At 61.3% G+C, this 228,821-nt stretch carries 213 protein-coding genes, 2 tRNA genes, 4 pseudogenes and 1 riboswitch (2 of these 220 cut by a window edge); of the genes and pseudogenes, 126 read left to right on the top strand and 93 right to left on the bottom strand.

The features are described 5' to 3' along the window. On the top strand, positions 1-107 hold the 3' end of the coding sequence (gene panB, locus DL86_RS04420; RefSeq protein ID WP_036258501.1) for a 3-methyl-2-oxobutanoate hydroxymethyltransferase. 706 nt of this gene lie to the left of the window's left edge; 107 of the gene's 813 nt are visible here — the last part of the coding sequence; its start codon lies beyond the left edge, outside the window; the stop codon is at positions 105-107. Positions 108-116: 9 nt separating this feature from the next. Here the strand turns inward: panB and DL86_RS04415 are convergent, their stop codons facing one another. Then, positions 117-566, bottom strand: coding sequence for a GatB/YqeY domain-containing protein (locus DL86_RS04415; RefSeq protein ID WP_036258497.1), 450 nt, complete (start codon positions 564-566; stop codon positions 117-119). A 148-nt stretch (positions 567-714) separates the two neighbouring features. Between DL86_RS04415 and carA the strand changes: the two genes are divergently transcribed. From carA to DL86_RS04400, 3 genes are all read left to right on the top strand, one after another. After that, positions 715-1,914, top strand: a complete 1,200-nt coding sequence (carA, locus tag DL86_RS04410) for a glutamine-hydrolyzing carbamoyl-phosphate synthase small subunit (protein ID WP_036258494.1) — start codon at positions 715-717, stop codon at positions 1,912-1,914. Positions 1,915-2,207: 293 nt separating this feature from the next. Continuing rightward, entirely contained in the window at positions 2,208-3,062 is an 855-nt protein-coding gene (gene cysQ / locus DL86_RS04405) for a 3'(2'),5'-bisphosphate nucleotidase CysQ (protein WP_036258695.1), read from the top strand. Positions 3,063-3,232: 170 nt separating this feature from the next. Beyond that, positions 3,233-3,823, top strand: coding sequence for a DUF1134 domain-containing protein (locus DL86_RS04400; RefSeq protein ID WP_036258694.1), 591 nt, complete (start codon positions 3,233-3,235; stop codon positions 3,821-3,823). A gap of 137 nt (positions 3,824-3,960) precedes the next feature. On the opposite strand, the gene DL86_RS20695 is transcribed toward DL86_RS04400, so the two are convergent. Then, a complete protein-coding gene (locus DL86_RS20695; protein WP_280948977.1) occupies positions 3,961-4,092 on the bottom strand; it encodes a hypothetical protein in 132 nt (43 codons plus the stop codon). A gap of 400 nt (positions 4,093-4,492) precedes the next feature. After that, the gene (bcp, locus tag DL86_RS04390) at positions 4,493-4,963 is read right to left on the bottom strand and encodes a thioredoxin-dependent thiol peroxidase (protein ID WP_036258692.1); all 471 of its coding nucleotides are present in this window, start codon (positions 4,961-4,963) and stop codon (positions 4,493-4,495) included. 328 nt (positions 4,964-5,291) lie between these two features. Here bcp and DL86_RS04385 point away from each other — a divergent pair, with 328 nt between their 5' ends. Further along, positions 5,292-8,807 (top strand): AsmA-like C-terminal region-containing protein, encoded by a 3,516-nt coding sequence (locus DL86_RS04385; RefSeq protein WP_162180391.1) that lies wholly within the window; start codon positions 5,292-5,294, stop codon positions 8,805-8,807. Between the two features lie 21 nt (positions 8,808-8,828). On the opposite strand, the gene tyrS is transcribed toward DL86_RS04385, so the two are convergent. After that, positions 8,829-10,088, bottom strand: a complete 1,260-nt coding sequence (gene tyrS, locus DL86_RS04380; protein WP_036258691.1) for a tyrosine--tRNA ligase — start codon at positions 10,086-10,088, stop codon at positions 8,829-8,831. 171 nt (positions 10,089-10,259) lie between these two features. Between tyrS and DL86_RS04375 the strand changes: the two genes are divergently transcribed. Further along, a complete protein-coding gene (locus tag DL86_RS04375) occupies positions 10,260-11,372 on the top strand; it encodes an anhydro-N-acetylmuramic acid kinase (protein ID WP_036258486.1) in 1,113 nt (370 codons plus the stop codon). Positions 11,373-11,397: 25 nt separating this feature from the next. On the opposite strand, the gene DL86_RS04370 is transcribed toward DL86_RS04375, so the two are convergent. Both DL86_RS04370 and DL86_RS04365 read right to left on the bottom strand, forming a co-directional pair. Next, positions 11,398-11,853, bottom strand: coding sequence for a cupin domain-containing protein (locus DL86_RS04370; RefSeq protein WP_036258484.1), 456 nt, complete (start codon positions 11,851-11,853; stop codon positions 11,398-11,400). Positions 11,854-11,904: 51 nt separating this feature from the next. Further along, positions 11,905-12,594: an alpha/beta hydrolase gene (locus tag DL86_RS04365; protein WP_036258690.1), complete on the bottom strand. Its 690-nt coding sequence runs from the start codon at positions 12,592-12,594 to the stop codon at positions 11,905-11,907. Positions 12,595-13,132: 538 nt separating this feature from the next. Between DL86_RS04365 and DL86_RS04360 the strand changes: the two genes are divergently transcribed. From DL86_RS04360 to DL86_RS04335, 6 genes are all read left to right on the top strand, one after another. Next, complete coding sequence (locus tag DL86_RS04360) at positions 13,133-14,320, top strand: cysteine desulfurase family protein (protein ID WP_036258481.1); 1,188 nt, start codon at positions 13,133-13,135, stop codon at positions 14,318-14,320. Positions 14,321-14,394: 74 nt separating this feature from the next. Continuing rightward, the gene (gene sufB / locus DL86_RS04355; protein ID WP_036258479.1) at positions 14,395-15,870 is read left to right on the top strand and encodes a Fe-S cluster assembly protein SufB; all 1,476 of its coding nucleotides are present in this window, start codon (positions 14,395-14,397) and stop codon (positions 15,868-15,870) included. A gap of 195 nt (positions 15,871-16,065) precedes the next feature. Next, positions 16,066-16,821: a Fe-S cluster assembly ATPase SufC gene (sufC, locus tag DL86_RS04350; RefSeq protein ID WP_036258477.1), complete on the top strand. Its 756-nt coding sequence runs from the start codon at positions 16,066-16,068 to the stop codon at positions 16,819-16,821. Positions 16,822-16,832: 11 nt separating this feature from the next. Further along, positions 16,833-18,179, top strand: coding sequence for a SufB/SufD family protein (locus DL86_RS04345; protein ID WP_036258474.1), 1,347 nt, complete (start codon positions 16,833-16,835; stop codon positions 18,177-18,179). Positions 18,180-18,273: 94 nt separating this feature from the next. Next, positions 18,274-19,518 (top strand): cysteine desulfurase, encoded by a 1,245-nt coding sequence (locus tag DL86_RS04340; protein ID WP_036258472.1) that lies wholly within the window; start codon positions 18,274-18,276, stop codon positions 19,516-19,518. Positions 19,519-19,535: 17 nt separating this feature from the next. Continuing rightward, positions 19,536-19,928 (top strand): DUF59 domain-containing protein, encoded by a 393-nt coding sequence (locus tag DL86_RS04335; RefSeq protein WP_084572697.1) that lies wholly within the window; start codon positions 19,536-19,538, stop codon positions 19,926-19,928. 157 nt (positions 19,929-20,085) lie between these two features. Here DL86_RS04335 and DL86_RS04330 read toward each other — a convergent pair whose 3' ends face one another. The 3 genes from DL86_RS04330 to DL86_RS04320 all read right to left on the bottom strand — a co-directional run bounded on the left by DL86_RS04330 (position 20,086) and on the right by DL86_RS04320 (position 22,010). Then, on the bottom strand, positions 20,086-20,778 hold the full coding sequence (locus DL86_RS04330) for a DsbA family protein (protein ID WP_036258687.1): 693 nt from the start codon (positions 20,776-20,778) through the stop codon (positions 20,086-20,088). A gap of 79 nt (positions 20,779-20,857) precedes the next feature. Further along, positions 20,858-21,421 (bottom strand): DUF721 domain-containing protein, encoded by a 564-nt coding sequence (locus DL86_RS04325; protein WP_036258469.1) that lies wholly within the window; start codon positions 21,419-21,421, stop codon positions 20,858-20,860. A gap of 118 nt (positions 21,422-21,539) precedes the next feature. Further along, entirely contained in the window at positions 21,540-22,010 is a 471-nt protein-coding gene (locus DL86_RS04320) for a VOC family protein (protein WP_036258468.1), read from the bottom strand. Positions 22,011-22,203: 193 nt separating this feature from the next. On the opposite strand from DL86_RS04320, the gene mutY reads away from it, so the two are divergent. The 3 genes from mutY to DL86_RS04305 all read left to right on the top strand — a co-directional run bounded on the left by mutY (position 22,204) and on the right by DL86_RS04305 (position 24,733). After that, on the top strand, positions 22,204-23,301 hold the full coding sequence (gene mutY / locus DL86_RS04315) for an A/G-specific adenine glycosylase (protein ID WP_036258466.1): 1,098 nt from the start codon (positions 22,204-22,206) through the stop codon (positions 23,299-23,301). A gap of 14 nt (positions 23,302-23,315) precedes the next feature. Next, on the top strand, positions 23,316-23,585 hold the full coding sequence (locus DL86_RS04310) for an Imm74 family immunity protein (RefSeq protein ID WP_036258465.1): 270 nt from the start codon (positions 23,316-23,318) through the stop codon (positions 23,583-23,585). A gap of 83 nt (positions 23,586-23,668) precedes the next feature. Continuing rightward, the gene (locus DL86_RS04305) at positions 23,669-24,733 is read left to right on the top strand and encodes a DMT family transporter (RefSeq protein WP_036258463.1); all 1,065 of its coding nucleotides are present in this window, start codon (positions 23,669-23,671) and stop codon (positions 24,731-24,733) included. A gap of 88 nt (positions 24,734-24,821) precedes the next feature. On the opposite strand, the gene smbP is transcribed toward DL86_RS04305, so the two are convergent. Then, entirely contained in the window at positions 24,822-25,163 is a 342-nt protein-coding gene (smbP, locus tag DL86_RS04300) for a small metal-binding protein SmbP (RefSeq protein WP_036258462.1), read from the bottom strand. 171 nt (positions 25,164-25,334) lie between these two features. On the opposite strand from smbP, the pseudogene DL86_RS19110 reads away from it, so the two are divergent. Further along, positions 25,335-25,616, top strand: a pseudogene (locus DL86_RS19110) (GNAT family N-acetyltransferase); the annotation flags it as partial. 303 nt (positions 25,617-25,919) lie between these two features. On the opposite strand, the gene DL86_RS04290 reads toward DL86_RS19110, so the two are convergent. Together DL86_RS04290 and DL86_RS04285 are read right to left on the bottom strand one after the other, a co-directional pair. Beyond that, positions 25,920-27,116, bottom strand: coding sequence for a site-specific DNA-methyltransferase (locus DL86_RS04290; protein WP_036258459.1), 1,197 nt, complete (start codon positions 27,114-27,116; stop codon positions 25,920-25,922). Positions 27,117-27,360: 244 nt separating this feature from the next. Then, on the bottom strand, positions 27,361-27,912 hold the full coding sequence (locus DL86_RS04285; protein WP_342585847.1) for a ribonuclease HII: 552 nt from the start codon (positions 27,910-27,912) through the stop codon (positions 27,361-27,363). 246 nt (positions 27,913-28,158) lie between these two features. Here DL86_RS04285 and DL86_RS04280 point away from each other — a divergent pair, with 246 nt between their 5' ends. Next, entirely contained in the window at positions 28,159-29,571 is a 1,413-nt protein-coding gene (locus DL86_RS04280) for a mannose-1-phosphate guanylyltransferase/mannose-6-phosphate isomerase (RefSeq protein WP_036258457.1), read from the top strand. A gap of 111 nt (positions 29,572-29,682) precedes the next feature. On the opposite strand, the gene DL86_RS04275 is transcribed toward DL86_RS04280, so the two are convergent. Continuing rightward, complete coding sequence (locus DL86_RS04275) at positions 29,683-31,134, bottom strand: exopolysaccharide biosynthesis polyprenyl glycosylphosphotransferase (protein ID WP_280948981.1); 1,452 nt, start codon at positions 31,132-31,134, stop codon at positions 29,683-29,685. A 341-nt stretch (positions 31,135-31,475) separates the two neighbouring features. Between DL86_RS04275 and DL86_RS04270 the strand changes: the two genes are divergently transcribed. Together DL86_RS04270 and DL86_RS04265 are read left to right on the top strand one after the other, a co-directional pair. Beyond that, positions 31,476-31,931, top strand: coding sequence for a hypothetical protein (locus DL86_RS04270; protein WP_051952665.1), 456 nt, complete (start codon positions 31,476-31,478; stop codon positions 31,929-31,931). A 14-nt stretch (positions 31,932-31,945) separates the two neighbouring features. Beyond that, positions 31,946-32,749, top strand: coding sequence for a ribonuclease T2 family protein (locus tag DL86_RS04265; protein WP_084572687.1), 804 nt, complete (start codon positions 31,946-31,948; stop codon positions 32,747-32,749). 10 nt (positions 32,750-32,759) lie between these two features. On the opposite strand, the gene DL86_RS04260 is transcribed toward DL86_RS04265, so the two are convergent. Then, the gene (locus DL86_RS04260) at positions 32,760-33,536 is read right to left on the bottom strand and encodes a bestrophin-like domain (RefSeq protein WP_036258454.1); all 777 of its coding nucleotides are present in this window, start codon (positions 33,534-33,536) and stop codon (positions 32,760-32,762) included. 219 nt (positions 33,537-33,755) lie between these two features. Between DL86_RS04260 and DL86_RS04255 the strand changes: the two genes are divergently transcribed. From DL86_RS04255 to DL86_RS04245, 3 genes are all read left to right on the top strand, one after another. Continuing rightward, complete coding sequence (locus DL86_RS04255; protein WP_036258453.1) at positions 33,756-34,598, top strand: 23S rRNA (adenine(2030)-N(6))-methyltransferase RlmJ; 843 nt, start codon at positions 33,756-33,758, stop codon at positions 34,596-34,598. Positions 34,599-34,745: 147 nt separating this feature from the next. Then, positions 34,746-34,958 (top strand): cold-shock protein, encoded by a 213-nt coding sequence (locus DL86_RS04250; protein ID WP_036258451.1) that lies wholly within the window; start codon positions 34,746-34,748, stop codon positions 34,956-34,958. 218 nt (positions 34,959-35,176) lie between these two features. Continuing rightward, positions 35,177-35,773, top strand: coding sequence for a glutathione S-transferase N-terminal domain-containing protein (locus DL86_RS04245; protein ID WP_036258675.1), 597 nt, complete (start codon positions 35,177-35,179; stop codon positions 35,771-35,773). Between the two features lie 267 nt (positions 35,774-36,040). Here the strand turns inward: DL86_RS04245 and DL86_RS04240 are convergent, their stop codons facing one another. From DL86_RS04240 to DL86_RS04225, 3 genes are all read right to left on the bottom strand, one after another. Beyond that, positions 36,041-37,621 (bottom strand): galactose oxidase early set domain-containing protein, encoded by a 1,581-nt coding sequence (locus DL86_RS04240; protein ID WP_036258450.1) that lies wholly within the window; start codon positions 37,619-37,621, stop codon positions 36,041-36,043. A gap of 730 nt (positions 37,622-38,351) precedes the next feature. Continuing rightward, complete coding sequence (locus tag DL86_RS04230) at positions 38,352-39,944, bottom strand: flavin monoamine oxidase family protein (protein ID WP_036258447.1); 1,593 nt, start codon at positions 39,942-39,944, stop codon at positions 38,352-38,354. A gap of 92 nt (positions 39,945-40,036) precedes the next feature. Next, the gene (locus DL86_RS04225) at positions 40,037-40,369 is read right to left on the bottom strand and encodes a (2Fe-2S) ferredoxin domain-containing protein (protein WP_036258445.1); all 333 of its coding nucleotides are present in this window, start codon (positions 40,367-40,369) and stop codon (positions 40,037-40,039) included. Positions 40,370-40,806: 437 nt separating this feature from the next. Here DL86_RS04225 and DL86_RS20805 point away from each other — a divergent pair. The 6 genes and pseudogenes from DL86_RS20805 to DL86_RS04205 form a co-directional block, all read left to right on the top strand. Continuing rightward, positions 40,807-41,049: pseudogene (locus tag DL86_RS20805) on the top strand (IS110 family transposase); the annotation flags it as partial. 308 nt (positions 41,050-41,357) lie between these two features. Beyond that, positions 41,358-41,429 (top strand): annotated as a pseudogene (locus DL86_RS20800) (hypothetical protein); the annotation flags it as partial. A gap of 6 nt (positions 41,430-41,435) precedes the next feature. After that, positions 41,436-41,615 (top strand): hypothetical protein, encoded by a 180-nt coding sequence (locus tag DL86_RS20245; RefSeq protein ID WP_245276224.1) that lies wholly within the window; start codon positions 41,436-41,438, stop codon positions 41,613-41,615. A 180-nt stretch (positions 41,616-41,795) separates the two neighbouring features. Then, positions 41,796-42,014 carry a hypothetical protein gene (locus DL86_RS04215; protein WP_036258443.1) on the top strand — a complete coding sequence of 73 codons (219 nt, stop codon included), beginning with the start codon at positions 41,796-41,798 and terminating at the stop codon, positions 42,012-42,014. A gap of 112 nt (positions 42,015-42,126) precedes the next feature. Next, a complete protein-coding gene (locus DL86_RS04210) occupies positions 42,127-42,429 on the top strand; it encodes a type II toxin-antitoxin system RelE/ParE family toxin (RefSeq protein ID WP_036258442.1) in 303 nt (100 codons plus the stop codon). Next, entirely contained in the window at positions 42,429-42,761 is a 333-nt protein-coding gene (locus DL86_RS04205; RefSeq protein ID WP_036258440.1) for an addiction module antidote protein, read from the top strand. The genes DL86_RS04210 and DL86_RS04205 overlap by 1 nt, the downstream gene beginning before the upstream one ends. Positions 42,762-43,066: 305 nt before the next feature. Here the strand turns inward: DL86_RS04205 and DL86_RS04200 are convergent. Then, positions 43,067-43,142, bottom strand: a tRNA-Thr gene (locus DL86_RS04200). 262 nt (positions 43,143-43,404) lie between these two features. On the opposite strand from DL86_RS04200, the gene DL86_RS04195 reads away from it, so the two are divergent. After that, positions 43,405-43,716, top strand: coding sequence for a hypothetical protein (locus DL86_RS04195; RefSeq protein WP_051952663.1), 312 nt, complete (start codon positions 43,405-43,407; stop codon positions 43,714-43,716). 138 nt (positions 43,717-43,854) lie between these two features. Here DL86_RS04195 and DL86_RS04190 read toward each other — a convergent pair whose 3' ends face one another. Both DL86_RS04190 and pqqA read right to left on the bottom strand, forming a co-directional pair. Beyond that, the gene (locus DL86_RS04190; protein WP_156964466.1) at positions 43,855-45,513 is read right to left on the bottom strand and encodes an MFS transporter; all 1,659 of its coding nucleotides are present in this window, start codon (positions 45,511-45,513) and stop codon (positions 43,855-43,857) included. A gap of 260 nt (positions 45,514-45,773) precedes the next feature. Then, the gene (gene pqqA, locus DL86_RS20795) at positions 45,774-45,851 is read right to left on the bottom strand and encodes a pyrroloquinoline quinone precursor peptide PqqA (RefSeq protein WP_084572696.1); all 78 of its coding nucleotides are present in this window, start codon (positions 45,849-45,851) and stop codon (positions 45,774-45,776) included. Between the two features lie 461 nt (positions 45,852-46,312). On the opposite strand from pqqA, the gene DL86_RS04180 reads away from it, so the two are divergent. The 14 genes from DL86_RS04180 (at position 46,313) to DL86_RS04115 (ending at position 59,725) form a co-directional block, all read left to right on the top strand. Further along, positions 46,313-48,193, top strand: a complete 1,881-nt coding sequence (locus tag DL86_RS04180; protein WP_036258435.1) for a methanol/ethanol family PQQ-dependent dehydrogenase — start codon at positions 46,313-46,315, stop codon at positions 48,191-48,193. Positions 48,194-48,355: 162 nt separating this feature from the next. Continuing rightward, on the top strand, positions 48,356-49,252 hold the full coding sequence (moxJ, locus tag DL86_RS04175; RefSeq protein WP_051952661.1) for a methanol oxidation system protein MoxJ: 897 nt from the start codon (positions 48,356-48,358) through the stop codon (positions 49,250-49,252). A gap of 50 nt (positions 49,253-49,302) precedes the next feature. Continuing rightward, a complete protein-coding gene (moxG, locus tag DL86_RS04170; RefSeq protein ID WP_036258669.1) occupies positions 49,303-49,878 on the top strand; it encodes a cytochrome c(L), periplasmic in 576 nt (191 codons plus the stop codon). A 78-nt stretch (positions 49,879-49,956) separates the two neighbouring features. Continuing rightward, the gene (locus DL86_RS04165; RefSeq protein ID WP_036258431.1) at positions 49,957-50,265 is read left to right on the top strand and encodes a methanol dehydrogenase [cytochrome c] subunit; all 309 of its coding nucleotides are present in this window, start codon (positions 49,957-49,959) and stop codon (positions 50,263-50,265) included. A gap of 146 nt (positions 50,266-50,411) precedes the next feature. Beyond that, positions 50,412-51,449 carry an AAA family ATPase gene (locus DL86_RS04160; RefSeq protein ID WP_036258666.1) on the top strand — a complete coding sequence of 346 codons (1,038 nt, stop codon included), beginning with the start codon at positions 50,412-50,414 and terminating at the stop codon, positions 51,447-51,449. Next, the gene (locus DL86_RS04155) at positions 51,446-52,294 is read left to right on the top strand and encodes a DUF58 domain-containing protein (protein WP_036258430.1); all 849 of its coding nucleotides are present in this window, start codon (positions 51,446-51,448) and stop codon (positions 52,292-52,294) included. The genes DL86_RS04160 and DL86_RS04155 overlap by 4 nt, the downstream gene beginning before the upstream one ends. Before the next feature lie 5 nt (positions 52,295-52,299). Beyond that, the gene (locus tag DL86_RS04150; protein ID WP_051952659.1) at positions 52,300-53,265 is read left to right on the top strand and encodes a hypothetical protein; all 966 of its coding nucleotides are present in this window, start codon (positions 52,300-52,302) and stop codon (positions 53,263-53,265) included. Continuing rightward, positions 53,262-54,290 carry a vWA domain-containing protein gene (locus tag DL86_RS04145; protein WP_036258428.1) on the top strand — a complete coding sequence of 343 codons (1,029 nt, stop codon included), beginning with the start codon at positions 53,262-53,264 and terminating at the stop codon, positions 54,288-54,290. Before DL86_RS04150 ends, DL86_RS04145 begins: the two co-directional genes overlap by 4 nt. Then, a complete protein-coding gene (locus tag DL86_RS04140) occupies positions 54,290-54,886 on the top strand; it encodes a hypothetical protein (protein WP_051952658.1) in 597 nt (198 codons plus the stop codon). Before DL86_RS04145 ends, DL86_RS04140 begins: the two co-directional genes overlap by 1 nt. After that, positions 54,883-55,896: a vWA domain-containing protein gene (locus DL86_RS04135; RefSeq protein ID WP_051952656.1), complete on the top strand. Its 1,014-nt coding sequence runs from the start codon at positions 54,883-54,885 to the stop codon at positions 55,894-55,896. Before DL86_RS04140 ends, DL86_RS04135 begins: the two co-directional genes overlap by 4 nt. A 5-nt stretch (positions 55,897-55,901) precedes the next feature. Next, positions 55,902-56,435: an SRPBCC family protein gene (locus DL86_RS04130; protein WP_036258426.1), complete on the top strand. Its 534-nt coding sequence runs from the start codon at positions 55,902-55,904 to the stop codon at positions 56,433-56,435. A gap of 3 nt (positions 56,436-56,438) precedes the next feature. After that, entirely contained in the window at positions 56,439-57,401 is a 963-nt protein-coding gene (locus DL86_RS04125) for a cytochrome D1 domain-containing protein (RefSeq protein ID WP_036258424.1), read from the top strand. Between the two features lie 204 nt (positions 57,402-57,605). Beyond that, complete coding sequence (locus tag DL86_RS04120; protein ID WP_162180389.1) at positions 57,606-59,096, top strand: ATP-binding protein; 1,491 nt, start codon at positions 57,606-57,608, stop codon at positions 59,094-59,096. Then, a complete protein-coding gene (locus tag DL86_RS04115; RefSeq protein ID WP_036258422.1) occupies positions 59,093-59,725 on the top strand; it encodes a response regulator transcription factor in 633 nt (210 codons plus the stop codon). Before DL86_RS04120 ends, DL86_RS04115 begins: the two co-directional genes overlap by 4 nt. A gap of 39 nt (positions 59,726-59,764) precedes the next feature. Here DL86_RS04115 and DL86_RS04110 read toward each other — a convergent pair whose 3' ends face one another. After that, complete coding sequence (locus DL86_RS04110) at positions 59,765-61,972, bottom strand: patatin-like phospholipase family protein (protein WP_051952650.1); 2,208 nt, start codon at positions 61,970-61,972, stop codon at positions 59,765-59,767. Positions 61,973-62,322: 350 nt separating this feature from the next. Between DL86_RS04110 and DL86_RS18580 the strand changes: the two genes are divergently transcribed. Further along, on the top strand, positions 62,323-62,757 hold the full coding sequence (locus DL86_RS18580; RefSeq protein ID WP_156964465.1) for a hypothetical protein: 435 nt from the start codon (positions 62,323-62,325) through the stop codon (positions 62,755-62,757). Positions 62,758-63,359: 602 nt separating this feature from the next. Continuing rightward, complete coding sequence (locus DL86_RS04100; RefSeq protein WP_036258652.1) at positions 63,360-64,094, top strand: DUF502 domain-containing protein; 735 nt, start codon at positions 63,360-63,362, stop codon at positions 64,092-64,094. 101 nt (positions 64,095-64,195) lie between these two features. Here DL86_RS04100 and DL86_RS04095 read toward each other — a convergent pair whose 3' ends face one another. Further along, positions 64,196-65,755, bottom strand: coding sequence for a hypothetical protein (locus DL86_RS04095; RefSeq protein WP_036258650.1), 1,560 nt, complete (start codon positions 65,753-65,755; stop codon positions 64,196-64,198). A 213-nt stretch (positions 65,756-65,968) separates the two neighbouring features. Here DL86_RS04095 and thrB point away from each other — a divergent pair, with 213 nt between their 5' ends. Further along, entirely contained in the window at positions 65,969-66,934 is a 966-nt protein-coding gene (gene thrB / locus DL86_RS04090; protein WP_036258419.1) for a homoserine kinase, read from the top strand. Further along, positions 66,931-67,398 (top strand): ribonuclease HI, encoded by a 468-nt coding sequence (gene rnhA, locus DL86_RS04085; protein WP_036258415.1) that lies wholly within the window; start codon positions 66,931-66,933, stop codon positions 67,396-67,398. Before thrB ends, rnhA begins: the two co-directional genes overlap by 4 nt. A 152-nt stretch (positions 67,399-67,550) precedes the next feature. Here rnhA and DL86_RS04080 read toward each other — a convergent pair whose 3' ends face one another. Beyond that, a complete protein-coding gene (locus tag DL86_RS04080; protein WP_036258412.1) occupies positions 67,551-68,036 on the bottom strand; it encodes a peroxiredoxin in 486 nt (161 codons plus the stop codon). 236 nt (positions 68,037-68,272) lie between these two features. Further along, the gene (locus DL86_RS18575) at positions 68,273-69,055 is read right to left on the bottom strand and encodes a protein-disulfide reductase DsbD domain-containing protein (RefSeq protein WP_162180388.1); all 783 of its coding nucleotides are present in this window, start codon (positions 69,053-69,055) and stop codon (positions 68,273-68,275) included. Between DL86_RS18575 and DL86_RS20080 the strand changes: the two genes are divergently transcribed. Together DL86_RS20080 and DL86_RS04070 are read left to right on the top strand one after the other, a co-directional pair. Further along, the gene (locus DL86_RS20080) at positions 69,045-69,338 is read left to right on the top strand and encodes a hypothetical protein (RefSeq protein WP_162180387.1); all 294 of its coding nucleotides are present in this window, start codon (positions 69,045-69,047) and stop codon (positions 69,336-69,338) included. The genes DL86_RS18575 and DL86_RS20080 overlap by 11 nt on opposite strands. Before the next feature lie 28 nt (positions 69,339-69,366). Continuing rightward, complete coding sequence (locus DL86_RS04070; protein WP_051952643.1) at positions 69,367-69,987, top strand: YqgE/AlgH family protein; 621 nt, start codon at positions 69,367-69,369, stop codon at positions 69,985-69,987. A 47-nt stretch (positions 69,988-70,034) separates the two neighbouring features. Here the strand turns inward: DL86_RS04070 and DL86_RS04065 are convergent, their stop codons facing one another. Further along, positions 70,035-72,908 (bottom strand): sensor domain-containing phosphodiesterase, encoded by a 2,874-nt coding sequence (locus DL86_RS04065; protein WP_245276231.1) that lies wholly within the window; start codon positions 72,906-72,908, stop codon positions 70,035-70,037. A 194-nt stretch (positions 72,909-73,102) separates the two neighbouring features. On the opposite strand from DL86_RS04065, the gene DL86_RS04060 reads away from it, so the two are divergent. Both DL86_RS04060 and DL86_RS04055 read left to right on the top strand, forming a co-directional pair. Beyond that, entirely contained in the window at positions 73,103-73,657 is a 555-nt protein-coding gene (locus DL86_RS04060; RefSeq protein WP_036258398.1) for a cyclin-dependent kinase inhibitor 3 family protein, read from the top strand. A 35-nt stretch (positions 73,658-73,692) separates the two neighbouring features. Continuing rightward, a complete protein-coding gene (locus DL86_RS04055; protein ID WP_202899157.1) occupies positions 73,693-74,337 on the top strand; it encodes a hypothetical protein in 645 nt (214 codons plus the stop codon). A gap of 286 nt (positions 74,338-74,623) precedes the next feature. On the opposite strand, the gene DL86_RS04050 is transcribed toward DL86_RS04055, so the two are convergent. From DL86_RS04050 to DL86_RS04025, 6 genes are all read right to left on the bottom strand, one after another. Beyond that, on the bottom strand, positions 74,624-74,848 hold the full coding sequence (locus DL86_RS04050; RefSeq protein WP_156964464.1) for a hypothetical protein: 225 nt from the start codon (positions 74,846-74,848) through the stop codon (positions 74,624-74,626). Positions 74,849-74,942: 94 nt separating this feature from the next. Beyond that, positions 74,943-75,554 carry a GNAT family N-acetyltransferase gene (locus tag DL86_RS04045; RefSeq protein WP_036258389.1) on the bottom strand — a complete coding sequence of 204 codons (612 nt, stop codon included), beginning with the start codon at positions 75,552-75,554 and terminating at the stop codon, positions 74,943-74,945. A 14-nt stretch (positions 75,555-75,568) separates the two neighbouring features. Continuing rightward, complete coding sequence (locus DL86_RS04040) at positions 75,569-76,834, bottom strand: M16 family metallopeptidase (RefSeq protein ID WP_036258388.1); 1,266 nt, start codon at positions 76,832-76,834, stop codon at positions 75,569-75,571. Continuing rightward, positions 76,831-78,249: a threonine synthase gene (gene thrC / locus DL86_RS04035; protein WP_036258646.1), complete on the bottom strand. Its 1,419-nt coding sequence runs from the start codon at positions 78,247-78,249 to the stop codon at positions 76,831-76,833. The genes DL86_RS04040 and thrC overlap by 4 nt, the downstream gene beginning before the upstream one ends. 103 nt (positions 78,250-78,352) lie before the next feature. Further along, on the bottom strand, positions 78,353-79,075 hold the full coding sequence (locus DL86_RS04030) for an SURF1 family protein (RefSeq protein WP_036258387.1): 723 nt from the start codon (positions 79,073-79,075) through the stop codon (positions 78,353-78,355). Between the two features lie 2 nt (positions 79,076-79,077). After that, entirely contained in the window at positions 79,078-79,455 is a 378-nt protein-coding gene (locus DL86_RS04025; RefSeq protein WP_036258384.1) for a DUF983 domain-containing protein, read from the bottom strand. A gap of 964 nt (positions 79,456-80,419) precedes the next feature. Between DL86_RS04025 and DL86_RS04020 the strand changes: the two genes are divergently transcribed. The 4 genes from DL86_RS04020 to DL86_RS04005 are packed head-to-tail and all read left to right on the top strand — an operon-like array spanning position 80,420 to position 94,510. Further along, positions 80,420-82,399 (top strand): non-ribosomal peptide synthetase, encoded by a 1,980-nt coding sequence (locus DL86_RS04020; protein ID WP_051952641.1) that lies wholly within the window; start codon positions 80,420-80,422, stop codon positions 82,397-82,399. Then, positions 82,396-90,459 (top strand): hybrid non-ribosomal peptide synthetase/type I polyketide synthase, encoded by an 8,064-nt coding sequence (locus tag DL86_RS04015; RefSeq protein WP_036258642.1) that lies wholly within the window; start codon positions 82,396-82,398, stop codon positions 90,457-90,459. Before DL86_RS04020 ends, DL86_RS04015 begins: the two co-directional genes overlap by 4 nt. Continuing rightward, positions 90,456-93,365: a condensation domain-containing protein gene (locus DL86_RS04010; protein WP_051952640.1), complete on the top strand. Its 2,910-nt coding sequence runs from the start codon at positions 90,456-90,458 to the stop codon at positions 93,363-93,365. Before DL86_RS04015 ends, DL86_RS04010 begins: the two co-directional genes overlap by 4 nt. Further along, entirely contained in the window at positions 93,362-94,510 is a 1,149-nt protein-coding gene (locus tag DL86_RS04005; RefSeq protein WP_051952638.1) for a RuBisCO large subunit C-terminal-like domain-containing protein, read from the top strand. Before DL86_RS04010 ends, DL86_RS04005 begins: the two co-directional genes overlap by 4 nt. 5 nt (positions 94,511-94,515) lie before the next feature. Here the strand turns inward: DL86_RS04005 and DL86_RS04000 are convergent, their stop codons facing one another. Beyond that, positions 94,516-95,487: a cupin-like domain-containing protein gene (locus tag DL86_RS04000; protein WP_051952636.1), complete on the bottom strand. Its 972-nt coding sequence runs from the start codon at positions 95,485-95,487 to the stop codon at positions 94,516-94,518. 384 nt (positions 95,488-95,871) lie between these two features. On the opposite strand from DL86_RS04000, the gene DL86_RS03990 reads away from it, so the two are divergent. Then, entirely contained in the window at positions 95,872-96,360 is a 489-nt protein-coding gene (locus DL86_RS03990; protein WP_036258372.1) for a cupin domain-containing protein, read from the top strand. 239 nt (positions 96,361-96,599) lie between these two features. Here DL86_RS03990 and DL86_RS03985 read toward each other — a convergent pair whose 3' ends face one another. The 6 genes from DL86_RS03985 to coxB all read right to left on the bottom strand — a co-directional run bounded on the left by DL86_RS03985 (position 96,600) and on the right by coxB (position 102,259). After that, positions 96,600-97,463: a cytochrome c oxidase subunit 3 gene (locus DL86_RS03985; RefSeq protein ID WP_036258367.1), complete on the bottom strand. Its 864-nt coding sequence runs from the start codon at positions 97,461-97,463 to the stop codon at positions 96,600-96,602. 150 nt (positions 97,464-97,613) lie between these two features. After that, positions 97,614-98,138 (bottom strand): cytochrome c oxidase assembly protein, encoded by a 525-nt coding sequence (locus tag DL86_RS03980; RefSeq protein ID WP_245276223.1) that lies wholly within the window; start codon positions 98,136-98,138, stop codon positions 97,614-97,616. Between the two features lie 111 nt (positions 98,139-98,249). Beyond that, positions 98,250-98,417, bottom strand: coding sequence for a hypothetical protein (locus tag DL86_RS20240; RefSeq protein WP_202899156.1), 168 nt, complete (start codon positions 98,415-98,417; stop codon positions 98,250-98,252). Positions 98,418-98,421: 4 nt separating this feature from the next. Beyond that, positions 98,422-99,378: a heme o synthase gene (locus DL86_RS03975; protein ID WP_051952635.1), complete on the bottom strand. Its 957-nt coding sequence runs from the start codon at positions 99,376-99,378 to the stop codon at positions 98,422-98,424. Positions 99,379-99,597: 219 nt separating this feature from the next. After that, on the bottom strand, positions 99,598-101,262 hold the full coding sequence (ctaD, locus tag DL86_RS03970) for a cytochrome c oxidase subunit I (protein WP_036258365.1): 1,665 nt from the start codon (positions 101,260-101,262) through the stop codon (positions 99,598-99,600). Between the two features lie 106 nt (positions 101,263-101,368). Then, positions 101,369-102,259 (bottom strand): cytochrome c oxidase subunit II, encoded by an 891-nt coding sequence (gene coxB / locus DL86_RS03965; RefSeq protein ID WP_036258362.1) that lies wholly within the window; start codon positions 102,257-102,259, stop codon positions 101,369-101,371. Between the two features lie 780 nt (positions 102,260-103,039). Here coxB and DL86_RS03960 point away from each other — a divergent pair. Continuing rightward, on the top strand, positions 103,040-103,516 hold the full coding sequence (locus DL86_RS03960; protein WP_245276230.1) for an invasion associated locus B family protein: 477 nt from the start codon (positions 103,040-103,042) through the stop codon (positions 103,514-103,516). A 27-nt stretch (positions 103,517-103,543) separates the two neighbouring features. On the opposite strand, the gene DL86_RS03955 is transcribed toward DL86_RS03960, so the two are convergent. Beyond that, positions 103,544-104,524, bottom strand: coding sequence for an N-formylglutamate amidohydrolase (locus DL86_RS03955; RefSeq protein ID WP_036258360.1), 981 nt, complete (start codon positions 104,522-104,524; stop codon positions 103,544-103,546). Between the two features lie 202 nt (positions 104,525-104,726). Here DL86_RS03955 and cpdR point away from each other — a divergent pair, with 202 nt between their 5' ends. Beyond that, the gene (gene cpdR / locus DL86_RS03950) at positions 104,727-105,125 is read left to right on the top strand and encodes a cell cycle two-component system response regulator CpdR (RefSeq protein ID WP_202899155.1); all 399 of its coding nucleotides are present in this window, start codon (positions 104,727-104,729) and stop codon (positions 105,123-105,125) included. A gap of 69 nt (positions 105,126-105,194) precedes the next feature. On the opposite strand, the gene DL86_RS03945 is transcribed toward cpdR, so the two are convergent. Genes DL86_RS03945 through DL86_RS20895 form a run of 3 tightly spaced genes read right to left on the bottom strand, consistent with a single transcriptional unit; the run spans position 105,195 to position 106,254 of the window. Continuing rightward, entirely contained in the window at positions 105,195-105,584 is a 390-nt protein-coding gene (locus tag DL86_RS03945; protein WP_051952633.1) for a carboxymuconolactone decarboxylase family protein, read from the bottom strand. Positions 105,585-105,603: 19 nt separating this feature from the next. After that, positions 105,604-105,894, bottom strand: coding sequence for a mercury resistance system periplasmic binding protein MerP (merP, locus tag DL86_RS20900; protein WP_036258358.1), 291 nt, complete (start codon positions 105,892-105,894; stop codon positions 105,604-105,606). A gap of 12 nt (positions 105,895-105,906) precedes the next feature. Then, positions 105,907-106,254 carry a mercuric transporter MerT family protein gene (locus tag DL86_RS20895; RefSeq protein ID WP_036258356.1) on the bottom strand — a complete coding sequence of 116 codons (348 nt, stop codon included), beginning with the start codon at positions 106,252-106,254 and terminating at the stop codon, positions 105,907-105,909. 72 nt (positions 106,255-106,326) lie between these two features. On the opposite strand from DL86_RS20895, the gene DL86_RS03930 reads away from it, so the two are divergent. Further along, on the top strand, positions 106,327-106,728 hold the full coding sequence (locus tag DL86_RS03930) for a MerR family transcriptional regulator (protein ID WP_036258354.1): 402 nt from the start codon (positions 106,327-106,329) through the stop codon (positions 106,726-106,728). Between the two features lie 135 nt (positions 106,729-106,863). Further along, positions 106,864-108,060: a lytic murein transglycosylase gene (locus tag DL86_RS03925; RefSeq protein WP_245276222.1), complete on the top strand. Its 1,197-nt coding sequence runs from the start codon at positions 106,864-106,866 to the stop codon at positions 108,058-108,060. Positions 108,061-108,081: 21 nt separating this feature from the next. On the opposite strand, the gene DL86_RS03920 is transcribed toward DL86_RS03925, so the two are convergent. The 3 genes from DL86_RS03920 to DL86_RS03910 form a co-directional block, all read right to left on the bottom strand. Beyond that, a complete protein-coding gene (locus tag DL86_RS03920) occupies positions 108,082-108,696 on the bottom strand; it encodes a TPM domain-containing protein (protein ID WP_036258352.1) in 615 nt (204 codons plus the stop codon). Then, the gene (locus DL86_RS03915) at positions 108,696-109,592 is read right to left on the bottom strand and encodes a TPM domain-containing protein (protein ID WP_245276221.1); all 897 of its coding nucleotides are present in this window, start codon (positions 109,590-109,592) and stop codon (positions 108,696-108,698) included. Before DL86_RS03915 ends, DL86_RS03920 begins: the two co-directional genes overlap by 1 nt. Positions 109,593-109,675: 83 nt before the next feature. Continuing rightward, on the bottom strand, positions 109,676-110,323 hold the full coding sequence (locus tag DL86_RS03910) for a LemA family protein (RefSeq protein WP_084572684.1): 648 nt from the start codon (positions 110,321-110,323) through the stop codon (positions 109,676-109,678). 242 nt (positions 110,324-110,565) lie between these two features. Between DL86_RS03910 and DL86_RS03905 the strand changes: the two genes are divergently transcribed. The 13 genes from DL86_RS03905 (at position 110,566) to gcvPB (ending at position 125,443) form a co-directional block, all read left to right on the top strand. Beyond that, positions 110,566-111,327 carry a DUF1223 domain-containing protein gene (locus tag DL86_RS03905; RefSeq protein WP_051952631.1) on the top strand — a complete coding sequence of 254 codons (762 nt, stop codon included), beginning with the start codon at positions 110,566-110,568 and terminating at the stop codon, positions 111,325-111,327. A gap of 378 nt (positions 111,328-111,705) precedes the next feature. Continuing rightward, entirely contained in the window at positions 111,706-112,485 is a 780-nt protein-coding gene (locus DL86_RS03895; RefSeq protein WP_245276220.1) for an invasion associated locus B family protein, read from the top strand. A gap of 159 nt (positions 112,486-112,644) precedes the next feature. Then, a complete protein-coding gene (gene acs / locus DL86_RS03890) occupies positions 112,645-114,582 on the top strand; it encodes an acetate--CoA ligase (RefSeq protein ID WP_036258617.1) in 1,938 nt (645 codons plus the stop codon). Between the two features lie 161 nt (positions 114,583-114,743). Beyond that, positions 114,744-115,304, top strand: a complete 561-nt coding sequence (locus DL86_RS03885) for a L,D-transpeptidase (RefSeq protein WP_084572683.1) — start codon at positions 114,744-114,746, stop codon at positions 115,302-115,304. Positions 115,305-115,643: 339 nt separating this feature from the next. Further along, the gene (locus DL86_RS03875) at positions 115,644-115,934 is read left to right on the top strand and encodes an acyl carrier protein (protein ID WP_245276219.1); all 291 of its coding nucleotides are present in this window, start codon (positions 115,644-115,646) and stop codon (positions 115,932-115,934) included. Between the two features lies 1 nt (position 115,935). After that, positions 115,936-117,159 carry a beta-ketoacyl-[acyl-carrier-protein] synthase family protein gene (locus DL86_RS03870; RefSeq protein ID WP_036258345.1) on the top strand — a complete coding sequence of 408 codons (1,224 nt, stop codon included), beginning with the start codon at positions 115,936-115,938 and terminating at the stop codon, positions 117,157-117,159. 49 nt (positions 117,160-117,208) lie between these two features. Beyond that, positions 117,209-118,003: an SDR family NAD(P)-dependent oxidoreductase gene (locus DL86_RS03865; RefSeq protein ID WP_036258344.1), complete on the top strand. Its 795-nt coding sequence runs from the start codon at positions 117,209-117,211 to the stop codon at positions 118,001-118,003. 387 nt (positions 118,004-118,390) lie between these two features. Then, positions 118,391-119,710, top strand: coding sequence for a glycosyltransferase family 2 protein (locus DL86_RS03860; protein ID WP_036258342.1), 1,320 nt, complete (start codon positions 118,391-118,393; stop codon positions 119,708-119,710). Positions 119,711-119,978: 268 nt separating this feature from the next. Continuing rightward, positions 119,979-120,608: a hypothetical protein gene (locus tag DL86_RS03855; RefSeq protein WP_156964463.1), complete on the top strand. Its 630-nt coding sequence runs from the start codon at positions 119,979-119,981 to the stop codon at positions 120,606-120,608. A 171-nt stretch (positions 120,609-120,779) separates the two neighbouring features. Beyond that, positions 120,780-120,904: riboswitch (glycine riboswitch) on the top strand. Between the two features lie 51 nt (positions 120,905-120,955). Next, entirely contained in the window at positions 120,956-122,122 is a 1,167-nt protein-coding gene (gcvT, locus tag DL86_RS03850; protein ID WP_051952625.1) for a glycine cleavage system aminomethyltransferase GcvT, read from the top strand. Further along, the gene (gene gcvH / locus DL86_RS03845; protein ID WP_036258341.1) at positions 122,122-122,496 is read left to right on the top strand and encodes a glycine cleavage system protein GcvH; all 375 of its coding nucleotides are present in this window, start codon (positions 122,122-122,124) and stop codon (positions 122,494-122,496) included. Before gcvT ends, gcvH begins: the two co-directional genes overlap by 1 nt. A gap of 41 nt (positions 122,497-122,537) precedes the next feature. Beyond that, positions 122,538-123,878: an aminomethyl-transferring glycine dehydrogenase subunit GcvPA gene (gcvPA, locus tag DL86_RS03840; protein WP_036258340.1), complete on the top strand. Its 1,341-nt coding sequence runs from the start codon at positions 122,538-122,540 to the stop codon at positions 123,876-123,878. Beyond that, entirely contained in the window at positions 123,878-125,443 is a 1,566-nt protein-coding gene (gene gcvPB / locus DL86_RS03835; RefSeq protein ID WP_036258339.1) for an aminomethyl-transferring glycine dehydrogenase subunit GcvPB, read from the top strand. Before gcvPA ends, gcvPB begins: the two co-directional genes overlap by 1 nt. Before the next feature lie 152 nt (positions 125,444-125,595). Here the strand turns inward: gcvPB and DL86_RS03830 are convergent, their stop codons facing one another. From DL86_RS03830 to smc, 6 genes are all read right to left on the bottom strand, one after another. Continuing rightward, entirely contained in the window at positions 125,596-126,078 is a 483-nt protein-coding gene (locus tag DL86_RS03830; RefSeq protein WP_036258338.1) for a F0F1 ATP synthase subunit B family protein, read from the bottom strand. 15 nt (positions 126,079-126,093) lie between these two features. Then, positions 126,094-127,215: a F0F1 ATP synthase subunit B family protein gene (locus DL86_RS20420; RefSeq protein ID WP_245276218.1), complete on the bottom strand. Its 1,122-nt coding sequence runs from the start codon at positions 127,213-127,215 to the stop codon at positions 126,094-126,096. 63 nt (positions 127,216-127,278) lie between these two features. Beyond that, a complete protein-coding gene (locus DL86_RS03820) occupies positions 127,279-127,506 on the bottom strand; it encodes a F0F1 ATP synthase subunit C (RefSeq protein WP_026607288.1) in 228 nt (75 codons plus the stop codon). A gap of 52 nt (positions 127,507-127,558) precedes the next feature. After that, complete coding sequence (locus DL86_RS03815) at positions 127,559-128,299, bottom strand: F0F1 ATP synthase subunit A (RefSeq protein ID WP_036258337.1); 741 nt, start codon at positions 128,297-128,299, stop codon at positions 127,559-127,561. Positions 128,300-128,397: 98 nt separating this feature from the next. After that, positions 128,398-128,808 (bottom strand): AtpZ/AtpI family protein, encoded by a 411-nt coding sequence (locus DL86_RS03810; RefSeq protein WP_084572682.1) that lies wholly within the window; start codon positions 128,806-128,808, stop codon positions 128,398-128,400. Positions 128,809-129,079: 271 nt separating this feature from the next. Further along, the gene (gene smc, locus DL86_RS03805) at positions 129,080-132,535 is read right to left on the bottom strand and encodes a chromosome segregation protein SMC (protein WP_036258336.1); all 3,456 of its coding nucleotides are present in this window, start codon (positions 132,533-132,535) and stop codon (positions 129,080-129,082) included. A gap of 169 nt (positions 132,536-132,704) precedes the next feature. Here smc and DL86_RS19645 point away from each other — a divergent pair, with 169 nt between their 5' ends. Continuing rightward, a complete protein-coding gene (locus tag DL86_RS19645; protein ID WP_156964462.1) occupies positions 132,705-134,198 on the top strand; it encodes a hypothetical protein in 1,494 nt (497 codons plus the stop codon). A 137-nt stretch (positions 134,199-134,335) separates the two neighbouring features. Here the strand turns inward: DL86_RS19645 and DL86_RS03795 are convergent, their stop codons facing one another. From DL86_RS03795 to DL86_RS03785, 3 genes are all read right to left on the bottom strand, one after another. Further along, positions 134,336-134,914 (bottom strand): hypothetical protein, encoded by a 579-nt coding sequence (locus tag DL86_RS03795; protein WP_036258335.1) that lies wholly within the window; start codon positions 134,912-134,914, stop codon positions 134,336-134,338. An 86-nt stretch (positions 134,915-135,000) separates the two neighbouring features. Further along, positions 135,001-135,645 carry a DsbA family oxidoreductase gene (locus tag DL86_RS03790; RefSeq protein ID WP_036258334.1) on the bottom strand — a complete coding sequence of 215 codons (645 nt, stop codon included), beginning with the start codon at positions 135,643-135,645 and terminating at the stop codon, positions 135,001-135,003. Between the two features lie 192 nt (positions 135,646-135,837). Then, on the bottom strand, positions 135,838-136,497 hold the full coding sequence (locus tag DL86_RS03785; RefSeq protein WP_036258606.1) for a DsbA family oxidoreductase: 660 nt from the start codon (positions 136,495-136,497) through the stop codon (positions 135,838-135,840). A 138-nt stretch (positions 136,498-136,635) separates the two neighbouring features. Here DL86_RS03785 and DL86_RS03780 point away from each other — a divergent pair, with 138 nt between their 5' ends. The 3 genes from DL86_RS03780 (at position 136,636) to DL86_RS03770 (ending at position 140,325) form a co-directional block, all read left to right on the top strand. Next, positions 136,636-137,487 (top strand): SHOCT domain-containing protein, encoded by an 852-nt coding sequence (locus tag DL86_RS03780; RefSeq protein ID WP_036258605.1) that lies wholly within the window; start codon positions 136,636-136,638, stop codon positions 137,485-137,487. Between the two features lie 207 nt (positions 137,488-137,694). Further along, the gene (locus DL86_RS03775) at positions 137,695-138,801 is read left to right on the top strand and encodes a linear amide C-N hydrolase (protein WP_036258332.1); all 1,107 of its coding nucleotides are present in this window, start codon (positions 137,695-137,697) and stop codon (positions 138,799-138,801) included. Between the two features lie 561 nt (positions 138,802-139,362). Continuing rightward, positions 139,363-140,325, top strand: coding sequence for a hypothetical protein (locus DL86_RS03770; RefSeq protein WP_245276217.1), 963 nt, complete (start codon positions 139,363-139,365; stop codon positions 140,323-140,325). 171 nt (positions 140,326-140,496) lie between these two features. Here the strand turns inward: DL86_RS03770 and DL86_RS03765 are convergent, their stop codons facing one another. After that, positions 140,497-141,282, bottom strand: coding sequence for an SPFH domain-containing protein (locus DL86_RS03765; RefSeq protein WP_036258327.1), 786 nt, complete (start codon positions 141,280-141,282; stop codon positions 140,497-140,499). A 37-nt stretch (positions 141,283-141,319) separates the two neighbouring features. After that, positions 141,320-143,164 carry an extracellular solute-binding protein gene (locus DL86_RS03760; protein WP_036258325.1) on the bottom strand — a complete coding sequence of 615 codons (1,845 nt, stop codon included), beginning with the start codon at positions 143,162-143,164 and terminating at the stop codon, positions 141,320-141,322. 444 nt (positions 143,165-143,608) lie between these two features. Between DL86_RS03760 and DL86_RS03750 the strand changes: the two genes are divergently transcribed. Beyond that, on the top strand, positions 143,609-144,388 hold the full coding sequence (locus DL86_RS03750; RefSeq protein ID WP_036258603.1) for an invasion associated locus B family protein: 780 nt from the start codon (positions 143,609-143,611) through the stop codon (positions 144,386-144,388). Positions 144,389-144,478: 90 nt separating this feature from the next. Here DL86_RS03750 and DL86_RS03745 read toward each other — a convergent pair whose 3' ends face one another. The 3 genes from DL86_RS03745 to DL86_RS03735 form a co-directional block, all read right to left on the bottom strand. Continuing rightward, positions 144,479-145,633 carry a hypothetical protein gene (locus DL86_RS03745; protein ID WP_245276216.1) on the bottom strand — a complete coding sequence of 385 codons (1,155 nt, stop codon included), beginning with the start codon at positions 145,631-145,633 and terminating at the stop codon, positions 144,479-144,481. Between the two features lie 197 nt (positions 145,634-145,830). Next, positions 145,831-146,466, bottom strand: coding sequence for a response regulator transcription factor (locus tag DL86_RS03740; protein WP_036258318.1), 636 nt, complete (start codon positions 146,464-146,466; stop codon positions 145,831-145,833). A 72-nt stretch (positions 146,467-146,538) separates the two neighbouring features. Beyond that, positions 146,539-147,957, bottom strand: a complete 1,419-nt coding sequence (locus DL86_RS03735; RefSeq protein WP_036258601.1) for a histidine kinase — start codon at positions 147,955-147,957, stop codon at positions 146,539-146,541. Positions 147,958-148,335: 378 nt separating this feature from the next. On the opposite strand from DL86_RS03735, the gene pyrH reads away from it, so the two are divergent. The 11 genes from pyrH to recO all read left to right on the top strand — a co-directional run bounded on the left by pyrH (position 148,336) and on the right by recO (position 161,893). After that, a complete protein-coding gene (pyrH, locus tag DL86_RS03730) occupies positions 148,336-149,070 on the top strand; it encodes a UMP kinase (protein WP_036258599.1) in 735 nt (244 codons plus the stop codon). A 367-nt stretch (positions 149,071-149,437) separates the two neighbouring features. Continuing rightward, on the top strand, positions 149,438-149,998 hold the full coding sequence (frr, locus tag DL86_RS03720; RefSeq protein ID WP_036258596.1) for a ribosome recycling factor: 561 nt from the start codon (positions 149,438-149,440) through the stop codon (positions 149,996-149,998). A 240-nt stretch (positions 149,999-150,238) separates the two neighbouring features. Beyond that, positions 150,239-151,012, top strand: coding sequence for an isoprenyl transferase (locus DL86_RS03715; protein ID WP_036258593.1), 774 nt, complete (start codon positions 150,239-150,241; stop codon positions 151,010-151,012). Next, complete coding sequence (locus DL86_RS03710) at positions 151,009-151,923, top strand: phosphatidate cytidylyltransferase (protein ID WP_036258314.1); 915 nt, start codon at positions 151,009-151,011, stop codon at positions 151,921-151,923. Before DL86_RS03715 ends, DL86_RS03710 begins: the two co-directional genes overlap by 4 nt. A 308-nt stretch (positions 151,924-152,231) precedes the next feature. After that, a complete protein-coding gene (gene dxr / locus DL86_RS03705) occupies positions 152,232-153,467 on the top strand; it encodes a 1-deoxy-D-xylulose-5-phosphate reductoisomerase (RefSeq protein WP_051952619.1) in 1,236 nt (411 codons plus the stop codon). Between the two features lie 440 nt (positions 153,468-153,907). After that, on the top strand, positions 153,908-155,053 hold the full coding sequence (gene rseP, locus DL86_RS03700) for an RIP metalloprotease RseP (protein ID WP_036258312.1): 1,146 nt from the start codon (positions 153,908-153,910) through the stop codon (positions 155,051-155,053). Between the two features lie 324 nt (positions 155,054-155,377). Continuing rightward, the gene (bamA, locus tag DL86_RS03695) at positions 155,378-157,840 is read left to right on the top strand and encodes an outer membrane protein assembly factor BamA (RefSeq protein ID WP_342585845.1); all 2,463 of its coding nucleotides are present in this window, start codon (positions 155,378-155,380) and stop codon (positions 157,838-157,840) included. A 222-nt stretch (positions 157,841-158,062) separates the two neighbouring features. Then, positions 158,063-159,136, top strand: coding sequence for a UDP-3-O-(3-hydroxymyristoyl)glucosamine N-acyltransferase (gene lpxD / locus DL86_RS03690; protein ID WP_051952617.1), 1,074 nt, complete (start codon positions 158,063-158,065; stop codon positions 159,134-159,136). Between the two features lie 113 nt (positions 159,137-159,249). Next, entirely contained in the window at positions 159,250-159,729 is a 480-nt protein-coding gene (gene fabZ / locus DL86_RS03685) for a 3-hydroxyacyl-ACP dehydratase FabZ (protein ID WP_036258585.1), read from the top strand. 367 nt (positions 159,730-160,096) lie between these two features. Then, entirely contained in the window at positions 160,097-161,071 is a 975-nt protein-coding gene (locus tag DL86_RS03680) for a quinone oxidoreductase family protein (RefSeq protein WP_036258309.1), read from the top strand. Between the two features lie 81 nt (positions 161,072-161,152). Further along, positions 161,153-161,893 carry a DNA repair protein RecO gene (recO, locus tag DL86_RS03675; RefSeq protein WP_036258307.1) on the top strand — a complete coding sequence of 247 codons (741 nt, stop codon included), beginning with the start codon at positions 161,153-161,155 and terminating at the stop codon, positions 161,891-161,893. Positions 161,894-161,973: 80 nt separating this feature from the next. Here the strand turns inward: recO and rpmG are convergent, their stop codons facing one another. The 5 genes from rpmG to topA all read right to left on the bottom strand — a co-directional run bounded on the left by rpmG (position 161,974) and on the right by topA (position 169,325). Continuing rightward, on the bottom strand, positions 161,974-162,141 hold the full coding sequence (rpmG, locus tag DL86_RS03670; protein ID WP_034990859.1) for a 50S ribosomal protein L33: 168 nt from the start codon (positions 162,139-162,141) through the stop codon (positions 161,974-161,976). A 98-nt stretch (positions 162,142-162,239) separates the two neighbouring features. Further along, positions 162,240-163,463, bottom strand: a complete 1,224-nt coding sequence (locus tag DL86_RS03665) for an MFS transporter (protein ID WP_245276215.1) — start codon at positions 163,461-163,463, stop codon at positions 162,240-162,242. Continuing rightward, entirely contained in the window at positions 163,460-163,912 is a 453-nt protein-coding gene (locus tag DL86_RS03660) for a DUF983 domain-containing protein (protein ID WP_051952674.1), read from the bottom strand. The genes DL86_RS03665 and DL86_RS03660 overlap by 4 nt, the downstream gene beginning before the upstream one ends. Before the next feature lie 98 nt (positions 163,913-164,010). Beyond that, positions 164,011-166,395 carry a ribonuclease R gene (gene rnr / locus DL86_RS03655; RefSeq protein ID WP_084572679.1) on the bottom strand — a complete coding sequence of 795 codons (2,385 nt, stop codon included), beginning with the start codon at positions 166,393-166,395 and terminating at the stop codon, positions 164,011-164,013. Then, positions 166,392-169,325 (bottom strand): type I DNA topoisomerase, encoded by a 2,934-nt coding sequence (topA, locus tag DL86_RS03650; protein ID WP_036258305.1) that lies wholly within the window; start codon positions 169,323-169,325, stop codon positions 166,392-166,394. Before topA ends, rnr begins: the two co-directional genes overlap by 4 nt. Positions 169,326-169,706: 381 nt before the next feature. Here topA and dps point away from each other — a divergent pair, with 381 nt between their 5' ends. Beyond that, a complete protein-coding gene (gene dps / locus DL86_RS03645; protein ID WP_036258304.1) occupies positions 169,707-170,195 on the top strand; it encodes a DNA starvation/stationary phase protection protein Dps in 489 nt (162 codons plus the stop codon). A gap of 87 nt (positions 170,196-170,282) precedes the next feature. On the opposite strand, the gene DL86_RS18565 is transcribed toward dps, so the two are convergent. Further along, positions 170,283-170,879 (bottom strand): hypothetical protein, encoded by a 597-nt coding sequence (locus DL86_RS18565; RefSeq protein WP_156964461.1) that lies wholly within the window; start codon positions 170,877-170,879, stop codon positions 170,283-170,285. A gap of 222 nt (positions 170,880-171,101) precedes the next feature. On the opposite strand from DL86_RS18565, the gene DL86_RS03635 reads away from it, so the two are divergent. Together DL86_RS03635 and pyrC are read left to right on the top strand one after the other, a co-directional pair. Next, entirely contained in the window at positions 171,102-172,052 is a 951-nt protein-coding gene (locus DL86_RS03635; protein ID WP_036258303.1) for an aspartate carbamoyltransferase catalytic subunit, read from the top strand. A gap of 18 nt (positions 172,053-172,070) precedes the next feature. After that, positions 172,071-173,390: a dihydroorotase gene (pyrC, locus tag DL86_RS03630; protein WP_036258302.1), complete on the top strand. Its 1,320-nt coding sequence runs from the start codon at positions 172,071-172,073 to the stop codon at positions 173,388-173,390. Between the two features lie 250 nt (positions 173,391-173,640). Here pyrC and DL86_RS03625 read toward each other — a convergent pair whose 3' ends face one another. Then, the gene (locus tag DL86_RS03625) at positions 173,641-174,144 is read right to left on the bottom strand and encodes a cupin domain-containing protein (protein ID WP_245276214.1); all 504 of its coding nucleotides are present in this window, start codon (positions 174,142-174,144) and stop codon (positions 173,641-173,643) included. Positions 174,145-174,413: 269 nt separating this feature from the next. Between DL86_RS03625 and plsY the strand changes: the two genes are divergently transcribed. The 5 genes from plsY (at position 174,414) to DL86_RS03600 (ending at position 179,599) form a co-directional block, all read left to right on the top strand. Further along, complete coding sequence (gene plsY, locus DL86_RS03620; RefSeq protein WP_036258300.1) at positions 174,414-175,028, top strand: glycerol-3-phosphate 1-O-acyltransferase PlsY; 615 nt, start codon at positions 174,414-174,416, stop codon at positions 175,026-175,028. Beyond that, entirely contained in the window at positions 175,029-176,348 is a 1,320-nt protein-coding gene (gene dprA / locus DL86_RS03615) for a DNA-processing protein DprA (protein WP_036258299.1), read from the top strand. It abuts the gene before it with no gap. Positions 176,349-176,522: 174 nt separating this feature from the next. Continuing rightward, on the top strand, positions 176,523-177,731 hold the full coding sequence (locus DL86_RS03610) for a sensor histidine kinase (RefSeq protein ID WP_051952611.1): 1,209 nt from the start codon (positions 176,523-176,525) through the stop codon (positions 177,729-177,731). Positions 177,732-177,733: 2 nt separating this feature from the next. After that, entirely contained in the window at positions 177,734-179,104 is a 1,371-nt protein-coding gene (locus tag DL86_RS03605) for a PAS domain-containing protein (protein WP_036258298.1), read from the top strand. Between the two features lie 114 nt (positions 179,105-179,218). Then, on the top strand, positions 179,219-179,599 hold the full coding sequence (locus tag DL86_RS03600) for a response regulator (protein ID WP_036258566.1): 381 nt from the start codon (positions 179,219-179,221) through the stop codon (positions 179,597-179,599). Positions 179,600-179,816: 217 nt separating this feature from the next. Here the strand turns inward: DL86_RS03600 and fghA are convergent, their stop codons facing one another. The 3 genes from fghA to DL86_RS03580 form a co-directional block, all read right to left on the bottom strand. Beyond that, positions 179,817-180,659, bottom strand: a complete 843-nt coding sequence (gene fghA, locus DL86_RS03595; protein ID WP_036258296.1) for an S-formylglutathione hydrolase — start codon at positions 180,657-180,659, stop codon at positions 179,817-179,819. Further along, positions 180,659-181,768: an S-(hydroxymethyl)glutathione dehydrogenase/class III alcohol dehydrogenase gene (locus tag DL86_RS03590; protein WP_036258295.1), complete on the bottom strand. Its 1,110-nt coding sequence runs from the start codon at positions 181,766-181,768 to the stop codon at positions 180,659-180,661. The genes fghA and DL86_RS03590 overlap by 1 nt, the downstream gene beginning before the upstream one ends. Before the next feature lie 412 nt (positions 181,769-182,180). After that, positions 182,181-183,161, bottom strand: coding sequence for an alpha/beta fold hydrolase (locus DL86_RS03580; RefSeq protein WP_036258564.1), 981 nt, complete (start codon positions 183,159-183,161; stop codon positions 182,181-182,183). A gap of 274 nt (positions 183,162-183,435) precedes the next feature. Here DL86_RS03580 and DL86_RS03575 point away from each other — a divergent pair, with 274 nt between their 5' ends. Then, complete coding sequence (locus tag DL86_RS03575) at positions 183,436-183,918, top strand: Hsp20 family protein (protein WP_036258562.1); 483 nt, start codon at positions 183,436-183,438, stop codon at positions 183,916-183,918. 106 nt (positions 183,919-184,024) lie between these two features. Here DL86_RS03575 and DL86_RS03570 read toward each other — a convergent pair whose 3' ends face one another. After that, positions 184,025-185,089 (bottom strand): threonine aldolase family protein, encoded by a 1,065-nt coding sequence (locus tag DL86_RS03570; RefSeq protein WP_036258293.1) that lies wholly within the window; start codon positions 185,087-185,089, stop codon positions 184,025-184,027. 120 nt (positions 185,090-185,209) lie between these two features. On the opposite strand from DL86_RS03570, the gene DL86_RS03565 reads away from it, so the two are divergent. From DL86_RS03565 to DL86_RS03555, 3 genes are all read left to right on the top strand, one after another. After that, complete coding sequence (locus DL86_RS03565; protein WP_036258291.1) at positions 185,210-185,431, top strand: hypothetical protein; 222 nt, start codon at positions 185,210-185,212, stop codon at positions 185,429-185,431. Between the two features lie 86 nt (positions 185,432-185,517). Further along, positions 185,518-190,206, top strand: a complete 4,689-nt coding sequence (gene gltB, locus DL86_RS03560; RefSeq protein WP_036258289.1) for a glutamate synthase large subunit — start codon at positions 185,518-185,520, stop codon at positions 190,204-190,206. An 81-nt stretch (positions 190,207-190,287) separates the two neighbouring features. Then, a complete protein-coding gene (locus DL86_RS03555; RefSeq protein ID WP_036258288.1) occupies positions 190,288-191,706 on the top strand; it encodes a glutamate synthase subunit beta in 1,419 nt (472 codons plus the stop codon). 30 nt (positions 191,707-191,736) lie between these two features. Here the strand turns inward: DL86_RS03555 and DL86_RS03550 are convergent, their stop codons facing one another. The 3 genes from DL86_RS03550 to DL86_RS03535 all read right to left on the bottom strand — a co-directional run bounded on the left by DL86_RS03550 (position 191,737) and on the right by DL86_RS03535 (position 195,189). Then, positions 191,737-192,522, bottom strand: coding sequence for a L,D-transpeptidase (locus DL86_RS03550; RefSeq protein ID WP_051952608.1), 786 nt, complete (start codon positions 192,520-192,522; stop codon positions 191,737-191,739). Between the two features lie 181 nt (positions 192,523-192,703). After that, positions 192,704-193,333, bottom strand: a complete 630-nt coding sequence (locus tag DL86_RS03545; protein ID WP_245276213.1) for a L,D-transpeptidase — start codon at positions 193,331-193,333, stop codon at positions 192,704-192,706. Between the two features lie 572 nt (positions 193,334-193,905). Then, positions 193,906-195,189, bottom strand: coding sequence for an SGNH/GDSL hydrolase family protein (locus tag DL86_RS03535; protein WP_051952606.1), 1,284 nt, complete (start codon positions 195,187-195,189; stop codon positions 193,906-193,908). A gap of 220 nt (positions 195,190-195,409) precedes the next feature. Between DL86_RS03535 and DL86_RS03530 the strand changes: the two genes are divergently transcribed. After that, a tRNA-Met gene (locus DL86_RS03530) sits at positions 195,410-195,486 on the top strand. On the opposite strand, the gene DL86_RS19095 is transcribed toward DL86_RS03530, so the two are convergent. Further along, positions 195,443-197,059: a recombinase family protein gene (locus DL86_RS19095; RefSeq protein ID WP_342585850.1), complete on the bottom strand. Its 1,617-nt coding sequence runs from the start codon at positions 197,057-197,059 to the stop codon at positions 195,443-195,445. The genes DL86_RS03530 and DL86_RS19095 overlap by 44 nt on opposite strands. Before the next feature lie 449 nt (positions 197,060-197,508). On the opposite strand from DL86_RS19095, the gene DL86_RS19640 reads away from it, so the two are divergent. Together DL86_RS19640 and DL86_RS03520 are read left to right on the top strand one after the other, a co-directional pair. After that, on the top strand, positions 197,509-197,676 hold the full coding sequence (locus DL86_RS19640) for a hypothetical protein (RefSeq protein ID WP_156964460.1): 168 nt from the start codon (positions 197,509-197,511) through the stop codon (positions 197,674-197,676). A 253-nt stretch (positions 197,677-197,929) separates the two neighbouring features. Further along, positions 197,930-201,802: an ATP-binding protein gene (locus DL86_RS03520; protein ID WP_036258284.1), complete on the top strand. Its 3,873-nt coding sequence runs from the start codon at positions 197,930-197,932 to the stop codon at positions 201,800-201,802. Between the two features lie 316 nt (positions 201,803-202,118). Here the strand turns inward: DL86_RS03520 and DL86_RS03515 are convergent, their stop codons facing one another. Beyond that, positions 202,119-203,333 carry a tyrosine-type recombinase/integrase gene (locus DL86_RS03515; protein ID WP_036258283.1) on the bottom strand — a complete coding sequence of 405 codons (1,215 nt, stop codon included), beginning with the start codon at positions 203,331-203,333 and terminating at the stop codon, positions 202,119-202,121. 47 nt (positions 203,334-203,380) lie between these two features. Beyond that, positions 203,381-203,626, bottom strand: coding sequence for a PLC family EF-hand domain-containing protein (locus DL86_RS03510; protein ID WP_245276212.1), 246 nt, complete (start codon positions 203,624-203,626; stop codon positions 203,381-203,383). Between the two features lie 137 nt (positions 203,627-203,763). Here DL86_RS03510 and DL86_RS03505 point away from each other — a divergent pair, with 137 nt between their 5' ends. Together DL86_RS03505 and DL86_RS03500 are read left to right on the top strand one after the other, a co-directional pair. Further along, positions 203,764-204,111 (top strand): type II toxin-antitoxin system RelE/ParE family toxin, encoded by a 348-nt coding sequence (locus DL86_RS03505; protein ID WP_036258281.1) that lies wholly within the window; start codon positions 203,764-203,766, stop codon positions 204,109-204,111. Next, positions 204,108-204,434, top strand: coding sequence for a helix-turn-helix domain-containing protein (locus DL86_RS03500; RefSeq protein WP_036258279.1), 327 nt, complete (start codon positions 204,108-204,110; stop codon positions 204,432-204,434). Before DL86_RS03505 ends, DL86_RS03500 begins: the two co-directional genes overlap by 4 nt. Positions 204,435-204,499: 65 nt before the next feature. On the opposite strand, the gene DL86_RS03495 is transcribed toward DL86_RS03500, so the two are convergent. The 4 genes from DL86_RS03495 to DL86_RS03480 form a co-directional block, all read right to left on the bottom strand. Continuing rightward, positions 204,500-206,041: a relaxase/mobilization nuclease domain-containing protein gene (locus tag DL86_RS03495; RefSeq protein WP_036258277.1), complete on the bottom strand. Its 1,542-nt coding sequence runs from the start codon at positions 206,039-206,041 to the stop codon at positions 204,500-204,502. Between the two features lie 40 nt (positions 206,042-206,081). Next, on the bottom strand, positions 206,082-206,477 hold the full coding sequence (locus DL86_RS03490) for a plasmid mobilization protein (protein WP_084572673.1): 396 nt from the start codon (positions 206,475-206,477) through the stop codon (positions 206,082-206,084). A 398-nt stretch (positions 206,478-206,875) separates the two neighbouring features. Further along, positions 206,876-207,274, bottom strand: a complete 399-nt coding sequence (locus DL86_RS20415; protein WP_051952604.1) for an ankyrin repeat domain-containing protein — start codon at positions 207,272-207,274, stop codon at positions 206,876-206,878. A 2-nt stretch (positions 207,275-207,276) separates the two neighbouring features. Then, positions 207,277-207,894 carry a hypothetical protein gene (locus DL86_RS03480; RefSeq protein ID WP_156964458.1) on the bottom strand — a complete coding sequence of 206 codons (618 nt, stop codon included), beginning with the start codon at positions 207,892-207,894 and terminating at the stop codon, positions 207,277-207,279. Positions 207,895-207,981: 87 nt separating this feature from the next. Between DL86_RS03480 and DL86_RS03475 the strand changes: the two genes are divergently transcribed. The 7 genes from DL86_RS03475 to DL86_RS03445 all read left to right on the top strand — a co-directional run bounded on the left by DL86_RS03475 (position 207,982) and on the right by DL86_RS03445 (position 212,725). Continuing rightward, complete coding sequence (locus DL86_RS03475; protein WP_084572672.1) at positions 207,982-208,734, top strand: SprT family zinc-dependent metalloprotease; 753 nt, start codon at positions 207,982-207,984, stop codon at positions 208,732-208,734. A gap of 1 nt (position 208,735) precedes the next feature. Beyond that, positions 208,736-210,583, top strand: coding sequence for a type IV secretory system conjugative DNA transfer family protein (locus DL86_RS03470; protein WP_162180386.1), 1,848 nt, complete (start codon positions 208,736-208,738; stop codon positions 210,581-210,583). Further along, positions 210,580-211,116 (top strand): J domain-containing protein, encoded by a 537-nt coding sequence (locus DL86_RS03465; RefSeq protein ID WP_036258274.1) that lies wholly within the window; start codon positions 210,580-210,582, stop codon positions 211,114-211,116. The genes DL86_RS03470 and DL86_RS03465 overlap by 4 nt, the downstream gene beginning before the upstream one ends. Further along, positions 211,113-211,622, top strand: a complete 510-nt coding sequence (locus DL86_RS03460; RefSeq protein ID WP_156964457.1) for a hypothetical protein — start codon at positions 211,113-211,115, stop codon at positions 211,620-211,622. The genes DL86_RS03465 and DL86_RS03460 overlap by 4 nt, the downstream gene beginning before the upstream one ends. Positions 211,623-211,668: 46 nt before the next feature. Further along, positions 211,669-211,905, top strand: a complete 237-nt coding sequence (locus DL86_RS03455; protein ID WP_156964456.1) for a hypothetical protein — start codon at positions 211,669-211,671, stop codon at positions 211,903-211,905. Between the two features lie 102 nt (positions 211,906-212,007). Continuing rightward, positions 212,008-212,412, top strand: a complete 405-nt coding sequence (locus DL86_RS03450) for a type II toxin-antitoxin system RelE/ParE family toxin (RefSeq protein WP_036258271.1) — start codon at positions 212,008-212,010, stop codon at positions 212,410-212,412. Next, the gene (locus tag DL86_RS03445) at positions 212,372-212,725 is read left to right on the top strand and encodes a helix-turn-helix domain-containing protein (RefSeq protein WP_245276211.1); all 354 of its coding nucleotides are present in this window, start codon (positions 212,372-212,374) and stop codon (positions 212,723-212,725) included. Before DL86_RS03450 ends, DL86_RS03445 begins: the two co-directional genes overlap by 41 nt. Before the next feature lie 41 nt (positions 212,726-212,766). Here DL86_RS03445 and DL86_RS03440 read toward each other — a convergent pair whose 3' ends face one another. Then, complete coding sequence (locus tag DL86_RS03440) at positions 212,767-213,147, bottom strand: lysozyme inhibitor LprI family protein (RefSeq protein WP_036258269.1); 381 nt, start codon at positions 213,145-213,147, stop codon at positions 212,767-212,769. Positions 213,148-213,274: 127 nt separating this feature from the next. Beyond that, positions 213,275-213,502, bottom strand: a complete 228-nt coding sequence (locus DL86_RS03435) for a hypothetical protein (protein WP_036258268.1) — start codon at positions 213,500-213,502, stop codon at positions 213,275-213,277. A gap of 670 nt (positions 213,503-214,172) precedes the next feature. On the opposite strand from DL86_RS03435, the gene DL86_RS03430 reads away from it, so the two are divergent. Both DL86_RS03430 and DL86_RS03425 read left to right on the top strand, forming a co-directional pair. Next, positions 214,173-214,517, top strand: a complete 345-nt coding sequence (locus tag DL86_RS03430) for a type II toxin-antitoxin system RelE/ParE family toxin (RefSeq protein WP_036258267.1) — start codon at positions 214,173-214,175, stop codon at positions 214,515-214,517. Beyond that, positions 214,514-214,843, top strand: a complete 330-nt coding sequence (locus DL86_RS03425) for a helix-turn-helix domain-containing protein (protein ID WP_036258266.1) — start codon at positions 214,514-214,516, stop codon at positions 214,841-214,843. Before DL86_RS03430 ends, DL86_RS03425 begins: the two co-directional genes overlap by 4 nt. A 123-nt stretch (positions 214,844-214,966) precedes the next feature. On the opposite strand, the gene DL86_RS03420 is transcribed toward DL86_RS03425, so the two are convergent. Beyond that, positions 214,967-215,545 carry a recombinase family protein gene (locus tag DL86_RS03420; protein WP_036258265.1) on the bottom strand — a complete coding sequence of 193 codons (579 nt, stop codon included), beginning with the start codon at positions 215,543-215,545 and terminating at the stop codon, positions 214,967-214,969. A gap of 190 nt (positions 215,546-215,735) precedes the next feature. Between DL86_RS03420 and DL86_RS03415 the strand changes: the two genes are divergently transcribed. From DL86_RS03415 to DL86_RS03400, 4 genes are all read left to right on the top strand, one after another. Continuing rightward, the gene (locus DL86_RS03415) at positions 215,736-216,083 is read left to right on the top strand and encodes a hypothetical protein (protein WP_156964455.1); all 348 of its coding nucleotides are present in this window, start codon (positions 215,736-215,738) and stop codon (positions 216,081-216,083) included. Further along, positions 216,083-216,808, top strand: a complete 726-nt coding sequence (locus DL86_RS03410) for a hypothetical protein (RefSeq protein ID WP_036258263.1) — start codon at positions 216,083-216,085, stop codon at positions 216,806-216,808. The genes DL86_RS03415 and DL86_RS03410 overlap by 1 nt, the downstream gene beginning before the upstream one ends. A gap of 210 nt (positions 216,809-217,018) precedes the next feature. Next, positions 217,019-217,363, top strand: a complete 345-nt coding sequence (locus DL86_RS03405) for a hypothetical protein (RefSeq protein WP_156964454.1) — start codon at positions 217,019-217,021, stop codon at positions 217,361-217,363. Further along, positions 217,360-217,872: a hypothetical protein gene (locus DL86_RS03400; protein WP_156964453.1), complete on the top strand. Its 513-nt coding sequence runs from the start codon at positions 217,360-217,362 to the stop codon at positions 217,870-217,872. The genes DL86_RS03405 and DL86_RS03400 overlap by 4 nt, the downstream gene beginning before the upstream one ends. A 290-nt stretch (positions 217,873-218,162) precedes the next feature. On the opposite strand, the gene DL86_RS03395 is transcribed toward DL86_RS03400, so the two are convergent. The 3 genes from DL86_RS03395 to DL86_RS03390 are packed head-to-tail and all read right to left on the bottom strand — an operon-like array spanning position 218,163 to position 220,123. Further along, on the bottom strand, positions 218,163-218,774 hold the full coding sequence (locus DL86_RS03395; RefSeq protein ID WP_051952596.1) for a hypothetical protein: 612 nt from the start codon (positions 218,772-218,774) through the stop codon (positions 218,163-218,165). After that, entirely contained in the window at positions 218,771-219,178 is a 408-nt protein-coding gene (locus tag DL86_RS18560) for a hypothetical protein (RefSeq protein ID WP_156964452.1), read from the bottom strand. The genes DL86_RS03395 and DL86_RS18560 overlap by 4 nt, the downstream gene beginning before the upstream one ends. A gap of 36 nt (positions 219,179-219,214) precedes the next feature. After that, positions 219,215-220,123, bottom strand: a complete 909-nt coding sequence (locus tag DL86_RS03390; protein WP_036258259.1) for an ArdC family protein — start codon at positions 220,121-220,123, stop codon at positions 219,215-219,217. Between the two features lie 505 nt (positions 220,124-220,628). Here DL86_RS03390 and DL86_RS03385 point away from each other — a divergent pair. Continuing rightward, entirely contained in the window at positions 220,629-220,871 is a 243-nt protein-coding gene (locus DL86_RS03385) for a hypothetical protein (RefSeq protein ID WP_036258257.1), read from the top strand. 171 nt (positions 220,872-221,042) lie between these two features. Further along, the gene (locus tag DL86_RS19630; protein WP_156964451.1) at positions 221,043-221,555 is read left to right on the top strand and encodes a CCDC34 family protein; all 513 of its coding nucleotides are present in this window, start codon (positions 221,043-221,045) and stop codon (positions 221,553-221,555) included. 137 nt (positions 221,556-221,692) lie between these two features. Here DL86_RS19630 and DL86_RS03380 read toward each other — a convergent pair whose 3' ends face one another. Then, positions 221,693-222,277: a hypothetical protein gene (locus tag DL86_RS03380; protein ID WP_036258256.1), complete on the bottom strand. Its 585-nt coding sequence runs from the start codon at positions 222,275-222,277 to the stop codon at positions 221,693-221,695. 269 nt (positions 222,278-222,546) lie between these two features. On the opposite strand from DL86_RS03380, the pseudogene DL86_RS20785 reads away from it, so the two are divergent. From DL86_RS20785 to DL86_RS03365, 4 genes and pseudogenes are all read left to right on the top strand, one after another. Further along, positions 222,547-222,658, top strand: a pseudogene (locus DL86_RS20785) (hypothetical protein); the annotation flags it as partial. A gap of 127 nt (positions 222,659-222,785) precedes the next feature. After that, positions 222,786-223,076: a recombinase family protein gene (locus DL86_RS20685; protein ID WP_425348892.1), complete on the top strand. Its 291-nt coding sequence runs from the start codon at positions 222,786-222,788 to the stop codon at positions 223,074-223,076. 159 nt (positions 223,077-223,235) lie between these two features. Then, positions 223,236-223,472, top strand: coding sequence for an AbrB/MazE/SpoVT family DNA-binding domain-containing protein (locus DL86_RS03370; protein ID WP_036258254.1), 237 nt, complete (start codon positions 223,236-223,238; stop codon positions 223,470-223,472). Continuing rightward, positions 223,450-223,902 (top strand): putative toxin-antitoxin system toxin component, PIN family, encoded by a 453-nt coding sequence (locus DL86_RS03365; protein WP_036258251.1) that lies wholly within the window; start codon positions 223,450-223,452, stop codon positions 223,900-223,902. The genes DL86_RS03370 and DL86_RS03365 overlap by 23 nt, the downstream gene beginning before the upstream one ends. Before the next feature lie 3 nt (positions 223,903-223,905). Here DL86_RS03365 and DL86_RS03360 read toward each other — a convergent pair whose 3' ends face one another. The 6 genes from DL86_RS03360 to DL86_RS03335 form a co-directional block, all read right to left on the bottom strand. Next, on the bottom strand, positions 223,906-224,160 hold the full coding sequence (locus tag DL86_RS03360; protein WP_036258249.1) for a hypothetical protein: 255 nt from the start codon (positions 224,158-224,160) through the stop codon (positions 223,906-223,908). A gap of 74 nt (positions 224,161-224,234) precedes the next feature. Continuing rightward, positions 224,235-224,477, bottom strand: coding sequence for a hypothetical protein (locus tag DL86_RS03355; RefSeq protein WP_036258247.1), 243 nt, complete (start codon positions 224,475-224,477; stop codon positions 224,235-224,237). Next, positions 224,464-226,248, bottom strand: a complete 1,785-nt coding sequence (locus DL86_RS03350) for a DEAD/DEAH box helicase (RefSeq protein ID WP_036258245.1) — start codon at positions 226,246-226,248, stop codon at positions 224,464-224,466. The genes DL86_RS03355 and DL86_RS03350 overlap by 14 nt, the downstream gene beginning before the upstream one ends. Before the next feature lie 141 nt (positions 226,249-226,389). Next, on the bottom strand, positions 226,390-226,596 hold the full coding sequence (locus DL86_RS03345; protein WP_036258243.1) for a DUF2188 domain-containing protein: 207 nt from the start codon (positions 226,594-226,596) through the stop codon (positions 226,390-226,392). A gap of 197 nt (positions 226,597-226,793) precedes the next feature. Beyond that, a complete protein-coding gene (locus DL86_RS03340) occupies positions 226,794-227,276 on the bottom strand; it encodes a hypothetical protein (protein WP_036258242.1) in 483 nt (160 codons plus the stop codon). A gap of 229 nt (positions 227,277-227,505) precedes the next feature. Continuing rightward, positions 227,506-227,871 (bottom strand): hypothetical protein, encoded by a 366-nt coding sequence (locus tag DL86_RS03335; RefSeq protein ID WP_036258240.1) that lies wholly within the window; start codon positions 227,869-227,871, stop codon positions 227,506-227,508. Between the two features lie 469 nt (positions 227,872-228,340). Here DL86_RS03335 and DL86_RS03330 point away from each other — a divergent pair, with 469 nt between their 5' ends. Continuing rightward, on the top strand, positions 228,341-228,821 hold the 5' portion of the coding sequence (locus tag DL86_RS03330) for a hypothetical protein (protein WP_156964449.1). It continues 98 nt past the right edge of the window; 481 of the gene's 579 nt are visible here — the first part of the coding sequence; it begins with the start codon at positions 228,341-228,343; the stop codon falls past the right edge of the window.

The raw sequence follows: 228,821 nt of genomic DNA, 5'->3' as shown, positions 1-228,821 counted from the left end.
CGCGCGCCTATGTCGCCGATGTGCGGAGCCGGGTCTTTCCAGGCGAGGAAAATGTGCTCCACATGGCGAAAGAGGAGCGCGCGCTGTTTCTGAACGAGAAGCCATGAGCCAGGCGCTCAAGCGCCGAGCTTGCTCTTCACAAGAGCGCTCGCCTTGCCAAAGTCCATGCGGCCGGCATATTTGCCCTTGAGCGCTCCGACCACTTTCCCCATATCCTTGATCGAGACGGCGCCGGTCTCGGCAATGGCCTCGCCGATCGCTTGCTCGACTTCCGCCTCGCTCAATTGTTGCGGCAGGAAGCCCTGGATGATCGTGATTTCCTCGGCTTCCTGTGTCGCCAATTCGGGGCGGCCGGCCTTTTCATAGATCTCTTGCGATTCCTGCCGGCTCTTGACCATTTTCTGGAGCAGACCGAGAATATCCTCGTCGGAAATCGTCTTGCCCTGACCGCGCGCTTCGATGTCCCTGTCTTTCAGCGCCGCGGTGATCATCCGGATCGTATCGACCCGCCGCTTTTGGCCGGCCTTCATCGCTTCCTTGAGCTGACTCGTGAATTGTTCGCGCATGGAATCTCCTGATTTTCTTCACGAGAATTGACGGGCGCGGGCGTTGCGCCTAGCTATGCGCCGTCGAAGCCCCTCGAATGTAAGACCTTTATGCCGCCCGCCGCCGAAATGGCGCGGGCGCGTCGGAACGCACGGGTGTAGAGCCAGCATGACGAAGGATCAAGATAAAGCGCCGAATTTCTGGCGAGCCCCCCGCGCAACGGCTCTCCTGGTTCTCGCCAATGGCGTGGTTCTGGAGGGCGCGGGGCTTGGGGCGGTGGGCGAGGCTGTCGGCGAGGTCTGTTTCAATACGGCGATGACCGGCTATCAGGAGATCCTCACCGACCCCTCCTACGCCGGCCAGATCGTCACCTTCACCTTTCCCCATATCGGCAATGTCGGAACCAATGACGATGATGTCGAGACGAGCAACCCCGCCGCCAGCGCCGGAGTGCGCGGCGTCATCGTCCACGCCCCGATCACCGCGCCGTCCAATCATCGCGCCGCGCGCCATTTCGATATTTGGCTGAAGAGCCGCGGCATCGTCGGCCTTTGCGGCCTCGATACGCGCGCGCTGACGACGCTGATCCGCGAAAATGGGATGCCAAATGCGGTGATCGCGCATTCCCCGGACGGCGTTTTCGATGTCGAGGCTTTGCGCGCCAAGGCGCGGGCCTGGCCGGGTCTCGAAGGAATGGATCTCGTCCCCAGCGTGACCGCGGCGCATGGCTACGACTGGACGCAGTCGGCTTGGTCGCCAGAGGGCTATCGCGACGGCGGCGCTGGCAAATTTCGCGTCGTCGCCATCGATTATGGCGTCAAGCGCAATATTTTGCGGCTCTTGACCGAAGCCGGCTGCAGCGTCACCGTGGCCCCGGCGACGACTTCCGCCGAGGCGATCCTCGCCTTGCATCCTGACGGCGTGTTCTTGTCGAATGGACCGGGCGACCCGGCGGAGACCGGGAAATATGCGGTTCCGGTGATTAGCGATTTGCTCAAACGGAAAATTCCGATCTTCGGGATTTGCCTTGGCCATCAGATGCTCGCCCTCGCGATCGGCGGCAAGACCGAAAAAATGCGCCAAGGCCATCATGGCGCCAATCATCCGGTGATGGATTTTGTTACCGGCAAAGTCGAGATCGTCTCGATGAACCACGGCTTTGCGGTGGATCCGGCCAGTCTGCCGAGCAATGCGCGGGAAACCCATAAATCCCTGTTCGACGGGTCGAATTGCGGTCTCGAATTGACCGACAGGCCGGCCTTTTCCGTGCAGCACCACCCCGAGGCTTCGCCTGGCCCGCGCGACAGCCACTATTTGTTTACTCGCTTCGTCGAGATGATGGAGAGGGAGCGCGCGCTGGCGTCTTGAGGAGCCTGCGCTCGGGCGCACCGCCCGATGAGCGGAGCGCCCGCCGCTGCGCGCCGCCTCACGCCGCCGCGTTCAGGCCGGCTGATTGAAAGCGGCAAAATCACGGTTGTTTGACCACAATCGTGCAAGTATTTTGCGAAATCGCCGAAAAGCGCTTCCTATTCGAGAGAACCGAACCTAAGTTTCAGTCAAGGCCACGTGAATCGCGCGCGGTGAGCGTTAAATTGTTAGTTTTCGCCGAACCCGCGATTTTTGGCGAAAGCGTTGACCGCCCGCTGAACCGACGGATTGTCATGCCCCTTGAAACGCTCCCTGCGACCGACGGCCAGCTGAATGCCGGCCGGCCGATCGATCGCGACGCCATCGCCGAGATTTTCGCCGAAATCGCCCTCGAAGCCGGCGTCGCTGTCATGGCGGTTTATGCATCTGACTGCCATGCCCGCCGCAAGCCAGACAAGAGCCCGGTTTGCGACGCCGACGAATATGCCGAGGCCATTATTCTTGAGCGCCTCGCCGCGCGTTTGCCCCATCTGCCTGTTCTCGCCGAAGAGGCCGCCGCCCATGGCCAGAACGCCGTATCGGGCTCGACCTTCATTCTCGTCGATCCGGTCGATGGAACCCGGGAGTTTCTGAGCCGCAATGGCGAATTCACCATCAATATCGGGCTGATCGTCGATGGCGCCCCTCAGGCGGGCGTCGTTTACGCTCCGGCGCTCGGACAGCTCTGGATCGGCGGGGCGAGCGCATATGCTTGCATGGTCGCACCGGGAGCGGCTCTCCCGCCGCCGCACCAGCGCCGGCGGATCCATGTGCGGCCGGCGCCGCCGCAAGGCTTGACCGCGCTCGAGAGCCGGTCCCATTCGGATCCCGAGACCGAGGCTTTTCTCGCGCAGCTCCCGATCAAGGAGCGGCGCGCGGCGGGTTCGTCATTGAAATTCTGCGCCGTCGCCGAGGGCGACGCCGACGTCTATCCGCGTTTCGGCCAGACAATGGAATGGGATACGGCGGCGGGCGACGCGATTTTGCGCGCCGCGGGAGGAATGGTCCTTGATCGCGAGCGGCATCCCTTGCAATATGGCAAGGTCGGCGCGCAGTTCAGAAACGGGCCTTTCGTCGCCTGGGGCGACCCTAACGCCATCGTTCGTTAGCATTTTCGAGCGAAGCGTCAATCGGTTGGCGTCAAGAATAGGTGCCGGTCGTGCGATTGCTGGGCTCTTACGCGCGCGTCAATCTTTCGTTAACGCCATTGCCTCAAAACTCGGCGGGAGTGCGCAAGGATAACGGCGCCCGATCGCGCCCGATTCGCGGAGGACATCTGATGCAAACGCGAAGAGAGTTGACGCTGAAATTGGCGGCCCTGGCCGGCGTCGCCGGTTTCGGTTTGAAGGGACAGCCGGCGGAGGCGAGCCCGCCGCCGGAGCGGCCAGGCGAATATTCCCCAGATGAGATCGTCAATAATGGCCACCGCTTTTTTGGCTCGATCACGCGCGGCCTCGCCGAACTCGTCGAATCGGCGACCAAGCGCTGGGGGCGGCCAAATGGATATATTTTGGGGCAGGAGGCCACCGGCGCCTTCATCGGCGGGTTGCGCTATGGCGAAGGCGTCTTGCATACGCGGAACGCCGGCGACCTGCGGGTGTTCTGGCAAGGTCCATCCCTCGGGTTGGACGCCGGGGCCGACGGCGACCGCACCATGATGCTAGTCTATAATTTGCCCGCAACCGAGGCGATCTTTCGCCGCTACGGAGGGATGGACAATTCGCTTTACTTGGTCGGTGGATTTGGGATGACCGCGCTGGTCAATGACGACGTTTATGTGGTCCCGATCCGATCGGGACTTGGCGCACGTCTTGGCATAAACGTCAGCTATCTGAAATTTACGCCGGCTTCGACCTGGAATCCGTTTTAGGGCGTGATGGCTGCGCCGGATTGATCAACGTCCTATCCCATCCTTCTCGGTTTGACCGGCGATCCTGTCCGATAGGCCTCAGTTGTCCCAGCGCAGCCTCTCTGCGGAGTTTGGTCGTCAGAACCTGCCGGGCGTTTTCAGTTCGATGCGCGCCCAAGGACGGGCAGGCGCTCGGACCGGAACTCGGCTTCGAGCCGGGCGATATCGAGCAGATAGGTCAACAGGTCCAATCGCGCAGCGCGCGCGAGTTTGCCGAGTTCCTCGGTCATTTGAGCGATATAGACGGCGGTGGATTGCGCTGATTCCGCGATATCTTCGCCTTCGGACGGTCCAAGTCTTGATGAGTCGCGTCTTGATGATTCAAGTCCTAAGGGCTTGGTTGTCGCCAGAGGATCAAGCCTCGCCGCCGGCTGTTGGATAGGGCGCGCCCCGCGCTGTCCAGATGACCCTGTGTCTTCAGCATGTCGCCAATCCATTCGCGGAGAGGATTCGGTGATGCGCCCTATAGGTGCAAAACTTATTATATTCTCGTAATAGTTGTATTCAACCAAAATTCGTCACTTTTTGGAAAATTCAGCCTCCACCCCCGCTCAGCGCCCGCAGCATAAATGTCCTCAGGGACGGATCGCGCTGGCGCGCCACCGCAATCCGGCATCCGAGAGCGTCAGATCAAAGCGCCTTGACCGCAGCCAAGACCGCCTCGGCATGGCCAGGAACTTTGACCTTGCTCCAAATTGTCGCGATCTTGCCATCGGGGCCAATCAGGAAGGTCGTGCGCTCCACGCCCATATATTTGCGCCCATACATGCTCTTCTCGACCCATACGCCATAGGATTCGAGCATGGCTTTCGATTCGTCGGAGACGAGCGTGAGGTCCAGCGTGTGCTTGGTCTTGAACTTGGCGTGGCTCGCGACCGAATCGGGGGACGCGCCAAGGATCGCCGCGCCGGCTTTTTCAAATTCGCCGTTGAGGCCGTTGAAGTCGATCGCTTCCTTGGTGCATCCGGAGGTGTCGTCCTTCGGATAGAAATAGAGAACCAGCTTCCTGCCGGCGAAGCTGGCGAGCGAAGTTTTGCCGCCGGCATCGTCGGGCAGCGCAAAATCGGGGGCTTTGTCGCCCGCGGCCAATTTCTTGCCCATATCGCCTTCCTTTCGTCGCATTGAAACGCCATTTGCCTTAGCAGATAGGGCCGGTCTGGAGCTATGCCTCAGACAGCGCAGTCGCACCGATTATTTTATTGATTCTGTATGAGGTCTTGAGCCTGGGCCCGCGTCGCAGGGCTTGAGACCCTCCGCCTGGACCCATTTTTCGCTCCAGCGCGATGCGCCGCTTTCGACAAAAGCGGCATATTCGCGTAGAATGAAAACTTTCAGCATTGGCTTGCTACGGAAAGGCCGCGAGCGGTTGGTCGAGCAACGTGAGGAACCGCCGGCCCAGCCGGGCATTTGGCTGCCCTGGCGTCCAAAAATGCCAAGATTCGCCCATGCCAACCTGGGTAGAAGGCGCTGGGTCGGCCGAATCGCCTTGTCGACCTGCCATCTGATCCTCGCCGTCATCATGCTGGCGCTCGTTGGCGGCGCGCTCCTCGTCGCCCGTCTCGCCGAGGGGCCGATCACCATCGATGGCCTCGGTCCGCAGATCGAGAGCGCCCTTGAGGAACGATTCGGGCGCGGCTACGATTTCAAGCTCGGCGGCGCGGCCATCGTCAGACATGGCTATGCGCCAGCGTTGAGCATAGACGGCTTGTCGGTGAGCGACAGCGCCGGGAAAACGATCCTGACTGCTCCCCGCGCCGAAGTATCGGTCGATCTCCTGGCCCTCATCGTCGGACGCGTGACGCCGAAGCGGCTCGAAATCTTCGACGTTGAACTGCATTTGGCTTTATTGCCGGACGGTTCGCTCGGCTTGCCGGTCGCGCCGGGGTCGCAAGAAACGACGCCGCTCACGCCCCCGCTCGCCAACTCTCTTGCGCAAGGCGGTTCTTCGCATGAGCAGCCGACGTCGGACATCGGCGCTGGCGGCCTGGATCCGGCGCTCCCCGTGAAGCCGGTGCGGGCCCTGCTGGTGAAGCAGATCAGCGCGGCGATCCGGCTGCTGGTCGATACTTTGACCAACCCCGAGAGTCCCATCGCCGCCATCGACCGCGTTGGCATCGCGCGCGGGCGCCTCGTGATCGATGACCGGACCACCGATCAGACCATGACGTTCAACGGCCTGAAGGTCGCCTTCGACAAGTCCTCCGGAGCGACGACCTTCACCCTCTCCGTCGACGGGCCCAATGGCCGCTGGTCCGCCAATGGGCTGGCGAGCGGGACGCCCGGCTCCGAACGGCGGCTTATGTTTTCGCTGCAAAATTTATCGCTCGACGAAATCTTGCTCGCGACCGGCGCCCGCTCCATCGGGGTCGATTTCGACATGCCGCTCTCGGCCAAGGTCAACATCGGCCTCCGCGCCGACGGCAAGCTGTCGGAGGCGTCCGGCCAGTTCGATATGGGGGCGGGATACCTGCGCTTTGACGATCCGAACGATGAGCCCTTAATGGTCGACGCGATCCATGGCGGCGTTCATTGGGACCCTGAGTCGCGGGCCATCATGCTCGATCATTGGACCTTTGCTGCGGGCGCGACGCATTCCGCCGCGTCCGGCTCAGTGGCGCTCCCCCAGCACGAGGGCGATCCATGGACGATTGGCGTCAGCAGCGCCGAGCCGACATTCGTGGGGCCGGAGCGGCCCGGCCAAAAGCCTGTCATTGTCGATCGGGGGCAATTATCGGCGCGGCTTTTCCTGACCGAAAAGAAATTCATCATCGATCGGCTTGCGTTCAGCGGCGCCGAATGCGGCTTCGCGATGGCGGGAGACGTCGATTGGACGGACGGCCCTCATATCCGGCTCGGCGCCTCGCTGTCTCCGACCCCGATCACCGTGGTCACGCGGCTTTGGCCCTCGTTCATCGTGGCGCCGGTCCGGTCCTATCTCCTTGCTCACGTCAAGGAGGGGCTGGTCCAGAAAGCCACTTTGCAGGTCGATTTCGACGCGCCCACTTTGGCCGCCATGCGCGCCGAACTGCCGCCTCCGGATGAGACGGTCTTGCTCGACTTCACGGTTGCGAACGGAAGCCTGGACTTTCTGACGGGCGTGCCGCCGTTGCGAGGCGTCGATGGAGCGGGCCACATTACCGGACGGACCACCTTATTCACGGTGACCAACACCGGCGTCGTCGAAGCTGGCGACGGACCCAGCCTGACCATCTCGGCGGGCAGCACATTCCATGTGCCCAATACAGAAATCCAGCCGACTCCCGCCGTGGTCATGGCCAAGGTGTCCAGCAGCGTCGAGACGATCGGCGATTTGTTGTCGCGGGAGGGGCTTAAAGCCTTCGCGAGCCTGCCGCTGGAGTCCTCGACCTTGAAAGGACAGGTCAATGGCGGGCTTGAAATCGACATGAATCTTGGCCCGACCATGGGGCCGGCGGACATCGCTCTCAAGATCAGCGCCTTGGTGACGGATTTTTCCGCCGAAAAGCTGATCGGCAAGGAAGGGCTCGAAGCCGCGACGCTGACCGTCAATGTCGATCCATCCGGCCTTCGGGCGAGCGGCCAGGGACGCATGTTCGGAGCGCCCGCCGTGATCGAATTGGCGCGGCCTCATGGCAAGGCCGCCGAGGCTTCGGTTCGAGTCACCCTGGACGAGGCGGCCCGCGCCAAGCAAGGGTTTAGCGGCCCGCCTGGCGTGAGCGGCCCGATCGGCGCAAATATCAGCGCGCCGCTGGGAACCGGCGAAAAGCCAAAGGCGGAGATCGAGCTCGATTTGACCCAAGCGGCGATCGACTGGCCGGGCATCGTGAAGCCAGCGGGCAAGCCGGCGAAGGTAAAGCTGTCGCTCGTCGTCCACGAGAATGGAATTCTGCTCGACCCGTTCACATTCGACGCCGGCCTGATTCAGGCGCGCGGCGCCTTGGATCTCGCCGCCGATGGATCGCTGCTCGCGGCCAGGCTGCCGCAGGTCAAAATTTCTTCCGGCGACGATATGAAGGTTGAAGCGGCGAAGGCTGGCGAAACCTTGCGCGTGATCGTCCGGGCGACGGCGATCGACGCCAGGCCTTTCTTGAAATATCTGATCTATTCGCCCACGGAACAAAGCGCCTCTGGCGCTGGCGGGGCCAAGGACGCAAGTGGGCCCAAAGACGCCGGCGGCTTCAAGGAGATGGAGTACGACATCAAGTCTGGACTCTTGAGCGGCTACAATAAAGAGGTCATCACGGGAGCCGAATTGAGGTTCCTGAAGCGCGGCGGCGAGTTCAAGCAGTTTTCGTTTTCGGGCCGTTTCGGGCGCGAAGTGATTTCCGGCAACATGACCGGCGGCCCTGCCACTCCCCAGCTCAATCTCATGACCGATGACGCGGGGACGCTTTTGTCCTTCATCGACCTCTATAAGCATATGGAGCGCGGTCGGCTTTCGGTCGGCATGCGCGTCGGGCCCGATGTGATGGCCGGAGTGCTGATCATCGATTCCTTCATCTTGCGCGACGAGCCGGCTCTGCGCAGGCTCGTCGCCGAAAGCGTTCCGTCCGAGGGCGCGGCCAAGGCGCAACGAATTGACGCCGGCGCCATGGCCTTCACCAAATTGCAGGTGCGGTTCCAGCGCTCCGGCAGCCGTCTCGATCTGAGCGAGGGCACGATGTATGGCGAAGCCATTGGCCTCACCGTCGACGGCTGGCTGGATTACGCGCATGACCGGGTCGATATGAAGGGCACCTTCGTCCCGGCCTATGCGGTCAACAATCTCTTTTCGAAAATTCCGCTGTTTGGCATGATCCTCGGCGGTGGGACCAACGAGGGTCTGTTCGGGGTCAACTACCGGGTTGAGGGCCTGGCCAGCGCGCCGACTCTCAATATTAATCCGCTATCGGCGATCGCGCCCGGGATCTTCCGCCAGATTTTTGGCGTCGGCGACACTTTCGCTCCGGCCGGCGGAGCGCGATAGGGCGATTCGAGCGCGATCCGCTCAAATAAGCTTCAGCAAAACATGCCTTTTGCGTCCGAGCGAGAGCTTGACAACGCCTTCGGTGACGTCTCCCGCGCCGATCACGGCGCGCTCGTCGGCGACCGTCTCGTCATTGATCTTGAGGCCGCCGCCCTTGATCTGGCGCCGCGCCTCGCTGGTCGAGGTGACGAGGCCCGCCTTGACGAAGGCCGCCAGCGCGCCAAGCCCGGCCTCGATTTCGTCGCGCCCGATATCGACGCTCGGCAGGCTTTCGGCCAGCGCTCCCTCCTCGAAGGTCTGCCGCGCGGTCTCGCTCGCCTGCAGCGCCGCCGCGCGGCCATGCACCATCGCGGTCGCCTCGGTCGCCAGCACCTTCTTGGCCTCGTTGATCTCGGCGCCATCCAGCGCTTCGAGCCGGGCGATCTCGGACAGCGGCAATTCGGTGAAGAGTTTCAGGAAGCGGCCGACGTCGCGGTCCTCGCAATTGCGCCAATATTGCCAATATTCGAATGTTGGCAACAGGCTCTCCTCCAGCCAAACCGCTCCTTGCGCCGTCTTGCCCATTTTCGCGCCGGAGGCGGTGGTCAGCAGCGGCGAGGTCAAGGCGTAGAGCTGGCTCGCTCCCATGCGGCGGCCTAGATCGATCCCGGTGATGATATTGCCCCATTGGTCGGAGCCGCCCATCTGCAAGACGCAGCCGTGGCGCTTGTGGAGCTCGACGAAATCATAGGCCTGCAGGCACATGTAATTGAACTCGAGAAACGAGAGTTCCTGGTCGCGCTCGAGCCGCATCTTCACCGAGTCCATCGCCAGCATGCGATTGACTGAGAAATGGCGCCCGACCTCGCGCAGAAAATCGATGTAATTCAGCGCGCCCAGCCATTGCGCATTATCGGGCATGATCGCGTCATGCTTGCCTTCGCCAAAGTCGAGGAATTTTGAGAAGACCCGCTTGATCCCTTCCTTATTGGCGGCAATGGTTTCGAGCGAGAGGAGCTTGCGGCTCTCGTCCTTGCCGGAGGGATCGCCGACCTGCGTCGTGCCGCCGCCCATCAGGGCGATCGGCTTTCCGCCGGTTTTTTGCAGCCAGCGCAACAACATGATCTGAACCAGCGACCCGACATGGAGCGAGGCCGCCGTGCAATCGAACCCGATATAGGCGATCAGATCTCCCGATTTCGCCTTCTGGTCGAGTCCGGCGAGGTCGGAACATTGATGCAGATAGCCGCGCTCGATGAGCACGGCCAGAAAATCGGATGCGGGACGGAAATCGTCGGACACGGGGATTCCTTCGAGCGCGCGGTTCGCGCGCATCAAACGGATCGCGCGAGGGTCTGGGCGAGGTTAAGCGGCGAGATTTAGGGGTAAGCATTGCCGAAGGCAACGGCGCCGATGCCTCGCCTCGCCGGCCAGCTTGGGCTATAACATGCTCTAAGCCTTGGAAACCAAGCAATGACTCTGACCTGCGCGATTGGCCTGATGAGCGGAACCTCGATGGATGGCGTCGATGTCGCCCTGATCGAGACCGACGGCGAGCGGGCGATCGGGCTCGGTCCAAGCGGTTTCTTCCCCTATGCCGAAGAGGATCGCGCCACCTTGCGCGCCGCGCTTGCGGAGGCGGCGGCGATTGAAAATCGCGCCGCGCGTCCGGGCGTTCTGGCGCAGGCGGAGGCCATGGTCACCGCGCGCCATGCGCAGGCGGTCGAGGCTTTCCTGCGCGCCGAACACATCGGCCGCGAAAAGATCGCGCTGATTGGCTTTCACGGCCAGACAGTGTTGCACCGGCCGGAGCGCCGCCTGACCGTGCAGCTGGGCGATGGAGCGGTGCTTGCCGCAAAATTAGGCATTGCTACCGCCTATGATTTCCGGGCCGCCGATGTCGCGGGAGGCGGGCAGGGGGCGCCGCTCGTGCCGGTCTTCCATAGCGCTCTCGCCGCCGCGGCCGGTTTCTCGGCGCCTGTCGCCGTGATCAATATCGGCGGGGTCGCCAATTTGAGTTTTGTCGCGCCGGGGAGGGAGCCGATCGCCTGCGACGCTGGACCCGGCAATGCGCTTGTCGACGATTTGATGCTCTTGCGCACGGGCGTCGCGATCGATCGCGATGGCGCGACCGCCGCCAAAGGCAAGGTAGACGAGGCGGCCTTGCGCGCTCTTCTCAGCCACGGGTTTTTCGCCAAGCCGCCGCCGAAATCGCTCGACCGCAATGATTTTTCCTCTTCGCCGGTCGAAAATCTCGGGCTTGAGGACGCGGCGGCGACGCTGACGGCTTTCACCGCGGCGGCGATCGCGCGCCTGCTGCCGTTTCTGCCGACGCTTCCCGCGCTGGCCATCGTCTGCGGCGGCGGCGCTCGCAACGCAACCTTGATGCGGGAATTGGCGGAGCGCCTGCCATGCCCTCTCGCCACTGCGGAGTCCTTCGGCTGGTCGGCGGATGCGATGGAGGCGCAGGCCTTCGCCTATCTCGCCGTGCGGCGGATGAAAAATTTGCCGATTACTTTTCCGGGCACGACCGGCATCGACAAGCCGATGGCGGGCGGGCTCCTGGCGGAGCCGGCAGGATCTTAAAGCGCTCTCCCCGGCCGCCGCGCGCCTATTTTCGTGGATCGTCCATCGGGTTGACGTAAGTGAGCGCGACCGGGCCTTGTCCGTGAACTTGGATCGTGGTCGGCCCCGTTGTCCATGCGTAATGACTCATGGTCGCTGGAACCTCGGCAAAATCGCCGACAGAGAGGCCCTGCCCCTTGCTTGCGTCGAGCTTGTCTCCCATCCCGATATAAAGGACGCCGTCGAGGACTGTCACGAATTCCGTCGTCGGATGCTGGTGCGCCGGAATTTTATAGTCGGCGGGCAGTTTCAGTCGGATCACGAAGAGCCCTTCCTTAGTAGGGTCTCCAGAAATGACGGCGGCTTTCGCGCCCTTTGGGAAGGCTGCCGGCGCGTCCGCCCATTCAAGCGAGCGGGCTGCGACTACCTTTCCGGTCTCCTCGGCAAAAACCGGGCTGGCGCCAAGGATCGCCACCGTGACGAAGAGCGAAAGCTTTTGCATTTTTCCCTCCTTTACGGATTGCGCTTCTGTCAGCAAGCGCAGGAACGACGCCTACCGCTTCTCGGCCGGTTCGCTCCGGGTCGGCGTCGGCAGGCGCGGCGGATTGCCGAGGCGGCGGTCGAGATAGATCCCGACCTCCTCGATCAAGGGCTCGACGCAATTTTCAAAAAAATGATTGGCGCCGGGGATCACCGCATGTTCGATCAAAATGCCCTTTTGCGTCTTGAGCTTTTCGATGAGGCCGGTGACTTCCTTCAGGGGCGCGACGCGATCCTGATCGCCATGCACGAACAGGCCAGAAGAGGGGCACGGCGCCAGAAAGGAAAAATCGAACCGGTTGGCGGGTGGGGCGATTGAAATGAACCCCTCGATCTCCGGGCGGCGCATCAAAAGCTGCATGCCGATCCATGAGCCGAATGAAATCCCGGCGATCCAGCAGGCGCGCGCCTCCGGATTGACCGCCTGCGCCCAGTCAAGCGCCGCCGCGGCATCGGATAATTCGCCCTGGCCGTGATCAAAGCCGCCTTGCGAGCGGCCGACGCCGCGGAAATTGAACCGCAGCACCGCAAAGCCGCGCTCGGCGAAGGTATAGTAAAGATTATAAACAATTTGATTGTTCATCGTCCCGCCAAATTGCGGATGCGGATGCAATATGATGGCAATCGGCGCGCCGCGGACGGCCGAGGGGTGGAAACGGCCCTCGATGCGGCCGGCTGGACCATTGAACATGACCTCAGGCATCATGACTCCCAAAATTAAACAATTGCTCCGGCGGGGCCGCCGGACCGTGATCCCTCACCTGAGGACCTTTCATCGAAGCTAAGCTTCGTCTCAATCAAACTTTTGGCGCAGCATCGAGTTCAAGGGGAGCAGCAACTTTTCGATCGTCGTCTCTCCCGGCCCAATCCTCTGGGCTAAAGCAACAGGACGTCAGGCCCACACCCTCAAGAACTGGCGCCTGATCCGATCCAGAGATGGACGCAACTGCTTGGTCTATCCAACAGCTTGATCCCGCGGCGGGTTTGCTTGACTTGCGAACCGCGCGGCGCCTAAGAATGGTTCTAAGATTTTATCGGTGATCGAGGCGGGGCGCGGAGAATTTTCCTCGCGCAATCGGAACCTTAGCAATCGGATAAAACCGTAGCGCTCTTCTAGCACGATCGACCCAAGAGATTGCAAGCACTTTGGTCGGGGCGCCAACAGTTTGTCCTTTCGAATGGGCCTTGCCGAATATCTCTTGTTGAATTTGGCCTGATGAATAGCTCTTGGATGTTTCGCCGTGCCGCCGCTGCGCGCCTATCTTGATCATAATGCGACGACGCCGCTGCGCGCGGAAGCGCGCGCGGCGATGGGCGCCGTTTGGGATCTGCCCGGCAACGCCTCATCCATTCATGCCGAAGGGCGCGCCGCGCATGCGATGATCGAGGCTGCGCGGGCCGAACTCGCCGCATTCGTTAACGCGCCGGCCGGGAATGTCATTTTCACCTCCGGTGGAACGGAAGCGCTGAATCTGGCGCTGACGCCTCATTTGGAGGCAGGCGGCGCGGCGGCGCCTTTCGACTTGCTCTTGGCTGGGGGCGGGGAACATGCGGCGGTTCTAGCGGGGCATCGCTTTCCGGCTGCCGCCTTCGAGGCGGTGGGGTTGACCCCGGCGGGCGCGCTGGATCTCGACGCACTCGACGCGGCGCTGGCGCGCCATCGCGGAAGGCGCCCGATGCTGGCGTTGCAGGCGGCCAATAATGAGACCGGCGTCATTCAGCCGGTCGCGGCGGCGGCTGAGCGCGTCCATGCGGCCGGCGGGTTCCTGGTCTGCGACGCGGTCCAGGCGGCCGGCAAGATCCCTTGCGACATGCAGGCTTGGGGCGCCGACGCGCTGATCGTCTCCGCCCATAAATTTGGCGGTCCGCAAGGAGCGGGAGGGCTGTGTTTCGCGTCGCCGGCGTCCCACATTAGGCAGGCTCTCATTCGAGGCGGCGGGCAGGAACATGGGCTGCGCGCCGGAACCGAAAACGTCGCGGGAATAGCTGGCATGGCGGCCGCCCTTCGCGCCGCGGCGGCGGGACTCGACCAGGAAGCCGCGAAGCTTGCGGCATGGCGGGACCGGCTGGAGGCGGATATTTCCCGCATCGCTCCGGGCGCGGTCTTTTTTGGCGCGGGAGTGGCGCGATTGCCGAATACCTCTTGCTTCGCGCTGCCCGGGGTCGAGGCACAGGTCTTGCTTATGTTTTTGGACGTAGAAGGCGTGGCGGTTTCTTCGGGATCGGCCTGCTCATCCGGGAAAGTAAAACGCTCGCACGTTTTGGCTGCCATGGGGATCGAGCAGAACTTGGCCGGGGGCGCCATCAGGGTCAGTATGGGTTGGAATTCTCGCGCCGAGGATTGCGTTTTGTTCGGCCGGGCGCTTGAAAGGGCGGTCCATAGGATCGGGACGAGAAAAGTCAAGTCGGCGGGTCAAGCCGCCGCGTGAGTTGTCCGGGTTTCCCGGCCGGCGATGAAGTCTGAACCAGCGGTCCTTGAAACCGCGCGGGTGAGGAGAATGAGATGGCAGCGGTTCAAGAGACAGTCGATCGCGTCAAGGCGATCGATGTTAGCGAATATAAGTACGGATTTTTTTCTGACATCGAATCCGACAAGGCCCCGAAGGGTCTGAATGAGGACATTGTCCGGTTCATTTCAGCGAAAAAGAACGAGCCGGCCTGGCTGACGGAGTGGCGGCTCGAGGCTTATCGGCGCTGGCTGACCATGCGCGAGCCCAATTGGGCGCGGGTCGACTTTCCGCGGGTGAATTATCAGGACCTCTACTATTATTCGGCGCCGAAGACCGCGGCCGGGCCAAAGTCGCTCGACGAGGTCGATCCCGAACTGCTGAAGGTTTACGCCAAGCTCGGCATTCCCTTGCAAGAGCAGGAGGTCCTCGCCGGGGTCGTCAATCCGGAGCGCAAGATCGCCGTCGACGCGGTCTTCGACTCGGTCTCGGTCGTCACGACCTTCAAGGAAGAGCTGAGCAAGGCGGGCGTGATCTTCTGCCCGATCTCGGAAGCGGTCCACACCCATCCTGAGCTCGTCAAGAAATACCTCGGCTCGGTGGTCCCGACGACGGATAATTATTACGCGACGCTAAACAGCGCCGTGTTCTCCGACGGATCCTTCGTCTATATCCCGCCGGGCGTTCACTGTCCGATGGAATTGTCGACCTATTTCCGGATCAACGAGCAGAACACCGGGCAGTTCGAGCGCACGCTGATCATCGCCGATAAGGGATCCTACGTTTCCTATCTCGAGGGCTGCACGGCGCCCAAGCGCGATGAAAATCAGCTTCACGCCGCGGTCGTCGAACTCATCACCCACGACGACGCCGAAATCAAATATTCGACGGTGCAGAACTGGTATCCGGGCGACTCGGAAGGCAAAGGCGGCATTTATAACTTCGTCACCAAGCGGGGCGATTGCCGCGGCGCGAATTCGAAAATCTCCTGGACGCAGGTCGAGACCGGCTCGGCGATCACCTGGAAATATCCGTCCTGCATTTTGCGCGGCGACAATTCGCGCGGCGAATTCTATTCGATCGCGATTTCGAACGGCCGGCAGCAGGTCGATTCCGGCACCAAGATGATCCATCTCGGCAAGAACACGACGAGCCGGGTCATCTCGAAAGGAATCTCGGCGGGCAAGTCGCAGAACACCTATCGCGGTCAGATTTCGGCGCATCGGAAAGCCACCGGCGCGCGCAATTTCACCAATTGCGACTCGCTGCTGATTGGCAACGCCTGCGGCGCTCACACGGTGCCTTACATCGAATCGAAGAACCCCAGCACGCAATTCGAACATGAAGCCACGACTTCGAAGATTTCCGAAGATCAGCTGTTCTATTGCATGCAGCGCGGGCTTTCGGCCGAAGAGGCGACGGCTCTGATCGTCAATGGCTTCGTTCGCGATGTTCTGCAGCAGCTTCCGATGGAATTCGCGGTCGAGGCTCAGAAGTTGATCGCGATCTCCCTCGAGGGCAGCGTCGGCTGACGCGGGCCGCATGCGAGGCGAGGGGCCGGCCGGGGATGGCGCGGACCCTTCGCTCGGGGCGGCGCCAAATTTATGTTGAAGACTTAAAGGAAGGTGGACGTTCAGGCGGACGCGGCTCAGGCGCGTCGTCTCGAAGCCGCCAACGCGAGGGCCGGGCGGCCTGACCTTTCAAGAATTAAGCGAGGATTAGAAACCATGCTCGAAGTCAAGAATCTCAATGTTTCGATCGGCGGACGCAAGATCCTCAACGACTTCAATCTGACCGTTCAGGACGGCGAGGTCGCGGCGATCATGGGGCCGAATGGAACCGGTAAATCGACGCTGTCCTATGTCATCGCGGGCCGCAAGGACTACACGGTCGAGTCCGGCGAGGTCTTTCTGAACGGCGTCAATCTCCTTGAGCTCGAGCCCGACGTCCGGGCCGCCAAGGGCCTTTTCCTCGCGTTCCAATATCCGCTTGAAATTCCCGGCGTCGCGACGATGACCTTCCTCAAGGCGGCCTTGAACGCGCAGCGCAAGCAGCGCGGCGAGGAGGAGCTCTCGACCCCCGATTTCATGAAGCGGGTCAAGGAATCGGCCGATAAGCTCGGGATCAAATCGGACATGCTGAAGCGCGCTCTCAATGTCGGGTTCTCGGGCGGCGAGAAAAAGCGCATGGATATTCTGCAGATGGCGCTGCTCCAACCCTCTTTCGGCATTCTCGATGAAACCGATTCCGGGCTCGACATCGACGCCCTGCGGGTTGTCGCCGATGGCGTCAATTCGCTGCGTTCGGAGAAGCGCGGCTTTCTCGTGATCACCCATTATCAGCGTTTGCTCGACTATATCGTGCCCGACACCGTGCATGTCATGGCGCAAGGCCAGATCGTCCGGACCGGCGGCAAGGAATTGGCGCTCGAACTCGAAAAGAGCGGCTACCGCGAATATGTAACCGAACAAGCCGTCGCTTGAGGGGAGACGACATGAGCGCTCAAATCATCCCCACGCGAACGTCAGCTGAAACCGCCCTTGCGGAAGCCTTCGGCGCGGCCAAGTCGACCTTGCCCGGCGGCGCCGATGTGATCAAATTGCGCGAAGATTCCTTCGCGGTGTTTCATGAAGCTGGCCTCCCGCATCGTCGCGTCGAGGCTTGGCATTACACCGATCTGCGGGCCCTGATGCGGGACGCCTTGCCGATCGTCGCCGCTCCCACCGCCGCGGCGATCGAGGCGCTCGGCAAGGAGTTCGCCGCGCCCGGCGCTCCCAGCCAACGCCTGGTCCTGGTCGATGGCGTTTTCGCGCCGCAATTATCCGATGCTTTGCCGGCCGGCGTCACGGTCCGCTCGCTCGCAGACGTGCTGACCGAAGGCCGGGCCGATCTCATCGCGCTGCTCTCCGGGCAAGGCCTTGGCGCGCAAGATCCGATCGTTTCCCTGAACGCCGCCTTGATGCAGGATGGCGTCGTCATCGAAGTCGCCCCGGGGATCTCCGTCGTCGAGCCGATCAACCTTATCTATGCGACGGCCTCATCGACGCCGGCGGCGCGGTTCTCCCGCTCGCTGGTGGTGGTTGGGGCTGGCGCCTCGATCCGCCTCGCCGAGTCGAGCCATGGCGCGGGCGCCCGCGTCGGACAAACCTATGGCTGCCTGATTTTCTCGGTCGGCGACGAAGCAAAGGTGGACCATAGCGCGATGGTGACGCAGACGCTTCCGGGAAGCGTGCGCCTCGAGACCTTCATCGCCCATTTGGGCGCCAAGGTGAAATTCGACAGTTTCGCGCTGATCGCCGGGGCCGGTCTCGTGCGGCGGCAGATATTCCTGCGCTTCGAGGGCGCCGATTCGGAGGGTTCGCTGCGCGGCGTGTCGCTGCTGCGCGGCCGCGAACATGCCGATACGACCCTGTTCGTCGAGCATGCCGCGCCTGGCTGCACCGGCCGCGAGATCTTCAAATATATTCTCGATGAAGAGGCGACCGGCGTCTTCCAGGGCAAGATCCATGTCGCGCCGCTCGCGCAAAAGACCGATGGCCGGATGCTGAGCAAGGCTTTGCTGCTGTCCGATACGGTGGCGATGAACAACAAGCCGGAGCTTGAAATCTTCGCCGACGATGTTGCTTGCGGCCATGGCGCGACCTGCGGCGGCTTGAATGTAGATCAATTATTCTACCTTCAAGCGCGGGGCTTGCCTTTCGCGGAAGCCGAGGCGCTGCTTCTGGAGGCTTTCGCGGCGGAATTGGTCGATGAAATCGGGCATGAAGGATTGATCGAAGCGTTTCGTTCCGAGGTCAGCGCCTGGCTTTCCGCACGCGTCCCCGCGCGCGTGGAGGCTTGAAGGCGCCGTCCCTGAAGCGCGGCCCTTGGCCGAGTTGAGGCGGCGGATCGTTGGGAGCGGAGGCTTGGCGCAGGGCGCCGGGTAGGAGTAGGGCATGAACAAGCACATCATCGCGGAAGCGCCTTTGGACGTCGCCCGTATCCGTGAGGATTTTCCGATCCTTTCCATGCAGGTCTACGGCAAGCCGCTTGTCTATCTCGACAATGCCGCTTCGGCGCAAAAGCCGAAGGAGGTCGTCGACCGCATGGTCCACGCCTCCTATTTCGAATATGCGAACGTCCATCGCGGGCTGCATTTTCTGGCGAATGCCGCGACCGATGCGTTCGAGGCGGCGCGCGAGAGCGTTCGCTCCTTTCTCAACGCCGAATCGGTCAATGAGATCATCTTCACCAAATCCGCCACCGAGGCGATTAATCTGGTCGCAGCCTCCTTCGGACAAGCCTTTATCAAGGAAGGCGATGAGATCGTCCTTTCGATCATGGAGCACCACGCCAATATCGTTCCGTGGCATTTCCTGCGCGAGCGCAAGGGCGCGGTGCTGAAATGGGTCGACGTCGACGATGAAGGAAATTTCTCCATCGAGGAATTCGAAAAGGCTCTGACGCCGAAGACCAAAATCGTCGCCATCACCCATATGTCGAACATGCTCGGCACGGTCACGCCGGTGAAGGAGATCATCAGGATCGCGCATGAACGCGGCATCGCTGTGCTGATCGACGGTTCGCAAGGCGCGGTGCATCTCGAGGTCGACGTGCGCGACCTCGACGCTGATTTCTATGTCGTCACCGGCCATAAGCTCTATGGACCCACCGGCATCGGCGCGCTTTACGGCAAAAAGGAATGGCTTGAGAAACTACCGCCCTTCCTTGGCGGCGGCGAGATGATCAACGAAGTCACCAGGGACAAAGTCACCTATAACGAGCCGCCGCATCGTTTCGAGGCCGGAACGCCGCCAATCGTGCAGGCGATTGGGCTCGGCGCCGCCGTCGATTATATGCAGAAGATCGGCCGGGCCCGCATCCACGCGCATGAATCGGCCTTGAGCGACTATGCGCACGAACGGTTGTCGCGGATCAATTCGCTGCGCATCTTTGGCCGCGCCAAGGGCAAAGGCGCGATTGTCGCCTTTGAAATGAAGAACGCCCATGCGCATGACGTCGCGACGATCATCGACCGGTCGGGCGTCGCAGTCCGCGCCGGCACGCATTGCGCCCAGCCGCTTCTGGCCCGTTTTGGCGTGACGTCGACCTGTCGCGCATCCTTTGCCGTGTATAATACGTTCGAGGAAGTCGACAAACTCGCCGAAGCCTTGATCAAGGCCGAGAGCCTATTTGCTTGAAGAATGAGGAGCCTGTCATGGCCGAGTCACAGACCGTCGAAGCCCAGGAAATTCTGCCAAACGAGCCGCAGTGGATCTTTGACAGCGGGGTTTTGCAACATGAACGGGTTCGCTACACGAATGACGTGGTCGCCGCCCTGAAAACGGTGTTCGATCCCGAGATTCCTTGCGACGTCTATGAGCTCGGCCTGATCTACAAGGTGGACATCGACGAACATCGTCTGATCAAGATCGAGATGACCTTGACCGCGCCAGGTTGTCCGGTCGCCGGCGAAATCACTCGGTCGATCGAAACGGCGGTCGGCACCGTTCCGGGAACCTTGGGCGTCATTGTCACGATTGTTTTCGAGCCGCCATGGGATCAAGGTCGGATGTCCGACGAGGCGCGCGTTTCGCTCGACATGTTTTGACGTCAGGCGGCTCGGTTTGTGCTGGGCCGGCTTTTCTATCGGTCGTGGACAGAGCAAAGGGACATTCGGCTAGAGCGAATGTCCCTTTTGGCGTTAGCCTTGCCGCAAATCGCTTCGCTCCAGAATCAGGCATCATCCGCCGCAAGTGGGCGGCACCTTAGCCCTTGAGCAGCGGTTCGAGCAATTTATCAAGGGCTTCGGGCGTCATCTCGCCGCTTTCTTTTTTGCCATTGATGAAAAAGGTGGGCGTTGCTTTCACGCCGAATTTCTCCGCCGCGTGATCGCGCACTTTGTTGATTTTGTCGTAAAGCTCCTGATCCTTGAGGCAGGTTTCGAAGCGCTCATGGTTCACGCCAGCCTGCTTGACGAGATTGGCCAGGGATTCGAGCGGCTTTTCGGTAAAGGCCCAGTTTTTCTGCTGCGCGAAGAGAAGATCGACCATCGCGGTCCGCTTGTCGTCTCCGGCGCAGCGCGCCAGCATGAAGCCGGCCGTCGCGAGAGGATCAAGCGGAAATTCGCGAAGGATGAAACGGACTTTGCCGGCATCGATATATTTCCGTTTCAGCTCCGGATAGGTCGCGGTGTGAAAAGCCGCGCAATGCGAGCAGGTCATCGAGGCGTATTCGACGATGACGATCGGCGCATCGCCCTTGCCGATAACGACATCGGGCAAAGCTTCGCCGGCCAGCAGCTGATCGAGCGGTATGCTTGCGCCTTGGGCGAGAGCCGGCTCCCGCAGGTCGTCGATCACGCCGGCTATTCCCGCGAGCGTCAGTCCCGCGGCAACGGTGGTTTCGAAAAATTCACGGCGGCTCTTGAAGGCCGCCAGGGATTTATTGGGCGAACGCATGAGTTTCGATCCATCCGGGGAAGTTTGGCCCGATCGCTGAGCTTGAACGCGGGCCATATTGGCGATGTAAGAAAAATGATCAAGGATTGTCGCGGTCTTTTCCACCTTGCGCACCATTTTGCCGGCAACTGACCACGCGCGCGCCGAGCCGGGTCAGGGCCAATCGCAAGGAATCGTCGGAGATGCCGCCGACCAGCGTCGCCGCCGCCTCAATGGCGGCGGGCTCGAGCGGAACATGCGCTGGCTTGGCGATGGCCCGCGCGTCCACCGGGCCTTGCTTGAGGGTGAGGCGGGCGACGCAGCGCCATCCGAGGTGGGCATTGACGCGCTCGATGATGACGCCGGAGAGATGCTGCATTTCGAGCGCGAACCCGGTTTCGACCCTTACAACCAGCGTTGCGGCAGCCGGCGCTTGCGTCGAAGCGCGCCGTTCCTCCGCAGCAAGGGCGCGCTCGCGCACCGGCCATTGCAGCTTGATTGGCCGCGACATTGCCGCCAGCTTCTGCCCGACAATGTCATCCCAAAACAAAATGAGGTCGGATTGGCCAAAGCCTTGCCGCGCCAGAACCGGATTGATCGCGGCTCCAACGAGGTCGGCGAGCGGGCGCGACCAGGACCCTTTATGAGAGGGAAATCTTCGCATCGGCCCTTATACCTTGCATTTTCCCTCAAGCGCCAATGGCCAGGCGGATTGATCTCTAATTCGCCAGGTTTTTGTCAGTCCGCTCTTGGAAAAGCCGCCCCTCCGGTGCCGCGCTGCTTCAAGCGGCGCCATCGTGGAGCGCGGCGGCGCGTTTGCGCATTTCCTCCGGCGAGAGATCCTCCTTGTGGGTGGCGATCCACCAGCGATGCCCGAAGGGATCTTCGAATTTGCCGCCGCGATCGCCATAGAACTGGTCCTCGACCGGCCGCAGGATTTTGAGGCCTTGGCCGACCGCTTGATTGGTGAAGGCGTCGACGTCCTCGACATAGAGATGGATCATGATCGGCGTTCCGCCAATCGTTTGCGGGCTTAAGGCGTCGTGATCAGGAAACTCGTCCGAGAGCATGATCCTGGCCTCGCCGATGGCGAGTTCGGCATGGCCGATCTTGCCCTCGTGTCCAATGCAGAGCGTTTCGATCGCGCCGAAGGCTTTCTTGTAGAAGGCAATTGCTTCGCTCGCATTGCTTATGCTGAGATAAGGTATCGCCCCCTCACGCCCCTCGGGAATTGGCTTGGCTGTCCCATTCATCAATTGGTCCCCCCGTGACTGCGGCGGCAAACTCTAAAGGGCCATCAGGCGAATGGAGCCAAGTATTGTTCAAAGAATTGCTCAAAGAAATGGTCCAAGCATTAATCTGCAGCCATAACCATATGGCGCGATCAATCCCCGAGCTTTGCTTGCATGACTATGCCAGCGCCAGGAAAGCCGCTAAACAAGGCGCATGTATGACGCGCTCCAGGCCCCGTTGATCGCGCAACGTCGCGCCTCTACTGCCGTGCTCGATTGGTACGACCGGCATCGCCGCGTTCTGCCTTGGCGCGCCTTGCCGGGCCGGCCGGCGGACCCTTATGTGGTTTGGCTTTCTGAAATCATGTTGCAACAGACGACTGTTGCGGCGGTCAAACCCTATTTCACCGGCTTCCTTGCGCGCTGGCCCACGGTCGGCCTGTTGGCCGACGCCCCTGTCGACGAGGTGATGCGGCAATGGGCCGGGCTCGGCTATTATTCCCGCGCCCGCAATCTTCACGCCTGCGCCAAAATGATCGCGGCCGACCTGAACGGCGCATTTCCCGACAGCGAGGCGGGACTGCTCGCCCTGCCGGGCATCGGTCCCTACACTGCGGCGGCCATAGCCGCGATCGCTTTCGGTCGGCGGGCGGTCGTCGTTGACGGCAATGTCGAGCGCGTCATCGCTCGGTTCTTCGCCATTGCGGAGCCTTTGCCTGCGGCCAAGCCTGCGATCCGGGAAAGAGCCGGCGAATTGACGCCAAGCGAGCGGCCGGGCGATTTTGCGCAAGCGATGATGGATCTGGGGGCGACGATTTGCACGCCGAGGCAACCGGCCTGCGCTATTTGCCCTCTGCTGACCGGCTGTGAGAGCCGGGCCGCGGGAAGCCCGGAGGATTTTCCGCGAAAGCGGAAGAAGCCGCCAAAGCCGCTGCGGCGGGGCGCCGCGTTTTATGTGCGCCGCGAGGATGGCGCGGTCCTCGTGCGCACGCGGGCGCCTAAAGGCCTGCTCGGCGGCATGGTGGAAATCCCCGGAACCGCGTGGGAAGCCGAGTTCGACCCGGAGCGCGCGGCGATGCAGGCGCCGATCGAGGCGCCCTATCGAAAGCTCGGCGCCGAGGTCGAGCATGTTTTCACCCATTTCGCCCTGCGGCTCGAAATTTATGTCGCCGAAGTCGGGCAGGGACAGGAGGCGCCTGCCGGTTGCCGCTGGGCCGCGGCGCGCGATCTCGCCGACGAGGCTTTGCCAAGCGTTATGCGCAAAGTGGTAGAAGCGGCGCGCCGCAGCGGCGGACCCGCCAAACCCACTTGAAGATAGGCTGAGGCATGGCCAAGCGACGCGGAGCGGAATTTCAGATCACCCTGACCGAAGGGTCGATCCGCGTTCGCTCGGCCGAGAGGGTCTTGACGATTTCGCCGGCGCCGAGCCTCCCCGGCGAGGATGACCCAGCCGACTTCATTGTCGACCTGGATTCGATCCTTTGTTGGGATTCCCCACATGAGGATGTTGAGATCGAGGTGGAGGAATTGCAGCGGATCGTCCAAGCGATCGAAGCGGAGTTCGAACGGCTCGGTCTCGCTGTGGAGTTCGATTAGCGCATGATTTTACAATCACGCGCCAGGACAAGCGACGGGCGCGCGCATATTGATTTGAAGCGATCGCGCCCAAAGGCTTTGCCATGACCCAAAGCAAGCACGCGCATCTCTGGCCCGGCGTTCCCCTGGCTTTGGGCTCGGCGGCGCTGTTTGGCGCCTCGACGCCTTTGTCGAAGCTTCTGCTTGTTTCGCTTGATCCGCAATTGCTCGCGGGCGTGCTCTACTTCGGGGCGGGCGCCGGTCTCGCAGGCGTTCATTTCGGGCGCGCCGCGCTAGGCGTCCCGGCGGAAGAGGCGCCCCTGCGGCGCGGCGATCTGCCTTGGCTTGGCGCGGTCATCCTCTTTGGCGGCGTCATTGGCCCACTTTTGCTGATGCTTGGCCTTTCCCGCACGGACGCTGCGTCGGGGGCGCTGCTGCTCAATCTCGAATCGCTCGCCACCATGGCCATCGCCTGGCTCGCCTTCCGGGAAAATGTCGACCGGCGTCTTTTGCTCGGCGCCTTCTCCATCCTCGCCGGCGCGGCCGTCCTGTCCTGGAGCGGGCAGGCCATCGCCTTCAACAGCGGCGCCGCCTTGATCGCGGGCGCATGCCTCGCCTGGGGCGTCGACAACAACCTTACCCGCAAGCTCTCCGCCGGCGATCCGGTGCAGATCGCGATGATCAAGGGGCTCGTGGCGGGAGCGGCCAATGCCGGGCTTGCGCTTTGGCAGGGCGCCGCCTGGCCCTCGCCCTGGACGCTGGCTGGCGCCGCCCTCGTCGGATTTCTGGGCATTGGCGTCAGTCTTGTCTGCTTCGTGCTAGCCCTTCGCCATCTCGGCGCCGCCCGGACTGGAGCCTATTTCTCGCTGGCGCCCTTCATTGGGGCGCTCATCGCGATAGCGCTGCTTGGCGATCCGCTGAGCGGAAAATTGCTTGCCGCTGGGGCCCTGATGGGGTTCGGGCTTTGGCTGCATCTCGCCGAGCGGCACAAGCACGAACATGACCACGGTGGGCTCGAACATGATCACAGCCATGTCCATGACGCGCATCATCAGCATGCGCATGACGGGCCTCTGACCGAGCCGCATTCCCATTGGCATCGCCATGAGCCGCTGCGACATTCGCACCCGCACTATCCTGATCTGCATCACAGGCATGGGCATAGATAAGCGACAGCGCCATCTTCACCCAAGCAAATGGGCGGGAATTTCTTCCCGCCCATCGAAGAAGTTCATGGCCCAACGCGATATTGCAGCGCTATTTCGCCTGGTTCAGGTGCGTCAGAGCCGATTCTGCGGATTTGGTCGCGACATCGGCATGGCCGGCCTTGCCATGTTCGATCGCTCCATTCAAATCCTTGATCGCGGCCGCCGTGTGAGGATTGGCTTTTTCCTTTTCCCCGGCTTCGGCATGCTTCAGCGCGATTTGCGCATGGTCCGCGAGTATATTGGCATGGCCTTGCTTGCCATGATCAATGGCTTCCTTGGTGTGCGTGATCGCCTCGGCTATGTGGTCTTCCGCGGCGAAAGACACATTGGGCGCGAAATAGGCCGCAAGAGCAAGGCTAAGAGCCAAGGCGGCGATTCGACGAGTCATCATCGATGTTTCCTCCCAAAGAACCGGAAACTCTTTCCGGGCATGATGGTTTCGGATCGCAATTATACATTTAGTCTATAGAAAAAATTATATAATGTCTGGAGCATTGTCAAGCAAGCGGTTTGGACGGAGCCGGTCGTTCGGGGGGGGAGGCAAGTGATCGTTCGCGCCGAAATGCCGTCTGATGTCGCTGTAATCAAAGCGATCGAAGCGGTCGCCTTCTCGACGTCCGCTGAGGCGGACCTGGTCGAACGGCTGCGCGCTGACGGCGACTCGGCATATTCGCTTGTCGCCGTCAGAGGCGATGAGCTTGTCGGCCACATCATGTTTTCGAGGATGAATGCGCCTTTTCGCGCGCTTGGGCTTGCGCCAATCGCGGTATTGCCGCGGCATCAACGCAGCGGCGTCGGAACCCGCATGATCGAGGAAGGTCTGTCTCGCGCTAGGCAGGAGGGATGGGAAGGCGTCTTCGTTCTTGGCGATCCCGCCTATTACCGGCGGTTCGGCTTCGACCCCAGCAAAGCCGCTGCCTTTGCCTCCCCTTACGCCGGACCAAACCTCATGGTTGTGGCCTTGCGGGCCGACGGTCTGCCCACGCAAAGCGGCGATATCGCCTATCCTCCCGCTTTTGCCGCTCTGGGCGACCGAGCGAGCCTCGGTCTCGGCTTTCTGGTCATCGTGGCGTGTCAAGCTGTCCCACGACATCAGGGCGGGCGGCGGAAACGTCGGACGCCGATGCGCGTGATTTTCAGAAATGAGCTATTCCGCCGCTTGGCGCAGGCTCGCGCGGGCCGAGGCGCGCAGGACGTCGATCGGCTGGAGCCGGCCCTCGCGCTGGCAATGCCAGAAGGTCCAGCCATTGCAGGCAGGCAAGCCTTGCGCCAGCGCGCCGATCTTGTGAATCGAGCCGGCAATGGCGCCGATCGAGATTGTCCCATCGGCCCGCACCGTCGCGGCGTGACGTTTTTTTTCGTCGACCAGGATTTCGCCGGGCTGAATCAGTCCGGCCTCGACGATCGCGGCGAAGGCGACCCTAGGCTCCGACCTTTTGCTCGGGACCGCCGCGATGGCCTCATAGGGAAGCCGCTCCACGCCTCTAATCCTGGCCCTTGCCGCGGCGGCATAAGTCTCGTCGCGCTCGACGCCGATGAAGGAGCGGCCCAATCGCTTGGCGACGGCGCCTGTCGTGCCCGAGCCGAAAAAGGGGTCGAACACGACATCGCCAGGGTTCGAGGCGGCGAGCAGGATGCGGGCGAGCAGGGCCTCGGGCTTTTGCGTCGGATGAGTCTTATGGCCCGAGCCGTCCTTGAGGCGCTCGGCGCCGGTGCAGATCGGAAACAGCCAATCGGAGCGGACTTGGCAATCCTCATTGCCCGCCTTCAGCAATTCATAGTTGAACCGATAGTTTTTTGCGCCCGCGTCCTTGGCCGCCCAGATCAGCGTCTCATGCGCATTGGTGAAGCGCCGGCCGCGAAAATTCGGCATGGGATTGGCCTTGCGCCAGACAATATCGTTCAGGATCCAAAAGTCCTGATCCTGCAGGATCGCGCCGACCCGGAAAATATTATGATAGGAGCCAATCACAAAAATCGTCGCGTCCGGCTTCATCAGCCGCCGCGCCGCTTTCAGCCAGGCTCGGGTAAAGCTGTCATAATCGGAAAAGCTGGCGAATTTGTCCCAATCATCGTCGACGGCGTCGACGACGCTTTGATCCGGCCGCGAGAGAACCGATTCGAGCTGCAGATTATAGGGCGGATCGGCGAAGACGAGATCGACCGAGGAGGCCGGAAGGCGCGCCATCGCCTCGAGGCAGTCGCCGACGAGGATTTCGTTCAGGGGCGGCGCGTCGGCCGCCGCGGCCGCGCCGGACGCGACGGAGCGCGGCCGCGAAATCCCAGTACGCAGAACCTTGATCTGAGATTTCGAGCCGGCGACCCCGGCGCGTTGGCTACGCATGAATAAAAACCGAAACGCAACTGACGCCGCAGAGTCTGCGTGACGCACAGTAAAGACCTCGTTTGGCCTTGGCGTCCGGCCGTGTCTCATTTTCGCACGCATTTGATGTAAATTGAGCTTAGAGCATGATGCCGAAAAGTGGGAACCGGTTTTCGGATGACATCATGCTCTAACTCTTTGAGGAGAGGTGGATTTAAGACTTTGGACGAAATCGCGTTGCGATTCCGTCCAAAATCATCCGGCTCTAGCGCGCCTTGAAGGGGCTGAAGCTCAGGCGGTGATAGGGACTGGGGCCGTGCTGGGCGATCGCCGCGAGATGGGCCGGAGTGCCGTAGCCGGCATGCTGGCTGAACCCATAGACGGGAAAGCGCGCGCAGAGGCGGGCCATGAGGCGGTCGCGCGTCACCTTGGCGATGATGGAGGCCGCGGCGATCGAGGCAATGGCCCCATCGCCCTTGACAATGGCCTCGCCGGGGCAGGACAGCCGCGGCGGCGGATCATTGCCGTCGATCAGAACATAACGGGGCGGGATCGACAGCGCGAAAAGCGCCCGCCGCATGGCTTCGAACGTTGCCTGCCGGATGTTGATGCTGTCGATTTCCGCCGCGCTCGCGAAGGCGACGCCGACTGCGAGCGCCCGCGCCATGATATCCTCGAAGAGGATTTCCCGCGCTTCGCGAGTCAACAGCTTCGAGTCGTTCAGTCCGCGCGGAAGATTGCGCGGATCGAGAATGACCGCGGCGGCGGCGACCGGCCCGGCGAGGGGGCCGCGCCCCGCTTCATCGACGCCCGCCACCGGCCAGACGCCGCTTTTTTGCCATTTCCGCTCGACGGAGAAATCAGGTTTCGAGATGCGCGATCTCCTGCGGAAAATGGCGACATGAGGCGCGCCTCTGTATATAAGAATTTGTGCGGCGCCTCTAACTGGGCCAAGGCGACTCTTTGACGTCACAAGACTGTTTCAGGATGATATCGGGCGACAGCGCCCGCGAAAAGCCAAGGTCGGCGTCGCAAGACGGGGAAGCAAGACGGGGAAGCAAATATGGTGAAAATCCTTCCGGTCATCATGTGCGGCGGCTCGGGGACGCGGGTTTGGCCGGAATCGCGCGAAAGCCTGCCAAAGCAATTCATCTCGCTGGTTGGCGCGCGCTCCACGTTCCAGACGGCGATGGAGATCCTCGACGACAGCGTTTTCGAGACGCCGATCGTCATCTCGAACCATGATTACCGTTTCCTCGTCTCCGATCAATTGCTGCAAATCAAGCGCGAAGCGCGTATCGTTCTCGAGCCGGTGCGGCGCGATTCGGGGCCGGCGGTCGCGGTCGCCGCCGAACTCGCGGCGCAATCTGGCCCCGACACGATCGTCGCGGTGTTGGCGGCCGATCATGTGGTGCGGGACAAGCAGGGCTTCGTCGCCTTGTGCAAGCAAGCGGCCGAGGCGGCGGCGCTGGGCTATATCGTGACGCTTGGCGTCAAGCCGACCGAGCCAGCTACCGGCTATGGCTATATCAAGACCGGCAAGGCCATTTCGCCCGATGGCGGGGTGTTCAAGGTCGAGGGCTTCGTTGAAAAGCCCGACGCCGCCACGGCGGAACAATATGTCCTTGAGAATTATCTCTGGAACTCCGGCAATTTCTTCTTCCGCGCCGATGTGATGCAGGCCGAACTGCGCGAATACGAGCCGCTCATCGCGGAGGCCGCCGCCGAGGCGCTCGCCAAGGCGCGGCGCGATCTGAATTTCATCGTCCTCGACGCCGAGGCCTTCGGCCAGGCGCCCAAAATATCGATCGATTACGCGGTCATGGAGCGCACCGACAAGGCTGCGGTCGTGCCGGCCGACATTGGCTGGTCGGATGTCGGGACCTGGTCGGCGGTCTGGGAATTGTCGGATCGCGACGACCACGGCAATTCCATTCGCGGCCAAGGCGTCATCATGAACGCATCGAATGTTCACGTCCGCTCCGACGAGCATTTGACCACGGTCGTCGGCGTCGACGATGTCATCGTCATCACCACCCAGGACGCCGTGCTGGTGCTCAACAAGGCGCATGGGGACAAGGTGAAGCAACTGGTCGATCGCCTGAAAAGCGAAAGCCGGCCGGAGGCCTTGCATCACAAGCGCTCATTCCGGCCTTGGGGCTATTATCAATCGGTCGACTCCGGCGCGCGCTATCAGGTCAAGCGCATTGTCGTGAAGCCGGGCGAGCGCCTGTCGCTGCAAAAGCACTTCCATCGCGCCGAGCATTGGATCGTCGTCAAGGGAACGGCCGAGGTCACCCGCAACAACGAGATCCATCTCGTTCACGAAAATGAGTCAATCTATCTGCCGATCGGCTCCGTGCACAGGATGGCCAATCCGGGACGGATCGACCTCGAATTGATCGAGGTGCAGACCGGCTCCTATCTCGGTGAAGACGATATCGTCCGGATCGAGGACGTTTATAATCGGGGCTGACCGGCGGACGGCCCTGCCTGATCCATGGCGTGCGGCGAACAATGAAAGTTGGGAAGATCGGTTTTCGTCGCTCTCCTTGCTGCTCGACAGAGCCGCGGCCGCTCAAGTCGCTCAATAGGCGTTCTTGAAGGCCTTCTTCGACATGATCGTGCGCCAGATGATCTGGAGATCGAGCCACAGCGACGAATGGTCGATGTAGAAAAGGTCGTGCTCGATGCGCGCCTTCAGGCTCGCCTCGGTGATCTCGCCGCGCAGGCCATTGGCCTGCGCCCAGCCGGTAATGCCCGGCTTGACATTGTGGCGGCGGGCATACAGCGCGACGGAAGGTTCGAACAATTGATCATGAGCGAGCGCATGCGGGCGCGGCCCGACCAGCGACATGTCGCCGAGGAGGACGTTGAAGAGCTGCGGCAACTCGTCGAGATTGGTCCGACGCATGAAGCGGCCAACTCGCGTGACGCGCGCATCGTTTGAGGTCGCCTGGCGCAGCTTGCGGCCATCTTCGAGCGTGGTCATCGAGCGGAATTTGAAGATCCGGAATGGCTCCTGGTTGAACCCATAGCGCCGCTGCCGGAAGATCGCCGGCCCTTTGCTGTCGAGCTTGATCGCGATGGCCAGCGCGGCCAGGAGCGGCGCGAGCAGGGCGAGAGCGATCAAGGCAAGCGTAATGTCGAATACCCGCTTGGCGAGGACATGGGCGCTCGACAATGGCCGCGCCAGGTTGAGACTGGAAATCGGGCCGGTCGTCGCGACTTGGGCCTTTGCGAACCTGTTGAGGACGCAGTCGGACCCCAGATGAATCGCTGCCGGAATCCGCAGGAAGGCGGTGACGCAGCAGTCGACCGTTTCCCTTTGCGCCCAAGGCACCAGAATGAAGACATCCTCCGGCCGGAAAATCCGCGCCGAGGCGGCCGCCAGGGCAAGGTCTTCGTCGAGATGGTCCGGTCCGCGCAGCACCGAGGCCGTCACGATTCGCATGCCGAGCGCGGCCGGTTCGTAGAGTTGGTAGAATCGCTCGATCTCTTCCTCGCGCCCAAGCAGAAAAATTCTCTTTGCGGCCATGCCGCCGCGCCCGGCGCTGGCCTTGATCCATTGCGCGAACAGCAGCCGGTTGATCGACAGAAGGCCAAGGCCGAGGCAAAAGAAAAGGCCGACCGAAACGCGGGGGAGGCCGGCCGTCGCCTCCATCATGAAAGCAATCGTGACGGCGGCCGGAAACGTCATGAACCAAGCCAGGCAGGATCGCCGGAAATGGACCTTGAAGGCGAGATAGCGCTCGTGCGCGTAATCGCCTTGAAACATATTTGCGGCGAGAAAGATGACGGCGACCAGCACGCCGAATTGGTTCAACCGCACGACGCCATCCAAGGCCTCATGCGCAGAGAGTCTCATGATCATGTCCGCGCCGAGGGCGCCGAGGGAGATCGCGCAAAGGTCGCTGGAAGCGGCGAGGAACGCGAAGCCGCTCCTGATCCAAGCCTCGTGTTTCGAAGAGGCAAAATATCTCCACGAGAAAAAAGACGGCCAGGCGCTGCGCGCGGGAGGCCGGTCAAATTGCGTCATCGATGCTTCTGTCGCTGGCATGGTTAGTTCCAAAATGAGACAGGGATGCAGCAGAACGAAACGAATTTGCGATTGGGCCCGCTGCTTTCCCGGACGGCAGCAATGGCTATGCCGGCCTGCGCCTTGGGCGCGCCTCCGCTCGGCCCCTTGACGGCGGCATCTTGACGAAGCATCGTCGCCGCGAGGCGAGAGCATGATGTCATCCGAAAAGTGGAAACCGGTTTTCGGATGACATCATGCTCTAACTCTTTGAGAAGAAGCGGATTTAGACTTTGGACGAGATCGCCTTGCGATTCCGTCCAAAGTCATCCGGCTCTAGGAACATGCGGGGCTTTTTCGGTATGGCGCACAGGATTTCCGGTTTGCTGGGGATGGCGGCCCTTGCCGTCGCGATCGGGGGCTTGGTCGGCGTCGCCGCGGCGCGCCCGCTGGTTCCCGCGGAGCGCCGCTACAGTCCCTATGACGGCATCCTTCCCGCCTGCGACGATCCTGCGGCGCTCGAGCGGATTCAATCGCGTTTCCACGATCGCGAAAGCGAATTCTGGAAGACCGGCCTCGAGATTCTGGGCTTTGAAAAGGTGACGGAAATCGGCTACCGGTCGAACGGTCTCGATTACATTCCCCGACGCTATTGCGTTGCGCGCGCCTATATGAACGATGCGCAATTGCGTTCGGTCTCCTTCTCGATCAACCAGGATCTCGGCATCATCGGCATCGGTTTCGGCGTCGAATGGTGCGTCAGTGGGCTCGATCGAAATGACGCCTATGCGCCCAATTGCAAAATGGCGCGGCCCTGACTGGATAGGCGGCTATGTTCCTTGACGCCGGCGTGAAAAGAAGCGCGGCCAGCCTCGCGCTGGCCGTGTTCCTCCTTGCCGCATCCGCTCCCTTATGCGCCGCGCAGACCCAGGCGCTCCCGCGCGAAGCAGATTGCGTTTTGGACAAATGCGCCGAATCGGCGCCCGCGGCGGAGGATCCGGGTCCGGAGCCTCCCCCTCTAGCGACAGGAATTCAGAGGTCGCGGCAGCGGGGCGCCAGCGCGCCCGGCGATTTCGACTTTTACGTCCTCGCCCTGTCCTGGTCTTCGGGTTTTTGCAAGACCCCAGCCGCCGCGCGGGCGCATGGCCAATGCGATGCAGGCGCCAATCTCGGCTTCGTGGTGCATGGGCTCTGGCCTCAATATGAGCATGGGTTTCCCTCCGATTGCGAGCCAGGCGCGCGCTTTCCCTCGCGGATGGCCTTGCAGAGCGCGGAGGGACTTTACCCAAGCGAAGGACTCGCCCGTCATGAGTGGCGCAAGCACGGGGTTTGCTCGGGCAAAAGTCCGACGGATTATTTCGCGGACGTGCGCCGGGCGCGCGAAGCCATCGCGATTCCGCCTCCCTTTCAAGCGGCCAAGCAGGATCAGGTCTGGACGCCGATCGACCTAGAGCGCGCTTTCATCGCGGCCAATCGGCGGCTGCGGCCGGGAATGCTCGGCATTGCTTGCGCCGGTGGCGTTTTGCAGGAGGTCCGGATCTGTTTTTCGAAGGATCTGCGCGATTTTCACGCCTGCCCGGAGGTGAGCCGCCAAGGGTGCCGGACGCGGCAAGTGTCAGCGCCGGCGCCCTTATGAATATCCGCGCTCACTCCATTCTGGCGCGCGCGTCGATCAGGCTTTGCAGATTTTCGTGAACGAAGCCCTGTCTTGGCTCATGAATGTTGAGAATTAGGACCGTGACTGCCGCGATGAGAGCGCAGACGATGGTCGTCGCCGCCAAGGCCCGGTCCCCGGCGATGCCGCAGCCATACCCCGTTATCGCCATCGCGACGACCGCGAGCAGGCACAACATGCCGAACATCTGGATCGGGATGCGATTCCTATGCGACGCCTCCCGTTCGGCGCCAACGTCAATGATGGCGTTCAAGGCGCCAATGAACAGGCCAGCCACCGCGGACCGATCCTGCTCGGCGAGGCGAACGGCGAGCGCCCATAGATCCTGCTGGACCGCGTCGGCAAGTCTCGCGCTTGCCGACGCCTGTTCTTCGTCGGCCAGCGCCCATTGAAGGCGCAGGTCGGCGTATCGCCGCAGCGAGAAACTCGCCTGCTGCGCCATCGGCTTGGGCAGCAATTGCGCCCTCAAATAGGCCGTGCCGATCGCGTTGGCTTCCTTGACGACGAGCAGGCGCCTTTCCTGGAAATTGGACATCGACGCCGAATAGGTGAAGCCGAGAAACAAGGCGAGCAAGCCAAGGACGGACGCCTGAAGCGATCCGGTCTCGAATTTTGCGCGCTGCCGCCGCGCCTTGTTGAGGCGCCGTCCGCCGCGAAACCCACCTTCCGTGGCGAGAATGAGCGGCGCGAGCGCGCCGAGGAACACGGCCCACACCGGGAATCCGTAAAGCGTCGATGTCGCGAACATTTTTTCTCGTTGCTGAGAAATCGGCCAGAGCGCCTGCGGAAAGGAATCGCTGCGAGTCCGAAGGTTGAAGCAACTCCTGGGATCATGCTCTTAATTGGCCGCAAGCGCGCCTTCAACCGGAGGCCGCTGCGAATCGCCTAACTCCGCCGATTTTGCAACGCTCCCGGCAACAGCGCCGAAGAGCGCAAGAACCGCCAAGAACCAGCAAGAAAACGAATAATGAACTACCGCCATGATTTTCACGCTGGCAATTTCGCCGATGTTTTCAAGCATATAATTCTAACGAGGGTTCTGCTTCATCTCGGTTTGAAGCCAGCCGCTTTCCGCTATATCGAGACCCATGCGGGAAGCGGCGTCTACGACCTCTCAGGACCGCAAGCCGCACGAACGGCCGAATGGCGCGGCGGCATCGGTAGGCTGGCCTTGAGTGAACTCGCGGCTGGCGCGCGCGAACTCATCCAGCCTTACCTTCAAATCGCGGCGCCTTTGCTCGATTTAGACCCACCGCGCTATCCGGGTTCGCCAGCGGTCGCGCGAGCGCTGCTGCGCCGCCAGGACAAGATGCTCCTCTGCGAGCTTCACCCGCAGGCCTGGCGCGCCCTGAAGGCCAATGTCGGGTTTGACGCGCGCGCCAAGCTCATCGAAATCGACGGCTATGTCGGCCTCAACGCCTTTATTCCTCCCATTGAACGGCGCGGGCTCGTGCTGATCGATCCGCCTTTCGAGGCGACGGATGAATTCGGCAGGCTCGCAGGGGCGATCGAGGCGGCTTGGCGCAAATGGGCGACCGGCGTCTATGTCGCGTGGTATCCGGTCAAGGACGTGGAGAAGGCGGCTTCTTTTGCGCGTTCGCTGGCGCGAAGCGGCGTCAAGCCGCTGTTGCGGCTGGAACTTCAGATCGACACGGTCCAGCCAAGAGGGCCGCTGAGCAGATCCGGCCTGATCATCGTCAATCCGCCATTTTCCCTCGAAGCGGAGGCGAGGCTGATCCTGCCATGCCTCAGCCAATGCCTGGCGGTTGGACGCGCCGGCTCCATGATCGAATGGCTGGCGGGGGAATAATGTCCGGCGTCTTGCCAAAGCTTGACGCTGCTCCAAATTCTTCTGGTCGGATTCATTTTCTGGGGAATTCGACAGGGAAAAGGCCAGGGCGGGCTCCATTGATGACGGGTCCCGAATGGCGGCGTTCGATTGGAAGGACAATGTCCCATGTCGCAGCAGGGAACGGTCAAATTCTTCAACGCGGACAAGGGCTACGGCTTCATAAAGCCGGATGACGGCGGCCGCGATATCTTCGTGCATATCACGGCGGTCGAGCGGGCCGGCTTGGAGTCGCTGACGGAAGGGCAGCGCGTGGCGTATGAAATCGAGCCGGATAAGAAAGGCAAGGGTCCGAAAGCAGTCGATTTGCGATTGGAATAGCCCGGCGCGCCGGAGAGGGCGCGGCGCAACTTGTGTTAGACAACGATTTACAGCGCGGCGACGCACGGCGCGGCTGATTCGTTCGGCCAAGCGAATGGCTCGCGTCTGAGCCTTTCCGATCAGATGGAATCCTCCAACGGGGAAGCGCGGCTTCCAAGCGCAATGAAGTTGATATAAACGGCGCGGGCCGCTCTTTTTGGCGGCGGAGAATGTCGAAAATGATGATGCTGCGCTCCTCACCTGCCTCGCCCTTCGGGCGGAAGGTCCTCATCGCCGCGGCCCTTGCCGGGCTGGCCGGACGGATTCAGACTGTCGCGGCCGATACCAGCGATCCCGCCGATACGATCCGCCAGCAAAATCCGCTCGGCAAGATTCCGGCCCTCATCCTCGCCGATGGGACCGTCTATTTCGACAGCCGGGTGATTGTCGAATATCTCGATCACCTGGCGGGCGGCGATGTGCTGATTCCAACAGAGTCCGAGGCGCGGTTCCGGGCGCTGACGCTGGCCGCGCTCGCCGATGGGATCGCCGACGCAGCGCTTCTTCTTGTTTACGAGGAGCGGCTGCGGGATGCGGCCAAGCGCGATCCGAAATGGGTGGCCTTGCAGGATGAAAAGATCCAGCGCGGGCTCCAGGCGTTTGAAAAGACGCTGCCAGCCGGCCGGCGCGATATTGCGCATATCGGCCTTGCCTGCGCCCTCGGCTATCTCGATTTGCGTTTCAAGGGGACGTGGCGCGGCGATCATCCGCATTTGACGCAATGGCTCGAGGCCTTTGCCGCCGAGGTTCCGGCCTTCGAGGCCACTCGAGCGTGAGCCGCAAATAGCGGCAGAGGCGCGGATTGGCGCGGGTCCGATCCGGCCCTCGCCGCTGACGAGAGGGCTGCAACCCTCTCCCAGCGGTTCCTTCTCGCCTCTTCGGCGCAAAAAGTGATAAGACAAGCATGTTCTTAAAAAAGGTGATCGACTTTTTCGATATTGAGACATCGGATATATCCGATGTCTCAATAGGAGCATGCTCCAACTCATTGAATCCGAGCGATTCCTTTTCGATCAGACAACTCCATCTGATCGGGAAACGCTCTAGAGCACGGATCGGGGAAGCGACACAATTTTAGCCACCGAAGGCACGCCAGCGCTGTTGAACACGAACAGCATGTAGTAGCCCGGCGGCGTGTTATTGGGGTTTTGAGACATTCTGACGGTCAACGTGTTGCCCGCCTGGGTGAATGGCAGAAAGAGATGGCGCTGCTCCAGATCGCTGGAATGGGTCGCCGAACCCGTATGAACGATCGCCACTTTGCTGATCGGTTCGTTGGCGCCAAGGGTAACGGTGAAGTATCCGCCGCCTTTCACGATCTCAGGGGCCGATAGGATGGTTGGGCGGGGGGCGGGCTCCCCTGATCCGTCCTGCCGATAAAGATAGGGAGGATAGTAAATTTCCGCATTGAGCTGCTTCGTTGGACCGGGAGCCCCACCGCCGCCCGTCAAAACAGCGCCATTGGCCAAGAGCACGGCAGCTGAGTGATAAAGACGCGCCTTGGCCGCGGCGGCGCCGAAGGTCCATTGAGATGTCTTCGGATCCCAAATTTCGGCGTTGTAAGCGACGCCGGTCAAGACATTCTCCGACGAGGATCCGCCCGTGACGAGAACTTTTCCATCAGGCAGCACGGTCCCATTCGACCAAATGCGGTCCGTGCTCGTGCTGGCGACATCTGTCGCGGTCGGCGGCGATTTGGTCAGATCGATGACCTGGACCCTTTTGTTATTCCGGATCGACAGCAGCTTGCCAGGGGAAAACATAACTGTAGGACGATAAGCCGTGCCCTGCGCGGCTATTATTCCTTTATCTTCCATCGTGCCCGGACCAGACGTGGTTAGTCTAAGTAAGTGACCATCTCCTTTCAGAAAATACAGAGCGCTATCGACGCCAAGAAATACTCTTGGATAGTAATATTCTATTGCATCGCCAATATCGATTCCCGCAAGGGTTCTCCAGCCAAGATTGACATGATAAATCTCGGGCGTAACCGCGACTGCGGCGCGCGAAAGCGTGTCCTTATTTAATCTTCCGCCAATGATAAGCTTATCGCCATTGCGCAGCGGGACGAAGGAGGCATACCAGCGCGGAAATTTCATGGTTCCGGCGGAGCTCAGGACATCATCCTTTGCGTAGAAAATCGATGTTTTGTTGTTAGCGTAGTTCCGCACTCCATTAACCGTGAGATCTCCGCCGGACAGCAGCACATCTCCGCTATTCTTATATGTTGTCCAACTCTCGAAGTCGCTTCCGATCAAGGACTGTGAGCCGCAGAAGATGTCTGTGCTCGTCCCATTGGGGAGCGTCAAATGCGCGTCGGATCCGGTTCCAAGCGTTGGATCCCAAACGTCGTAGTTCATTTGCGCCCCTTGCGCGCCGGTGAGGTCGGTGCCGTAGGACAGGACCCGGCCGTCGGACAGAAGGACCATGTGGATGGGTATGATCGGCCAGGTCGCGGGAGCGGCGAAAAATCCCTTCGCTCCGGCTTCGGCTCCGCCGTTCGGGATCGCCGCCGCGCTTGCCGCCGAGGGAGCTACAGCCGAAGGAGCGACGGCCTTGGGAATCCCTGCGCCCGGCCCATAGCCATAGTCCACCGGCGCTTTGGGATTATCGTCCTCTTTCAAATATATATCAGGGTAACGCGATTGTTGAACTGCGCCTAAATTTTCTGAAACTGCATCCGAGCTAACTGCAACGCTCAGAATGAGGACGCACAAAAGCATTCTCATGTGAATGTGAGACATGAGTTATCGCCAATCTTTGAAATGGGGTTTCTTATAGTATGCGCATTCGCGCGCATTGGACGTATCAATGAATATCAAATTTTGTCAATTATCTACTATATTCCAATATAGATTACAACCATTTTCATCTAAGTCTGAGCTAATTTGGCATTTTGTAGATGGGACGACAGCCGCCCTTGCTCGCCAGCCTCCCTCACCAAGACGCGCGCGTGACATTGCCGCAATCATTCGTTGACAACAGCGACATCGGGCGAGCACTTCCCGTTGTCTTGCCAAATGCTCGTCAATGCCTTCAGTCAGCCGCTCGTAGCTACCGGCGAATACAGAGCCGGCGGCGCGTTTTGAAATGGAGGACAAGTCGAGCGCTCAGCCTGACGGGCGGCAGCCGGCGGCGGATCAGGGACGCGTTATGCGGCGGCTAGAGCGCATCGTCGATCTGACGCGCCAATGCGCGTCGCGCCAATGCGGTGTTGGAACTTCAAGAAGGCTGCGCGAGCCACGCCTCAGCAGCTTTCCAACAAGGAGGCCGCTGGTTTCGAGACCCAAAAGGTCTCAGCAAGGCTGCATCGGCTTGGCGACGCAACCTTGTTTCAAATCCTTGCGCTCAACGTCAAGCCGCCGCCGAAGATGGGGTTTTGGCGACGAAGAAAGCATTGACCGAGAGGCAGAATTCCTTCCAGGCCGCGGCGATGTCGCGCAAGATCGCCTGGAGGTAGTCCTTCGAAGGCTTGTCCTCGCCGGGAAAATTCGACAAGGCGCAGGAGGTGCGATTGTGCTGAATGACGGAATCCAGCAGAAACTGGATAAAGCCGTCGAATGTTTTCAAAACCTCCGGCGTCAGGGCCGAGCGACCGCGCTCCACGGCGACATCGCTCATGTCGAAGGAGAGATGCTCCAGGCGCAACAGGGCTTCGCTGAAAACCTGCTCGATCGTCGCGACCATCGCGCGTTGGGTCACGATTTCCTTGTCGGGGCTGGCCATAAGGCGATTGAGATGCTTGCGATAGGCTTCGACCGACTGGGCCTGCTGACCGGCCACCCATTGCCCGAATTGCGCGATGCTTTCGGCATTGGAGACGCCGGCCTTGCCGCCCGCTTGCGCCTCGAGCGCGATCGCGGGAGCGAAGCGGCCAACGTCGCGCACGAGGCGGCGAGCGGAGTCGAGGGCGCCTTCCATGTAGCCGCCCGCATAGCTCGCCGTTTCGGAGCCGCCGAAGAACAGCTTGCCGTCCCAAACCACCTGCCGCAAGTGGGGATTGCCGTAATGGGGGTGGTCCTCGGGCGGGATCAGATCGCGCCGGGCGCAGGTAAAGTCCTCGGCGGCCCAATCCTGGTAATGCTGCTCGCCATGTTCGAGTTCGGGGCCGAAAATCTGGCCGATCTGATTGCCCATCAGCATCGGCAGCCCGGCCTTGAACGACTCGCGCAAGGAGGGCGGCAGCGCGAGGAAGCCGCCCAGGGCCGCGCGGGTGGCGGTGGCGTCGCAGGCGTCGAAAATCTCGTTGAAGACCGCCTGCTCATGCGTGACATAGGCGTTGCCGGATTTGCCGGCCTCCCGCCACAAGGCGCGGTCATAGGCGATGACCGCCTTCGCCTCGCCCGCCATCCAGGTGTAGGTCTCCCGCATCGCGTCGACCAGCGCCTCATCGAGGCTAGGCTCGAAACGGATATGCTCCTCGACGATGCGCGGCGGCATGGCGAGGACCACCCGACGGGCCTCGACGACGATCAAGGCGTCGCCCTGACGGAAATGCAGTTCGACATGATCGCCGCGATCGAAAATCACCGAAATCGCGTGCTCCAGGTGAATTCGCTCGGCCGGAAGCTTTTGCGCGATGGCTTCGATCACCGAGGCCATGCCGCCTTCGACGCGGCGGGCGCCGCCGTGCACGCTCTCGTTCTCGCTCGGAACCGCAGTCTTGTCGTGATCGTGCAGGCGCATCACGGTCCCGGAATCATGTTGCGGGAAGGTAACGAGCCCAAGATCGGCGACGAGGCGCGTCATTCCCGGCTGCGTGTCTGGCCAATACCAGGTCGGCCCGAGATCGACCCGCATGCCGGCTTTTTCGGACGCGACCGAGAGGACCCTGCCGCCGAGGCGCGCGCGCGCCTCGAACAAGGCGAAGGGACGTCCTTGCGCCTGCAAACCGGCGGCGAGCGCCAGACCGCATAAGCCGCCGCCAACGATCGCCGTTTCCAGCATAGTCCTTCTCCCGAACCGATAGTTTGTCGCTCGCGCGGCGATCCAATAAGATAAAGCAATTCCCGGGCCGATGGCGAAAGCCGAGGCGCCGGCTACCGCTGGGGGACGATGATCAGGCGCTCGACCGGATTGCCTTCGACAAAATGCGATTGGATGATCTCGTCGATGTCCTCGGGCTTTTCCGGCCGATACCAGATGCCTTCGGGGTAAACCACCATCAGCGGGCCGGCGCGGCAGAAGCTCAGGCAGCCAGAAGCGCTCATGTTGACGTCTGGAAGCTGCTTAGCCTCGAGCTTCTGCTGCAGGCGGTCCCAAAGCGGCTGGGCGCCATTCTCCATGCAACTGCCGCGCGGATGGCCGGCCGGCCGCTTCGTGAAACAGGCGAAAACATGATATTTGAAGACCATGGGAATATCGAGCGACATGAACCAGTCCTAAGTTGGCGAGAAATCCGCACTTAGAATCATTCAATTCTTGTGCCGTCTGATCCGCTTCCGGCCAAATATCAAATTGCCATGCATTCGTCGGCGAGGAAGAGCCCGTCCAGAAGCCGCATCTTATCCTGAGGTGGTCGCGCTAGAGCGCTTCCCGTTTCGACGAGATCAGAAATTGGTCGCATTTTCTTAACGCGAACCGGCATCCACTTCGCTCGCAAATACTTATCTTATGACTTTTCGCGCCGCTAGAGCATGATGCCGAAAAGTGGAAACCGGTTTTCGAACGACATCATGCTCTAACACTTTGATGAGAGGCGGATTCAGACCTTGGACGAGATCGCGTTGCGATTCCGTCCAAAGTCATCCGGCTCTAAGGCAAAAAAGCCGGCTGCAAGGCCCTGATCAAATGGCTCGCCGCAACGCCAGTGGCGCGCGTCGTCTTCGAACCCATCGGCCCTTATCATCGCGTGCTCGAGCGCGCGCTGGATGCGGCCGGCGTTCCCATCGCCAAGGTCAATCCGCGTCAGGCCCGCCGTTTCGCTGAAGCCGCCGGCAAGCTCGTGAAAACAGATCGCGCCGACGCCGCCATGCTCGCGCGCATGGGCGAGGTTCTCGATTTGCGGCCGCGTCCCTGCGTCAGTCAGACCATCGCCGAGCTGAAAGAACTTCATCTTGCCCGCGCCGCGCTCGTCAAAGACCACACGGCCGACAAAAATCGCGCCAAAGCGATCACGCTGCCCCTGCTCGAAAGGCAGAACAAAAAGCGCCTCGCCGAGATCGATGTGAAAATCGACGAGATCGACGCCGCCATCGGAAAACTTGTCAACGACGACGCTCAGCTCGCTCGGCGCTTTGAGATTCTTCTCTCCATCCCCGGCGTCTCGAAAATCACCGCCTTCGCCTTGCTCATCGAAATGCCGGAACTCGGAACGCGCTCGAAGGCAAGCAGGCCGCGAGCCTCGCCGGCCTCGCGCCAATCCAAAGACAATCCGGCTCATGGAAAGGCCATGCCTTCATCCGCGGCGGAAGAGCCGTTCTCCGCCAAGCCCTTTACATGCCCGTGCTCGTCGCCTGCAGATTCAACAAAGACAGCAGGACCCTCTACCAAAAGCTCGTCGAGGCCGGAAAGCCGCCGAAAGTCGCCATCACCGCCGTCATGCGCAAGCTCCTCGTCCTCGCAAACGCACTCTTGCGAAACGAGCGGCTCTGGACCGAAAATGCCCCTTGCCCATAACGGATACTCTAGCGGCCGCGAGATCCTGCAAGCCCCTCGCGAGCGGGCGCTTGGCGTGTGATCGGTCACGGCGCCGCGCCCTCGAAGCAGCCGGCATCGAGTTCACGAACGGCGGCCAACCCTGGGGTAAGAATGAGGAGACATCCGATGAGCTAGTTCAACAGAGCCGAAGGCTCCACCATGATATGGGTCGAAGAGCTGCGCCCTGCCGTCAACGAGTTCACCTTACGGCCGCACCGCTTGGATTTCCCCACCTTTGAAGAGGCTGTCAGACATTTCATGACAGACTTTGCTCCCGAGCGACGAGAGATCACCAAGATAGTCACGGCATCGGGCGAGGAATGGTTCCTCAAAGATATTGGGGAAATCTTCGACGAGAGCGCCAAGGCAGGCACATAGGCGTCGAGTTCATCGCCGAGAATGGCGGCGGGGCGGGCGTAAGGTTGCGGAAAAGTAATCCGTGAGTGACCGCTATTGTCCTTGATTGTCTGTATTCCTTTGGATACATTTCATGTACACGCTCGTTCGATCATCGGGCTTCGCTGAATGGCTTGCCGAGCTTTCAGATCAGCGCGGCAAAGCTAGAATTTTGGCAAGGCTCACGAGCGCCTCGCTTGGTAATTTTGGAGATTGCGAGCCGGTCGGCGAAGGCGTGTCTGAAATGCGCGTTCACTATGGCCCAGGGTACAGGGTCTATTTCGTGCGACATGGCGCAACCGTCTACGTTCTTTTGAACGGCGGGGATAAAAACTCGCAAAAGCGGGACATTGAGCAGGCAAAAGCCATGGCTCGGGACTTGAAAGGCGGCGCGTGATGAAAGCCAATTATGCGACCTTCGACGTATCAGATTACCTCGACAATGAAGAGGTCATTGCCGAGTATCTTTCCGCTGCCGCCGAAGATGCCAACCAGGACGTTCTCCTTGCCGCGCTTGCCAATGTCGCCAAGGCGCGCGGCATGGCTCAAGTTGCAAAGGATGCAGGCCTTGGGCGCGAAAGCCTTTACAAAGCGCTTTCCCCAGGATCGCATCCGCGCTTTGAAACCGTTAGCGCTGTATTGCGCGCTCTGAACGTTCACCTTGCCGTCGTGCCGAACACTGATAAAGCGGAAGAAAGCGAACCTGAACATGCCTCCCATGGAGCATAATTGCTCGCGATCCCGCTGAATGCGTTTGCGGGCATGCCGGCCGGGCGGACGTGTCGAGCTTGGTGGCGCGGGAGCGCCTCAAATGCTCCGAATGCGGAGCCCAGCCCATGGAGGTGCGGCCGAACTGGCTCGAGCACAAGCGCAGGGTGCGGGCCGATAAGCCTGAGCAAGGCCCACAACGGCTCCAGGCTAGCACCGCAGCCGATGTTTTCCCCAAATTTTCGATTTTTGCTCACCGGGTGCTTGCCGAGCGGAAATAATGACAACCTTGAGGCCGACGAAGCATCGTAAGTTATTGATTTTGCTGGTGCCGGTTGCAGGAGTCGAACCCGCGACCTACTGATTACAAATCAGTTGCTCTACCAACTGAGCTAAACCGGCATTTTGTCTTGGAGCCAATCGCGCTGAGCTAGCAGTGTAACGGGCGACTTGCAACCGTTAGATGGTGTGCGCCTCCGGCTCGGTCGCGGCACTGGCGCGAGGGAGGAAAATTATTAACCTTGGCTGCTTAGATCTGCTTAGATCGACGTTTGAATTGGGCTTCGAATCCGAGGCGTCGCGCTTATTTTGGCCTAAAATTGCCGTGAATGCGTTACAGGCTTATGACCATCGCGCTTATCTGGCGTCAGTTGCGGAGGGATAGATGCAGGCAAATTTGGCTCGATCGATCAGGATTGGTCTGGCTCTGGGTTTCACGGCGGCGTCGCTCAGCGCGGCCTCGATTCCGGCTCGCGCCGGTGACGGCGGCGCCGTCGCCGCGGGTGTGATCGGGGGCATGGCGCTTGGAGCCATCGCCGGAAGCGCCATCGCCGGCGCCGCCGCGCCGCCGCCGGTCTATTACGCTCCGGTTCCGGTTTACGCGCCGCCGCCCCCGCCGCCCCACTGCTGGTACGAGCCCCAACAAGTGTGGACCGGCTACGCCTATGTCATCCAGCGGGTCCGGGTCTGCAACTAAGCGCGGGTTCGGTCCGCCTCATTTCCTTGAGAGGCAGGCGGCCTTTCGAAGCCGGAAAGCATTTAAGGGCCCTTCAAGGACTTCGCTTCGCGCGAAGCCCCGGTGCTTTCGCCCAGAAAGCGGCGTCGCAAGGCAGCCTCAATCGTCGGCGTAAATATCGCGATTCTTGGTCTCAGGCACGAAAAGCACGCCAATGACGAACGTGGCGAACGCGAATGCAATCGGATACCAGAGCCCGAAATAGATATTTCCAGTTTGCGCCACCATAGCGAAAGCCGTCGCGGGTAGGAGACCGCCGAACCAACCATTGCCGATATGGTAGGGCAGCGACATGGATGTATAGCGAATCCGGGTCGGGAAGAGTTCAACGAGCGCCGCGGCGATCGGCCCGTAAACCATTGTCACATAGAGAACCAGCACGAATAAGAGCCCGACGATCTTGGCGGCTTGCGGCTGGAGGACGTCGATCGGATTGCGCATTTTGACGATGCCGGGGTCATCGGCCTTCGGATAGCCTGCGGACTGCAAGGCCGCCAGCATGGTCTTGGCGAAAGCGGCGGCCGCCGCTTTGGCGTCGGGGACCTTGGCGGCGTCGTAAGCCGTGACTTCGCTGGAGCCGACCTTGATTTTCGCGAGCGCATCGGCAGGCCCCGCTACCCGCGAATATTTCACCGAGTTCCTGGCTAGAAAATCGCGGGCGATATCGCAAGAGGATGTGAAGACGCGGGTCCCGACCGGATTGAACAGATTGCCGCAGTTCGTCGGATCGGCGATGACGGTGGCCTCCACGTTCTGCAGCGCCGCCTGAAGCGCGGGGTTGGCGTTCGCCGTGATCATCTGAAAGATCGGAAAATAGGTTAGCGCCGCGAGCAGGCATCCAAGCATGATGATTGGCTTGCGGCCGACTTTGTCCGATAGCCAGCCGAAAAAGATGAAAAACCCTGTGCCGAGCAATAGAGCCCAGGCAATAAGAAGATTCGCTGTATAGCCATCGACCTTCAGAATCGATTGCATAAAAAACAAGGCGTAGAATTGCCCTGTATACCAGACGACACCTTGTCCCATCGTCAGGCCCAGCAGGGCGAGCAGGACAATTTTAGCATTCGTCCAATTGCCGAAAGCCTCGGACAGCGGTGCTTTCGACCCTGTTCCGTCCTCCTTCATCTTTAGAAAGGCCGGCGATTCGTTTAATTGCAGGCGAATCCAAAGCGAAATCGCGAGCAGGGCCACGGATACAAGGAATGGAATGCGCCAGCCGAATTTCGCGAAATCGGCTTCGCCATAGTAGGTGCGGGTGGCCAGAATGATGAGCAGCGACAAGAACAGGCCGAGCGTCGCCGTCGTCTGAATCCAGGACGTATAAAACCCGCGCCGGCCCTGCGGCGCATGTTCGGCCACATAGGTTGCGGCGCCGCCATATTCGCCTCCGAGCGCTAGGCCTTGCAATAGCCTTGCGGCGATCAGGATGATCGGCGCCGCCAGCCCGATCGACTCATAATTTGGCAGAAGTCCGACAATAAACGTCGAAAGGCCCATGATGAGAATGGTGACGAGGAAGGTGTATTTGCGGCCGACGAGATCGCCAAGGCGGCCGAAAACGAGGGCGCCAAACGGCCGCACCAGAAATCCCGCCGCGAAGGCGAGCAGCGCGAAAATATCGGCGGTCTGTTTTGGAAACTGACTGAAGAATTGCGCGCCGATAATACTTGCGAGCGCCCCATAGAGATAAAAATCATACCACTCAAAAACCGTGCCGAGCGAAGAGGCGAAAATTACCTTCTTCTCGGCGCGAGACATCGGTCTCGTCCGACTATTCGCATTGGCCGCCGCTGATGGAGTGGTCATGTCGCAAGTCCCGCCTATCGATCGCTCATAGGGCAAGGCTACGCTAACGGCGCTCCACTGTCATTTGTTTTGACTCGTCCTCTTTACTCAAAGCGGCGGCCCCACTGTAGGCTCGAAAATGCAAAACAAATGCGGCTCCAGCGCATGAAGCCGCCTCTGTCCGCCGAGCTAAGCCGCCGGCGTAAGCAAAAAGCCGCAACCAACCTTCACCGTCAGATTTCGGCGGATGCGTAGCTCGTCACTTCCATGCCGATGCAAACTTCGGTGATGATGGGGGTCGTCCAAACCATACTATCCTCCGCTGTTAATTTGGCGTCGCTTCAAGACAGCAGTCCGCCCTACGGGAAACCAGGGCAGTCTTGCCCTGGTCCAAGGATTAGCACCGCCCGTCGGCGGTTTCCATGGAATTTCGCTGAGCGTGATTCGCTGAGCGGAAATACTCTACGGCTGCAGCCCTCGCCGCGAATGTCGCGAGGCCATGATCCTGATCTCCCGCCGGGATAAAAAATTCTTTGAAAGCAACGTTCTTTTGATGTCGTTGCAGCCTCCCGCGGCGCCGGAGATGATCAACATAGCCGCATTCAAGCGTCAATCCGATTGCCAAATTATCCCGAACGAAATGCATGAATATCGTAAAGACGGCGCCCGGCCCTTGATGCATTATCCGCCCCGAAATGAAGCGGACGATGCAACGTTAAGTCGCATCGATCAGTCTTCTATGAATTGGGCAGGATACGCGGGGGTTGCTTATATGAATAGAGTTCTGAATTCGGTGTCTGTCGCCGCTTTGCTGGCGTTCGCTCCTTTGGGTTTCATCCCGGCGGCAAGCGCGAACGACAAGCTGAACGAACTTTCCAAGAGCGACGAAAACTGGGTCATGCCCGGTAAGAACTACAACTCCGACAATTACAGCAAGGCGTCCCAGATCAATGTAGGAAACGTCAAGCAGCTGAAGGCCGCATGGTCCTTCTCTACCGGTCTTTTGAATGGCCACGAAGGCGCTCCGCTTGTCGTGGACGGCAAGATGTTCATCAGCACGCCCTTCCCGAACACAACTTTCGCGCTCGCCCTCGACGATCCTGGCAAAATTTTGTGGCAGGACAAGCCAAAGCAAAATCCCGCCGCCCGCGCGGTCGCATGTTGCGATGTCGTCAACCGCGGCCTTGCTTATTGGCCGGGCGATGGCAAGGTTCCGCCACTCATTCTCAAGACATTGCTTGACGGCAATGTCGTGGCCCTCAACGCCAACACGGGCGAAACATACTGGAAAGTCGAGAACTCCGACATCAAGGTCGGCTCGACGCTGACCGTAGCCCCCTATGTCGTCAAGGATGTCGTCCTGATTGGCTCGTCCGGCGCGGAACTCGGCGTGCGGGGCTATGTGACCGCCTATGACGTGAAAACCGGCGCTCAGAAATGGCGGGCCTATGCGACGGGCTCCGATGAGGACCTGTTGCTCGCCGATGATTTCAACATCAAGAACCCCCAATATGGGCAAAAGAACCTCGGGCTTTCGACATGGGAAGGCGATGCCTGGAAGATCGGCGGCGGCACCAATTGGGGCTGGTACGCCTATGATCCGGATGTGAATCTCGCCTATTTCGGCACCGGCAACCCGGCGCCCTGGAATGAGACGATGCGTCCGGGCGACAACAAGTGGACGATGACGATTTTTGGCCGCGACGTCGATACGGGAAAGGCGAAGTTCGGCTATCAAAAGACGCCGCATGATGAGTGGGATTATGCCGGCGTCAACGTGATGATGCTGTCCGAGCAAAACGAACGCGAATACGGTCAGCCCCGCAAGCTTCTGACCCATCCCGACCGCAACGGCATTGTCTACACGCTGGACCGCACTAATGGCGACCTCATCGCCGCCGGAAAAATTGACGATACCGTCAATGTCTTCAAGAAGGTCGATTTGAAGTCGGGCCTGCCAGTGCGCGATCCCGAATATGGCACCCGCATGGACCATCTCGCACGGGACATCTGCCCCTCCGCCATGGGTTACCACAATCAAGGCCATGATTCCTACGATCCACAGAAGCGGCTCTTCTTTATGGGCGTCAACCACATCTGCATGGATTGGGAGCCCTTCATGCTGCCCTATCGCGCTGGGCAATTCTTTGTCGGCGCGACTTTGAACATGTATCCCGGCCCGAAGGGCGATCGCCAGAACGCCGAGGGCCTTGGCCAGATCAAAGCCTACAATGCCATCAGCGGCCAGTTCGCATGGGAAAAGATGGAGCGCTTCGCAGTATGGGGAGGGACCATCGCGACCGCGGGCAATCTTGTCTTCTACGGGACGCTTGATGGGTTCATCAAGGCGCGCAACAGCGAGACGGGCGAGCTCCTGTGGAAGTTCAAGCTTCCCTCCGGCGCGATCGGCTATCCGATTACCTATACGCACAATGGCATACAATATATCGCGATCAATTACGGGGTCGGCGGGTGGCCGGGGGTTGGCCTCGTCTTCGATCTGCAGGATCCGACTGCGGGTCTTGGCGCCGTCGGCGCCTTCAAGAAGCTCGCCAACTACACCCGGCAGGGCGGCGGCGTCATGGTGTTCTCGTTGGATGGCAAAGGTCCCTACGACGACCCGAACGTCGGCGAATACGCCAAGGCCAATTAGCTCCAAGGCCAACTAGCTCCTCGAACCGGCGTCTCGCACCGTAGCGCATTTGCGATCCGGGACGTCTCGCGGGATGCCGCCTCCGCGTTTCCCGAAACGACGCGCAAGCGGCGTCCCGCACCTATCGCCTCACCCCTTCGAGCCCGCGAGGCCAGATCATTGATGTTCCGTATCTCACATTTGAGCGCTTTCACCCTAACGGGGCTCTGCTCGGCGTTCGCGCTTCTCGCCTTCGGAAGCGGCCCTCGCGCGGCGGCCCCTCCAGTCTCTGCCCCTCCAGTCTCGGCCGCGCCCGCCGAGGCGGCGCCCCTACGAATTTGCAGTTCGCAAATCGAGGCTCCGTTCTCGATCAAAGATGGCTCGGGCTTCGAAAATCGGATCGCCTCGATACTTGCCGAGGCCATGGGTCGCAAGCCCGACTTCGTTTGGACTGAAAAGCCCGCGATTTATCTTGTCCGGGATTTTCTCGACAAGAATGCTTGCGATGTTGTGATGGGGCTCGACGCTGGCGACCCTCGCGTTCTGACGAGCGAGTCTTATTATCGCTCGGGCTATGTATTCGTGTCCCGCGCCGACCAATCCGCCGAGATCAAATCTTGGAAGGACCCGCGCATTGAAAAGCTCGATCACATTGCCGTCGCCTTTAGTTCGCCTGCGGAATCGATGTTGCACGAGGTTGGAAAATACGAGGATAATTTCGCCTACCTCTATTCGCTCGTGAATTTTCGTTCGCCGCGAAATCAATACACGCAGGTTCCCTCAGAAAAGCTGGTCAGCGAAGTCGCCTCCGGCAACGCCGCCTTGGCCGTCGCCTTCGCGCCGGAAGTCGCGCGCTACGTCAAACAGGCGGCGCAACCTCTGCGCATGACGATGATTTCCGACGATAATTTTCGAAGCGATGGGCAAAAGGTGCCGCATCACTTCGACCAATCGATCGGCGTGCGCAAAGGCGACCAGGCGCTTCTCGATCAAGTCAATATAGGCCTTGCCAAGGCGCGCCAGAAAATCGAGGCGATCCTCAAGGAGGAGGGCATTCCTCTTCTCGACAAGGGAATGTGAAACCGCAAAGGGCCGTTTGCATCGGCCTTACCTTCAAGCCGGAAATCAAAATGAAGAAATTGGGAATAACGACGATCCTTGGCTTGAGCGCTCTGACGGGACTTAGCTTATCCATCGCGATCGCGCAGACCACATCGCTCGATCTTCGCAACACCGTGACGGGTCAGCCGATGTCGCTTGACGAAGCCCTCCCCGAAGGGCGCGATGCGGAAGGCGTCAAGATCTTCCTCAAGACCGGCCGCAATCCTTATAATTCGGACTGGAGCTGCCTCGCCAAGGGCCAGGAAGCCTTTCTCACCGCCTGCTCGGGCTGCCATGGGCATCTCGCGGAAGGCAAGATCGGCCCCGGCCTCAATGACGATTATTGGACCTATCCCAAGAACAAGACCGATCAGGGATTATTCGAAACGATCTTCGGCGGCGGCCAGGCTCAAATGGGCCCGCAATCCTTAAATCTCACGCTCGATGAAATGCTGCAAGTGATGGCTTGGACGCGGCATGTCTACAAGGATGGACCAAGCGGAGCGGAGTGGATGACCGACGCGGAAAAGGCGAAATTCAAGCCCTATGACGCTAATGAAGTTGTTCCCAAAGATGCGCCGGGGCTCTGCAGCGCGGCGAAGTGAGTCTTCGCCAGATGATGAAAAAAGCGAAGCATGTCGATCGGCGTCGATGCTTCTAAGCCAGAATGAGAGGAACCCAATATGTCGATTTCCAAACCCACGAAAATTGCTGCTTTCATCTTCGCCGGCTCGCTGGCCATGGGCGCCGCCACTATCGGCGCGAATGCTTATGACGGCACCAAATGCGCGGCGCCAGGCAATTGCTGGGAGCCAAAGCCGGGCTTTCCGGACAAGATCGCTGGATCGAAATATGACCCGAAGCACAATCCTAAAGAGGTCGCCAAGCAGAGCGAATCGATAGCGGCGATGGAGGAGCGCAACAAGAAGCGCGTCGAGAATTTCAAGAAGACCGGAAAGTTCGTCTACGAGATCGAAAAGATCGCGAATTGAAGCGGAGCCGCGCCCGTCGCGGCTCCCTGGCTCTTTGGAAGAACGCGACCGGTGTGCGGCGCGCCCCGCGCGCGACGGCGGGACGCGATCTGTTTCGTTTGACTCGACTGCGGGCAGCGCGTCGCAAGCACCGGATTATGCCGCGGATGTCTGCTGAACTTGCTTGCGAGCGCGACGCTCTCCTTGAGGATTGGAGGAGCGCCGCCTTTCGCTTGCAACGCGAAATCGGCAAGGCCATCTTAGGGCAGGACAGGGCGGTCCGGCTGCTCGTCATCGCGATTTTCGCGCGCGGTCATGTCCTGCTCGAAGGGGACGTCGGCGCCGGCAAGACGACGATGCTCCGCGCCTTCGCCCGCGCGATCGGCGGCGCCTTCGAGCGCATCGAAGGCATGGTTGATCTCATGCCGAGCGACCTCATCTATTACACCTATCTTGGCGCCGATGGGAGGCCGAGGGTCGATCCGGGGCCCGTGCTGCGGAACGAGGGCGATCTATCGATCTTTTTTTTCAATGAGATCAACCGGGCGCGCCCACAGGTCCACTCGCTCTTGCTTCGCTTGATGGCCGAAAGAAGCGTTGTGGCTCTCAATCGCGCCTATCGCTTCCCGCATCTTCAGGTCTTCGCGGATCGCAACCGGATCGAGAAAGAGGAAACCTTTGAATTGCCAGCGGCGGCGCGCGACCGCTTCTTCATGGAAATCGGCATCGAGACGCCGAAGGACGCAGATATTCGGCGAGCGCTCATTTTCGATCCGCGCTTTCATGACGTCGATGCGCTGGTTCATTCGGTTCCCGAGAATATGATCGATTACCGCGATCTGAACGTTGTGGCCCAAGCGATTCAAAGCCGGGTCCGGTCGAGCGAGGCTCTCGAGCGCTATGTCGTCGCCCTTTGGGACGCTGTGACGGAGCCGGCGGCGGCGGGAATCGATATTCCCGATGTCGATATGGAGCGCCTTGTGCTGGGCGGCGGCAGTCCCCGCGGCTTGAGCTATCTGGCGCGCGCGGCGCGGGTGCGCGCCTGGCTTGAAGGCCGCGACATTATCGTGCCCGAGGATATCCGCGACGTCTTCGTGGAGACGATGGCGCATCGCATTTTCCTCCATCCAGTCTATGAGCTGCGGCGTGATGCGATCATGCGGGACTTCTGCCGGGCGGTCTTCGCCAAAGTCCCTGCGCCATGATGGACGACGCGCTCATCGCCTATCGGATGCGCGGGTGCTCGGCTAACCTCGTCGCTGGCGCCCATCTGGGTCGCGAGCCCGGCGGAAGCGGCCAATTCCGCGATCACGTTCCCTTCCTGCGCTGCCCGGACGCGCGGCGGATCGACCTGCGCGCCTCGCTGCGCGATCCTTTCGGCGAAATCTATGTTCGCCGTTTCAATCAGCGCATGTCGATTGATGTCTATGCGCTGGTCGACCTCTCCGCGTCGATGGGCTTTGTTGGCCGCGCATCGAAATATCATCTCGTGGCAGACTTTTGCACGTTGCTGGCCCGCTCTGCGCGCGGCTACGGCGATGCTTTCGGCCTGATTGGCTTCGATGAATCGGTTCGCGATGATTTCATGTTTCCGCTCGCCCGGCGGCGCGGGTTGGATGTCGAAATCGGCCGCGCATTCGAAAGTTTGGCTCCGATCGGGCGAAGCGCTGCAGGCCTGGCGGATGCGGCGCGATCCGTGGCGGGCCGGCGCAAGCTCGTCTTTCTCGTCTCGGATTTTCGGCTGAGGATGGCCAAAATCGAGGAAGCATTGGCGGCGCTTGGCCGGCACGACATCGCGCCGATCCTGGTTGGAGACTCAGCGGAGGAGGAGGATTTGCCGCCCTGGGGGTTGATCGAACTGGCCGATCTCGAAACCGGGCGGCGGCGCAAAATCTTCATGCGCCCGTCGTTGCGCGAGAAATGGCGCGCCGAGGCGCGCGCCCGGCGCACGCGATTGCGGCGCCTGCTGATGCGCTATGGCCGGCCGCCGATCGAGCTTGCGGACAGACTCGACGCGGATGAGATGTCGCGCCATCTGCTGGAGGGTTGAGCAGGATGTCGATGCGGCCGCAAGGGCTGGTGGGTTGCTTGGCCTTGATGCTGAGCGCCGAGGCTGCGGTTGGCCAGATCGGGCCGGTCGTTATCGAAGGGCCGCGGCCTTTCGGCTATTTCCTCGGCGATGTCATTGCGCTCGACATCGACGCGCCGGCGGCGAGCGGTTACGAGCTCCAACGCGCGTCATTGCCGAAGCTCGGCCCCGTCGCCTATTGGCTGGATCTTGTTCGGCTCGACGTCGATGAAGCGAGCGCGGGATCAGTCAAGCATTGGCGGCTCCATCTCGAATATCAGAATTTCTATGCAGCGCTTGACGCCCGCACCTTGGTTATTCCTGGCTTCGCGTTGGATTTCACGTCTGCCGGAAACAGGATCGAAGCGAAGATCCCGGCCTGGTCCTTTGGCGTATCGCCTCTGCGCGAAATGCGGCCTTCAGCGCAAGAGCCGGATGATCTGCTCCGCCCGGACATCGCGCCGCAACCCATCGCCCTGCATCGGTATGAACGCGCGGCAGGCGGCTTCGGCGCGGCTTCGGCCGGGTTGCTGCTCATCGTTGCTTTCGATCGCGCATGGTGGCCTTTTCGGCGGCGAGCGACCCGCCCCTTCGCCGCGGCGTCGCGCCAAGTTCGCGCGGATCTCCAGGATGCGGATCTCCAGGATGCGGATCTCCAGGTTGCGAATCTACAGGTTGACGGAGGCGAAGAGACCTACCGTCAGGCGTTGCTCGTTTTGCATCGGTCCATCGATCTGACGGCGGGGCGGCGCGTCCTCGCGGACGATCTTCCGGGATTCTTGGCCGCCCATCCCGCTTATCGACTTGTCGAGGCCGAGTTCAGCCATTTCTTCTCGGCGTCCCGCCGCGCGTTTTTCGGCGACGATGCGTCAGGCGCGATAAGGGATCTGCCGCCGACCCTCCTCATCGCCTTTTGCCGCCGCCTCGCCAATTTGGAGAGGACCGCCAAATGAATGCGATCTTTGCGCAGCCGCAGATGCTCTGGCTGTTGCCCCTCGCGGCGCTGCCGATTTTTCTTTCAGCATCGCGGAGGCAAGCCTATCCATCGCTCGAAGGACTTCCGGAAGATCTTTTCTCGCGCATCGTCAGCCTCGCTGTTGCGGCCACGGGAATCATAGCCATCGGAGCGACGATCCTCGCCCTTGCCGGCCCCTACCGGCGCGGCCAATGGACGGAGCGGGTTGGGCAAGGCGCCGAGACGGTCCTGCTGATCGACCGCAGCGGCAGCATGAACGAAACTTTCGCCGGACGCCAGCCAACCGGCGGCGAGGAATCGAAGGCCTCCGCCGCCCGCCGCATTCTGCGGGACTTCGTCCTGCAGCGCGAACATGATCGCATCGGCGTTGCGGCCTTCTCGAGCGCGCCCATGCTCGTCCTGCCATTGACCGACCGCCGCGACGCTGTGCTCGCGGCGGTTGACGCCATCGACCGCCCGGGCCTCGCCAAGACCGATGTCGGGCGCGGTCTGAGCATGGCTTTGGCGATGTCGGAGGAAGGCGCGCCGCTCGCCTCCCGCGTCGTGCTGCTCGTCTCGGATGGGGCCGCCGTCATCGATCCTCGCCTTCAGAATAAGCTGCGCGCCGGCTTTGCCCGCGTTCGCGTCAATCTCTATTGGCTGTTCCTCCGCACGGCGGGCGACAGAGGCATTTTTGAGGCGCCGGAGCCAGGACAGGATACGCCGCAGGCGATGCCCGAGCGCCATCTCGATATTTTTTTCAAAAGTCTTGGAATTCCTTACAAGGCTTTCGAAGTCGAAAGCCCCGACGCGGTGCGCGAGGCGGTGCGGGAAATCGATCGGCTGGAAAATCATCCCATTGTTTATCGGGAGCGCATTCCGCGCCAGGATCTCGCAGCGACCTTCTACGCGCTGGCGGGCTTGGCGACAGCGCTGCTGCTCGGCGCCAAGCTCTGCGAAGTCTCCTTGCGCAAGGGCGTTGTCGAACGTCCGTTGCGCCTCGCGCGCCGTGGGCCTGCCTGATGCACAAAGGCGTCGCTCGCGTCAGACAGGAACTGCGTCTTCTCTGGCGCCGTGCGCGATCCACAGTGCTCATCGGCTGCCTTGGCCTCGCCATCCTTGGTTTGATTGCATCCGGTTGGCTGCTCTTTCGCAATGCGGCGCATAACAAATCCATTGCCGCCTTGGCCTTGGGGCGAGATGCGCCTGTCGGGGACGACGCGCCGGCGCCGCTCCTCTTCGCTCGGCTGCAATTCTTCATTCTTCACGATCGGATTGATGAAGCCCAAGGGCTCATGGATCTTATCGAGAGGGCTGGCGATCGGGCGGTTCGCGCGCGGGCGCGGCTTAATTTCGGCAATGCCCGGATGCGGCTCGCCTTCGATCTCCTTCAACGCGCCAAACCAGACTCCGCTGCGCCGCTCATCAATCTGGCCAAGGAGGATTATCGGCAGGCGCTCCGGCTCGATCCTGATCTGTGGGATGCGCGCTACAATCTCGATGTCGCCATGCGCCTCATTCGCGATTATCCGGCCTTCGACTCCAAGGGCGATGAAATGCGCGCCGGCGAGAAAGGGCTCTGGACCGATGTCCCAGGAATCCCAAGGGGGGAGCCGTGATCGCTCCCGCCAGTCGGGGTTCGCTCCGCGACCCGCGGTTTTGGGTGCTGACTGGGGCCGCCTTGTTGCTGTTTGCAACCTTCGCCGCGCCCTCCTTGACGCGCACGGGCAATGGCGTCGATGTTCTTGTGATCGTCGACATCACCGGCAGCATGAATGTCCGCGACGTCAAACTGGCCGGGCGCCCGGCGAGCCGCCTTGATCTCGTCAAGAGCGTCTTGAGGGAGGCGCTGGCCAGTTTGCCTTGTCCAGCGCGTTTCGGGCTTGGCGTCTTCAGCGAGCGGCAGTCCTTTCTCTTATTTGAGCCGGTCGACGTCTGCGCGGCGTTCGATGCGATCGAAGGAACCCTCGCGGGCCTCGATTGGCGCATGGGCTGGGAGGGTGACAGCCATGTCGCCATGGGCCTCTACCGCGCAATCGACATGGCGCGAGACGTGAAGGCCGATCTCGCTTTCTTCACCGATGGGCATGAGGCGCCGCCGCCGCCGGCTTCCGGCGGTCCTGCGTTCGAAGGCGAGCGCGGGGCTGTTAAGGGGCTCATCATGGGCGTTGGCGAATATGCCTTATCGCCGATTCCGAAATTCGACGATGACGGACGCGAAATCGGCTTCTACGGCATGAACGACGTTCTGCAGGAGAATCGTTTCGGGCCGCCGCCGAAGGACGCCGAAGGCCGAGAAGGCTATAATCCGCGCAATGCTCCCTTTGGCGGGCAAGTCGCGACCGGCTCGGAACATTTGTCTTCGGTGCGCGAGCCTTATCTTAAGAGTCTCGCCGAGGCCACGGGGCTTGCCTATCGGCATCTTTCGGATGCGCCTTCTTTCGTCGCCGCTTTGAAGGAAACAGCAAAGCCGCGTCCGGTCCCTGTCGCTCTCGATCTGCGCCCTTTCTTGGCCAGCGGCGCCCTGGCCTTGCTTCTTGCCGCCTACGGCTTGGCGCCCGCGCTCGCCGCATTGCGGCGTCGGTTCGGCGCAAAATCTTTCGCATTCCCATTCTTCCGGAGGACATAGGTTCGATGAGATATTTCCTGTTGATTGCGGCGACGTTGGCGTTCCTCGCGCCTCCGGCCGGCGCCCATGGGCCGACGCCGCAAAAGGCCGAGGACAACATTGCGATCGCGGCCGATCCGAAGGTTGTATGGGCGCTCATCGCCGATTTCGGCGCCATCGCCTCCTGGCATCCGATGGTTGCGCAAAGCGTGAGCGAAGCCGGCAACAAGCCCGGCGCCGAACGTAAGGTTGCCCTGAAAAGCGGCGGCGTTCTTGTTGACGGTCTCGATGAATATGACGCCGGCGCAATGAGCTATTCCTACCGGTTGGCGGAGCCAAATGCGGAGGCTTTGCCGGTGAGCTTCTATTCGGCCACGCTGACCGTCAAACCGCGTGAGGGCGGGGGCTCCACCGTTGCTTGGATAGGCCGCTTTTATCGCGGCGACACCGGAAATTTTCCGCCGGACGCTCTGAACGATGAAGCCGCCATCAAGGCCATGTCCGGCTTCTTTCGAACGGGACTTGAGGGACTGAAGGCCAAGGCCGAGAAGAACGGCTAGCACATGCGGGCCATCGCAGGGTTGCTCTTGCTTGCGGCATTGAGCGGCTTTGTCGGCGCCGTCTCGGCGCTTGCGGGCGAATTCATCTATGTCGCCGATCAGGATGGACGCATTCTCATCCTCGACCCTCTGTCGAATAAGGTCGCGGCCAAGATCGATGTCGCGCGCGGCCCGGTCGGCCTCGCTGTCGCGGCCGAGCAAGGGCGCGTCTACGCGACCCATCCCGACATTGGAGCGATCACGGTGCTCGACGCTGAGCATTTGCGCGTCATCGCGACGCTCCAGATCGGCGGCGCGCCATTTGGCATAGCGGTCGCGCGCGACGGCGCTTCGCTCTTAGTCGGCGATTGGAACAGCGGCGCCGTGAGCCGCGTCGATGTGCGAACGGGCGCAATATCGGCGGTCGCGCGGGTCGGGCGCTCGCCGGCGGCCGTCGTGATCGACAAAGCGGGCCATCGGCTCTATGTCGCCGATCGCGAGGGCGGGATGGTTTTCGTTCTCGATGCGGCCACGCTGCGGGAGATCGCCGTCGCGCCGGTCGGCAAAGCCCCTTTCGCCATGGCGCTCGCGCCGGATGATGGCCGGCTCTATGTTGGCAATGTTCAAGACGGCAGCCTCATGGTGATCGATGCTTTGGCCTTGAAGCCGCTGGCGACGATTCCGGTCGGCTCGATGCCCTATGGCGTGGCGGCGACGCCTGACGGAAGGCGCATATTGGTCGCCAACCAGCAGGCCGGCGTCTTGTCGATCATCGACGCCGAGCGGCTCGAAACCATCGGGCTCGTCAAGATAGGCCGCTATCCCGAAGGGATCGCCATCGCGGGGGATGGGCGCACGGCCTATGTCGCCAATTGGTTTTCCGGCGATGTCTCGGTCGTCGAGACCGCGAGCGGGGCGGAGATCGCCCGGATCAAGACGGGAGGCGCGCCTCGGTCGCTGCTCGTCGTTCGATCCGGCTCACGATGAAAATGAAAGAGTCCGACGGGCGGGGGTTTCTGATAGCGTTTCGCCAAGCGGCGGGCGATGGCGGTCCATCGCGGCGCCGGTTGGTCGGCGCGGCTTTTCATGCCAGAGCGCTTCCCGACCAGATGGAATCATCTGATCGAAAAGGAATCGCTTAAGAACATGCTCCAAGCGCGATTTTCGCTGATCGGTATTGGCGAGCCTTTGATGAAGCCCATTTCGAAAGACAGTTGGCAAGACGCGGACGATTTTCGGCCGCCGCCCGGCTGCTTGCGCGCCCTGTGGTTTCGCGGTTCGCTACGGATGCAGCTCCTGTCGGCGTTCCTCTTGATCGACGTCGTCGCGGCCCTGGTCGGCATGACCGTCATCGTCATGAGAGCCAGGGATGCGGCGACGGTTGAAATGAGCAGTTCGATGCGGTTGGCGGAATTGGTCATCTCCGAGACGATCAGACTTATGGAGCCGCATACGCCCGCCGATCGGCTTCTCCAAATTCTTCCACATCAGTTGCGCTTCACGCGCCATGTGCGCGTCGAAGTCTTTGATGCGCTGGGCAATCCCCTTGCCGACAAGGAGGAGGCGGCCCCGCTCGAGGAAAGGAACCCGGCTCCAGCCTGGTTCGCCGCCTTGATCGCGCCGCCAGTCGAGCGGCATGAATTGCCGGTGATCGCGCAGCGCCGCAAGATCGGCTCGGTCCGCATTCTCGGCGAGCCGCAGGATGAAATCGCCGAGGTCTGGGGCCATACGGCCGCGTTGGCGAGCTTCGCCCTCATCGTCAATGCGATTGTCGTCGGCGTTCTTTATTTCATGTTCGGCCGAATTCTCGGTCCATTGACGCAGGTCGCCTCCGGCCTTTCGAATCTCGAGCGGCGGCGCTATCGAATTCGCTTGGAGGAGCCGCCAGTGCGCGAACTCGCCGAAATCGTCGGGCGGTTCAACGCGTTGGCGGAAGTCCTTGGCGCCGCACATCGGGAAAATGCGGAATTGAATCGTCGGCTGATCGAGGCGCAGGATGATGAAAGACGCCGCATCGCGCTTGAATTGCATGATGAATTTGGACCCTGCCTCTTCGGCTTGAAGACCAATGTGCAATCCTTGGCGGGCGCCTGCGCCCGGATCGCCGCCCTTTCGCCCGCGTCGACGGCGGAGATCCAGGAGACAACCGGACTCATCGTCGAGATCGCCGATCGGATGCAGATTACGAACCGGCATCTCTTGAACAGCCTGAGGCCCATGGCGCTTGGCCATGTCCCGCTGGGCGAAGTTCTCGACGCGCTGGTCGGCGGCTTTATTCGGCTTTATCCCGCCATCTCGTTTTCTTTATCCGCTCCGGGGATCGCATCGACTTATGGGGACCGCATCGATTTGACCATCTATCGCTGCATCCAGGAGAGTTTGACGAACGCGGTGCGGCATGCCGGCGCGGCGGAGATTGCCGTCGTTCTCCGCGAAGAAGAAGGCGCGGGGAGCGATCGGCGCAAGCTCATCTTGGAGGTGCGCGATAGCGGCAAGGGCATTGCGCCGGGCGCTCGTTTGGGCTTGGGCTTGTCGGGAATGCAGGAACGCGTCAAGGCGCTCGGCGGCGAATGGATGCTTGACGCCTCCAATCGCGACGGCGCGCGGATCAATGTGACGTTTGTCGTCGACGCCGCGAAAGAAGCGAGCCCCTTGGACGACAAGGAGCAAGCTGCAAAATGACGTCTGCGCTCATTATCGATGACCATCCAATCGTGTTGCGGGCCTGTCGCAAGCTGCTCGAAGACGCCGGCGTGGCGGCAATCTATGACGCATCGGATTTCATGACCGGCTATCGGCTCTATTACAAGCGTCGCCCGGACGTGGTCATCATCGATCTCGTGATCAGCGGCAATGGGCTCGGCGGCTTGGATCTGATCCGTCGCATCAAGTTGCGCGATCCGAAGGCCCGCGTTCTCGTCTTCAGCATGCATGCGGATCCGGTTATCGTCGGCCGCGCGCTTGAGGCCGGTGCCATGGGCTATGTCGTCAAGGACGCCGACCCGGATGAATTCGTCGCGGCCTTCGAGAAGGTGCGCATCGGCGAGCCTTATCTCAGTCATATGATTGCGATGGATGTGGCGCTTGTTGGGGCGCGGGCGCGTCCCAATCCCCTGTCGCAATTATCATCGCGCGAAATTCAGACCCTTGCTTTGCTCGCCGAGGGCAAGCCCTACAGCCTCATCGCGGAGGAGATGAACATCAGCTACAAGACCGTCGTCAACGTCTGCTCGCTGCTGCGCCGCAAGCTCGGCGTCGGCAGTCTGGCGGAGCTCATTGGCTTGGCGGTGCGCAACACAAGCGCATTTTGACAATGATCAATCGCGCCTTGCGCTGGGAGACTGGCCCGGTCAGAAACCAGGCGCGTCGACTCGCAGCTTGGTGAACCACGGGCCTGTATGGTTTGGCCCCAAAATCCGGCGGAGGCGCGGCGGCTTGCGGCTTGCGAGCGCATAGAGGCTGCCGCCGGCCTTGTCGGTCCAAGGCGCCTGCCACGCTTCGAAAGGCTTGCCCTTGGCGGCTTGACTTTGACCTAGCGCCAGCGCGGTCTTGACTTTGTCCTCGGTCAGGTTGGTCGACTTGGCTAGGCCGGAAACATTGCGCAAATCATAGGCCGGATCGATCAGTTCGGCCAGCACCAGGCGAATCTCGCAATCCGACAGCCCGTCGGCTTGGGGCAATTCCCAACCTTCGATCTGGTCGCGGCGGACAAGGTCGGCAAGGATCGTGGACTGAGTAAACTTCAGCGCATTGTCGCGGATGAGTCCGATGCCGTAAGGAAATGGACGCACGGCCAATCCGAGCAAGGTCCGCAAGGGATCTTTCACATTCTGGGCTAACAGAGCTGGCGCGACATAATCGAAGCGCTTTTCGATTCGCTCTTGCAGCGTCTCGAAACGGTCCTGGGAGATGCGCGGCCAAGCCGGCAGGGCCACCTCCTCCTTGGCGGCTCCAAACAGTGGAATGACGCTATATCCCTTCCCCATGGCCTTCGTAGGTTTGGCTTCGAAGACGGGGTTGATCTTGGCTTCTGGCGGCCAGCTCTGAAACATTGGATGCTCCGGCGGCAGCGTAAAAATATGGCGCAGGAATCGTTGGCAGTTCCTGCGTCCGAGCTGGTAATCGTGATCTCGAAAAGCCCGCGCTACGAAGCCGCCGAAACCGCCGAGGAGGCCGCTGGCGATCGCGTAACGCTCATCGACTTCGCGGCGTTCGATCTTTCCGTTCGCATCCCTCGTTTCGACAATCGTGACCCGGCTCGGGCCGATCAAGTAACGGCTGCCGCAGGTTGGGTCGGCCGCGAGAACGAGTTCGCTTGGCTTGAACCGCGCCTGATCGATGAGGGCCGGCATCAGCGCGGAGAATATGCTCGCGATGCCAAGTTTCGGCTGGTCCTGGGACTTGATCGGTTTGCGTTCGGGGAAGGGCGAGACCATGATGACGGCCCGATCGGCCGCCGCGAGGTCGGACTCGTTCGGCTCCGAGGGATTGGCTTTGATCGAGAAGCGGGCGTATTCAAAAGGATCGTTGTCGATGATCCCGCCGTCCGCCGTCGTGAACCAGAACGCAGGCGCTTCGCGGACCGCCTTCATCCAATCCGGGTCGATGCCGTGTTCATTGATGAGCGAATCAATAGGAAAGTGGCGGCCTTGATATTCGTCGAGCGCGGGATTGTCGCCGAGCACCGCTCCGATTTGCCGCGGCGCAAGCCCGACCGGGAACGCCGCCGAGGCGAGGGCGCAAATGCTGTAGTCCTTCCATTTTTGTCGACCGGCCGGCGCGCCGACAAGTTCGGCGGCGGCGATGCTGCGGGGCTTGTCATTGTCCGCGAAAATACTCGGGCTATCCCAATTGCCCAATCCGGTGACGGCGTAATGCACACGGTCGCCATGGGAGATCATGTGATAGTCGCCGCCGTCGAAGGAAACCTTGTAAGGCACGCCGCGGAGGTTCGACAGGGTCATGTAGATATGCAGGGTCTTGGCGATATAGGGGCGTTCTTTTCCCACCTGCTTGACGTCGATGCCCGCCTTGGCGATTTCGTCGAGGAGCCGCGCATTGAGAAGCGAGGTGACGGGCTGCGGATCGCCCGGCGCCGGCCTCGAAACGCCGCTTGTGCGGGTGTAGTCATCCTCCGGCGTCGGCGGGCCGGCGAGATCGCTATTTGTCAAAAAGTCGTTCTTCTGTCCGTCTTCGGCGATGAGACCGGGCTTGACGACCCAGGCCTCGTAGAGCTTCGGCAGGTAAACCTTCAGTCCTTTGCCGGCCTCATCGGAACGGAAATCGATCGGATGTTGGTCGGCGTCGCCGAGAGCGATCGCGCCGATCGCGGCGGTGAGTGCGCCCGCCGACGCTCCGGACAGGACTTTGATGCCGACCCTATGGTTTGGAATCTCGGCAGGGTTTACGCCGGGGATCTGCCCGTCTCCCGCTCTCTCCCATTCATCGAGCGCGAGGATCAGAAAGTCGAACACGCCCGCCGTGTAAGCGCCCGCTGAGATCGCGCCCGACATGGTCAGCCCAATTTGAAACTCGTGTTCGTTGGTTTGTCTCGGCATGGCCCCCTCCCAACGCGTTTCTGGCGGTCTTATTGCTCTAATTGATGCTATAAATACTTTAAAATAGCAGTCGCCGGCCTAGCCATTTGGCCGGTCGGGGCTGAATGCTTAATATTGGTGGAATATTTAAGGATTTTGTCAAGCCGTAGCCGCATCGGCAAACTTAGGCGGCGCGGATGAGGCTGGCTCCCGTTGGCTCCGCAAGCTAAAATTCTCAGGTTTTTCATGCGCGAGTGGTTATTGACGATAGGGTGTATGCGCCAATAGTTGAGCGATTTTTGTTTTGGCGGCTCAAGGGCCTTGCGCAACTTTCAATCCGCGGTCAGAACTCGAGAAGTTCGGAGGTTCGCATGAAAAGCCCATTCTTGGCATCCGCGTGGTTGGCCGTGACGACGTTAGCCGGAGTGGCGGCTCCGGCGGCGGACGGAGTGCCAAAGTTGGACGTCGCGCAGTCGTGCCGCGAAGCGCAGGCTTTTGGCGGCGATGATAAAAATCTCGCCTATAAGGGCTGCATGCAGGATGAAAAGGAAGCGCGGGAACTGCTCGCGCAGAAATGGTCAGGATTTAACCCCGCCGATCGACGCGATTGCGTCGCCCAAGGCAAGGCGCCGATGCCGAGCTATGTCGAAATCCTGACGTGTCTCGAAATGTATGACGGGTCGAGTTCGTTCAATAAGCCCTTAGGCGACTCTCGTCGCACTCTTGGCGAGCCGGCGCCCGTTGCCGCTCCGCCGCCGGCCCCCACGGCTCCGGCGCCGGCTGGCGGCGGCGAGACCAAGTTCTGAGCAAGGTTTAACTCAGTCGGTAGCCGCTTCAACGAGTCGCCTCCATCAGGCAACGGCGTTCTTCGGCTCGCCGATGATTCGCATCGGGGACGGATTAACTGTTAAGTCGCTCACGGCCCGAAAACAGAGTCAAAATAGAAAGGGCGAGGATGCTGCAGACCCTCGCCCTCGTCAATTTTGTCCCAACCTGTTCTTCACCCTTGCCGTTTCGATGACGGCTGCGTCATATTCTGGCGCCGGGCGAAAAAAGGCGTCCTCCCAAGACTTGGACTGCGTGCGCCGAATTTTACGGCTGGTTCAGCGTTCAACGGCTTACGTGAGGTATGTAGCTCACGTTAAATCCATTGTCACGCACATTTGAGCAATATGCCTTGAAAGAGGCATATTGGACGAAAGATTTTTCCTCCCAGCGGTTCGATCAGGGTTGATTTTGTGCGATTGAGCTGCGCTCGAACATGCTATACGAGATCCGCCGGAGGTCGTTGCGATTGCCGAATGCGCTGTTCCTTGGGCGGCGCTGGGAGTGTCCGTAAATTGAATCGGGCGGATCTAAGAAGCAGTCGGGCGCGACCGGATGTGTGGCTCAGGCCACGAGGCGAAAGATGACGCAACCTCCGCCTTTGATTCTGCCAGACCCACTGGGCGATAGCCAGATCGTCAGCGCCAGGGCGCCCGGCATCGGCGGGCGCATTCGCAATTGGTTCCTGACCGGCGTCATCGTCGCCGGTCCGCTCACGGTGACTGCCGCGATTGTCTGGTGGTTCGTCGACACCGTCGACACTTGGGTGAAGCGCATCGTTCCGGTGCAGTTTTGGCCGGACAGCTATCTGCCGTTTCAGCTCCCCGGATTTGGCGTCATCTTCGCCTTTATCGGGCTGACAGTCTTGGGTTTTCTCGCCGCGAACCTTGCCGGCCGGAGCTTGATTCGGCTCGGCGAGGCGATTTTGGCGCGCATGCCTGTCGTCCGTTCAATCTATAAAAGCGTGAAGCAGATCTTCGAGACGGCGTTTTCCCAATCTGGAACCGCCTTTCGCAAGGTGGGACTGATCGAATTTCCGGCCAAGGGCTCGTGGTCGCTGGTGTTTATCGCCGCGCCTCCCGGCGATGCGATCGGCGAGCGCCTGCCTGCCGACCAACTGCATATTTCGGTGTTTCTGCCTTGCACGCCAAATCCGACCACGGGCTTCTATTTCTTTCTGCCGGCGCGCGACGTCATTGAGCTTTCGCTCAGCCCGGAGGCCGCCGCCAAGCTCATCATGTCTTGCGGCGTCATCCAGCCGGAGGCGGCGGCGCTGATCGCTGCGCATGCGGTCAAGCGCGTGCACGAGGCCGCCTGACGCGTCGGCGCGAGATAAGCCAAAACATGCATCATTGCCGGGCACATTCCCCAAAGAGGCGTCGTTGGTTCCGACGAAAACGATGCAGAGGAGTCATCCCGCTACCGCCGTTCCTCCTTGTCCGGCGACTTCGGCAGGGGGCCGCCATCGGGTCCCGGCGCGCCGAAAATCAGGAGATCGTCGATCGCCTTCTTCTGCGTGCTCGACCAGTTGGCGAGTTGCGCGCAGATGGACGGTCGGGGCGCGCTCGCTTCTTGCGGCCTTTGCGGGCAGTGCAGCGAGATGAAATTCTGGAGGCTCATCGAGAGCTGCAGCGAATAGTCTGAGGAGTAGAGCTGCGTATCGCTGAAGACCGCGCCGGAGGCGACGTTCCCATAATACATCAGCCGGAAGCCTTGCTCGGTGTGAGGCTCCTTCTCGCCATCGAGTTTCAACAGCGCTCCATTGGCCGAGAACTCCGGCAGGATCGCCACGCTCGGGAAACCGGCGGTCTGATGGCACCCCATGCAGGAGGCTCTGGCGTTGTCGACAGGGCCCGCGAGCCGCCCGCCATAGCCGAGATGATTGAAGCTCAGCGGCGGCCTCGCCAGTTCCTTCACAGCCTGCTCGTTGATCCATTGCTCGGTCAGTTTTTTCCGATCGCAGGGGCCATTGGGTCCGGAGCAGGTTTCCGCGAAGGTGGCCTTCGGACTGTTGCCCCATTGAAGCCCGAGCGGGACCATCCGCTTCCACGGGGAGCTCCCCTTGGCGTTGCCGTCATAGCCGAAGGTGCCGAGGAGCCATCCCGTGGCGCTGCGGTCGTCGCGAACCGCAACGTCGATCTGGATCAGCCGGACGACGCCTATGGCGCGCTCGAAGCGGGAGAGCGGCCCCTGGTTTCGCCAGCGCGGATCGTCATTGACGAAGACATGGGCTTTCCACTCGAGCGCATTCTTCGCGATCGGCAACTGATCCTCGGTCACCGTCGAGAAGAGCAGCTTGATGATGTAGGAGCCGTTGGCCATGTTGTTGCGGCCGGTCGGATCTGGATTGAGCGCGCCGGGTTTGGGATCGTCCGGATTGCAATAGACCTGTCCGATGCCGAAGCCGGCGCGGTCGTTGAAATAGGCCCCGGACCAAGTGTCGACGAAGTCTTTCTGGAGCGTGCTGAGCGTATTGCCGGACGAATCGAACTCATGCGTGAATCCATGGACGAATTCGCGGCCGTCGGTTCCCGGCCAGTCCGATGCGACCTCGGTGTTCCAGTCCATCCATGGCATCCCGTACCATTTTCGCTTTTTGTTGTCCTCGACATAGAAGTCGACCTCGACATTGCCCTCCAAGCCATAGTCGAGCAGCGCCTGCAAATAGGCTCTCGGGTCGATGGGGCCGCCATCTTTGAAGGCAATTTTGAGCCACGGATAACTTTCCATGGGCGGCAATTGGTTGGGATAGTTCTGACTGAGCGCGAACGTCCTGCCAGCATAGTCGGGCGGCGGATCGCCGCCTTCGCCCTGACGGTAGTAATCTTTAAACGTCCCCCGCACGCAGTCTATCTTCGCGAGCGCATTGCGAACGGAGTCCTCGGTCGCGAAGGCGGCTGCCGGGGCGAGCAAAAGACAGGCGCAAAGGAAGGGCAGGGCCAGAGCGCGGAGAGCGAATATGCGGCGACCATTTGGCATAAGGCCAATCCTCCATTGCGTTGACGCCGGCGCGCCCATCAGCTCTTGCATCGCGCGGCGTCACTTTACCATGAAAAAGCTTCGGCTCTTGGCCATAACGAAGCGACCCGCGGTGCGGCCTTCCACACCGGCGTTTGACCTGTCTCGTCCCTGTCGTTAACACCAAATCGGCCAGCGGCAGTCGCCGGCCTTGTGACCCGCGCCGGATCCGTTATGGCCGTTTACACCGAAGTAACCGACGCGGACCTGACCCTTTTTCTCGGCGATTATGAGCTTGGCCGCGTTCTCGCGCTGAAGGGAATCGCAGAAGGGGTCGAGAACTCGAATTTTCTTCTGCATGTCGACGCGGGCTATTTCATTCTCACGCTATATGAAAAGCGCGTCGAGGAGGAGAACCTGCCATTTTTCCTCGGGCTCATGGAACATCTTGCCACGCATGGGCTTAATTGTCCGCAGCCTGTGAGAAACAGGTTCGGCGGCGCGCTCGGACGGATCAAAGGACGCCCGGCGGCGATCGTGACTTTCCTCGAAGGCATTTGGCGCAATCATCCGGACGCCAAAAGCTGCGCCTCTCTTGGCGAAGCGCTCGGGAAGCTGCATCTGGCCGGCGCCGATTTCGCGGGGTCTCGCTCCAACGCATTGGGCTTGAATGCGTGGCCGGCCCTGTTCGACGAAGTGCGCGGCCGCGCCAACGAGGTGCGGCCCGGGCTGGCCGAGTTGATCGAGAAGGAGCTCATCTTCCTGGCGGCGGCATGGCCGGCAGGTTTGCCGCGCGGCGTCATCCACGCCGATCTCTTTCCCGATAACGTCTTGTTTCTTGAGGATAAACTATCGGGGCTGATCGATTTCTATTTCGCCTGCACGGACGATCTCGCCTATGACCTCGCAATCTGTCTCAATGCTTGGTGTTTCGAAGCCGATTGCTCTTTCAACGCCGCCAAGGCGAAGGCCTTTTTCGCCGCCTATGAGCGCATCCGCGCTTTGAGGCCGGAGGAAGTCGAGGCGCTCCCGATCCTAGCCCGCGGCGCGGCCTTGCGCTTTGCTCTGACGCGCCTCGTCGATTGGTTAAATGTCCCAGAGGGCGCATTGGTGCATCCGAAGGATCCGCTCGAATATGTGCGGAAACTGCAGTTCCATCAGAGCGCCGGCGGCGCCCGCGAACTTGGTTTGCGGCAATGAGCAAAGAAGTGACGATCTGGACCGACGGCGCCTGTTCGGGAAATCCCGGCCCCGGCGGATGGGGCGCGATCCTCGCCTTTGGCGATCTTAGAAAAGAGCTTTGCGGCGGCGAAGCCCTGACGACCAATAATCGCATGGAGCTCACCGCCGCGATCCAGGCGCTCGAAGCCTTGAACCGCGCTTGCGTGGTCCATCTTTATACCGACTCGAACTACCTCAAAGGCGGCATCACCGGCTGGATCTCCTCCTGGAAACGCAATGGCTGGCGCACGGCGGACAAGAAACCCGTCAAAAATGTCGAGCTCTGGCAAAGACTTGAAGCGGCGGCCGCGCCCCACGCGATCGATTGGCGTTGGGTCAAGGGCCATGCGGGCGACGCGATGAATGAGCGGGCCGATGCGCTCGCCCGGCAAGGAATGGCGCCGTATCTGCCGGCGCGCGGTCGAGCAACGCCCGCATTGTGACGGGCCGGCCGGCAGAGTCCGATCGCCTTTAGAGCAATGCTCTCGAGCCTATTCCAAACAGATTGGTTCAATCTATTCGGAAAAGGCTCGGACTCTTTGACACTGGAGCGATTTCTGATCGATCGAATGAGTCCATTCAATCGGAAAGCGCTCTAAATCTGCGTCAACAAGGCTTCGGCGCTTGAGATTTCGGCCTTGCCCGGGGCCTCTTCGACGTTGAGCGTGCGGACGACGCCATCCTCGACAAGCATCGAATAGCGCTGCGAGCGGACGCCGAGTCCGCGTTCCGTGAGGTCGAGCGACAGCCCGAGAGCATTGGCGAAATCGCCGTTGCCATCGGCGAGAAAACTAATCTTGGCCTCAGCATTCGCAGCTTTCGCCCAGGCGTCCATGACGAAGACGTCATTGACGCTGGCGACGGCGATTTCATCGATTCCCTTGCTCTTCAATTCGTCGGCCTTGTCGCGAAATCCCGGCAAGTGGCTGGCGCTGCATGTCGGCGTGAAGGCGCCGGGGACGCCGAACAGCACGACCCTTCTGCCCTTGAAAATCTCGTCCGTGGTCCGCAGTTTGGGACCGTCCGGCGTCATGACCGTAAATGTGGCCTTGGGAAGGGAGTCTCCAATCTTGATCGACATCGTCTTGCTCCTTACGCCGCCAAGGCTTTGGCGTTCCGAGCCGGCCTTTATGAGGCATGGCCCGAGAACACAGTCTAGACCATGATTGTTTCAAATTGAATCGATCATGCCTTTTATGGCGTTGTTATCAGGCGCGATCCTAGAGCACTTTCGAGCGAAGTGGCGACTAGCGCTAAGACAACGCGAGAAGATAGAGAATTAGAGCGCTTTCTGATTCCGCTGACTCTGAATGCGCTCTAGCGATCCTTGGAAACGAGGGATGCGCCGCCGAGTTCGGCTGTGAACTCGTAACTTCGGCCTGGTTGCTTCAAGGTCAAGACCACCGGCGGCGGGGGGCCGGCATCGGCCTTGGGCCTTTCTGATTCGACGATCAGGAATTCGTTCGGGCGGTCGGCTTTGCGGGTTTCAAAAAACCAGCCCTCGGGGGCTTCGGCGAAAAGGTCTTGCATGAGGGGATCTTGCGCCTCTTCCGCTGGTTTCGTTTCGCGGTTTTGGATGGTCAGCCGCCAGGTTGGCGCTTGTTGTCCCCGATCCCTCGCTATGGCTATTTTGGCGTCCCGCTCCATGGCGGTGAGGCGGGCCGGGACCGTTGCTTCGGCCATCGCGAGCGCTGCCTCCTGCCCGCCGCCCGCGCCGCCGGTCACGACTCCTTTGAGCGGTGCGAGCGGCAGGTTGGCCTCGGCCTGGGCCGGCAGGCAGATGCGCTCGCAGACGGCAAATTTGAGGGTTAACGCCAAGAGCGCGGGACGGGCGCCGTCCTTCGGCGTCACGTGGAGCGGAAAAATTACCTCCTGGCGATATCCGTAAACCTCGGTTCCGGATTCGTCGATTCGCGTCGGGACGGGATAGAGGACGGCGACATCGGCGACGTTTTCGGAGCCTTCGAAGTCGAAGACCGGCGGGGCGCCCGCCTCGCCCGGAGTTCGCCAATAGGTGATCGCGCCGGGGTCCAGGCGAATTTCGGCGCCGGCGCGGTAGAAACCTTGCGCCGGCCCCTGGTTGACGGCAATGAGCCGCACGGCGGATTTATGTCCGGAACTCCACGCGCTCGCGGAAGAACTCCCGGAAGGAAGCGGGCCTGAATCGGAGCGCGATTGGATCGAAAAAAACAGCGGCGCAAGCGCGGCGATGGAAAGTGCGATAGCGCACTTACCCGGAGAGTGGAAAAGCTGGAAAGACATTTGCATGGGAACATTGCCGATCGCTTGCCAAGTTCAAAGGCCAACTTATTTAGCCGGGGCGGGAGCCGCAATCCGTTCTTATATAGGTCTTGATCTGCGGCTGGATTTTAAGATCAGTTAGCACGAAGAAGTCAGTTAGGGCGAAGAAGATGGGAACGATAAAGCCTCCAACAGCGATGCGGCAAGGCCACGGCGATTTTCTTGACGGGCAATTGCTTGTCGCCATGCCTGGCATGGCTGACAATCGCTTCGCTCGGTCGGTCATTTATGTTTGCGCCCATTCCGAGGAGGGCGCGATGGGAATCATCGTCAATCGGCCCGCGGCCAAGGTCAATTTTCCGGAACTTCTTGTTCAACTTGAAGTGATCGGCCCTGATGAGGCGATCCGCTTGCCGGCCCAGGCTGGGTCGGTTCAGGTCCTCAAGGGCGGCCCGGTGGAGACCGGCAGGGGCTTCGTGCTCCATTCCAATGATTTTTTCATCGATAATTCGACTTTGCCGATCACCGGCGGCGTGTCCTTGACCGCGACGATCGACATCCTTCGCGCCATCGCGCGGGGCGCTGGCCCCGATCAAGCGATCTTTGCCTTGGGCTATGCGGGCTGGTCCGCGGGACAGCTCGAGGCGGAGATGCAGGACAATGGCTGGCTCAATTGCCCGGCCGATCCGTCGCTCATCTTCGACCCCGCCTTGGGCTCCAAATATGAGCGCGCGCTGCGCAAAGTCGGAATCGATCTCGGGCGGCTGTCGTCGGAAGCCGGTCACGCTTAAACCCGCGCCTTCGCTAAGGCGGCCTCTGGTTTGACGCAGGATCCTCTTCAAGCCGCGATCGTCGCCGCGCCGACGAGCTTGCGCGCCTCCATTGCGCTGATCGGGTGGCCAAAGGCATAACCCTGCGCATATTCGCAGCCGAGCTGGTAGAGTTCGATCGCATCGGATTCCGCCTCGGCGCCTTCGGCGACGACCTCCATGCCCAGATCATGCGCCAAGGTTACGATCGAGCGCAGGATGACCGGCCGCGCGCCATTGCCGGTCTGGCGAACGAAGGACCTGTCGATCTTGATCGTGTCGAACGGAAACCTTTGCAGATAGGCGAGGGATGAATAGCCGGTGCCGAAATCATCGAGCGAGAGGCCGGCGCCGAGCTCCCGGATGCGAGTCAGCATTTGCGCGGCATATTCCGGATTTTCCATGACCAGGCTCTCGGTCAGCTCCAGCTTCAAACTGCCGCGCCGGACGGAGCAGCGGTTCAGCACCGCCCTGACGTCATGCAGAAGGTCGTGGCGGAGCAATTGCCGCGACGAAATGTTGACGCTGGCGAAGATCGGCGGATCGACGTCGAGCGCCCGCTGCCAGGCGGCAAGTTCGCCCGCGGTGCGCTCGAGCGCGAAAATTCCTAGATCGATAATGGCCCCGGTTTCTTCCGCGACCTGAATGAATTCTGCTGGGCTGAGCCGCCCGAGACGGGGATGCTCCCAGCGCAGCAGCGCTTCGAAGCCGGCGACGGTGCGATCCTCGAGCCGCACGATCGGCTGAAAAAAGACTTTCATCTCGCCGCGGTCGAGCGCGCGGCGCAAATCCGCCGCGAGGCCGAACCGGTCCGAGCGCAGCGTCCGCATCGAAGCGCGGAACACTTCGATCCGGTTGCCGCCCATGCGCTTGCCATGCCGCATCGCTATCTCCGCGTCTTTGAGCATGTCCTCGCGCTTTGCATGCAGCTGCGGATCGTAGAGCGCCAGGCCGATCGAGGCGGTCAAAGGGATCTCGCGGTCGCTGAAGGTCACTGGCGTCGAGGCGACCCGGCGCGCCACATTGGCGAGAGCGGTGATTTGGTCGGTCTCGGTTTCCGAAACGATCAGGGCCGCGAATTGATCTCCGGAGAGCCGCGCCAGCGTGTCTTGCGGCTTCAGGATGCGGCTGAGGCGGCGGGCGAGCGTCAGGAGGATGGAGTCGCCGGCCGAGAGCCCGACGACCTCGTTGACCTGCTTGAACCGGTCGATGTCGATGCTGATGACGGTGGGGCGGATCTTGCTGTCGGTTTGGGCGAAGGCCAGAGCCGCCTCAAGGCGATCGAAGAAAAGCTCGCGATTGGGCAGGCCGGTCAGATTGTCATGCACGGCATCGTGCAGAAGGCGTTCTTCGGCGGTCTTGGTCTCGGTGATGTCGCTGAGCGAGCCGACGATCCGGAGCACTTCGCCATCAGGGCCGACGACCGGCCGCGCCTTCAGGCGGAACCAGAAATGCTGCCCGTCGGCGGCGCGCAGGCGAAAATCCTGGTTGATCCGACCGCGCCTCTGCTCGAGCATCGCATCGAGGCAGGCGCGATAGCGATCTCTTTCCTGCGGATGCAAGACGTCGAGCCAAGCGGCGGCGGGCCCTTCGAGCGCGCCGCGGCCAAGGCCCAATTGAAGCTCGATTTCCGGACTGACATAGACCCGGTCCGCCGCGACGTCCCAATCGAAGATCGTGTCGCCGCTGCCGGTCAACGCCAGCGCCTTGCGCTCGACGTCGGACACCGCGCCATGGCCGAGCGCGCCGCCAACGAAGGCATTCTGCATGATCGTGAAGCCGATCAGCATGACAATGAGCACGAGGCCGCCGATCAGCGCGGGGGACACGAGATCATTGGTCAGCGCTCCCGTCACGGTGAAGGCCGCGCCGACAATCCAGACGAGGAGCAGAAACCAAGTAGGAATCAGCATGACCGCGCGGTCATAGCCATGGATCGCTAGATAGAGCACCAAGACGAAGCCGACCGCGGCGATGGTCGCGAGCGAGATGCGCGCGACGCCGGCCGCGACCGGGGCGTCATAGACCGCGAGGCCGACCAGGGCCGCGAGGAAAATCAGCCAGACCGTCGCGACATGGGAGGCGCGCACATGCCAGCGGTTGAGGTTGAGATAGGCGAACAGAAAAACCAGCAGCGTCGCGGCCAGAATCGTCTCGGCGCCGGCGCGCCAGATCCGGTCGGATTGGCCTTCGGTGCCGAAGATCTTGCTCCAGAACCCGAAATCGATGCAGACATAGGCGAGGACCGTCCAGGCGAGCGCGGCGGCGGCTGGGAAGATCACCGCGCCCTTGACGACGAAGACGATGGTGAGGAACAGCGCCAGCAGCCCGGCGACGCCGATGACAATGCCTTTGTAGAGGGCGAGGCTGGTGACCTTGTCCTTGTAGGCGTCGGGCTCCCAGAGATTGAGCTGGGGCAGGTTGGGCGTTCGCAATTCGGCGACATAGGTGACGGTGGTGCCGGGATCGAGGGTCAGCCGGAACACGTCGGCGTCGGCGCTCTCATCGCGCTCGGGCGGAAATCCCTGGCTCGCGGTGATGGCGGAGATGCGCGAGGCGCCAAGATCGGGCCATATCACGCCGGAGCCGACCAGCCGGAAATGCGGCGCGACGATCAGCCGCTCGATCTGCTCGCTGGTGTCGTTGGTGAGCGCGAAGACGATCCAGCTTGGCCGCGTCCCTTCCTCGCGCGCCCGCACCTCGATGCGGCGGACGATGCCGTCGGAGCCGGGGGCGGTCGAGACGAGCAGGCGGTCGCCTTCGGAGTGGTAGCTTTCGATCGCCTTGGTCAGGTCGATCGCCCGCGCATCGAGCGGAACCCGCACCGATTCGATCGCTCTAGCCGGGCCAAGTCCAGCCGCAAGACCCGCGAGGGCGATCAGGAACCCGAGAAAACGCGCAATGCTCGACAAAAGTTCTTTGCCCTGCCTTGATGGACGATGGCCCGCAAAAACGCAGCGGATCAAGCCGATTTTGAACAGAGATTGGTAAGGCTTGTTCGCGCGGCCGGCAAGGGTGGGGTGTTTAAGGGGCGTTTACGTCGGTTTTGAGGTAGGCGGGGATTGAAACATAGTTGACGTTTGATGGGTGGCGTTAGATGACCGCTTTGCGCACAAGCCAGACACACCCCCTTCAGATCGCGGAAGTGCGCGCAAGCTCCTCGCATGGGCGGATCGGGATTACATTCTGCCCCGGTAAGCATGACGACGCCGCGAGCACGGGGGCCTGGGCGCGCGATCTCTCGGCGGATCTCGACGTCATCGCCGCATGGGGCGCGCGTCTGGTGCTGACGTTGGTTGAGCCGGCCGAACTCGCGGCGCTCAAGGTGCCTCATCTCGGCTCGGAAATCCGAGGCCTGGGGCTCGATTGGCGACATCTGCCCATCGCGGACTACTCGGTTCCGACCGAGGCCTTCGAGAAGCAATGGGAGACGCATGGCCGAGAAATCCGTGCGCTGCTGCGTAGCGGCGCCGATGTGCTCGTGCATTGCAAGGGCGGCCTCGGGCGGGCTGGCATGATTGCCGCCCGGCTTCTAGTTGAATTGGGCGCGGCGCCTGAGCAGGCAATCCGGGACGTCCGCCGCGCGCGCAAAGGCGCGATCGAAACGCCGGCGCAGCTGGCGCTGGTCAGACGGACGACGGCCATAATATGATCGCCATCAATGACAATGTCATCGACACAGCGACTATGCAAAAGATCGGCCGGCAGATGGGAAGCAATTTGGCTGGCGTCTATCAGGACAAGGAAGGTCGGCGGTTCTACGTGAAGTCGCTGGAATCGCCCGCGCACGCGCGCAACGAGATCATTGCGGCGAAGCTCTACCAGCTGGCCGGGGCGCCGACGCTGACCTATGTGAGCGCAAAGGAGCTAAATCAGATCGCGACCGAGTTTGTCGAGCTTGATAAGAAGCATATTTCGCGTCTCAGCGACAGCGAGCGCAGACAGGCGCGGCGCTGGCTCGGTGTGCATGCATGGACAGCCAACTGGGATGCAGCTGGATTCGACGGCGACAATCAGGGCGTCGTCGACGGAGTGGTCACGACGCTCGACGTCGGAGGCGCGCTGGAGTTTCGGGCGCAGGGGGACCCGAAGGGCAAGGCGTTCGGCGCATGCGTTCGCGAACTCGACACGCTGCGCAAGAACGTGGACAACCCTCACGCAGTCAGGCTTTTTGCAGATATGAGCCCTGTCGAGATCAATGAGGCAATCGCAGTGGTGACGCGAATTCCGGACGCTTCGATTCGGAGGGTCGTCGCCGAGAATGGCGGCGGCATCGCGCTTGCCGAAAAGATGATCGCACGCAAAGCCGACATGGCAAAGCGCATGACCTGAGCAAACCAACAATCCGGCTGCCGGGATGGCGAGTCAAACTCTCCTCTTCCACAGCATTTTTGAGCAAACCGGCATCCACTTCGCTCCAATATGCTCAGGCTCTTTAACACTCGAGCGTAACCCGGACGAAACCTGACCCTGACTACAAATGAACGCGCTGGCAGACGGGGCTTTCTACCAAGGGCGCGGCTCGATTGAACGGAATCACCCGATCGCGCCGCCCTCGAAACCAAAGCGTGGAAGCCTCTGCCGATCGACCAAAGTCGCGCGCCCCGATGGGCAGCCCCTAATGCTCCCCCTTCGCCTGGACCGCGTGTTTCAGCTCCCGCGCGGCGTCGATCGCGACCTTCTTCTGGGCTTCGGTCAAGCTCTTATTCTCGCCAATGGCGGCTTTGAGCTTAGGCATTTCGACGTGTTTCGCGTCCGGGATCTCCGCGATGAACGCGGTGAGCGCGGCGATGATCGCATGGAGTTCGTCGATCTTTTCCTCGAGCGGTTTCGGGTCTGACATCTGCGCCTCCTTGTTGGGTTTGGGACCGGACACAGCAAAAGGCGAACCATTTCCGCTCGCCTGCAACCCGATGCGATCCGCCCCGGCGGCTGGGTCAGCCCTGCTCCCGCTTCGGCAGACGCAGCGGAGCGGGGTCGGATTCGAGCAGGCCATATAGCAGGTGATCCTGCCAGACGCCATTGATGCGCAGATAGGAGCGGGCAAAGCCTTCGCGGGTGAAGCCGATGCGCTCCAAAAGCTTGATCGAGGCTTCGTTATGGGGCAGGCACGATGCTTCGATCCGGTGCAGCCGGAGGTTGGAGAAGGCGAAGCCGGTCACCGCCCGGACCGCGCGGGACATGTAGCCCTTGCCGGCGTAAGGCGCGCCGATCCAATAGCCGAGGGTCGCGGCCTGGACGACGCCGCGTTTGACCTGGCCGAGGGTCAGGCCGCCAAGCAGGACGTGATCTTCACGAAAAATGAGAAAAGGATAGGCCTCGTCGCCGTCGATTTCCTGGCGATGGCGGCGCAGCCGGCGCCGGAACGAGGTCCGCGTCAGGTCATCTCCAGGCCAGGTCGGCTCCCAGGGCGTCAGAAAAGCCCGGCTGCGCTCGCGCAGGCCCGCCCAGGCTTCGAAATCGCGCATTTCCGGAGGGCGCAGATAGACGCCCTCGCCCTGCACGCAAGTTGCGCTTTCGCTCGTCGGCCCGAGACGGAAAAGAGCCAAGCGGCAGATCCTTGTCAAATGGCCCGCAGCCGCTCGGCGACGCGGTCGGGGGTCAAAACCTTGGCCACGGGGCCGATCGCCGCCACCGTCGGCGCGGACCCCAGCGCCCGCGCGCCAGCGCGGCGGATATGCAGAATATCCAAGCTGTCGATTTTTGCGATGATTTCATCGCGGCTGAGGACGCGGCCAAAGGCCATGACCTGGCGGGCGATCTGCTCGCACCGGGCGGTTGGCGACTCCAGCGCGGCGAGCAGCGAGACTTTCATCTGCGCTTTGGCCCGGCGCGCTTCGGCCTCGGTGAGCGTTTGCGCCGCCTCGGCAAGGCAACCCAGAGCGACCGGCACCAGCTCGGGAACGTCCCTGGCGCCTGTCGCGGCATAGAATCCGAACAGGCCGGCGTCCGAATAGCCCCAATGGAAGGCATGGATCGAATAGGCGAGGCCGCGGGTTTCGCGCACCTCCTGGAACAGGCGCGAGGACATGCCGCCGCCGACGGCGTTGGCGAAGACCTGCATGGCGTAGAAATCCTCGTGCCCATAGGCGAGGCCTTCGAAGCCGATGACGATATGGGCCTGTTCGAGCCGGCGTTTCAGGCGAATTTCGCCGCCAAGGTAATGCGCCGGCGGGTGGCCGGCTTCGATCCGACCCGCTGAAAGGCCGCCGAAGCGGCTTTCCGCCTCTTCGCAAATGCGCTCGTGATCAATCGCTCCGGCGGCGCCGATCACGATCGCGCGGCTGCGATAATGGGCGTCGAGATAGGCGCCGATGGCCTCCCTGCCGAACCCTGAGACCTGCTCGGGCGTTCCGAGGATCGGCCGGCCGATCGGCTGGTTTGGAAAGGCGGAGGCGTTGAAAATATCGAAGACGAGATCGTCCGGCGTATCCTCGACCGCGCCGATTTCCTGGAGAATGACGTCCTTTTCGCGCTCCAGCTCGGCCGGATCGAAAGTGCTTTCGGTCAGGATGTCGGCGAGAATGTCGAGCGCCAGCGGAGCGTCCTCGGCCAGCACATGGGCAAAATAGGAAGTGTGCTCCGTGCTGGTCGCGGCATTGAGATCGCCGCCGGCCGATTCGATCTCCTCGGCGATCGCCCGCGCCGAACGCCGCCGCGTTCCCTTGAACGCCATATGTTCAAGGAGATGCGACAGGCCGTGCTCATTCGCCCGCTCGTGCCGCGAGCCGGCGCCGACCCAGACGCCAAGCGCGGCGGTCTCGAGATGGGCCATGCAATCGGTGACGACGCGCAAGCCGGAGGGCAAGGTGGTGACGGTCGCGCTCATGAGGCGGCCCGCCGCGATGCTTGCCCGGCTCTGGCGCGAATGAATCGCTCGATTTCCTTCTGGTCGTTGGGCAGAATTGTGAAATGCTCCTTTTTGTCGAAGAGACCGGCGAGATGTGCGGGGAGGGGAGGCCGCTGGCCAGTGGCCAATGCGATCGCGTCGGGAAACTTGGCCGGATGCGCCGTGCCCAGGACGACGAGCGGGGTCTTGCCGTTTTGGGCCTGCGCTCGGCGGGCCGCGTTGATGCCGACCGCGGTGTGCGGATCGGCGAGATAGCCAGCCTCGCGCCAAGCCCGCGCGATCTCTTGCGTCGTTTCGGTCTCGTTGACGCTGAATGCGTCGAACTCAGCGCGAATGGCTTTGAGCGGCGCCGGTTCGATCGTGAAGCCGCCCGATTGCCGCAGCCGCGCCATCAGTGTGCGCAGCGCCCCCGCGTTCCGGCCATGCGCCTCGAACAGAAGCCGCTCGAAATTCGAGGAGACCTGGATGTCCATCGAGGGCGACTGGGTGGCGTGGACGCCGGTCACGCCATAAGCGCCGCTGGCCAGCGCGCGCGCCAGAATATCGTTCGAATTGGTCGCGATCACCAGCCGCTCGATTGGCAGGCCCATCCGCTTGGCGATCCAGCCGGCGAAAATATCGCCGAAATTGCCGGTCGGCACGACATAGGAGATTTTTCGATTCGGGCCGCCCAAGGCGACGGCGCTAGTGAAATAATAGACCGTCTGGGCGAGGATGCGCACCCAATTGATCGAATTGACGCCGCTCAGCTTGAGCTCTTCGCGCAAATTTGCGTGATTGAACAACGCCTTTATGCAGGCCTGGGCGTCGTCGAACGTGCCTTCAAGGGCAATGGCGTGGATGTTGTCGCCCTCGACCGTCGTCATCTGGCGGCGCTGCACCTCCGATACGCGGCCATGCGGATAGAGGATGAACACATCGACCTGCGCCAGCCCGCGAAACGCCTCGATCGCCGCGGCGCCGGTGTCGCCAGAGGTCGCGCCGACGATGGTCGCCCGCTGCCCGCGCGCCTGAAGCACATGATCGATCAGCCGCGCGAGGAGCTGCATCGCTATGTCCTTGAAGGCGAGCGTCCGTCCATGAAAAAGCTCCAGCGCGAAAAGATTGGCGTCGATCTGGACGAGCGGAGCGACGGCCGGATGTCGGAAGCTCGCATAAGCGGCGTCGATCATGCCGCGCAAAATGGGCGGTTCGATTTCGCCCGCGACGAAGGGCGCGACGATCGCCTGGGCGACATCCGCATAGGACTGTCCGGCGAAATCCGCGATCGCGCCATGGCCGAACTCCGGGTAGGATTCGGGCAGATAGAGGCCGCCGTCGGGCGCAAGCCCGGCGATCAGCGTTTCGGTGAAGGAGACCGGCGGCGCCTCGCCGCGCGTCGAAATATATTTCACGGACAGGCCCTGGCTCCCAAGGGTGAATGAATTGGGGTCTTTAGCATGAACCTCCGGAAGGGCGGGGGGAGAGGCCGACGCGGCGAAGACCATAAGCGATGGATCAGCGCTTTTGCCAGGCAAAAACGACAAAAACGCCCAGAAGCGCCAAGGCGAGGCCAAACCAGGTCAAGGCGTAGGACAGATGATTGTTCGGGAAGGAAAGCTCGGTCGCGCCGCCTTTCGGCCATCCGCCGGGAACTGGCTCGGCGTCGGCGTCGATGCTGAAGGGCGCCGCCTGCGTCAAGCCGAAATGGGCCGCGATCAGGGCCGGGTCCCGGGTGAAATACTGGCCGCTCGCCGGGTTGTCGGCCGGGGTGAAGGCGTTGCGGGATTCGGGCTGCCGCATCAGGCCGATGACGCGGGTCTCGCCCTCGATTTTTCCGGCAAGACGCCCCTGCGGCTCCTTACGATCCATCGGAACGAAGCCGCGATTGACGATGACATAAGCGCCCGAGGGAAGCCGCAGCGGCGTAAGCACGAGATAGCCGGGCGTTTTGATTCCAGAGCCGCCGCCCGAGGGGCGGAAAACCAGCGCCTCCTTGTCGTTTTCGAAGCGGCCGTCCAGATGAACATGGCGGTATTCATAAGAGTCGGGGCGCAGATTTGGCCATTCCGCCGGCTCCGGCAAAGGCTGCGGCGCCGCCTTGGCGCGAGATTCGATTTGCGCGATCACGCCCTCTTTCCAGGCGAGCCGTTGGAGCTGCCAGACGCCTAGGGAGACGAGGATAGCCATCGCCGCGCAGGTGAATAAGGCCGGCCATAACAAGGAGGCGAGGCGGCGCATCTTCAGCCTTCGATCCGCCCCTGTTCAGCCTTGTTGCGATATTGCAAGGCGATAAGAATTCCTTTGAGCGGGCGCAAAAGGCCAAGGCAAACGATCAGGGTCAGGGGCAGGAAAACCACGAGATGAAGCCAGAGCGGCGGCTCATAACGCAGTTCCGTCCATAAAGCCGCGCCGAGCACGGCGAAGCCGCCGATGAGGCTGACGAAGACCGCGGGGCCGTCGCCCGCGTCTGCGAAGCCAAGATCGAGCCCGCAATGGCTGCAGCGCGGCGCTACGGCGAGGAAACCAGAGAAAACATGACCGCGGCCGCAGCGCGGACAGGTTCCAAAAAGCCCGGCCGCCAAGGCCGAGCGCAGCCGATCGCCATCACGTGGAGTCATCGCGGTTCCTTAAAGCGACGCCTTCGAGACTCTCTCTTCTCGCAAGCCCGAGATAGGATCGCTCGAAACACAAAGTTTGGGGCGCGGGCCCCGCCGAAATAGGCCCGAGGGAGTCTTCTGCGCCCGCTCTCCAGCGCTTCCCGCCCGATGGACTCATTCGATCGAAAAGGACAGGCTCAGAGCCAAGGAATTAGAGCATGTTCCGAACGAAAAAGTCGAACATCTTTTTTAGAAACTGTCTTCCAGCGACGTGAAATGGCCGTTGAACGCGGGGGGAGGCCTTTTTTCGCCGAACTTCGCGCTCTCGGTCGAGACCTTGATTCACAGGGAAGGCAATCGGCTTTGTGTTGACGAAAGCAAGTATAGTTAGCGTAACTGAAGTCAAGAAAGGAAGCCTCTCTTAAATCAGCGCTAATTCTGAATCCGGAAGCGGGAGGCGCAATTGTCGCAAAGATATTGTGGCACAACCGGAAGTGTGTTACCCAAAGCTAGGTTGTCGGGGCTTGGAAATGCATGCGGCGCCGCGTTGTTTTGGGGGCGTTTCGGGCCGCTGAGCGTTTCGCTATAGGTGAAAATTAAGATCCTGGCGCTGTCCGGCGGTCAATCCCTTCACCTCTGCGAACCGACACTCTAGCTCAAACGGGTCTTGTGATGCGACGCTGGATTGCCGAGTATTAGGTCTGGCGCTTCTACGTTTCAGTTATCTTTCAGTTATCAAAGCCTTTTTCGGGGGCAGTCGCCCTATATATGGATATTTGAGTTATTATCGATTAATGCGCTCTGCATGAGCATAATGCGCGTGTGTTTTTGAGTAATTCCAAGTGGGTGGCTTTCGTTCTAGTTGCAAGCGCAAAAAATGCCTGGAGAAACCGGGAATTGGCTTTGAGGAAGATGGCGGGCCTGCCTCGGCGGGCAATCACTTGTAAATCCCAGATAATAACTTGCAAATACAAGGTATCAACGGATGTCGCGTCGTTTCGGGCAGGACGATTTAACTTCGGGCGCCCCGGCCTCCGATCCGAGGGCCACAATACATGGGTCTCTTCTTGATATTGTTTCGAAGGACCCTGAAGCCAGCGCGCGTCCGGCGATCGTTTGCGGCGCGCGGATCGTTTCTTATGCCGATCTGGATCTTCAATCGAACCAAATCGCCCGGTATTTGAGGGGAAAGGGGATCGGCGCCGGCGATCTTGTCGGGCTGTTCCTGCATCGTTCGCCCGAAGCCATCCTGGCCATGCTGGGGATCTTGAAGGCGGGCGCGGCGTTTTTGCCGCTGGATCCGAGCTATCCCGCCAATCATCTGGCCTTTATCGCGGAAGACGCCCGGCCGGCGGCCGTCGTTTCCGCCGCGGAAATGTTCTCGTCGCCGGGCCAGTCCAGGCCCTGGGCGGCGCCGACCATCCTGCTCGACGCGGAGTCCGACGCGATAGGGCGGGAGAGCGCCGCGCCGCTCGACGCGTTCGTGGGGCCTAACGATCTCGCCTATGTCATGTATACTTCGGGAACCACCGGGCGGCCCAAGGGCGTGATGGTTCCCCATCGCGGCGTCGTCCGTCTGGCCTGGAACAATTTCGTCGATCTCGGACCGAGCGACGTGGTGCTGCAACTCGCCCCGCTCGCCTTCGACGCGTCCACCTTTGAAATCTGGGCGGCCTTGCTCAATGGCGCGTCGATCGCGGTTGTTGCATCGGCGCATCCGAGCTTTAGCGAGATCGGCGAGGCCATCGCGCGGCACAAGGTGACGACCGCCTGGCTCACCGCCAGCCTGTTTCACGCGATCGTCGATCATCACCTTGAGATATTGCGCCCGCTGCGCCAGTTGATCGCCGGCGGCGACATTCTTTCGCCGAGGCATGTGCGCAAGCTGTTGGACGCTCTGCCCGATTGCCTTCTGGTGAACGGCTATGGACCGACCGAGAACACCACCTTCACCTGCTGCTACGCAATTCCGAGGGATGCGCCGGCCGACGCCCCGGTGCCGATCGGACCGCCGATCCTCCATACAAGGGTCCATGTGCTCGACGACCAGCTTCGGCCGACGGCGCTGGGAGAGCTTGGCGAGCTTTTCGCGGCGGGCGAGGGCGTCGCGCTCGGCTATCTCAACCGCCCGGAATTGACGACCGAAAAGTTCTTGCCCGATACATTTAGCGGCAAGCCGGGCTGTCTGATGTATCGGACCGGCGATGTCGTCCGGCAACGCGCCGACGGCGTGGTGGAATTCGTCGGCCGCGTCGACCGGCAGGTCAAGATCAATGGCAAGCGGATCGAGTTGGACGAGGTGGAGGCGACGGTGCGCCGCCTGCCGGAAGTCGCCGATGCGGCGGCAATCGTCCGCGCCCGCGCCGATGGCGAGCGCCAGATCGTCGCCTATGTTGCGGCGCATGCGGGCGCGAAGCCGGATCCCGCCGCGTTGCGGCGGCGCTTGCTCGAGCTGGCGCCCGATTATATGGCGCCGGCGCAAATCATCATTCTCGACGCTTTGCCCCTGAAGCCGAACGGCAAGATCGATCGCGATGCGCTGCCGGTTCCGCCGGCGTGGTCCGGCGCCGAAGCTCAGGCTGAAGCCCCAGCCGAACCTCTGGCCGACCGCCAAGCCGAACGCGCTGTGCCCCTCGCGCAGGCGGCGAGCGATATCGAGGCGGAGCTGGCCTCGATCTGGCGGAAGATTCTGAAAGTCAGTTATGTAGGGCTAGACGCAAACTTCTTCGATCTTGGCGGCAGCTCGCTCGACCTGATGGCGCTGCACGAGGAGATCCGGGCGCGGTTTCAGGACGAGGTGCCGATGACGTCGTTATTCGAACACACCACCATCCGCGCGTTGGCGGCGCGCCTCCACAACCCGGACCGCGGCGCGGCGCCGGTGTCCAACTTCCAGGATCGCAAGCTGCGTCAGAACGAGGCGCTGCGGAAGATTTGGCAGCGCCGGGCATCGACCGCGCGATGAAAGAGGACGCGCGCGACCAATCCCCGATGCTCTCCGGCATCGCCATCATTGGCATGGCGGGCCGGTTCCCCGGCGCTGCTGATGTGGCCGCCTTGTGGCGCAACCTGCGCGAGGGCGTCGAGTCGATCTCTCGCTTCACCGATGCCGAACTGGAAGATTCCTTCGAGCCGGCCATTCGCAACGATCCAAATTTCGTCCGCGCGCATGCCATCCTCGACGGGGTGGAGCAGTTCGACGCGGGTTTCTTCGGCATGCATGCTCGGGAGGCCGAGCTCACCGATCCGCAGCACCGCCTGTTCCTGGAATGCGCCTGGCAGGCGCTGGAGGATGGCGGCTATGACCCGGCCGCCTATGCCGGCGCCATCGGCGTCTTCGCCGGCTGCAGCATGAACACTTATTTCCTGCGCCATGTGTGTCAGGATCGCGCGGCTGTGGATCTTTTCACCAGCAATTATCAGGTCGGCGGCTACCCCGAATTGCTCGGGACCTTGCAAGATTTCCTCGCCACCAGGGTGTCCTACAAGCTCGACTTGCGCGGGCCGAGCATTACCTTGCAGTCGGCCTGCTCCACCTCCCTCGTCGCGGTCGCTCAGGCCTGCCAGAGCCTGATGCTGTACCAATCCGACATGGCGCTCGCGGGCGGCGTCTCGATCACGCTGCCGCAGCGGCGCGGCTATCTCGCCCAGGAGGGAGCATTGGCCTCCGCCGAAGGGCGGTGCCGCACCTTCGACGCCAAGGCGGATGGAACGGTCTTCGGCAATGGCGGCGCGGTCGTGCTGTTGAAGCGGCTGGAGGATGCGCTCGACGACGGCGACCATATTTATGCGGTTATCCGCGGCGCGGGGCTCAACAATGACGGCGCCGCGCGCGCGGGCTTCACCGCTCCGAGCGCCAATGGCCAGGCCGACGCCATTGCGGCGGCCCTGGCGGCGGCCGAGGTGGACGCCCGCACGATCAGCTATGTCGAATGCCACGGCACCGCAACGCCGCTCGGCGATCCGATCGAAGTCTCCGGCCTGACCAAGGCCTTTCGCGGCAGCACCGACGCCGTCGGTTTCTGCGCCCTTGGCTCGGTCAAGCCGAATGTCGGCCATCTCGACGCGGCCGCGGGGGTCACCGGCCTGATCAAGACCGCGCTGGCGCTGAAGCAGGCGCAGCTTCCGGCCACGCTGTTTTTTGAGACGCCAAATCCGCATATTGCCTTCGAGGACAGCCCCTTTTATGTGAACGCCGCCTGGCGCGAGTGGCCGCGCGGTGAATGGCCCCGGCGGGCGGGCGTCAGCGCCTTCGGGGTCGGCGGAACCAACGCCCATGTCGTGCTGGAGGAGGCGCCGCCGGTTCAGTCCGAGGCGCCGCTGAGGTCGGTTCAGATTATCGTCGCTTCGGCGCGCAGCGAAGCGGCGCTCGAGGCGGCGCGTCAGACCCTGGGTCGCCATATTGCCGAGCATCCTGAACTGCCGCTGGCCGACGTCGCCTATACCCAGCAGGTCGGGCGGCGCGCTTTCGCCCATCGCTGCGCGGTCATTTGTCGGGACGGCGACGCGTCGGCGCGGCAGGCCGCCGCGGCGGCGCTGGAAGCCGGTCGCGGCCTCGTCTCCGGGCGGCCGAGCGCGGCTCCGCCACCGATCGCCTTCATGTTCCCCGGGCAGGGCGCGCAATATCCAGGCATGGGGAGCGATCTCTATCGCGCCGAGGCCGCATTCCGCTCCAGCATGCGGCGCAGCGCCGAGATCCTGAAACCGGCAATCGGCCATGATCTCTGCGCCCTTCTTTACGGCGATGAGCCGGCGCGGTTTTCCGCCGAAGCGCTGCAGGCGACGGAAATCGCCCAGCCTGCTTTGTTCGCCGTGAGCTATGCCTTGGCCCAGCTCTGGCGCGGTTGGGGCGTCGAGCCACAGATGATGATCGGCCACAGCGTGGGCGAATTTGTCGCTGCCTGCGTGGCCGGCGTTTTCTCGCATGAGGACGCGTTGGCGTTGATCGCCGCCCGAGGCCGGCTGATGCAGGAGATGCCGCGCGGCGCGATGCTGGCGGTGCGCCTGCCGGAGGCCGATCTTGCTCCCTTGCTGACCGATTCGCTGGCGCTCGCCGCGATCAATGGACCGATGCTTTGCGTTGCGGCCGGGCCGGAAGAGGCCGTCGCCGCGCTTGAAGAGACGCTGACCGGACGCAGCGTCATGTGCCGGCGCCTGCATACTTCGCACGCCTTTCACACGCCGATGATGGACCCGGCGGCGGCGGCGCTGGCGGAGCAATTCGCCAAGATCCGGTTCGCCCCTCCAAGGCTTCGCTGCATCTCAAGCGTCACCGGCGGCTGGCTGACCGACGCGCAGGCGACATCGCCGGACTATTGGGCGCGCCATTGCCGCGCGCCGGTGCGCTTTGGCGACGGACTGGCGACCTTGCTCCGCGACCCCGCGACCGCCGGCCGTGCAATTCTGCTCGAGGTCGGGCCAGGCATCACCCTTTCCACCCTGGCGCGTCAGGCCGGCGCCGGGACCAGCGCGGCGGCAGTGCTCGCCTCGCTGCCCGACGCCTCCCGCCCCGAGGCCGATGACGACGTAATGGCGCGCTCGGCGGCGCAGCTATGGTGTTCCGGCGCGGCGATCGATTGGCAAGGTCTACATGCGGGCGCCAGGCGGTTGCGGGTTCCGTTGCCGACCTATCCCTTCGAGCGGTCGCGGCACTGGATCGATCCCCCACAGCCTGTCCGTTCCGACAGCGCCGCGTTGGCGCCTGTTCAATCAGGCGTGGTTGAGCTAGGACAATTGCCGTCTAGCGCAACCGCCAAATCTATCGATGAAAAATCTTTTGCCGAGACATTTTTTACAATGCAATCAACAACAGCCACCATTCCACCGTCCAGCGCAGCTCCAGCGGCCTCCTCGGGCGTCGAGCTACAAGGCAAAATTGTCGCGCTTTTGGAAAACCTCTCCGGCGAACCGATCGCGGACGTTGCCCCCGAGACGAGTTTCCTCGAAATGGGCTTCGACTCGCTGTTCCTCAGCCAAGTCACGCAGCAGTTGCAGCGCGACTTCAAAGTCAAGTTGACCTTCCGCCAATTACTGAGCGATTTGTCGACTATACCGGCCTTGGCCGCGCATCTGGCTGCGCATCTGCCGCCCGAGTTGGCTCCCGCCGCGCCGGCCCCCGCTCTCGCCGCGCCAGCGGCCGCCGCGGTCCCGTCGGCCCCGATCGCTCTGACCGCGCCGGCTCGGCCGCCGGCTCTCGGACCCGCCGGAGCCGGGACCATGGAACAGATCATCCGCGATCAGCTCGATACGATGAGCCGGCTTATGGCGCAGCAGCTCGACGCCTTGCGCGGCGGCGCCCCGGCGCCAGCGCCTGCGGCGGAACAGCCTCGCGCGGTCGTCCCGACTCCGGCCGCGCCGGCTGTTGCGGCCCCAGTGACGGCGTCGCCGCCGCCGGCGGAGGGAAAATCCCGTCTGGAGATGCTCGCCGAGGCCCGCAATGCGCCGACCGGCCCGATGACGGATTTTCAAAAAGAAAAACTCGCCGCGCTGACGGAGCGTTTCAACGCTCGCGCGCCCGGTTCGAAACGCCTGACGAGCGAGCACCGGCCCGTTCTCGCCGATCCGCGCGCCGCCGCGGGCTTTCGGCAGGAATGGAAGGATCTCGTCTTTCCGATCGTGAGCGATCGCGCCGCCGGCTCCCGCATTTATGACATCGATGGCAACGCCTATATCGATCTGGTGAACGGCTATGGCCAGACGGCGTTTGGCCATGCGCCGGCCTTCGTCGTCGAGGCGGTGGCCGAACAACTGCATCGGGGTTTTGCGATTGGACCGCAGGCGGCGATGGCCGGGAAGGTGGCCGCGCTGTTCAGCGAAATGACCGGCAATGAGCGGGTCACTTTCTGCAACACCGGATCGGAAGCCGTGATGGCGGCGATGCGGGTTGCGCGCACCGTCACCGGCCGGTCCCGCATCGCCACCTTCACCGGCGATTATCACGGCCAGTTCGACGAAGTGCTGGTGAAGGGAAGCTTGCGCTCGGGCGTCGCGCGCTCGGTGGCGGCGGCGGCCGGGATTCCCTCGGAGTCGGTCGAGAACATGGTGGTGCTGCCCTATGGCGCGCCGGAATCGCTGGAGTGGATTCGCGCCCATGCGGATGAGTTGGCCGGCGTTCTGGTCGAGCCGGTGCAAAGCCGGCATCCCGATCTGCAGCCGGTCGCCTTCTTGAAGGAACTGCGCGCCATCACGGCGGCGGCGGGCTCGGCATTGATTTTCGACGAGGTCGTGACCGGCTTCCGAATGCATCCCGGCGGCATGCAGGCGCTGTTCGACATCCGCGCCGATCTCGCCACTTATGGCAAGGTGGTCGGCGGCGGCCTGCCGGTCGGCATCCTCGCCGGCAAGGCGGCCTTCATGGACGCGCTCGACGGCGGGGTGTGGCGCTACGGCGACGATTCCTATCCCGAAGTCGCGATGACCTTCTTCGCCGGAACCTTCGTGCGCCATCCGCTCGTGCTGGCGGCGGTATGGGCGGTTCTCAACCATCTCAAGAGCCAAGGACCGGCGCTGCAGGAAGGCCTCACCGCCCGCACGGCGGCGCTGGTGGGGCGCCTCAACGGCTTCTTGAAGCAGCGCGGCGTCGATGCGCATATCGAAACCTGCGGGAGCTTGTTTTTCTTCAGCCTCGCGGGGGCCAGCCGCTTCGCCAGCCTGTTCTATCCGCACATGCTCGAGCGCGGCGTTTACATCCAAGACCATTACCCCTGCTTCCTCACGACGGCGCATAGCGACGCCGACATCGCGGAGATCGCCGAGGCCTTCGAGAGCAGCATCATCGCGATGCAGGAGGCCGACTTCATGCCGGCCGCTCCCGGGGCCGCCATTTCCGATGCGCCGCTCACCGAGGCGCAGACCGAAATCTGGCTCGCCGCTCAGCTTTCCGACGAGGCCTCTTGCGCTTTCAATGAATCCATGACCCTGCGGCTGCGGGGCGCTCTCGATCGCGCGGCCTTGAGCCGGGCGGCCAACGAGGTGGTCGCGCGGCATGACGCCTTGCGCGCCTCGTTCCACCCAGCCGGCGGACTCATGCGCATCGCGCCCGTCCTCGAACTGACGATTCCCGAGTTCGACTTCGCGGCGATGCCCGGCGAGGCGGCGGAGGCCGCCTGGAGCGAACTGCTGGCGGCGGATGCGGCGGCGCCGTTCGATTTGGCGAAGGGACCCTTGATCCGCGCCCAATTGGTGCGCCGCGCGGCCGACGATCACGCCTTGGTCCTAACCGCACATCATATCATTTGCGATGGATGGTCGTTCAACGTCATTATCGACGAACTGACCAAGCTCTATGAATCCGCCCGCACCGGGGCGCCCGCCGATCTGCCGGAGCCCCTGTCTTTCGGCCGCTACGGCGCCGAGGAGCGGGCGCGGCAAGCACGGCAGGGCGCGGCCGTCGAGGCGTTCTGGCTGCCCCAATTCGCGCCTCCGCCGCAACCGCTCGATCTCCCGACCGACCGGCCCCGTCGATCGGAAAAGACGTTCCGCGGCGCAACCCTGACCCGCATGATCGATGCGGAATCGACGCAGCGCTTCCGCAAGGCGGCCGCGCGTCAGGGCTGCACTCTATTCGTCGCGCTTTTGACGGCGTTCGAGACCCTGATGGGGCGGTTGGCCGGTCAAGAAGAGGTCGTCGTCGGCATTCCGGCGGCCGGGCAATCGCTCGCGGAAGGCGATAGCCTTGTTGGCCATTGCGTCAATTTCCTTCCCTTGCGCGGGCGCTGGGAGGAGGGGACATCGGCGGCGGAGCTTCTCGCCAAGACCCGCCAGATCGTGCTCGCCGCTTATGAGAACCAGAGCTTCACCCTCGGCACGCTGGTGCGCAAATTGGATCTGCCGCATGGGCTGGGCGCGCGGCCCTTGGTCGAAGTGCAGTTCAATCTCGAACGCCTCGGCGACAAGATCCATCTGCCCGGGCTCGAGATCGAGGCGCAGTCCAATCCGAAGCGGTTCGTTATTTTCGACATTTTTTTCAACATCACCGAACAAGAAGGCGGGCTGCGCATCGATTGCGATTACAGCACCGACCTGTTCGACGCGGCGACCATCGAGCGCTGGATTGGCGGCTTCCACACGCTTATGGACGCCATCGCGGCCGATTCCGCGCGGCCGATCTCGGCGCTTCCGCTTCTGTCTGAGGGCGAGCGCGCGCGTCTGATCGACGGACTGAATGATACAACGGCGCGCGATCTCGATCTGCGCCCGCTGCATGAACTCTTCGCGGCTCAGGCGGAACGGACGCCCGACTCCATCGCCGCGGTTTGCGGCGAGACGGTTGTAAGCTACCGCGAACTCGACGCGAGGGCCAATCGCCTCGCCCATCATTTGCGGCGCATCGTTCCCGAGCCCTGTGGCCGCATCGCGCTGGCGACCGAACGATCGCTCGACATGCTGGTCGCGTTGCTCGCGATCCTGAAAGCGGGCCACGCCTATGTGCCGCTCGATCCGCATTATCCGGCGGCGCGGCTCCGCCTCGTGCTCGACGCCGCCGCCGTCTCGGCCCTGATCTGCGACAGCGCGGAGACGGCTTCGGTCGCCGCGGGCCTTCCCGTCGTAAGGCTGGACGTCGAGGCCGAAGCTATCGCGGCCAATCCGGCGAGCCCGCCCGTGGCGGCGACCGGCGACGCCGAGGCTACATGCTACGTGATCTTCACCTCTGGCTCCACCGGGACGCCTAAGGGAGTCGAAATCGCCCATCGCTCCCTCGTCAACCTGCTCTGGTCGATGGCGCGAATTCCCGGTTTCGGCGCGGGCGACGTGCTGGTCGCGGTGACGACCATCGCTTTCGACATCGCTGGGCTGGAGCTGTTCCTGCCGCTCATCACGGGCGGGCAGGTGGTCATCGCGAGCCGCGACGAGGTCACCGGCGGCTTCGGTCTTGTAACCCGCATCGAGAAATCGCAGGCCACCCTGGTTCAAGCGACGCCTTCGCTCTGGCGCATGCTGCTCGAAGCCGGCTTTCGTCCACGGCCGGGGCTCAAAATGCTCTGCGGGGGCGAGGCCTTGCCGCGCGACCTCGCGGACATGCTCCTCGCAAATGGCGGCGAGCTCTGGAATGTCTACGGACCGACCGAGACCACCGTCTGGTCCAGCATCGGCAAGGTTTCGCCTGGTCCCGGCCCGATTACGATCGGCGAGCCGGTCCTGAATACCCAGTTGTATGTCCTCGACCGCAATTTCGAACTGACTGCGCCCGGCGTCGTCGGACAGCTGTTCATTGGCGGCGATGGGCTGGCGCGCGGCTATTTCCAACGCCCCGACCTTGACGCCGAGGCCTTCTTCGACATCGCCCTCGCGGATGGCGCGCCGCGCCGTCTCTACCGCACCGGAGACCTCGCGCGGCGGCTGCAAAATGGCGCCATCGAAGTCCTCGGGCGGGTCGATGCGCAGGTCAAATTGCGCGGTTTCCGCATCGAGCTTGAGGAAGTCGAATCCGTCATCCGACGCAGCGCTGGGGTTGCCGCCTGCGCGGCGGCGATCGCCTCCCCACTGGGGGGAACGCCGCGCCTCGTTGGATATGTCGTGGCGGAAGCAGGCAAAACGCTTGTCCCGGCCGAGCTTGCAAGCGCCGCCGCCGCTCAATTGCCCGACTACATGGTCCCGGCGGCGTGGGTTGTCCTCGACCGCCTGCCGTTGACGCCAAATGGGAAGCTCGACCGCAAGGCGTTGCCAGCGCCAGACGCCGCCCTTGCCGTTCCGGATCGCGTCGTGACGCCGCCGCGCACTCCAGTGGAGACCAAGCTCGCCAAGATCTGGAGCGATGTGCTACAGCTCGATGACGTTGGCGTTCATGACAATCTATTTTCTCTTGGCGCGGACTCCATCCACTTGTTCCGCATCGCGGCAAAAATGATGGACCAGGGTATAGGGCTCGAGGCGAAACACGTGATGCGGCATCCGACGATCGCGGAACTCGCGCAGGCCGCGGAGGAATCATCCGCTGGATCGGCGCTGACGGCAGCTCTGGCGGCGGCGCCGTCGCTACGGAGTTTCAGGCGGAGCGCGCAAGCGGCGCGGGAACCCACTGCATGAGCTGTGGCGTCCCTGAGTCGCGTCCAGACGCGACAGGTCCGCTGACGCGCATTTCGTCAGCGGATGTTTCGGAGGCTCAAACCAGCGGCGGACCAGCGTCCGCCGCTGGCGCGTTGGTCTTTCCGTGCTCATCCTCTCAGGAGCGCTGCTGGTTCATCGATTCGCTCAATCCAGGCAATGCCGCTCTTAACGTCGCATTGCGTTGGGAGATCAACGGGCGCTTCAACCCTGCGACGATAGAGCAGGCGTTTCAGACGATCATCGACAGGCATGAAATCCTGCGCACGCGGTTCTTCGAAAAGGACGGCGAGCCGATGCAGGAGGTCGTCGCCAGCTACGCGTTCAAGCTGCTCGTCATCGACCTGACCATCATTCCAGAGGCCGAGCGCCTCGACGAAGCCTTGGCGCTTGGCAGGCGGGAAGCGCATCTGCCAATGGACATCCGGCGCTTGCCGCTGATCCGCGTCACCTTGCTGCGCCTCTCCGCCGATCATGCGATCTTGCTGGTGAGCGTGCATCAAATCGCCTTCGACGGCTGGTCCATCCGCGTCCTAGCGCATGAATTCGGCGCGATCGCCGCGGCGCTCGACGCCAATTGCAGTCCAGATCTCCCCGCGCCTTCGCTGCAATATGGCGACTATTGCCGCTGGCAGAAAGAATATTTCGCGAGCGGCAGCTTTGACGCGGAAGTCGCCTATTGGAAAGGCAAACTGGGCGGCGCGCCCTATTTCGAGCTGGTCCCCGATCACGCGCGACCCTTGCGGCCGACCTACCGCGGCGAAATCCTGGCGACCGTCCTGCCGCCAGAGCTTGGCGGACGGCTGGAGGAGGCGGCGCGACAGCATAATATGACGCTGTTTAGCTTCGCCTGCGCCGTCACCGGAGCGATGCTGCACCGCTATAGCGGCGCGGCTGACGTGATTTTCGGGACCCAGATCGCCGGCCGCGACGATCCGGACCTCGAGACCATGATCGGCATCTTCATCAACAATCTGGTGATGCGGTTCGATGCGTCGGGCGACCCAACGTTTGACGAATTCCTGACGCAGGTCAACGGGACCGTTCAGGACGCGCTGATCCATCAGCGGATGCCGTTCCACAAGCTGGTCGAAATCCTCAATCCGCCGCGCGATCCCAAACGCACGCCGTTGATTTCGGTCAATTTCACCGTCCTACGCGATGTCATGGACAACAAAATCTATGGCGGCTTCGAGTTGAGCGGACAACCTTCGCTTTCCGCCGGGTCACTCTACGATTTCTTCTTTTTCCTCGTCCATTGGCCCAGCGGCTGGCGGATGGCGGTGGAATATAACCCGGATCTGTTCGAAAGGCGCACGGCCGAGGCAATGCTTGCGTTTCTGATCTCCGCTTTCGAGTTCGCGGTCGCGACTCCGAGCGCGAGATTATCGGCGCTCACCCCGCCGGTTCGCGACGCGATCGCCCCGCGCCCATTGCGCGAAGACCTCGCCGCGATCGAGGCGTTGCTCGCAGCTCACCCAGATGTCCAGCAGGCGGCGGTCGCCTACCGAGCGGAATTGGGCGGCCAAGGGCTGGGCGGGCGAGGGCTGGCTGGGGCGGAAGCGTCTTACGCTTATGTGACGCCCGCGCCGGACTCGGGCGCTCTTTTGGAGACTTTGCCCTCGAAGCTGATGGCCTATCTCGAAAAAGCGGCGCCGACGGGAAATCATCCGAGCGGCGTTAGCATCCTCCTCGCCTTGCCGCGCACATCGCGCGGCGATGTCGATTTTGCGCGCCTGCCGCCGCCGCCCGCCCCCCGGAGCGCTGAGCGGACGCCTGGGCCAGCCGGGCCTTCCGCCGCCCGGCTGCGGGAGGTCGAAATGAAGCTGGCGGCGATCTGGCGCGACGTTCTCGGCGTCGCGGAAATTAGCCCGGATTCGAATTTTTTCGAACTCGGCGGGCACTCCTTGCTGACCATCCGGCTCATGGCCCGCGTTTCAAGCGCTTTTGACGTCAAGATCGATGTCGTGACTCTTTTCCAGGCGCCGACATTGCGCGAATTCGCAGCCTGCCTGGCTGGCTCCGAAGCGCCACCCGGACCCTCCACCGTCGTCCAGATTCAACCGAAGGGCGACAAGACGCCGATCCTGGCGATCAACAATACGGTGCTCTATTACAATCTCGCGAGACGGATCGGCACGGATCGGCCGTTTCTCGGCATTCCCTTGATCGAACCTGATGGACCGCTTCCCGAGACGCCGCGCAGCTTAAGCGAAATCGCGGCTGACTATGTCCGCGTGATCCGCGAGGCGCAGGCGCATGGACCCTATGTATTATTCGGCCTGTGCGTGGCCGGAGCCATTGCCTATGAAGCCGCGCAGCAGCTCGCGCGGGCGGGCGAATCGGTTCCGCTGGTCATCATGTCCGACATCTGGGTGCCCGGCTATTTGAAGGGGCTGCCGTTTTTCAGGCGCTTTATCTACCATTGGAATTATCGCTTCCATGTCCTCCGCCACCGGATCAAGCTCGTCCGGACCGGCAAGGAGTCGTTCATGGATATTCTCGGGTCATATACGCTGATTCGGAAGAGCCGGATCTTGGATCTTGCGGCCAAGTTGCGCCTCATCAAGAGTGCGCGGGTCAGAAACGTCGACCGGGAGGACTGGCTGTTCCTGCGCACGCTCGAAGTGGCGCGGAACCATTATCGAACGCCACCGTCGGTCGGAGATGTGGTTGTCCTTCAAAGCGATGAAGTCATTACGCGTTTTGCCGATCCTAACCTCGGCTGGACGGATCTGGTGAAGGGCCGCTTCTTTCTGTTCCACATCCCGGGCTGGCACGAGGAGATGTTCCAGGATGAGGGGGCGAACCGGATTGTCGAACATCTGCAGCCTTTGCTCGAGATGGTCGACGCCGAACGCGACCGTTCCGTCTGGCGAACGGCGTGACGGATCAAGCTCCGCCCGGGGCGGAGCTCCCGGGCTCCAGACTCAGCGCCTTTTATAAGGTGCGCGGCGCGCCTGCCTCGATCGAGGCCCGGGCGCTCGCCATTGCGGTCGAGCAAAGCGTGGAAATGCCGCTGGCGGCGATCGATGATGGCGCCGTTCTCGCCGATATCGTGGGACAAGTAGCAGCGATCGAGGATTGCGGAGATGGCTGGTTCGATGTGCGCATCGATCTCGCGGCCGCAACGATCGGCGACGACGCCGGCCAATTGATCAATATGCTGTTTGGCAATACGTCGCTGCATGACGACGTCATCCTTCATGACATCGTCGCGCCGGAGTCTCTGCTCGCGGCGGCTTTCGGCGGTCCGCATCACGGTCTCGAAGGACTGCGCCAGCGCGCGATGGCGCAGGGTCGCGCCTTGACCTGCTCGGCGCTCAAACCGCAGGGACTGCCAGCCTCGAAGCTGGCGGAGCTCGCCTTCCGGCTGGCCCTCGGCGGGCTCGATTTCATCAAGGACGATCATGGATTGGCGAACCAGTCCTACAGTCCTTTTTCCGAGCGGGTTCGCGCCTGCGCCAGCGCGATCCGCGAGGCCGCCGCAATCAGCGGATGCGCGACCCGCTACGCGCCGAGCCTGTCGGGTTCTTACCCTGAGATGGAGCGCCAGCTTGGCATCGCCCGCGATGAGGGGCTCGACACCGTTCTGATCGGGCCGATGATTGCCGGCGTCTCGAATTTTCACGCCTTGCGCCAGGCCAATCCGGATTTCGCATTTCTGGCGCATCCGACAATGACTGGCGCCGCGCGCGTTTCGCCGATCCTTTTCGCCAAGCTGTTCCGGCTTTTTGGCGCGGATGCGGTGATCTTTCCCAATCATGGCGGACGATTCGGCTATTCCGCCGCGACCTGCGCAGGGATCTCGGACGCGCTCCGTTGCGTCTGGGACGGCCTTCGCCCGAGCGCTCCGGCGCCGGCGGGCGGAATGACCGTGCGGCGCGCGCCCGAAATGCTCGATTTTTATGGCGCCGACGTCATGCTGCTGATCGGCGGCGGGCTGCTCGAAGCGCGCGACGCGATCACGGCGACGACCGCCGATTTTGTTCGCGCCGTCGCCGAACACGACTATGGCGGTCTGCGCTCATAACCGTGTCAGGCGGCGCGGCCCCGGACGAGTCGTTCGGCGGCCCTGAATGGCGCCTTGAGCCTGTTTATGCCGGAATAGAGCAGTTCATCGATGCTCTTTGGATTGGACGCTGTAAGGCTTTCGAAGGCCGCGGTTTTCACGCGGTCCTGGAATTTCGATCGGCCGGGCGGCAGCGGCTGCAATCCAAGCAGCCGGAGGCAGAAATTCGCCTGGTAGATTCGCGCCTGACGAATTTCGGGAGGCAGAATGAACCACATGCTGACGCTCACCGAAACATTGTTCCCTGTCGACACAATGTGAGGCGCCAAGGGCGGGTGGTGGACAGCGATCCCGGGGTCCAGATGGAATACTGTTCCCGATTCTAGAACCTCATCGCGATAGATGGCCGACATCGGGTTGCCCGCGTAGAAACGCTCAATTTCGGGCTCGGTCAGAATGAAGCGATCCTTCGGATCGAAAAGACGGACGTCCTTTTCGCCGCGAACCTGAAAAAGGAAATTGGTGTCGGCATCGAAGTGATAGGGCGTCACCATGTTGGGCGAGGCGACGAAGACCGAGAGTCCCGAGTAGCCAATGTCCTGCCGCAAGGGCAGTCCCGTGATGTCTTCAACTTCGCCAATTGTCTTGCGAAGAATGTGGCCATAGTCCTCGTCCAATTCCTCAAGACTGGACAATTTGAAGAAGGCTCCGCCCGCTTCTATGCGTTCAACGGCCTGGAAGAGCCTGTCCCGCAAAGGAGCGTCGTTGAATTTCGCGTCGCCGCCTTTTATTCTGAAGCCGAATTTCGCCGGATCGCCCCGCTCGACCGCCGCCGTGGCGAGGCTCGCCAGCTTGGCGAGATCGAACAGGGGATGGTTCGCGAGATTATGGCGGAAGGTGAAAGGGGCGCAATTCATCTGTTTCCAGACGCTTGGTTCGTCTGGCCCGATGATGCGGACATCTGGCGCCTCAGCGACTTGATTTGAGAGAGACGTCATTTGGAGCTCCCATAGCGTCCGAGGTTGGCGAAACGGCTCGACGCGAAGCCGGCGAACCCCGCCAAAGTTCGGCCAAACCCCCTCCGACGTTCAGTATATGAACACCCATGATCAACGGATGCATTGGCGCCTGCGGGTTGATCAAGCATGATCATGTGCCGCCCTTTGTTTCAACCTGCGCGAAGCCGCATGGCTCCGGGAGAAATCATCCAGGATAAGTATATGTCGATCAGACAAATGTGGCGCTCAAAGGAAGGTCCATCTATGGATGAAATTGGCGTTGTGAGCAATAGCCAGACCATTTTTGTAAATGATCAAGTGACCGACAAGCGCTCAAAAAACCGCCGTTCGCAATTGCGCGACCGCCGCGCCTGAGGGGATCCCATGTCTGACGCCGACCCCGAACCAATGTCATTGCGCAAGGCCGAAGAGTTCCGCTGGGCTGGCGTCGAGCATCGCCCTTACAAGGACGATCAGAGCGCGCCATTCAAGGCGATTTCCCGGCAGACGCTGTTTTCCGATCCGCGCTTGCTCGGCGAATTGCGCTATTTCGAGATTGAGCCTGGCGGATTCTCCACCCTCGAGCGGCATGAACATATGCATGCGGTCGTGGTGCTTCGCGGAGAAGGACATTGCCTAGTCGGCGCGGCGGTCCATCCGCTGGCCTTGCATGATCTTGTGACGATTTCGCCCTGGACCTGGCATCAGTTCCGCGCGAGCGCGGCGGCGCCGCTTGGATTTCTATGCCTTGTCAATGCGGCGCGGGACCGGCCGCATCTTCCAACCGAGGAGGATCGCGCGGCGTTGAGAAGGGACCCGGCGGTTGCGGCGTTCCTTGATGGCGCCGACCTAGCGAAACCTTTATGTCCCTGAAAAATGGCGGCGTTTTCAGGCAAGATCATTTGGCGAAAAAAAGAGCATGAACGAGTTCGATTAACTCGTTCATGCTCCGGATCGATCGCGGTGGCCGCGCTTCGAATAAGCGCGTCTTGCGCGGGCTAGATCACGATGCTTTTAGATGGAAACATCCAAAAGCATGAAACGTGATCCATTGTTGAGAAGAGAGCGGGATTTGACGCGAAAAACCGGAGTCCACTTTTTCGCATCCCGCTCTAGTGCTCCATCGGGGCGCCCCAGGATCCCCACACGTAAATGCAGGCGAACAGGAACAGCCAAACCACGTCGACGAAATGCCAATACCAAGCCGCGAATTCGAAGCCGAGATGCTGGGTGGACGAAAACTGTCCGGCGAAGGCGCGAATAAGGCAAACGCTCAAGAAGATCGTCCCGACGATGACATGGAAGCCGTGAAAGCCGGTCGCCATGAAAAAGGTCGCGCCGAAGATCGAGCCTTTGAACGCGAAGGGGGCGTTGGCGTATTCATAGGCCTGAACGCTGGTGAACAGGAGGCCGAGGAGGACGGTGAGGATCAGGCCATATTTCAAGCCGGAGCGATCGCCCTTGAGGAGGGCGTGGTGCGCCCAGGTCACGGTCAGGCCCGAGGTCAGGAGGATCAGCGTGTTGAGCAGCGGGAAATGCCAGGGGTCGAGCGCCTCGATCCCTTTCGGAGGCCAAGTGCCGCCGGTGAATTCGGCTCTGGAATATTGAATGGCCTCGCCTGGGAAGAGGCTGGCGTCAAAGAAAGCCCAGAACCAGGCGACGAAGAACATCACTTCCGAAGCGATGAACAGGATCATGCCGTAGCGATGGCTGATCTGCACGACGCGCGTGTGGTAGCCGCCGTATTCGGCCTCATTGATGACGTCGGCCCACCAGGAGCCCATGACGAAGAGAAGGCCGATGAGGCCGGCGCCGAAGACCAAGGAGCCGGGAATGACGCCGGCCAAGGACAAGTGCTTCATCCACAAGATGGCCCCAACCGCCAAGACAAAAGCGGCGAGCGCCCCGAGGATCGGCCAATGGCTTGGGTCGACGAGGTGATAATCGTGGTTCGGTTTCGCGTGGGCGTCCGACATCAAAGTTAACCCTTTTTCCGGCTTGAAGGCTCACGTGAGCCTATCTCGTTGAAACCCGCCGAAATGCCCGTGACGGGATCCGGCCGCAAAATTGGCTGATGGCGTTTGCCTCGTTTGGGAGCGGCCGTCAAGGCGACCGATCGTCCCGGTCTAGAGAGGCTTCGCCTTCGCGCCGGTCTTGCCGTCGCCTCCGGCGCTGGACGCCGAAGGCTTGGCGGCAAAAAAAGTATAGGAGAGCGTGACGGATCGGACGCCGCTCATGGTTGAATCCTTCTCGAGGGCGGGGTCGAGGAAAAATACGACCGGCAATTCCGTTGTCTCGTGCGGGCCGAGTTTTTGTTCATCGAAGCAGAAGCAGGAGATTTTGTTGAAATAGGCGCCGGCAATATCGGGGCTCACGTTATACATCGCCTGTGCTGCGGTTTCCGCATTCGACATATTGGTGACTTTGTAAAAGACAGTCGCCGTTTCGCCGGTCCGCAGCCGGATCTCCGGCGTTTCCGGTTCGAATTTCCATGAAAGCCCGGGTGCGATATTGGCGTCGAAACGCACCGTCAGGTCGCGCAGGCCTTTGCTCGCGGGCGCGGCCTTGGCGACCTGGATCGTCCCGCCGTAGCCGGTCGCGGCGCAGAACAGGCGGTAGAGCGGCGCAGAAGCAAATGTCAGGCCGAGCATCGCCAAGCTTATAGCGACAAAGACGGCGGCGACGAGGTTCGTGCGTCCAAATATTGGCGCTCGCGGAGATTTGGGGGCGCTCTGGGCGCTGCGCCGGATCATTGGGTCATGTCACAGAGGCCGCTCGAGCACGCCGGGCCCGAGCTTGGCGATCGTCACGACATAGAAAAGCAGGACGAAGAAACCGATCGCAATGCCGATCGCGACATTGCGTTGACGCCGGCTCTTTAGCTGCGCCGGGGTCAATGTGATGCCTTCGGGTTCGCCAGCATTCGTCATAGCATCACCATGGCAGGTTGATTGTCAGCCGTTGCGAAAACGCAAGAAGACGCTCTCCGACGATCTCTGCAAAGAGGAGGAAAAGATAGAGGATTGAGAATCCGAACAGGCTTTTCGCGCAGCGATCGGCCCGCTCGCCGGTGCGGACAAAATAAACGCGCGCCGCAAACAGCAGCATGAGCGCGCCAAGAACGGTGGCGAGCAGCCCATAGGCGAGGGAGGCGAATCCCAGCAGCCAGGGCGAAAGGCCGAGCGGAGCCAGGACGATCGCGTAGAGGAGGATTTCCAGGCGGGTGCGGTTGGCGCCCTTGACGTTGGGGAGCATCGGAATGCCGGCGCGGCCGTATTCGTCGGCCTTCACCAAGGCGAGCGACCAGAAATGCGGCGGGGTCCAGACAAAAATGATCGCGAATAGGGCGAGGCTGGCCAGGCTGATTTCGCCTGTGGCCGCGGCATAGCCGACGATGGGAGGAAACGCCCCCGCGGCGCCGCCGATGACGATGTTTTGCGGGGTCGAGCGCTTCAGCCACATCGTGTAGATAACGACATAGAAGAATATCGTGAAAGCGAGAAGGGCGGCGGCGAGCCAGTTGGCGACGATGCCAAGGGTCATGACCGAGAGAACCGCGAGGGTCGCGCCGAAGCCGAGGGCGTCGCCCTCGCTGATTTTGCCGGCTGGAATCGGCCGCTTCCGGGTCCGCTTCATCAGGACGTCGATATCGGCGTCATACCACATATTGAGAGCGCCCGAGGCGCCGGCGCCGACCGCTATGGCGAGCAGCGAAGCAAAGCCGATGACCGGATGGACATGCGTCGGGGCGATCAAGACCCCGGCAAGAGCGGTGAAAACCACGAGCGACATGACCCGGGGCTTGAGCAGGGCGAGATAATCGGAGGGGCTTGCGATCGAAACCGTGAGGTCCGAGGCTGTTCTCTCGCTGCTTCCGCTGATGAAACTCATGTCCGCGCCGACTCAATTCCTGCGCCAACCGCGCATTTTGGTACAAAACTCACTTTGCTTTCGAAACGTTCATGCGAGGCGCTCTTGACGCCAGCGCCTCGCTATTGGTCGCTTAAGCGCAGCGCCTGCGCGTTTCCGCCCGCCGCAGGCGCTGGGCGGCCAGGTCCTGGCGCGCTATCTATAGGGCGCGGCGAAAGCTCCGCCGCGCCGCGTTTTATTTCAATGCTCCAAATCCTTGATGCGCGGCAAGGTCTCGAACTGATGGAACGGCGGCGGGGACGATAGCGTCCATTCGAGCGTCGTTGCGCCGGGGCCCCACGGATTGTTTCCGGCGAGCAGCTTCTTGGCGAAGGCGTCATAGATCAGATAGAAGAACAAGACGAGGCCAATGCCGGAAATATAGGAGCCGTAAGAGGAAATCTGGTTCCACTGGGCGAAGGCGTCGGGATAGTCGATATAGCGGCGCGGCATTCCGGCTAGGCCGAGGAAGTGCTGCGGGAAGAAGGTGAGGTTCACGCCAATGAAAGTCACCCAGAACTGCGCTTTGGCGAGAGACTCATTGTACATGTAGCCGGTCATCTTCGGGAACCAGTAGTAGAAGCCGGCGAAGATCGCGAACACCGCCCCGACCGAAAGCACATAGTGGAAATGGGCCACCACGTAGTAGGTCTCGTGAAAGGCGCGATCGATGCCGGCATTGGCGAGCACGACGCCGGTCACGCCGCCGACCGTGAACACGAAGATGAAGCCGGTCGCCCAGAGCATTGGCGCGCGGAACGAGATCGAGCCGCCCCACATGGTCGCTATCCAAGAAAAGATCTTCACGCCGGTCGGCACCGCGATCACCATGGTCGCGAAGACGAAATAGCGCTGTGTGTCGAGGGACAGGCCGACCGTGTACATATGGTGGGCCCAGACCACGAGACCAACGATGCCGATCGCCACCATCGCGTAAGCCATGCCGAGATAGCCGAAGACGGGCTTGCGCGAAAAGGTCGAGATGATCTGGCTGATGATGCCGAAGGCCGGCAGGATCAGGATGTAGACTTCCGGATGGCCGAAGAACCAGAACAGATGCTGGAACAGGAGCGGATCGCCGCCGCCGGCGGGATCGAAGAAGGTCGTCCCGAAATTGCGATCGGTGAGGAGCATGGTGATGGCGCCGGCGAGCACCGGCAGGGTCAGCACCAGCAAGAAGGCGGTGACGAGGACCGACCATGCGAACAGCGGCATCTTGTGCAATGTCATGCCGGGGGCGCGCATGTTGAAGATCGTCGTGATGAAATTGATTGCGCCGAGGATCGAGGAGGCGCCGGCCAAATGGATCGAGAGGATCAGGAAGTCCATCGCCGGGCCAGGCGCGCCCGTATTGCCTGAATAGGGCGGATAGAGAACCCAGCCGCCGCCAAAGCCCATCATTCCCGGCGCGCCTTCTGCGAACATCGAGATCACGGCGAGGGTCAAGGAGGCTGGAAGCAGCCAGAACGAAATATTGTTCATCCGCGGGAAGGCCATGTCCGGCGCGCCGATCATGATCGGGACGAACCAATTGCCGAAGCCGCCGATGAGCGCCGGCATCACCATGAAAAAGATCATGATGAGGCCATGCGCCGTGATCATGACGTTGTAGAGGTTTTTCGCGGCGTCGACCGCCGTCTCTGGCGAAGCGGCGTTGATGATCTGGGCCAGATGATTGAAGATCTGGATGCCCGGCTCCTGCAGCTCCATCCGCATCAGGACCGACATGATGGCGCCGATGACGCCGGCGACAAGGGCGAAGATGATATAGAGCGTGCCGATGTCCTTGTGGTTGGTCGAAAGCAAATAGCGCCGCCAACCGGTCGGATGGGCATGTTCTTGATGGTCTAATGTGGTCGTCGCCAACGGGGATCTCCCTCGAACTCTGGTTTTGCCGTCGCCCCTGGAGCGCGCCGCGATTGCGGCAGGCTCCACAGTGTTTGATTATGATTCCATGCGATCGAGAGGCGCTCTAGCGCTGATCGACGGACTGCGCGCCGCTATCCGCGAGATGGATCGGCGCGGCGTTCGTCGAAGCAAATTTCTTGCTCGCCTCGACAAGCCACGCCGCGTATTTTTCAGGGCTCACGACGCGGACGGCGATTGGCATATAGGCATGGCCCTGGCCGCATATTTTTGAGCATTGGCCATAATAGACGCCTTCGCGCTCCGCCTTGAACCAGGTCTCGTTCATCCGTCCGGGAATCGCATCGATACGGATGCCAAAGGAGGGGACCGTGAACGAATGGATCACGTCAGCTGACGTCATCAGCACGCGCACGACCTTGCCGACCGGCACGACGGCCTCGTTGTCGACGGAAAGCAGGCGGATATCGCCCGGCTTCAGGTCCGACTCGGGTATCAGGTAGGAATCGAATTCGAATCCGCCGCCCTGATCTGCCGGATAGTTATAGGTCCAGTACCATTGCTTGCCGGTCACCTTGACGGTCAGATCCGGCTCCGGCACGATCACTTGGTGAGCGAGGAGGCGAAACGAGGGAATCGCGATCACGACGAGGATCATCACCGGGAGCACGGTCCAGATGACCTCGAGGGTGGAATGATGCGTCGTCCGCGACGGGACGGGATTGGCTTTTTCGTTGAACCGAAAAATGACATAGGCGAGGAGGCCCAGAACGAACAAGCTGATCATGACGATGATCGGCAACAAGATCCAATCATGGAAAAAATGCATCTCGTGCGCGATTGGCGTGACCGCTTCCTCGAAACCGATCTGGCCGGGTTCGGGGAAACCGTCCGCATGGGCCGAACCGGCGGCAAGCGCCGTCAGCCAAAGGCAGGCATGGAGGATGGGCGTGCGAAACGCGGGGCTGGGTCGCGCGGCTGTGCTGGCAAGTCTCATGAAAGTCGGTGCTCCGGTTGCACGGCTGACGCGCCGCGCCTACCATTTCCGTTTTGCCTCGTCTAGTGGCTGAGGGTACGGGTTCAAAACCACAAACGCTGATTGAGCGCAATGAGCCTGTAACGATTGCGGCTTGCGGCAAATACGCGCGACAAAGACGCGCCATTATGCGACTTTTCATAGCAGACTGTTTAGCCAGCGGCTCGGTCAGCTATTTTGCTGAGGCGAACGCCCAGCGCGTTGCTTGACAGGCGGAAGCGATTTGCTAGAGCATGATCGGCATTAGACCTCGGACTTGCTGACGAAGATCATTCGCAAAAACAAGTAAGTAAGGAGCGTGATCGATTCTCGCCGGAAGGATCGGGCGCAAAGGCGCGTTCCCGGCTGCGGGTCGCGCTGGATCGGCGAGGGCGCCCGAAAAAGGTGGGAGTTAGGGCTGGTCCGATGGGAAAAAGGCAGTCGCTTTTTAGGAGCCTGCTTTCGCGGTTCAATCTTCCTCTTTTTCGGCGCCTAAATTTTGGGATGCGAATGAACCCGCGGGCGCCCTTTGTTCTGGCGCGCAATTGACAAATTCAGTTGGAGGCCGGCCGTCGCTGGATCCTCCCTGCCTCTTCGGCGATGCGCCGCGCGCGATTCGCGTCGAGGCGAGAGCGTCGGCGCGCAAACTGAGAAAATTTAATATAAGGCAATAGGCGGACGTAAGATTCGCATTTCGGAGAGACCATGGCGCAGGCGATCGAGGCAATGAAAGCAAGGGTGGTCAAGCGGCTGTTCCGCTCGATGTTCATCGGCGTTTGGCTCATGGGCGGCGGGTGCGCGGCTTTTGGCCAGGGCGTGGTGAAAGCCAAGCATGGCGACTGGGAATTGCGCTGCGAGACGCCGCCCGGCGCCGCCCGGGAGCAATGCGCTCTCCTGCAAAGCGTCGCCGCGGAAGACAAACCAAACATCAATCTCGTCGTCATCGTCCTCAAGACTGCCGACGGGAAGAGCCGGCTCTTACGCGTCATCGCCCCGCTCGGCGTGCTGCTGCCGTCTGGCCTGGGGCTCAAAATAGACGACGTCGACGTTGGCCGGGCCGGTTTCGTGCGCTGCCTTCCGACCGGCTGCGTCGCCGAGGTCGTCATGGAAGAGAAATTGATCGAGCAGATGAAGAAAGGCCAGAGCGCGACCTTCATCATATTCCAGACGCCAGAAGAAGGCGTCGGCATTCCGCTCACTCTGGCCGGCTTCAAGGAAGGATTCGACGCGCTCCCTTGAGCGCGCCGCATCCCCTGCATCTGGCCTTTATTCGGCGGCGGCGCGCAGCGCGGTCGGCAACGCCGCGACGGTGGCGGCGAGGGCGGTTGCGACCTTGGTCAAAGCCGCGGCGACATCGGCGAATCGCTCCCCCTTGCTGACCGTCTGCTCGTCCATATACAGGGAGCGGCACACTTCGATCTGCATGGCGTGGCAATGGGCGGGCGGATTGCCATAATGTTCGGTGATAAAGCCGCCAGCGTAAGGCTTGTTGCGGCGGACGGAATAGCCGAGCCGGCGCAGCTCCTCTTCGACGACATTCACCAAAATCGCAGCGCAGCTCGTCCCATGACGGTCGCCGACAACGAAATCGGCCTTAGCCTTGGCGTCGAGGCCAACCAAGCGGATCGGATTGGGAAATCCGGCGCTGGCGAGCAGGGCGCCGGACGGCATCGAGTGGCAATCGACGAGAACAGCGAGGCCGAAATTTTGTTGCGCCCTGGCGAGCAGCCCGCTCAGGCGCGCGTGATAGGGCTTGTAGATTTTTTCGATCCGACCGAGCGCTTCTTCCACCGGCAGCTTGGCGGCGTAGATTTCTTGCGCCTGGCCGATGACGCGCGGGACGGTTCCAAGCCCCCCGGCGACTCGCATCGAACGCGTATTGACGAACGCGGGCAGCCGCCCCTCGAACATCCGCGGATCCAATTCATAAGGTTCGCGATTGAGATCGAGATAGGCGCGGGGAAACCGCGCCCGGATCAGCGGGGCCCCCAGAGCGCCGACGGCGCCGAATAAATCATCGACGAAAGCGTCTTCGGAGCGGCGCAGCGCCGCGACGTCGAGCCGTGCGCGTTCAAGGAAGCGGCGCGGATACACATTGCCCGAATGCGGCGACGAAAAAACCAGCGGGGAGCGGAGAAGGGCCGGCTCTAGAACCTCGAATGACGGGTCGAGCTCGGGTTCATGCGCCGCATCGAGCTTTCCGGATGCGCTCGCGGCGGACCCATTGGCGTGCGGCTCCGAAGTCATGAACTTAAATCTCCCTTGCGAAGCCGCAGCCTATGAAAATTGTGCAGCCTTCATCAATCTGTCAAGGATAACTCATCAATATCGCGGCGGGGCAAAAAGATCACAGCGAAACGGAAAAACTAAAGGCCAGCGCAATGACCGGCGATTTTCACCGGATTTTTACCAGCCCGGCCCTTTGATGGCGGCAGTTGCGAGGCGCCCCATGAACAATATGAACATTCCGACCCATTCCAAGATCCAGCTCGGCAAAATCCTGCTTGCCGAAGATGACAACGACATGCGCCGCTTTCTCGGCAAGGCGCTGCAGAACGCGGGCTTCAACGTTGCCTCGTTCGACAATGGTCTTTCCGCCTATCAAAGGCTGCGCGAGGAGCCTTTCGAATTGCTGCTGACCGATATCGTGATGCCCGAGATGGACGGAATCGAATTGGCCCGCCGGGCGACCGAACTCGACCCCGACATCAAGGTCATGTTCATCACCGGATTCGCTGCGGTCGCGCTGAATCCGGATAATAACGCTCCGCCGCAGGCTAAGATTCTCTCCAAGCCCTTTCATCTCAAGGACCTCGTCAATGAGGTGCAGCGCCTGCTCGGGGCCTGAGCTTCACTGACGCCCTGGCCTCGCTGGTTCAATTTGACGGTTTGAATTGGATCGCCAATCCGGCGGCCGTCAATGCGAGGGGCAGCACGTTGGCTCCTCGGTCGCCGCCGCGGTCGCGCCGCGCTTGATGTCCTTATAGGCCTTGAACGCCTTCAGGGCCCACATCTCGCCAACGCATCCGCCCATCGTTGACGCCACAGCGAGGAATTCGCCGACTTCCTTGTCGGTTACGCCTAATCTCACGGCTTGCTGCACGTAATATTTAAAGCATGGCTCGCAGCGCGCTGAAATGGCCCAAAGCATCGCCGCCAATGTCTTGTAGCGCGCCGGGACGGCGCCCTCCGCGAAAATCGCGTCCTGGCGCATCTGGTTGATATGTTTGGAGACGCCATTTGTGATCTGGCCAAATTCGGCCATCAGTTCCAAGGCTGGGTCGGTATCGGCAAGCGGCGCATTCATAGGATGGCCTCGTTCAGGATTATGGGCGCAGCGACGACGGATAACCTGCGTCCGTGGTCGCCTTGATGAGCGCGGCGGCATCGGCTCGGTCAGGGTCGAAGGTCACCGTCGCAGTTTTCTTATCGAAATCGATTCTTGCCTCGGCCACCCCCGGCGACTTTTCCAGCGCCTTTCGGACCGTGATCGGGCAGACTGGACAGGTCATGTTCTTCACATCGAGGGTGACGGTTCGCGGCGCGCCCGCAAACGCCGCGAGTGGCAGCAAGGCGAGGGAGGCGGCAAGCGAGGCGGATTGAACCTTTCGACGCACAAGGATCTCCCGTCAGTAGAACAGTGGCGCGAGCCATGGCGTGGCCAAGAGGCCGAAAAGCGGCGCGGCGACCGCCCAGAAGGTCAGACGCTGGCGTCCGAGCATACGCGAATCGGCGCAGGCAGCGCCTTGTCCGCAGACCTCGGCCGTGAGGTAGAGCTTGCGGAATGCCAAGCCGAGGAAGAGCAGCGTCAGACCGGCGAAGATCGGGCTGTAGGGCTCAAGGGCGGTCAGGTTCGCGATCCACGCTCCCCCGATGCCGAGCCCCAGCAACACCAGCGGCCCGACGCAGCAGAGCGAGGCGCCGATGGCGGCTAGGGCGCTGGCGGCCAGCGCTGTTTTCGCGTCAAGTCGCGCCATCTCAAAGACTCCAAAGCGATCTTACCCTTAGTCTAAACTCCGTAGTATGGTACGGGTTCAAGGGGAGAATTTATGCCGGATGAATTGAGCATCGGTCAGCTCGCCGCGGCCGCCGGGGTCAATGTCGAAACCATCCGCTATTATCAGCGGCGCGGCTTGCTCCACGAGCCAGCGAAGCCGTTTGGCGGTCAACGGCGCTATCCCGCCGCGGTGGCGAAGCGGGTCAGGTTCATCAGGCGGGCGCAGGCGCTCGGGTTCACGCTGGAGGAAATTTTCACCCTGCTTCGCCTCGACGGGGCGATCTGCTGCGCTGAAACGCGAAAACTGGCGGCGAGCAAACTTGGGCTCATCGAGACGAAGCTGACCAATCTCCAAAAAATGCGCGATGCGCTGGCCGAACTGACGCGCCAATGCGACGCCGGAAGGACAGACGAGCCGTGTCCAATCATTAACGTTCTTGCGCGCGACGATTGATGCGCGATTGCTGAAGGGCAAACTTCTATTTTGCCTTGGCGCTGCCGGCGCGGCACAATGGCGTGCGAATCCGTCAGCTCCTTCCATGAATGGGGAAATGCCTTGTTTTCCAATCGACCCGCTATGCGCCTTCCGATGACGCAAGCTTCCGCCGCGCGAGGATGCGCCGCGGGCTTGGCGCTTTGCCTGACGTTTCTGCCGGCCATGGCCGCGGCCGGCGGCTTCGAGGATTGCCTCGCCGGGCTGCGCGGGGCGGCCGGGGCGGCGGGCGTTGACGCCGCGACTTTCGATAAGGCGACGCGCGGGCTCCAGCCCAACCCCGAGGTGTTGGAATTCGCCAAGTCGCAACCTGAATTCAAGACGCCGATCTGGGATTATCTCGCCAGTCTCGTCGATGAGGAAAGGGTCAGCGACGGCCGCGCCATGATGGCGCGTTGGGGCCAAGCGCTCGCTTCGGCCCAAAGCCATTACGGGGTCGATCCGGCGACGATCACCGCAGTCTGGGGCGTCGAATCCGATTACGGCCGCGCGTTTGGGACCCGCCCGATCGTTCAATCGCTCGCCACGCTCTCCTGCGGTGGAACGCGGCAGGCCTATTTTCGCTCGGAATTCATCGCCGGCTTGAAGATCCTCCAGCACGGCGACATCGACCCGTCCCAATTCAACGGGTCCTGGGCGGGGGCGTTTGGCCATACCCAGTTCATGCCCTCGACCTTCTTGCGAATCGCCGTTGATCTTGACGGAGACGGCCGCAAGGATCTCATCAATTCCGTTCCCGATGCGCTAGGCTCGACCGCCGCCTATTTGCGCAAGGGCGGCTGGACGCCCGGCGCCGAATGGGGCTTCGAGGTCCGGCTGCCGGAGCATTATTCGGGTCCCTCCGGGCGCACCCGCAAGGAGCCGATGGCGGCCTGGGCGGCGCGGGGCCTGACCCGAATCGACGGCTCGGGCCTTGGCGGCGGCAGCGCCGGCTTGTTGCTCCCGGCGGGTGCCAACGGACCGGCCTTTCTCGTCACCCGCAATTTCGATGCGATCTATTCCTATAACGCCGCCGAATCCTATGCACTGGCGATCGCGCTTCTGTCAGATCGCCTGCGCGGACGCCAGGGGCTTGTGACGGCGTGGCCGACCAACGACCTCGGCCTGTCCCGCGCGGACCGGCGCGAATTGCAGACGCTGCTCATGCGCAGGGGCTATGATCTCGACGGCAAGGCCGATGGCGTGATCGGAACCAAGTCAAAGCAGGCGATAGCTGATTTTCAAGCCAAGGCGGGACTTGCGCCGAACGGACGCGCCAGCGCCTCGGTCCTTGCGGCCTTGCGGGGCAGGTGAGCCGGCAACGCCCGTCCCGCATCAAATCACATAAATCCGGTCAGGCAGTTCGTCCTGTTTGTCCCCCGGCGGAAAATGCTCGGCGAGCACGCCGCCGCATTTCTCGACCGCGATTGTGAATCCTTCCGCGATCTCTCCGTCCTGGATATTGGCGAGCAAGGCGTCCACCGCCTCCCGCCAGACGGAGTCGTCGACCTTGGCCGCGATTCCGTCATCGGCGATGATGCGGACATAATGTTCGGCGAGGGAGACGAAAATCAGAATGCTGGCGCGGTTTTCCTTGCGGGCCATGCCGCGGATCATGAATTGCTCCATCGCTGCGCGATGCGCCTGCGCCCGCCGGACCCCGCGCGGAACCAGGCGATGGCGCAGGGACGACCCGGACAGAACGAAGAAAAGCGCCGAGAAAACCAAAACCTGAATCAGAAAAATCCGCTGCGTGGAAAGCTGCGTGAAGGCGATGAGGAACCAGGGCGCAGCCAGGGCGGCCAGCGCCGACCAGGCGATCGCATAGGTCATGTAGTCGGAGGCCGCGCGGGCCACGACGCAGACGATTTCGCCGGATGTTTTCGCCTCGACCGCCTTGATCGCGGCGCCGATCCGGCGCTGGTCTTCGAAAGATAAAGTTTGCGTCATCACCAACCTCCAGAAGCGCCGCCGCCGCCCGACGACCCGCCGCCGCCGGAAAAGCCGCCGCCAGATCCGCCGCCCCAGCCGCCATCATCGCCCCAACCGCCGCGCCCCCCGCCGCGTCCCGAATTCATCAGCATCCCGAGCAGAAACGAGAGGAGATTGCTCCAAAACAGGCTGTCGCTTTGGGGCGGCGCCGTTCGGGGATCACCCCATCGGGAGCTCGAGGCCTGCTGGCCCCACCGCGAACCGGAGCTTGCCGGGGCCCCCCAACGCGAGGCGGCGCGCGGCGGGGCCCCGATTCGGGGCGCGCTCATGAGCATAAAGACAATCAGCAGGAACAGCGCAAAAACAATCCACGGCGTCCAATTGTCAAGCGTCGAGCCGTGGCGGTCGAGCCGGAGCTCCGGGCGTTTCTGCCATTCGGACGCATCGGTCGTCAGAACTGTGATCGCATCATCGACCCCGCGCTCGATTCCGCCGCCGAAATCGCCGGTCTTGAAGCGCGGCGTCATCGCATTTGTGATGATGATCTTCGACAAGGCGTCGGTCATCGTCCCTTCGAGGCCGTAGCCGACCTCGAAGCGCACCTTGCGCTGTTTCGGCGCGATGAGAAGAAGCAGGCCATTGTTCTTCTGCTTCTCGCCGAGCTTCCAGTTGCGAAACAGCGCATTGGCGTAGGGCTCGATCTCCTCGTCCTCGAGCGAATTGACCGTCGCCACGACGAATTGAATGCCGGATTTGGCTTCGAGCGCTTCCAGTTTGTCCGTAAGCGAGGCGCGAACAGCCTCTGGGATGATGCCGGCCTGATCGACGACGCGCCCGCTCAGCGGTGGAAAGCTGAGCGCGAGCGCGGCGGCGAAGGCGATCGCCGCGAAGAGCCCGGCCGCGAGGCTCCGCACGGCCGCCGGCCAGGCGCTCTGCGGGCGCCCACGCCCTTGGAGGATCGCCTTTGGCGGCGCGGCCGAAGTCCTGCGCGGCGCCGTCAAAATTTCACTTGCGGCGGGGTCTGCGCCGATTCATTGGCCGTGAAGGCCGCGAGCGGCTTATGGCCGAGGAATAAAGTCTTCGCCCAAAGGATGGTCGGGAAGGTTCTCAGCGCGGTATTAAACACCCGCGCCGCTTCAATATAGTCGCGCCGCGCGACGGCGATGCGGTTCTCGGTGCCCTCTAACTGCGATTGCAGGGCGAGGAAGTTCTGATTGGATTTCAGGTCCGGATAATTCTCGCTGACCGCCAGCAGGCGGCCGAGTGCGCCCGACAATTGCCCTTGGGCCTCCTGGAATTGTTTGAGTTTCTCGGGGTCGGTCAATTGCGAGGCGTCGATCTTGACCGACGTCGCCTTGGCGCGCGCCTCGATCACCGAGGTCAGCACCTCTTTCTCCTGCTTGGCGTAGCCCTGGACGGTCGCGACCAGATTGGGAATGAGATCAGCGCGCCGTTGATACTGGTTCTGGACGTCCGCCCACTTGGCTTTGGCCTCCTCCTCCAGCGTCGGGATCGTGTTATAGCCGCAGCCTGAAACGCCGATGCCGATGAGGACGAGAACAAGAAGCGCGCGCAACTGGCGCAGGGGGCTTTGCGAGGGCGGATAAATTTGCGAGGTGGAGGGAAGGGTCGCGGGCAAGGTCATGAGGGGCTCCGGAAATGAGCGCGGCGATGGGCCGGATGCGGGATTATAGGGCGCGGCCGAAGCCGGCGCCGGGATTTTTTGGCCGAAGGGGTTTGGCCGAAGAATTTGTTTTTGCGAGATTTGGCCGTCGCAGCGGCTGGCCTTGGGTCACCAGGATTTGACTGGCGCGAGACATTGGTTTCTCTACATTCACTCAAAATTATGACGCTTATGGCGACACTCTCTGCAATGGCGGCGCCTTCATGAATTTTTTTGATTTCTCCCTATTTCGCTCCATCTTTTTGCCGGGCGCCCAAGCTGCATCCTTGATCGTGGCCTGTTGCGCGCTCGCGGCCGAACCTTCCGGCACCGGCGCGATCAGTTACGTTGTAGAACTTTTCACGAGTCAAGGCTGTTCATCCTGCCCGCCGGCCGACCGATTGCTTGCGGGGATAGCGCGCCGGCCGGAGGTCGTCGCGGTCTCCTTCCCGGTCGATTACTGGGACTATATCGGCTGGAAGGATACGCTGGCCTCGCCCTTGTCTGCGGCCCGGCAAAAGGCCTATGCGGCGGCGCATGGGGAACATCACGTCTTTACGCCCGAGGCGGTGGTGAATGGGCTCGTCGGCGCGATCGGCAGCGATCGGGACGAGATCGATCAGGCGATCCAGACCACCAAGGGCCGCGATGGCGCGCTGACTTTGCCCACCCGCCTGTCGGTCGCCGATGGGCGTCTGTCGATCGAGGTCGAGGCTGGCGGGGGCGGTCCGGCCGGCGTGTTCCTGCTGCGCGTCTTGCGCGCGCGGACCGTGCGGATTGGCCACGGCGAGAATGCCGGCCGCAACGTGACCTACACGAATGTCGTCCGGGCGATCGACAAGCTCGGAGAGTGGACCGGCGCGAACAAGACATTCAACATGCCCGAAACGCGGGGCGACGACGAAGGCTATGTCGTTTTGGTGCAGCGCGGCACGCTGGAGCAGCCGGGCGTGATCCTCGGCGCCGCGAAAACAGCGGGCCTCTGAGCGACTCGACTCATTTGGAGTCCATGATCGCGGCTTTGCCAAGATCGCCGCTTTGCAAAGAAACCCGCGCGCGCGAATTTTGCCTGAATCAATCGCGTCAGACTCTTTTGCCAGTTCCGCTCACCCTCTATAAGCTTAAGCTCGGTTTCTCGGCTGGGCCGAAGCGGCTTGGCTTGAAGCCTGAGGATCGGATTCGTAGCTTCGAATCTGGAGCGCGCCGGTCGAATCGCTTACCCTCGATCGACATGGACGAAGTTCGAAATCAATGGGTTGGAAGCAGATCTCCAATGAAAAGGCCTTTCAACTTTTTTGGGATCTGCTTAGCTGACGAATCCTCTCCTTTTGGGTAAGGCGGCAGGCAAGGAGCATCCGAGCGTCATGATTTTCCGTTTTTCCCCAAGCGCGGCGGCTGTGTTCCCAAGCGCCGCGGTTGTGTTCCGAGGCGCCGCGGCTCTATTTGCAGCCCTCGTGGCCTTCGCCGCGCCCGACGCAAGTTTCGCTACGCCCGGCGATGCATCGGCGCAGATGGCGGGCGCGGCCGCGAAGGACCTGCACGCCGAGGCCGTCAAATCGAGCGACGACAGGGCGCATTGGCGCGTTGAAGCCCGGAGGAGCGATCACAAGAAGGAGGAGGCCAAGAAGGCCGATTCAAAGACCCAGGATTCGAAAAAATCCGACGCCAAAGGCGAGACAAAGGGCGCGGATCAAAAAAAGCCCGGCAAACCAATTCAGGTCGGCAATTATGGCGATTGGGGCGCCTATCTCGCGCAGAGCGGCAAGGATAAAACCTGTTACGCGCTGGCCAGTCCAAAGGACCGGGCGCCCGGAGGTCTGAATCGCGACCCGGCCTATGTGTTCATCTCGAACCGGCCCGGCGAAAACGTACGCAACGAAGTCTCGATCATCATGGGCTTCGCCCTGAAGGAGGGCGCGGACGGGCGCGCCGAAATCGGCGGATCGAGCTTCGATCTCGTCGCCAAGGGATCAAATGCCTGGATCAAGAATCCGGCCGAGGAATCCCAATTCATTGACGCCCTGAAAAAGGGCTCGAAGCTCATCGTCAAGGCGCCTTCGCAGAAAGGCCGCGTCACGACCGACACCTATTCGCTGTCCGGAATTTCGCAGGCCCTTGAAAGGGTCCAGAAGGATTGCCCGTAGGCCGCGCCGTGGAGGCATCGGTGGCATTTGGGGCATGCCCTGATCGAAAAGGGAGCGCTCCAAGCTGCGACCGGCCTGTTCAGGCGGAGCGTCGGGGCGCATATTAGGGATCTAAGCTCAGGAAGATGCGAAAAAACGCATCCCTCGGGAGGGAAGAAGATGTCGGACAAGATCTATCCTGTCGCCTCCGACTGGGCCGCGCGCGCCTATGTCGATGCGGCGAAATACAAGGAGCTCTATGGGCGTTCGATCGCCGATCCGGATCGGTTCTGGGCCGGCGAAGCCGCGCGCATCGATTGGATCAAGCCCTTCACCAAGGTCAAGAATGCGTCCTTTGGACCCGGCGAGGTCTCGATCAAATGGTTCGAGGACGGAACGACCAATGTCGCGCATAATTGCATCGATCGCCATCTTGCGGAGGCCGCTGATCGGACCGCGATCATCTGGGAGGGCGACGATCCGAGCCAATCAAAACATATCACCTACCGGCAATTGCATGAGGAGGTGTGCCGTCTCGCCAATGTGCTGAAGGCGCGGGGCGTGGCGAAGGGCGACACGGTCACGATCTACCTGCCGATGATTCCCGAAGCCGCCTACGCCATGCTCGCCTGCGCCCGGATCGGCGCTATTCATTCGGTGGTGTTTGGCGGCTTTTCCCCCGATTCGCTCGCCGGCCGCATCGAGGGGTGCCAATCCAAGGTTCTCATCACCGCGGATGAAGGCCTGCGCGGCGGCCGCAAGGTGCCGCTCAAGGCCAATGCCGATGCGGCGGTCAAGAAAAGCGGCGACGGCGTGACGACGGTTCTGGTCGTCCGGCGCACCGGCGGCCCGGTCGAATGGGTCGATGGGCGCGATGTCTGGTACGACGAGGCGGTCGCGAAGGCGCCGGCGCATTGCCCATGCGCCGAAATGAACGCCGAGGATCCGCTCTTTATCCTGTTCACCTCGGGCTCGACCGGCGCCCCCAAAGGCGTCGTTCACACCACCGCCGGCTATCTCGTCTACGCTTCGATGACGCATCAATATGTCTTCGATTATCATCCCGGCGACATTTATTGGTGCACCGCGGACGTCGGCTGGGTCACCGGACACAGCTATATCGTCTACGGTCCGCTCGCCAATGGCGCGACGACGCTGATGTTCGAGGGCGTCCCGACCTATCCAAGCCTGTCCCGCTTCTGGGAAGTGATCGACAAGCACCAGGTCAATATTTTCTACACCGCGCCGACCGCGATTCGGGCGTTGATGGGAGCTGGCGACGCGCCCGTCAAGGCGACCAGCCGCGCCTCCTTGAGGCTGCTCGGCTCGGTCGGCGAGCCGATCAACCCGGAAGCCTGGGAATGGTATTACCGGGTTGTAGGCGACAACCGCTGCCCGATCGTCGACACTTGGTGGCAAACCGAAACCGGCGGCATTCTGATCACCCCGCTGCCCGGGGCGACGGCCTTGAAGCCGGGCTCGGCGAGCCTGCCTTTCTTCGGCGTCAAGCCGGAGGTCGTCGGTCCCGACGGCGCCGTCCTTGAAGGCGCCTGCACCGGCAATCTGGTCCTCGCCGATTCCTGGCCGGGACAGATGCGCACGGTCTATGGGGACCATGCGCGTTTCGTGCAGACCTATTTTTCCGCCTATCCCGGCAAATATTTCACCGGCGATGGCTGCCGCCGGGACGAGGATGGCTATTACTGGATCACCGGCCGGGTCGACGACGTCATCAATGTGTCGGGACACCGGCTTGGCACCGCCGAAGTCGAGAGCTCCCTTGTCGCGCATGACAAGGTCTCGGAGGCCGCCGTCGTCGGCTATCCGCACGACCTCAAGGGTCAGGGCATTTATGCCTATGTCACGCTGATGGTCGGGATCGAGCCGAGCGAGGCGCTCCGCGCCGATCTCATCGCCTGGGTGCGCAAGGATATCGGAGCGATCGCATCGCCAGACGTCATTCACTTCGCTCCCGGCCTGCCGAAAACGCGGTCGGGCAAAATCATGCGCCGCATTCTGCGCAAGATCGCCGAACAGGAGTTCAGCGCGCTTGGCGATATTTCGACTTTGGCGGATCCGGCCGTGGTCGATGAACTCATACGCAACCGAATCGGGTGAGCGGCGTTTCAAATTGAGGCAGGAACGCCATAATTAAACCACAATTTAACCTAAGCGGGAGGTTTCTGCCCGGCTGAGCACAGCCCTTGGTATAGTCTGATCGAAGGCTCGGTCTAATCTTCGAGTCTATGTCGGTTCGTCTCGTATCGTTGGGGGCGTCTATGAATAAGTTGCGTACAGGCGGCAGATCAATTTTCAGAAAAGTCTATTTTAGCGCGAGCTTACTTGCGGCATTGGGCGTCTGCGCCGTTTTGATCATCGCGGCAAATTCGGCGCAGGCGCGGGAGAACGTGGCGTTTTCGCAAAGCTATCCGCCGGGAACGATCATCATCAAGCAAAGCGAGCGACGACTCTACTTCACGACCGGAGGCGGGACGGCCATTCGCTATCCGATCGCGATCGGCCGGTCCGGCCGGGCCTGGCAGGGCGAGACGTTTGTCCAGGGAAAATATGTCGAGCCGGCGTGGTCCGCCCCCGCAGTGGTCCGGCAAGACCATCCGAACTTTCCGGCGGTGATCCCCGGCGGGTCGCCGCGCAACCCGATGGGCGCCGCCGCGCTCACCTTGAATCTTTCGGAAGTCGCGATCCACGGCACCACTCAGAGCATGCGCAAATCGGTCGGCACGGCCGCATCCTATGGGTGCATCCGCATGTATAACGAGGATGTCGTCGATCTCTTCCATCGCGTGCAGGTTGGAACCCGGGTCGTCGCCGTTCCATAAAGCCCTTAGCGGAAGGGCTCGTCGTCGGCCGCGTGCGGCTTGTCAGTATTGTTCGGGCTGAACCTGGCGGCGGGTTCGGCCCGAATTGCTTTTTGCACGCGGAGGGAGAGCGCAGCGCTCAGGCTCCGCCGATAGGGGCCTTTCCTTCCGCCTCGGATTGGATTAACCAAAGCCCTTCAACAGCCGCGCTGGCATGGCGGCCCGAGCCGCGCCCGGTGGGCGCGTCGCCGTTCTCCCGGCCTTTGGCAAGCCGTGGCTCCAGCGCCAGACGCGTTCGCGCGTGCAAGACGGTTCGAGCGCGCATGCATTCGCGCAACAAACCGGACGGAGAAGCCAATAATGTCCGGCGGACGGGAGCAATCGGTGGAAACGAAGGTCTTTGAGCATGGCGACCTTGTCAACCAGGTCATCGATGTCATCGTCAAGGAAGGCTCGTTGGACCGCGAGAAGGTCACCTTGGACGCGACGATCGAGAGCCTCGATCTCAAATCGATCGACATCGTGATGATCTTGACCGCTCTCGAAGCGACGTTCGATGTTTATATCCCGATGGATGGCCCTTTCCTCGATGCGAAGGACGTCAGGGGCCTGACCGATGCGATCGCGGCCATCGTCAAAGAAAAAAGCTGAAATGACGGGATTGCGGCGGGTCGTCATCAGCGGCATGGGGGCTGTCTCCGCCGCCGGCGTCGGCGCGCCTGCTTTGTGGCGCGCCGCCCGCGATGGCCGCTCCTGCATCGCCGAAACCCAGTTTCCTCGCCCCTATCGCGGTCGGATCAGGATTTCGGCGCAGGTGCAGGGGTTCGATCCCGCCGCGCATCTCGAAGCCAAGCTCTTGCCCTTCTGCGATCCGGTCGCCCGCTATCTCCTCGTCGCCGCCGACGAGGCGGTGGCCCAAGCGGGTCTCTCTCGCGCGGAGCCGATGGGCCCGCGCACGGCGACGATCATCGGGACCGGCGTCGGCGGCATGCATACTTTGGAAGACGGGCTTCACCTGACCCTGGTTGAGCAGGGCCGTCCCGACCCCTTGACCGTGCCGCGTCTCATTCCAAGCTCAAGCCCATCCAATGTGAGCATCCGCTTCGGCGCCATGGGGCCCTGCTTCGCCGTGGCCAGCGCCTGCGCCTCTGCGACGCAGGCGATCGGCATGGGCGCGCATTTCATTCGCTCCGGCCTCATCGATCGCGCCATCGTCGGCGGAACCGAGGATTGCATCACCAATAGTTCGATGCTGGCCTGGGAATCCTTGCGGGTGCTCTCGCCCGACGCGTGCCGGCCTTTCTCAAAGGGCCGCAATGGAATGATCCTCGGCGCCGGCTCGGCGGTCTTCATCCTCGAGGAGGCCGGTCTGGCCCGCACCCGAGGCGTCGAAGCGCTCGCCGAAATCATCGGCTATGGGACCTCCGCCGACGCCAAGGACGCGGTGCGGCCAGATTCGACTGGGGCGGCGGCTTGCATGCGCAACGCCTTGCGGGACGCCGCGATCGAGAGCGAAGAAATCGATTACGTCAACGCGCATGGAACCGGGACAACCGTCAGCGATATCTCGGAAGTGGAGGCGATGGGCCTTGTTTTCGGCAAGAGGCTCCCGCACCTGCCGATGTCCTCCACCAAGCCCATTCATGGCCATGGGCTGGGCGCGGGCGGGGCGCTCGAACTCGTCGTGACGATTGGCGCGATTCGCGAAAGCATCGCGCCGCCGACGATCAATTGGCGCGAGGCGGATTCGAGATGCCCGGTCGACGCGGTGCCTAACGAGGCGCGCCCCATGCCGATCCGGCTCGCCTTGACCAATTCCTTCGCCTTCGGCGGCATCAACGCCAGTCTCGTCATTCGCCGCGCCGAGGCCGCATGAAAGCTGCGCTTTCGCCCCCGGCCGAGATCCGCTGCTTTAAGAGGCCAAGGTGAAACGGGCGCCGCGCTCGATCCTGATCACCGGCGCATCAAGCGGCATCGGACGCGCGCTCGCTCTGACCTATGCCAATCCCGGCGTGGCTTTGGCGCTGATCGGGCGCAACAAGGCGCGGCTGGAGGCGGTCGCCGCCGCCGCGCGGGAGCAAGGCGCCGAGGTCGATATTGGCCGCCTCGACGTGCGCGATCAAGACGCGATGCGGCAATGGATTGTCGAACGCGACGGCGCCCGCCGCTTTGATCTTTGCATAGCCAACGCTGGGATCACGACCGGCCTGTCGCCGAGCGGCATAGCCGAGGACCCGCAAGCGGTCCGCGCCGTTCTCGAATCCAATCTCATTGGCGTTTTGAATACGGTCGAACCCCTGATCGCCCCGATGTGTGGGCGCGGGGACGGTCAGTTCGCGTTTGTCGGATCGATGGCGGGCCTGCGCGGACTGCCCTATGCGCCGGCCTATAGCGCCGCCAAGGCGGCGGTTCACTCCTATGCCGAATCATTGCGCGGCCGGCTCGAGCCCCAAGGGGTTCGCGTCAGCCTGCTGATCGTCGGCTTCGTCAAAACGCCATTGAACGACAGTATCGAAGGCCTAAAGCCGTTCGAGGTCAGCGATGCGCAAGCTGCGCGAATTATTCAGCGGGGCCTCGATCGCGGCAAGGCTGTTGTTGCATTTCCATGGCCGCTTTATCTCGCGACGCGGCTCGCCCGAACCCTTCCGGCGCGGCTGGTCGACAAAATCATGGCGCGGTTCGATGTGAAAGTGCCCGAAACCCAAGAACGGGTCCGCTGAGGCTCTATCTCACCCGCGAATCGGTGAAACCGCAGAACTTCCCAACTCCGGCAGGTCTCCGCCAGTCTCGCATCTATGGCAAGACTTTGTTAAGACTTTGGCGCTCCTTAAGAAATTAGAAAGATTGTTGCTCAATTCCTGCAACAATCTGTTGCAATTTGTTTGTTGTCTACGCCGGCCTTTTCATAGATTCAAAGACTTGAGTACATCCGCCGGCTTTGGCTCGTTCGAGCATTGTTTTTAGCTTGCGCACAAGAAAAAGCAGCGCAGCGCCGCCCGAACGAAACAAACCGCGCCAGGGCATTGTTCCGGAGAGTTTCGCCGGACTCCGATCCGAGGGCGCCCGCGGCGCGGCCCGGAGAAGACGATTCGTAGGGGGGCTTGGCATTGGTTTTCTTTGATCTTCTCACGTTGATTTGCGAGACGAGCCTAGCTATTTCCGTGCTCGGCCTGCTTTTTGTCGGGGGCGGATTCATCACCCTCATCGGCATCAATCTTGTGGAGCGGGCGGCCGGAGCGCCCTGGGGTCGGCCGCTTCCCGCGCCGGTCTTGGCCGAGGCGGACTTGCCCCATGTCCTCGTACAGATCCCGGTCTTCAACGAATCTGAAATGGTGGCGGACGCCTTGCGCTCGGCCGCCGCGCTCGATTGGCCGCGCGATAGGCTGCATATTCAGCTACTCGACGATAGTTTGGACGAGACGAGCGCTATCGCCGCGCGCGTTATCGGCGAGTTGCACGAGCAAGGCTTCGACGTCTTGCACCTGCGGCGGGGAGATCGCTCCGGATATAAGGCGGGCGCCCTAGCCGCCGGCCTCCTTCACTCGGACGCCCCTTATGTCGGCGTCCTGGATGTCGATTTCCGCCCCCCCGCGCATTGGCTGCGCGCTGTCATGCCGGCTTTGATCGGCGACCCTCGCGCCAGTTTCGTGCAATCGCGCTGCGAATTCGCCAATTACCGGACCAATTGGCTGACCCGCGCCCAAGGCCTGATGCTCGACGCGCATTTTACGATGGAGCAGGCGACGCGCTTTCGCGCTGGCTGGCTGTTTCAGTTCAACGGCACTAGCGGCGTTTGGCGGCGCTCGGCGATTTCGGCTGCGGGCGGCTGGTCGTCCGATTCGCTCTGCGAAGATCTTGACCTCACCGTGCGCGCGGAAATCGCCGGATGGCATGGCCTTTTCGCCATGGATCCCCCTGTGCCCGGCCTCGTTCCCGATGAGGTCCGGCATTGGCGGGTCCAGCAAAGACGGTGGTCGAACGGTTTCGTTCAGGTCGCCCGCAAGCTGCTCAAGGCGGTTTGGACCTCGGATTGGTCAGCGCGGCGAAAAGTATCGGCGACCTTCCTTATTCTCATACAGACCTTCTATCCTTGCATGGCGATCGCCAGCGCCTCGCTTCTCGCCTGCATCCTGATTCGCGGCGGCGATCCCGCCGCCTATCTGCCGGTCATTGATTTGATCGCGGTTTTGATCGCGGTGGTCGCGATCGGAATGACGCTGGCGCCTTATCTCCTTTTGCGGCGCGGCTCCCTTGCCCGCTATCTCGCCACGCTCGCTTCGCTGACCCCCCTGATGATTTATATCAGCCTTTCAAACGCGCCCTCGATCCTGAAAACGGTTTTCGGCGCGACGGAGACATGGACGCGCACCCCGAAGACGCGTCCGATTCCCGCGATCGCGCCGACCGATCAGATCAGCCCATATTGAACGGCGCTCGGCGGCTCCTTTGTCTATCCGTCCGAACTGGAGCTTTCGCCCAAACTATTGTAGTTCAGAGCCAGAGCAATTTTGAGCGCCTCCAGATTCACGCGGATCTAGAGCGCTTTCCGATCGAATGGAGTCATTCGATCGATCAGAAATCGCTCCAGTGTTAAAGAGTCTGAGCATGTTCTCGTCGAACAGGTCGAACCAATCTGTTCGACGAGAATATGCTCTAAAGGCGCTCTAAGCTTGATTTCATTTGGAGTGGTTTCGAATGCAGCGACCTGGTTTGGTCCAGAAGACGAAGCTCGGTCTGGCCGCCGTCGCGGTCCTGGGGCTTTGCGGCTGTGGCGGCCAGGTAGGCAATTTGGATTCGTCCGACGCCGGTGGATCGAAACCGGCGAGTGTTCTTGGGCTCGGCGGCGGCGCGGCGCCGAAAGGAGCCGAGGCCAAGCGAATATTTTGTCCCGAAATCGTCGTTCTTGAAGGTACGGCGGCGAGTCAAGTCCACGCCGGCGCGCCGCCGACCAACGCGAATCTGCGCTATCAATTATCTCTCGACGATGCGGTTCGCGAGTGTTCGCTCGACGGCGACAAGCTGGCGATCAAGGTGGGGGTCGCGGGCAAGGTTCTGCTTGGCCCCGCCGGCGCCGCGGGCAGTTTCACCGTGCCGGTGCGGATGGCGGTGATCCGCGAGAGCGACGATCAGCCTCTCGTCTCAAAGCTTTATCGTGCGGCGGCGACCATTGCGGCCGGCCAGACTTACGCGAGTTACAGCATCGTCTCTGAACCGCTGCTCGTGCCCTTCACTCAGGACCATGCTGAGGAGGACTACAGCATCAAAGTCGGCATCGACGAGGGCGGAGGCGCGGAAAAGGCGAGCGCCAAGCGCGGCAAGCCTTAGAGCAGGGCGCCAGGCGGAGTGCTAGCCATTGACAATCGCCTCGCGCGCGCCGACATAATCTGTTGTCAGACCAAGACCCCTAGCGGAAGAGTCCGCCTCGCGCAGCGATGCGCGCGCCGGCGCCGAAGACGCAACCGCCCCGGAAACGCTCAGGCACAGGGACCGCGTGGGGGATGACACTCTGGAAAGCGATTTGCCGCCGAACGCGGGAAATCCACCGACGGAGGTAACTTCGCGCCGAAGGTCTCGAATTCGGGCGAAGGAATTCTCTCAGGTCACCGGACAGAGGGGGCAAAGCGCCGCGTTCGCGTGGGTGTTCTTTGCGTTTGTCCGATCGAGTGGGTCCTATGTCTGATATTCAGTCCGCCTTTGCGCCCGATCTGGCGCGCACGCCGCTTGATGAATTGCACCGGTCGCACGGCGCACGCATGACGCCTTTCGCCGGCTATGTCATGCCGCTGCAATATCCATCGGGGATCATCAAGGAACATCTCCATACGCGCGCGGAGGCTGGTCTCTTCGACGCATCGCATATGGGGCAGGCGATTCTTGAAGGTCCATTGGCGGCGCGTCGCCTCGAAACGCTGGTTCCCGGCGATATCGAGGGGCTTGCCCCGGGGCGGATGCGCTATACCCAGTTGCTCGACCCCGATGGCCATATCCTCGACGACCTGATGGTGACGCGCCTTGCCGACGAAGGAGGGCGGGAGCGCCTTTTTCTCATCGTCAACGCCGGCGCCAAGGCGGCCGACTTCGCCCATCTCGCGGCCAAGCTTCCCGATCTCGCGCTTACCCTTCTCGACAAGCGGGCCTTGCTCGCCTTGCAGGGACCTAAGGCCGCCGAGGTCTTGGTCCGCCGCCTGCGGCGCGCCGGACAGGACTTGGCGGCGCAGGACTTGGCCAAAATGCCGTTCATGTCGGCTTGTGAGATCGATCTTGGCGGCGTCGACCTCAAAATTTCCCGCTCGGGCTATACCGGCGAGGACGGTTTCGAAATTTCCGTTCCCGCCGCCGCCTCGGTTGCTCTGGCGCAGGATCTCCTGAGCGAACCGGAGGTGCTTTTGATCGGCCTTGGCGCACGGGATTCGCTTCGGCTGGAGGCCGGTCTTTGTCTCTGCGGACATGACATTGACGGGACGACCGATCCTGTCGAGGCCGGGCTGGCGTGGTCGATCCCGCGCCGGCGTCGCGAAGAAGGCGGATTTCCGGGCGCCGAGGCGATCCTGCAGGCCATCGCCAAGGGGCCCTCGCGCCGCCGCGCCGGCTTTCTGATCGAGGGCAAGGCGCCCGCGAGGGAGGGCGCGCAAATCGCTGCGCTGGATGGCCAAGCGATCGGCCGCCTCACGTCAGGCGGTTTCGCGCCGAGCCTCGGCCGGCCGATCGCGATGGGCTATGTCGACGCCGCCCATGCGGCGATCGGCGCTCCGGTCCAATTGCTGGCGCGCGAAAAGTCGATTCCGGCAAAAGTGGCTTCCATGCCTTTCGTTCCACATCGCTATTACAGGGGAGCCTGATGCCGACATTCTACACTAAGGAGCATGAATATATCCGGATCGAGGGCGAGGAGGGCGTTGTAGGCGTCACCGACTATGCGCAGTCGCAATTGGGGGATGTGGTTTTCGTGGAGCTGCCGCTGATCGGCAAGAGCTTGACCAAAGGCGCCGAGTCCGCCGTCGTCGAGAGCGTCAAGGCCGCGAGCGGAGTCAATGCGCCAGTCTCGGGCGAGGTCGTCGACATCAACCGCGCGCTCGAGGAAACGCCGGCAATGGTCAACCAGGACGCCGCTGGCGCGGGCTGGTTTTTCAGGCTCAAGCTCACTGACCCGGCCGAACTCGAGACCTTGATGAACGAGGCCGCCTATCAGGACTACGTCAAGACTTTCGGCTGAATGATCCAAGTCGAAGCAAAAATGAGCAGATCGGATCCGCCATGCGCTATCTTCCCCTCACCGCCGACGATCGCTCCGATATGCTGGCGCGCGTCGGCGCCGCCGATATCGACGCGCTATTTTCCGACATTCCCGCCGACAAGCGGCTTGAGCATCCGCTCGATCTGCCCATGCGCAAAAGCGAGATGGAAGTCGAGCGCCTGCTTGCGGGGCTGGCCGCGAAGAATATCGCGGCGGGATCGGTCCCGTTTTTCGTCGGGGCGGGCGCCTACAAGCATCACATTCCGGCCAGCGTCGACCATCTGATCCAGCGCTCGGAATTTTTGACCAGCTACACGCCCTATCAGGCCGAAATCGCGCAAGGCACGCTGCAATATATTTTCGAATTCCAGACCCAGGTCGCCGCCCTGACGGGGATGGATGTCGCCAACGCCTCGATGTATGACGGATCGACCGCGACGCTCGAGGCCGTGCTCATGGCCCATCGCGTCACTGGTCGGGGCAAGGCGATCCTGTCGGGCGGGCTGCATCCCCATTACGCCGAGGTCGTGCGCACCTCCTGCGCGATGACCGGCGACGCCGTCGTCAGCCTTCCTCCCGATGTTTTCGCGGCCGAGGATCTTGCCGGCCTCGTCGACGCGCAGACCGCCTGCGTCGTCGTGCAGAGCCCGGATTTTTTCGGCAATTTGCGCGATCTCGCCGGGCTCGCCGCGATTTGCCAGGAGAAGGGCGCGCTTCTCATCGCGGTCTTCACCGAGGCCGTCTCGCTCGGCCTCGTCACGCCGCCGGGCGCGATGGGGGCCGATATCGTCGTCGGCGAAGGTCAGTCGATCGGCAACCCCTTAAGTTTCGGCGGCCCCTATGTCGGGCTATTCGCCGCCAAGGCGAAATATGTCCGCCAGATGCCCGGGCGCTTGTGCGGGCAAACCGTCGATGCGGAAGGCCGGCGCGGATTCGTTCTGACGCTTTCAACGCGCGAGCAGCACATCCGGCGCGACAAGGCGACCTCGAACATCTGCACCAATTCCGGCCTTTGCTGCCTCGCCTTCACCATTCATCTTGCTTTGCTCGGGGAGGCGGGCTTGCGGCGGCTCGCCCGGATCAATCACGCCAATGCCGTCAAGCTCGCCGAGCTTCTGGAGGCGATGCCCGGCGTCGAGGTCCTCAACAAAACATTTTTCAATGAGTTCACGATCCGCGTTCAAGGCGATGGCGCGCGGGCTGTGGAGTCTCTGGCGGCAAAAGGCGTGCTCGGCGGCGTGCCGGTCTCGCGGCTTCTGCCGGGCGCCGGATTGGATGATTTGATTCTAGTCGCCTCGAGCGAGGTCAATACGGACGAAGATCGGGCGGCGCTCGCGGATGCTTTGCAAGGAGCGGTTTGATGCTGAACAGGCCAGAACACCCCACGCAGGGGCGCTCGATGCAAGCCGGAGAGGCGACGAGCCTGGAGATCGAGACCTTCACCTCCAACCGCGGCCTCGCGATCGAGGAGGGCTTGATCTTCGAGATTGGCCGGCCGGAGGTCAGCGGCGTCGATCTCGATGAGCCCGCGCCTTTCAAGGACCGCCTCGGCGGATTCGAACGGAAAGACCCGATCGGCCTGCCGGGTTTGAGCGAGCCCGAGGCCATGCGCCACTACGTGCGCCTGTCGCAGAAGAATTACGCCATCGATACGGGCATATTCCCGCTCGGCTCCTGCACGATGAAACATAATCCGCGCCTCAACGAGGCTTTGGCGCGCCGCCCCGGCTTTGCTGATATTCACCCTTTGCAGCCGCAATCCACCGTTCCCGGAGCGCTGGAGCTGATCGGCGAACTCGCCCATTGGCTGATGGAGATGACCGGCATGGCCGCGGTCGCCATGTCGCCCAAGGCGGGCGCGCATGGCGAGGCCTGCGGGATGATGGCGATCAAGGCGGCGATCGCGGCCAAGGGCGAGGGCGCGACCCGCAAAATCGTTCTCGTCCCCGATTCCGCCCATGGCACCAATCCGGCGACCGCGACGCGGCTCGGCTTCGAGGTTCGCTCCGTCCCGGTGCGCGGCGACGGAACCGTCGACGCCGCGGAGGTCGAAAGCCGGCTCGGGCCGGAAGTCGCCGCGATCATGCTGACCAATCCGAACACCTGCGGATTGTTCGAAAGGGATATTGTCGCGATCGCCGCCGCGGTGCATGCGGCTGGGGCCTATTTCTACTGCGATGGGGCGAATTTCAACGCCATCGCCGGCAAGACGCGCCCTGGCGATCTCGGCGTCGATGCGATGCATATCAATCTTCACAAGACCTTTTCGACCCCGCATGGCGGCGGCGGTCCGGGGGCCGGTCCCGTGGTGCTGTCGGCTCTGCTTGCGCCCTTTGCTCCGATTCCCTTCTTGCGCCGAGACGGCGATGGGCTGCGCCTTGTCGAGCATCTCGACGAAGCGCCGGACTCGTTTGGCCGCATCAGCGCTTTTCACGGCCAGATGGGCATGTTCGTGCGGGCCTTGGCCTATATGCTGTCGCATGGCGCGGATGGCTTGCGGCAGGCTTCGGAGGACGCCGTTCTGAATGCGAATTACATTCGCGCCAGTCTCAAGGATCTGATGTCGCAGCCCTTCGGCGATCAGCGTTGCATGCATGAGGTTTTGTTCGACGACGCCTGGTTGAAGCCGACCGGGCTTTCGACATTGGATTTCGCCAAGGCGATGATCGACGAGGGCTTCCACCCGATGACGATCTATTTTCCGCTGGTCGCCCACGGCGCCATGCTGATTGAGCCGACTGAATCGGAATCAAAGGCCTCGCTCGATCTCTTCATTGCGACCTTGCGCGATCTTGCGATGGCGGCGCGTCGCGGGGAGACGGAGCGCTTCATTGGCGCGCCCTTTTATGCGCCGCGCAGACGGCTTGACGAGACGCGCGCGGCGCGAAGTCCGATCCTCAAATGGACCAAACCCGCGCCGCGATAACGAAGATTGTTGGAGTGAAAAGTGGAGCCGCCCGGAGCGCAGCGCCCAAGAGCGTTTCCCGATCAGACGGAATCATCTGATCGAAAAGGAATCGCTCGGATTCTATGAGTTGGAGCATGTTCTTATTTTAAGAACATGCTCTAGCGTTGGCTTCAGTTGAACAGCGTTTTCAGATCGGCGATGTTCTTGCCGATCAGTTCCTGGCCGAAGGCGCCTTGAGCCTCGCCCTTCAGGACGATTTCGGCCGCTTTGGTTGCCGCCTCTGCGGCGGCGGAGCGCACTTCGGCCATCGCCTGCGCTTCGGCTGTGGCAATTTTCTCCTCGGCTTGTTTGGTGCGGCGCTGAATGAAATCCGCCAGACGCACCTGTGCCTCCTTGGCGAGCGACTCAGCTTCGGCATGGGCCTGGGCGACGACGGCGGCGGCCTCGGCTTCCGCCTCGGCCCGGCGCCGCTCGAAAGAGGCTAGAACGGCCTCGGCCTCGGTGCGGAGCTTGGCCGCTTCATCAAGCTGGCCCTTGATTTTTTCGCCGCGATCGTCGAGCGCCGCGCTGATCTTCTTATGCACGCCGAGATAGCCAAGGAGGGCGACAAAAATCGCGAAGCCGAGGGCGACGAAAAACTCTTCATTGAACATGAAATCTCTCCGGCCTCAGGACTTGGCTGCGATCGCCGCATCGATGGCTTTGGGATCGGCGGGCTTGCCGGTGATGTGACGCACGATATCCGCTGCGGCTCCCCGGGCGATCTCTTCGACATTCGCCATCGCCTTGGCCTTCGTCTCGACAATTTGGGCCTCGGCGCTGGCGAGCTTCGCGTTGAGATTGGATTCGAGCGCGTGGCGTTTGGCGTCCGCCTCGGCGTTGAGTTTGAATTGCGTTTCCTGGGCCACCGTTTGCGCCTTGGTCCGGGCGTCGGCGATGGTCTTGTCATGCGCTGCGGCGGCCTGCTCCGACTGAGCGCGGAAGGCATGCGCTTCGCTGAGGTCCTTGGTGATCTTGCCAGCGCGCGCGTGCAAAATATTTTCGACGCGGGGCAGGGCGATTTTGGACATCAGCAGGTAGAGCAAACCGAAGCTCAGGGCCAGCCAGATGAGCAGGGGAGCAAAATTGCCCGAGTCGAAGGGCGGAAAGGCCCCCGGGGCGTGGCCGCCGTCGGCCGGCTCCAAGGCGCCGGTCTCCGCGTGGGCGGGACCATGCGGTTTCGCCTTGCCTTCGAGCGCCGCGATGCGCATCTCGAGCGGTCCGAGATCGGGGCTAACGGCGGCGGTTTCGCCGGTTGAGGAAACGTGCGGCGCCAGCTGGGCGCTGACGGTTTTTTGGATCTCGGAAATGGCTGAATGTGTCAAGGCTGTGCTCTTGGCTATGGCGCTTTCGGCCGCAGCGACGCGATTGTCGAGCGCGGTCAAGGCTGTGCGCGATGAGGCGAAGGACTCGCTGTCCGTCCGTTCGAGCAAATCCGCGCGCCTGCTCAAAGCGGCGATGTTTTCATCGAGTTGGACGACGCGCGCGCTCGAGTTATCGAGCAGATGGGCGCCGAAGGAGACGCCAAGGGCGGCGATTGCGCCTGCGGAGCCTGCGACGACGAGCGACCATGTGGACGGCGAGAGTTCCGCCAGTTTGAACTTGGCCAGCTCGGATTGGAATTGGCGACTAGCGCGCGCCGCCGCCGTCGCCAGCGTTGTCTGCGCCGCGCCGAGACCGCGCAGGCCTTGCGCTAAGCGCTTGGCGAGCGTTTGCGCAATCGCTTCCAATTGGGGTTTGACGTTGTTCATGGACCGGCGCTCCGGGACGAGGCAAATGCGCCCGGAAAGAATCCGGGCGCATCGGAATCATGACTACTTAACAAAGAGCAGAAGAATCGCCACCAGAAAGGCGAAGATGCCCAAGCCTTCCGCAAGCGCCGCGCCGATGAAGGCGCGCCCGAACTGGGCGTCGGAAGCCGTTGGATTGCGCAGGGCGCCGGAGAGAAAATTGCCGAAAATCAGGCCGACGCCAATGGCGGCGGCGCCCATGCCGATGGCGGCGAGGCCGGCGCCGATGAATTTAGCTGCAACGGGATCCATTATTAACTCCTAAGCTTACGAAAGTGGGCACCGATCTGTTGTTGATATTTATTCAGTGTCCCGGATGAATTGCGTCGTTCAGATAGACGCAAGTGAGGATCGCGAAAACGTAAGCCTGCAGGACGGCGACAAGCAGCTCGAAGCCGGTCAGCGCGACCGTCGCCGCGAGGGGGAGCGGGGCGAGGGCGGCATAGGCGCCGGCGCCGAGCAGGGCTGCGACGAAGCCGCCCATCACCTTCAAAGTGATGTGGCCGGCGAGCATATTCGCGAAGAGACGAACCGAGAGGCTGATCGGGCGGGAAACGAAGGAAATGATTTCGATCAGCACCAGGAAGGGAAGCAGGGCGGGAGAGACGCCCGAGGGCACGAACAGCCCAAGAAAATGGGTCCCGTGACGGATGAGGCCATAGATGATGACCGTGCCGATGACGAGCGCGGCCAGCGCGAAGGTGACGATGATCTGGCTCGTGACCGTAAAGGTGTAGGGGATGAGCCCGATCAGGTTCGAGAAAAGCACGAACAGGAAAAGCGTGAAGACGAAGGGGAAAAAGCGCATTCCTTCGCGTCCGGCCGACATATGCACGGTCGAAGCAATGAATTCATAGGTCATTTCTGCGGCCGATTGCAGCCGGCCGGGAACCAGCGCCTTGGGCCAGGTTCCGATGATCATCAACGCCGAGCCCGCCAAGACGACGATCAGCATGAACAGCGAGGCATTGGTGAACGAGGCATCGACGCCGAACGGATGCAGGGGGAAGATCCGCTCGATGTTGAACTGGTGGATCGGATCCATGGTATGTTCTGCCGCCACGTGACTATCCTTCGCCTGAATCAGCAGCCGGAGCTTCGATCCGGCTCATCCTCGTCCTCGTCCAGCGCTTTGCGCCGCGATTAAACCAGCCCGCCCTTCGAACCCGGAGGTTTGACGGCGATCCGATAGACATTCCAAAATCCCGCCGCCGTCCCGAAAAGAAGGAAGACGAGAAGAAAAACCGGCGATGCGCCAGTCCATGCGTCGATCTGCCAGCCGATGACCGCGCCGACGATCACCGCCGCGACGAATTCGCTCAGGACGCGGAAGCCGAGGCTCATCGCGCTTCCCAGCGATCCGGCCGCGGGAGCCGCGTCTTGCCCGGAGTTCTGAGCGCTGGGGTCCTGGTGCGCTTCAAGCGCGCTTGAAAGTCGGTCGAGCCGAGCCCTCAAGGCCTTTTCTTCGCGCTGGTCTTCGTCTTCGCGACCGGTTCGCCGGCGTTCTTCTTCGCGTTTTTGATCGTCGCCCCGTTGCTTGCCGCGCTCCGTCACTCGTCTCGCTCCACAACTCGTCTGACCTGCCTCGCAAAAGGATGCAAGAGCAATCTATAAGACGCCCGGACGCGAAAAGCGAGAAAGGCGCCCGTTTTAGGGCGAGCAAAGAAAGAGACGTGAGGGCGTCGTGCGGCGAGCGCCTGAGCCGGGCGCACCATATGGTCGGCGCACGCCCCTGTCAAGACTTAGTCGGAAACATCTAAGCTATTGAAATAGCCTTGAAAAACAATATTTTGGGGTTTTGTTTGGCCGGGACGTTTCGCCGCGTTCAGCCCGCATCGAGGAAGCGCTCCGCCTCTTCCAGATCGACGCAGACGAGCTGGCTGACGCCGCGTTCGGCCATGGTGACGCCAAACAGCCGGTTCATCCGCGCCATCGTGATCGGATTATGCGTGATGGTGATGAAGCGCGTCTCGGTTTTCTGGCGCATATGCTCGAGGAGGTCGCAAAACCGTTCGACATTGGCGTCGTCGAGCGGAGCGTCGACTTCGTCGAGGACGCAAATCGGTGCCGGATTGGTCAGAAAAATCGCGAAAATCAACGACATGGCGGTGAGCGCCTGCTCGCCGCCCGACAGCAGAGTCATCACCTGCGGCTTCTTGCCCGGCGGCCGGGCGAGGATTTCGAGCCCTGCTTCGAGCGGATCATCGGATTCGATCAGCTGAAGTTCAGCCGAGCCACCGCCAAATAGGCTTGTGAACAGCTCCTGGAAATGGGCGTTGACGATGTCGAAGGCCGCGATCAGCCTTTCGCGGCCTTCCTTGTTCAGGCTTTGGATCGCTTGACGCAGGCGCCGGATCGCTTCGGTCAGATCCGCGTGTTCGGTCGAAAGACTGGCTTTGGACGCCAGGGTCTCGCTCAATTCCGCTTCGGCGCGAAGATTGACCGCGCCGAGCCGCTCGCGATCCTGCTTCAAGCCTTCAAGCCGCTTTTCAACCTCGCTCGCCTGTGGAAGCTCGTCGCGCGGCCCGACATTGGCGAGCGCCGGAAGATCATCCGCCGCGCATTCGAGTTCGGCGCCGATCGTCCGCAGGACTTCATCGCAGCGCAGCCGCGCCGATTCGACCCGCGCCTCGCTGCGGGCTTTTTCCTCGCGCGCCGCGCTCATCGCCTCCAGCGCGGCGCGGGCCTGGCGATCGGCTTCGGCAAGATGCGTTTCGGCCGCGACTCGCTCATCCGAGGCCTGCTGGCGGGCCAGTTCGGCGGCTTCGATCTGGCCGATCAGACTCCGGCGGGTCGAGAGAAAGGCGTCCGGCGCCTCCGCGAGTCTCTCGCGCTCATCGGCGGCTTCTTCGAGCCGGGCCTGTAGAGCGCCGATTTGCCCGCCAGCGCTGGTGCTGCGCGCCTCCCAGGATTTGCGCTCCTCCTCAATCGCCTGCAACCGCTTGGTCCGCGACTGCGCCTCGCGCAGATGGGTTTGCAATTCGGCGCGGGCTTCGGCGACGAAGGCGCGCTCTTGCGCCGCATTGGCGCGGGCCGTCTCCAGCCGCGCGGTCAGTTCGGCCGAGGCGTCCAATCCCTCGAGCGCGGCCTTGGCGGCCGCCAGCTTTTCACTGGCTTCGTCGCGATTGCCATTGAGGCGAAGCGAAGCCTCCTCTAGCACTGCGAGCCGCGCCAAGGCGGCGCCCTGGCTTTTCTCCAAAGCGGCGCTTTTTTCGCGCGCGGCTTCGACTTCGCGCAAGGCGTTTTTGTGGGCTTGCCGGGCGCGGCCCTCGGCTTCCGCCGCCGCGGCGAGATTGGCCTGCGCCAGATCCGCCGCCGCCTTCAATTCGTCGGCGACCTCGCGCGCGGCTTCGGCGTCTAGCGTCAGGTCGCCGAGGCGGTTCTTTTCGGCAAGGCGGCGGGCGGCGGGCGTCGGCGCTTCGGCGGCCTGGGTAAATCCATCCCAGCGCCACAGATCGCCCTCTTTCGAGACCAGTCTCTGGCCGGGCTTGAGCAAGGCGCGCAAGGCTGCGCCCTCCGCGCGCAGAACGATGCCGATCTGATCGAGCGCGCGGGTCAGCGCCAAGGGCGCGGTGACCAGCTCGGAGAGCGCCATCACGCCCGGCGGGAGGGCCGGATCGCTCGCTCCGTCGGTCAGCGCCCAATGCGCGGGGGAGGCGGGATTGGTCGAGGCGTCGAGATCATCGCCAAGCGCCGCGCCAAGGGCGGCTTCATAGCCTTTGGCGACGCTGATTTCTTCGGTGACCGCGGGCCAGAATCCGCCGGTTCCGGCAGTCAGCAGTTTCGATAGGGTTTGGACCTGGGTCGCAAGATTTTGCGCCTTGCGCTCGGCCTCCGTCAGCGGGCCCCTGGTCCGCGCCTCCGCCGCGCGCGCCTCGCCATGGCGAAGTTCGGCGCTCGCGACTTCATCCTCCAGCGCCTCGGCGGTCTCAAGCGCCTGATCCAGCGCGGCCTGGAGCAAGGCGGGATCGTCGCCGCCGCCAAGCTGGGCTTGCAGCGCGCTTTGCTCCTCTGTGACTTTGGCGAGATCCGCCTCAAGCCGGAGGAGCCGCGCCCGTTCGTCGCGCAGCGCGCTCTCGCCGGCGGCGCGGCGCGCCTCGACGCCGGCGCGCGCGTCCTGCGCCTCGGCCAGCGTCTTTTCGGCAACCGCGAGGGCGGCCTCAGCTTCGACCAGCTTTTTGCGGGCGCCCGCCTCGAATCCGGCCTCCGCCTCGCCGGCGCCGCTCAGCTCCAGGGCTTCGGCGTCGAGCCGGGCGAGGACGCTGGCGGCATCCTCGATCAGCGCGGTTTCGCGGGTCAGATCGCTGGTCATTTGCGCGATCCGGCGCTCCAACTCGACGATCCGCGCCTTCGCCCGCCGTTCCTCGCCATCCAGCGTTTCACGGGCGAGCACGAGCTTTTGCAGTTCGCCGCCAGCATTCGCCTCGGCCTCGCGCAAGCCGGGCAATTGATGCGCGGCGATCGCCTGCACGCGCGCGGTCTCGGCCTGGAGCCGGGTTCGCTCAGCGACTTCGCGCGCGTCGGCCTCCAGCTTGCCCTCGGCGAGGGCCTGAGCCTCGGCCGCGTCCCTATGGTTGATCAAGGCGAGCAGGGCTTCGTTGCGCCTGATTTCGGTCGCGAGATTGCGGTAGCGCGCGGCCTGCCGCGCCTGCCGCTCCAGGCCCTTCGATTGCGCGTCGATCTGCTGCAAAATATCGTCGATGCGGACAAGATTGTCTTCGGCGGCCTTGAGCCGCAGTTCCGCCTCGTGCCGGCGCGAATGCAGCCCGGCGACGCCGGCGGCCTCCTCGAGGATGCGGCGGCGCTCTTGCGGCTTGGCCGAAATCATCTCGCCGATCTGCCCCTGGCGGACCATGGCCGGGGAACGCGCGCCCGACGAGGCGTCGGCGAACAGCAATTGCACGTCCTTGGCGCGCACTTCGCGTCCATTGACGCGATAGGTCGAGCCGGCGTCGCGGGCGATGCGGCGCGAGACCTCCAGAACCTCGCTATCGTTGAAGACGGCCGGCGCGGTGCGGTCGGCATTGTCGAGAAAGAGGCAGACCTCGGCCATATTGCGCGCTGGCCGATTGCCGCCGCCCGAAAAAATCACATCGTCCATGCCGGAGGCGCGCATGTTTTTCGACGAACTCTCGCCCATCACCCAGCGCATTGCCTCGACGAGGTTGGACTTGCCGCAGCCATTCGGACCGACGATGCCGGTGAGGCCCGGCTCGATCAGGAAATCGGTCGGCTCGACGAAGGTTTTGAAGCCCGCGATCCGAAGCTTTGTGAATTTCATGGCGCTGCCTTTATCTCGGCGACCAGCTTTTGCAACATTTTCGATCTTTGTTGAAGCGCGTTAGCGTTTGGTTAAGTAAACTAAACCTTTAGCGCGCGTTCAGCTGATTCGTCACGGCCGATTACGGGCAAGCGCGGCGGCGAGCGCAAGGCTTTGCGTTGATTTATTTGTGCAAAACGATGTTGCGATCGTAGCCCTTCGTGGAGCGGCTAGCAAAAAAGGCAGTGAGACGATGGACGTTTCCAAATCCTTCAACTTGGGAAAGACACAGGCGGAGCTGGACTTTGTAAACATTGATCCATGCAAAGACACTCCTGTGTTTGTCGATCCTTATGCCTTGGAGATCAAAGGAGACGAGTGGTCGACTCTTTGTGCTGACCATTTGCGTTCGTTTTTTACTGCCGTGCTTGAAGCCCTCAAAACAAATAAGATGAGTAGGGCGCAACACTTAACCAATCATCTCGGCGAAGCAGGCGAGACGTATTTAGGGGTGTCAAAGGGTCGTCCACAGGGGAGGGGCTTAGGTCCGTCAAAATCTGGTGACTTATTATCGGCATTGGCGGCGAGTAGAGCAGTTCAAACCGGAGTCCTTTCCGATTTAGCAGAAGCAGAGCTTTTTATTAGAGGAATAGGAAGAGACATTATCTCTGATTTAACAACGAATATTATTCGCTCACCTCTTATTGCGTATACTCAATCGCAATGTGAGTTGCATGGGATACCAATCATATCGAATTGTAGTGTTGGCCCAACCTGGGACGCAACAACGGAAAATTGGATACAAGCGTATCAATCGCTTCCAAGAATACAGGGATCGCCGATTATCCTTGTGCCAAAATATTCAGTACGGCGCTCACTATCTTTAGACAGCCAAGAATTTTACAATCATCATATGATCGAATTTTTGCAGCAAGAGTATTTAGCGGCGAGCTCATCCTTAGTTCATACGCTTCAATCTGGAAGGAGACGTGTATACAAAAAAGATGTAAAGAAACGCCACCCTTTCATAAAAGATGATATGGCCGATTTTGTAAAAAAGAACCCTAAAGTATTAGAGCAGTATCGCGAGCTTAAAGGTGCTCAAGGTGCACTAGGTAGCAGCGATTTCGATGAGACGTTTGACGAAATGACTTTTGCGACGGCTTTGTCTGTCACACTAGCATCAATTCCAGCTGGTAACGATGCCGCGACACAGTATCATTCATTTATGACAGGTGTTCTCGAATTTTTGTTCTATCCGGCACTCATCTATCCGGTCAAAGAAAAGGAAATTCATGAAGGCCGTAAAAGGATAGATATTAAATACACAAACGCCGCAGAGCGTGGTTTTTTTGAAAGATTGCTAAAAGCACCGCAAACGCGCGCAATCAATGTGATGGTCGAGTGTAAAAATTATTCGAAGGAAATAAAAAATCCAGAATTAGATCAAATGGGTGGTCGCTTTGGCCATACGAGGGGATTTTTTGGTATTCTTTGTTGCAGGCACATCGATGACAAGAAGCTTTTTGCTAAGAGGTGCAAAGACACAGCGCTAGACACGCGGGGGTATATATTGGCGCTAGATGATGCAGACATAACGGGGTTTCTGAGCCTAGTTGCGAGCGGGTCGAGACGAAACATAGATCGGGAGCTTCAGCAAAAATTAGATGCATTGCTGAACTAAAATCGCGGGTTCGACCGCTTCCACCTCGATTTGGCGGGCAGCTTTACTGGCGCAAGGCCGTCCCACCCTGGGCAAAAAGTCGCGCCAGTTGACGCCAGCTCCCCACTCAGCACCAACCCTCTCCCCAATGCCCACCCCTACTCAGGACTCTTCCGATACTCCTCCAGCCTCGTCCGAAAACCTTCGGCGTCGCCATATTCCAAAAATTTCTGATAGCGCGCGTGCGGATCGCGGATCCGGAGCGCGTGCTTGATCGGGCACCAATGCTGCTCGGTCCGGCTGGCGATTTCACGCGCATAGGCGATGACGCCATTCGCGTAGCTGCAAAAGGCGCAATTGATCGCCTCGATCAGATTTAGATAGCCGAGGCGATAGCGGTCGAAAATGAGATAATCCGACCGCTTGACGCGAGGAATGCCATAGGCGCGAAAGCAAATGTGCTGGTAAATCGTCACCCAAATATCGAGCAGGGCCAGCGGCGCCAGCAGCGAGTATATAATCGGCGACGTTAAAAAATTAAGCGCCGGGGTCTCCTTGAAGAATTGGATGAGGCTCATCCGCAGCCGGCGGTGCCGCTCGATCGCCTCGCGCTGAAAGGCGGCGATATTTTCGGTGAGGGCGGGGCCATAGAGCGCGCGGCCCTTATCGACCTCCCTCTCCAGCTCCTCCTCAAGATCATGGATGCGCGCGAGGATGGCGGCGATCTGTTCATTCATGCGGCGCGCTTTCAATCTGGAGGGGAAAGCGCAGGATAGCCCGCCATCTCACAGCCTGGACAGCGAAAACGCGCCCGTCCAGCGGCTTACCCTTCCTCTATCGAGTTGAACAGCGCATCGGCGAATTCCTCCGCCGGTTTGAGGCCAACGATGTCCTGTTTGCCGGCGAAGGTGAAGCGCGGGACCTCATGAACGCCCGAAGCGCGGATGTCGGCCATCTCCTGCCGGAGCGCGGCGGCATCCTCGCTCCCATTGAGGAAGGCCTCGACCAAAGCGGGGTCGAGGCGCGATTTCGCCGCTACGGCGATCAGGACGGTGCGGTCGCCAATGTCGAGGCCCTGCAGGAAAAACGCCTGGAACAGCCGCTCGACGATTTGGGTTTGCACCCCGAACCCATAGGCAAAGCGGATCAGCCGATGCGCATCGAACGTATTGGGCTGGCGCTGGATCTTGTTGAAGGCGAGCTCCAACCCGAATTCGCGGGCCATTTCCGCTGGGCGGGCAAGCGTCGCCTCGGTCTCGGCGCCGAATTTCGCTTCCAGATAGGCGCGGCGGTCCTGTCCCTGCGCCGCCATGTCGGGATCGAGCTGATAGGGATACCAGCGGATGTCGACGGCAAGACCCGGCACCGAGGCGACGACGGCGTTGACGAGCCGCAGGCCAATGAAGCAATAGGGACAGACGACATCCCCGACAATATCGATCGGGATCGGTCCGGGTTCGTCGCTCATGAAAGGCTCCTTGTCGCTATGGCTTTAGAGCGCTTTCCGATCGAATGTGAGTCATTCGATCGAACAGAAATCGCTCCAAAGTTAAGAAGTCTGAGCATATTCTCGTTAGACGAGAATATGCTTTGGCGCCGAGCAAGACAGCAATTTCCGTGCTCGGACGAAGAGGCCCAGCCAGGAGCGGCGCCCAAAACCTCAATTCGTCCGTGAGGGCGCGCGGCGCGCCTTGGCGAGCGCGGCGGCAAAAATGTCCTGCGATGGCGCGCCGGGCACGACGACATCCTCGCCGAAAATGAAAAACGGCGCCCCGGTCAGGCCAAGCCGCCGCGTCGTCGCCAATTCGTCCTTCACCGATTGCACGTCGTCCTGGCGCGCGAACAGGTCGATGAGCGTTTCGCGGTCGAGGCCGGTCTCGACGCCAAGCTCGATGAGAAGGCCCCGGTCGCCAATGTCTCGCCCTTCGATCAGATAGGCGCTGAACAGCCGTTCGACCATCTTGCCTTGAATGCCGCCGATCTTGGCGATGCGCACGAGCCGATGCGCGTCGAGCGTATTGGGCATGCGTTGAATCTTGTCGAAGGCGAAGGCGAGGCCCGCTTCCCGCCCGGCCGCCGCGATCTCCCGCTCGACCTCCTCGACCCGGTCGGCGCCCAATTTCTTGGCCAGATAGGTCTGCCGCGGAAACCCATCCGGGGGGATCGAGGGGTCGAGCTGATAGGGCCGCCAGCGCACATGAACGGGACTGTCTTGCGCCGCGACCGCCGCCTCGAGCCGGCGCTTGCCGATATAGCACCAGGGACAGACGACATCGGCGATTGCGTCGATGGCGACGAGCCTGGTTTGGGTTTCGCTCATGGCTCGGTCCTTCGGCAAAAAGCGGGCGGGCGGCGCCGCTGCGTTCACGTTTAGTATTTTTCGGAAGCCAAGCGCAAATTGGCGCCCTACTCATAATGGGCCTGATGGATGGGCGCTTGCGCCCAGGAGATGATCGCCATGCAAGAATTCAGCCCCGAAGGGCTCAGAATCGTGGATGAGACGGCGCGGCGCCATGGCGTCAGCAGCGAGGCGGTCGCGACGCTGCTGCGGGCGCTGGCGCTCGGCAATGGCGTCCAGGCCCAGTTCAACCACCCGGATCTTGGCGGCATGGGGCAATGGTCGCAAGGCGGCATGATCATGGTCGGCGATATGTTCAACCAGGGCCTCAAATATCGCGTCGACCGGCTTTGCTCCGAATTGGCCGATCTCTTGCGCGCTCAGCCCTTGTTCGAGCCGCGGAAATCCAGCCAATCCCAGTCCCAGCACAGCGCGTCGGACGGGGTCAGCCTGTTCATTTCCGGCGCCGCTTCCGGCCAATGGTGGCCGGACGAACTCGGCGCTCCGGCGGCGACCGGCGCCCAGAATGATTTGCGCTACGCCTTCTTCCCGGCCTCCCGCCGCCTCGCGATTCAACATGATGGCCGGGTGAGCGTCCATGATGCGGGCGACCATCAGATCACCGGCTTCTCCCAACAACAGGGCGGCGATCAGTCTTTGACCTTCACCAGCCAATATGGGCTCGTGCGCGTCGCCGACCTGCCTTTGGTTTCGCCTGGAGCGTTTTCAAGCCAAGCGGATGCTGGTTCGCGCCAAGAAAATACAACAAGCCAAGGAGCCGGCGGCCGCGATGGTTTTGGTTCTTCGCCTTCGACGCCCGCGCCGCAAGCGCCGGCGAGCGCCGCGCCCGCGCGACAATCCGCCGACGATATTTTCACCATGATCGAACGGCTGGCGGATCTGCGCCAGAAGAACATTCTGACGGAGGAAGAATTCGCCGCCAAAAAGGCGGAGCTTTTGAGCCGGCTGTGAAAGTGCTCTTACTCTTCTTTATCGCATTTTCTTAACGCGAACCCGCATCCGCTTTTTACGAAAATCTCGTGAAGATGCGCGGCGGCGACGGCGCCAGACCATTGCGCAGCGGTCCTCACGGGGAGGGCTAGCTTTTACGAATACGATAAACATCCGCGCCATTATTGAACGCGCAATCGACGGATGTCTGCACAAAAGGGAAACCTAATGATTATCCAACAAAGCTTACGAAAAGTTGTTTCCGCCATTGGCGCCGCCGCGCTGTTGTTGAGCGGCGCTGCGCAACCCCTTGAGGCTTGCACCGGCATCCGCCTGACTTCACAAGACGGCGCCGTGGTTCACGCGCGAACGCTGGAATTCGGCATCGACATGCAATCCGAGCTGATGATCGTTCCGCGCGGCTATGCGCGGACGGGAACCACGCCGGACGGCAAGGAAGGGCTCAAATGGAAGGCGAAATACGCCAGCGTTGGGCTTAACGGCGTGGGCAAGCCGTTCTTGTTCGATGGGTTGAATGAAAGAGGTTTGGCTGCTGCGCTATTCTACTTCCCAACCTCCGCAGAATACATGCCCTACGCCGCGGCCGATGCGGGCAAGGCCATGGCGCCTTGGGAGCTGGGCTCATGGATGCTTGAGAACTTCGCCAGCGTCGAGGAGGTAAAATCCAACATCGGCAAGGTTGTCGTTCCCGCCGTGGTCTACGAGGGATGGGGTTTCGCTCCGGAGGTTCATTTCATCGCCCATGACGCCTCCGGGAAAAGCATCGTGATCGAATATGTTGGCGGCAAGCTCAATGTCTATGACAACTTGTTGGGCGTGATCACCAACTCGCCGGCGTTCGATTGGCACATGACCAATCTGCGCAACTATGTGAACTTCTCAATGACCAACGTTCCGCCAGTCAAGCTGGGCCCGATCACGCTCGAGCCGTTCGGCCAGGGCTCGGGGATGCTTGGGTTGCCTGGCGACTTCACGCCGCCGTCGCGCTTTGTTCGCGCCGTCGCGTTCAGCCAGTCGATCTTGCCGTCAAAGACCGAACGCGACGCAGTGTTGCAGGCGTTTCACATCCTCAATCAATTCGACATTCCAAAGGGCGCCGCCCGCGACCGCGAAAAGGATGCGCACGGCAATATTCCGGCCGATTATACGCAATGGACCTCCGCCGCCGATCTCAAGGCGAAGCGCTACCATTTCCGCACCTATGACAACAGCCAGATCCGAATGGTCGATCTCATGAAGATGAACCTAGACGCCAAGGACATCGTCAAAATCTCGATAAAGGGCGATGAGGTTTTCAAGCCGCTGAACCCCTGAAGGGCGTTGCGGCTTGGATCAACGGCGTCATGCCGGACTGGCTCAACCGTCCGGCATGACGCCGCGAGGCGGTATTCGACGGTGCGGATCGTTCGAAGCGTTTGACGTCGTTCCGACCGCCGATGGCGTGCCGAAGCAGGCTGTCAATTGACTTCGCATGTCTGATCCATCGGCTGTATCCTCATCCAAACATTTTGCGCAAACGTAATCCCTTCTACATAAAACCGACATATCGCCAATTTAAACTTATGAAGAGCCATGCATATACAAGTGCGCGGACGAGATTGGTCTGACATCTTTTGTGCGCTCTCTGCCCCTGGCTCGTTTCTTTAGCCAACTGCTCGAATGAATCACGTTTTTCCGAACGGGGTTCGGCGGCATACGCGCCTTGCGCAACCATGACCGGTAGATACCGGGGGGAACTTCATGAAAAGGCTTCTGCTTTCAACCGCGCTGCTCGCAGCGGCGGCCATCGTCAATCATTCGGCGATCGCCGATGACCGCCTAAACAACGGCAAGCTTACAATCGCCGTTTTTGGCGATTGGCCTTACAATCAAAACTTGCTGACCAATGCGCCGCTTCTTATCAACTCGGTCAATGCGGATCCCGCCGTCAGCCGCGTGATTCATGTCGGTGACATTCATTCCGGCAGCTTGGCCTGTACGAGCGCCGGCATTCTGCCTCCGATATCCGCCTCGAATCCGGGCTGGAATCAGCAGATCTATTTCCAGTTCCAGCAATTCAAATCTCCTGTCGTGTATACGCCAGGCGATAATGAATGGACTGACTGCCACAAGGCCAAGGAGTTCAAGAGTGGCGATCCGCTCAAGGAATTGGCGAGCGTGCGGAGCCTGTTTTTCGCCAGGCCCGGAAAGACTTTAGGGCTCGAAGAGAAAAGCGTGTGGAGTCAGGCGATAGATTTCGATCCGGCGTTTCCTGCCGACGCCCAGTTCGTTGAAAACGTGATCTGGGAAGACGAGAAAGTGGTGTTCGCGACCTTGAATATGCCCGGGTCGAACAATGATGCCTTGCCATGGACCAACGGCTTTGAGAACCCTTCCTTGCAGGCAAAGGAAGTTGCCGACCGCACCGCCGCCGATATCCGGTGGCTGAAGGCGGCGTTCAATTTGGCGATATCCCGACGCGCCAAAGCCGTGGTCATCGCTCTGCAAGCCGATATGTGGGATCCGGCGGCGATTGTTCAGGGCGGCGATGGGTTGAACGGGTACACGCCCTTTGTGCAGCAATTGGCCAATCTCAGCATTCAGTTCGGCCGGCCAGTGCTGCTCCTCAACGGCGATTCGCATGTCTTTGGGACTGATCATCCGCTCGCGAATCCGAGCAGCGCGATAGGTTTGATCCACCACACCCAGCCCGTGGCCAATCTGACGCGCATCACCGTGCAAGGTTCAACGAATAAGCCGGCCGAGTGGCTGCGACTGACCATCGACACGCGCACGTCTGGCGTCTTCAGTTGGAAGAACGTTCCATACTGCGCCGATCCGCTGTCCAGCTGTCAATAATAGAAAGACAAGACAGATCCGTTAGAGCGCTAAAGCGGATCTGTCTCCTTTACTAAGAATCTCTTTTGCTTTGACTCTCGGCCAAATGCATAGGGGCGCCGGCTCCTCGGCCTCATACGGCGCGCGCTCATCTCGGCTCCGTTTCAAAGGCGCCCACCCGAAACCCGTAGGCTAACTTCCTCTTTCGCCGCCGCTCCCCGACCTCTGCGCGAACGCCCGCGCCATTTCGACGAATTCGCTCGGCATCATGATGATGGTCATCGTGTTCTGCTCGGCGCCGACTTCGGTGATCATCTGCATGCGGCGCAATTCCAGGCCGGCCGGGCTTTGCATGATGATTTCCGCCGCCTGCCGCAAAAGCGTCGCGGCTTCGACCTCGGCCTCCGCCTTGATCCGGCGCGCGCGCTTTTCGCGCAGAGCCTCGGCCTCTTGCGCCATCGCGCGCTGCATGGATTCGGGAATTTCGACGTTTTTCATCTGGACGCGCTCGACCTTGACGCCCCAGGGTTCGGTGACGCGATCGATCGAGGCCTGTAGCGCCTCGGAGATCGCCTGCTGCTCCTTCAAGACGTCGTCCAGCGTATGCTGGCCGATGACGCCGCGCAGCGCGGTCACCGCGACCTGAACGACCGAATCGCCAACATCGACAACCTCGACGACGGAGCGTTTGGGATCGATCACCCGGCGCCAGATCACCGCGTTGATCTTCACCGGCACATTATCCTTGGTGATCGCCTCCTGCTGCTCCACCGCCGTCGTCATCGTCCGCAGATCGATGGTCCAGGCTCGATCGATCAGCGGGATCAGCAGATAAAGCCCCGGTCCCGCGGTGCGCATATATTTGCCGAGCCGGAACACCACGGCCCTTTGATATTGGTTGGCGATCCGCACGCTGGCGAGGAGAAGCAGCAGCGCGAGGACCGCGAGGCCGATGGAAAGGGGGGAGGCGCCAATCATCGAGATCTCTCCAATTGCCCCAAGGCAGTCAGACGCGTCAGGGCTGCTTTTTCCACCATGTATCTAGCGTCGCGCCGGCCGTCGGCGAACCATAGCGCGGCAGCCGCTGCGGCCGCGCCAGCGTCGATGAGGCCGCGATCCATTGATCGGGCGCGTGAAACAGCGGCACGATATAGAAGCCCGACAGGAGCGCGCGGTCGTAGGAGCGCGCGGCGGCGATGAAATCCTCGCGGGTTTTCGCCGAGAGAAGCGCGGCGATGAGCGCGTCGATCGCCGGCGATTTGGCCCCGGCGAGGTTGAACGAGGCTTCCTGATCGGCGCTGGCCGAGCCCCAGCGCGAGCGCTGCTCGTTGCCGGGCGAGGCCGAGGCGAGCCAGCTTCCGAGCATCATGTCGAAATCGAATTTCTGCCGCCGCCGCTGGTATTGCACTTCATCGACGAGCCTGATCTTGACGGCGACGCCGACCCGCGCCAGCGAATCCGCATAATTGAGGGCGAGGCGCTCCTGGCTGCGATCTTTTACCATGATCTCGAAGGCGAGCGGCTCGCCGCCTTTCACCAGCCGGCCATTGTCAAGTTCATAGCCCGCCTCGCGCAAGAGAGCGAGGGCGCGTTTGGGCTCGCTCCGGTCCTGTCCCGATCCATTGGTCCGCGCCGGCGCCCATCGCCCTTCGAGAATATCGGCCCGGACCGCGCCGGGAAATCCCGCGAGCAGGGCGCGCTCAGCAGGGCTCGCCGGCCGCCCGGTCGAGGCGAGGTCGGATTCATCGAAAAAGCTCGCCGTGCGCTTGTAGAGTCCATTGTAGAGATTGGCGTTGATCCACTCGAAATCGAACAGAAGCCCCAAGGCCTCGCGCACTCTGACATCGGCGAAAAGCGGCCGGCGCAGATTGAACGCGAACCCTTCCATGCCCTTGGGGCCGCCGATTGGCAGGCTTTCGCGAAAGACGCGATGGTCGCGCATCGCCGGGAAATCATAGCCGGTCGTCCAGCGCACCGGATTGGTCTCGACCCGAAAATCGAGGAGGCCGGCCTGGAAGGCCTCGAACAGGCTGTTGGCGTCGCGGAAATATTCGATGTCGATTTCATCGAAATTATAGAGGCCGCGGCGGATCGGCAGATCCTTGGCCCAATAATTTCGATCGCGGGCGAGGATCAACCGCTCGCCCGGCCGGACGTCGGCAATCTTGTAGGGCCCGGAGCCGGTCGGGACTTCCAGGCTGGCGTCGTCGAACCGCGCCAGATCGATCTTGTGGCGGGGCAGCACAGGCATCAAAGCCAAGGTCAAAGGCATTTCCCGGTCGCCGATGCCGGCAAGATCATAGGAGATCGTCAAAGGGTCCGGCGTTTCGACCGCCTTCACCAGCCCATAGGCGGCGCGCTGCTGCGGCCGTCCCCTGGTCTTGAGGAGATCGAAGGTGAAGCGGACGTCGGCGGAGGTGATCGGCGCGCCGTCCGAAAAATGGGCGCGCGGATCGAGCCGGAAGGTCACGCGGGAGCGGTCGGCGTCGGTTTCGATGGACTTTGCGATCAATCCATAGAGCGTGAAGGGCTCGTCGAGGGAGCGCGTCATCAAGGTTTCGAAGACATTGCCGTTCAGTCCCTGCGCGGTCGAGCCGGCCTTCAGGTTGAACGGATTGAGACTGTCGAACGTGCCCAAAAACCCGATCGCCAGGCGCCCGCCCTTTGGCGCATCGGGCGCGGCATAAGGCAAATGATCGAAATCCGCCGGCAGGTCGGGCTCGCCATGCATGGCGATCGCCGGCTGGGGCGCCGAAGCGGCGGGCTCGGCCTCCGCGCGAGATTGAGCGGCCGAAACCGCAAGGGATATGAAAGCGGCCGCGAAAACAGCCAAGGCGAACCGAATCAAGCGCTGGGTCATCGTTGCAATCTAAACTATCGAGATGTGATTCGCATGGCCAACGCGGGCGGGGGCGGATTGCGCCGTGGCGCGCCGAACCGCTTGGCGCAAGCTGAAGCGGGGCGCGGCGAGCTGTTTTCTCCGAAAAAGCTTTGTATTGAGAGTAACTTGCGAGATCGCGCGAGTCGCGGTCCGTTGCGGCAGGAAAGCGGAAATCCGGCCTGGGCCAGAGCCGCCGCCGGACTCGGCCGCCGGACTTGCAAGCAGGCCAAATAATGCTTAACCCAAGCAACAAAGCCGATTTCGCCACAATCGAGGCGGCACCATGCGCGCCTTTCTTGACGGCGGCACACAATCTCGGCTTTGTCTGCCGCTGGTTGCTTCTATCGCCGGATGAAGAGAGGCTGTCGCCGATCGATCGGCGCGACACTTTCTCGAAAGGCCGATCAATTGAAAGGAAATCTGATGCCGTTCTCGTTGAAACGCCTCGGCGCTGCTGGCATGGCTGGCATTTTCCTGCTAGCCGGCGCGGAGGCTTTCGCGCAGGCCAACCCGCCGGCGAAGAAGCCGGCCGCCCCAGCTCCCGCGCAACAACCAGCCCAAAAGACGCAGGCGCCCGCGCAGCAAGGGCAGCCGCAGCAGCCGCAAGGCCCGGTCAAGATCGAGCTCTCGCCGACGCAAAACGACTGGACCAAGGTCTGCGGCAAGGATCAGGCCGCCAATAAGGAAATTTGCTACACGACCCGCGATTTCAGCTCGCAGGCGGATCAGCCGCCGGTCTTGGCGCTCGCCGTCTATGACGTTGCGGGGGATGACACGCGCATTGTCCGCCTTCTGATGCCGGTTGGGCTTTTGTTGCGGCCGGGCTTCCGCTTCGCCGTGGACAAAGGCGCGACGCTGGAGGGCAATTTCGAAATCTGCTTCCCGAACGGTTGTTTCGCGGAAGCCAAGGTCAAGGGCGCCACCATCGACCAGCTCAAAAAGGGAACGGTCCTGAATGTCGCGGTGAAGAACCAGGTGAATAATGAAGTCACCTTCGGCATTCCGCTGGTCGGCTTCGGCAAGGCGTTCGACGGTCCCGCGATAGATCCGAAGGTGCTCGAAGAGCAGCAGAAGAAATTGCAGGAAGAGTTGCAGAAGCGCGCTGAGGAAGAGCGCAAGCGCTTGGAAGCGGCCAAGCCCGGCGCGGCGGCCAATCCCGCCGCTCCGGCGGCGCCTGCGCCCGTTTCCCCGCCTAAGCAATAAGCAACGGCGCCCGAAGCGAAAAGCCAATTGTCCGGCGATGGGAAAGCCCCTTCGCCGGGTGCCGGAGCGTTGTTTTCTTGATTCGGCGCGTCAGGAAATCAAGGCTGGCGGCGCATCGGACTTCGCCGCCATCGCGCCGCGCTTGAAGGGGGCGAGACGGGGTCCGAGAGCATCCCAGGTCTGCAGATAGATTTCGATTTGATCGAAGGCCGGGCCTTCCCATGCGGCAAGGAAGGCGTTGGCATTGACGCCGCTGCGGCGCAAGCGGCAGATCGCGCGCTCCGCTTCGAGCCCGGCATCGGTTGCCAGGGTGGCCCAGTGCGGCATCGCCAGGCTTGACCAACCCTGGCGCGCAGAGACGGCGGCGACGGTGGACAGCAGGCAGGCTTGCCTCAGTGCGGCCGGTGGCTGTGGCCGTTGCTCGATATTGGCCGCCGCGCAGGCTTCGTCGAACAGCCGAAAGAAGGCGTAGACGGCGAACCAGGTGAAAAACCACGAGGCGGTATGCTCGCCATCGAGCGGAAGCCGATGGTCTTTCAACAATCCTTCCGAAAATTCCTTGAATTGATTTTCCCGATAGGCGCGCGCGAAGACTTTCTGAATCGCGAAGGAATCAGCGTCGAACTCCAGCGCCTGTGCCTCGGCGAGATTGAAACCATTGGCCTCAATAAGGCGCATTTCCGGGAAGGGGAGCGGACCGCCTTCTTGATGCAGAAGGTCGACATGCCCGTTCCAGAGATGGCCGACCTCATGCATCAACGCGAAGTCCATCGCTACGTCGAAGATGGCGGCGGCCAGTTTGCGGCGGATCGGCTCGATCTCCTCGCTCGCATGGTTTTCCTCGCGGACAAAGAACAATTCGCCTTTGGGCGGAGGCGCGGAGTTTTCTCCGAGCCGGTCGATATCGTCGATCCAGGGAAAGACTTCCCGGATCGTCATTACCGCATTGCACAGGCTCCACATGGTCCTGACCGTCGCGGAATAGATGCAGATCACGTCCCGAGAGCTTCGCTGCGCAAAGGCGTTGAATTCTCGATGCTCCGCGAAACCGAAATCGACCCCGCCCGGGGCGGCGTAATCGTCGGAAAGCCCCGCGAGGCGGCCGCGCGCGCGCGCCTCCAGCATTTGAAAGACATGGATCATGCCGCCGGGCTTTGGCGCGGGCGGCATGAAATGAGTGAGGCCGAGGCTTTTCAGGGCCTCATCGAGCGCGGTGTCATGGCCAAGCATGGTTGTCCCAAGCAATATTTGAGTGTCCTAAACGATATTGGGCTCGCCACGGGACCGCCCGGAGCGGCGCAGTGATCGAGCATCATGTTGAACTTTTAGCTCTTCTCGCCGGATTTAGACAGATTATGATTTAAGCGCCGGCTGATCTTGGAGTTCCTTTTTATCGCATATCGCTGAATTAAGTGAACGTCGGCGTCAGCCTGGCGCTTGCTTCACGCCTTGCTTTTCAGTTCCACCGCAAACTTGATGAGGGCGGGGCTGGTGGGAATATGCAATTTTTGCTTCAGGGCCGAGACAATATTGGCGGCGCTCTTATAGCCGATCGCCAGCGCGGTCGAAATTTCGGAAAGACTCTTTCCATCGCCGAGCAAAGCCACGACCTGGCGCTCCCTGTCGCTCAAGGCGCGCAAAGGATCTTCCGCGGCCTCGAATTTGGCCAAGGCGAGATTTTGCGCCACCGACCGGCCAAGATAGACCGATCCGGCCAAAACCGCGTCGATCGCCTGCAAAATCGCGTTGGGATCATCATTCTTCGTCACATAGCCGTGCGCGCCGGCATCGAGCGCTCGGGTCACAAAGGTTGCCGCCTCATACATGCTGAAGATGACGATGCGGGCCGTTGGATTATCCGCAAGCAAGCTTGAGATGATGTCGAGGCCGCTGGCGTCGGGCAATTCCACATCGAGAATGACGACCCTTGGCAGAATCCGCCGGTTGGCCGAGAGGCCAGCCTCGGCCGAGCTGGCTTCGCTGGCCGCGAAATCCGGCCGCCGCGCGAAGATCCGCTGGCAACCGTCGCGAACGATGGGATGATCCTCGATCAGCAATATCTTGATCGCATCGCTCATGTTTCGTCGCCCATTTGACCCTCTTGCGCTCCGCGCGGTTGCCTCTGCATGAGGGGGAGCCTGCTCGTCAAATCACGTCGACGGCGGGGCGGGTCCAACCGGAATCGAAGCTTCGATCAGGGTCCCTGCATGCGCTCCCTTGCCGATTTTCAGGCATCCGCCAAGTTTGCGCACCCTTTCGCTCATGCCGAGCAAGCCGAAACCGAATTGGAGCGCCGGGGGCGGGCCGACGCCGTCGTCTTCAATCGATAGAAGGAGGCGCGGCGCCTCGGCCATTGACCCTGCGCCGGCGCGATAGTCCATAGCGATCCGCACGGATGCGCCCTTGGAGTGTCTTGCCGCATTGGTCAAGCATTCTTGAACGATGCGATAGCTGGTCAGGCCGACCTCCTCGTCGAAGGTCGGCGCCCGCCGCGCGATTTCGTCCGGAATCTGGAGGTCGCAGGCAAATTCCCGGTGCTGGGCGCGCCAGGACGCAACGAGATGGCGGAGCGCGTCGGGCAGGCCCATTTGGTGCAGGATGACCGGCCGGATCCGCTCCAGAATGCGATAATTCTGCTTCTGGATTGCGTCCGCCAGGACTGAGATCGTTTGCGCCCGCTCGATAATCTCTTGTTGAGGCTTGGGCGCGGCGGCGCCTGCTCCTGCCGCCTCGATGATGCAGGATGCGGCGGCTCTGATTCCAAACAGCGAGGCGCCGAATTCATCGTGCAATTCGCGGGCGAGTTCCTTTCGTTCGGCGTCCTGGATCGACAGCAGGCGGTCGATGAGCAGATGATTTTCGGCTTCGGCGCGGGCGAGGGAGTGGGCGAGGCGGTTGAACTGTTCGCCGATCCGGCGCAATTCGGCGATGCGGATCTCCCCGAGCGCTTCGAATTGGCCGCGCCCGAGCCGATCCAGTCCTTCGACCAGCTGATGGATCGGCTGCAATGTGTGGCGGGCGGTCAGGAGGATGAGCGCGACGATGACGATGGAAATCGCCGTCAGAAGCGCGGTCAGGAAGACGAGGCTGGCCCAGATTTCCGCCGCCTCGTCGGTGGGCTCGCTGGACATGACGAGTTCGCCGCGCCGCGCGCCAGTCGCAATGGGAAAGGTCTTCTGGACCCGCGCCGGCTCGAATAGATCGAGAAACCAGTTTGGCGCGGAAGACAGCCGCCTCGGCTCGGGCTTTTGATCCAAGGCTTGGGTCGCGCTGGCGCCAGCGTCCGGCCACAGGGGCTGATAGGCGACCTTGATGTGGCGGACATGCGACAGGCCGGTCCGCAGCCGCTGCAGGGCAGCCTCCGGATCCTTGGAGCTGGCGAGTTCGTCCAGCGCGTAGCCGATCAACTGATCCCCCAATTCGACGCCGGAGCGGATTTCCGAGGCGATCCGCGTCCTCGCGTCGAGAAGCGTCGCGGCGATCATGGCGACGATCCCCAGCAGCAAAATGCCGGTCGGGATCAGGATCAGGCGCATCCGCATCGAGTTTTTCGCCGTCTCCTGCGGCATCGATCTCTCCTTCGCCCGCGCCTCGAGCACCCTCAGACTGGAAAGCGGCTCCAGATCTCCGCTTATCGCATTTCCTTAACGCGATCAGGCATCGGCTTGCCTCGAAACTGCGGCCAAGGGGGGAAATGGCGGCGGGGACGAAGGCGCGGCATTTTCAGGTCGGCCGCTCTTTTTATTTCGCGCCGCCGCTGCAATGCATGGCAAGGGGTTGGCGCGCGGCTTCGCCAAAATGGGCCAAAATGGCCCGCCGATGGGACTTGACGGGTCAAAGCCGCATGGCCCATGTAAGCCCGGCTTGGCATGGAGCGGCAAGAGGCGGTTTGGCCTCGCTAGCCGCTTCCGCAGGGCAAATGGGTGGGCGAGGAGAATGGCGGGCAAATGACTGACTCTGGCCCAACCAAACTTTCGCCCTGGCGGCGGGTCGTCGTCAAACTGTCCGGCGAGGCCTTGATGGGCCAATCGAGCCACGGGCTCGACGCGCCGACCTTGACGCGGATCGCCGCCGATCTCACCAGCTCCGCCGCGCTTGGGGTCGAGGTGGCGGTGGTGGTCGGCGGCGGCAATTTTTTTCGCGGCATAGCCGGCGCCGACAAGGGCATCGAGCGGGCGCGGGCCGATTCAATCGGCATGCTCGCCACGGTCATGAATGCGCTCGCCCTCGAATATGCGATCGAGAAGCAGGGCCAGAGCGCGCGGGCGCTGTCGGCGGTGCCGATGCCCTCGCTCTGCGAAGCCTACTCGCGGCAGGCGGCGCTGCATCATCTCGGCAAGGGCCGGATCGCGGTTCTCGCCGGCGGCACCGGCAATCCTTTCTTTACCACCGACACCGGAGCCGCTTTACGCGGCGCCGAACTCTCATGCGATCTCATCATGAAGGCGACGCAGGTGGACGGCGTCTATTCGGCCGACCCAAAGCGCGACCCGACTGCGACCCGTTATGAGAAGCTTACCCATGACGAGGCCATTGCGAAGAATCTGGCGGTCATGGATACGGCCGCTTTCGCGCTTGCGCGCGAGAACAAGATTCCGATAATCGTCTTTTCCATTCAACACCCCGGCGCGATCCGCGCGGCGCTCGAAGGAAAAGGCAAAGCCACTTTTGTTTCGCCCTGATTGGCGCTAAGCATCATTTCTGCAAGGCAGCCGCCGGTTTTCGGACGAAAAAGATGAGCAAATCAAAGAATCTAAGCAAGATTGGCATGGCGAGCCAACGCAAGCTTGCCTAGAGCGGAATGTGCGAAATGGCGCCGAATTTCCGGCCGGATCATGCGCTAGGGCAGACGGATAGAAGCGAAGGTCCTGGACGGCGAGGCTCCGAGGCGGCGCGATTTTCCAGCCAGGACTTGCCAAGCAGGACTTGCCAACCAGGAACCGCGCGTGCGGGCGCCCGGAGCCGTCCATCCGAAAATCTCGAACGACGGCCGCAATTCGCGCCAGTCCGTCGGGCCGCTTGGCATATATTAGGCATTAGGGTTTCATGATGAGCGCAGAATTCGACATTTCCGATCTGAAGCGGCGCATGCAGGGGGCCATTTCGACCTTGAAACATGAACTGGGCGGCCTGCGAACCGGGCGCGCCACGGCGAGCCTTGTCGAGCCTGTGCATGTCGACGCCTATGGCCAGTCGATGCCGCTCAACCAGGTCGCGACGATCAGCGTGCCGGAGCCGCGCATGTTGTCGGTTCAGGTCTGGGACAAAGCCATGGTCAACGCCGTCGATAAGGCGATCCGCGATTCCAATCTCGGCCTTTCGCCCACCGTCGAGGGGCAGGTCCTGCGCATTCGCATCCCGGAGCTGAACGAGCAGCGGCGCAAGGAAATGGCGAAGGTCGCGCATAAATATGCGGAGGAGGCGCGGGTTGCGGTTCGTCACGTCCGCCGAGACGGGCTCGATACGCTGAAAAAGCTGCTCAAGGACAAATTGATCAGCGAGGACGATGAAAAGCGTCACGAAAGCGAAGTCCAGAAAGTGACGGATCAATGCGTCGGCGAGGTCGACCAGGCGCTTGCGATAAAAGAAAAGGAAATCATGCAAGTTTGATCCAAAGAGGTCTGCTATAAGCGCTTTTGGCTGGATGCGTTTCGCCTTGGCCAAAGTGAAAGTCCGGCCTCGCGAACCCGCCGGAATCTGGTAAGTACATTTGCATTGTTTTCCGCCGGCCCACCGCGGCTGGAGTCGAGAGTTCCCGCTCCTGCGAGCAGCCGGGACATCCTTCGAGACGAGAGGCAGCGGATCAAGATGCCGCCGGCGGCTGGCCACCAGGACATAATGATGCCGAGCATGATCTCCGCAGAGCCGGCGCTCGAAGCTCCGCAGCGTCGATATGACGTTCCGGCGCATGTTGGCGTGATCATGGACGGCAATGGGCGTTGGGCGGCGAGCCGCGGCCTGCCTCGGATCGAAGGGCATCGCCGCGGACTGGAAGCGCTCCGCGGGACCGTGCGCGCGGCGATCGACTTCGGCCTGGATTATTTGACCGTCTATAGTTTCTCGATGGAGAATTGGAACCGGCCGGTCGAGGAGGTCGCCGACCTCATGGGCCTCCTCAAGCGGTTTATCCGCAACGATCTCGGCGATCTGCATAAGTCCGGAGTCAAGGTGAAGGTCATTGGCGGCCGGGCCAATCTCAAGCCCGATATTCGGGCCTTGCTCGCGGAGGCCGAAGATCTCACCAAGGCCAATACGCGGCTCACCCTGATCGTCGCCTTCAATTACGGTGGCCGACAGGAAATCGCCGCAGCCGCGCGCTCCCTTGCGCTTGACGTCGCGGCGGGTCGCCTGAACCCCTCCGAGATCGACGAAACCCTGCTTGCCCAGCGTCTCGACACTGCAGGGATCCCCGATCCTGATCTCATCATCCGCACCTCCGGCGAGCAAAGACTCTCCAATTTTCTGATGTGGCAAGCGGCCTATTCCGAATTTGTTTTTCTGCCGATGCATTGGCCCGATTTCGACCGGGAGGCCTTCGCCACCGCCCTGGCGGAGTTTTCAGCGCGCGAACGGCGGTTCGGCGGGGTGACGGCGCAAGGCCGCAATGGTAAGATTAAAATATGAGCCATCCTCTCGGGAGACCGGCCCGGCCCGCCATTCGGAACGATGCCTCCGACGCGCCGCGTGAAAAGCCTCCGGCGCCAGGCAGCCCCCGGGGAAGCCGGCTGGCCGACATCATGCCGCGCATTCTTTCCTCGCTCGTGCTGGCGACGGCGGCGATCACGGCGGTCTGGTGGGGCGGCGAGGTCTTCTCCATCATATGGCTCGGCGCCGCCTATGCGGTCGGCTACGAGTGGCAGACCCTGATCCGCGCCGCCCGCCCTCTTCTGCGCTTGATCCTTGTCGCCCTCGCGCTTGTTCTTGCGGCGGAATTCGCCCGGAGAGGCAGTTTCAGCGCGGCCAGCGCCGCCGTCGCCATCCTCGGCCTGGCGACGGCCTTGGCGGCCGGCTCCTCCCGGCGCTATTGGGCCTTTGTCGGCGTCGTCTATGCCGGCGCTCTCATTATTTCCGTCAACGCCTTGAACAATTCGGCGGCTTTTGGCCCAAAGGCGATCTTCTGGCTGTTCGCCGCCGTTTGGGGCACCGACGTCTTCGCCTATTTTGGCGGCCGGCTGGTTGGCGGCCCCAAACTCTTGCCGAAAATTTCACCCTCGAAAACGTGGTCCGGCACGCTGATCGGTGTGTTTTCCGGCGCGCTTCTCGGCGTCGTCGCCGCCAAGCTGCTAGGCTTTTCGATCGGGGGGCGCGGCCTTGGCGATTTTTCGTCTGTGCTGGCGATGTTTGGCCTTGGCCTTGTCACGGCGCTCGTCTCCCAAGCTGGCGATGTGTTCGAATCGGTCGTGAAGCGATGGTTCGGCGTCAAGGACTCGAGCCTTCTGATCCCCGGACACGGGGGATTCATGGACCGGCTCGATGGCTTCCTCGCGGCGGCGACGTTCATGGCCTTGGCGGGAGCTGCTCTCCGCCTGATGTGAAAGCTGCCGGCGCCTGAGGACCAGAGCGGCTTTCCAAGTCAATTCGGGCGCAGCAGCCGCCGGTTCGCGCCAAGAGAATGCGTTTTGGCCTTTTGGCGGCTTGGCCTTGATTTAGCCTCTCCTTCTGGCGCAAGCTAGCTCTGAGCTCGCGGCGAGACGCCCTTAGTCTATTTTTGGCCGCATTTACCTTATGTGAACCGGCATCCGGTTTGCTTGGAAGATGTGTTCGGTCGGTCTTTTGACGCGGTCTCTTGAAAAGGCGGCGTCTTCCAAAAGACATGCTCCAGACGAAACGCGAATGAGGCGGCATGGACAAAGTCATTGAACTGCGGCGCGCGCCAGCGGCCAAAAGCGAAGCGCGCACTGTCGTGATCCTTGGCGCGACCGGGTCGATCGGCAAGTCCACCGAAGACATTATCGCGGGCGCCGACGGAGCCTTCCAGGTCGAGGCCGTCGCCGGGGGACGCGATCCGCGCGGCTTGGCCCGGGTCGCCCGCGCGCTCGGCGCGAAATTCGCTGCGCTCGCCGATCCCTCAGGCTATGCGGAGCTGAAAGAGGCCTTGGCCGGAACCTCGATCGAGGCGGCTGCAGGCGAGGCGGCCGTCATTGAAGCAGCTTTGCGCCCGGCCGACATCGTCGTCGGGGCGATTGCGGGCGCCGCCGGCGTCGCGCCGACCTTCGCCGCGCTTTCGGCGGGCCGGACCGTCGCGCTCGCCAACAAGGAATGCCTGGTCTGCGCCGGTCCCGCCTTCATGCGTCAGGCCGCCGCCTCCGGCGCCAAACTGCTGCCCGTCGACAGCGAGCATAACGCGATTTTTCAGGCGATGGGCGACGCCGAACTCGCCACGATCGAGATGATCACGCTGACGGCTTCCGGCGGCCCGTTTCGGACCTGGACCAGCGAAGCCATCGCCAAGGCCACGCCGGAACAGGCGTTGACGCATCCCAATTGGTCGATGGGACCGAAAGTCACCGTGGACTCCGCCGGGCTTATGAACAAGGGCCTGGAAGTCATCGAGGCCCACTATCTTTTTGGCGTCGAGGCGGCCCGCCTCGATGTTCTGGTTCACGCCCAATCGATCGTTCACGGTCTCGTCGCCTTTACCGATGGCTCGGTCACGGCGGGGCTCGCGTCGCCGGACATGAGGGTGCCAATCGCCCATTGCCTGTCCTATCCAAAGCGAATCTCGACCGCCGCGCGTCGGCTCGATCTGGCGTCTGTCGGCCAATTAACCTTCGAACGGCCCGATTTCGAGCGTTTTCCGGCCTTGCGCGTCGCGTTGGAGGCCTTGCGGACGGGCCGGGGTCTCCCCACTGTCTTAAACGCCGCGAACGAAGTCGCGGTCGACGCATTCTTGAACCGGCTGATTTCCTTTCACGAAATTGCGGCGATGGTTGAAAAGGCGTGCGATGCGGCGCTCGCCGACGGGGTCTCGCACGAGCCCGACTCCGTCGCGGATGCGCTCGCCATAGACCAAGCCGTACGCGAAAGGACGCGCGCTCTTTTTGGAAAGCAGGCGGCATCGAGCCTGTTCATGCATTGATTTTGGACAAGAACGGGACAAGATTTAGAAAGCGCGGGGCCGAGCGGCCGAAGGGTGCGGCTGCTTCCGCCGGCTCGGCAAGAGTCTCAGCCGCCGCCGTCAAGGTCAGCTCCGCCGCGCAACCTGAACTGCGCTGCAGTGGTACGAAGAGCTTGACCGTTATAAGTTAAGGTCAAGGTTTTATCTTAGAGTCGCGCCAGAAAGGAGTAGAGAGCGGCGATTTAGCGCATCTTCTGCTCGCGAGCAAAATTTCGTTCGCGCGAAGTTCTTCTGTATCTATTGATGGCAATCTGAAATTCTATTCGAATTCCAGAGAGTTTTCCAACGAAGCAGCAACCCAATCGCGGGAGAAATTGCGATTAATACAAAGGGCTAGAGCTGCTTTCCAATTTCGCTGAAAGCCTAGCCTTCCCTTCAATCGTCACGTTCTAGGAGTTCCAATGTCGATCTTTACCCATATCTGGTCTGGCGCCGGATATATCGCACCTTTCATTTTTGTCTTGAGTCTCGTGATCTTCTTTCACGAATTGGGACATTTTCTGGTTGGCCGTTGGTGTGGCGTTAAGGTCGACGTTTTTTCGCTTGGCTTCGGCCCCGAAATTTTTGGTTTCGTCGACCGCTACGGGACCCGCTGGCGGCTCGCGGCCCTTCCCCTCGGCGGCTATGTCAAATTCCATGGCGACGCCAATGGAGCCTCGGTGACCGACGAAGCGGCTGCGGCCTTGATGCCGGCGAGCGAGCGGGCGGTTAGCTTCTTTGCTCAGAAAGTCTGGAAACGCGCGGCGATCGTCGCCGCCGGCCCCATCGCCAATTTCCTCCTCGCCATCGTGATCTTCACGGGCATATTTTACTTCAATGGGCGCGACATCCTTCTTCCATTGGTCGATGGCGTGGCTCCGGGGAGCGCCGCTGAAGCGGCGGGCTTCAAACCGGGCGATTTGATCGTTTCGATCGACGGCGCGAAGATTGTCAGCTTCGAAGAGATGCAGCGCGCCGTCCAGACCTCGAGTGATACGCCGCTGACTTTCGGCGTTGATCGCGAGGGCAAATTGGTCGAACTCGTCGCGACGCCGCGCCGGCGCGATGTCGTGACGCCGTTCGGGACCACCCGCGTTGGGGTTCTTGGCGTCGAGGCGCGGGGCAAGCGGGAGAATATTCAAACCCAGCATTTTGGCCTGATCGAGTCGTTCAAGCGCGCCAACGCCGAGACTTGGTATGTCGTGGCCCGGACCGGCTCCTATCTCGGCGGCTTGGTGATGGGAAAAGAATCCACCGATCAATTGTCTGGGCCGATCCGGATCGCCGAGGTCTCCGGTGAGATGGCCAAGATCGGCTTGGCGGCCCTGCTCAATCTCGCCGCAATTCTGTCTATTTCAGTTGGAATTCTCAACCTTCTGCCAATCCCCCTCCTCGATGGCGGTCATCTTTTCTACTATGCGGTGGAGGCGGCGCAAGGGAAGGCCATGAACGAGAGAGCGCAACAGTTCGGGTTCAAGCTCGGACTGACGCTGGTGGCGGGATTGATGATCTTCGCGACCTATAACGATATCCTGCGCCTGACTCGCCAATTGATGAATTTGGGATAACAAGAATCGGGAGATATAAAGGCGAATGGTAAATAAGAATTGATTGAGGAACGGAGTTGGGTTGATCAAAGGGTTAACCCTAACTCTTTACGTTTTGCTCACCGCAAACCGTGTCTTGTCCGCAACGCCATGCCGAAAACGGTCCCTCGAATTGAATCTTGATTTGCAGTGCGGAATAAACGCTGTAGAAGCAGAGCTTGGGACAAGCGAGCGCGCCTTGCGCTCCCGAATAAAGCCAGTTGGATCAACTCTCTGGCGCCCGGCTATCAACCGGCGTTAAGGAATGTGGGGACCGGTCGTACAATGCACTTCATGCGTAGCCATATGAGCCGGTTCGCTGTCGCAGCCCTTGCGTTTGCTTGGCTGATCGGCGGCGTGGCGGGAGCCGTCGCCGCGAGCGTTTCCGTGCAAGGCAACAAGCGCATTGATAGCGAAACGATCGCCGCCTATTTCACCGGCTCGGATCAGGCCGCCGTCAACACCGGCGTGAAGGATCTCTACGCGACCGGGCTGTTTTCCGAAGTGAAGGTGCGCCGCGAGGGCGGCCGCGTTGTTGTCGTCGTCGCTGAAAACAACATCATCAACCGCGTCGCCTTCGAAGGCAACAGCAAGATCAAAACCGAAACGCTGACGGCGGAGGTGCAGTCGAAATCGCGCGGGCCCTATAGCCAGGCGACGGTTGACGCCGATATCGAGCGCATCAAGGACGCCTATCGCCATGCGGGACGCTCCGCCGCCACGGTGACCGCGCGGACGGTGGATTTGCCCAACGGCCGGCTCGATGTCGTCTTCACCGTCGATGAAGGCGAGAAGACCGGGGTCAAGACGATCAATTTCGTAGGCAACCAGGTTTATTCGTCCGGAAAGCTGCGTGATCTCATGCAGACGACCGAGATGAATTTCATGTCCTTCTTCAAGACCTCGGACGTCTATGATCCGGACCGGATCGCGTCCGATCTCGAATTGATCCGCCGCTACTATCTCAAGACCGGCTATGCCGATTTTCATGTCGTCGGCTCCGACGCCCAATATGATCCGGCCGTGGGCGGCTACGTCATCACGATCACCGTCGAGGAAGGCGTTCAGTATCAGGTCGCCTCGGTCGTCGTGGAGTCGCATCTCCGCGACATCGACGGCGAATCGCTGCGGCCGCTCGTGCGCTTGTCCGCGGGCGATATCTATAATGGCGATATGGTCGAAAAGACCGTGGACGCCATGACCAAGGAAATCGCCAAACACGGATACGCCTTCTCGCAAGTGCGCCCGCGCGGCGACCGCGACCCGGTCAGCCGCACGGTCACGATCGCTTTTGTCCTTGATGACGGCCCCCGCGTCTATGTCGAGCGGATTGTCGTGCGGGGAAATACCCGGACGCGCGATTACGTCATCCGGCGTGAATTCGAACTGGCGGAAGGCGACGCCTATAATCGCGTCCTCGTTTCGCGCGCCGAGCGGCGGCTTAACAATCTTGGCTATTTCAAGAAGGTGAGGATCACCAACGAGCAGGGATCGGCGCCCGATCGCGTCATCATCGTGGTCGACGTCGAGGACCAGGCGACCGGCGCTTTGTCGGTCTCTGGCGGCTACTCGACTTCGGCCGGCTTCATTGCCGAAGTTGCCGTGACCGAAACCAACTTCATGGGCCGCGGCCAATATGTGCGCCTTGCCGTTTCCGCAGGTCAGTACTCCCGCGGCGTCGAGTTCAACTTCACCGAACCTTATTTTCTCGGCAACCGCATGGCCGCCGGCTTCGATGTCTACGCCAAGCAATCACGGGTCAATCAATATTCCTACTACAACACCAACGTGACCGGAGCCACGCTGCGCCTTGGTCTGCCCGTGACCGAAGAGATTACTTTCTCGCCGCGTTATTCGATCTACAACACCGACATCACGATCCCCAATAATTCGCGCTATCCCTATAATGATTGCAACAGCCCGATCTGGGGAACGACGCCTGGCATCTATAATGGAACGACGCTCAGCTTTGGCAATAATTGCTTGACGAACGGCGAGGCCTCGCTGGCTCTGAAACAGGCGCAGGGCGGGACCCTGACCTCGTTGATCGGCTACACGCTGGGCTATAATTCGCTCGACAACAACAAGGTCCCGACCTCCGGCTTCTTTGCCGAACTCCGTCAGGACGTCGCCGGCCTTGGCGGCGATTCCCACTTCGTTCGCACCAGCGCCGACGTTCGCTACTACCATGAGATCTACGATCAATTCGTCGGCTTCGTTCGCCTTCAAGGCGGCAATATCACGAGCTTCGGCGGAAGCGATCTTCGCATCGTCGACAATTTCAACCTGGGACCGAGCCTCGTTCGCGGCTTTGCGCCGAACGGCATTGGGCCTCGCGACATCTCCGACTACTATGTAACGGGCAACACTCAGGGCAATCCACTCGGCGGAACCACTTATTTCGGCGCGAGCTTGGAGGTTCAGTTCCCGATCTTCGGCATGCCCAGGGATCTTGGCCTGAAGGGCGCCGTTTTTGCCGATGCCGGCACGCTGTTTGGCTATAATGGTCCAACTAACTTTACCAATTTCCAGAATCCTACCAACCAATGGTCCAGCAATTGTACGCTCAGTAATGTCGCGCCGGCCTACACGCAGGGCAATTGCATCATCGTTGGCGGGAACTCGTCGCTTATCCGCTCGTCGGTGGGCGCTTCCATCATCTGGGCGTCGCCGATGGGGCCGATCCGCTTCGACTTCGCCAAAGCGCTGACGAAAAGCCCCTTCGATCAAACGCAGTTCTTCCGCTTCACGGGCGGCACCTCTTTCTGACAGCAGTCGCCGCATTCTTACCGCAGCGCTTGGAAGGCGGCGTTCTTGCCGGAATTGAGCTTTGGCGCGCTCCCAACTCCTGAGGATCTTTGCGCAACGCTCCGACTGGCGCGCGCCAAATAATTCGGCGCTCGTGGCGGCGCGCCTGTGGCGCTTCCACCCAACGCGCCGGATATCCGCGGCCGGGGCGCGGCCGCCCGTCGATGCGGCGCAGGGATCCGCATGAGCGCACCGAGTTTCTTTTGGCGCGGCGAGAAACTCACGCTCGCCGATGTTGTCGCCATTACGGGCGTCAGGGTGGCGCCCGGAGCCGATCTATCCATTCTGGTCGACTGCGCCGCGCCGCTTGAGGATGCGCGGCCCGGAGAACTCGCGTGTTTCGATCCTCCAAAAAATTGCGGTCTCCCGGAGACGACGCGCGCCTCCGCCTGTTTCGTTAGGGCGCGCCACGCGGTTCGCCTTCCAAGAGAGACTTTGGCGCTGGTGACGGAAGAGCCCGCGCAGGCTTTCGCGGATGTCTTGGCGCGGATTTATCCGGCGGCGATGCGGCCAGGATCCTTGTTCGCCGCCGCTGGCGTCAATCCAGGCGCCTCAATTCATCCCGAGGCGCGGCTCGAACCAGGCGTGATCGTCGATCCTGGCGTCGTCATTGGGCCGCGCGCGGAAATTGGAGCCGGCTCGATCATTGCGGCCAATAGCGTTATCGGCCCTGGCGTCCGAATTGGCCGTGATTGCTCCGTCGGCGCGCAAGTCACGATCGCGCATGCGCTGATCGGCAATCGGGTCACCCTTCACCCGGGCGCGCGGGTCGGCCAAGCGGGCCTGGAGCCCTCCAGCCTCGGCTATTGGAATAACCCGCTCGGACCTCCGGACGCTCCGCGGATCGGCCGCGTCATCATTCAAGACGATGTCGAGATTGGAGCCAATTCCGCGATCGATCGCGGCGCCCTGGGCGACACGGTCATCGGGGAAGCGGCGAGACTCGGCAATCTGGTGCAGATCGGTCCTGCTGTGATGGTCGGGCGCAAGTGCGTGATTGGCGCGCAGGTCAGCATCGCCAGCGGGACAAGGCTCGGCGATTTCGTCGCCGTGGATAGGCAGGCGGGAATTGCAGCGCATTTGCAGATCGGCGCGGGCGCGCGAATCTTCGCCCAGTCGGGCGTGATCTCGGACGCGCCGGAGCGCGCGCGTCTTGGCGGCGCCCCGGCGCGGCCGCTGCGGGTCTGGCTCCGCGCGCTGGCGAAACTCGGCTGGCGGCCACGGGCGGGACGGCCTGCCGGCGCTGGCCGCGATTGAGCAATTTCCAATCCGTTGAAAACATGCGACAGAATTTTAGCGACGCCGGAGCGAACCGCGGCCGCGCCGCGCACAATTGCGGCGGCGAAGAAAAAGAGGGGAAATGCAGCAAGATGAACGAGGCGGCGCCGACCACGATTGAATCGTTTGATATTCTGCGGATATTGAAATCCTTGCCGCACCGTTATCCATTCCTGATGGTCGATCGCGTGATCGAGGCGCGGGGCGACGAATTCGGCATCGGGATCAAGAATGTCAGCATCAATGAACCGCAATTCCAGGGGCATTTTCCGGACCGTCCCGTCATGCCCGGCGTGCTGTTGATCGAGGGCATGGCCCAGACCGCCGGTGTCCTCTGCGTCAATGCGCTTTCCAGCGGGAAGGGGGCGCCTCTCGTCTATTTCATGAGCATCGACAAGGCCAAGTTCCGCAAGCCGGTCACGCCAGGCGATCGGGTCGAGTTCCATATGACCAAAACCAACCGGCGCCGCAGCATGTGGTGGTATTCCGGGCTCGCCTTCGTTGAGGGGGCGTTGGTCTGCGAGGCCGAAATCGCCGCAATGCTGGTCGAGGATGGTCCCGCAAAGGTCTGAGGTCATCGAGCGCGGCTGTGGCGTTTGACTAGAGCGCTTTCCGATCGAATGGAGTCATTCGATCGATCAGAAATCGCTCCAGTGTTAAAGAGGCTGAGCAAATTCTCATCGAACAGATTGAACCAATCTGTTCGGAATATGCTCTAAGGCGCCAAGGCGAGGCGAGCGAAAAGTCGCGGGCATGCTCTCCAACTTGAGGGACGTCTAAACAGCCGAGGCTGCTTCCCGCGCCTTGCCAGCTTGGTCGGATGGCAGCATGATGGGGGCGCTTCTATAAGCGCCTGCCGCGCCAACACTGCATGCGCGCGCAGTCTTGGCGCCACAGCGGCGCACGATCGCCGGACAGGATTGCAGGGGGCTGGAAAAGATGACCAAGGCCGTCCGCGTTCACGAGGTTGGTGGACCCGAGGTTATGCGGATCGAAGAGATCGAACTGGGGTCCCCTGGGCGCGGCGAGGTCTTGGTGCGCAACCATGCCATCGGCGTCAATTTCATCGACGTCTATTTTCGCAGCGGCGTCTATGCCGCTCCATCGCTTCCCTTCACCCCCGGCAATGAAGCGGCCGGCGAGGTGATCGCGCTTGGCAAGGGCGTCAAGGATGTCAAGGTCGGCGACAGGGTGGCCTATGCCGAGCGATTGGGCGCCTATGCCGAGGCCAGGGTGATCGGCGCGGATCGTCTCGTCAAATTGCCGAAGAGCATTTCCTTTGAAACCGCGGCGGCGATGATGCTGAAAGGCCTTACCGCGCAATATTTGCTGCGCCGGACCTTCAAGGTGAAGCCGGGCGATACGATTCTCGTGCACGCGGCGGCCGGCGGCGTCGGCCTCATCCTCTGCCAATGGGCGAGGGCGCTCGGAGCAACAGTGATCGGCACGGTCGGCTCGCCGGAAAAAGCCAAGCTCGCCAAAAAGGCCGGCGCCAAGCACACAATACTCTATCGCGAGGAGGATTTCGCCGCGCGCGTCAAGGAGATCACCAAGGGCCAGCTCTGCGACGTCGTCTATGACGGGGTCGGCAAGGCGACCTTTCCAGCCTCGCTCGATTGCATCCGGCCGCTTGGGATGTTTGTCAGCTTTGGCTCGGCCTCCGGTCAGATCGAGGCTTTTAACCTGGGCCTGCTGTCGTCCAAGGGCTCGCTTTTCGCCACGCGGCCTTCGCTCCACACTTATGCCGAGAAACGCGAGGATCTCAAAAAAATGGCGCGAGACCTGTTTCGCGCGGTCTCGAGCGGCGCCGTCGAAATTCCGTTGCGCGCCGCGTTTCCGCTGGATGAGGTCGTGAATGTCCATCGCGCCCTGGAGGGCCGGGAGACGACTGGCGCGACAGTGCTAATTCCCTGATTCTGTTCTGGGGACTCACGCGCGACCCGAAGAAGCGCCCACTCCTCCCTGCGGCGGAGAAATCAGGGTAGACTCCGCCTTATGGAATGGCGGGACGAAGGCCTCATCATCGGCGTGAAGAAATATGGCGAGACGAGTGTCATCGTCGAGGCGATGACCCGCGCCCACGGGCGCCATCTTGGTCTTGTCAGGGGCGGCCGGTCGCGCCGGATGCAGCCTTTTCTGCAAGCAGGGAATAATGCCGAGCTGGTCTGGCGCGCGCGGCTCGACGAGCAGCTTGGAACCTTTGCGGTCGAGCCGACCAAATTGCGCGCCGCCCGGCTGATGGCGAGCGCGGAGGCCCTTCATGGGCTGGGTCTCGTCGCCGCCTTGCTGCGCCTTGTCGCGGAGCGCGATCCGCACCCCGCGCTGTTCGAGACGGCGGTGCGAATCGCCGATCATATCGACGATGCCAACGAGCTGCCGCCGCTTCTCGTGCGGTTCGAAGTCGAAGTTTTGGCGGAAACCGGGTTTGGCCTCGATCTCGCGCGCTGCGCGGCGACGGGAGCCGCAACCGATCTCGCCTATGTGTCGCCGAAATCCGGGCGCGCGGTCTCATTGTCGGCGGGCGAGCCCTATCGGAGCCGGCTTCTGCCGCTTCCGGCCTTTCTGCGCGATGAAATCCCAATGCAAAGCCCGCCGCCGGACGACATCCGGGACGGGTTCCGGCTAACGGAGTTTTTCCTGATGCGCGATCTGTTCGGCCCGCGCGGGCAAGGCTTGCCGCAGGCGCGAGGCGCTTATCTGGCGGAACTCGCCAAGCGCTGTTTCTGGGGAGCCTGACCCCAAAAAGCTTTTGATGTCATGCGTTAATACAACGCGATAGAGAGCATGTCGAAAGACATGCTCCAAAGCGCCTGAGCCTACTTGATCTTGGTCTCTTTGAACTCGACGTGCTTGCGCACGACCGGATCATATTTCTTGAACGCCAGCTTTTCCGTCTTGGTCCGGGCGTTCTTCTTGGTCACATAGAAATAGCCCGTGTCCGCCGTGGACAGGAGCTTGATCTTGATCATTGCGGCCTTGGCCATCTCATTCGTCCTTCAGATGCGGCGCAAGGCTCGCAGCCCGAGCCCATGGCTCGAGGATAATCGGGAAAGCCGCGACCATAGTGATCGCGCCTCGCTTGTCAAGAAATCGCGCGCGGACTTCGCCACAAGACTACGCCGAGATAGAGCGTTAGCAGCGCGGCGATGCCGTAGAAAAAGCCGTTCGGCCCGAAAATATCCATCCCCAAGCCCATGGCCGGCGGGCCGGCGAGCATGCCGAGCGAGTAGAGCATGATGAAGGCGGCATTGGCGCTGGCGAGGTCGGCGCCGTGATAGCGCGATCCGAGATGGGCGAGGGCGACCGCGTAGAGGCTGCCGACGATCCCGCCCCAGACGATGAGCAGGCCGCAGAATAAGAGAAACCCGTCGGTTTGGACAAAAGCCAGGGCGAGCGCGCCAAAAATGCCAAGCAGCGCGATGGATATCAATAATTTGCGCCGGTCCATCAGGTCCGAAATAAAGCCGACCGGGAGCTGAAAGAGAACATTGCCCAGGGCGAACAGAGCGACGAGCATGGCCCCGATCTCTGCGGTCCGGCCGGCGCGCAGCGCATAGACGGGAAGCAGGCCCATGCTGGCCGTCTCGATCGCGCCATGCGCCAAGCCGGCGAGGGTGGCGACGGGCGCGCCAAGGAGAAAGCCGAGCACCGGAACCGAGGGCGCGCGCTTGATTTCAGGCTCGGCGCCGCTGCCCAGAATAATCGGCAGGGCCGCTGCGGCGAAAAGCGCGATGGCGGCGATGAACGGCGCGGCGCTCGCGGTCCCGACGAGGGTCAGGATCAAGGGCCCGACGCCAAAGCCCAAGGCGACGCTCGCCGCATAAATCCCGATGACGAAGCCGCGCCGGTTGGGCGGCGCTATCGCATTGATCCAATATTCGCTGACGACGAAAAGCGCGGTCAGCGCGGCGCCGAAGACGGCGCGAATTGCGAGCCAGGCCCAGTAGTCGTCGGTCAGGGCCATGGCGGCGAGACTGAGGCCGCAGACCAGGAGCGCCAGGAAAAGCAGCCGCTTGACCCCAACCAGCCGGGCCCAGGCCGGAACGAAGGCGGCCCCGACCAGGGTCGCGAGGCCCGCCGCGGCCGGGTTCAGCCCGATCGCCCGCGCGCTGTAACCTTGTTCCCCGAGGCGCACCGCAATCAGCGCCATCGTCAGGGACAGCCCGACGCCGACAATCGAAACGGTCGTGATGGCGCAAGCCAGCGCAGGAACGAGGCCGGGGGCCGTTCCTTTCTTCCCGCGGCCGACATCGATCAAGTCTCGCCGCGCCAGAGTTGGCTCCTTTTCGAAAACCAATCCGATCACGCGCCCCGGCTGTCGCCGATCGCCGTCGGACTGCCCTCGAAGCCATGCATGCGCAATGCCCATTGATGGGCGATCAGGCCGCCTTTCAGAATCGGCAGCAGCCAGAGCGACAGCATGAGCGTGAGCGTCGGCCAAACCAGAGCGTGGGCCCAGATCGGGGCGTCCGGCCAATAGGTCTCGGTCAGCAGCATGAGCGAGCCGACGATATGGCCGACGACGAAGATCGTTAGATAAGGGGGGGCGTCATCGGCGCGGTGATGGTGCAATTCCTCGCCGCATTGTGGGCAGGCGTCATTGACCTTGAGATAGCCGCGAAACATTCGTCCCTCGCCGCAGGCGGGACAATGGCGGCGCAGGCCGCGCGCGATGGAGCGCCCTATATCGCGCTTGGGCAGGTCGTCAATCCGGCCTTTGGGTTCGAATACTGTCACATTAGCAGGCGCGGGCATGAGGGCATCCTTCGTCGGCGCAGTCGGCCGGTGGCGCATTTAAGGCATTTTCGAGCGTCGTGGACAGCGGTTCGCGTCAAAGGAACGTGCGTCTCGATCTATTTTTTTGAAGGTCGGCCACCAGATAAGCCCGAACGGCGCGATCCGACATTGGACCCTATGTCGCGGCGCGGCGAGCGGGCGGCGCTTTTGCCTTTTCGCGGCGGCGCCTCGCTCACAAGCTCGAAGCGGAGCGCTCCAGCCAGCGGCGCGGCCTCCACGAGCTTGACTGTTACAATGTCGCCGAGGCGATGGATCTGCCCCGTCCTCGACCCGATCAGCGCATGCAGCGCGGGGTCATGGCGGAAATAGTCGTCGCCGAGCATGGAGGCGGGGATGAAGCCATCGGCGCCGGTGTCGTTCAGCCGGACGAACAGCCCGGCCCGGGTCGCCCCGGAAATCCTGCCCTCGAAACTGGCGCCGATCTTGTCGGCGAGATGGGCCGCGATCAGACGTTCGACGGTCTCGCGTTCGGCCGCCATGGCGCGACGCTCGGCGGCCGAGATTCGCGCCGCGATCTCGGCGAGCTCCTCAATCGCGCCGCCTTGATCTTGGGCCTCCAGCCCATCCTGGCCAAGATGCAGGGCCGAAATCAGGGCGCGATGAACGATGAGGTCGGCGTAGCGGCGAATTGGCGAGGTGAAATGGGCGTAGCGGCGCAGATTGAGGCCGAAATGGCCGTAGTTCTGGACCACATATTCGGCCTGGGCCTGTGTGCGCAGCACGACTTCATTGACGAGATGTTCATTGTCTGTGTCCTTGACGCGGGCGAGAATCCCGTTGAATTGCTCGGGCCGCAAGACCTGGCCGTTGGCGAGCTTGATTCCGATCGAGGCGAGAAACTCGGCCAGATTATTGAGCTTTTCGATCGAAGGCTCGTCATGGGCGCGATAGATGAAATGCTGGCGGTGCGCCTCGAGCGTTTCGGCGGCCGCGACATTGGCGAGGATCATGAATTCCTCGATCAGCCGATGCGCATCGAGCCGGGCGGGGATGATGACGCGGTCGACTGCGCCCTCCGCGTTGAGGATGATCTTGCGCTCGGGAAGATCGAGATCGAGCGGGCCGCGTTTTTCGCGCGCGATTTTCAGCGCGGCATAGGCCTCGTACAAGGGAATAAGGACGCTCTCCAGCAGCGGCCCGGTCGTCGCGTCGGGCATGGCGTCGATTGCCGCCTGCGCCTGCGGATAGGAGAGCTTGGCCGCCGAGCGCATCACGATGCGATGGAACTCATGGCCGAGCTTGCGCCCGTCGGCGGCGATGACGATGCGCGCGGCTAGGGCGGGGCGGTCTTCGTTCGGACGCAGGGAGCAAAGATCGTTGGAGATTTTCTCCGGCAGCATCGGCACGACCCGGTCGGGGAAATAGACCGAATTGCCGCGCTCGAGCGCCTCGCGATCGAGCGACGCGCCGGGCCGGACATAGGCCGCGACATCGGCGATGGCGACGCGAAGGATGAAACCCCCGGGATTTTCAGGATCGGCGTCGCGTTCGGCATGGACCGCGTCGTCATGGTCCTTGGCGTCGGCCGGGTCGATGGTGAGAAGCGCGATGTCGCGCCAATCCTCGCGGCGATCCATGCTCAAAGCCCCGGCGCGATTGGCCTCGGCTATCGTCTCGGGCGAAAATACGTTCGGGATCTGATGGGTGTGGATGGCGATGAGGCTCACCGCTTTTTCACTGTCGAAGGCGCCGAGCCTTTCGCGCACGCGGGCGGCGGGAAGGCCGAAGCGGCCGGAGCGCAAAATCTCGACCGCGACGAGATCGCCCTCGCGCGCGTCGCCCTCATTGCCGGGGCCGACCTCCAGTTCGCCGCGATTGACGTTTTTCTTATCGATTGGCTGGATGCGGCCACCGCCCTCCGGCGCGCTGCGGAAAATTCCCAGGACCTGCGATCGCGCCCGCGGCAAAAGCTTGACGACGCGCCCGCTATAGGCCGGTTCGCCCGGTTTCGCCTCGGCCAGGAGTTCCACGCGCACCAAAGCGCGATCGCCGACGCCGGGCGTTGGCGCGCCGGGCCTTTGCCGGCGCGGGACCGAGACCGCGATTTTGGGCGCCGGTCCTTGCTCCACCGCATCCCATTCGACCGGCGCGGCGAGGAGATCGCCATCGCGGTCGCGGCTGAAAATATCGGCCAGAACCACCGCCGGCAGCGCGCCGGGCCTGTGCAGGCTCTTGCGCCGCCGCTCGATCGCGCCTTCCGCCTCGAGCTCTTTCAACATGCGTTTGAGCGGAATCCGATCGGACCCTTTGATGGCGAAGGCGCGGGCGATTTCGCGCTTGCCGATCTTGGCGGGCGTTTTGTCTCCGGCGGCTTCGCGCTCGCGGGCGATGAAGGCGATAATTTCGTCGCGCGAAGGAAGCGGTCGATCCGCCGTGCTCGCGGCGCCCTCTTGCGCGCTGCTGTCTTGGCCCGGCTTGCTGGCGCCGGAAGGTTTCCTCACGCTTGTTTGGCCTTTTTCGGTTTAGCCGTCGCCGGCTTTTTCCCCGCGGCGGCTTTCTTCACAGCGGATTTGCCGCCAGCCGGCATTGTCTTGATCGTTGACGTGGGCTCGAACGGCGGCGCTTCATCGTCGTCGATGGGCTCCGGCTTCGCCTTGGTCTTGACAGCTGCCTTGGCTTTGGTCGCCGGGGCTTTCTTGGGCGCAGCTTTCTTCTTGGCGCCGCCGCCGGCGGCCTCCTTATCCTCGATCAGGCGGATCGCCTCTTCAAGGCTGATGGTTTCGGGCGAACTGCCGTTTTTCAAGGTCGCGTTGATTTTCCCATAATTGACATAGGCGCCAAACCGTCCCGCGCGCACCGTGATCGGGCCGCCGGACGGATGTTCGCCAAGGAGGCGGCCTTGGATCGAACCGCCGCCGCCAGAGGCCTTCGCGGCGAGCAGCGCCAAGCCTTCCTCGAGCGTTAATGTGGTGGGATCGGCCTCGCGCGGCAAGGTCGCGTTGATCTTGCCGTGATTGACATAGGGGCCGAACCGTCCGGCCTTGATCGTGACGGGGCCGCCCGATGGATGGTCCCCGAGAACCCGCGCGGCGGCGCTTTCGGCGGCGCCGAACCGCCGTCCCGTCAGGCCGCTCTCCTTGGCGACGATGAGATCGATCGCGCGATTGGCGCCGATCCCAAGAATATCCTCGTCCTTGCCAATATTCGCATAGGTCTTGCCGTGCTGGACATAGGGACCGTAGCGGCCGATTCCGGCCAGGATCGGCTCCTTCGTCTCGGGATGCTTGGCGACCTCGCGCGGCAGCGACAATAGGCCGAGCGCCTGGTCGAGGGTCAACTCAGCCGGGCTCAAGGTCTTCGGCAAGGAACAGCGCTTGGGCTTGTCGCCCTCGCCTTGCTGCACATAGGCGCCGAAACGGCCATCGCGCAGGGAAATTTCCTCTCCCGTTTGCGGGTCCTCGCCCAAAACCTTGACCCCCGGACGATCGCCCTCCGAAACATCGGTAGCCTCGGTATTGGCCAGAGTGCGGGTGAATTTGCATTCGGGATAATTGGAGCAGCCGATGAAGGCGCCGAATTTTCCGAGTTTCAGCGAGAGCTGGCCGCCGCCGCAGGACGGACAGGCGCGCGGGTTGGAGCCATCCTCCTTCGCCGGGAAAATATGCGGGCCCAGGAGTTCGTTCAGACTGTCCAGCACCTCCGTCGTGCGCAAATCCTTGGTTCCGGCGAGCGCGCCGGAAAAATCGGTCCAGAACTCGCGCAAAACCTCTTTCCAGTCGATCTCGTGGTTCGAGACGCGGTCGAGCTTTTGTTCAAGATCGGCGGTGAAATCATAGCCGACGTAGCGGGTGAAAAAGCTCTCCAGAAAGGCGGTGACGAGGCGGCCCTTGTCCTCTGGAAAAAGCCGCTTCTTGTCGAGGCGGACATAGTCGCGCTCCCGCAGCACCGCGAGCGTCGAGGCGTAGGTCGAAGGCCGGCCGATGCCGAGCTCCTCCATCCGCTTGACCAGCGTCGCCTCGGTGAAGCGCGGCGGCGGCTCGGTGAAATGCTGCGCCGCGTCGATCCGCTCCTTTTCGAGGATCTCGTCCTTGGCCATTTCCGGCAGGCGTCCGCCCTCCTCGTCCTCCTCGTCGTCGCGGCCTTCCTGATAGAGTTTCAAGAAGCCGTCGAAGCGAATGACTTGACCAGTGGCGCGAAGATCGAGCTTGCGGTCGCCTGCCTGCGCCAGAATGTCGACCGTGGTGCGCTCCAGCTCGGCCGATTCCATCTGGCTTGCGATGGTGCGTTTCCAGATGAGCTCGTAAAGCCGCGCCTGATCCGGCTCTAACGCGCGTAAGACATGCTTTGGCAGGCGGGTCAGGTCGGTCGGGCGGATTGCTTCATGCGCTTCCTGCGCGTTCTTTGCTTTCACCGTATATTTGCGCGGCGCCTTGGGGACATAGGCGGCACCGAATTCCTGGCCGATGACGCTGCGCGCGCTGGCGATGGCCTCCGGCGCGAGATCGACGCCATCGGTCCGCATATAGGTGATGAGGCCGACTGTCTCGCCGTCGATCTCGGCGCCCTCATAGAGGCGCTGGGCGAGCTGCATCGTCCGCGCCGGCGCGAAGCCGAGCTTGCGCGAGGCCTCCTGCTGCAAGGTTGAGGTCGTGAACGGCGCCCAGGGATGGCGTTTGGCCGGCTTCGCCTCGATGCTCGCCACCGAGAATTTGGCCGCATCGAGAGCCGCCTTGAAGGATTCGGCCTCCGCGCCGGTTCCAATGTCGAGGCGGGCGATCTTGGCGCCGTCGGCGCCGACCAGCCGGGCGATGAAGGGCGCCCCGGCGCTCGTCTTCAGATGCGCCGCGATCGACCAATATTCGCGGGTGACGAATTGCTCGATCTCGAGCTCCCGATCGCAGACAAGGCGCAAGGCGACCGATTGCACGCGGCCGGCCGAGCGCGCGCCGGGCAATTTGCGCCACAGCACCGGCGACAGATTGAAGCCGACAAGATAGTCCAGCGCCCGGCGGGCGAGATAGGCGTCGACCAAAGCGGCGTCGATCTCGCGCGGATTTTTCATCGCTTCGAGGATCGCGGATTTGGTGATGGCGTTGAAGACGACGCGCTGCACAAGCTTGTCCTTGAGGACGCGCTTGGCCTTCAGGACTTCGAGAACGTGCCAGGAAATCGCCTCGCCTTCGCGGTCGGGGTCGGTCGCCAGAATGACGCTGTCGGCGTCCTTGACGGCCTTTGCGATGTCGGACAGGCGCTTGGCGGATTTGGAGTCGACATCCCAGAGCATGGCGAAGTCGGCGTCGGGATCGACCGAGCCGTCCTTGGCCGGCAAATCGCGGACGTGGCCGTAGGAAGCATAAACTTCATAGCCCTTGCCAAGATATTTATTGATGGTCTTGGCCTTCGCCGGCGACTCGACGATGACGACATTCATTGACAGCGGTCCTCATTATGCGCTTGGCCGGACGAAAGGGTCCGAGGCCTTCAACTCGACTGTCCAGAACAGCCGCGGCTTGGCTGGCCGGAGGTGAGCCGGGCGGACCGCCATTGCGGTTTCCGGGCGGGAAGATGGGGGAGGGCGGGGCCTTAGTCAAATCGGGCGGGGCCTGCGCCGCCGCGGGAGCAATGGCTCAGCGCGGCGGGTTTTTCATCAAACCGGGGATTATCAAGCAGCGGTGACGGACTTATATGCCAAAGCGGAGTCGTGAGCCTATCTCCAATCAATAATAATAATCAATTGTTTACAGTTCGAGGCTCGCTATTCTGTTATAAAATGCGTCTATTGGCATAACCGGCAAGCGGAGAGTGGCACATCATGCAATTGCACAAGACCCAGAATGATTTGCGATCGAACGCCAAGTCTGCCTCGATCGATCTCTTGAACGCGCGCGTGGCCGACGCCATCGACTTGGCGCTGCTGACGAAGCAGGCGCATTGGAATTTGAAGGGCATCCAATTCATCGCCGTCCATGAAATGCTCGATCTGTTCCGCAAGGAATTGGATGCGCATGTCGACACCATGGCCGAACGGATCGTGCAACTTGGGGGAACCGCTCTCGGAACGACGCAGACGGTCGCCGGCAAGACATCGCTCGAGCCATATCCGACGGATATCTATAAGATCACGGACCATATCCATGCGCTGATCGCGCGCTATGGCAAAACCGCGAATGCGGTTCGCGCCGGAATCGACGCGAGTTCGGAAGCAGGCGACGCGGACACGGCGGATATATTGACCGGATTTTCCCGGGCGCTCGATAAGTCGCTTTGGTTCCTGGAAGCTCATATCCAGGAGCCGGCCTGAACGATTCGCCAAGCCTTTAGCATTCCGGCTTGTCACTTTGGTCCGAAACCCGTCAGCGGGTTTCGGAGATATTGGGAATTGGACCCGCTATTTGCGCGGGACGCGAAGGCTCTGGAATGTATTTCCGGCAGCGGCGCCTTCGGCGCGCAGATCGAACGCAACATTTGGCCCAAGATCCTCGGCGATAAAATCGAATGAACCGTGGCCGTTGCCGCTCGCGTCGGTTTTAATGCTGCCGAGCTTATGGTGGCACTTCAGAGCAAAGTCATAGGTCGTGTTGGGAGTGGTTCCCCCCACGAGTCGGACGACAATTTCGGTGGCGCCATTCGAGCGCCGGAAGACGGTCGCCGAGCCGCCGGTGACCGATGCATCGGTGATGGCGACGTCATCATTGGTGCAATTGGCGTTGTCTTGACGAACCAGCGGAACGGTGAGCGCTTTTTTTGTTCCAAGCGGCAATTCGTTCGGGCAGACCGTGCTGTCTTTTGCCGAAATCACATAGGAAAAGGCGTGATCGCCCTCGCGATGGGTGCTTTCGACGCTGCCTATGACGGCGTTGGCGGGAGCGCTGTCGGCTCCTGTCAGGGCGGCGTGATCATTGTACCAGCAGATCAGCGGCTTGTCCTCGGCGAATGCGGAGCCCGCATTCAGCAAGAGCGCGGCGCCCAAAAAAATTTTCTTCATGGCTTCCCACATCCGACTAGAAGAGTTTTCTTAAATTTCACGCGCCGGTCATAGCACGCCAAGAATCGCTTGGGTATCGCCGCGAAAGGAGCGCGTCCTTTCGCCGATATCCTCAAACCGGGGCCAAAGCGGCCGGATGAATGTGAAAATCTTGTGCGCGAACGGGGGTAAGCGCGACAAACTCCTGTGACGGAGCTTTTTTGGTCGTATAGAACACAGCCCATGTGCAGCCCGGCTCGAGAGCTCAAATTTCCGCACCGGCACTTGCTCGGGATCGAGGGGCTTTCGCCCGTGGACATCGCCATTCTGCTCGATCTTTCGGAAGCGGCGATCGAGGTATCGCGCCAGGTCGAAAAAAAGCGCTCGACCCTGCGCGGCAGAACCCTGATCAATCTCTTTTTCGAGGCCTCGACCCGGACGCAATCCTCCTTTGAGCTCGCTGGCAAGCGCCTTGGCGCCGATGTCATGAACATGTCGGTCGCCACGTCGAGCGTCAAAAAGGGCGAGACGCTGATCGATACGGCGATGACCCTGAACGCCATGCGTCCGGACATCATCGTCGTGCGCCACGCCCAGGCCGGCGCCGTGCATCTGCTGGCCAAGAAGGTCGATTGCTCGGTCGTCAACGCCGGCGACGGCGCGCATGAACATCCAACCCAAGCGCTGCTCGACGCGCTGACCATCCGGCGCAACAAAGGCGCGATCTCCGGGCTCGTCGTCGCGATCTGCGGCGATATCCTGCATTCGCGGGTCGCCCGCTCCAATATCTTGCTTTTGTCGGCGCTTGGAGCGCGGGTCCGGGCGGTCGGCCCCTCGACGCTGCTGCCCGCCGGGATCGAGCGGATGGGGGTCGAGGTGTTCCGCGACATGCAGGCGGGGCTGGAGGGCGCCGACATCGTCATGATGCTGCGCTTGCAGCGCGAGCGCATGCAAGGCGGATTCATTCCCTCGCCCAGGGAGTATTTTCGGTTTTTCGGCCTTGATGAGGCCAAGCTCAAACTAGCCAAGCCTGACGCTCTGGTCATGCATCCCGGGCCGATGAACCGCGGCGTCGAGATCGATTCCAGCGTCGCCGACGGCTCTCAAAGCCGCATTCGCGAACAGGTTGAGATGGGAGTCGCGGTGCGCATGGCCGTGCTCGAGGCCCTCGCGCAGCATTTGCCCAATGGTTGAACGCGGAGCGGCTTTGAGGTGAAGGTTCAATCGTCGCCCTCCATCGCGCATCAGCCGCTGGCCCTTGTCCATGCGAATCTGATCGATCCGGCCGCCTCTGAACGGATCGACGGCGGGGTTCTCATCGTCGACGGCCTGATCCGCGGCATCGGTCCTTCGGTCGCCGCGCCGAATTTGCCCGCCCATGCGCGGATCATCGATTGCGCCGGCGATTGCGTGGCGCCTGGCCTCATCGACATGCGCGCCTTCGTTGGCGAACCTGGGGCCGAACATCGCGAGACGATCGCCACCGCGACGGCGGCGGCGGCGGCGGGCGGCGTCACGACGATTCTTTGCCGTCCCGACACCAATCCCCCGGTCGACGACGCGGCGGTGGTCGATTTCCTGCTGCGCCGGGCCAGGGACACCGGCCGCGTGCGGGTGATCCCCTCGGCGGCCTTGACGCAAGGGCTGCGCGGCGTGGAAATCGCCGAAATCGGCCTGCTGCAACAGGCCGGCGCCGTGGCCTTCACCGATGGCGCGCATTCGATCCGCAATGCGCAGGTCATGCGCCGCGCGATGGTTTACGCGCGGGACTTTGACGCGCTCATTATTCACTATGCCGAGGATCGCGATCTCGCGGCCGAAGGGGTGATGAACGAGGGTGAGTTCGCCTCGCGCCTCGGCCTTGCGGGAATCCCGCGCGAGGCCGAGGCGATCATCCTCGACCGCGACATTCGCCTCGTGAACCTCACCGGCGCTCGATACCACGCCGCGCTCGTCACATCCGCCTTATCCCTGGACATTATCTCCAAAGCCAAGGATGCCGGACTGCCGGTGACTTGCGCCGTCTCGATCAATCATCTCACCCTCAATGAGAGCGATATTGGCGATTATCGCACCTTCTTGAAGCTCGCGCCGCCGCTCCGCCATGAAGATGAGCGCCGCGCCTTGGTCGCCGGCCTGGCGTCCGGGCTGATCGACGTCATCGTGTCGGATCATGATCCGCAGGATGTCGAAACCAAGCGTCTGCCCTTCGCCGAAGCTGAGTATGGCGCGATCGGCCTGGAGACCATGCTTTCGGCGGCCTTGCGGCTCGTCAATTCGGGCGAAATCTCGCTGCGGCGCCTGATCGCCGCCATGACCCTGCGGCCCGCCGAGATTTTGGGCCTGCCGCAAGGCCGGCTTGCGATCGGCGCCCCCGCTGATTTGATTCGCTTCGATCCTTCGGAGCCCTATGTCGTCGATCCTTTGAAGCTCCGTTCGCGCTGCAAGAATACGCCCTTCGATGACGCGCGCATGGAGGGCAGGGTGAAACTCACCCTGGTCGCGGGAGAGATCGTGTTCGAGATGGAGTGATCCTGTCCATGGAGTCCAGAGCTGCTTTCAGATCAGATGGAATCAGAAAGCAGCTCTAGCCCTTTGTTTTATCGCATTTTCTTTACGCGAATCGGTTTCCGCTTCGCTCGAAAATGCTCTAGAGCCGGATGACTTTGGACAGAATCGCAACGCGATCTCGTACAAAGTCTGAATCCGCCTCTTAATCTAGGAGTTAGAGCATGATGTCGTCCGAAAACCGGTTTCCACTTTTCGGCATCATGCTCTAGGATCAGCCGTCGCGGTTGGGAGTGCCGAGAACATGGACGTTCGGCGCCAGCATCACATTGTCGAATTGCTGGGTGAACATCGCCGCCGCGAAGAAAGCGACCGCCCGCAACGTCTCGTCGCCGGTATTGACGAGGTCGTGCCGCACCGGCGTCTGGAGGACGAATACGGTTCCCGGCTTGACCGCGTGAACGCTGCCGTCCTCCATGCGCAATTCGCCGGTCCCGGCAAGGATATATTGCGTTTCCTCGGTGGCGTCGGTGTGCCAGCCAAGCCGCTGGCCGGGCTCGATCTCGTAGACGATGGTCGAGGACTGGGTCGCGCCATGTCCGCCATAGGCGGCGAAAGCGCCGGCCCAATGGACTGTCGGGTCGTCCATTCCCCCAACCTTCGAGCGGGGAAGATCGCCGGTCGCAACGATAAACACTGAGTCCAAGGCCGCCTCCTGATGATGGGTCGCCCCGGTCTCGGGAAGATTCCAGGCATGGCGGCCCGTTGCGGCGCCCACGCATTTTCTAAGCGAAGCAGCTATTGGTTCGCATTAAGAAAATGCGACAAGGCTAACGAGTTGGGCCAGCTTTCCCTGTCCCTTTGATCTGAATGCACTCTAGCCGCATCTGAACGCTAACGTTATCCGTCAGCAGCGTCAACGGGCGTCTCAAAAGGCGGCAGATTCGCCCATCGAGCTAGAATTGGCGCCGTCGGCCGGTTGCCGCGCCGCGCTGGGAAAGCTAGGCTGCTTTCTCCTTATCTCGGTGAAAAAAGCCGGTTCTCGACGTGGCCCTATCAGCTATCGCCCTCCTCTTCGGTTATTTTTGCGGCTCGATTCCTTTCGGGCTTATTTTGACCGCTCTGGCCGGGACCTCGGATCTGCGATCCATCGGGTCCGGCAATATTGGCGCGACCAATGTTCTGCGCACTGGCCGCAAGGATCTCGCCGCGCTGACCCTTCTCCTCGACCTTTTCAAGGGCGTGGCGGCGGTCTTGATCGTTGGATATGTCACGCAGCGGGCGCTTCCCCCGAACAGCGCCTGGCCGCCTGTTCAAGCGCTCGTCGCGGCGTTCGGAGCCTTTCTAGGACATTTGTTTCCCATTTGGCTGGGGTTCAAAGGCGGCAAGGGCGTGGCGACTTTTCTGGGGTGCCTTCTCGCCCTGGCCTGGCCGGCGGGGCTCGGCTTCATCCTCATATGGCTGAACGTCGCCTGGTTCACCCGTTTCTCCTCGGCCGCGGCGCTCGCGGCCAGCGCCCTGACGCCGATATTTCTGCTGTATTTGGGCCAAACCAGCACAGCGGTTCTGTTCGCCGGGATGGCGATCATTCTATGGATTAAGCATCGCGCCAATATCGCCCGCATCGCGGCGGGGACGGAAACAAAAATCGGGCGGAAATAAATGGCGCCCCCTTTTGCGCCCTCGGCCGTCGTCGAACTGACCGAGGCGCAACGTTTCGATTGGCTGCGCCTCGCGCGCTGCGAGAACATCGGACCGCGTACGTTTGACGTCCTGCTCAGCCGCTACGGCGGCGCCCGCGCGGCGCTGGAGGCTTTGCCGGAGCTTATCAGACAGGGCAAGCCCGGCCGGCCGATTAAAATCGCGACCGTCGAGGAAACCGAGCAGGAACTCGAGTTGATGCGGCGCGCCGGCGCGGTCTTCATCGGCCTATGTGAGCCGGACTATCCGCCGCTTTTGCGCCGCATCGACACGGCGCCGCCCTTGATCGCCGCGCGGGGCGATCTTGCGAGCTTGCGCCGCTCCAAGGTGGCGATCGTCGGCTCGCGCAACGCCTCGGCGGCGGGGCTCGCTCTCACCGAGCAACTGGCGCGCGGCATCGCCCGGGCGGGTCACGTCATTGTCTCGGGGCTGGCGCGCGGGATCGACGCGCGGGCGCATCAGGCTTCGATCGAGACCGGGACGATCGCGGTGCTCGCCGGAGGCTTGGGGAATATCTATCCGGCCAATCATGAGCTTTTGCTCGAACGGCTCCTCGAACGCGGCGCGGCGATCAGCGAAATGCCGTTTGGCTGGGAGGCGCGTGGGCGCGATTTTCCGCGCCGCAATAGGATCGTCGCCGGGCTCTCGCGCGGGATCGTGGTGGTCGAGGCGGCGCGCCGCTCGGGCTCTCTCATCACCGCGAAATTCGCCGCCGAACAAGGTCGCGAAATCTTCGCGGCGCCGGGCTCGCCGCTCGATCCGCGCGCTGAAGGCGCCAATGACCTCCTGCGCGAGGGCGCGACATTTTGCACCAATGCGCAGGATGTGATCGAGGCTCTAGCCAAGCAAAATTTGTCACAGGAGCGACCAGGTTTCGGCTTCTTCGAGCCCGACTTTTCGGCTGAGTTCAGCGAGCCCTTATGGGATGAACTCGATCTTCCCGAGCTGGCGCGGGCGGCTGCAGCGCCGGCCCCTTTGCCGCCAACCAATGACATTGGCTCCTTGATCGAGCGCGAGGAAGCTTGGGAGGAATTTATCTCAAACAGCGAGGCCGATGGCGGCGAGGCCGACGGCGATAGGGTCGCGGCGCCGCCGGCGCAACGTTCGCGGACGGAGATCGTTCAGCGCGTCATCGAACTCCTCGGGCCAACGCCGGTCTCCGTCGACGAGATCGTGCGCGCCTCGGAGGCGCCGGCGCGGGACGTGCGGACGATTTTGTTCGATCTTGAACTTGCCGGGCGGCTCGAACGCCACGGCGGCGATCTCGTGTCATTGATCTGAGATCTTGATTTGAGATTTGGGCCTGCAACATTGAATGAAAGCAAAGCCAAGGCGTGGCTTGGCCGAATTCTTAGGTGTCCTCAGGTTTCAGCCGCGTGTATTTTTCGCTAATTTATCATAATCTTACTGAGCAGTACGGCGGATCTTCGCCGGGTGGGCTCAGGAGGGCGCATTGTGTTCGAATTCGCGTCGGCGTTCTTAAGCTCCGATAGTTTATCGCCGCATGGGATATGCCTGACTTGGCGTCCAGAACTGATCTGGACCCATGTCGCAGCGGACGCCGTCATCGGCCTCGCCTATTACTCGATCCCTTTCGTGCTCGCCTATTTGGCCTATAAGCGCCCGGATTTCGGTTTTGGATGGGTCATATGGAGCTTCGTCGCCTTCATCCTCGCTTGCGGGACAACTCATTTCATGTCGATTTGGACATTATGGGTTCCCGATTATGGATTGGAGGCGGTCGTCAAAGTCATTACCGCGGTCGCGTCCGTCGCCACCGCAATCCTGCTTTGGCCCTTGCTGCCGCGCGTGCTCCAACTGGCTTCGCCCGAGCAATTGCGCCTCGCCAATGAAGCTCTAGCGTTGCATGTAAAGGAGCGAGACGCCGCCTTGGAGGCGCTTCAGAAGGAGGTCGAGGAGCGGCAATTGGCGCAGGACATGCTCAGGCAGGCGCAAAAAATGGAGGCGGTTGGGCAATTGACCGGCGGCGTGGCGCATGATTTCAATAATCTGCTGACCGCAGTTTTAGTGAGTCTGGATCGCGCCGTCCTACAGAGCGAAGCGCCGCGGGGCGAAACGCCGGATCCAAAACTCAAGAAAGCGCTTCAAACCGCAACGGCCGCAGCCGAAAGAGCCGCGGCTCTCACAAACCGGATGCTCGCCTTCGCGCGCAAACAACCGCTCAAGGCCATGAGCGTCGGAGTCAACGAACTTGTGTCCAATCTCTCGCCTCTCCTTAAGAATGCCTTAGGCGAGCATGGGACGCTGGCCCTCGACCTCGATCCGCAGGTGGGAAACGTCTGGGTTGATCGCAATCAACTGGAGCAGGCGCTCCTCAATCTTACCGTCAACGCGCGTGATGCAATGCAAAATCGAGGCAAGATGACGATTGCGACGCGGACAATCGACATGGGCAGCGGAGGGGAAAAAGTCCCCGGCGCTGAGATCGAGGTCAAGGATTCGGGCTGCGGCATGAGCAAAGAGGAGCAAGCCCGCGCTTTCGACCCATTCTATACAACGAAGCCAATGGGCAAGGGCACTGGCCTCGGCCTTAGTCAAGTCTATGGTTTTGTCCAGCAGTCCGAGGGAACCATCCGGCTCGACAGCGCGCTCGATCATGGAACCAGAGTATTAATTCACCTTCCTGTCATTGCGAAAGCTTGAATATGGCGCACAGACCCGTCCTTCTTGTCGTCGAGGATGAACCCCTGGTGAAAGACTCGCTCGCTCTCGGACTCGAAGATGCAGGCTTCGAGGTCATCGCGGCCGAAAGCGGAGATGAGGCGTCATATATTCTGCCAAGAATGCGGCGAATAGACCTTTTGCTCACGGACATTAGAATGCCGGGCAAGATCAACGGTTGGGCTCTGGCCGATATGGCGAGATCCCGCCGCCCGAATCTGCCAGTAATTTATACGAGCGGGTTTTCGCCTCAACAAGGAAGGGACGTCGAAGGCAGCATCTTCCTCCCGAAACCTTATCGCATCGGTGAAATACTCAACGCGATCGAGGAGCTCATGTCGGGCAATGAGAAAATGTCCTCCATCAATGAGGAGTTGAGTTCCGCGAATGAGGAGCTGGAAGTCTCCAAGGAGAAACTCCAGTCGCTCAATGAAGAGCTGCTGACAGTGAATGCCGGTCTGAAGGAGCGTGTGGCTGAGCTGAGCCGCACCAACAGCGATATCATTAGTCTTTTGAAGAGCACGCAGTTCGCGACGGTCTGTCTTGACCAGAAACTCACGATCAAGCACTTTACCCCGGCCGCACGGGATCTATTCTATCTGGCCGAAAGCGACGTCGGTCGTCCGATTTCACAAATACGCTCGCGGCTCCGCCTCGATTCGGTTCAAAAAGACGCGAAACGCGTATTGCGCACGCTAGGCGCCGTCGAGGCGCAAATTGAAAGCGACGATGGCGCCAAGCGATATTTGATGCGGATTTTGCCCTATCGCACGCTCGGGAATGTGGTCGCGGGCGTTGTCATCACTTTCGTTGACGTGACCCCGGTCACTGCCGCCGAAGCCGAGATCTTCAGTCTGGTCCGCGATCTGCGCAACCGCGTCGAGACAATGGAGCGGATTCTCGATCTCCTCCCCGCCGGAGTTTTCATCGCGGGCAATGACCCGATGCAGCATGTGCAAGTCAATCGTTATGGCATTCGGCTCTTAGGTGAAAAAGGCGATCAAAAGGGACCGCGAGACGTGCCGGTGCCCTACCGGCTATTCGACCATGATCGCGAATTGGCGTTTTGGGAGCAGCCGCTCCAACGGGCCGCTCTTACCGGTCGGGCCGTGCCGGCCATGGAGGGCCGATTGGTGCGTCGTGACGGCCGTTCGGTGGACGTGATGATGGCGGCGGAGCCGCTATTTGATGAGCTTGGCGCGCCGCTTGGCGCAATCGCCGCATTCATCGACATGTCGGAGCGCGATAGGGCGGAAAAGCCCGCCGACGTTCCCGCATCCTCCGAAAGAGCCAGCGGGCTTTCCAGAGCGCTTCCCGATCAGATGGGTTCATCGGATCGAAAAGGAATCGCTTAGATTCAATGAGTTAGAACACGCTCTAGAAGTCCGAGAGAATAGTCCAGCTTGACAGTCTTCTCGAGCGCGAAATCAGAATATCTGTCGAATTTCCTGCATTGCGAAAGCGTGAGCATGGTGAAGCAAGTCATTTTGGTCGTCGAGGATGAGCCCTTGGTGAAGGACTCTATTGTCCTCGAGCTCGAAGAGGCTGGGTTCGAGGTCGTCGCGGCCAATAGTGGAGATGAGGCGTCGTATATTCTGCCGAAAATGCGGCGGATCGATCTTTTAATCACCGACATCAGAATGCCCGGCCGGGTCAATGGATGGGCTCTGGCCGACATGGCGAGATGCCGGCGGCCAAACCTGCCCGTGCTCTATACGAGCGGATATACGCCTCAGCACGGGAGGGAGGTCGAAGATAGCATCTTCCTGCCGAAACCTTATCGCGTCAGTGAAATATTGAACGCGATCGAGAAACTTACCAGCGGCGACAAGAATTCTGACGCCGCCTGACGGGTCTCGTTTCCCCTCCTGGAGCGCTTTTAGATTCAGCGGACTCAGAAAGCCGCTCTAATTTTTTATTTTATCGCATTTTCTTTACGCGAGCCCGTCTCCGCTTCGCTCGAAAATACTCAGACTTTTTAGCACGGGAGCGATTTCCATTCGATCGGAGAGCGCTTTGGCCAGCGCCGATTGACCATGTTCATGAGGCCAATCGGCGCGCTTTGCTTCAGCCCAGGATCGCCTTGTGATGGGCGATATGGTCGCCGACGAAGGTCTGGATAAAATAATAGCCGTGGTCATAGCCTTCGTGGCGGCGCAGCGTCAGCTCCTGACCGGCTTTGGCGCAGGCGGCTTCGAAAAGATGCGGGTGCAATTCGCGCTCGAGGAACTGGTCCTTCAAGCCCTGATCGATCAGGATCGGCGGCAGGCGGCGGCCCTCGCCGATCAAGGCGGTCGCGTCCCATTGCGCCCAGGCCTTGTGGTCGGGACCGAGATAGTTCGAAAAGGCCTTTTCGCCCCAGGGACATGACGAGGGCGCGACGATCGGCGCGAAAGCCGAGACGGAATGGAACTTGTCCGGATTGCGCAAGGCGGCGACGAGCGCGCCATGGCCGCCCATCGAATGGCCGAAAATGCCCCAGCGCGCCGGATCGACCGGAAAATGCGCCTCGATCAAGGCTGGCAGCTCCCGCGCCACATAGGAGCCCATGCGATAGCCCTCGCGCCAGGGCTCCGCGGTCGCGTCGAGATAGAATCCGGCGCCAAGGCCGAAATCCCAGCTCGAGTCGTCGCCTGGATAACGGCGGTCGCGCGGCGAGGTGTCTGAGGCTACAAGGATATAGCCGGCCTTCGCGGCGTGCTGCTGCGCGCCCGCCTTCACGATAAAGGTTTCCTCGGTGCAGGTGAGTCCGGCGAGATAAAGCAGCGCCGGAACTTTCTTGCCGGTGGCCCCTTCGGGGACGAACACCGAGAAACGCATGTCGCCGCCGATCTCCGTGGAGGCGTGGCGATAGAAGCCGACTTCGCCGCCAAAGCAGCGATGCCGGCTGATTTCCGTCAAGGCGCTCATCAGAACTCCACCACGGCGCGGATCGACTTGCCTTCATGCATAAGGTCGAAGCCTTCGTTGATCTTTTCGAGCGGCAGCTTATGGGTGATGAGATCGTCGATATTGATCTTGCCGTCCATGTACCAGTCGACGATGCGCGGCACGTCGGTGCGCCCGCGCGCGCCGCCGAAAGCCGAGCCTTTCCACACCCGCCCGGTGACGAGCTGGAAGGGGCGCGTCGATATTTCCGCGCCGGCGGGGGCGACGCCAATGACGATGCTCTCGCCCCAGCCCTTGTGGCAGCATTCCAGCGCCTGGCGCATCAAAGTGACATTGCCGGTGCATTCGAACGTGTAGTCCGCGCCGCCTTTGGTCAGATCGACGAGATATGGGACAAGATCCGTCCCGATCTCCTTCGGATTGACGAAATCCGTCATGCCGAATTGTTCGGCGATGGCCTTCTTGGAGTTATTGATGTCGACGCCGACGATCTGGTCCGCGCCGATCAGCTTGAGCCCCTGGATGACGTTGAGGCCAATGCCGCCAAGACCGAAAACCACCGCGCGGCAGCCGACTTCCGCCTTCGCGGTCCAGATGACCGCGCCAACGCCAGTGGTGACGCCGCAGCCGATATAGCAGACCTTGTCGAAAGGCGCGTCCTGCCGGATTTTCGCGAGCGCGATCTCGGGGACTACGATGTAGTTCGAGAAGGTCGAGGTTCCCATGTAATGGTAAATCGGCTGGCCTTTATAGCTGAACCTCGTCGTGCCATTGGGCATCAGGCCCTTGCCTTGGGTCGCGCGGATTTTTTGGCAGAGGTTGGTCTTGCGCGACAGGCAATAGTCGCATTCCCGGCATTCCGGCGTGTAAAGCGGAATGACATGGTCGCCTTTTTTCAAGGAGGAGACGCCGGGCCCGACATCGACGACGACGCCGGCGCCCTCATGGCCGAGCACGCTCGGGAAGATCCCCTCCGAGTCCTGGCCGGACAAAGTATAGGCGTCGGTGTGGCAGATGCCGGTCGCCTTGATTTCGACCAGCACCTCGCCCTCGCGCGGCCCCTCGAGGTCGAGTTCGACGATTTCGAGAGGCTTTTGAGCCTCGAAAGCAACCGCTGCGCGTGTTTTCATGAGTTTTGCCCGTTTGCGAGAAGCGCCTCGCCGTTTCCTGTCCCCTTACGCGCGCGCTCGCCGGATCGAGCGACGAACCTTGCGCAAAGCGCGCTCGCGGGGTTGCGGCGATGGATTAGCGCGGTTTTGCGCTTGCGGCAATGGCTGCGCATCCGTGGGCGCTTTCAGGTTCATCGGAATCGGAAAGCGCCTCTATCTCTTTGTATTATTACAATTTCTTGACGGAAGACGGCGGTTGCTTTCCTCGCAAATGCTCTAACCGGAGGATGCCGGCGGCCAGCATCCACTTCGCTCGAAAATGCTCTAGAGCGCTTTCCGGCCGAATGGAACCATTCGGCCGGAAAGAAATCGCTCTAAATTCAAAAGCTTGAGCATATTCTTATCGCTCAGATCAACCTGAGCGGAATATGCTCTAGGAGTCGAAGGCGCGGACGGCGTCGGGATCGGCGTTCAAGGGCGCAAGACCTGGAATGAAAGCATCGAATGCGGCCCAGAACTGCTCGCGAATGGCGTCTCGCTCGATCAGAATCTCATGACGCGAATAGGGAATCGTAATGACCCGCCCTGCTTTGAGGCGGCTTCCGAAGGACTCGATCGCCGCCGTGTCGCAGAGGCGGTCAGCCCCGGCGGCGGCGATCAAGATCGGGGTCAAGGTCCGGCGCGGAAACTCGACATCTTCGAAACGACGCATCAGGCTGAGAGCGGCGTTGACCCAGCCGATCGTCGGATCGCCCACTGCGAGGTCGGGCGCGGCCGCGATGGTTGCGGCGATGCGCTGAAAACGGTTGGGATCGGAGGTCAGGACATTGTCGGCGAAGCCCCGCGACATATAGGGATTGCCGCCGCCCCCAGGCGCGAAGGAGGCGCCAAATCCCAGCATCGTAAGGGCGCTGACGAGGGCGCGCCCGGCGCGTGGGAAGCGGAGATCGCGGATCCCGATCATCGGCGCGGTGACGACGATGCGTTCGAAAGCCGAGCGCCCGGTGCGGGCGTCGGCGAGAAGAATGGCCCCGCCCATGGAGTGGCCGAGCGCGAACCAGGGCGGACGGCAATAGGGTTCGAGCACTTTGGTTCGCAAGGCGTCGAGATCGCGCGCATAGGCCCGGAAATGGCCGACATGGCCCTTGCGGCGGTTGGACAGGAGGCGGTCGGAGAGGCCTTGGCCGCGCCAGTCCAGGACCACCACATCGAGGCGCCGCTCCAGCAGTTCGGCGATGACTTCGAAATATTTTTCGATGAATTCAGCCCGTCCGGGCAAAATCGCGACCGTGCCGAAGCAAGGTCCCTCGCAGCGCCAGCGCGCCACCCGCAGGTTCACTTTGTCGTGGGTCGCAATGCTTGCGACGATGACCCCTGGCGGGGCGGGATTTTCTGCGATCGTGCAAAGTTCCAATGCGAAAACCTCAATGCGCCCCAAGGCGAATGGCGGAAGGCGGGAGTTTGGCGCCCTGCCGGGTCGGTTGAGTTTAGCGCGACGCCAGCAAGAAGTCTTGCCTAGGGCCCCGGTTTTGGCCGCCTGGTTTGGTCGCCGGGCGCCTCTTGCAACGGAAAACTCCATCCCTACATCAAGCCCTGCGCGGGCCGCTCTCGGACGCGCGAGAACAGAGGCGAGCCATGGGCGCTTTGTCGGCTCAGCTTCGTGTCGCTTCATCATGGAGGATATGCAGATGCGTCAATTCGATCTTTCCCCGCTTTACCGCTCGACCATTGGATTCGACCGCTTGTTCAGCATGATCGATCAGGCCGCCGGTCTTGAGGCGGCGCCGAGCTACCCGCCCTATGACATCGAACGCACGGGCGATGATTCCTACCGGATTTCGATCGCCGTCGCCGGCTTTTCCGACAAGGACCTTTCGATCGAAACCAAGGAAAATACCCTGACCGTGCGCGGTTCAAGGGAAAGCCCGCGCGAGAACGGAGCCGCGAAGCCGGAGATGCTCTACCGCGGCATCGCAGCGCGCGCCTTCGAGCGGAGATTCCAGCTCGCCGATCATGTTCAGGTAACGGGCGCGCGGCTGGAAAACGGCTTGCTCCACATCGACCTGCTTCGCGAAATTCCCGAAGCGCGGAAACCGCGTCAGATCCCCATCGGCAAGGCCGGTGCGGAGGTCGGCCCGCAAGTTGTCTCGACGGCGCAACAAGCGGCTTAATCCCACCGGGCGGGTTCCCCCCTCCCTAACCTGGCTTGGTGGTGGAAGGGCGTCTCCTGGAGGCGCCCTTTTCCATTTGCGCCCGCGCCAACGGCGTCAGGCGGCCTCAAGCTGCTTCCTGCGCGACGGCGAGAAAACGCTCGATGTCTGACGCCTGCGTCGCGAAGGACGTCACCAGCCGGACAAAGACTTCGTCCTCGCTTGGAAGAACAATTTTGGGGTCGAAGCTGCGAAAACTCCATTCGTAATAAAGCGCGCCGGCGGCTTTTAGCGCCGCGTCCGTCTTGCGCGGCAAAATCGCAAAAACTTCATTCGCCTCTCGCGTCCAGGGCAGCCGCACGCCGGGCGCTTTAGCGAGACCTTCGGCCAGCCTGACCGCACGGGCATTGGCGGTTTTCGCGAGCTCGAGCCCATGGCCCTTTTCGAGATAGGCGACCATCTGCGCGCCGAGAAAGCGCCCTTTCGACAAAGTATGCCCGCCGCGCTTGCGTTGATAGGGAAGGTTCAATGCTCTGCGGGGATCGAAAAAGATCAAGGCTTCGCAAGCGAGCGCGCCATTCTTGGTCGCGCCGAAGGACAAGACGTCGATCCCCGCTTTCCAGCTCATTTCGGCGGGGGTCGTCCCCAGGGCGACGAGCGCATTGGCGAAACGCGCCCCGTCCATGTGCACCTGAAGTTTGGCGTCATGGGCGATCGCGGCCAGTTCGGAGAGCTCCGCGCAAGTATAGAGGGCGCCGCATTCGGTCGCCTGCGACAGCGACAAGGCGGCGGGCTGGACGGTTTTCACCACGCCGCGCGGAAAATTTGCAAGGGCCGCCGCGAAGTCGCGCGGCGCGATCTTGCCGGCGTGGCCAGGAATGCCGACCAGTTTGGCTCCGGCGGTAAACATTTCCGGCGCGCCGCACTCGTCATCGAGAACATGCGCGTCTTGATGGCAGAAGACCGCGCCCCAAGGGGGGCAAAGCGCGCCAAGCGCCAATGCGTTCGAGGCGGTGCCGGTGGCGACGAGAAAACAGGCGATCTCTTTCTCGAAAACCTCGCCCAAGAGCTCTGCGGCCCTGGCGCTGAAGGGGTCCGCGCCATAGGCAGGGGAGGGGCCCTTATTGGCCGCAAGGATGGCGTCGAGGATGGGCTGGCTCGCCCCGGTGGTGTTGTCGCTGGTAAAATCCATGGCGTTTCAGGCCCGGGTTAGGGAAGCGGCCTCGACCCTCCAGGGTCCGGCCTGACCTGCGAGGCCAGCTGCGCATACGGGAAACGCCATGAATTTGCTCCGCCCTTGTCGAGCCGATTCATGCTCGCGCCCTGGGTGGATACCATGAAGAACGGCCGCGCCTCCACAGGCAATCTCTGGTGGGGCGCAACGCCGCGGGAAGCGCCCCCAGGCGAGCCTACCTGTTGGGACAAATGGGCGAACTTGCCCGACAAATTTTTAATGCAAGCCAACATTGCTTCCGTCGATTTTCATCTCTTGTTAATCAAGATAAAATCTGCAATGTTCACCCCCTTGAAATAGGACAGTGTTGCTGACCATTACAGGCCGGGACAGCCGCGAAAAATCCTCGCATCGACAATCGGCGTTTTTTTGATAGAGGGTTAGAGATGACCGACCCCATTTTCCGCGACCCCACTGCCGGCCCTCTCGTCCTCGATCCGGGCCTCCCCGCCGAGCAAGGCCTCTATTGCCCGACCCGCGAGCATGACGCTTGCGGCGTCGGCTTCGTCGCCGACATGCATAATCGCAAGTCGCATGACATCATCAAGATGGGCCTCGAGATTCTCCTCAATCTCGATCATCGCGGCGCGGTCGGCGCCGATCCCAAGGCCGGCGACGGCTGCGGCATGCTGGTCCAGATCCCGCATCGATTCTTTGTGGATAAGGCGCGCGACCTCGGATTCGACCTGCCCGAGCCAGGCGAATATGCCGTTGGCGCCTTGTTCCTGCCGCGCGATCCCGAGGGGCGCGCGATTGTTGAAGCGATTGTCGAAAACACCGTCGCCGAGGAAGGGCAGATATTTTTGGGCTGGCGCGATACGCCGGTCGATCCCTCCCGTCTTGGCGAGAGCGTCAAGCCGAGCGCCCCGGTCAGCCGCCAGATCTTCATCAAGCGCGGTCCCCATGTCGAGGATCAGACGGTTTTCGAGCGCCGGCTGTTCATCCTCCGCAAGGTCATTTCAAACGCCGTCTATAATTTGCGCGATTCCCGCACGGCGGGCTTTTATCCGGTTTCGCTTTCGTCCCGCACGATCGTCTACAAAGGCCTCCTGCTGGCGACCCAGCTCGGCCATTATTTCCAGGATCTCGCCGATCCAAGCTTCGAATCGGCGCTCTCGCTCGTGCATCAGCGCTTCTCGACCAATACGTTTCCGACCTGGTCATTGGCCCATCCCTATCGCCTCGTCGCCCATAATGGCGAGATCAATACGCTGCGCGGCAACGTCAATTGGATGGCGGCGCGGCAGGCGTCCGTCGCCTCGGGGCTATTCGGCAATGACATCAGCAAGCTCTGGCCGATTTCCTATGAAGGGCAATCGGACACGGCCTGTTTCGACAATGCGCTCGAATTTCTCGTGCAGGGCGGCTATTCCCTCGCCCATGCGATGATGATGCTGATCCCGGAGGCCTGGTCGGGCAATCCGCTTATGGACGAGGCGCGGCGCGCCTTCTACGAATATCACGCCGCCTTGATGGAGCCCTGGGACGGGCCGGCGGCGGTCGCCTTCACCGATGGCCGCCAGATCGGCGCGACGCTCGATCGCAATGGCTTGCGCCCGGCGCGCTATATCGTCACTGACGACGGCCTTGTCGTGCTGGCCTCCGAGGTCGGAGTCCTGCCGATCCCGGAAGAGCGGATCATCGCCAAATGGCGGCTGCAGCCGGGCAAGATGCTGCTGGTCGATCTGGAGCAGGGCCGCATCATCTCCGACGACGAGACGAAAAATGCGCTGGCGACCTCGCACCCTTACGCCGAATGGCTGGCCCACACCCAGATCGTCCTCGAGGATCTCAATCTCGTCGAGCCGCGCTCGACCCGCACCGACGTCTCGCTGCTCGATCGCCAGCAAGCCTTCGGCTACACGCAAGAGGATTTGTCGCTGTTGATGTCGCCGATGGCGGTCACCGGCCAGGAGGCGGTTGGCTCGATGGGGACGGACACGCCGATTTCGGCGCTGTCCTCGAATTCGAAGCCGCTCTTCACCTATTTCAAGCAAAATTTCGCCCAGGTGACCAATCCGCCGATCGACCCGATCCGCGAGGAACTGGTCATGAGCCTCGTGTCCTTCATTGGGCCGCGCCCGAACATCCTCGATCAGGAAGGCAATTCGAAGCGCAAGCGCCTCGAAGTCCGCCAGCCGATTCTCACCAATGGCGACCTTGAGAAAATCCGCTCGATCGGCCATTTCGAGGAAGCTTTCGACACCAAGACGCTGGACATCACCTATCCGTCGGAAACCGGGGCGGAAGGCATGCGCGAGGCGCTGGATCGGCTGTGCAATCGCGCCGAAGGCGCCGTGAATGGCGGCTTCAACATCATCATCCTGTCCGACCGCCTCGTCGGGCCCGACCGCGTTCCAATTCCCGCGCTGCTCGCCACCGCGGCGGTGCATCATCATCTGATCCGCAAGGGCCTGCGCACCTCGGTCGGACTTGTCGTCGAAACCGGCGAAGCGCGGGAGGTGCATCATTTCGCGCTTCTCGCCGGCTATGGCGCGGAAGCGATCAATCCCTATCTCGCCTTCGAGACTCTCGCCGCAATGGCCGATGAGTTTCCCGACGAAGTCGACGGATACGAGGCGTGCAAGCGCTACATCAAGTCGATCGACAAGGGATTGTTGAAGGTGATGTCGAAAATGGGCATCTCGACCTATCAATCCTATTGCGGTGCGCAGATTTTCGACGCGGTCGGCTTGGCAGAAGAGTTCGTCGCGCGCTATTTCACTGGAACCGCGACGAGGATCGGCGGCGTCGGCCTGCCTGAGATCGCGCAGGAAAGCGTGCGCCGGCACAAGGACGCTTTCGGCGATGCGCCGGTCTATCGCAACGCCCTCGACATAGGCGGCGATTACGCCTTCCGCATTCGCGGCGAAGCGCATTCCTGGTCGCCGCAGTCGGTCTCGCTCCTGCAACATGCCGTGCGCGGCAATAATGCGGAGACCTATGGCGCCTATGCCGCGCTGTTGAACGATCAGAGAGAGCAGCCTTTGACCATTCGCGGCCTCTTCCGCATCAAGAGCGCGGAGGAAGACGGCCGCGCGCCGGCGCCGATCGACGAAGTCGAGTCCGCCGCCTCGATCGTGCGGCGCTTTTCGACCGGCGCGATGTCCTATGGCTCGATCTCGCGCGAGGCCCATACGACGCTGGCGATCGCGATGAACCGGATCGGAGGCAAGTCGAATACCGGGGAGGGCGGCGAGGAATCGGATCGCTACAAGCCGCTTCCCAACGGCGATTCGATGCGCTCGGCGATCAAGCAGGTGGCCTCCGGCCGGTTCGGCGTCACCACCGAATATCTCGTCAACGCCGACATGATGCAGATCAAGATGGCGCAAGGGGCGAAGCCGGGCGAAGGCGGCCAATTGCCGGGCCATAAGGTCGACGCCGTCATCGCCAAGGTGCGCCATTCGACGCAAGGGGTCGGCCTCATCTCGCCGCCGCCGCATCATGACATCTATTCGATCGAGGATCTTGCCCAGCTGATCTTCGACCTGAAGAACGTCAATCCGGAGGCCTTGGTTTCCGTCAAGCTCGTCTCCGAGGTCGGCGTTGGAACGGTCGCCGCCGGCGTCTCGAAGGGCCGGGCCGATCATGTGACGATTTCAGGCTTTGAAGGCGGCACCGGGGCCTCGCCGCTCACCTCGATCAAACACGCCGGCAGTCCATGGGAGATCGGGCTCGCCGAGACGCATCAGACGCTCGTGCTGAACAAGCTGCGCTCGCGCATCGCGGTGCAGGTCGATGGCGGCCTGCGCACCGGGCGCGACGTCATCATCGGCGCGCTTCTCGGCGCCGATGAATTCGGCTTCGCCACTGCGCCCTTGATCGCCGCCGGCTGCATCATGATGCGCAAATGCCATCTCAATACCTGTCCGGTTGGGATCGCGACGCAGGACCCGGTGCTGCGCAAGCGGTTCACAGGACAGCCCGAACATGTGATCAATTTCTTCTTCTTCATCGCCGAGGAAGTGCGGCAATTGATGGCTTTCATGGGCTATCGCACCGTCGACGAGATGATCGGGCAGATGCAGATGCTCGACAAGCAGAAGGTCGTCGAGCATTGGAAGGCGCGCGGGCTGGATTTCTCAAAGCTGTTCCACAAGCCGCAGGCCGCGCAAGGCCAATCTATTTTCCACTCCGAGGCGCAGGATCACGGGCTGGACAATGTGCTTGATCGCGCGCTCATCGGCGCGGCCAGGGCGGCCATCGATGGCGGCGCGCCGGCGCGGATCGAAACCGCGATCAACAACACCAATCGCGCCATAGGCGCCATGTTGTCGGGCGAGATCGCGCGCCAACATGGCCATGCCGGCCTCCCGGACGGGACGGTGCGCATCGACGCCAAGGGAACCGCCGGCCAAAGTTTCGGCGCCTGGCTCGCCGCGGGGGTCACCCTCACGCTGGAGGGGCAGGCGAATGATTACGTTGGCAAGGGACTTTCGGGAGGCAAGATCATCATCTTTCCGCCGGCGGCGTCGCGGATCGAGCCCGAACAATCGATCATTATCGGCAATACCGCGCTCTATGGCGCGATCGCCGGCGAATGTTATTTCCGCGGCGTCGCGGGCGAGCGCTTCGCGGTCCGCAACTCCGGCGCGCTGGCCGTCGTCGAGGGCGTCGGCGACCACGGCTGCGAATATATGACGGGTGGAATCGTCGTGGTGATCGGCGAGACGGGCCGCAATTTCGCCGCCGGCATGTCGGGCGGCATTGCTTATGTCCTTGATGAGGACGGCCGGTTCGCCGAGCGCTGCAATCTCGCCATGGTGGAGCTCGAGCCGCTCGCGGAAGAAGAAGACCTGATGCAGAAGAGCTATCACCAGGGCGGCGACCTCGACTTCCACGGCCGCGTCGACGTCATGGGCGACATGACCCGTTTCGACGCGGAGCGGCTGCATCAGCTGATTTCAAACCACGCAGACTTCACAGGCTCGGCGCGGGCGCGGCGGATCCTCGACCAATGGGGCGACTATAAGCATAAGTTCCGCAAGGTTATGCCGGTCGAATATCGCCGCGCCATTGAGGAAATGCGGGTGGAGCAGGAGCAAAGGCTGCTTGCGACGGTGGGGATTTAGGGCTTCCCCACTGAGAAAGCGCCACAGAACAACTGAAGCATTCGGGCGTCGCGGGCGATTGCGTCCGCCAGAGGATATTCCATGGGCAAGGTGACGGGGTTTCTTGAAATCGATCGGCGCGATCGGCGCTATGCGCCGGCCTCCGACCGGATTCGCCATTACCGGGAATTCGTCATCCCGCTCTCGGAGGAGGCGACGAAGGATCAGGCGGCGCGCTGCATGAATTGCGGCATTCCCTATTGCCACACCGGCTGCCCGGTCAACAATCAGATCCCCGATTGGAACGATCTCGTCTATCGCTCCGATTGGGAGGAGGCCTCGCGCAATCTCCATTCGACCAATAATTTTCCTGAATTCACCGGCCGCGTCTGTCCGGCACCATGCGAAGCTTCTTGCACGCTGAACCTCAACGACAACCCGGTGACGATCAAGACGATCGAATGCGCGATTGTCGATCGGGCCTTCGCCAATGGCTGGGTGGCGCCCGAGATCGCCAGCGTGAAGACGGGCAAGAAAGTCGCGGTGGTCGGTTCGGGGCCGGCGGGCCTTGCCGCCGCGCAGCAGCTCGCGCGCGCTGGCCATGAGGCGCATGTTTTCGAGAAGAACGCCAAGCCTGGCGGCTTGCTGCGCTATGGCATCCCCGATTTCAAGATGGAGAAGCATCTGATCGACCGGCGGATCGACCAGATGCGCGCCGAAGGCGTGAGCTTTTATGGGAGCGTGAATGTTGGCGTCGATCTCGACGCCAAGACTTTGCTCGATGATTTCGACGCGGTGGTTCTCTGCGGCGGGGCGGAAAGGCCGCGCGATCTGCCGATCGAGGGCCGCACCCTCGCGGGCGTGCATTTCGCGATGGAGTTTTTGCCACAACAGAACCGGCGGGTCGGCAAGGAGCCGATTCACAGCAACGAGCCGATCCTCGCTGGGGCCAAGCATGTTGTCGTCATTGGCGGCGGCGACACCGGCTCGGATTGCATCGGCACGTCGATCCGACAAGGCGCGCTTTCGGTGACCCAACTCGAAATCATGCCGCAGCCGCCGGAAAAGGAAAACAAGCTTCTGACCTGGCCGAACTGGCCGTTGAAACTGCGCACGTCCTCGTCTCAGGAAGAAGGCGCGAAGCGGGATTTTTCGGTGCTCACCAAGGCGTTTCGCGGCAAGGATGGCGCGGTAAAGAAAATCCTTTGCGTCAGGCTCGACGATAAATTGAAAGAGATTCCGGGAAGCGATTTCGAGCTGAAGGCCGATCTTGTCCTGCTCGCCATGGGCTTTGTTTCGCCGGTGCAGGAAGGGCTCTTGCAAAGTCTTGGAGTGGCCTTCGATGCGCGCGGCAATGTCGCCGCCGATCAAGTGAATTACGCAACCTCGGTTCCGAAGGTTTTCGCCTGCGGCGACATGCGGCGCGGCCAATCCCTGGTGGTCTGGGCGATCCGCGAAGGGCGCCAAGCCGCGCGCGCCGTCGACGCCTTCTTGATGGGATCGAGCCTCTTGCCGAGATAGCGCCGCAGCGCGTCGCGGCCGAATGCTGGTCTACAGCACCACAACCCGCGCGCCGACGCCGACCCTCTGGTAAAGATCGATGACATCCGCATTCATCATGCGGATGCAGCCGGAGGACACGGCCTTGCCGATCGAATCCGGCTCATTGGTGCCATGGATTCGAAACAGCGTGTCCTTCTCACCTTGGAACAGATAGAGCGCGCGGGCGCCGAGCGGGTTTTCGAGACCGCCGTCCATTTCTTCGGGCAGGTCTGGGCGGCGCTTCAGCATTTCTTTCGGCGGAATCCAGCGCGGCCATTCCGCCTTGCGGCCAACTCGCGCGACGCCTCTCCACTCGAATCCTTGGCGGCCGACGCCGATCCCATATTGAATGGCGGATCCGCCGGATTGAACCAAATATAAATGCCGCGACTGCGTGTCGATGACGATCGTGCCAGGCGGCTCGTTCGTCGGATTTTGCACGCGCGCGGCGGTGCGTTCCCGGAGATTGACGCCGAGTTCGACGTCGCCGCTCTCGTAGCCCGCGCCATAGGCCCGGCCCTGCGCCGACGGACGCGCGCGACCGCCAGAGCGCGGCTCGACCGGCTGTTCATAAGGATAATAATATTCGCCGCGACGATAGGGCGGCGGCAATTCGTCGGGGAAATAGTCTGGATAGGCCGGATAAGCGTAAGCCGGATAGGCTGGATAGGCCTCATAGCCGGAATAGTTGCGCCATTGCGCGAAAGCCGGGCCAGCCGGCGCAAGGATCAGATAGGCAGCGGCCGGAAGGGCCAAGCAGACCGTGGCGACTCTTGCAACGATAGAACGCATCATGACACTCGACTTTGCTTGATCTGCCCCCGGCGCAATGGCGCGAACCTTGACAGGTGAAAACGGCGAAAGCGGGAAGCGCTGTCGCATTCACAGGCCTATGGAGCGGCCCTAAAAGCAAAGCCGGACCGATTCGGCGGATGCCGGAACCGGTCCAGTATGGTTTCGAACGCTTGCCTCGCGGTTAAAGCACGATAACCGGAGCGCCGATCTTAATCCGCTGATAAAGGTCGACAACATCCTCGTTGAGAAGGCGGATGCAGCCGGACGACACCGCTTGGCCGATGGTGTCGGGCTCATTGGTGCCGTGGATGCGGAACATCGTGTCGCCATGTCCATTGTAGAGATACATGGCGCGAGCGCCGAGCGGATTGGCGATGCCGCCGGTCATGACGCGCGGCAGATCGGGGCGGCGCTTCAGCATCGCGGCCGGCGGCGTCCATGTCGGCCATTCGGCGCGGCGGCCGATATAGGCGCGGCCCTGCCACGCGAAGCCTTCGCGGCCGACGCCAACGTCATAGCGCATCGCCCGGCCGCCTTCCATCGACAGATAGAGATAGCGGTTCTTGGTGTCGATCGTGATCGTGCCGGCGCGCTCGCCGGTAGGATCGTCGACGACTGCGCGCGTCGCCGGAATTTCGCGATTGAGCGCCGTCGGCAGGTTCGCCTGCTGAATGTGGCTTCCCTGTTGGGCCTGGCCGCGGAGAAGGCCGGAGGTCGCGCCGCCGTCGAAGGCGTTCGCTCCAGTCGCGAGCAGCGAGGCCGCGGCGGCCGCGACGAGAACATTTGACCTTAAGAAGCGGATTTTAAACACGTGGCAACCCCCGTTCGAAACCATTATGGCGTCTTCTATTGGTCACCGAACGCGCAAGCTGTGCGGTTTGTTCCATTGGAAAAAGAGACGATTGCGATTTTTTGGCGGCGAGGCGAGAGATCCGTTCCGCGCCTTGAGCATAGTCTCATCGAACAGCTGTTCGATGAGACTATGCTCAAACACTTTTATGCTGGAGCGATTTCTGATCGATCGAATGATTCCATTCGATCGGAAAGCGTTTTGGCATGTCTCATAAACACGGCCTTCCACCTGCGCGGCGCAATCTTGGAAACGGCGCCGAATTTTTTTAGATAAGATGGGGCGCGGCGGCGAAGCCATCGAGCGCAAGAGCGATTCAATTTAAGTCAACCGCGCGGGGGCGGCGCATCCAGATCGAACGAAAACATTTGGTCGATAGGATCCGACCCAAAATCAGCGTTGGGTCCGGCCGCGCCGAGCGCGTCCTGCAGGCGCTTCGAGAGCGCTTTCCGATCCAGGCGGAGAGCAGAGTCTAGCTCTTTGTATAGTTACATTGTTGAAGAGAGCCGATCGGCGCCTGACTCGGAGCGGGTCTAAGGCCGCGGTCTTGGCCAGGCGAAATCGTCCGCCCGGCCAGGTTTGGCTTCGAGTGGGCTTGTCTGTTGCGATGTCTCGCCGGCTTGGCGCTTGGGCCGGTCTCCAGATGCTCCGGTCGGCGCGATCCGCGTGGCGAGTTCGCCGCCCGGGGCGAGCACCGGGCCGGTCAAGGGCAGGATCGGGCCGGCGATCGGTTTGACCAGGGGCGGCGGAGCAACCGGCTCTGGCTCGGGTTCGCCGTTAGGCGGGGCGGGGGCGTCGGCTGCAGGGGAGGGGAGATTGGCGACCTCTGGATCGAGGCGCGGCCGGGTTTCATCGAGGTTCCTGCGGATTTCCGGCTCGATGAAATGCGCCAGTTTGCGCGCGCCGGCCTTGGTGAAATGGACCCCATCGGAGGAGCGCATGCGAACGATCTGGCCATTAATGTCAGGCCCGAGGGCGCTGTACTGACCGAGTTCGTCGGCGAATGCCTCCCAGATATCGATATAGGAGGCGCCGGCCTTGGCGGCATATTCGCGATAGATCTCGTTGAAGGCGGCGGCGTCGGCGGCGAGCCGTTCGCTTTTCAACACAGGCAAGCCGACCCAGACAAGCGGAATTTTCTTCTCGCGAAACATTGAAGCGATCGACTCGATCCGATGCGCATAGGCTTCCTCCCATTGCGGCGAGCGCGGTTCATGAGCCCCATTGGCGTCTCGCAGGGTCTGCCGGTCGTTGCTGCCGATCATCATGACGGCGAAGTCGATTTTTTCGCCGCTGGCCAGCAAGTCCTGCGCGGCTTTTGTCCAGTCGTAGAAATCGTCGCGCACCAAGCCGCTGCTTTCCTTCGCCTTGCGCAGGATCGCGACCTCAGGCCGGTCGGCAAAGGCCTCGCCCAAGCCTTGTTGCAGCAGCTGCGCGAGGCTGTCGCCCAGCACCGCAACGAAATAGCTCGGCGCGACGGCTGGCTTCTCGGCCGCTTTTTCGCCAGATTTTTCGCTCGTTCTTTCGGCCGGCCGCTCCGTTGTCCGGTAGCTTGGCTTTGGCCGCGCGGCGGAATGTTTCGGCGCGGCGCGGTGAACTTCCGGCCTAGGCCTCATGGGTTTCATGACATGGCCCGGCGGCGGATTGGGCTGGAACAAATGCGTGAACCAGGCAAAGGGATCGGCCTGGGCGAACGCCGCCGATCCGCCGCCAAGGTGCAGCAGAAGGGCGACAATGGCCAGCCAAAGCCCTCGCCCCGGCCGCCGCATCCTTGGGCAAGGCGGCGCCTGGGTTTCCCGTTGAACCATATCCATCATGCGGCCCAATATACGCCTCGATCGCCGCTGGCGCATCCCTTAAGCGGCGCCTTTCGCGCTCTGCTTCCGAATCGCCCGTGAATGCCGCTTGGTCGGCGACGTCAATGGGGAGATCCCGGCTCTCTTGCGCTGGAATGCCGCCGGATGGTTTGCTTGACACAAATGCTCCCCCTTGCCTATATCGCGGGCGTCTCGGCGCGCGTCCTTTTAGGCGCACTGGGGCGGAGTAGCTCAGCCGGCTAGAGCAGAGGAATCATAATCCTTGTGTCGGGGGTTCGAGTCCCTCCTCCGCTACCACCTTTCCCCCCCACATTCGGGCTGCCGGAAATACCTCATGGCCGATGAGCGCGGCGAGCCGGCCTCGCACTTCGATTTCTATGGGCGCGCCAGGCGGCGTGGGCAGCACGATGATGGAAGCAACCAACTCCCGCAACGCCCGGATGGGCTCGCGATCGTCGCCTAAACTTTCTGACGACAGGGCTTTCTGAAGGTCCTCGACCTGCTGGCGATAGCGGGCAAGAGCCGTCGGATGAAGCGCCACGGTCTCAGGCGGCTTCTCCGCACTGGCAAGATCGGCTTCGAGCTGCTTCCGCTCGGCCCTCAGCTCAGCGAGCGGTTCGCGAACCTCCGCTTCTTCGGAGAATCCTTTCACATACGACTGGAAGATACGGTCAAACTCGCGTTTGACCCGCGCGAGCCGCTTTTCGATGCGCGACCGGTTGGCGATCAGGCTGGCCGCGAGCCGCTTGCGCTCTTCGTTATAGGTCTCGACATAGGCCGCGATAAGATCGGGCGTGGTGAGATTGGCTTTCAGGCCGTCGAAGACCGTGCGCTCGATCGTGTCGAGATCGTAAACACGACGATGATCGCAGGCGCCCGTCTCCTTCATTTGCGTGCACTGGATGCGCTGCCGCCCTTTCCTTGTGTCCTTGACGGACATGCCGGCGCCGCAGCAGCCGCATTTCAAAAGACCCGAGAGGACGCGCTTGGGCTTGCGGGTCTGGTTGGGAACCGGCCCGCCGCGCTCCTGCTTGATCGCGCCAGCCTGTTCGAACAAGTCCTGGCTGACGATCCGCAGATGCGGCGCGTCGATGGACTGCCACTCGGATTGCGGGTTCGGGCGCGAGACGCGCTTCCCCGTGTCCGGGTCCTTAATCATGCGGACCTTGTTCCAGATGATACGGCCCGCATAAAGGTCATTGAGAATGATCCCGTTATGACGGGTGAGCGAGCCGTTCAGGGTCGAAGCGGCCCAGTAGCGTCCGCGCGGCGGCGAAACCTTGCGCGCGTTCAGGCGGGCCGCGATCTCGCGTGGCGTTTTGCCGCCGACATAGGACTCGAATATCTCGCGGACGATCGCGGCTTCGTCCTCATCAATTTGCAATTCGCCGGGCTTCCCCGGCATAGGTCTGTATCCATAAGCGCGGCCGCCGGCATGCCGCCCGTCGCGGATCACACCGGACATGCCGCGCCGGACCTTGTGGGCGAGGTCCTGGAGATAGAGCGCCCCGACAAGCCCGCGTATGCCGATCTGGATCTGGTCGGCCTTGCCGTCGTGTACGGCCCTGAGCTCGATGCCAAGAAAGTTCAGGCGCTTCCAGAGTCCGGCGAGATCTTCCTGATCGCGCGAGAGGCGATCCAGCGCCTCGACGAGGATGACGTCGAAAGCGCCGTCCCGCGCCGCGTCCATCATGCGCATCAGGCCGTCGCGGCCCAAAATCGATGCGCCGGAACGCGCCCGGTCGTCGAACGTGCCGACAACGTCGAGGCCGTTCTTTGCCGCATAGGCGCGGCACAGCGCGACCTGGTCTTCGATGGAGCGCTCTTGCTGAAGCTCGGTCGAGAAGCGTGCGTAAATGGCGGTTCGCATCACTGTTCGTCCGGTTCGGGCCGGGGCAAGGCTGCCTCGGCAGCCCGGCGATGATCCTCCCTCGCGGCCGCTCGCGCAAGCGATTTGACGAATTCCAGGAGCCTGGGGTCCGGCGTAGCCGAGCTGGCTTCCAGCGGCCGGCGCGCGGTTTCAGACTTTTTCTCGGAGCCGGGTGCCCGGTTCATATGCACTGCTTCGTCGGAAAACGGCGTCAAGTGCCGTCATGCTCAACGTAGTGGCGCAGCAGTCCGGATTCCTGGTCGCGAACTGGTCAAAGTTGCCCCTGCCGTTCCCCGTCCATCGGTGTTCGTTCTTTGCCGGTCATTTATAGCGGCTGTCCTCGTGGCAAGCGTGAAGCTCCTCCTCTGACGTTGCGGCCCTGAAGGGTGCGGTTTGGCCCGCCGCTGTTCCAACGCCCGTGAATAACAACATGGACGAAAGGAACGACAATGACGAACCGGACCAGATACAGAACCGAAGCCGAACTGAAGGCACTCTTTGAGCAAGCCGTCCGCGCGATTGGCTTCTACGAAGCGCAGCGCAAGGAAGCGCTGATGGCCCTCGAAAGTCTGAGACGGGCGCTTAATGCCCGCAGGCCGAAGCCGCCGACGCCATAGCATCATCCGCGCGCCGCGCACTATTAATGCGCAGTAAGTATCATTGTTATGATGCTTTCTGGCGCGAGCCAATTTGGCTGGGCCTCTGCACGACATCATATCCGTGAACTCCCGCTTTAATCTGGCCCGTGCCAATCGGCATGTCATGGCAGGGCGGCACTTAGAACTTTTGCATAATCGTAATTGGCAACGTACAGTTCTACTGGATTGCAAGGGTCTTTCTGTCCTACTCTCGCGAGCAGGAGAGAACACAATGCCTGTTCCATTATCCGAGGCTATTCAGACCCTTCTTTCGGGAAATGTTCTGTCTTGGGCGAAATTCGGCGATCTTAAAGCGGGTCATATTCAGCTTACAACGCCGGGCGCGCGACGCAATTTGCACTTCCTCCTGTCTTGTGACCAGAGCAAGGTCGCAGACGCTAAAGAGGAGTTGTTCGATGGCTTGATTGCGGCTTGGCAGAACACATCCTTTGATCCTGCCGCTACCGCCAAAGGGATAACAACGGCAGTATACACTGGCAGGTGGCGGTTGATTCGTCTGGAATCAGCCGGGTTTGGTGGCCTCAATCTTGTCGACGGTCCCAACTTCGTGCTTGCCGTCGACGGTGAGAATTGGTGTCTTGAGGGCCAGAACGGCTCAGGCAAAACGTCAATTGCCAGTGCCATCGTCTGGGCACTTACCGGGTGTCGGTGCCGCGACCAAGATGGCGTCATCCAGGATGACGGGCGGCGCATGCCCGTCTTCAATGATTCTGGCGTTCAAATCGGCGATTGGCCACCCACCGTTTCTTACCCTGCCACGCCCTTGAAGCTAAGTGGCCCAGCGGAGGCGTGGGTTCGTCTCACGTTCCAAAATGAGAACGGCGATACGGCGGAAGCATATAGGCGATTGGTCGCTGCTCGATCTGCGGAGCCAAAGTTCGAGACGAAAATCGCTCCTGTATTGCTGTCAGCACCGCAACTCATCGAAACCGGCCTGCTGATGCCAGCGCGATTAACGCGCATCGGTTTCGGCGAACGTAGCCAATCAATTTACGAAGCCGTCAAGCTTCTGACCGGACTCGACCAACTCGCCGACATCGGGGAAGGCGCAGCGAACTTCGCGCACAAATCCAAGCGCTTTCTAAAGTATGGAGTGGACAGAGGTGTTCAGGCGATTGAAGCGAAAATGGAACTTGCGCTTAAGCGCGCTACCGAGGAGGCTGTTAAAGCCACCTTTGAACTCAAAATCACCGGCAAACGTGAAGACACGGATTATGCCAAGGAGCTTCGAGACACAGCGGAGAGTGCCTCCGCACTTGCTGGCACCCATCTGAGCATTCTCGCATCGGACGTCGCCAGCGACCTCGATATGAGCAAGCCGGATGACCGCGCCAAGATAAAGAACGCAGTCAGCGCGGCGCGGGGCATTCTTCAGCAGAATGTCAAAGGCATCCCCACATTCGATGCTTGGGCCGCATTGAAGACGGCGCATATGGACGCGGGCTTTCAAAAGCTACCTGCGGCTCTTGCCGAAGCGAGGACAAAACTAGCGGAGGCTGTCGCATGGGATCAGCGCCAAGCTGAAGATACCAAGCTGCGGTTGAAGGCTCTAGCATCGCAGTTCTTCGTTGCGGCGGAACATGCTCACGAAGATGCAGACTGCCCTCTGTGCGAGAGCAAGCTCTCAGGCGCCAAACGCAGGGCCCTGGCAGCCGAGTTGGAAGAACTTAAGAAGGCTGCCGCAGTGGCGGAGCGCAAGCTCACAGATGCGTGCGCGGAACTTGAGAAGAACATCCGAAATCTTCTTCCCGACTCTATCAATGCGCATCTTACGCTGCTCGCCGACATGCAGCCTCGCGACTCGTTTGAAGCCGCCGCCAAGGAGCGCTTTGCGCAGGAGCCTCCTTTCTCCGCAGTCCTGACTGGAATGGCGAATTTTGTGACCGCGACCACCACCGCGCTCGCCGCCAAGCTGCCGACTTTCGGGCACACAGAAACCAGTGCATCGTCCGACGCGCCTACCGCCGCGAAGAACCTCCTTTCATACATCGAGAACATAGAGCGTATCGCGGCACTCGTAGAATGGTGGGCCAGCAATCGACAGTCTTTCGTGGATAGCTGGAATACGCTCAAAGGTATCGCCGATGCGGAGGGCAAGTTTCCTACAGACAGCTTAGAAGGCAAACTCGCTTCACTAGAAGCGGCACTCGAAAAAGCCGCCCCGCTCGACGACCTCACCAAGGCGCTAAAGGACGCCGCCACAGAAGCGGAGAAATGGCTTGTGATTCACACGCAGCAGCTTGTCCGCGACGCGATCGCAGGGGCATTGGAGCCGCTCAAAGAGTTGCGCACGCTGGTTGCAACCGAAACTGCAGGCTCGATTTCCGCGCTTTCCGGTCGGATGAAGTCTGTTCTTGACCGCATCCATTTCAAAGAACGTCTCTCATTCGAAGACGCGGCGCTGAGCAAGAAATCCGTTCAGATATCTGCCAGTTTCGATCATGGCATTCGAATTGACGCTTCAACTGTTGCGAACAGTTCCTGGCTGCGCGCTATACTATGGGCGTTTATCCTCGCATTGAGGGAACAAATCTTGGAGTCGCTTGGCACAAATCCATTTCCGCTCGTTGTGCTGGACGACCCGCAGGTTACATTCGATCCGCGCAATAAAAGAAAGTGGGCCGAGGAAATCGCGCTACTTGCCAATGCAAGCCCAACCGCAACGGAAGCCATGCAGCTTCTGGTCGTCACCCATGAACGTCAATTCTTCCAACTTCTCGTGAATATCGAAAAACTGACAGGTCAGCAGGGTCTCGTTGTTAGGATGAATACGGCATCCAAGGTTGCGACGGTTATAAACGGGAACTCTCTTGCCCGAAGCTACGAGGAAGCCAAGGATAAAGGGGATGACGCGCTAGGCCATCATTATGTCTTCGAGATCCGGACCTATTGCGAAGACTTGCTTAAAATCATGCTTCGTTGCGAAGGACCGGATGTATGCGACCTATCTCTGGACCAGCTCGCAATTCTGATGAAGAAGCTGCGCGAGGCCAGTGCTGCGCCCTTCAATCGGCCCTCGTTCGAGAAGCTGCTCAATACGATTACGGGCGGCGGCGGTGCGAAACCGATGAAAATTATCAATGAATCACACCACAAATTTGACGGCACTATCGGCGTGGCACAAGCGGGCGACGTGAAGTCCTTTTGGGAGAGTACCCTTCAAACCCAGATACATACATGCTTCAAAGTCTATGCGGAATACGAGGCATATTCGGGCGAACCTCGCCTCTTTCCGTGGATGGACAATGTTATTCCACTGCCGGTGGGCAACGCCATCGAGCTCAAGAAGCTTACTCTCGTGCACACAGGAATCGCGGCAGCAGCAAGGTCTGATGGCCGCGCGGGAGATGGGCTAATAACGGTCGAGGAACTGGCGCAGTCAATCAACATCACACTTCACAACCACGACGCCTATCAGCTCGCCGCAGGAACGCTCGATCCGGTGGCAGCCATCGGCGACGTCATCATCGTCAGCAACTATGCGAAAGTGCACGCGCGGAACCTCGTGGTCACGACGTTCGGAGACCAGTTGCTCGCGCGCCGATACAACGAAACGGAAATTCACCCGCACATTGCCATCCTGACTGGACAATCCGTGGACCCCTATGCGCTCGCTCAGCCGGTCATTGCACCGCAGGAGAAGATAACACTTCGGAAGATCGTAGGCACTCTGTTCGCCTCGTCCAGGCTTCCGACGCCACCGAAGGATGAAAACGCTGAGTTTGTTGCGCTGAGCGACCTAACGGTCGTTAACATGCTGCTTCAAAATGCAAAGCTGTTCAAGGTGAGTGGGCGAAGCGCCGAGCCTCTAGCACTTGATGGTCAGTTCATCATGACTCAGCCCGTCACTCTGAGGCCTGAAATCCTCGGTGAGATGGACGGACGGCTCGTCATTGCGGTTGATGAGAACGGCGCGCGATACTTCAAGCGGCTACGCCGGCACGAGGCCATAATCCTGCTGGAGAGCATAAATCCGGATGGCACAGCTCCGGGCGAAATTCTCAGCCTTGAGGGTGAGCTTGGCTTTCCACGCCTGACCGGATTGCTGGAAGTTGTAGGGGTTATGTTTGAACTTCCTAACTAGACTAGAGTGGACTGCCAGTTCGAACCATCAAGGGCAAGGTTTGGGAAACAAGCCGCCTCGGACGGATCTTTGCTCGCGGGATGGAATGTGAAAATTCGCCACAAACTCGCCACAGGCTGAGACGGACCAAGACGGACAATCGCGGATTTCTGCGGGTTTCAGCGGGCCGAATTTTTGTGGCAAATTTCGTAGAGTTGGTCGATTTGTTTCTATAATATTCAACTAAGTCTTTGATTTAATAATGGTCGGAGTGACAAGATTCGAACTTGCGACCCCTTGCACCCCATGCAAGAAAAGTCCTTGGTTTCTGCGGGCCTTAGGCCTGTCTCGCCACAGACTCGCCACAACTTTTCTCAAGTATCCCGCTTAGCAACCCTGCTGATCCTATTTTATCGCGGTCGCTGTCTTCGAGCAAATGTCCGTAGACGTTGAGGGTTGTCTCGATATTGGTGTGGCCCATCAAGGCCTGTATCTTCTTCAGGTTGGTTTTCTTTTCGATCAGCATCGATGCAAAGAAGTGCCGCAGATCGTAGGGCCGGTACTTCGCCTGTTCGACATCCTCGCCGTCCACGGTCACGGTCTCAACCAGACCGGCCTCCTCACAGGCGATATCGAACCCGCGCCGCTGCCAGTTGCGGCGGGACTGCCAGCGCCCGTTCTCCGACGGGAAGATCAGATCATATTTGTTGTCGGCGGCATGGTTGCTTGCGTAATGGCCGACCATATCGAGCGTATCGGGGCTGAGGTCTATGAACCGTCGCCCGGCTGGTGTCTTCGTAACTGAAATCTCGCTGCCGCCGCCTTCGATGGCACGATCGACATAGATGCCATTGCCGCGAAGAGCCGACCGGCTGGCCGCGAGATATTCCTGTGGCCGCATCCCAGAATCCACTGCAAGGTAGAGCATCGGGCGATAGCGTCGCCACGTCTTTGCAGTCAGTTTGTTCTTTGAATTGGCCAGCCGGTCGGCGGCGGCCAGAAGAGCGATGATCTCTTGTTTCGTCGGTATGCTTACGGGCTCCTGATAACGCGAATCCGCTCGCACCGAGATTCCCACGGCCGGGTTGTGCGCGAGATGGCCTCGGATGGTCATCTCCTTCATGACCGAGTGAAAAGACGACAGAACCTTGCTGGCGACCACACGGCTCACCTCACCGTTTAGCAGCCAAGAGCGGAACGCCACGATGTCGGGCGCGGTAAGATCGGCCAGCGGCTTCGGCCATTCATAGGCTTTGATGAAACCGGCCCGGTACTCGTAGTTTCCGTAGGTATAATTCGTGACCGGCTCCCGGCCATTGAGCCCCTCCTTCTCGCATATACGCAGCCACATATCCGTGGCCTCCGCGACGGTCCCGACGTCACCTGACCGCGCACGCCCATTTTTCCGTAACGATCCACTTTCCAGAAAAGCGCGCGCCTCCTTCAGCGTGTCGAAGGTGGCATAGGTGTAGCCGGATTTCGTGGTGCTGGAGGGATAGCGGACCTGATACGTTGTTCCCTTCGCTCCGGTTCTTTTTCTTATGTCTGCCATAGTATATTCATAGCAAATCTGTTGGATAAACTGCAATCTTAGAAAGATCAGTTATCATAAGAGCGCTCCGCTTCGACCTGTCGATTGAAATAAGCGCTCAGCAGCGCGTTCCTCTCGATTTTGAGCCGCCCCTCAATCGGATCAATGAACCAGGGCAGCTTACGCTTTCCTCTCGCGTCCATGTCTGACGACCGTTTGATCTGGCGCGGAGTCAGGTGAATATTCATCTCGGCCAGAAGCTGGCGGGCCTCTTCAAAATCGAGATAATGAGGTCGTTTATCTGCTTCCGTCACGTTGCTTTCGGCGATCCTTACGCCATGTCTATATTACTAAATTATACTTCACTATCCATAATTGTTCAATTTCTGGTCGCCGTACATTATCCGAATCTTGTTGACTTTATGTTGTCAGATATGACAACATAATATGGATGACACGCAAGACCCGGCCGATCTCATGGATCAAAGCGGCCCGAAAAGATTTCGAGGAATTCCCTTTGGGGGCGCGACAGGATATGGCCCGCGCCCTGACCATCGTTGCCGAGGGCGGATTCCCTGACATTGCGAAGCCGCTGACAGGTCTGGGATCCGGCGTGCTGGAACTGGCGCTGAAACATCGAGGAGACGCTTTCCGCGTCGTCTACGCACTGCAACTGGCGGACGATATCTGGATTGTGCATGCGTTCCAGAAGAAATCGAAAAGCGGGATCAGCACGCCAAAAGCCGAAATTGACCTGATCCGCGAACGGATCAAACGACTAAAGGAGGCTCTGCGATGAGCGACGATTTTGAACTGGTACACGGGAGCGGCAATGTCTTTCGTGACTTTGACATGCCAAATTCCGATCTTGAGCAACTACGCGCCATCCTGGCGGCGCAGATTGTTAAAGCGTTAGACCGTAAACACCTGACGGTCCGCAAGGCTGCGGAACTGACGGGCATTGCTGCCGCCGATTTCTCCCGGATTCGCAACGCGAACATCGGGCGGTTCACGGTTGACCGTCTGATGACGGTGCTGGGCCGTCTGGATCAGCGCGTCGATGTAAACGTGAAAGTGCGGCCGAATGTAAAACGGGCAATCCCCGTCCCATCACATAGATAACGCATTCTCGGCGCCGGTATCCCGTCCCGGAAGTGGCACTTTGGGTCTTCCGACATAGGTGCAAGTCAATCATGGTCGTAACGATCGCGCTGCCGGCCGCGCCCGCTATCATCGTTGCCTCGGTCTCGCTTTTTGTAAGTTCCATCGGCTTTGCGCTCCGCCGCCGATCGTCTGGCGCGCCAGTCCCGCCGGGGTGATTTTTCGGGGGGCGGTGCGCGGTCGGCTCCTTTTCCCTGACTCTGATCGGCCTTCCGCTGGTGTTCCTGTTTGGCTTCGGCCCGGGTGGTTCCCGATGCGGCTTCCCCGAACTCGTCGCGAAGAGATTGCTGCTGGTCGGCTTCTTGCCGGAGTTCGGGAATGGTGAACTCCTTGCGAAAGTCCGACCAGACCTTCTCGCGTTCGGCGGCGAGCTGTCGCCAGACCGCCTTCTGTGCGGCGACCTCGGAAGCGTGACGGGTTTTCATGGCTTCCCGGTCCCTCTGGAACTCCTGTGAGAGCTTCGCCAGTTCAACGCGACGCGCAGCCTTCAAGGTTGCCGCTCTTTCATTGCGACTCTGCGCCTGACGTTTGCGCAGAACCTGTTTCTCGTTCTCTTGCTGCTGCTGGAACTGCTTCCGGCGGGTTGCCGGGCTGATCATCAGCTTGAACAGACGGGCGAGGCCGCCCCGCTCTTTCATGGCCGCATAGTGAAGGCGCACGGCGTTGCCGATCGCACCAAGGAGGGAGCGTTCGCGAGCATTGAAGAGGCGGCGCTGGGCGAACTGCGTGCGCCCGAATTGCTTCCACTCGGCGCTTTCCTGAAGGTCATGAAGCGCCTGCTCGGTATAGGGATGCGGTGGGCTCCTCCGTTTGCTTTTCCAGATGGCGTCAATGAACGGCTGGTAGCGATCGGTCACGGCCTTGCGGTCGGCTTTATAGCTGTTCCACAGTTTCTCGGAGTCGGCGTTGCGCGCTTTGAACGCGCTGGCCTGCGCCGCCTTCAGATTCGCGACATGGGCGGCATAGGCCGCCTTGATTTCGGCGGCGCGCTGTTTTGCCTTTTCGCCGTTGAGTTTCCGGGTGGCTTCCCATTCCTCGCGCGATTTCGCCTGGGCCGGCCGCTTCGGCGGCTCGATGCCATTGTCGAGCGCATGAAACTTTGCCCGACGGTCGGGGCTCCGGATCACGCCCTGGCTTACCTCGTAGTCGTCGGCCCACCGGTCGAGTTTATGGGCATCGTTCGACAGGGACACGGCGTGGCCGGTCTCGGGGTTGACCAGATTGACGATGATATGGACATGCTTGTGGGGCCGGTCGGTATGTTCGACGATGACCGCCTGATGGTTCTCCATGCCGAGGGTACGCAAGGCTTCGAAGGCGGTCTCGCGCATGTGGGCCTGATCGGGATTGTCGGCCTCGTGCCAGTTGAGGGTGAAGGCATAGACCGGCCTGGTCAGCTTGCGCCCAGTCGCCTTCACGCCGGACCGCTTCTTCAACTCGTCGGCCGCATCGCACAGGGCTTTCATTTCGCGCCAGGCGCGGTGCGGATCGTCGGTGGCCAGATTGTGCAGCTCCACGAACCCGACGCGCTCGGAGGTTTGGGCGTGCTTGTCGTGCAGGACGTACACAAGAGCGCCCTTGAATGACGTCCCGCGCCCTTTGGTGTTTCTACCCTTCGCCCAGTTCATCCAGGGGCTGCCCCGGCGCGTCGATGCGCCTGAGCAGGCGGCGCAACTCGTCCAGGGTGGACTCGATGTGGCGCGCGCGGAATGTGTCGCCGGTCGCGTTGCAGGCGCGTGCGATCTGGTTGAGGTTCGAGCCGATCCGGGCGAGGTCGTGCCGATCGATCGCGCTCAAATTCCGCGACTTGCGGACCAGGATGGCGCCGGACAACGCCTGCTCCCGGACGAAGTCCGAAAGCGGGATATTGTTTTCCGCCGCGCGTCCCTCGATGATCGCCATCTCGTCCTGACGCACGCGCGCCGAGATGAGCAGCCTGCGTTTTTCGGAGTCGGGTTTGCGAGGCCTTCCGCCTCTGCGGAAGGGTGGTGTTTGTCGAGTCATGTGTCATGGCCGCTTACCAGCGGGGTTTCAGGGGATGCCCCCCTGACGAGCGTTTTTGTCTGACAAAAACATTGCTCGCTATCCCCTATACTTAGTATATGGCCATACAACTCACGATTTCAACAGATATAGGGGAAGCCTATGGGTTAAAAACAACTCATCCGGCAACTTTGTACAATATTGAATATTTCTGTACTTTTCAATCAACCAGATTTTGAATTCGAGTTTGCTAATATTTTCAGACGTATACGCTGGAATATGTCTTTTGTCGTATCGAATACGCCGGGACAAAAGGGCATATTTGCTGAATTGGTGTGGTGAATTGGGAGGATGTGCAGCGGAATCGCGCATGCATACGGGGGTAGTCAAAGTCGCGTAATGCCCCGGACAGAGACCGTTTAAACGCCCTCGGCACGGGCTTCGGCTTCCGCAATGAAATCGCAGAGTTCTTCGCTTACCTCGCACTCGGCGGCGACTGTCGAAGGCATCCGCCCCTGTTTGTCCGCAATAAACGATGCGCCACGCTCGACAAGTATCCGGGCAATTTCCAGGTTATTCCTTCCGACCGCGATGTGCAGGGCTGTCATTCCCGTGTTTTCGTCCGTGGCATCAACGGAAGCCCCGCTTTCAAGTAACGCCACAACGCGATCAAACATGCCGTCGTAGGCTGAGTCGAGAAGTAGATAGCCTAATACTCGCTTGAGATTGGCTTGTTCCGTCGCGTCCATGGCAGCCGGGTTCGTGACGAAAGCGCCACGAAGATGCTTTTGAAATTCATCCTCGGAGATGGTTGGCATGGCTATCTCCTCAGTGTTATCTCGAAGGGGTGTGTCTGCGGGACCATGGCTGCGCCAGGATCGAAGCTCACAAAATTGACCGTTGTGCCGCAACCACACAGCTTGTCATCTGCTTGAGGCCATACGGTGTAGGTGCGCGGCAGGCCTGCAAGCCGGTCTTTCAACACAAAAAACGCCGCTTCACCTGAACAGACCGCTACTCCGTCAAAGATAGAACGCCCGCCGGTCGCAGTCACTTCCTTGACCCGCCAAAATCCTGCCTCTTTGGAAATCGTGACCTCTGAAGCTTCGCCCATCTGCGTCGTGGCGTGAAACGAGCCGCTATAATCACGGCGGACGTTGTCCCCATAAAAAGCGGCCAGTGCTTCGCCAGCATTGATTACAGGATCGGGTGGCTCGTTCATTTGCGCAAACTGATGGAATATCCCGACGTACTGGTCATTGGTTCGAATATGCCCGCCCAGAAAGCGCTGAAGCGTTTTTACTGGAATTTTATAGTCCCTCTCAGTGCTTTCACTAATGCGCTTGGCCAGGCGCGGCACACCGATACCGTGGTGTTCCATGTAGTTCAGCAGCGTTCGACGTGTCTTATCGCGCTTCGCTTGATCGAAGTCCGTCACGATTCCTCTCCACATTGACCAGAACGCGACCAAGACAAAGGGCATCCTCGCCCCAATCTGAGTGAGAATACTCAGGAGTCGCGTAAAATGGAAGCCAGGCAAAGGAACCGGCACGCAAGCCGGGAATCGTGGTTGCGCGCGGCCACCAATGAATTGCGCCCCTATTTCGCCAAGCTTGGGCTGACGCTTCCGGACAAGATCAGATTCGCCGTCGCGTTCACATCGCACGGCAAAAAGGGAAAGGTGGCCGGAGAGTGCTGGCATGCCGGCGCATCCGATGACGGCCATCACGAAATCATCATCCGCGCCGATTTCGTCGACCCTGCGGAAGTGCTCGGAATCCTCGTGCATGAACTGGTGCATGCCGCGCTGCCGCCGGATGCCAAGCACGGCAAGGAATTCAGGGAAGCGGCGCTCAGGATCGGGCTTGAAGGGCAGATGCGGCACGCCATGCCCGGCGCGGTCCTCAGGGAGCGTTTAAACGAGCTCGCTTCGTCCCTGGGGCCGTTTCCGCACGCAAGGCTGAACTTCGATCGCGTGACGCTGGCCGGCGAAGCCGTGGCGGACCGGCCGAAGAAGCAGGGTACACGCATGCTCAAGGCCGAATGCCTCGGCGCGGGCTGCGGGTACACGGTCCGCGTCGCCGCGCGGTGGATCAAGGATTGCGGGCCGCCGCATTGCCCGAAGCATGGCGCGATGCGCGTGCCGCCGCTGGCGCAGGACGGCGCTGCGGCTGACGGCGAAGCAGAGCCGATCCTCATGAATGCAGACGATGCGGACAGCGAGGCGATGCCGGCTGACCGTCCGGCTGCCCTCACCCTGCAAACGACGGAGTCATAGTATGGGCCTGATTGTCGCCATCGCGTGCGGGTTCGTCTGGTTACAGTTTGCGGACCCGTTTTCGCAGTTCCTGTTGCACCATGCACCGGCGGCTTATGCCCGCCAGCTTTACTCAAACGGCCCGGCGATCCTTGGGGGGCTGATGCTCTGCGGGGTGGTCGCGGCCGCCGGGCTGCAAGACTCGATGACGAACCAGCGCACCGCTGGCATGTGGCAGTCGGCTGCTGGACGGCGGGTCATCGGCTGGGCCGCGCATTGGGCGGCGTTTATCGTGCTGGCGGCGTCGATCGGCCTGGCGTTGCAGCCGTGGACCGGCGAGACCGTGCTAACCGCAGGCATGGCCGCCCTGCTCGCATGGGGCGGGATGCGGCCGTTCAAGATCTTGCTCGGCCGCGCGACCCGTCCGCTGCGCTGGTTCCTGGCGGGGCGGCATGTCGGGCTGGGCGGCACGTCGCGTTTCTCCGGGCTGCTGGATGAATGGGCGAATCCGTGGCGGCCGGGACAGGTGCTGCTGGGCGCATCGATGTACGATCCCAAATGGATCGTCGGTTTCAGCGACGACCGCCATGTCTGCACGATTGCGACCAACCGCGCGGGCAAGGGCCGCTCGGTCATTATTCCCAATCTCATCACCTGGCGCGGCTCGGCCCTCGTCATCGACCCGAAGGGTCAGAATGCCCTTGTCACCGCATTGGCGCGCGGCAAGGGCGGGAAAGGTCTGACGCATCCGCTCGGTCAGACGGTGCGGATTCTCGATCCCCTGGGTGAAATCCGCGATCCTCTGCTGCAAGACTGCAAGGCGCGCTTCAATCCGCTGGCCAGCCTCGACCCCGGCGCCGACGATTATGCGGAGCGCGTCGAGCTGATCGCGGACGCGCTCGTCGTTCCCGATACAAAAGCGAAGGACAATTTCTTCGACATTTCAGCGAGAGTCATCATCAGCGGCCTGATCGATTACGTTGTGATGAGCCCGGACATTCCGAAGGAGGACAAGCATCTCGGCACGGTGCGAGATCTCCTCATCCATCCCGACGGGCCGCCGCTCGAAAGCAACCCGGAGGCGAACCCTCCCTTCCGGGGCATGGAGGAAATGGGCGGGCTGGCGCAGGCGGCTGCGTCGCTGGTTCTGCAGGCCGGCAAGAATGCCAAAGGCGATGTCATCGCAACGGCCATCTCTCATACGAAATGGCTGGACAGCACGGGCATGCGCCGGACCCTCGCCCCGTCGGACTTTAATTTGCAGGATCTGAACAACGGCGCGACGACGATCTATCTGGTGCTGCCGCCGCAATATCTGGAAATACACAGCCGATTCCTGCGCCTGTTCGTCAACCTTGCCCTCCACGCGGCCGCCGAAGGGCGAAAACGCAAATACGCGACGCTGTTCCTGCTCGATGAATTCTACGCCCTCGGGCGTCTCCAGCAGCTGGCGAAGGCTGCGGGCCTGATGGCGGGCTACGGCGTCAAGCTGTGGCCGATCATTCAGAACCTCGGCCAGGTTCAGGAGATCTATCCCCAAAACTGGGAAACATTCATGGGCAATGCCGGCATGTGGCAGGCCTTCGCGATGAACGATCAGACCACGGCGCGATATTTGTCCGAGCGCCTCGGCAAGCGGGTTCTATGGCGCAAGATGCGCGGCCCCGAAGGCTATGACTGGGAACTGGCGGGAGCCGCAAACCTGCGCGACGCGCAGGAGCTTGCCAAAGCGACAAGCCGCGCCAGTGGCAACATGGCCGTGTTCACAGAGACAGGCGAAGCGTTCCTGCTGCGCCGGACGCCTTACGACAAGCTGTTTCCACGCGGGCGCTACATGCCCGACCCTTTCGAAAATGGAGATTCGCAATGACGTCCGCACTGTCGCATGGCGCGGATACCTGCATGCCGTGCAACCTCTTTGGCATCGCCGTCGTCCTGTATTTTTTGTTCGTGCTTTCGATGAGTGTGGCCCGTGCGGCATGGGGGCTGCTGGCGCGTCTCATCAGCCTGTCAATGGAGCTTTCCGATATCGCCGGCGAAGCGCTCGCGGTCGCGGCGGCATGGCCCTTCGAATATGCGCTCGACCACGCCGAAAAATGGGTGGCCATAGCTGCGGAGTTGCGCGCCCAGCGGAAGATCTGGCGCGCGGAATTCCGCGACAGCATGCCGTGGGACGAGTTCCGCCGCCAGATGGCGGGACAAGGCGAAGCCGCGCGTGACGACTATGCCGATGCGTTGAGCCTGCTCGCTTTGACGGAACCCTTTACCCGGCAGGACCTGGATGCGCGGTTCAAGCGGATCATGCTGGGCGTCCATCCCGACAAGGGCGGTTCCGACTTTCTGGCGCAACAGGCCACAGCCGCGCGCGCCCTCATTCTCAAGCGAAAAGGATGGAAGAAATGAGCCATAAATCTGAACTGGCGATCAAGCGGGAAAAGGAGCTTGCCAGGCTGCGGGAGGCGACGGGCACGCCGGAGCGTTTCGTGCTCGATTTTGCCTGCGCGAGGCACGACCGCGCGTTTCGCGTGACCTTCGCCCGCTATTCTGCGGCGCAGCGTTTCCGGTGCGAGAGCATCGACAAGACTGAATCGCATCAGTCGACGATAGAGCGGCTGCAGGGGCTTTTGCGCCCGGCGGAAGCGCTCCGGGTCCGGACCGAGGATGTGGATGTCTCGACGGTGTCTTGCGCCTGGTGCGCGGCCGACTCGGGCTGGACGCTCTGCGCCCGATGCAAAACGTTGGTCTGCGGCGCCCGCAAGACCGGCCGTTCCTTTATCTGCCGCGACAGCTGCGGCGGGAAATTCTGGACAGAGCCACTCGAAGCCCTCGATGCGGCGCGGTCCGGGTCGTCCGCACGGCTCGCGATCGGGCAGAGCCGGAAGTTGCTGCCGGGGAAAAGGGAACGCTGAAAACGCGCTCCCGGAGTCATGTGCATAATGGCGAAAGAGAATAGCCGTGAAGATCAACGGAGCGGTTGTAGTGCTTGGAATTTGCATGGCGGCGTCGCAGATCGGCACGCCGCATCTGCTGACGACCTATCAATGCGACACCGACGGGCGAAAATGCATTCGCTACACGCAATGCTTTTACATCGGAGTGCAGGGCTGGCGGAAAGTCGCGTTTGCCGGGGAATGCCCTGCGGTGAAGCTCTTTGCGCTGGACTGGCCGCCGTTCATCTGGCGCAGGGGCTGAATGGCCGGATAGTCCGCGCGGGGCTGCATTCGATGGTATGGCAAAAACTTCCTTGCCAAGTATAGTTCATAGTGTTATAGTTTATATTGTTATGAGGGCTATTTGCGGATTTTTAAAACGAAATGGTTCGTGCGCTACGCACGGCGGGAACGGATCGGCGACGACAGCTTGCGCGAAGCGATAGAGCGCGCGGAGCGCGGCCTTGTCGATGGAGAACTGGGTGGTGACATCATCAAACAGAGGGTCGCCAGAAAGGGACAGGGCCGGTCGGGCGGCTACCGCATGCTGATCGCGTACCGGCGAGGCAGTCGGGCGATATTCCTTTACGGCTTCGCCAAAAGCGAGCGCGAGAACATCGATGACGACGAATTGTCGACGCTGCAAGACATCGCGGCGGGGTGGCTCACGGCAAATGACGCAAAGCTTGCTCGCGCTGTAGCGGACGGTTTTGTGCAGGAGGTAGACAATGACCAAAGCAAAAATGACCAGAGAAAAAAAGAAACCTAGCCGGCTGACGAAAGCCCTGCTTGAAACAGCCAGGGACATGCGGCGCGGCGAGCTGCTCGATGAGGGGGCTTACGCGAAAATCACCATGCGGCATCTCGGAGAGAATGAAGTGCCGAAAGCCGAGCCGATAACGGGCGAAGAAATTCGGGCGTTGAGGGAGAAGGCGCATTTAAGCCAGGCGGTGTTCGCGCGTCATCTCAACCTGACGGTCGGCTATGTCTCGCAACTGGAACGCGGCGCGAAACGGCCGACAGGTGCTGCGCTCGTTCTGCTGAACGTGATTCGCCGCAAGGGACTTGAAGTGATCCTGTAGAGGTCCGCCCTCCGGGCAACGAGTACATTTATCTCCATTGGTCAATCGAATTTCATCGCGCTTTCGAGTTCGAGCGCCCGGTCCTTGGTCATGGAGCGCATGCATTCGGCGGCCTGAATCTGGCGGATGGTCCCTTCCTGCGAGTCGTAAAAAGTACAATTCGCGTCCCGGAACTTGACCCAGTGGCGTTGCGCCTCCTTCAACGGGCCGAGCTGCCGGGCGTCGAGCCGCTGCGGTAAATCCTTGTAAGCTTTGTTCAGCCGCTCGTCCCAGACTTTGGTTTTTGCCTCGATGCAATCGACGATGTCGGCGGTATTGGATCGGTCCCCGCACGGCGGGTAATCCTCGCCGAACATCTCGGCGGCGGCTGGCGAAGTCAGCACGACGAGCGCCGGAATAATCAGCGGAAAAGGACGTTGCATGAGATTGTCCCCATTCAGCGGCCCGTGTTCAGGCAGCTGGAGACGCCTAATCCGAACGCGCTGAGGAGTCCATGTGTGGGCGTTGAGTGAAAGAGAAAGGAGCCGGGCGAACCCGGCTCCTCTTCGTTCAGGCCTGTTCGTCCTCCTTCGGTTTGCGGAGAACGATGCGGCCACCTGTGGCCGGGAGCAGGTCGAGTTGCAGGGTCAGGCCCTCGCCGTCTTCGTGCTCCCAGGCAGCGCCGATGCGGTTCCAGAACTTCTTTTCTCCGCGCTCCGAAACGTGCCAGGCGATCAGTGTCGGCGGTGTGGTTTCGCGTTGTGGTGCTTTCTTCGTGTTGTTTTTGCCGTAAGCCATTGTCTTGCTCCTTTAAGTTCCGGGCTGACCCCATGCCAGCCGTGCCTTTCCGTGAGCGGAGCGCATAGGACCGGGCGCAACGCGCTTGTTTGGGGGAGACCTTCAGGGGGAACCGAAGAAGTGCTTGCGGCCATAGGGCCGCGTTCCGATAGGTTGGCACTCAAGGCTGGCGTGCGGGATCAAGCCCGGTGATGGAGCGGCGGCATGCATACGGGATCAACACGGGAAGCACTGCAATCTGTCGTGAAACCAAAGGCCCCGAAGCGTCTGGCATTGAATTCACAACGGGGAATTGGTCTGGAACCGGTGCGGCGTCCTGCGAGATATGGAACGAAGGTGGGATGTCTGCCCGTCCTGTCAACTGTGATGGCCGGGCGGCGGTTATTGCCTGTTCTGCCCTGTGAGGAGGAAGCCTCAGGAAAGCACGGACGGGACCGGGTGACGGGCGCTTGCGTGGCCTGTTGCAAGAGATATCAGCCAGCGGACAGGCATGAATCCATACGGGCTGACGCCCCGATCGGCCGATTGGAAGAGCCTCGGGCAAAAATGGCTATAAACCGTTGCTTCAGGCTCATTTTTCGAGCGATGCAAAGTTCTTCCGACCGAGTGTATTTTGCGGGGATGAACAAAGGACTTGCAAAATGGTGACAAATTTGTCACCATAGGCTTAATGAGAGACACGAGGCTGATTTCATGGATCAAGGCGGCGCGGAAGGACTTCGAGGAATTTCCCGAAGACGTGCAAAGCGACATGCTCGACGCGCTCACCCTCGCGGCCGAGGGCGGCAAGTCTGACAAGGCAAAGCCATTCAAGGGTGTTGACGGCGGTGTGTTCGAGATTGCGCTCCGGTATCGCGGCGATGCGTTCCGTGCGCTCTATGCCGTCAAGATCGGCGCGGATATCTGGGTGGTCCACGCCTTTCAGAAGAAATCGAAGTCAGGGATCAAGACACCGCAAATGGAGGTCGATCTTATCCGGGAACGGCTCAAGCGATTGAAGGAGGCATTGAAATGAAAAACGACGACATGGAACTGGTGCGCGGCAGCGGCAACGTCTTCCGCGACTTTGGACACCCTAACGCGGGGCTCGAACAGGCGCGCGCCATTACGGCGGCGAAGATCATCAACATTCTCGACGAGCGCAAGCTTTCGACACGCGACGCCGAGAAGCTGACGGGCGTTTCGCACTCTGAGTTCACCCGCATCCGCAATGCCCAGCTTCGACGCTTCACGCTCGACAGGATGATCGCGATCCTCGGCAAGCTCGACGAGGATGTCGAAGTGAACGTCACTTTCAGCCCACGCCGGCATAGCGCGGTTGCGGCACCGCAAGTGCGGTGAGCGCGTGTTCGCGCAACGGGAATTCGCGGATCGGCTTCAAACGCGCCTGGCAATTTTTCAATCATTCTGAGATAGACCCGGGCCACAGCAGATAGTGCTTTCAAGCCCTCGGGTGGCCCGCAGTTACGGCCCTAAGGGAAGCGGCTTCGCACATTGCCGCCGGAGGGATCGTGTCAGCGTCCAGGGCGCCACGCCGAATTCTTTCGCGATACTTGCGGTGGTCTCATTTTCAGACGACAGCCGTTGGCGAGCCTGATCGAGCTGCGCGTCATCCAGCTTTGGCGGGCGGCCCAAGCGGGTTCCGCGCCTTCGGGCCGCCGCCAGTCCCTCTTTGGTCCGCTGCACCAGAAGACGGCGCTCGAATTCGGCGAAGGCGCTCATCACCGTGTAGACCAGCATGCCGGCGGGCGTCGCGGTGTCGATTTCAAGATTCGCGATCTGAAACTCGATGCCCTTCTGCCGGAGTCGCTCCGCCTGCGTGACCGCGTCGAGAACCGACCTAAACGCTCGATCCAGGTCCCACACGACCAGAGTATCTCCCGGTCCGAGCCGTTCGATAACGGTTTCAAAGATGGGCCGTCGCGGACTGACGGCGGAGAGCGTCTCCATATAAAGATAATCGCATCGGTTCCGAAGGCCCTCGATCTGCCGATCCGGACGCTGCTCCTGTGTCGATACCCTCAAATACCCAATTTTTGTCATTCTAAATCAATCAATTGGCGACAGCGAACGGCCACGCGCCCTGGCACATAATCGACCCTATCCGTGCTCTCGATTTTCGAATCCGCTCCGAAGCTCCGCATGCGGGCAAAATTGCATAGATTCAAGAGTATACAGCATAATTATAGCACAACGATCAGAATTACGAAAATAGAAACGTATTCGGTCGATTATGAGCGATCGTCAAACAAGTAAACGCAGGGGCTATATTTCCACAGTTCTGGTTCTCCTTCCCCTGACAGGAACGGGCGCTTGGGCCACCGATTTCACGGCCAAGGTTGTCATGGAGAAGATGAAAGCCGAGGAACGCTACCCGTACATCGCTGGCGTGGTCGAAGGGCTGGCCTATGCCCGATATGAGCGGGATGGCAAGAAGACCGAGAGCATGAAATGCATTTACGACTGGTTTTACGAGAAGCCGGAGTCGATTAACCTGATCTACGCTGCCTTCGGACGGTACTCGGAATTTACGCCCGGCGCGATTATCGGGGCATTGGTGGCCAAGAGCTGCGGGGACTGATGGAACTGGCGGAACAACTCACGCTTATGGAGATATTCGAGGAGCACGCGGCCTACAAACGCCGTATGGCACGCGCTCTTGAGGAGGAGAATGAACGCGTCTTCGAGGAACACAGGCAGCAAAAACAGCATCAGGAAGAAGAAGAGAAGAAGTTCTTCGACGACCTCATGGAGGCGTCGGACCGGCAGATTGCCACGTTCCGAAACCAGCTTGAGGACTACGATACGGGCGTCGTGCATGCCCTTATGGATAACGAGCATGCCCTGGATGACGCCCGCAAGCGCCGCGAAGAGCTTGAATCGTCGGCTTTCCGGCTGCCGGACGGCCGGATGGTGTTCAAGACGGAAGACGGCAAGCGCGTCTTCGATCAGAGAGGCGCGGAACTGTCTCTCGACACCGTAGACCCCCATGCCATCCCGGATTCCCGGCCACAATGGGAAACATTCAAAGCCGCCAAGGAGAATGAGCAAAAGCTTCAGCAGGAGCGGGAGAAACTCCTCCAGTTCCAGAAGAAAGTTGACGACGCCCGCGCCGCTGTCGACAAACCGGGTATCACAGCAAAACAGCTTGACGAACTCGACGCCGATCTCAAGCGCAATATGCCGGAGGCGGTCAGGCAGAAGCTTTCGGGCAACGCTCCGGCTCCGAATTCCGCTGAATTCCAGGTTCCGGGGACGGCTCAGACCACGCGCGTTCCGGACACGTTGCGAGTCCCCGGTCCCTGATTGCGCACTCTGTTGGCCACAGCTTTCAAACTCAACAGGACAAATCGCGAGTGCGCTTGTTGCCGGTTCCTGTAAGATCGCGAGACGATTACCGCGCATGTGCTGGGCTATTGGCCAGCAACGTCTTTGAGCCAATCGATATGAACCCAGCTCTTTTTCTCATAGCAGTTTTTCGTTGAATGGCCCCCTTTTAAAGCGGGAGTGCGCGACTTGACTAAATATCTTATCCCGGTGTTGCTTTTGATCTCCAGCCCGGCGCTGGCAATAGATCGTTCCTATCTCGGTGCCTGGGCGCGAGAGCCGGGCAATTGTGATTTCAGCGGAGCCGGCCCCTTCAGGATCACGGCCAAGGGGATAGAAGGGCACGAATTCGATTGCACGACAAAACACGCCACTCCGGACGGTGGCGGGTGGCTTGTCCAGCTTTCCTGCGCCGGGGAGGGTGACACCTACAATCTCACGCTGCGCTGGAAAATCCTGCCTAACGGGCATTTGCGAGAAACCACCAAGGGGAAGGTCGTCGAATATATGCGATGCGCGAAGGCGCCAAAATGAAACCGATTAAGGGCCTCGACTTCGCGGGCAAAACCGGCAGGATGATAAATGGAAAAATCAGCAAAGAAATACGTCGCATGATATGGCCCTTCTTAACGCGAACTGTCGTTTGTGCTGCAATCCTCGCCTATTTACCGGTTGCAGCGGCAGCCCGCTCAAAGGCCGCGAATTACCTCGTCGCCGAAGCAATTGCAGGCGCGTGCGACGGCAAGAACGGGCAGATCGACCCGGCATCGGTCATCGAGCGTGATCTCACCGGCGATGGCAAGGCGGACCTCATCATCAGCGATGAAGGCATCAGGTGCGCGGACGGGACACGCAGCTTGGCCTGCGGGATGCAAGTCTGTTCGGTCAATATCTATGTCCGGCGCGGTGATCTGCTAAAGCTCACGCTGGAAACGCTGGGGGCGCGCGTGCGGGTTGAAGGCGGCCCCGTTCCCGTAATCTACATGCACGCCCATGGCGGCGGGCTGCGTAGCATCCGGTGGGACGGAAGCGGATTTCGCTAAGGGGGAAGCGGGATTGGGACAGTCTTGAACGCAGCGGCGCCGACGCTGCATGATTTCCTGAAATCGAATTTCCCAGCGTGAGGATTTTACCCGATGCTCCGAGGCTGTCATCGTCGACCTTGTCCGTTCCCGGGATCTAGCCCAAAACGAAGATCGCGGTGCGGCGCTATCGGCCGCAGCCCCAAGGGCGGGGTGCGGCGGCAGGGCTCGCCCTGGGGCGCAAAAAAACGTGCGGCCGCTACCGGCCGCACCTGAATGGCGCAACCGGTAACGTGGGCCGGTTCAGTCCGTCAGGCACTCTGGCGGGCCTTTATCGATGATAGCCTTCCTTTCAGTTCCTGCCTGACATGCGCGGCAATCGTCTCGCGGACAAAATCCGCCGTGGTCAGGCCGGGGATGAGTTGGCCTGACACGCCGAAGAAAGCGCGGAACCCGGTTTCGCTCAAAAATGGCCGGTCCCGATCTACGGCATGGGCGTAAAAGCCGGGGAACAGGCAAAACGTGCTGCCGATCCCGAACATGCCGTGTAATTCGATCCTGACGCGCATTGCGCCAACTGTGACGACAAACTCGCCCGCCTGTCCCCACAGGGGAGCGGAGTCCGGCGGCGCGGCGGATTCCCGCTCAAGGATGCAGCCGGGCGCGTCCGGCCCTGCGATAATGCCGCATGTGCCGCCGTTCAGTTTGGCGGCCAGAAGGTGCGCCTCCTCCCTGATGCTCATGGCCTCGTTGATCGCGGCGGTCTGCATGGCGGCGTGATGCCGTTCGATCATGCGTCGATAGCACGGCAACGCCTCCTCCATCGTGCCGGGCAAGTGCGAGGTCGCCCGGTCCATTTGCCGCCGCTCGTTGGCGGTGGCCGCGTCGGTCAGAAGGTTGGCGAATCCGAGTTGCGCGGTCATGCTGCGCCCCCTGCGGCCTGCCAGTCCGGCACGATGCCAAGCGCCCGGATGCGCCCGGCAAGTTCCTCGTCCGGCATGGGGCCGGATGACAGGCGTTCAAGAATCTCTCGCAACAATGCGCGTTCGGCGGTCGGGGGCGTCTCGTCCTCGATGTCGCGCGCCTCGCCGTCGGCGGCGGGCCGCTCGAATTTCTCGACGGTGGCGTGAAAACCGCAATGCCCGCAATGGGCGGGGCTGTCCGGTTCATAGGTGTGCGTGCCGTCGCCGGAAGCGTCTGCATCCGTGCCGTCGCTGCAAACGCGAACCCAGACGGTCGCGGCTATGTCGATCTCGGTTTCGTCGCCGCATTGCGGGCAGCGCATGTCAAGAAAGTTGGTCATCGGGGCAAATCGAAATTTAGTCATGGTCGCTTTCTCCTTCTTGTTGTTGGGAGGGGCCGCTTACGCGGCCTCCTCCTGCACGGTGGCGGGGACGGTTTCGGTCTTGCCGGTCAGAAAATCGGCGGCGCGTTGCGCGTATGACGCGGCGGTAAAAATCGCCCGCTTGTCGTTTTTCAGGGCCTTCAGCCAGCTCGCGATATAGGCGGCATGGTCGGGCCGTGGCTCCGGCGTCAAATCAAGGTCGGCGGACAGGAAGGCCGCGCCAAGCTCGGCGACAAGCTCCTCCATGGCGTAGCCTTCATCGCCAAACCGCTTGCGCCCGAATTCACGCGCCAGCCGTGACGGGTGCTTCGTCCAGTGCGTCAGCTCGTGCGCCAAGGTCGCGTAATAGCTCTCCGCGTCCCTGAACGCCTCGAAATGCGGCATCTGCACATGATCGGATGCGACGCTGTAAAAAGCCCGGTCCCCGCCATGCCTGACGGTCGCGCCGGTCGCGGCAAAAAACCGCTCGGCGCGGTCGATGCGCTGAACCGGATCAAGGCGCGGCTCCGCCGGTGCGAGGTACTGCGCGGGCAGTCCGTCGATCTGCTCGACGTTAAAAACCGTGTAGCCCTTCAAAAAGGGAATATCCCGCTCCGACTCCTCCCCGGTCGACTCGTCGGCCTCGGTGCGGCTGAAGGTAGAGGCATAAACAACAAGGCTCCCATGCTCGCCCTTGCGGACGGCTCCGCCAAGGCCAAGCGACTGTTTAAACGTCATCCAGATCGGGGCGGAATAGCCTTTCTCCATGGCCGCGCCCCACAACATCAGGACGTTGATTCCCTGATAGGGAACGCCGTTGCCGCGCAAGGGGCGGGTGATCCGGCCCGCCGCATGCTCGCCGCTCCACGGCTTCATCCATGGCCGGATTCCGGTTTCCAGACTGGCGACAATCTGGTTAGTGACACGCTGATAAATATCGGTTTTCATTGCCTTTTTCCTTCGTTGCTAAAAGGGTTGCGCATGCAACCCTGCTAGCCACGCGGCAATGAGCGGGGGATGGCCGTCAGGGCCGATTCTGCCGGAGGGGTCTCACCCACCCGGAGGGCGGCGCGGCCGTCTTGGCAGCCCGCCTCTTGGCGGGTGAAAGATGGGGAGACCGGCAGAAGCGCCCGCAGGGCCTGGCCTTGACGGCCTGGGGCGGCAGCCCCGCTTTCAAACGGGACAAAGCCAGCCGGAGGCTGTCGAATTCTTCTTGCTTTGCGTGATGGATCGTTACCCGAATGGGCGAAGACGCCGCTTCGCGGCTTCGGGCGCTCTTGCGCCTAGAGCCAGGTCCGAAGGACACGCCCCTACAGCGGGGTTCTGGTTATTGGGGTGGTGATATGATTTGAATCCATCAGTCGGGCAGAAGTCCGGGCAAAGCGCCCGATTTGAACGGACAGCAACCGCATCCGCGTCACCGGGGCGGGCATCCATTCAAAAGGAGGTCAGAATGGGCGAAGAGTCCGCAGACGATCCGGCGCTTGACCGGATGATGCGCGTGGTTCGGGCGTTGCGGGCCTTGGCCGCGCCGCCCGAAAGGCAGGTGATCGGGCTGGATTTTCACGATGTGAAAGAAGCCCTGAAAGGCGGCGGCGTGGCGGCCTTCGGAGAAGGAGAGGCGTCGGGGCGGGGCCGGGCGACAAGGGCGGCGGAACGCGCCCTTGCGGATTTGAAAGCCGGAAGGCGACGGTGAGGACGGCTGCCTGTAAAGAATTTCCCCAATGCTGGTTATCACGCTGGGGGGCTTACGCCGGGTAGGGTCATCCCATAAAGGCATGACCTTGCAACCCCGGCGGTACTGGAAGATTATGTATATTGTCGGACGTTAGCACGAGTTCGCGATCGAAATCCTCAGGAGCCGGAAATGGTCGATGAAAACTGGGCGCGCTTCGAACGAGAACGAGAACGGCAAAGGCGAGATCAGGCATTTAGGGAAAATGCTGAGCGAGCAGCACGAGAACAGCAAAGAGCCCACCGTGAAAGAACTGAAGCAGCCCGTAAACAATACTTGGAATGGAGTGACACCGAGGCAAAACTGACCAGAAATCTAAAGCAGCAAAAGCAAGAGCAGCAGAGATTATCCGACAACTTGTCGCGCCAAATTCAGGAAAAACGCCAAAATAAACAGAAGGATTATCTACCGATTGACACGCGATCCGCCGGTTCGTCCTGGAATTTTGGATGGTTGACGATCCTTGTCGGCGTAGTCGGGTTGTTCTATATGCTTCGCAATGCGTCACAATCGACTATTAATATAGTTATTGGTTGCGGTATTATTTTTGCTGTCGTTGTGGCAGTTAAGTGGATTGTAACTTGGCATCCAAGGTTCGTTTTATGCGTAATAATCGCTGGCATTTGGTATTACAACACTCATTGAGTTTATGATGTTTTAACAATGCTAACAACATTACTGTGGTACAAATTTGATCCGTGTCGCTGCCGGCAGCCCGGAAAGCGGCCGCCCGTCTTTTCAAGATCGGATTTCCGCGATGCGTTTTATATTTTCGCGTGGCTTCATAGCTGCGCGGCAGCCGGCTTGGAGATTTGTGGCTGTGTTGTAGATTGGAGTTCTTTGAGTTTTTGCTTCGCCTGCTTTTCAAGATCGCTACCGGGAGAGGCGTACTCCGCCACAAAGCTGTAGGCTTCAACGCGTGCCGCCGCGTCGGGGAGGCCGTCCGAATGCTTGAACATGCCAGCCATAGCCCGCTGTGCAAGCGCAGTGTCGGGAGAAGGACCGGACCTGTAGGCGGCAAACCTGTAGGCTTCCACGCGTGCCGTCGCGTCGGGCAGATCGTCTGCATTCTTCAAGAGGCCAATCACGGCCTGCCGCACAGGTGCGCTGTCGAGAGAGGAAAAGGCGGCGGCATTCTTGTAGGCTTCAACGCGTTCCTCCACGTCGGGTAAATCGTCCGCGTACTTCAAAATGCCAGACACGGACTGCTGTGCAAGCGCGCTTCCGAGAGGGACATTGAGAACAGCATCTGCATAGAAGTTCACGCGTTCCGTTGCGTCGAAGTTGCGGGGAGTGGCATAGGCGGACGCAAGCCTGTAGGCTTGTCTTAATTTAGTCTTTGCTATCTCTAATACGGAAATTTTCATAAATCCTCGCAGCCCGAATGTTGTTTCGATAAGTATACTATAATATATGCTTAAGTAATAGATTTTTTACTTAGCGTTTGTGCATCGACACCATCGGCACTGAACGATGGGAATCCGTACCGCTTAAAGCAGAACCCTTTTAAGCGGTCCGCTCTGACCTCATAAGTTATTGAAAATAAAAGGATTATACCGTTCTAAAGGGAGCACTTGGAATCCCAGCCATAAAAATTGGCTACGCCCGCGTCTCGACGGATGAACAGAACCTCGGCATGCAACCGCACGCGCTTGACGCGGCGGGCTGCGAGAGGGTGTTTCAGGATCAGGGGTTGTCCGGGAGCCGTGTCGGCGCGGCCCGTCCTGCTGACGGCGCTGGAGACGGTGCGGGAAGGCGATACCCTGGCGGTCTGGCGGATCGACCGGCTCGGGCGGTCGGCTCGGGCGGTCGGCGCTCCACCCGCTGCAAATCCTCGACGATCTCCGGTCGCGGAATATCGGCTTTCAGTCGGTCATGGACGGGATCGACACCAACACGGCGGCGGGCCGCATGGTGTTCTCGATGGTCGGGGCCATCGCCGAATTCGAGCGCAGCGTGATTTCGGAGCGGACCAAGGCGGGCATGGCGGCGGCGCAACGGCGCGGGCGGCATGTGGGCCGTCCGGCGAAACTCGGCGCCGACCAGCTCGATTATGCGCGGCGCATGCTTGTCGAAGGCGAAGGCGAAGGCGAAGGCAGAGCTGAAATCGCCCGCACGCTCGGCGTCGATCCATCGACGTTGCGGCGACGGCTGATGAAGGGGTGAGTCATGCTATCCCCTTCGCCATCAGCCTTCGCCAGGAAGGCTTCGGCATGACAAGAGGCTTCGGAGGGCAGGAGACGAAAGCTCTAGCTATAGCTTGGCATCAAGTGCTATACTAAATTTGTAGATTAATAAATTCGTATTTTCTGAAAGGGATTGCCAATGACCATCGTGAAGGTGCGCCGCGCCGCGCAAATCACCCTGCCTCTCGTCATCCGGGAAGCGGCCAGGCTGGAGGAAGGCGACTATCTGGAAGCCGAGGTCACGGAAAGCGGCGCGATCCTGCTGCGGCCCGTCAGCATCGCCGGACGCCGTGAACCAACCCCGGCGCAGGAAGCTGAAATCCTCGCCATCGTCGATGAAGAACGCAAAGCGTATGCCGCCGAGCGCCGTTCTTGATGCTTCGATCCTTGTCAGCGCGTTCCTGTTCCCCGAGAGCGTTCCGGGCCGGGTTCTGAAGCTGGCGGACCGGGGCATGTTTGCCATGCACCTGTCGCCTATCCTGCTTGTGGAAGCCCGGCGGTCCCTCCTCCGTGCGGGTCTGCGTGATGCCTACGGCCACAGCGAAGAGGACGCGATTGCATGGTGTGCCGAACTTCAGGAAATCGGCTCCATGCTTCGTGCGCCGCTGCCGGAGATCGGCGCGGTGTGCCGCGACCCCGACGACGACCATGTGCTTGCCGCCGCTCTCGCCGCGAAAGCCGACACGATTGTAACGGGCGACAAGGACTTGCTGGCGCTCGGTCAATACCGGACCGTGCGCATTCTCACCGCGCGGGTTTTCCTGACGGAACTTGTCCCGGATGCCACAAGAGATGAAAGCCGGTGAATGTCATCCGGTCTTGTCGAAGTCTTTTCGATCCGGCCGCCTCATCCATTCTGCGAATTCACGATAAGCGGCTTCCGCCCCGGCCTGATTCCCGCAGGCCATGCGTGATTTGATACGCACCTCCGCCTGAAACCGCATAATTTCCTCGTTCCCCTTCCTGACAAGCTTACGGCGACCGAGCATCATTATGGGGTCTGTTTCAGCTTCCAATCGCTCGCGGGCGGCAAGGCTGCGCCGCTCGATCCATGCCAGGGTCATCTAATGACCCTGGCAAAGCGGAGTCGGTGTGAATCCCCCGGTTTTTGACACCGGATTTATGCAACAAAATGCCTTTACGCTGCGGCAGGCGGAGCACCGCTTTCAATTTCGGCAAGGATCGCGCGTAATCGCTCTACATCCTTCACCAGAAAGCCCTTTGCACAGCCGAGGCAATAATGCTGTTTGTCGCCATCGGACTTGATGGTCAGGCGCTTCACACCCTTCGCGATGCGATGGCTATCGTTGTTCCGGCAGTTGTGAGAGCTGCCGGCAACCGTGATCTCCATGCTGACAATGAGGGATCTAGGGCGCGGCATCGCGAAGCTGCTCCTCGAATGCCTGCACGATTTCCGGAAGGGCCGTATGCGCCGTGTCCAGTTGTTCAAGCGTAAAATTCTGGCGATCGGCCGCAGCACCGCCGACGCGTTCGTTGACACGGCGATGCAGCTCTGAGGCCGTCCACACGAAATTACGCGTCCGCCGCCTCGGGTCGAGCGTTTTCCCTCCGGGTGCGATGCCGAGACGCCCAAGAATGCCGCCGCTCTCGTTCTGCACACGGTCGTTCAAAGAGCCGCGCCGGGCTTCCCTGCGATCCTGCCGTGTGGTCCGAAGACGCCGAATCTCTTGGGCTGCCTGATCCGGCGTAATTCCGAGGTCCGCAAGCTGCTGGAGGAGAGCTGCCGCCTGTGGATCTCCGATCGGGTCCATGTCGGCGGCGCGGACGCCCCTTTCTTCCAAGATTTCGACGGGCGCAAGCCCGCCTCCCCCACCCAGCTCGCGCTCCACTGTGTCGCCGGTGAAGTTAACGTCTTCCACTTCCGGAAGCAGATCGGCGAAGAACCCTTGGTCGGCCTCACTAAATTGCCGAAAATCGTTCCATCGGCGAGCGACATTCGCCCCAACATGGAAAACAACGACACCCTGATTAGTGGGATGGCCGGGTTGGTTTTGCTCGATCGCCCGCATGATGCGGCCGACGAACTGCACAAAAGGACTCAGGTTAGCGAAGATGCTCCCCACCATCGCAACCGCGAGGTAGCGGTGGTCGAAGCCCTCTCCAAGCATACGGGCCTGAACGATGACATCCAACTCGTGGTTTTCGAGCTGCTGGAACACACGGTCGTTCGCTTGGCCTTCACGCGAATGCACATAAGCGGCCCGAAGCCCGCGTGTCCGGAAGGCTTCAGTGATCTGGATGCAATGGTCGTAATTGACGGCGGACGCGATGATCTTGAGCCGTGGCTCCCTTGTCTCCTTGCGCAGACGCCGAAGCTCGCCGATCGACTGGTCCACTATCGAGCAGAGCGTTTGGTCAGACATGACAATGCCGCGGCGAAACTCCGCGTCACTTTCGCCGAGTCGCCTGACCTCGTCTGCGTCGATCAGGCGCTCTTGCCCATCAGCGCGATCCACATAGCGCAGTTCAGTTGGGCGCAGCATTTTCGCCCGAAGACGCTTCACATAGCCCGCCTCGATCGCTCGAAGAACCGGGAAACTGTAGATGATCTCTCCTTCCATTAACCCGCCGTCTGCGCGGCTGGGGGTGGCGCTGAAATTTACGATACGGGCGGAGGGAAAGCGCCTCTTTACCTGCTGCCAGCTTTCGGCGGTGTTGTGGTGCGCTTCATCGACCAGAATCAGATCGAAGAAATCCGCTTCAAGATCGTCCAGCCAACGGTTCTCGTTGCCGGCGATCTGCTGAATATTGGAAACCGAAAAGTCAGCGTGCCGGATGTCGTCAAGGTTCACGCGCCCGCTGGCGATGATCGTTGTCTCCGGAAGCTCCTGATCGCCTGAAATCACGCCGAAGCGATCGTAAAAGTTTGTGGCGCTGTTAGCCCTCAGGTCATTGCCGAGCTGACCTCGGATTCGTGTACCGGGCGCTATTATCAGCGCGCGCCGTGCGCCCATAGCAAAAGGCGTGATGGCGATTAGGCCGGACTTGCCGCAGCCTACAGGAAGGACAATTCCGACCTCGCGCGTGGCGTCGGCCTGCTGGAAATGATCTCTTATGCGGACCCAACCTTCGCGCTGCGGAATGCGGAGCTGCTGATTGTCGGCAACGGTGATTTCTTGGTCGAAAGACAATGTTATTGTCCTCTAGCCGCTCGGCGATTGCTGTGCATGGCAAGAGCCTCATGCGCACGCCGGCGGTGGTGGGTAAGGAATTGTTTGCTGCCGCCCCTCATGGAAGGAATGGCGAGGCGGAGATTCAATGGTGATGCGGGGCTATGGCTTCCGCCATTTGTCCGGTTTGCCGCGCCCGGTGTAGCGGACACGCTCGACCAATGGCGGCTTTCCTTGGTTCAGTTCCCTTGCCCGCTCAATGGCTTCCGCCTGGGTGGGGAGAACGTCGCTGGCCCTCTCCGAATTTGGTTTCCTGACGGCATAATCTCCTTGCGGACGCCGCTCCACAAACAATTGGTCCTTATCCATATTCCGGTCACTCCGCCGAGGTCATGCCGCACTACAAGTTGTAGTCGCGTCTGGAAGGTATGGCGCAATATGTGGGATTGCCTCTTAAACTTTGCAAGAGCGGCCCGGCCACTGGAAGCGCCGCCTCAATCCCCTCGCCTAAGGCCGGGGGTGCGGTGCGCGAAACCTTCCGCACTTGATCCAGTCGGCGGCCCTGATCATCCGGTCTCGTCGAAGTCTTTTCGATCCGGTCGCTTCATCCATTCTGAAAATTCACGATAGGCGGCTTCCGCCCCGGCCTGATTCCCGCAGGCGATGCGTGATTTGATCCGCACAATGGCCTGAAACCGCATAATTTCCTCGTTCCATTTTCTGACCAGCTTACGGCGGCCAAGCATCATTACGGGGTCTGTTTCAGCGTCCATTCGTTCGCGGGCGGCAAGGCAGCGCCGCTCGATCCATGCCGGGTCATCGAATGACCCTGTGCGGTTCAGCAATTCCACATTGATGCTGCAAACCTCGATTTCTTCCAGATAGTCACGGGCGACTTGCCCGGCGTCAGCATCACTCCAGCCCGCAGCTTTGAGTTCTGGAATACGCCTGTCCATGCCGCGCCGCGCCTCGGCTGCTTTTTGTTCCCAGTGTTCGGGCTTCGATGCCCAGTCCCATTCGGGCCGTAAACAAACGTCACGCCGCCACATGATTTGAAACCTTCCATGCGATCCGCCTTCGCCGCCCTCCTACGCCAAGGCTTCGGCGGACAGGAGGCTATGGCGGACAGGTCCAATCGGAGCGGAGAATCGTAATGGAAAGCGGAGTCGGTGTGAATCCCCTGCTCACTCCCGCTGGGGATCGGGACCGGCGGGACTGGCCGGCGGGGGGCACAAGCAGAGAAAGGGCCGCCAGCTGGCGGCCCTTTTCGGCGGTGTCTTACCACCACGATGTGTAATAGACCGTCAGGCCTTCCTGAATGGCGGCGCGCGCCTTGCCGATGAACGCCAGGTCACCGGCTGTTTCAGACCCGTCCGACTCGCCGAAAAAGAAGCCCTGCGTATCTGGCAGGCGGCTGTCTTTGAAGTCGGCTTCAAGGCGGTCGAGATCAGGCGTCGCAAGCACCATGCGGACGCAGTTGAAGGATTGAGCGGCGCCGCCCTTTTCGCGGTACAGCTTTTCCATCCAGCCATGCAGATCGGGGTGCTTTCGCCAGTAATGCAGCTCGCCGTGCGCATCGGCGTCAAAATCGACGTTCGAGGCAGGTTTTTCGGTGGTCGTCAGTGCGAACATATCCAGTCCCATCGGGATTCTCCTTCTTTCTGGAGGCCGCCACAGCGGGGCCTCGACGCGGCCCGGCCGAAGAGCCGCACAAGGCAGGGGGGCAAGAAGGCGAAGCCGGTCCTTTGTTGGGTTCCCTCCTTAAGGGTCGAAGAAAGGTCTTGCCGCCCTGACGCGGGTCTTCAGGGATCGCGCGCATTCGAGGCCCTCTGGCGGGCCTCATAAGTGGGAGAACACGCCGGGCGATTTCGCAGTGCTCGACGCCAAACGGTCCGCGCCGGTTTAAGCGGGGAACGCAGCTTCAATTCCTGATGGCTACCGATGATATGCGGGATGGAGCCGCATCTTCGTAGAAGCGCAACGCAGAGTCGGTGTGAATCCCCTGCTCACGACCGCTATGCGAATGACCAGTTTATGACCAGCAACGCGCCTTGAAGCCCAAACAGCAGCGTCAAAAATAGAAAGGAGAGCACACCGCAACGGAGCATTCAGAATGTCCTGGACTAAAATTATTCAGGGTGAAGAGCTGACACGCCTGCACGAACGACTGGATTTGCCGCCGCATTACACGATCCAGGAGGCATCCACCATGCAGGCTCCATTTTATCGAAATGGCGAACTGGTCAAAATGATCATCGACATGGACCTTGCGTTCATGGTCGCGGCCGGACCGGGCGATCTTTCTGCGCAGGAGTATTATCCGCTGACCGGGAAAAGCGCCGATATTCACGCGGCGAATGAGGCCGCCGGCCTCGCGCTCACGCGGGATAACGTGATTGCTTATGTCCGGTTTTTCACGACGTTCTTGCAGACTGATGCCGGCGAGTCCTTCGTGATCGTCGAGTCTCTGAATGGCTACAGGCTGGTCAATGAAGACAAGCCGGATCAGCGGATGCCCGAGGATATGCGTTTCGTTTGCATGGGCGAGACCGCTGACGGCGATGCCTTCGCCTTCAAGGGCTACATGGTTTATC

Origin of the sequence: Methylocapsa aurea (genome assembly GCF_000746085.1) — a bacterium.
In the GTDB taxonomy this organism is placed as follows: domain Bacteria; phylum Pseudomonadota; class Alphaproteobacteria; order Rhizobiales; family Beijerinckiaceae; genus Methylocapsa; species Methylocapsa aurea.
Note: the sequence above shows the minus strand (reverse complement) of the source record. Positions and strands in the feature narration are given on the sequence as shown.

Coding starts and splice junctions, on each gene's coding strand:
- DL86_RS03820 (WP_026607288.1), bottom strand. CDS start 127,506: ATGGATCCCGTTGCAGCTAAATTCATCGGCGCCGGCCTCGCCGCCATC.
- DL86_RS19630 (WP_156964451.1), top strand. CDS start 221,043: ATGGTCGATGAAAACTGGGCGCGCTTCGAACGAGAACGAGAACGGCAA.
- DL86_RS04060 (WP_036258398.1), top strand. CDS start 73,103: ATGACCGCTTTGCGCACAAGCCAGACACACCCCCTTCAGATCGCGGAA.
- DL86_RS03340 (WP_036258242.1), bottom strand. CDS start 227,276: ATGTGGCGGCGTGACGTTTGTTTACGGCCCGAATGGGACTGGGCATCG.
- DL86_RS03420 (WP_036258265.1), bottom strand. CDS start 215,545: ATGACAAAAATTGGGTATTTGAGGGTATCGACACAGGAGCAGCGTCCG.
- sufB (WP_036258479.1), top strand. CDS start 14,395: ATGGCAGCGGTTCAAGAGACAGTCGATCGCGTCAAGGCGATCGATGTT.
- DL86_RS03795 (WP_036258335.1), bottom strand. CDS start 134,914: ATGAATGAACAGATCGCCGCCATCCTCGCGCGCATCCATGATCTTGAG.
- DL86_RS03855 (WP_156964463.1), top strand. CDS start 119,979: ATGCAGCGACCTGGTTTGGTCCAGAAGACGAAGCTCGGTCTGGCCGCC.
- frr (WP_036258596.1), top strand. CDS start 149,438: ATGAGCGCAGAATTCGACATTTCCGATCTGAAGCGGCGCATGCAGGGG.
- DL86_RS20685 (WP_425348892.1), top strand. CDS start 222,786: ATGGACGGGATCGACACCAACACGGCGGCGGGCCGCATGGTGTTCTCG.
- DL86_RS03760 (WP_036258325.1), bottom strand. CDS start 143,164: ATGACCCAGCGCTTGATTCGGTTCGCCTTGGCTGTTTTCGCGGCCGCT.
- DL86_RS03930 (WP_036258354.1), top strand. CDS start 106,327: ATGCCGGATGAATTGAGCATCGGTCAGCTCGCCGCGGCCGCCGGGGTC.
- DL86_RS04415 (WP_036258497.1), bottom strand. CDS start 566: ATGCGCGAACAATTCACGAGTCAGCTCAAGGAAGCGATGAAGGCCGGC.
- DL86_RS03435 (WP_036258268.1), bottom strand. CDS start 213,502: ATGGCTTACGGCAAAAACAACACGAAGAAAGCACCACAACGCGAAACC.
- acs (WP_036258617.1), top strand. CDS start 112,645: ATGTCGGACAAGATCTATCCTGTCGCCTCCGACTGGGCCGCGCGCGCC.
- DL86_RS04205 (WP_036258440.1), top strand. CDS start 42,429: ATGAAAGCCAATTATGCGACCTTCGACGTATCAGATTACCTCGACAAT.
- rseP (WP_036258312.1), top strand. CDS start 153,908: ATGTCGATCTTTACCCATATCTGGTCTGGCGCCGGATATATCGCACCT.
- DL86_RS03410 (WP_036258263.1), top strand. CDS start 216,083: ATGGAACTGGCGGAACAACTCACGCTTATGGAGATATTCGAGGAGCAC.
- DL86_RS03600 (WP_036258566.1), top strand. CDS start 179,219: ATGGTGAAGCAAGTCATTTTGGTCGTCGAGGATGAGCCCTTGGTGAAG.
- DL86_RS04120 (WP_162180389.1), top strand. CDS start 57,606: ATGAAGCCCATTTCGAAAGACAGTTGGCAAGACGCGGACGATTTTCGG.
- thrB (WP_036258419.1), top strand. CDS start 65,969: ATGGCCGTTTACACCGAAGTAACCGACGCGGACCTGACCCTTTTTCTC.
- DL86_RS03925 (WP_245276222.1), top strand. CDS start 106,864: ATGACGCAAGCTTCCGCCGCGCGAGGATGCGCCGCGGGCTTGGCGCTT.
- mutY (WP_036258466.1), top strand. CDS start 22,204: ATGTATGACGCGCTCCAGGCCCCGTTGATCGCGCAACGTCGCGCCTCT.
- DL86_RS04095 (WP_036258650.1), bottom strand. CDS start 65,755: ATGCCAAATGGTCGCCGCATATTCGCTCTCCGCGCTCTGGCCCTGCCC.
- smbP (WP_036258462.1), bottom strand. CDS start 25,163: ATGATGACTCGTCGAATCGCCGCCTTGGCTCTTAGCCTTGCTCTTGCG.
- DL86_RS03765 (WP_036258327.1), bottom strand. CDS start 141,282: ATGATTGGCGCCTCCCCCCTTTCCATCGGCCTCGCGGTCCTCGCGCTG.
- DL86_RS04255 (WP_036258453.1), top strand. CDS start 33,756: ATGAACTACCGCCATGATTTTCACGCTGGCAATTTCGCCGATGTTTTC.
- DL86_RS03505 (WP_036258281.1), top strand. CDS start 203,764: ATGACACGCAAGACCCGGCCGATCTCATGGATCAAAGCGGCCCGAAAA.
- DL86_RS19640 (WP_156964460.1), top strand. CDS start 197,509: ATGACGAACCGGACCAGATACAGAACCGAAGCCGAACTGAAGGCACTC.
- DL86_RS03715 (WP_036258593.1), top strand. CDS start 150,239: ATGATCTCCGCAGAGCCGGCGCTCGAAGCTCCGCAGCGTCGATATGAC.
- DL86_RS03445 (WP_245276211.1), top strand. CDS start 212,372: ATGACCAAAGCAAAAATGACCAGAGAAAAAAAGAAACCTAGCCGGCTG.
- DL86_RS03710 (WP_036258314.1), top strand. CDS start 151,009: ATGAGCCATCCTCTCGGGAGACCGGCCCGGCCCGCCATTCGGAACGAT.
- DL86_RS04215 (WP_036258443.1), top strand. CDS start 41,796: ATGATATGGGTCGAAGAGCTGCGCCCTGCCGTCAACGAGTTCACCTTA.
- DL86_RS04305 (WP_036258463.1), top strand. CDS start 23,669: ATGACCCAAAGCAAGCACGCGCATCTCTGGCCCGGCGTTCCCCTGGCT.
- recO (WP_036258307.1), top strand. CDS start 161,153: ATGGAATGGCGGGACGAAGGCCTCATCATCGGCGTGAAGAAATATGGC.
- DL86_RS20245 (WP_245276224.1), top strand. CDS start 41,436: ATGCCCGTGCTCGTCGCCTGCAGATTCAACAAAGACAGCAGGACCCTC.
- DL86_RS04100 (WP_036258652.1), top strand. CDS start 63,360: ATGACGCAACCTCCGCCTTTGATTCTGCCAGACCCACTGGGCGATAGC.
- DL86_RS03360 (WP_036258249.1), bottom strand. CDS start 224,160: ATGACCCTGGCATGGATCGAGCGGCGCAGCCTTGCCGCCCGCGAGCGA.
- DL86_RS03370 (WP_036258254.1), top strand. CDS start 223,236: ATGACCATCGTGAAGGTGCGCCGCGCCGCGCAAATCACCCTGCCTCTC.
- DL86_RS03830 (WP_036258338.1), bottom strand. CDS start 126,078: ATGTTCAATGAAGAGTTTTTCGTCGCCCTCGGCTTCGCGATTTTTGTC.
- DL86_RS03955 (WP_036258360.1), bottom strand. CDS start 104,524: ATGACTTCGGAGCCGCACGCCAATGGGTCCGCCGCGAGCGCATCCGGA.
- DL86_RS04040 (WP_036258388.1), bottom strand. CDS start 76,834: ATGAGCGCGACCGTCACCACCTTGCCCTCCGGCTTGCGCGTCGTCACC.
- DL86_RS18565 (WP_156964461.1), bottom strand. CDS start 170,879: ATGAAGAAAATTTTTTTGGGCGCCGCGCTCTTGCTGAATGCGGGCTCC.
- dxr (WP_051952619.1), top strand. CDS start 152,232: ATGGACAAAGTCATTGAACTGCGGCGCGCGCCAGCGGCCAAAAGCGAA.
- DL86_RS04375 (WP_036258486.1), top strand. CDS start 10,260: ATGACTCTGACCTGCGCGATTGGCCTGATGAGCGGAACCTCGATGGAT.
- DL86_RS04050 (WP_156964464.1), bottom strand. CDS start 74,848: ATGTCAGACCCGAAACCGCTCGAGGAAAAGATCGACGAACTCCATGCG.
- DL86_RS03400 (WP_156964453.1), top strand. CDS start 217,360: ATGAAACCGATTAAGGGCCTCGACTTCGCGGGCAAAACCGGCAGGATG.
- DL86_RS04225 (WP_036258445.1), bottom strand. CDS start 40,369: ATGTCGCTCGATATTCCCATGGTCTTCAAATATCATGTTTTCGCCTGT.
- DL86_RS03910 (WP_084572684.1), bottom strand. CDS start 110,323: ATGACCTTGCCCGCGACCCTTCCCTCCACCTCGCAAATTTATCCGCCC.
- DL86_RS04335 (WP_084572697.1), top strand. CDS start 19,536: ATGGCCGAGTCACAGACCGTCGAAGCCCAGGAAATTCTGCCAAACGAG.
- DL86_RS04365 (WP_036258690.1), bottom strand. CDS start 12,594: ATGCCTGAGGTCATGTTCAATGGTCCAGCCGGCCGCATCGAGGGCCGT.
- DL86_RS04310 (WP_036258465.1), top strand. CDS start 23,316: ATGGCCAAGCGACGCGGAGCGGAATTTCAGATCACCCTGACCGAAGGG.
- DL86_RS03980 (WP_245276223.1), bottom strand. CDS start 98,138: ATGCTCGGCCTGACATTTGCTTCTGCGCCGCTCTACCGCCTGTTCTGC.
- DL86_RS03345 (WP_036258243.1), bottom strand. CDS start 226,596: ATGGATAAGGACCAATTGTTTGTGGAGCGGCGTCCGCAAGGAGATTAT.
- DL86_RS03905 (WP_051952631.1), top strand. CDS start 110,566: ATGAATTTTTTTGATTTCTCCCTATTTCGCTCCATCTTTTTGCCGGGC.
- DL86_RS04280 (WP_036258457.1), top strand. CDS start 28,159: ATGGTGAAAATCCTTCCGGTCATCATGTGCGGCGGCTCGGGGACGCGG.
- DL86_RS04230 (WP_036258447.1), bottom strand. CDS start 39,944: ATGCTGGAAACGGCGATCGTTGGCGGCGGCTTATGCGGTCTGGCGCTC.
- DL86_RS03990 (WP_036258372.1), top strand. CDS start 95,872: ATGTCTGACGCCGACCCCGAACCAATGTCATTGCGCAAGGCCGAAGAG.
- pqqA (WP_084572696.1), bottom strand. CDS start 45,851: ATGGTTTGGACGACCCCCATCATCACCGAAGTTTGCATCGGCATGGAA.
- cpdR (WP_202899155.1), top strand. CDS start 104,727: ATGAACAATATGAACATTCCGACCCATTCCAAGATCCAGCTCGGCAAA.
- gcvT (WP_051952625.1), top strand. CDS start 120,956: ATGTCTGATATTCAGTCCGCCTTTGCGCCCGATCTGGCGCGCACGCCG.
- sufC (WP_036258477.1), top strand. CDS start 16,066: ATGCTCGAAGTCAAGAATCTCAATGTTTCGATCGGCGGACGCAAGATC.
- DL86_RS03660 (WP_051952674.1), bottom strand. CDS start 163,912: ATGCCCGCGCCTGCTAATGTGACAGTATTCGAACCCAAAGGCCGGATT.
- DL86_RS04275 (WP_280948981.1), bottom strand. CDS start 31,134: ATGACGCAATTTGACCGGCCTCCCGCGCGCAGCGCCTGGCCGTCTTTT.
- DL86_RS04245 (WP_036258675.1), top strand. CDS start 35,177: ATGATGATGCTGCGCTCCTCACCTGCCTCGCCCTTCGGGCGGAAGGTC.
- bcp (WP_036258692.1), bottom strand. CDS start 4,963: ATGGGCAAGAAATTGGCCGCGGGCGACAAAGCCCCCGATTTTGCGCTG.
- bamA (WP_342585845.1), top strand. CDS start 155,378: ATGAGCCGGTTCGCTGTCGCAGCCCTTGCGTTTGCTTGGCTGATCGGC.
- DL86_RS04140 (WP_051952658.1), top strand. CDS start 54,290: ATGCACAAAGGCGTCGCTCGCGTCAGACAGGAACTGCGTCTTCTCTGG.
- DL86_RS03520 (WP_036258284.1), top strand. CDS start 197,930: ATGCCTGTTCCATTATCCGAGGCTATTCAGACCCTTCTTTCGGGAAAT.
- rnhA (WP_036258415.1), top strand. CDS start 66,931: ATGAGCAAAGAAGTGACGATCTGGACCGACGGCGCCTGTTCGGGAAAT.
- DL86_RS03555 (WP_036258288.1), top strand. CDS start 190,288: ATGGGCAAGGTGACGGGGTTTCTTGAAATCGATCGGCGCGATCGGCGC.
- DL86_RS03355 (WP_036258247.1), bottom strand. CDS start 224,477: ATGCCGCGCCCTAGATCCCTCATTGTCAGCATGGAGATCACGGTTGCC.
- DL86_RS04010 (WP_051952640.1), top strand. CDS start 90,456: ATGAGCTGTGGCGTCCCTGAGTCGCGTCCAGACGCGACAGGTCCGCTG.
- DL86_RS20695 (WP_280948977.1), bottom strand. CDS start 4,092: ATGACCGAGGAACTCGGCAAACTCGCGCGCGCTGCGCGATTGGACCTG.
- DL86_RS20895 (WP_036258356.1), bottom strand. CDS start 106,254: ATGGCGCGACTTGACGCGAAAACAGCGCTGGCCGCCAGCGCCCTAGCC.
- DL86_RS19095 (WP_342585850.1), bottom strand. CDS start 197,059: ATGCGAACCGCCATTTACGCACGCTTCTCGACCGAGCTTCAGCAAGAG.
- DL86_RS03430 (WP_036258267.1), top strand. CDS start 214,173: ATGAGAGACACGAGGCTGATTTCATGGATCAAGGCGGCGCGGAAGGAC.
- DL86_RS03490 (WP_084572673.1), bottom strand. CDS start 206,477: ATGACTCGACAAACACCACCCTTCCGCAGAGGCGGAAGGCCTCGCAAA.
- smc (WP_036258336.1), bottom strand. CDS start 132,535: ATGAAATTCACAAAGCTTCGGATCGCGGGCTTCAAAACCTTCGTCGAG.
- DL86_RS04270 (WP_051952665.1), top strand. CDS start 31,476: ATGGCGCACAGGATTTCCGGTTTGCTGGGGATGGCGGCCCTTGCCGTC.
- DL86_RS20240 (WP_202899156.1), bottom strand. CDS start 98,417: ATGACGAATGCTGGCGAACCCGAAGGCATCACATTGACCCCGGCGCAG.
- DL86_RS03635 (WP_036258303.1), top strand. CDS start 171,102: ATGTGCAGCCCGGCTCGAGAGCTCAAATTTCCGCACCGGCACTTGCTC.
- DL86_RS03875 (WP_245276219.1), top strand. CDS start 115,644: ATGTCCGGCGGACGGGAGCAATCGGTGGAAACGAAGGTCTTTGAGCAT.
- gltB (WP_036258289.1), top strand. CDS start 185,518: ATGACCGACCCCATTTTCCGCGACCCCACTGCCGGCCCTCTCGTCCTC.
- DL86_RS03440 (WP_036258269.1), bottom strand. CDS start 213,147: ATGCAACGTCCTTTTCCGCTGATTATTCCGGCGCTCGTCGTGCTGACT.
- DL86_RS04015 (WP_036258642.1), top strand. CDS start 82,396: ATGAAAGAGGACGCGCGCGACCAATCCCCGATGCTCTCCGGCATCGCC.
- DL86_RS04260 (WP_036258454.1), bottom strand. CDS start 33,536: ATGTTCGCGACATCGACGCTTTACGGATTCCCGGTGTGGGCCGTGTTC.
- DL86_RS03775 (WP_036258332.1), top strand. CDS start 137,695: ATGATTATCCAACAAAGCTTACGAAAAGTTGTTTCCGCCATTGGCGCC.
- gcvH (WP_036258341.1), top strand. CDS start 122,122: ATGCCGACATTCTACACTAAGGAGCATGAATATATCCGGATCGAGGGC.
- DL86_RS20420 (WP_245276218.1), bottom strand. CDS start 127,215: ATGAACAACGTCAAACCCCAATTGGAAGCGATTGCGCAAACGCTCGCC.
- DL86_RS03780 (WP_036258605.1), top strand. CDS start 136,636: ATGCAAGAATTCAGCCCCGAAGGGCTCAGAATCGTGGATGAGACGGCG.
- DL86_RS04330 (WP_036258687.1), bottom strand. CDS start 20,778: ATGCGTTCGCCCAATAAATCCCTGGCGGCCTTCAAGAGCCGCCGTGAA.
- DL86_RS03365 (WP_036258251.1), top strand. CDS start 223,450: ATGCCGCCGAGCGCCGTTCTTGATGCTTCGATCCTTGTCAGCGCGTTC.
- DL86_RS04250 (WP_036258451.1), top strand. CDS start 34,746: ATGTCGCAGCAGGGAACGGTCAAATTCTTCAACGCGGACAAGGGCTAC.
- topA (WP_036258305.1), bottom strand. CDS start 169,325: ATGAATGTCGTCATCGTCGAGTCGCCGGCGAAGGCCAAGACCATCAAT.
- DL86_RS03415 (WP_156964455.1), top strand. CDS start 215,736: ATGAGCGATCGTCAAACAAGTAAACGCAGGGGCTATATTTCCACAGTT.
- DL86_RS04400 (WP_036258694.1), top strand. CDS start 3,233: ATGCAAACGCGAAGAGAGTTGACGCTGAAATTGGCGGCCCTGGCCGGC.
- DL86_RS03550 (WP_051952608.1), bottom strand. CDS start 192,522: ATGATGCGTTCTATCGTTGCAAGAGTCGCCACGGTCTGCTTGGCCCTT.
- DL86_RS04080 (WP_036258412.1), bottom strand. CDS start 68,036: ATGTCGATCAAGATTGGAGACTCCCTTCCCAAGGCCACATTTACGGTC.
- DL86_RS03335 (WP_036258240.1), bottom strand. CDS start 227,871: ATGGGACTGGATATGTTCGCACTGACGACCACCGAAAAACCTGCCTCG.
- DL86_RS03885 (WP_084572683.1), top strand. CDS start 114,744: ATGAATAAGTTGCGTACAGGCGGCAGATCAATTTTCAGAAAAGTCTAT.
- DL86_RS03425 (WP_036258266.1), top strand. CDS start 214,514: ATGAAAAACGACGACATGGAACTGGTGCGCGGCAGCGGCAACGTCTTC.
- DL86_RS03605 (WP_036258298.1), top strand. CDS start 177,734: ATGGCGCACAGACCCGTCCTTCTTGTCGTCGAGGATGAACCCCTGGTG.
- carA (WP_036258494.1), top strand. CDS start 715: ATGACGAAGGATCAAGATAAAGCGCCGAATTTCTGGCGAGCCCCCCGC.
- moxJ (WP_051952661.1), top strand. CDS start 48,356: ATGTTCCGTATCTCACATTTGAGCGCTTTCACCCTAACGGGGCTCTGC.
- DL86_RS03500 (WP_036258279.1), top strand. CDS start 204,108: ATGAGCGACGATTTTGAACTGGTACACGGGAGCGGCAATGTCTTTCGT.
- dprA (WP_036258299.1), top strand. CDS start 175,029: ATGGCGCCCCCTTTTGCGCCCTCGGCCGTCGTCGAACTGACCGAGGCG.
- coxB (WP_036258362.1), bottom strand. CDS start 102,259: ATGAGACTTGCCAGCACAGCCGCGCGACCCAGCCCCGCGTTTCGCACG.
- DL86_RS04150 (WP_051952659.1), top strand. CDS start 52,300: ATGTCGATGCGGCCGCAAGGGCTGGTGGGTTGCTTGGCCTTGATGCTG.
- DL86_RS04000 (WP_051952636.1), bottom strand. CDS start 95,487: ATGACGTCTCTCTCAAATCAAGTCGCTGAGGCGCCAGATGTCCGCATC.
- DL86_RS03985 (WP_036258367.1), bottom strand. CDS start 97,463: ATGTCGGACGCCCACGCGAAACCGAACCACGATTATCACCTCGTCGAC.
- DL86_RS03470 (WP_162180386.1), top strand. CDS start 208,736: ATGGGCCTGATTGTCGCCATCGCGTGCGGGTTCGTCTGGTTACAGTTT.
- lpxD (WP_051952617.1), top strand. CDS start 158,063: ATGAGCGCACCGAGTTTCTTTTGGCGCGGCGAGAAACTCACGCTCGCC.
- DL86_RS03960 (WP_245276230.1), top strand. CDS start 103,040: ATGTTCATCGGCGTTTGGCTCATGGGCGGCGGGTGCGCGGCTTTTGGC.
- DL86_RS03815 (WP_036258337.1), bottom strand. CDS start 128,299: ATGGATCCGATCCACCAGTTCAACATCGAGCGGATCTTCCCCCTGCAT.
- DL86_RS04130 (WP_036258426.1), top strand. CDS start 55,902: ATGAGATATTTCCTGTTGATTGCGGCGACGTTGGCGTTCCTCGCGCCT.
- DL86_RS04025 (WP_036258384.1), bottom strand. CDS start 79,455: ATGACTCCACGTGATGGCGATCGGCTGCGCTCGGCCTTGGCGGCCGGG.
- DL86_RS03380 (WP_036258256.1), bottom strand. CDS start 222,277: ATGAAAATTTCCGTATTAGAGATAGCAAAGACTAAATTAAGACAAGCC.
- DL86_RS04370 (WP_036258484.1), bottom strand. CDS start 11,853: ATGCAAAAGCTTTCGCTCTTCGTCACGGTGGCGATCCTTGGCGCCAGC.
- DL86_RS03790 (WP_036258334.1), bottom strand. CDS start 135,645: ATGAGCGACGAACCCGGACCGATCCCGATCGATATTGTCGGGGATGTC.
- pyrH (WP_036258599.1), top strand. CDS start 148,336: ATGACTGACTCTGGCCCAACCAAACTTTCGCCCTGGCGGCGGGTCGTC.
- DL86_RS04190 (WP_156964466.1), bottom strand. CDS start 45,513: ATGTCTCGCGCCGAGAAGAAGGTAATTTTCGCCTCTTCGCTCGGCACG.
- DL86_RS04290 (WP_036258459.1), bottom strand. CDS start 27,116: ATGCGTAGCCAACGCGCCGGGGTCGCCGGCTCGAAATCTCAGATCAAG.
- DL86_RS04385 (WP_162180391.1), top strand. CDS start 5,292: ATGCCAAGATTCGCCCATGCCAACCTGGGTAGAAGGCGCTGGGTCGGC.
- DL86_RS04115 (WP_036258422.1), top strand. CDS start 59,093: ATGACGTCTGCGCTCATTATCGATGACCATCCAATCGTGTTGCGGGCC.
- DL86_RS03680 (WP_036258309.1), top strand. CDS start 160,097: ATGACCAAGGCCGTCCGCGTTCACGAGGTTGGTGGACCCGAGGTTATG.
- DL86_RS03475 (WP_084572672.1), top strand. CDS start 207,982: ATGGAAGCCAGGCAAAGGAACCGGCACGCAAGCCGGGAATCGTGGTTG.
- DL86_RS03565 (WP_036258291.1), top strand. CDS start 185,210: ATGCTCGCGCCCTGGGTGGATACCATGAAGAACGGCCGCGCCTCCACA.
- DL86_RS04020 (WP_051952641.1), top strand. CDS start 80,420: ATGTCGCGTCGTTTCGGGCAGGACGATTTAACTTCGGGCGCCCCGGCC.
- DL86_RS03870 (WP_036258345.1), top strand. CDS start 115,936: ATGACGGGATTGCGGCGGGTCGTCATCAGCGGCATGGGGGCTGTCTCC.
- DL86_RS03945 (WP_051952633.1), bottom strand. CDS start 105,584: ATGAATGCGCCGCTTGCCGATACCGACCCAGCCTTGGAACTGATGGCC.
- DL86_RS03465 (WP_036258274.1), top strand. CDS start 210,580: ATGACGTCCGCACTGTCGCATGGCGCGGATACCTGCATGCCGTGCAAC.
- DL86_RS04320 (WP_036258468.1), bottom strand. CDS start 22,010: ATGAATGGGACAGCCAAGCCAATTCCCGAGGGGCGTGAGGGGGCGATA.
- DL86_RS18580 (WP_156964465.1), top strand. CDS start 62,323: ATGAAAAGCCCATTCTTGGCATCCGCGTGGTTGGCCGTGACGACGTTA.
- fabZ (WP_036258585.1), top strand. CDS start 159,250: ATGAACGAGGCGGCGCCGACCACGATTGAATCGTTTGATATTCTGCGG.
- DL86_RS03920 (WP_036258352.1), bottom strand. CDS start 108,696: ATGACGCAAACTTTATCTTTCGAAGACCAGCGCCGGATCGGCGCCGCG.
- DL86_RS04340 (WP_036258472.1), top strand. CDS start 18,274: ATGAACAAGCACATCATCGCGGAAGCGCCTTTGGACGTCGCCCGTATC.
- DL86_RS04265 (WP_084572687.1), top strand. CDS start 31,946: ATGTTCCTTGACGCCGGCGTGAAAAGAAGCGCGGCCAGCCTCGCGCTG.
- DL86_RS04070 (WP_051952643.1), top strand. CDS start 69,367: ATGGGAACGATAAAGCCTCCAACAGCGATGCGGCAAGGCCACGGCGAT.
- rpmG (WP_034990859.1), bottom strand. CDS start 162,141: ATGGCCAAGGCCGCAATGATCAAGATCAAGCTCCTGTCCACGGCGGAC.
- dps (WP_036258304.1), top strand. CDS start 169,707: ATGCAATTGCACAAGACCCAGAATGATTTGCGATCGAACGCCAAGTCT.
- DL86_RS03740 (WP_036258318.1), bottom strand. CDS start 146,466: ATGAGCGATGCGATCAAGATATTGCTGATCGAGGATCATCCCATCGTT.
- DL86_RS20080 (WP_162180387.1), top strand. CDS start 69,045: ATGAGCCGCACGGCGGATTTATGTCCGGAACTCCACGCGCTCGCGGAA.
- DL86_RS04055 (WP_202899157.1), top strand. CDS start 73,693: ATGCAAAAGATCGGCCGGCAGATGGGAAGCAATTTGGCTGGCGTCTAT.
- DL86_RS04210 (WP_036258442.1), top strand. CDS start 42,127: ATGTACACGCTCGTTCGATCATCGGGCTTCGCTGAATGGCTTGCCGAG.
- gcvPA (WP_036258340.1), top strand. CDS start 122,538: ATGCGCTATCTTCCCCTCACCGCCGACGATCGCTCCGATATGCTGGCG.
- DL86_RS03575 (WP_036258562.1), top strand. CDS start 183,436: ATGCGTCAATTCGATCTTTCCCCGCTTTACCGCTCGACCATTGGATTC.
- DL86_RS03735 (WP_036258601.1), bottom strand. CDS start 147,957: ATGCCGCAGGAGACGGCGAAAAACTCGATGCGGATGCGCCTGATCCTG.
- DL86_RS04165 (WP_036258431.1), top strand. CDS start 49,957: ATGTCGATTTCCAAACCCACGAAAATTGCTGCTTTCATCTTCGCCGGC.
- DL86_RS04180 (WP_036258435.1), top strand. CDS start 46,313: ATGAATAGAGTTCTGAATTCGGTGTCTGTCGCCGCTTTGCTGGCGTTC.
- DL86_RS04195 (WP_051952663.1), top strand. CDS start 43,405: ATGCAGGCAAATTTGGCTCGATCGATCAGGATTGGTCTGGCTCTGGGT.
- DL86_RS20415 (WP_051952604.1), bottom strand. CDS start 207,274: ATGCCAACCATCTCCGAGGATGAATTTCAAAAGCATCTTCGTGGCGCT.
- DL86_RS04145 (WP_036258428.1), top strand. CDS start 53,262: ATGAATGCGATCTTTGCGCAGCCGCAGATGCTCTGGCTGTTGCCCCTC.
- moxG (WP_036258669.1), top strand. CDS start 49,303: ATGAAGAAATTGGGAATAACGACGATCCTTGGCTTGAGCGCTCTGACG.
- DL86_RS03750 (WP_036258603.1), top strand. CDS start 143,609: ATGCCGTTCTCGTTGAAACGCCTCGGCGCTGCTGGCATGGCTGGCATT.
- DL86_RS03570 (WP_036258293.1), bottom strand. CDS start 185,089: ATGGATTTTACCAGCGACAACACCACCGGGGCGAGCCAGCCCATCCTC.
- DL86_RS04155 (WP_036258430.1), top strand. CDS start 51,446: ATGATGGACGACGCGCTCATCGCCTATCGGATGCGCGGGTGCTCGGCT.
- DL86_RS03515 (WP_036258283.1), bottom strand. CDS start 203,333: ATGGCAGACATAAGAAAAAGAACCGGAGCGAAGGGAACAACGTATCAG.
- DL86_RS03590 (WP_036258295.1), bottom strand. CDS start 181,768: ATGAAAACACGCGCAGCGGTTGCTTTCGAGGCTCAAAAGCCTCTCGAA.
- cysQ (WP_036258695.1), top strand. CDS start 2,208: ATGCCCCTTGAAACGCTCCCTGCGACCGACGGCCAGCTGAATGCCGGC.
- DL86_RS18560 (WP_156964452.1), bottom strand. CDS start 219,178: ATGACTAAATTTCGATTTGCCCCGATGACCAACTTTCTTGACATGCGC.
- DL86_RS03535 (WP_051952606.1), bottom strand. CDS start 195,189: ATGATGGATATGGTTCAACGGGAAACCCAGGCGCCGCCTTGCCCAAGG.
- DL86_RS04125 (WP_036258424.1), top strand. CDS start 56,439: ATGCGGGCCATCGCAGGGTTGCTCTTGCTTGCGGCATTGAGCGGCTTT.
- DL86_RS04160 (WP_036258666.1), top strand. CDS start 50,412: ATGTCTGCTGAACTTGCTTGCGAGCGCGACGCTCTCCTTGAGGATTGG.
- DL86_RS04110 (WP_051952650.1), bottom strand. CDS start 61,972: ATGCCGAGACAAACCAACGAACACGAGTTTCAAATTGGGCTGACCATG.
- DL86_RS04325 (WP_036258469.1), bottom strand. CDS start 21,421: ATGCGAAGATTTCCCTCTCATAAAGGGTCCTGGTCGCGCCCGCTCGCC.
- DL86_RS03785 (WP_036258606.1), bottom strand. CDS start 136,497: ATGAGCGAAACCCAAACCAGGCTCGTCGCCATCGACGCAATCGCCGAT.
- DL86_RS03395 (WP_051952596.1), bottom strand. CDS start 218,774: ATGACCGCGCAACTCGGATTCGCCAACCTTCTGACCGACGCGGCCACC.
- DL86_RS03895 (WP_245276220.1), top strand. CDS start 111,706: ATGATTTTCCGTTTTTCCCCAAGCGCGGCGGCTGTGTTCCCAAGCGCC.
- DL86_RS03460 (WP_156964457.1), top strand. CDS start 211,113: ATGAGCCATAAATCTGAACTGGCGATCAAGCGGGAAAAGGAGCTTGCC.
- DL86_RS03975 (WP_051952635.1), bottom strand. CDS start 99,378: ATGAGTTTCATCAGCGGAAGCAGCGAGAGAACAGCCTCGGACCTCACG.
- gcvPB (WP_036258339.1), top strand. CDS start 123,878: ATGCTGAACAGGCCAGAACACCCCACGCAGGGGCGCTCGATGCAAGCC.
- DL86_RS03385 (WP_036258257.1), top strand. CDS start 220,629: ATGGGCGAAGAGTCCGCAGACGATCCGGCGCTTGACCGGATGATGCGC.
- DL86_RS04345 (WP_036258474.1), top strand. CDS start 16,833: ATGAGCGCTCAAATCATCCCCACGCGAACGTCAGCTGAAACCGCCCTT.
- DL86_RS04030 (WP_036258387.1), bottom strand. CDS start 79,075: ATGCGCCGCCTCGCCTCCTTGTTATGGCCGGCCTTATTCACCTGCGCG.
- DL86_RS03390 (WP_036258259.1), bottom strand. CDS start 220,123: ATGAAAACCGATATTTATCAGCGTGTCACTAACCAGATTGTCGCCAGT.
- fghA (WP_036258296.1), bottom strand. CDS start 180,659: ATGAGCGCCTTGACGGAAATCAGCCGGCATCGCTGCTTTGGCGGCGAA.